224 protein-coding genes and 2 tRNA genes (2 of these 226 running past the window's edge) are annotated in these 224614 nt (G+C 70.8%); 85 read left to right on the top strand and 141 right to left on the bottom strand.

Annotation, left to right across the window (positions count from 1 at the left end):
• Positions 1–84, top strand: partial view of an N-acetylglucosamine-6-phosphate deacetylase gene (gene nagA / locus JI751_RS17500; protein WP_307814339.1) — the final stretch only. It extends 1050 nt beyond the left edge of the window; only the last 84 of its 1134 coding nucleotides appear in the window; the start codon falls outside the window, past its left edge; it ends in the stop codon at positions 82–84.
• On the opposite strand, the gene JI751_RS17495 is transcribed toward nagA, so the two are convergent.
• The 4 genes from JI751_RS17495 to JI751_RS17480 are packed head-to-tail and all read right to left on the bottom strand — an operon-like array spanning position 81 to position 3621.
• Positions 81–392 carry a hypothetical protein gene (locus JI751_RS17495; protein WP_201939361.1) on the bottom strand — a complete coding sequence of 104 codons (312 nt, stop codon included), beginning with the start codon at positions 390–392 and terminating at the stop codon, positions 81–83. The genes nagA and JI751_RS17495 overlap by 4 nt on opposite strands.
• Before the next feature lie 23 nt (positions 393–415).
• The gene (locus JI751_RS17490; protein ID WP_201939359.1) at positions 416–1348 is read right to left on the bottom strand and encodes a carbohydrate ABC transporter permease; all 933 of its coding nucleotides are present in this window, start codon (positions 1346–1348) and stop codon (positions 416–418) included.
• A complete protein-coding gene (locus JI751_RS17485; RefSeq protein WP_201939357.1) occupies positions 1345–2289 on the bottom strand; it encodes a carbohydrate ABC transporter permease in 945 nt (314 codons plus the stop codon). The genes JI751_RS17490 and JI751_RS17485 overlap by 4 nt, the downstream gene beginning before the upstream one ends.
• 3 nt (positions 2290–2292) lie before the next feature.
• The gene (locus JI751_RS17480) at positions 2293–3621 is read right to left on the bottom strand and encodes an ABC transporter substrate-binding protein (RefSeq protein ID WP_201939354.1); all 1329 of its coding nucleotides are present in this window, start codon (positions 3619–3621) and stop codon (positions 2293–2295) included.
• 167 nt (positions 3622–3788) lie between these two features.
• Between JI751_RS17480 and JI751_RS17475 the strand changes: the two genes are divergently transcribed.
• The 3 genes from JI751_RS17475 to JI751_RS17465 are packed head-to-tail and all read left to right on the top strand — an operon-like array spanning position 3789 to position 7248.
• Entirely contained in the window at positions 3789–5798 is a 2010-nt protein-coding gene (locus JI751_RS17475; protein ID WP_201939351.1) for a beta-galactosidase, read from the top strand.
• 23 nt (positions 5799–5821) lie between these two features.
• Entirely contained in the window at positions 5822–6604 is a 783-nt protein-coding gene (locus tag JI751_RS17470) for a DeoR/GlpR family DNA-binding transcription regulator (RefSeq protein WP_236666417.1), read from the top strand.
• A 20-nt stretch (positions 6605–6624) separates the two neighbouring features.
• The gene (locus JI751_RS17465; RefSeq protein ID WP_201939348.1) at positions 6625–7248 is read left to right on the top strand and encodes an SAM-dependent methyltransferase; all 624 of its coding nucleotides are present in this window, start codon (positions 6625–6627) and stop codon (positions 7246–7248) included.
• Here the strand turns inward: JI751_RS17465 and JI751_RS17460 are convergent.
• On the bottom strand, positions 7245–7478 hold the full coding sequence (locus JI751_RS17460; protein WP_201939345.1) for a hypothetical protein: 234 nt from the start codon (positions 7476–7478) through the stop codon (positions 7245–7247). The genes JI751_RS17465 and JI751_RS17460 overlap by 4 nt on opposite strands.
• Before the next feature lie 23 nt (positions 7479–7501).
• Positions 7502–8401, bottom strand: coding sequence for a mycothiol conjugate amidase Mca (mca, locus tag JI751_RS17455; protein WP_201939343.1), 900 nt, complete (start codon positions 8399–8401; stop codon positions 7502–7504).
• Positions 8402–8438: 37 nt separating this feature from the next.
• Between mca and JI751_RS17450 the strand changes: the two genes are divergently transcribed.
• Both JI751_RS17450 and greA read left to right on the top strand, forming a co-directional pair.
• Complete coding sequence (locus tag JI751_RS17450; protein WP_201939340.1) at positions 8439–8828, top strand: DUF4307 domain-containing protein; 390 nt, start codon at positions 8439–8441, stop codon at positions 8826–8828.
• 206 nt (positions 8829–9034) lie between these two features.
• Entirely contained in the window at positions 9035–9526 is a 492-nt protein-coding gene (gene greA, locus JI751_RS17445; protein ID WP_201939338.1) for a transcription elongation factor GreA, read from the top strand.
• Between the two features lie 201 nt (positions 9527–9727).
• Here the strand turns inward: greA and ilvA are convergent, their stop codons facing one another.
• From ilvA to JI751_RS17415, 6 genes are all read right to left on the bottom strand, one after another.
• Entirely contained in the window at positions 9728–10936 is a 1209-nt protein-coding gene (gene ilvA / locus JI751_RS17440; protein WP_201939337.1) for a threonine ammonia-lyase, read from the bottom strand.
• Positions 10933–12294 carry an AI-2E family transporter gene (locus JI751_RS17435; protein WP_307814337.1) on the bottom strand — a complete coding sequence of 454 codons (1362 nt, stop codon included), beginning with the start codon at positions 12292–12294 and terminating at the stop codon, positions 10933–10935. The genes ilvA and JI751_RS17435 overlap by 4 nt, the downstream gene beginning before the upstream one ends.
• A 10-nt stretch (positions 12295–12304) precedes the next feature.
• The gene (locus JI751_RS17430) at positions 12305–13699 is read right to left on the bottom strand and encodes a glutamate mutase L (RefSeq protein ID WP_201939336.1); all 1395 of its coding nucleotides are present in this window, start codon (positions 13697–13699) and stop codon (positions 12305–12307) included.
• Positions 13696–14013, bottom strand: a complete 318-nt coding sequence (locus JI751_RS17425; protein WP_201939335.1) for a DUF202 domain-containing protein — start codon at positions 14011–14013, stop codon at positions 13696–13698. Before JI751_RS17425 ends, JI751_RS17430 begins: the two co-directional genes overlap by 4 nt.
• A gap of 1 nt (position 14014) precedes the next feature.
• Positions 14015–15175: a cystathionine gamma-synthase gene (locus JI751_RS17420; protein WP_201939334.1), complete on the bottom strand. Its 1161-nt coding sequence runs from the start codon at positions 15173–15175 to the stop codon at positions 14015–14017.
• 101 nt (positions 15176–15276) lie between these two features.
• Positions 15277–15861 carry a hypothetical protein gene (locus JI751_RS17415; RefSeq protein ID WP_201939333.1) on the bottom strand — a complete coding sequence of 195 codons (585 nt, stop codon included), beginning with the start codon at positions 15859–15861 and terminating at the stop codon, positions 15277–15279.
• A gap of 157 nt (positions 15862–16018) precedes the next feature.
• Between JI751_RS17415 and msrA the strand changes: the two genes are divergently transcribed.
• Entirely contained in the window at positions 16019–16669 is a 651-nt protein-coding gene (gene msrA / locus JI751_RS17410; protein ID WP_201939331.1) for a peptide-methionine (S)-S-oxide reductase MsrA, read from the top strand.
• Between the two features lie 202 nt (positions 16670–16871).
• On the opposite strand, the gene JI751_RS17405 is transcribed toward msrA, so the two are convergent.
• Entirely contained in the window at positions 16872–17498 is a 627-nt protein-coding gene (locus JI751_RS17405) for a hypothetical protein (protein WP_201939329.1), read from the bottom strand.
• Positions 17499–17880: 382 nt separating this feature from the next.
• The gene (locus tag JI751_RS17395) at positions 17881–18528 is read right to left on the bottom strand and encodes a FadR/GntR family transcriptional regulator (protein WP_201939327.1); all 648 of its coding nucleotides are present in this window, start codon (positions 18526–18528) and stop codon (positions 17881–17883) included.
• Positions 18529–18599: 71 nt separating this feature from the next.
• On the opposite strand from JI751_RS17395, the gene JI751_RS17390 reads away from it, so the two are divergent.
• The gene (locus JI751_RS17390) at positions 18600–19820 is read left to right on the top strand and encodes an MFS transporter (RefSeq protein WP_201939325.1); all 1221 of its coding nucleotides are present in this window, start codon (positions 18600–18602) and stop codon (positions 19818–19820) included.
• Between the two features lie 200 nt (positions 19821–20020).
• On the top strand, positions 20021–20374 hold the full coding sequence (locus JI751_RS17385; protein WP_201939323.1) for a YciI family protein: 354 nt from the start codon (positions 20021–20023) through the stop codon (positions 20372–20374).
• A gap of 6 nt (positions 20375–20380) precedes the next feature.
• Here the strand turns inward: JI751_RS17385 and JI751_RS17380 are convergent, their stop codons facing one another.
• Positions 20381–20923, bottom strand: a complete 543-nt coding sequence (locus JI751_RS17380) for a hypothetical protein (RefSeq protein WP_201939322.1) — start codon at positions 20921–20923, stop codon at positions 20381–20383.
• Between the two features lie 157 nt (positions 20924–21080).
• Here JI751_RS17380 and JI751_RS17375 point away from each other — a divergent pair, with 157 nt between their 5' ends.
• Positions 21081–21809 (top strand): CDP-alcohol phosphatidyltransferase family protein, encoded by a 729-nt coding sequence (locus JI751_RS17375; RefSeq protein ID WP_307814336.1) that lies wholly within the window; start codon positions 21081–21083, stop codon positions 21807–21809.
• Here JI751_RS17375 and JI751_RS17370 read toward each other — a convergent pair.
• Together JI751_RS17370 and JI751_RS17365 are read right to left on the bottom strand one after the other, a co-directional pair.
• A complete protein-coding gene (locus JI751_RS17370; RefSeq protein ID WP_201939316.1) occupies positions 21806–22090 on the bottom strand; it encodes a DUF1905 domain-containing protein in 285 nt (94 codons plus the stop codon). The two genes, JI751_RS17375 and JI751_RS17370, sit on opposite strands and share 4 nt — an antisense overlap.
• Before the next feature lie 131 nt (positions 22091–22221).
• The gene (locus tag JI751_RS17365; RefSeq protein ID WP_307814334.1) at positions 22222–23694 is read right to left on the bottom strand and encodes a S8 family serine peptidase; all 1473 of its coding nucleotides are present in this window, start codon (positions 23692–23694) and stop codon (positions 22222–22224) included.
• A gap of 129 nt (positions 23695–23823) precedes the next feature.
• Here JI751_RS17365 and JI751_RS17360 point away from each other — a divergent pair, with 129 nt between their 5' ends.
• Positions 23824–25179: an ABC1 kinase family protein gene (locus JI751_RS17360; protein WP_201939313.1), complete on the top strand. Its 1356-nt coding sequence runs from the start codon at positions 23824–23826 to the stop codon at positions 25177–25179.
• 106 nt (positions 25180–25285) lie between these two features.
• Here the strand turns inward: JI751_RS17360 and JI751_RS17355 are convergent, their stop codons facing one another.
• Positions 25286–26440, bottom strand: coding sequence for an MFS transporter (locus tag JI751_RS17355; RefSeq protein ID WP_201939311.1), 1155 nt, complete (start codon positions 26438–26440; stop codon positions 25286–25288).
• Between the two features lie 43 nt (positions 26441–26483).
• Between JI751_RS17355 and JI751_RS17350 the strand changes: the two genes are divergently transcribed.
• Positions 26484–26888 (top strand): nuclear transport factor 2 family protein, encoded by a 405-nt coding sequence (locus JI751_RS17350; protein WP_201939308.1) that lies wholly within the window; start codon positions 26484–26486, stop codon positions 26886–26888.
• Here the strand turns inward: JI751_RS17350 and JI751_RS17345 are convergent.
• The 4 genes from JI751_RS17345 to JI751_RS17330 are packed head-to-tail and all read right to left on the bottom strand — an operon-like array spanning position 26882 to position 31343.
• Positions 26882–27358: an SRPBCC family protein gene (locus tag JI751_RS17345; protein WP_307814333.1), complete on the bottom strand. Its 477-nt coding sequence runs from the start codon at positions 27356–27358 to the stop codon at positions 26882–26884. The genes JI751_RS17350 and JI751_RS17345 overlap by 7 nt on opposite strands.
• A gap of 46 nt (positions 27359–27404) precedes the next feature.
• A complete protein-coding gene (locus tag JI751_RS17340; protein WP_201939305.1) occupies positions 27405–29402 on the bottom strand; it encodes a vWA domain-containing protein in 1998 nt (665 codons plus the stop codon).
• Positions 29399–29938, bottom strand: coding sequence for a GNAT family N-acetyltransferase (locus JI751_RS17335; RefSeq protein WP_201939304.1), 540 nt, complete (start codon positions 29936–29938; stop codon positions 29399–29401). The genes JI751_RS17340 and JI751_RS17335 overlap by 4 nt, the downstream gene beginning before the upstream one ends.
• Positions 29931–31343, bottom strand: a complete 1413-nt coding sequence (locus JI751_RS17330) for a MoxR family ATPase (RefSeq protein ID WP_201939303.1) — start codon at positions 31341–31343, stop codon at positions 29931–29933. The genes JI751_RS17335 and JI751_RS17330 overlap by 8 nt, the downstream gene beginning before the upstream one ends.
• Before the next feature lie 159 nt (positions 31344–31502).
• On the opposite strand from JI751_RS17330, the gene JI751_RS17325 reads away from it, so the two are divergent.
• The 3 genes from JI751_RS17325 to JI751_RS17315 all read left to right on the top strand — a co-directional run bounded on the left by JI751_RS17325 (position 31503) and on the right by JI751_RS17315 (position 33249).
• Complete coding sequence (locus tag JI751_RS17325) at positions 31503–31760, top strand: hypothetical protein (RefSeq protein WP_201939302.1); 258 nt, start codon at positions 31503–31505, stop codon at positions 31758–31760.
• 8 nt (positions 31761–31768) lie between these two features.
• Entirely contained in the window at positions 31769–32704 is a 936-nt protein-coding gene (locus tag JI751_RS17320; protein ID WP_201939301.1) for an SPFH domain-containing protein, read from the top strand.
• A gap of 83 nt (positions 32705–32787) precedes the next feature.
• Positions 32788–33249 carry a pyridoxamine 5'-phosphate oxidase family protein gene (locus tag JI751_RS17315; RefSeq protein ID WP_201939300.1) on the top strand — a complete coding sequence of 154 codons (462 nt, stop codon included), beginning with the start codon at positions 32788–32790 and terminating at the stop codon, positions 33247–33249.
• Positions 33250–33349: 100 nt separating this feature from the next.
• Here the strand turns inward: JI751_RS17315 and JI751_RS17310 are convergent, their stop codons facing one another.
• The 4 genes from JI751_RS17310 to abmR all read right to left on the bottom strand — a co-directional run bounded on the left by JI751_RS17310 (position 33350) and on the right by abmR (position 36002).
• Positions 33350–33937: a hypothetical protein gene (locus JI751_RS17310; RefSeq protein ID WP_201939299.1), complete on the bottom strand. Its 588-nt coding sequence runs from the start codon at positions 33935–33937 to the stop codon at positions 33350–33352.
• 102 nt (positions 33938–34039) lie between these two features.
• A complete protein-coding gene (locus tag JI751_RS17305; RefSeq protein WP_201939298.1) occupies positions 34040–34702 on the bottom strand; it encodes a response regulator in 663 nt (220 codons plus the stop codon).
• 25 nt (positions 34703–34727) lie between these two features.
• The gene (locus tag JI751_RS17300) at positions 34728–35264 is read right to left on the bottom strand and encodes a mycothiol transferase (RefSeq protein WP_201939297.1); all 537 of its coding nucleotides are present in this window, start codon (positions 35262–35264) and stop codon (positions 34728–34730) included.
• A 120-nt stretch (positions 35265–35384) separates the two neighbouring features.
• On the bottom strand, positions 35385–36002 hold the full coding sequence (abmR, locus tag JI751_RS17295) for an ATP-binding transcription factor AbmR (protein ID WP_307814332.1): 618 nt from the start codon (positions 36000–36002) through the stop codon (positions 35385–35387).
• An 86-nt stretch (positions 36003–36088) separates the two neighbouring features.
• On the opposite strand from abmR, the gene JI751_RS17290 reads away from it, so the two are divergent.
• The gene (locus tag JI751_RS17290) at positions 36089–36451 is read left to right on the top strand and encodes a YchJ family protein (RefSeq protein WP_201939296.1); all 363 of its coding nucleotides are present in this window, start codon (positions 36089–36091) and stop codon (positions 36449–36451) included.
• Here the strand turns inward: JI751_RS17290 and JI751_RS17285 are convergent.
• The 4 genes from JI751_RS17285 to JI751_RS17270 are packed head-to-tail and all read right to left on the bottom strand — an operon-like array spanning position 36415 to position 40105.
• Complete coding sequence (locus JI751_RS17285; RefSeq protein ID WP_201939294.1) at positions 36415–37476, bottom strand: YihY/virulence factor BrkB family protein; 1062 nt, start codon at positions 37474–37476, stop codon at positions 36415–36417. The two genes, JI751_RS17290 and JI751_RS17285, sit on opposite strands and share 37 nt — an antisense overlap.
• Before the next feature lie 16 nt (positions 37477–37492).
• The gene (locus tag JI751_RS17280; RefSeq protein ID WP_201939292.1) at positions 37493–38272 is read right to left on the bottom strand and encodes a TSUP family transporter; all 780 of its coding nucleotides are present in this window, start codon (positions 38270–38272) and stop codon (positions 37493–37495) included.
• A gap of 1 nt (position 38273) precedes the next feature.
• Positions 38274–38702: a hypothetical protein gene (locus JI751_RS17275; RefSeq protein ID WP_201939284.1), complete on the bottom strand. Its 429-nt coding sequence runs from the start codon at positions 38700–38702 to the stop codon at positions 38274–38276.
• Entirely contained in the window at positions 38699–40105 is a 1407-nt protein-coding gene (locus tag JI751_RS17270) for a cystathionine beta-synthase (RefSeq protein WP_201939283.1), read from the bottom strand. Before JI751_RS17270 ends, JI751_RS17275 begins: the two co-directional genes overlap by 4 nt.
• Before the next feature lie 40 nt (positions 40106–40145).
• Here JI751_RS17270 and JI751_RS17265 point away from each other — a divergent pair, with 40 nt between their 5' ends.
• Positions 40146–41189: an SGNH/GDSL hydrolase family protein gene (locus JI751_RS17265; protein WP_201939282.1), complete on the top strand. Its 1044-nt coding sequence runs from the start codon at positions 40146–40148 to the stop codon at positions 41187–41189.
• A 125-nt stretch (positions 41190–41314) separates the two neighbouring features.
• Here JI751_RS17265 and JI751_RS17260 read toward each other — a convergent pair whose 3' ends face one another.
• Together JI751_RS17260 and JI751_RS21625 are read right to left on the bottom strand one after the other, a co-directional pair.
• Positions 41315–42181 (bottom strand): Bax inhibitor-1/YccA family protein, encoded by an 867-nt coding sequence (locus JI751_RS17260; protein WP_201939281.1) that lies wholly within the window; start codon positions 42179–42181, stop codon positions 41315–41317.
• A gap of 155 nt (positions 42182–42336) precedes the next feature.
• Positions 42337–43602, bottom strand: a complete 1266-nt coding sequence (locus JI751_RS21625; protein WP_307814328.1) for a calcium-binding protein — start codon at positions 43600–43602, stop codon at positions 42337–42339.
• A 67-nt stretch (positions 43603–43669) separates the two neighbouring features.
• On the opposite strand from JI751_RS21625, the gene JI751_RS17250 reads away from it, so the two are divergent.
• Positions 43670–44062 carry a cupin domain-containing protein gene (locus tag JI751_RS17250; RefSeq protein WP_201939279.1) on the top strand — a complete coding sequence of 131 codons (393 nt, stop codon included), beginning with the start codon at positions 43670–43672 and terminating at the stop codon, positions 44060–44062.
• Between the two features lie 132 nt (positions 44063–44194).
• Complete coding sequence (locus tag JI751_RS17245) at positions 44195–46159, top strand: GTP-binding protein (protein WP_307814326.1); 1965 nt, start codon at positions 44195–44197, stop codon at positions 46157–46159.
• A gap of 4 nt (positions 46160–46163) precedes the next feature.
• Here JI751_RS17245 and JI751_RS17240 read toward each other — a convergent pair.
• The 6 genes from JI751_RS17240 to eno form a co-directional block, all read right to left on the bottom strand.
• Positions 46164–46237, bottom strand: a tRNA-Leu gene (locus JI751_RS17240).
• A gap of 20 nt (positions 46238–46257) precedes the next feature.
• Complete coding sequence (locus tag JI751_RS17235) at positions 46258–47073, bottom strand: uracil-DNA glycosylase (protein WP_201939278.1); 816 nt, start codon at positions 47071–47073, stop codon at positions 46258–46260.
• Between the two features lie 13 nt (positions 47074–47086).
• Positions 47087–48004: a Ppx/GppA phosphatase family protein gene (locus tag JI751_RS17230; RefSeq protein WP_201939276.1), complete on the bottom strand. Its 918-nt coding sequence runs from the start codon at positions 48002–48004 to the stop codon at positions 47087–47089.
• Positions 48005–48134: 130 nt separating this feature from the next.
• A complete protein-coding gene (locus JI751_RS17225) occupies positions 48135–48647 on the bottom strand; it encodes a DUF501 domain-containing protein (RefSeq protein WP_201939274.1) in 513 nt (170 codons plus the stop codon).
• Complete coding sequence (locus tag JI751_RS17220) at positions 48644–49273, bottom strand: FtsB family cell division protein (RefSeq protein WP_201939272.1); 630 nt, start codon at positions 49271–49273, stop codon at positions 48644–48646. The genes JI751_RS17225 and JI751_RS17220 overlap by 4 nt, the downstream gene beginning before the upstream one ends.
• Positions 49274–49292: 19 nt before the next feature.
• Positions 49293–50570 (bottom strand): phosphopyruvate hydratase, encoded by a 1278-nt coding sequence (gene eno, locus JI751_RS17215; protein WP_201939270.1) that lies wholly within the window; start codon positions 50568–50570, stop codon positions 49293–49295.
• 112 nt (positions 50571–50682) lie between these two features.
• Between eno and JI751_RS17210 the strand changes: the two genes are divergently transcribed.
• Positions 50683–51123: a helix-turn-helix domain-containing protein gene (locus JI751_RS17210; RefSeq protein ID WP_201939266.1), complete on the top strand. Its 441-nt coding sequence runs from the start codon at positions 50683–50685 to the stop codon at positions 51121–51123.
• Here JI751_RS17210 and JI751_RS17205 read toward each other — a convergent pair.
• Genes JI751_RS17205 through mfd form a run of 3 tightly spaced genes read right to left on the bottom strand, consistent with a single transcriptional unit; the run spans position 51077 to position 55735 of the window.
• Complete coding sequence (locus JI751_RS17205; RefSeq protein ID WP_201939264.1) at positions 51077–51502, bottom strand: MazG nucleotide pyrophosphohydrolase domain-containing protein; 426 nt, start codon at positions 51500–51502, stop codon at positions 51077–51079. The two genes, JI751_RS17210 and JI751_RS17205, sit on opposite strands and share 47 nt — an antisense overlap.
• A gap of 7 nt (positions 51503–51509) precedes the next feature.
• Positions 51510–52181 (bottom strand): hypothetical protein, encoded by a 672-nt coding sequence (locus JI751_RS17200; protein WP_201939261.1) that lies wholly within the window; start codon positions 52179–52181, stop codon positions 51510–51512.
• A complete protein-coding gene (gene mfd / locus JI751_RS17195; protein WP_307814324.1) occupies positions 52178–55735 on the bottom strand; it encodes a transcription-repair coupling factor in 3558 nt (1185 codons plus the stop codon). The genes JI751_RS17200 and mfd overlap by 4 nt, the downstream gene beginning before the upstream one ends.
• A gap of 183 nt (positions 55736–55918) precedes the next feature.
• Here mfd and JI751_RS17190 point away from each other — a divergent pair, with 183 nt between their 5' ends.
• Entirely contained in the window at positions 55919–56605 is a 687-nt protein-coding gene (locus JI751_RS17190) for a hypothetical protein (protein WP_201939259.1), read from the top strand.
• A 67-nt stretch (positions 56606–56672) separates the two neighbouring features.
• On the opposite strand, the gene JI751_RS17185 is transcribed toward JI751_RS17190, so the two are convergent.
• The 4 genes from JI751_RS17185 to JI751_RS17170 form a co-directional block, all read right to left on the bottom strand.
• Positions 56673–57083 carry a VOC family protein gene (locus JI751_RS17185; RefSeq protein WP_201939257.1) on the bottom strand — a complete coding sequence of 137 codons (411 nt, stop codon included), beginning with the start codon at positions 57081–57083 and terminating at the stop codon, positions 56673–56675.
• A gap of 76 nt (positions 57084–57159) precedes the next feature.
• Positions 57160–57930 carry a 3'(2'),5'-bisphosphate nucleotidase CysQ gene (locus JI751_RS17180; protein ID WP_236666414.1) on the bottom strand — a complete coding sequence of 257 codons (771 nt, stop codon included), beginning with the start codon at positions 57928–57930 and terminating at the stop codon, positions 57160–57162.
• Positions 57931–57950: 20 nt separating this feature from the next.
• Positions 57951–58553: an aminoacyl-tRNA hydrolase gene (pth, locus tag JI751_RS17175; protein WP_372440586.1), complete on the bottom strand. Its 603-nt coding sequence runs from the start codon at positions 58551–58553 to the stop codon at positions 57951–57953.
• Positions 58554–58684: 131 nt separating this feature from the next.
• Positions 58685–59386 (bottom strand): 50S ribosomal protein L25/general stress protein Ctc, encoded by a 702-nt coding sequence (locus tag JI751_RS17170; protein ID WP_201939249.1) that lies wholly within the window; start codon positions 59384–59386, stop codon positions 58685–58687.
• Positions 59387–59626: 240 nt separating this feature from the next.
• Here JI751_RS17170 and pepN point away from each other — a divergent pair, with 240 nt between their 5' ends.
• Positions 59627–62038 carry an aminopeptidase N gene (pepN, locus tag JI751_RS17165; protein WP_236666479.1) on the top strand — a complete coding sequence of 804 codons (2412 nt, stop codon included), beginning with the start codon at positions 59627–59629 and terminating at the stop codon, positions 62036–62038.
• Positions 62038–63705, top strand: a complete 1668-nt coding sequence (locus tag JI751_RS17160) for an asparagine synthase-related protein (protein WP_201939245.1) — start codon at positions 62038–62040, stop codon at positions 63703–63705. Before pepN ends, JI751_RS17160 begins: the two co-directional genes overlap by 1 nt.
• Positions 63706–63826: 121 nt before the next feature.
• On the opposite strand, the gene JI751_RS17155 is transcribed toward JI751_RS17160, so the two are convergent.
• Entirely contained in the window at positions 63827–64798 is a 972-nt protein-coding gene (locus JI751_RS17155; protein ID WP_201939629.1) for a ribose-phosphate diphosphokinase, read from the bottom strand.
• A 108-nt stretch (positions 64799–64906) separates the two neighbouring features.
• Positions 64907–66343, bottom strand: coding sequence for a bifunctional UDP-N-acetylglucosamine diphosphorylase/glucosamine-1-phosphate N-acetyltransferase GlmU (gene glmU, locus JI751_RS17150; RefSeq protein WP_201939243.1), 1437 nt, complete (start codon positions 66341–66343; stop codon positions 64907–64909).
• A gap of 55 nt (positions 66344–66398) precedes the next feature.
• Between glmU and JI751_RS17145 the strand changes: the two genes are divergently transcribed.
• The 4 genes from JI751_RS17145 (at position 66399) to JI751_RS17130 (ending at position 70403) form a co-directional block, all read left to right on the top strand.
• Positions 66399–67031: a TetR/AcrR family transcriptional regulator gene (locus JI751_RS17145; RefSeq protein WP_201939240.1), complete on the top strand. Its 633-nt coding sequence runs from the start codon at positions 66399–66401 to the stop codon at positions 67029–67031.
• Between the two features lie 47 nt (positions 67032–67078).
• A complete protein-coding gene (locus JI751_RS17140; protein WP_201939238.1) occupies positions 67079–68611 on the top strand; it encodes a flavin-containing monooxygenase in 1533 nt (510 codons plus the stop codon).
• The gene (locus JI751_RS17135) at positions 68608–69447 is read left to right on the top strand and encodes an SDR family NAD(P)-dependent oxidoreductase (RefSeq protein ID WP_201939236.1); all 840 of its coding nucleotides are present in this window, start codon (positions 68608–68610) and stop codon (positions 69445–69447) included. Before JI751_RS17140 ends, JI751_RS17135 begins: the two co-directional genes overlap by 4 nt.
• Positions 69448–69521: 74 nt before the next feature.
• The gene (locus tag JI751_RS17130; protein WP_201939234.1) at positions 69522–70403 is read left to right on the top strand and encodes an alpha/beta fold hydrolase; all 882 of its coding nucleotides are present in this window, start codon (positions 69522–69524) and stop codon (positions 70401–70403) included.
• On the opposite strand, the gene JI751_RS17125 is transcribed toward JI751_RS17130, so the two are convergent.
• Positions 70387–70977 carry a nucleoside/nucleotide kinase family protein gene (locus JI751_RS17125; protein ID WP_201939233.1) on the bottom strand — a complete coding sequence of 197 codons (591 nt, stop codon included), beginning with the start codon at positions 70975–70977 and terminating at the stop codon, positions 70387–70389. The genes JI751_RS17130 and JI751_RS17125 overlap by 17 nt on opposite strands.
• Positions 70978–71025: 48 nt before the next feature.
• Positions 71026–71104, bottom strand: a tRNA-Gln gene (locus JI751_RS17120).
• Positions 71105–71282: 178 nt separating this feature from the next.
• Here JI751_RS17120 and JI751_RS17115 point away from each other — a divergent pair.
• The 4 genes from JI751_RS17115 to JI751_RS17100 are packed head-to-tail and all read left to right on the top strand — an operon-like array spanning position 71283 to position 74734.
• The gene (locus JI751_RS17115; protein ID WP_201939232.1) at positions 71283–72242 is read left to right on the top strand and encodes an ABC transporter ATP-binding protein; all 960 of its coding nucleotides are present in this window, start codon (positions 71283–71285) and stop codon (positions 72240–72242) included.
• Entirely contained in the window at positions 72235–73128 is an 894-nt protein-coding gene (locus JI751_RS17110; protein ID WP_201939231.1) for an ABC transporter permease, read from the top strand. The genes JI751_RS17115 and JI751_RS17110 overlap by 8 nt, the downstream gene beginning before the upstream one ends.
• The gene (locus JI751_RS17105; protein WP_201939230.1) at positions 73125–74036 is read left to right on the top strand and encodes an ABC transporter ATP-binding protein; all 912 of its coding nucleotides are present in this window, start codon (positions 73125–73127) and stop codon (positions 74034–74036) included. The genes JI751_RS17110 and JI751_RS17105 overlap by 4 nt, the downstream gene beginning before the upstream one ends.
• Complete coding sequence (locus tag JI751_RS17100) at positions 74033–74734, top strand: ABC transporter permease (protein WP_201939229.1); 702 nt, start codon at positions 74033–74035, stop codon at positions 74732–74734. The genes JI751_RS17105 and JI751_RS17100 overlap by 4 nt, the downstream gene beginning before the upstream one ends.
• An 18-nt stretch (positions 74735–74752) precedes the next feature.
• Here the strand turns inward: JI751_RS17100 and JI751_RS17095 are convergent, their stop codons facing one another.
• On the bottom strand, positions 74753–75793 hold the full coding sequence (locus JI751_RS17095; protein WP_201939227.1) for a hypothetical protein: 1041 nt from the start codon (positions 75791–75793) through the stop codon (positions 74753–74755).
• Positions 75794–75795: 2 nt separating this feature from the next.
• Entirely contained in the window at positions 75796–76605 is an 810-nt protein-coding gene (locus tag JI751_RS17090) for a hypothetical protein (protein ID WP_201939225.1), read from the bottom strand.
• A gap of 145 nt (positions 76606–76750) precedes the next feature.
• Between JI751_RS17090 and JI751_RS17085 the strand changes: the two genes are divergently transcribed.
• Positions 76751–77872, top strand: a complete 1122-nt coding sequence (locus tag JI751_RS17085; protein ID WP_201939224.1) for an ATP-dependent DNA ligase — start codon at positions 76751–76753, stop codon at positions 77870–77872.
• Complete coding sequence (locus tag JI751_RS17080) at positions 77869–78465, top strand: hypothetical protein (RefSeq protein ID WP_236666412.1); 597 nt, start codon at positions 77869–77871, stop codon at positions 78463–78465. Before JI751_RS17085 ends, JI751_RS17080 begins: the two co-directional genes overlap by 4 nt.
• 102 nt (positions 78466–78567) lie before the next feature.
• Here the strand turns inward: JI751_RS17080 and JI751_RS17075 are convergent, their stop codons facing one another.
• Positions 78568–79671 carry a sulfotransferase family protein gene (locus tag JI751_RS17075; protein ID WP_201939222.1) on the bottom strand — a complete coding sequence of 368 codons (1104 nt, stop codon included), beginning with the start codon at positions 79669–79671 and terminating at the stop codon, positions 78568–78570.
• Between the two features lie 76 nt (positions 79672–79747).
• Between JI751_RS17075 and JI751_RS17070 the strand changes: the two genes are divergently transcribed.
• Positions 79748–82516 (top strand): stealth family protein, encoded by a 2769-nt coding sequence (locus tag JI751_RS17070; protein WP_201939220.1) that lies wholly within the window; start codon positions 79748–79750, stop codon positions 82514–82516.
• A gap of 109 nt (positions 82517–82625) precedes the next feature.
• Here JI751_RS17070 and JI751_RS17065 read toward each other — a convergent pair whose 3' ends face one another.
• The gene (locus JI751_RS17065; RefSeq protein ID WP_201939217.1) at positions 82626–83708 is read right to left on the bottom strand and encodes a DNA polymerase domain-containing protein; all 1083 of its coding nucleotides are present in this window, start codon (positions 83706–83708) and stop codon (positions 82626–82628) included.
• 150 nt (positions 83709–83858) lie between these two features.
• Here JI751_RS17065 and msrB point away from each other — a divergent pair, with 150 nt between their 5' ends.
• A complete protein-coding gene (msrB, locus tag JI751_RS17060) occupies positions 83859–84257 on the top strand; it encodes a peptide-methionine (R)-S-oxide reductase MsrB (RefSeq protein ID WP_201939215.1) in 399 nt (132 codons plus the stop codon).
• A gap of 1 nt (position 84258) precedes the next feature.
• Here msrB and JI751_RS17055 read toward each other — a convergent pair whose 3' ends face one another.
• From JI751_RS17055 to hemG, 5 genes are all read right to left on the bottom strand, one after another.
• Entirely contained in the window at positions 84259–85101 is an 843-nt protein-coding gene (locus JI751_RS17055; protein ID WP_201939214.1) for a hypothetical protein, read from the bottom strand.
• A 37-nt stretch (positions 85102–85138) separates the two neighbouring features.
• Positions 85139–85561, bottom strand: coding sequence for a rhodanese-like domain-containing protein (locus tag JI751_RS17050; protein WP_201939212.1), 423 nt, complete (start codon positions 85559–85561; stop codon positions 85139–85141).
• Positions 85558–86073 carry a cysteine dioxygenase gene (locus JI751_RS17045; RefSeq protein ID WP_201939211.1) on the bottom strand — a complete coding sequence of 172 codons (516 nt, stop codon included), beginning with the start codon at positions 86071–86073 and terminating at the stop codon, positions 85558–85560. The genes JI751_RS17050 and JI751_RS17045 overlap by 4 nt, the downstream gene beginning before the upstream one ends.
• Before the next feature lie 99 nt (positions 86074–86172).
• Entirely contained in the window at positions 86173–86880 is a 708-nt protein-coding gene (hemQ, locus tag JI751_RS17040; RefSeq protein WP_201939210.1) for a hydrogen peroxide-dependent heme synthase, read from the bottom strand.
• Positions 86881–86884: 4 nt separating this feature from the next.
• Complete coding sequence (gene hemG / locus JI751_RS17035; protein ID WP_307814322.1) at positions 86885–88234, bottom strand: protoporphyrinogen oxidase; 1350 nt, start codon at positions 88232–88234, stop codon at positions 86885–86887.
• 23 nt (positions 88235–88257) lie between these two features.
• Between hemG and JI751_RS17030 the strand changes: the two genes are divergently transcribed.
• Positions 88258–89250, top strand: a complete 993-nt coding sequence (locus JI751_RS17030) for an NYN domain-containing protein (protein ID WP_201939209.1) — start codon at positions 88258–88260, stop codon at positions 89248–89250.
• Between the two features lie 58 nt (positions 89251–89308).
• Positions 89309–90295, top strand: a complete 987-nt coding sequence (locus JI751_RS17025) for a DUF4349 domain-containing protein (protein ID WP_201939208.1) — start codon at positions 89309–89311, stop codon at positions 90293–90295.
• A gap of 230 nt (positions 90296–90525) precedes the next feature.
• Here JI751_RS17025 and JI751_RS17020 read toward each other — a convergent pair whose 3' ends face one another.
• The 7 genes from JI751_RS17020 to JI751_RS16990 all read right to left on the bottom strand — a co-directional run bounded on the left by JI751_RS17020 (position 90526) and on the right by JI751_RS16990 (position 98002).
• Positions 90526–91869 (bottom strand): MFS transporter, encoded by a 1344-nt coding sequence (locus JI751_RS17020; protein ID WP_201939207.1) that lies wholly within the window; start codon positions 91867–91869, stop codon positions 90526–90528.
• Positions 91866–92474, bottom strand: a complete 609-nt coding sequence (locus JI751_RS17015; RefSeq protein WP_201939206.1) for a flavin reductase family protein — start codon at positions 92472–92474, stop codon at positions 91866–91868. Before JI751_RS17015 ends, JI751_RS17020 begins: the two co-directional genes overlap by 4 nt.
• Positions 92471–92989: an NADPH-dependent FMN reductase gene (locus tag JI751_RS17010; RefSeq protein WP_201939204.1), complete on the bottom strand. Its 519-nt coding sequence runs from the start codon at positions 92987–92989 to the stop codon at positions 92471–92473. Before JI751_RS17010 ends, JI751_RS17015 begins: the two co-directional genes overlap by 4 nt.
• Positions 92986–94128, bottom strand: coding sequence for an LLM class flavin-dependent oxidoreductase (locus JI751_RS17005; protein WP_201939200.1), 1143 nt, complete (start codon positions 94126–94128; stop codon positions 92986–92988). Before JI751_RS17005 ends, JI751_RS17010 begins: the two co-directional genes overlap by 4 nt.
• A 50-nt stretch (positions 94129–94178) precedes the next feature.
• Positions 94179–95396: an SfnB family sulfur acquisition oxidoreductase gene (locus JI751_RS17000; RefSeq protein WP_201939198.1), complete on the bottom strand. Its 1218-nt coding sequence runs from the start codon at positions 95394–95396 to the stop codon at positions 94179–94181.
• Entirely contained in the window at positions 95396–96511 is a 1116-nt protein-coding gene (sfnG, locus tag JI751_RS16995; RefSeq protein ID WP_201939195.1) for a dimethylsulfone monooxygenase SfnG, read from the bottom strand. Before sfnG ends, JI751_RS17000 begins: the two co-directional genes overlap by 1 nt.
• Positions 96512–96697: 186 nt before the next feature.
• A complete protein-coding gene (locus tag JI751_RS16990) occupies positions 96698–98002 on the bottom strand; it encodes an acyl-CoA dehydrogenase family protein (protein ID WP_201939187.1) in 1305 nt (434 codons plus the stop codon).
• A gap of 117 nt (positions 98003–98119) precedes the next feature.
• On the opposite strand from JI751_RS16990, the gene JI751_RS16985 reads away from it, so the two are divergent.
• Entirely contained in the window at positions 98120–99094 is a 975-nt protein-coding gene (locus tag JI751_RS16985) for a LysR family transcriptional regulator (protein ID WP_201939174.1), read from the top strand.
• Here JI751_RS16985 and hemE read toward each other — a convergent pair.
• A complete protein-coding gene (gene hemE / locus JI751_RS16980; protein WP_307814320.1) occupies positions 99060–100106 on the bottom strand; it encodes a uroporphyrinogen decarboxylase in 1047 nt (348 codons plus the stop codon). The two genes, JI751_RS16985 and hemE, sit on opposite strands and share 35 nt — an antisense overlap.
• 71 nt (positions 100107–100177) lie before the next feature.
• Between hemE and JI751_RS16975 the strand changes: the two genes are divergently transcribed.
• Together JI751_RS16975 and JI751_RS16970 are read left to right on the top strand one after the other, a co-directional pair.
• Positions 100178–100795, top strand: a complete 618-nt coding sequence (locus tag JI751_RS16975; RefSeq protein ID WP_201939173.1) for a DUF3000 domain-containing protein — start codon at positions 100178–100180, stop codon at positions 100793–100795.
• 2 nt (positions 100796–100797) lie between these two features.
• Entirely contained in the window at positions 100798–102102 is a 1305-nt protein-coding gene (locus tag JI751_RS16970) for an HRDC domain-containing protein (RefSeq protein WP_201939610.1), read from the top strand.
• 58 nt (positions 102103–102160) lie between these two features.
• On the opposite strand, the gene JI751_RS16965 is transcribed toward JI751_RS16970, so the two are convergent.
• The 7 genes from JI751_RS16965 to JI751_RS16935 form a co-directional block, all read right to left on the bottom strand.
• Positions 102161–103582, bottom strand: a complete 1422-nt coding sequence (locus JI751_RS16965) for an extracellular solute-binding protein (RefSeq protein WP_201939172.1) — start codon at positions 103580–103582, stop codon at positions 102161–102163.
• A gap of 10 nt (positions 103583–103592) precedes the next feature.
• Positions 103593–104063, bottom strand: a complete 471-nt coding sequence (locus tag JI751_RS16960) for a type II toxin-antitoxin system PemK/MazF family toxin (protein ID WP_201939171.1) — start codon at positions 104061–104063, stop codon at positions 103593–103595.
• A gap of 154 nt (positions 104064–104217) precedes the next feature.
• Positions 104218–104814 (bottom strand): hypothetical protein, encoded by a 597-nt coding sequence (locus tag JI751_RS16955; protein WP_307814319.1) that lies wholly within the window; start codon positions 104812–104814, stop codon positions 104218–104220.
• A gap of 9 nt (positions 104815–104823) precedes the next feature.
• Positions 104824–108711 (bottom strand): ATP-dependent RNA helicase HrpA, encoded by a 3888-nt coding sequence (gene hrpA, locus JI751_RS16950; protein ID WP_201939167.1) that lies wholly within the window; start codon positions 108709–108711, stop codon positions 104824–104826.
• A 56-nt stretch (positions 108712–108767) separates the two neighbouring features.
• A complete protein-coding gene (locus tag JI751_RS16945) occupies positions 108768–109223 on the bottom strand; it encodes a hypothetical protein (RefSeq protein ID WP_201939157.1) in 456 nt (151 codons plus the stop codon).
• 64 nt (positions 109224–109287) lie between these two features.
• Positions 109288–110448 carry a hypothetical protein gene (locus tag JI751_RS16940; RefSeq protein WP_201939156.1) on the bottom strand — a complete coding sequence of 387 codons (1161 nt, stop codon included), beginning with the start codon at positions 110446–110448 and terminating at the stop codon, positions 109288–109290.
• On the bottom strand, positions 110445–110951 hold the full coding sequence (locus tag JI751_RS16935; RefSeq protein ID WP_201939155.1) for a SigE family RNA polymerase sigma factor: 507 nt from the start codon (positions 110949–110951) through the stop codon (positions 110445–110447). Before JI751_RS16935 ends, JI751_RS16940 begins: the two co-directional genes overlap by 4 nt.
• A 154-nt stretch (positions 110952–111105) precedes the next feature.
• Here JI751_RS16935 and JI751_RS16930 point away from each other — a divergent pair, with 154 nt between their 5' ends.
• The 5 genes from JI751_RS16930 to JI751_RS16910 all read left to right on the top strand — a co-directional run bounded on the left by JI751_RS16930 (position 111106) and on the right by JI751_RS16910 (position 115643).
• Positions 111106–111516: a YciI family protein gene (locus tag JI751_RS16930; RefSeq protein WP_201939154.1), complete on the top strand. Its 411-nt coding sequence runs from the start codon at positions 111106–111108 to the stop codon at positions 111514–111516.
• Between the two features lie 8 nt (positions 111517–111524).
• Positions 111525–112679 (top strand): RNA polymerase sigma factor, encoded by a 1155-nt coding sequence (locus JI751_RS16925; protein WP_201939153.1) that lies wholly within the window; start codon positions 111525–111527, stop codon positions 112677–112679.
• 58 nt (positions 112680–112737) lie between these two features.
• Positions 112738–113451 (top strand): response regulator transcription factor, encoded by a 714-nt coding sequence (locus JI751_RS16920; RefSeq protein WP_201939151.1) that lies wholly within the window; start codon positions 112738–112740, stop codon positions 113449–113451.
• Entirely contained in the window at positions 113448–114863 is a 1416-nt protein-coding gene (locus JI751_RS16915; RefSeq protein ID WP_201939148.1) for a sensor histidine kinase, read from the top strand. Before JI751_RS16920 ends, JI751_RS16915 begins: the two co-directional genes overlap by 4 nt.
• 207 nt (positions 114864–115070) lie before the next feature.
• On the top strand, positions 115071–115643 hold the full coding sequence (locus JI751_RS16910) for a ribonuclease FAU-1 family protein (RefSeq protein WP_201939147.1): 573 nt from the start codon (positions 115071–115073) through the stop codon (positions 115641–115643).
• On the opposite strand, the gene JI751_RS16905 is transcribed toward JI751_RS16910, so the two are convergent.
• Positions 115618–117036, bottom strand: a complete 1419-nt coding sequence (locus tag JI751_RS16905) for a threonine/serine exporter family protein (RefSeq protein WP_307814318.1) — start codon at positions 117034–117036, stop codon at positions 115618–115620. The two genes, JI751_RS16910 and JI751_RS16905, sit on opposite strands and share 26 nt — an antisense overlap.
• A gap of 80 nt (positions 117037–117116) precedes the next feature.
• Between JI751_RS16905 and JI751_RS16900 the strand changes: the two genes are divergently transcribed.
• Positions 117117–118250: a glutamate--cysteine ligase gene (locus JI751_RS16900; RefSeq protein WP_201939144.1), complete on the top strand. Its 1134-nt coding sequence runs from the start codon at positions 117117–117119 to the stop codon at positions 118248–118250.
• Between the two features lie 87 nt (positions 118251–118337).
• Positions 118338–119747, top strand: coding sequence for a WS/DGAT/MGAT family O-acyltransferase (locus JI751_RS16895; protein WP_201939142.1), 1410 nt, complete (start codon positions 118338–118340; stop codon positions 119745–119747).
• A gap of 80 nt (positions 119748–119827) precedes the next feature.
• On the opposite strand, the gene JI751_RS16890 is transcribed toward JI751_RS16895, so the two are convergent.
• Entirely contained in the window at positions 119828–120997 is a 1170-nt protein-coding gene (locus JI751_RS16890; RefSeq protein WP_307814316.1) for a site-specific DNA-methyltransferase, read from the bottom strand.
• A gap of 113 nt (positions 120998–121110) precedes the next feature.
• Between JI751_RS16890 and JI751_RS21995 the strand changes: the two genes are divergently transcribed.
• Positions 121111–122511, top strand: a complete 1401-nt coding sequence (locus JI751_RS21995) for a phosphodiester glycosidase family protein (protein WP_201939140.1) — start codon at positions 121111–121113, stop codon at positions 122509–122511.
• A 4-nt stretch (positions 122512–122515) separates the two neighbouring features.
• Here JI751_RS21995 and JI751_RS16880 read toward each other — a convergent pair whose 3' ends face one another.
• The gene (locus JI751_RS16880; protein WP_201939138.1) at positions 122516–123088 is read right to left on the bottom strand and encodes a hypothetical protein; all 573 of its coding nucleotides are present in this window, start codon (positions 123086–123088) and stop codon (positions 122516–122518) included.
• Positions 123089–123170: 82 nt separating this feature from the next.
• On the opposite strand from JI751_RS16880, the gene JI751_RS16875 reads away from it, so the two are divergent.
• Together JI751_RS16875 and JI751_RS16870 are read left to right on the top strand one after the other, a co-directional pair.
• Positions 123171–124169, top strand: coding sequence for a GTP pyrophosphokinase (locus JI751_RS16875; protein WP_201939136.1), 999 nt, complete (start codon positions 123171–123173; stop codon positions 124167–124169).
• A 195-nt stretch (positions 124170–124364) separates the two neighbouring features.
• Positions 124365–125501, top strand: coding sequence for a calcium:cation antiporter (locus JI751_RS16870; RefSeq protein WP_201939134.1), 1137 nt, complete (start codon positions 124365–124367; stop codon positions 125499–125501).
• 371 nt (positions 125502–125872) lie between these two features.
• On the opposite strand, the gene JI751_RS16865 is transcribed toward JI751_RS16870, so the two are convergent.
• From JI751_RS16865 to JI751_RS16845, 5 genes are read right to left on the bottom strand one after another with little or no spacing between them, the layout of a single operon-like run.
• Positions 125873–126679: an ABC transporter substrate-binding protein gene (locus JI751_RS16865; protein ID WP_201939132.1), complete on the bottom strand. Its 807-nt coding sequence runs from the start codon at positions 126677–126679 to the stop codon at positions 125873–125875.
• A 4-nt stretch (positions 126680–126683) separates the two neighbouring features.
• A complete protein-coding gene (locus JI751_RS16860; protein WP_242494855.1) occupies positions 126684–127280 on the bottom strand; it encodes a GTP-binding protein in 597 nt (198 codons plus the stop codon).
• On the bottom strand, positions 127261–127629 hold the full coding sequence (locus JI751_RS16855; RefSeq protein WP_201939128.1) for a DUF742 domain-containing protein: 369 nt from the start codon (positions 127627–127629) through the stop codon (positions 127261–127263). The genes JI751_RS16860 and JI751_RS16855 overlap by 20 nt, the downstream gene beginning before the upstream one ends.
• A gap of 14 nt (positions 127630–127643) precedes the next feature.
• A complete protein-coding gene (locus JI751_RS16850; protein ID WP_201939126.1) occupies positions 127644–128075 on the bottom strand; it encodes a roadblock/LC7 domain-containing protein in 432 nt (143 codons plus the stop codon).
• Positions 128072–131479 (bottom strand): ATP-binding protein, encoded by a 3408-nt coding sequence (locus JI751_RS16845; protein WP_201939124.1) that lies wholly within the window; start codon positions 131477–131479, stop codon positions 128072–128074. The genes JI751_RS16850 and JI751_RS16845 overlap by 4 nt, the downstream gene beginning before the upstream one ends.
• 313 nt (positions 131480–131792) lie before the next feature.
• On the opposite strand from JI751_RS16845, the gene JI751_RS16840 reads away from it, so the two are divergent.
• Complete coding sequence (locus JI751_RS16840) at positions 131793–132977, top strand: endonuclease (protein ID WP_201939123.1); 1185 nt, start codon at positions 131793–131795, stop codon at positions 132975–132977.
• A 138-nt stretch (positions 132978–133115) separates the two neighbouring features.
• Complete coding sequence (locus JI751_RS16835; RefSeq protein WP_201939118.1) at positions 133116–134048, top strand: acyl-ACP desaturase; 933 nt, start codon at positions 133116–133118, stop codon at positions 134046–134048.
• A gap of 13 nt (positions 134049–134061) precedes the next feature.
• Here the strand turns inward: JI751_RS16835 and JI751_RS16830 are convergent, their stop codons facing one another.
• The 3 genes from JI751_RS16830 to JI751_RS16820 are packed head-to-tail and all read right to left on the bottom strand — an operon-like array spanning position 134062 to position 135668.
• Complete coding sequence (locus JI751_RS16830; protein ID WP_201939117.1) at positions 134062–134820, bottom strand: hypothetical protein; 759 nt, start codon at positions 134818–134820, stop codon at positions 134062–134064.
• A 33-nt stretch (positions 134821–134853) separates the two neighbouring features.
• Positions 134854–135066, bottom strand: coding sequence for a hypervirulence associated TUDOR domain-containing protein (locus JI751_RS16825; protein WP_201939116.1), 213 nt, complete (start codon positions 135064–135066; stop codon positions 134854–134856).
• 41 nt (positions 135067–135107) lie between these two features.
• Positions 135108–135668, bottom strand: coding sequence for a helix-turn-helix domain-containing protein (locus JI751_RS16820; RefSeq protein WP_201939115.1), 561 nt, complete (start codon positions 135666–135668; stop codon positions 135108–135110).
• Positions 135669–135734: 66 nt separating this feature from the next.
• Between JI751_RS16820 and JI751_RS21205 the strand changes: the two genes are divergently transcribed.
• Both JI751_RS21205 and JI751_RS16810 read left to right on the top strand, forming a co-directional pair.
• Positions 135735–137312, top strand: a complete 1578-nt coding sequence (locus tag JI751_RS21205) for a bifunctional NAD(P)/FAD-dependent oxidoreductase/class I SAM-dependent methyltransferase (protein ID WP_236666410.1) — start codon at positions 135735–135737, stop codon at positions 137310–137312.
• A 30-nt stretch (positions 137313–137342) separates the two neighbouring features.
• On the top strand, positions 137343–137831 hold the full coding sequence (locus tag JI751_RS16810; protein WP_201939113.1) for a TspO/MBR family protein: 489 nt from the start codon (positions 137343–137345) through the stop codon (positions 137829–137831).
• Positions 137832–137835: 4 nt separating this feature from the next.
• Here the strand turns inward: JI751_RS16810 and JI751_RS16805 are convergent, their stop codons facing one another.
• Together JI751_RS16805 and JI751_RS16800 are read right to left on the bottom strand one after the other, a co-directional pair.
• Positions 137836–138336: a gluconokinase gene (locus JI751_RS16805; RefSeq protein WP_236666409.1), complete on the bottom strand. Its 501-nt coding sequence runs from the start codon at positions 138334–138336 to the stop codon at positions 137836–137838.
• Positions 138333–139700 carry a GntP family permease gene (locus JI751_RS16800; RefSeq protein ID WP_236666466.1) on the bottom strand — a complete coding sequence of 456 codons (1368 nt, stop codon included), beginning with the start codon at positions 139698–139700 and terminating at the stop codon, positions 138333–138335. The genes JI751_RS16805 and JI751_RS16800 overlap by 4 nt, the downstream gene beginning before the upstream one ends.
• Before the next feature lie 141 nt (positions 139701–139841).
• Here JI751_RS16800 and JI751_RS16795 point away from each other — a divergent pair, with 141 nt between their 5' ends.
• Positions 139842–140147 (top strand): WXG100 family type VII secretion target, encoded by a 306-nt coding sequence (locus JI751_RS16795; RefSeq protein ID WP_201939109.1) that lies wholly within the window; start codon positions 139842–139844, stop codon positions 140145–140147.
• Complete coding sequence (locus JI751_RS16790) at positions 140144–140443, top strand: WXG100 family type VII secretion target (RefSeq protein WP_201939105.1); 300 nt, start codon at positions 140144–140146, stop codon at positions 140441–140443. The genes JI751_RS16795 and JI751_RS16790 overlap by 4 nt, the downstream gene beginning before the upstream one ends.
• On the opposite strand, the gene JI751_RS16785 is transcribed toward JI751_RS16790, so the two are convergent.
• The 3 genes from JI751_RS16785 to JI751_RS16775 form a co-directional block, all read right to left on the bottom strand.
• Positions 140433–141158, bottom strand: coding sequence for an MOSC domain-containing protein (locus JI751_RS16785; protein WP_201939103.1), 726 nt, complete (start codon positions 141156–141158; stop codon positions 140433–140435). The genes JI751_RS16790 and JI751_RS16785 overlap by 11 nt on opposite strands.
• A 13-nt stretch (positions 141159–141171) precedes the next feature.
• On the bottom strand, positions 141172–141669 hold the full coding sequence (locus tag JI751_RS16780; RefSeq protein WP_201939102.1) for a hypothetical protein: 498 nt from the start codon (positions 141667–141669) through the stop codon (positions 141172–141174).
• 159 nt (positions 141670–141828) lie between these two features.
• Positions 141829–142056, bottom strand: a complete 228-nt coding sequence (locus tag JI751_RS16775; protein ID WP_201939100.1) for a hypothetical protein — start codon at positions 142054–142056, stop codon at positions 141829–141831.
• Positions 142057–142364: 308 nt separating this feature from the next.
• Here JI751_RS16775 and JI751_RS16770 point away from each other — a divergent pair, with 308 nt between their 5' ends.
• The 3 genes from JI751_RS16770 to JI751_RS16760 all read left to right on the top strand — a co-directional run bounded on the left by JI751_RS16770 (position 142365) and on the right by JI751_RS16760 (position 144868).
• Positions 142365–143672, top strand: coding sequence for a WXG100-like domain-containing protein (locus tag JI751_RS16770; RefSeq protein WP_201939098.1), 1308 nt, complete (start codon positions 142365–142367; stop codon positions 143670–143672).
• The gene (locus JI751_RS16765; RefSeq protein WP_201939096.1) at positions 143669–144049 is read left to right on the top strand and encodes a hypothetical protein; all 381 of its coding nucleotides are present in this window, start codon (positions 143669–143671) and stop codon (positions 144047–144049) included. The genes JI751_RS16770 and JI751_RS16765 overlap by 4 nt, the downstream gene beginning before the upstream one ends.
• Positions 144050–144136: 87 nt before the next feature.
• Positions 144137–144868: a zinc metalloprotease gene (locus tag JI751_RS16760; RefSeq protein ID WP_201939094.1), complete on the top strand. Its 732-nt coding sequence runs from the start codon at positions 144137–144139 to the stop codon at positions 144866–144868.
• Positions 144869–144874: 6 nt separating this feature from the next.
• Here JI751_RS16760 and JI751_RS16755 read toward each other — a convergent pair whose 3' ends face one another.
• From JI751_RS16755 to JI751_RS16710, 10 genes are all read right to left on the bottom strand, one after another.
• Positions 144875–146347 (bottom strand): cryptochrome/photolyase family protein, encoded by a 1473-nt coding sequence (locus JI751_RS16755; protein ID WP_201939093.1) that lies wholly within the window; start codon positions 146345–146347, stop codon positions 144875–144877.
• Between the two features lie 34 nt (positions 146348–146381).
• Positions 146382–146783, bottom strand: a complete 402-nt coding sequence (locus JI751_RS16750) for a type II toxin-antitoxin system VapC family toxin (protein WP_201939092.1) — start codon at positions 146781–146783, stop codon at positions 146382–146384.
• Positions 146776–147003: a type II toxin-antitoxin system CcdA family antitoxin gene (locus tag JI751_RS16745; RefSeq protein WP_201939091.1), complete on the bottom strand. Its 228-nt coding sequence runs from the start codon at positions 147001–147003 to the stop codon at positions 146776–146778. The genes JI751_RS16750 and JI751_RS16745 overlap by 8 nt, the downstream gene beginning before the upstream one ends.
• A 20-nt stretch (positions 147004–147023) precedes the next feature.
• Complete coding sequence (locus JI751_RS16740) at positions 147024–148313, bottom strand: hypothetical protein (protein ID WP_236666408.1); 1290 nt, start codon at positions 148311–148313, stop codon at positions 147024–147026.
• A gap of 35 nt (positions 148314–148348) precedes the next feature.
• Positions 148349–148849, bottom strand: coding sequence for a mycothiol transferase (locus tag JI751_RS16735; RefSeq protein WP_201939087.1), 501 nt, complete (start codon positions 148847–148849; stop codon positions 148349–148351).
• Positions 148850–148853: 4 nt separating this feature from the next.
• On the bottom strand, positions 148854–149093 hold the full coding sequence (locus JI751_RS16730) for a hypothetical protein (RefSeq protein ID WP_201939085.1): 240 nt from the start codon (positions 149091–149093) through the stop codon (positions 148854–148856).
• 115 nt (positions 149094–149208) lie between these two features.
• The gene (locus JI751_RS16725; protein ID WP_201939083.1) at positions 149209–149532 is read right to left on the bottom strand and encodes a hypothetical protein; all 324 of its coding nucleotides are present in this window, start codon (positions 149530–149532) and stop codon (positions 149209–149211) included.
• Positions 149529–150668 (bottom strand): serine hydrolase domain-containing protein, encoded by a 1140-nt coding sequence (locus tag JI751_RS16720; protein ID WP_201939082.1) that lies wholly within the window; start codon positions 150666–150668, stop codon positions 149529–149531. The genes JI751_RS16725 and JI751_RS16720 overlap by 4 nt, the downstream gene beginning before the upstream one ends.
• Positions 150661–151470 (bottom strand): hypothetical protein, encoded by an 810-nt coding sequence (locus JI751_RS16715; protein WP_201939081.1) that lies wholly within the window; start codon positions 151468–151470, stop codon positions 150661–150663. Before JI751_RS16715 ends, JI751_RS16720 begins: the two co-directional genes overlap by 8 nt.
• Before the next feature lie 41 nt (positions 151471–151511).
• Entirely contained in the window at positions 151512–151733 is a 222-nt protein-coding gene (locus JI751_RS16710; RefSeq protein ID WP_201939080.1) for a hypothetical protein, read from the bottom strand.
• Between the two features lie 77 nt (positions 151734–151810).
• Here JI751_RS16710 and JI751_RS16705 point away from each other — a divergent pair, with 77 nt between their 5' ends.
• Complete coding sequence (locus JI751_RS16705) at positions 151811–152650, top strand: oxidoreductase (RefSeq protein ID WP_201939079.1); 840 nt, start codon at positions 151811–151813, stop codon at positions 152648–152650.
• Between the two features lie 21 nt (positions 152651–152671).
• Positions 152672–153307, top strand: a complete 636-nt coding sequence (locus JI751_RS16700; RefSeq protein ID WP_201939078.1) for a nucleoside/nucleotide kinase family protein — start codon at positions 152672–152674, stop codon at positions 153305–153307.
• A gap of 59 nt (positions 153308–153366) precedes the next feature.
• Here the strand turns inward: JI751_RS16700 and JI751_RS16695 are convergent, their stop codons facing one another.
• The 3 genes from JI751_RS16695 to JI751_RS16685 form a co-directional block, all read right to left on the bottom strand.
• A complete protein-coding gene (locus tag JI751_RS16695) occupies positions 153367–154623 on the bottom strand; it encodes a DUF2786 domain-containing protein (protein ID WP_201939077.1) in 1257 nt (418 codons plus the stop codon).
• Positions 154624–154864: 241 nt separating this feature from the next.
• Positions 154865–155245: a type II toxin-antitoxin system VapC family toxin gene (locus JI751_RS16690; RefSeq protein ID WP_201939076.1), complete on the bottom strand. Its 381-nt coding sequence runs from the start codon at positions 155243–155245 to the stop codon at positions 154865–154867.
• Positions 155242–155481 (bottom strand): hypothetical protein, encoded by a 240-nt coding sequence (locus JI751_RS16685; protein ID WP_201939075.1) that lies wholly within the window; start codon positions 155479–155481, stop codon positions 155242–155244. Before JI751_RS16685 ends, JI751_RS16690 begins: the two co-directional genes overlap by 4 nt.
• Positions 155482–155571: 90 nt before the next feature.
• On the opposite strand from JI751_RS16685, the gene JI751_RS16680 reads away from it, so the two are divergent.
• Positions 155572–155961: a DUF2237 family protein gene (locus JI751_RS16680; protein ID WP_201939072.1), complete on the top strand. Its 390-nt coding sequence runs from the start codon at positions 155572–155574 to the stop codon at positions 155959–155961.
• A 763-nt stretch (positions 155962–156724) separates the two neighbouring features.
• On the opposite strand, the gene JI751_RS16675 is transcribed toward JI751_RS16680, so the two are convergent.
• The 6 genes from JI751_RS16675 to JI751_RS16650 all read right to left on the bottom strand — a co-directional run bounded on the left by JI751_RS16675 (position 156725) and on the right by JI751_RS16650 (position 166206).
• Positions 156725–157828 carry a DUF6339 family protein gene (locus JI751_RS16675; RefSeq protein ID WP_504739129.1) on the bottom strand — a complete coding sequence of 368 codons (1104 nt, stop codon included), beginning with the start codon at positions 157826–157828 and terminating at the stop codon, positions 156725–156727.
• A complete protein-coding gene (locus JI751_RS16670; RefSeq protein ID WP_236666407.1) occupies positions 157828–158718 on the bottom strand; it encodes a hypothetical protein in 891 nt (296 codons plus the stop codon). The genes JI751_RS16675 and JI751_RS16670 overlap by 1 nt, the downstream gene beginning before the upstream one ends.
• Positions 158715–160922 (bottom strand): hypothetical protein, encoded by a 2208-nt coding sequence (locus JI751_RS16665; protein WP_201939069.1) that lies wholly within the window; start codon positions 160920–160922, stop codon positions 158715–158717. Before JI751_RS16665 ends, JI751_RS16670 begins: the two co-directional genes overlap by 4 nt.
• Positions 160922–161824 carry a PD-(D/E)XK motif protein gene (locus tag JI751_RS16660; RefSeq protein WP_201939067.1) on the bottom strand — a complete coding sequence of 301 codons (903 nt, stop codon included), beginning with the start codon at positions 161822–161824 and terminating at the stop codon, positions 160922–160924. Before JI751_RS16660 ends, JI751_RS16665 begins: the two co-directional genes overlap by 1 nt.
• Positions 161825–161907: 83 nt before the next feature.
• Positions 161908–164595, bottom strand: a complete 2688-nt coding sequence (locus JI751_RS21990; RefSeq protein ID WP_201939065.1) for a Z1 domain-containing protein — start codon at positions 164593–164595, stop codon at positions 161908–161910.
• Positions 164596–164709: 114 nt separating this feature from the next.
• On the bottom strand, positions 164710–166206 hold the full coding sequence (locus JI751_RS16650; RefSeq protein WP_201939064.1) for a DNA cytosine methyltransferase: 1497 nt from the start codon (positions 166204–166206) through the stop codon (positions 164710–164712).
• A 67-nt stretch (positions 166207–166273) separates the two neighbouring features.
• Between JI751_RS16650 and JI751_RS16645 the strand changes: the two genes are divergently transcribed.
• The gene (locus tag JI751_RS16645; RefSeq protein WP_307814312.1) at positions 166274–166954 is read left to right on the top strand and encodes a very short patch repair endonuclease; all 681 of its coding nucleotides are present in this window, start codon (positions 166274–166276) and stop codon (positions 166952–166954) included.
• 1095 nt (positions 166955–168049) lie between these two features.
• On the opposite strand, the gene JI751_RS16640 is transcribed toward JI751_RS16645, so the two are convergent.
• On the bottom strand, positions 168050–169144 hold the full coding sequence (locus JI751_RS16640; RefSeq protein WP_201939060.1) for a ParB N-terminal domain-containing protein: 1095 nt from the start codon (positions 169142–169144) through the stop codon (positions 168050–168052).
• 426 nt (positions 169145–169570) lie between these two features.
• On the opposite strand from JI751_RS16640, the gene JI751_RS16635 reads away from it, so the two are divergent.
• Positions 169571–170335 (top strand): HNH endonuclease, encoded by a 765-nt coding sequence (locus JI751_RS16635; RefSeq protein ID WP_201939058.1) that lies wholly within the window; start codon positions 169571–169573, stop codon positions 170333–170335.
• Here the strand turns inward: JI751_RS16635 and dcm are convergent.
• The 3 genes from dcm to nrdR form a co-directional block, all read right to left on the bottom strand.
• Positions 170311–171804: a DNA (cytosine-5-)-methyltransferase gene (dcm, locus tag JI751_RS16630; protein ID WP_201939057.1), complete on the bottom strand. Its 1494-nt coding sequence runs from the start codon at positions 171802–171804 to the stop codon at positions 170311–170313. The genes JI751_RS16635 and dcm overlap by 25 nt on opposite strands.
• Positions 171805–171879: 75 nt before the next feature.
• Positions 171880–174747, bottom strand: a complete 2868-nt coding sequence (locus tag JI751_RS16625; protein ID WP_201939055.1) for a vitamin B12-dependent ribonucleotide reductase — start codon at positions 174745–174747, stop codon at positions 171880–171882.
• Between the two features lie 108 nt (positions 174748–174855).
• The gene (nrdR, locus tag JI751_RS16620) at positions 174856–175332 is read right to left on the bottom strand and encodes a transcriptional regulator NrdR (protein ID WP_129474086.1); all 477 of its coding nucleotides are present in this window, start codon (positions 175330–175332) and stop codon (positions 174856–174858) included.
• A gap of 452 nt (positions 175333–175784) precedes the next feature.
• Here nrdR and JI751_RS16615 point away from each other — a divergent pair, with 452 nt between their 5' ends.
• The gene (locus JI751_RS16615; protein WP_201939053.1) at positions 175785–176021 is read left to right on the top strand and encodes a hypothetical protein; all 237 of its coding nucleotides are present in this window, start codon (positions 175785–175787) and stop codon (positions 176019–176021) included.
• A 142-nt stretch (positions 176022–176163) separates the two neighbouring features.
• Here JI751_RS16615 and JI751_RS16610 read toward each other — a convergent pair whose 3' ends face one another.
• Together JI751_RS16610 and JI751_RS16605 are read right to left on the bottom strand one after the other, a co-directional pair.
• Positions 176164–176976: a hypothetical protein gene (locus JI751_RS16610; protein WP_201939051.1), complete on the bottom strand. Its 813-nt coding sequence runs from the start codon at positions 176974–176976 to the stop codon at positions 176164–176166.
• Between the two features lie 826 nt (positions 176977–177802).
• A complete protein-coding gene (locus JI751_RS16605) occupies positions 177803–178153 on the bottom strand; it encodes a LysM peptidoglycan-binding domain-containing protein (RefSeq protein ID WP_201939049.1) in 351 nt (116 codons plus the stop codon).
• A gap of 285 nt (positions 178154–178438) precedes the next feature.
• Here JI751_RS16605 and lexA point away from each other — a divergent pair, with 285 nt between their 5' ends.
• The 4 genes from lexA to JI751_RS16585 all read left to right on the top strand — a co-directional run bounded on the left by lexA (position 178439) and on the right by JI751_RS16585 (position 181676).
• A complete protein-coding gene (gene lexA, locus JI751_RS16600) occupies positions 178439–179161 on the top strand; it encodes a transcriptional repressor LexA (protein WP_201939047.1) in 723 nt (240 codons plus the stop codon).
• Positions 179162–179253: 92 nt separating this feature from the next.
• A complete protein-coding gene (locus tag JI751_RS16595) occupies positions 179254–180471 on the top strand; it encodes an NAD(P)/FAD-dependent oxidoreductase (RefSeq protein ID WP_201939046.1) in 1218 nt (405 codons plus the stop codon).
• 60 nt (positions 180472–180531) lie between these two features.
• Positions 180532–181257, top strand: coding sequence for a sulfotransferase family 2 domain-containing protein (locus tag JI751_RS16590; protein ID WP_201939044.1), 726 nt, complete (start codon positions 180532–180534; stop codon positions 181255–181257).
• Entirely contained in the window at positions 181254–181676 is a 423-nt protein-coding gene (locus JI751_RS16585; protein WP_236666406.1) for a DivIVA domain-containing protein, read from the top strand. The genes JI751_RS16590 and JI751_RS16585 overlap by 4 nt, the downstream gene beginning before the upstream one ends.
• On the opposite strand, the gene JI751_RS16580 is transcribed toward JI751_RS16585, so the two are convergent.
• From JI751_RS16580 to miaA, 12 genes are all read right to left on the bottom strand, one after another.
• Entirely contained in the window at positions 181664–183673 is a 2010-nt protein-coding gene (locus JI751_RS16580) for an ATP-dependent DNA helicase (RefSeq protein ID WP_307814310.1), read from the bottom strand. The two genes, JI751_RS16585 and JI751_RS16580, sit on opposite strands and share 13 nt — an antisense overlap.
• A 67-nt stretch (positions 183674–183740) precedes the next feature.
• Positions 183741–183872, bottom strand: a complete 132-nt coding sequence (locus JI751_RS21620; RefSeq protein ID WP_269090528.1) for a hypothetical protein — start codon at positions 183870–183872, stop codon at positions 183741–183743.
• A 126-nt stretch (positions 183873–183998) separates the two neighbouring features.
• On the bottom strand, positions 183999–186284 hold the full coding sequence (secD, locus tag JI751_RS16575) for a protein translocase subunit SecD (protein ID WP_201939041.1): 2286 nt from the start codon (positions 186282–186284) through the stop codon (positions 183999–184001).
• A 136-nt stretch (positions 186285–186420) separates the two neighbouring features.
• Positions 186421–187953: a GTPase HflX gene (hflX, locus tag JI751_RS16570; protein ID WP_201939033.1), complete on the bottom strand. Its 1533-nt coding sequence runs from the start codon at positions 187951–187953 to the stop codon at positions 186421–186423.
• A 64-nt stretch (positions 187954–188017) separates the two neighbouring features.
• Positions 188018–188797 (bottom strand): thrombospondin type 3 repeat-containing protein, encoded by a 780-nt coding sequence (locus JI751_RS21985; RefSeq protein ID WP_201939029.1) that lies wholly within the window; start codon positions 188795–188797, stop codon positions 188018–188020.
• 54 nt (positions 188798–188851) lie between these two features.
• Complete coding sequence (locus JI751_RS22080; protein ID WP_201939027.1) at positions 188852–189964, bottom strand: thrombospondin type 3 repeat-containing protein; 1113 nt, start codon at positions 189962–189964, stop codon at positions 188852–188854.
• Positions 189965–190065: 101 nt separating this feature from the next.
• Positions 190066–191088: a thrombospondin type 3 repeat-containing protein gene (locus JI751_RS21965; RefSeq protein WP_201939026.1), complete on the bottom strand. Its 1023-nt coding sequence runs from the start codon at positions 191086–191088 to the stop codon at positions 190066–190068.
• Between the two features lie 21 nt (positions 191089–191109).
• Positions 191110–191886 carry an SDR family oxidoreductase gene (locus JI751_RS16550; protein WP_201939025.1) on the bottom strand — a complete coding sequence of 259 codons (777 nt, stop codon included), beginning with the start codon at positions 191884–191886 and terminating at the stop codon, positions 191110–191112.
• A 66-nt stretch (positions 191887–191952) separates the two neighbouring features.
• The gene (gene dapF / locus JI751_RS16545) at positions 191953–192738 is read right to left on the bottom strand and encodes a diaminopimelate epimerase (protein WP_201939019.1); all 786 of its coding nucleotides are present in this window, start codon (positions 192736–192738) and stop codon (positions 191953–191955) included.
• A gap of 107 nt (positions 192739–192845) precedes the next feature.
• Positions 192846–194687, bottom strand: a complete 1842-nt coding sequence (gene ggt / locus JI751_RS16540) for a gamma-glutamyltransferase (RefSeq protein WP_201939017.1) — start codon at positions 194685–194687, stop codon at positions 192846–192848.
• Between the two features lie 78 nt (positions 194688–194765).
• Entirely contained in the window at positions 194766–195284 is a 519-nt protein-coding gene (locus JI751_RS16535; RefSeq protein ID WP_201939015.1) for a dihydrofolate reductase family protein, read from the bottom strand.
• A 51-nt stretch (positions 195285–195335) separates the two neighbouring features.
• Positions 195336–196250, bottom strand: a complete 915-nt coding sequence (gene miaA, locus JI751_RS16530) for a tRNA (adenosine(37)-N6)-dimethylallyltransferase MiaA (RefSeq protein ID WP_201939014.1) — start codon at positions 196248–196250, stop codon at positions 195336–195338.
• A gap of 86 nt (positions 196251–196336) precedes the next feature.
• On the opposite strand from miaA, the gene JI751_RS16525 reads away from it, so the two are divergent.
• From JI751_RS16525 to JI751_RS16510, 4 genes are all read left to right on the top strand, one after another.
• Positions 196337–196558, top strand: coding sequence for an antitoxin (locus tag JI751_RS16525; protein ID WP_201939012.1), 222 nt, complete (start codon positions 196337–196339; stop codon positions 196556–196558).
• Between the two features lie 18 nt (positions 196559–196576).
• The gene (locus tag JI751_RS16520; RefSeq protein ID WP_201939011.1) at positions 196577–197029 is read left to right on the top strand and encodes an NUDIX domain-containing protein; all 453 of its coding nucleotides are present in this window, start codon (positions 196577–196579) and stop codon (positions 197027–197029) included.
• 88 nt (positions 197030–197117) lie between these two features.
• The gene (locus tag JI751_RS16515; RefSeq protein WP_201939010.1) at positions 197118–197408 is read left to right on the top strand and encodes a hypothetical protein; all 291 of its coding nucleotides are present in this window, start codon (positions 197118–197120) and stop codon (positions 197406–197408) included.
• An 899-nt stretch (positions 197409–198307) separates the two neighbouring features.
• A complete protein-coding gene (locus JI751_RS16510) occupies positions 198308–198532 on the top strand; it encodes a hypothetical protein (RefSeq protein WP_201939684.1) in 225 nt (74 codons plus the stop codon).
• A 100-nt stretch (positions 198533–198632) separates the two neighbouring features.
• On the opposite strand, the gene miaB is transcribed toward JI751_RS16510, so the two are convergent.
• The gene (gene miaB, locus JI751_RS16505) at positions 198633–200147 is read right to left on the bottom strand and encodes a tRNA (N6-isopentenyl adenosine(37)-C2)-methylthiotransferase MiaB (RefSeq protein ID WP_201939009.1); all 1515 of its coding nucleotides are present in this window, start codon (positions 200145–200147) and stop codon (positions 198633–198635) included.
• A gap of 376 nt (positions 200148–200523) precedes the next feature.
• On the opposite strand from miaB, the gene JI751_RS16500 reads away from it, so the two are divergent.
• The 7 genes from JI751_RS16500 (at position 200524) to JI751_RS16470 (ending at position 206037) form a co-directional block, all read left to right on the top strand.
• Positions 200524–201723 carry a glycoside hydrolase family 16 protein gene (locus JI751_RS16500; protein ID WP_201939008.1) on the top strand — a complete coding sequence of 400 codons (1200 nt, stop codon included), beginning with the start codon at positions 200524–200526 and terminating at the stop codon, positions 201721–201723.
• 151 nt (positions 201724–201874) lie between these two features.
• On the top strand, positions 201875–202126 hold the full coding sequence (locus JI751_RS16495) for a hypothetical protein (protein WP_201939007.1): 252 nt from the start codon (positions 201875–201877) through the stop codon (positions 202124–202126).
• Positions 202077–202574: a 2'-5' RNA ligase family protein gene (locus JI751_RS16490; RefSeq protein WP_201939006.1), complete on the top strand. Its 498-nt coding sequence runs from the start codon at positions 202077–202079 to the stop codon at positions 202572–202574. Before JI751_RS16495 ends, JI751_RS16490 begins: the two co-directional genes overlap by 50 nt.
• Positions 202575–202633: 59 nt before the next feature.
• A complete protein-coding gene (locus JI751_RS16485) occupies positions 202634–203410 on the top strand; it encodes an amino acid ABC transporter ATP-binding protein (RefSeq protein ID WP_201939005.1) in 777 nt (258 codons plus the stop codon).
• Positions 203411–203517: 107 nt separating this feature from the next.
• Positions 203518–204411, top strand: coding sequence for a glutamate ABC transporter substrate-binding protein (locus JI751_RS16480; RefSeq protein WP_201939004.1), 894 nt, complete (start codon positions 203518–203520; stop codon positions 204409–204411).
• Between the two features lie 77 nt (positions 204412–204488).
• Positions 204489–205178, top strand: coding sequence for an amino acid ABC transporter permease (locus JI751_RS16475; RefSeq protein ID WP_201939001.1), 690 nt, complete (start codon positions 204489–204491; stop codon positions 205176–205178).
• Position 205179: 1 nt separating this feature from the next.
• Positions 205180–206037: an amino acid ABC transporter permease gene (locus tag JI751_RS16470; RefSeq protein WP_201939000.1), complete on the top strand. Its 858-nt coding sequence runs from the start codon at positions 205180–205182 to the stop codon at positions 206035–206037.
• Between the two features lie 66 nt (positions 206038–206103).
• Here JI751_RS16470 and JI751_RS16465 read toward each other — a convergent pair whose 3' ends face one another.
• From JI751_RS16465 to JI751_RS16450, 4 genes are read right to left on the bottom strand one after another with little or no spacing between them, the layout of a single operon-like run.
• Positions 206104–206574: a hotdog fold domain-containing protein gene (locus JI751_RS16465; protein ID WP_201938998.1), complete on the bottom strand. Its 471-nt coding sequence runs from the start codon at positions 206572–206574 to the stop codon at positions 206104–206106.
• 10 nt (positions 206575–206584) lie between these two features.
• Positions 206585–207160, bottom strand: coding sequence for an ATP-binding protein (locus JI751_RS16460; RefSeq protein ID WP_201938997.1), 576 nt, complete (start codon positions 207158–207160; stop codon positions 206585–206587).
• Between the two features lie 9 nt (positions 207161–207169).
• Positions 207170–207556 carry a VOC family protein gene (locus JI751_RS16455; protein ID WP_201938996.1) on the bottom strand — a complete coding sequence of 129 codons (387 nt, stop codon included), beginning with the start codon at positions 207554–207556 and terminating at the stop codon, positions 207170–207172.
• Positions 207556–208356, bottom strand: a complete 801-nt coding sequence (locus JI751_RS16450) for a trans-aconitate 2-methyltransferase (RefSeq protein ID WP_201938995.1) — start codon at positions 208354–208356, stop codon at positions 207556–207558. Before JI751_RS16450 ends, JI751_RS16455 begins: the two co-directional genes overlap by 1 nt.
• 182 nt (positions 208357–208538) lie before the next feature.
• Between JI751_RS16450 and JI751_RS16445 the strand changes: the two genes are divergently transcribed.
• Positions 208539–209024 carry a MarR family winged helix-turn-helix transcriptional regulator gene (locus JI751_RS16445; RefSeq protein ID WP_201938994.1) on the top strand — a complete coding sequence of 162 codons (486 nt, stop codon included), beginning with the start codon at positions 208539–208541 and terminating at the stop codon, positions 209022–209024.
• Positions 209025–209135: 111 nt separating this feature from the next.
• On the opposite strand, the gene JI751_RS16440 is transcribed toward JI751_RS16445, so the two are convergent.
• From JI751_RS16440 to JI751_RS16400, 9 genes are all read right to left on the bottom strand, one after another.
• Positions 209136–210932, bottom strand: coding sequence for an ABC-F family ATP-binding cassette domain-containing protein (locus JI751_RS16440; protein ID WP_201938993.1), 1797 nt, complete (start codon positions 210930–210932; stop codon positions 209136–209138).
• 72 nt (positions 210933–211004) lie between these two features.
• The gene (locus JI751_RS16435; protein ID WP_201938991.1) at positions 211005–212546 is read right to left on the bottom strand and encodes a flotillin family protein; all 1542 of its coding nucleotides are present in this window, start codon (positions 212544–212546) and stop codon (positions 211005–211007) included.
• A 37-nt stretch (positions 212547–212583) separates the two neighbouring features.
• Complete coding sequence (locus JI751_RS16430; protein WP_201938989.1) at positions 212584–213081, bottom strand: NfeD C-terminal domain-containing protein; 498 nt, start codon at positions 213079–213081, stop codon at positions 212584–212586.
• A gap of 72 nt (positions 213082–213153) precedes the next feature.
• Positions 213154–214053, bottom strand: a complete 900-nt coding sequence (locus tag JI751_RS16425; protein WP_201938988.1) for a 4-(cytidine 5'-diphospho)-2-C-methyl-D-erythritol kinase — start codon at positions 214051–214053, stop codon at positions 213154–213156.
• Positions 214050–214925 carry a 16S rRNA (adenine(1518)-N(6)/adenine(1519)-N(6))-dimethyltransferase RsmA gene (gene rsmA / locus JI751_RS16420; RefSeq protein WP_201938987.1) on the bottom strand — a complete coding sequence of 292 codons (876 nt, stop codon included), beginning with the start codon at positions 214923–214925 and terminating at the stop codon, positions 214050–214052. Before rsmA ends, JI751_RS16425 begins: the two co-directional genes overlap by 4 nt.
• A gap of 105 nt (positions 214926–215030) precedes the next feature.
• Entirely contained in the window at positions 215031–216122 is a 1092-nt protein-coding gene (locus tag JI751_RS16415) for a resuscitation-promoting factor (protein ID WP_307814307.1), read from the bottom strand.
• Positions 216123–216403: 281 nt separating this feature from the next.
• Entirely contained in the window at positions 216404–217309 is a 906-nt protein-coding gene (locus tag JI751_RS16410) for a TatD family hydrolase (RefSeq protein WP_201938986.1), read from the bottom strand.
• Positions 217296–218126, bottom strand: a complete 831-nt coding sequence (rsmI, locus tag JI751_RS16405) for a 16S rRNA (cytidine(1402)-2'-O)-methyltransferase (protein WP_201938985.1) — start codon at positions 218124–218126, stop codon at positions 217296–217298. Before rsmI ends, JI751_RS16410 begins: the two co-directional genes overlap by 14 nt.
• A gap of 7 nt (positions 218127–218133) precedes the next feature.
• A complete protein-coding gene (locus JI751_RS16400) occupies positions 218134–219891 on the bottom strand; it encodes a PKD domain-containing protein (RefSeq protein ID WP_201938984.1) in 1758 nt (585 codons plus the stop codon).
• A 120-nt stretch (positions 219892–220011) separates the two neighbouring features.
• Between JI751_RS16400 and JI751_RS16395 the strand changes: the two genes are divergently transcribed.
• On the top strand, positions 220012–221598 hold the full coding sequence (locus JI751_RS16395) for a dolichyl-phosphate-mannose--protein mannosyltransferase (protein ID WP_201938981.1): 1587 nt from the start codon (positions 220012–220014) through the stop codon (positions 221596–221598).
• A gap of 165 nt (positions 221599–221763) precedes the next feature.
• Positions 221764–221985, top strand: coding sequence for a hypothetical protein (locus JI751_RS16390; RefSeq protein WP_201938980.1), 222 nt, complete (start codon positions 221764–221766; stop codon positions 221983–221985).
• A 75-nt stretch (positions 221986–222060) separates the two neighbouring features.
• Here JI751_RS16390 and JI751_RS16385 read toward each other — a convergent pair whose 3' ends face one another.
• Positions 222061–222933 carry a LysR family transcriptional regulator gene (locus JI751_RS16385; RefSeq protein ID WP_201938979.1) on the bottom strand — a complete coding sequence of 291 codons (873 nt, stop codon included), beginning with the start codon at positions 222931–222933 and terminating at the stop codon, positions 222061–222063.
• A gap of 81 nt (positions 222934–223014) precedes the next feature.
• Between JI751_RS16385 and JI751_RS16380 the strand changes: the two genes are divergently transcribed.
• Both JI751_RS16380 and JI751_RS16375 read left to right on the top strand, forming a co-directional pair.
• Positions 223015–224271 (top strand): MFS transporter, encoded by a 1257-nt coding sequence (locus JI751_RS16380; protein WP_201938978.1) that lies wholly within the window; start codon positions 223015–223017, stop codon positions 224269–224271.
• 122 nt (positions 224272–224393) lie between these two features.
• Positions 224394–224614: the 5' end (the start) of a septum formation family protein gene (locus JI751_RS16375; protein WP_201938976.1), read on the top strand. 541 nt of this gene lie beyond the right edge of the window; 221 of the gene's 762 nt are visible here — the first part of the coding sequence; it begins with the start codon at positions 224394–224396; the stop codon falls past the right edge of the window.

Below are 224614 nucleotides of genomic sequence, written 5' to 3'. Positions count from 1 at the left end.
GCCGGCCGGCGGGCCGACCTGGTCGTGCTCGACGGCGACCTGACCGTCGACAGGGTGATGCGCGCCGGGGCGTGGGTGCGCTAGTCGCAGCCGAGCTGGTCGACGAGCCGCTTCTCGTAGTCCGTCAACGTCCGCTCCTCACCCTCCTGCTGCAACTGGTCGCCCGAGTAGAAGCTGCAGTAGATGAGCTCGGTGTTGGCGCGGTCCTGGTGCGTCTCCCACGCGGTGATCCCCGTGAACACCGCGGCCGCGACGGCACAGGCGGTGATGGTCCACAGGAGCGGGTTCACGCTGCGCGCGCCGTCGACCTCCTCGGGCGAGCGGCCGGACGTGCCCGGCCGGGGAGGCTTGGGCGGCTTGGCCGACTCCATGATGTCGCGAGAAGCATCCATGCCCGCACCCTAGGTCCGCGGCCCTAGCCCTTGGTGGACCCGAGCGTCAGCCCGGACACGAACTGCTTCTGCAGGGCGAAGAAGACCACCAGCACCGGGAGCGCCACGATGATCGACCCCGCTGCGACGAGGTTGGTGTCGGTGAAGAACTGGCCCCGCAGGTTGTTGAGCGCCGACGTCACCGGGAGCTTGTCGCCCTGCTGGATCAGGACCGTCGCCCAGAAGAACTCGTTGTAGACCCACGTGACCTGCAGCGTCGCCAGCGCGGCGAGGGCAGGTCGGACCAGGGGCATGGTCAGCTGCCAGTACTGCCGCCACACGCTCGCCCCGTCGAGCTCGGCCGACTCGTAGATCTCGTAGGGCAGGGTCTTCATGTAGTTGCTCAGCACGAAGGTGCAGAAGCCCATCTGGAAGGCCGTGTTGACCAAGATCAGCGCCCAGAAGCTGTTGAGCATCGACCCGGAGTCGCTCATGAAGTAGGGCAGCGGGATCTCGCGGAACATCCGGAACACCGGGATCAGCAGCGCCTGCGGCGGCAGCAGGTTGGCGGCGAGGAAGACACCGAGCAGCGCGAGGTTGAAGCGATAGCTGAAGCGCGCGAGCACGAAGGCCACCATCGAGGACAGCCACAGCGTGAGCAGCACCGCCGGGATGGTGATGAGCAGCGAGTTCTTCATGTGCAGGCCGAAGTTGCCCTGCGACCACGCCTGCTCGTAGTTGCTCGTGGTCCAGCCGCCGAAGGAGAGGTAGCCGTTGACCTGGGTGTACTCGTACTCGCGGAAGGAGTTGATCAGTGCCCACACCAGCGGGAAGAGCCAGAGCAGGGCGAGCACGGCCATGATCACCGTGGCGACGGCACCGCGCCGCTTGCTCAGGACGCCACCCTCCTTGCGGGTCGGCGGCGTCACCGCACGCGCTGCCGCGGGCGCCGTCGCGACGGGAGTCTCGTACGTCATCGCTGGCGCTCCTCACGGAAGACGGTCCGCAGGTAGATGGTGATGAAGATCGACGAGATCAGCATCATGATGACCGCGAGCGCCGACCCGAAGCCGTAGCGCGTGGCCTCGCCGATCACGTTCTGCGCGACGAGGGCGCCGATCACCTCGAGGCCGTTGCGGCCCTTGTTGATGACCCACACCAGGTCGAACGCGCGCAGCGACTCGATGACCACGATGACGATGACGACCATGTTGATCGGGCGCATCACCGGGAAGATCACCTGGAAGAAGGTCTTCACCTCGTTGGCCCCGTCGACGGCCGCCGCCTCGCGCAGGCTGGCGTCGACGCCCTTCAGGCCGGCCAGGTAGATCAGCATGATGTAGCCCGTGTGGCGCCAGGCCGTGGCGACGAGCACCGCCCACAGGTTGATGTCGGGGTCGCCGTACCAGTCCACCTCGCTGTGGAAGACCTGGTTGATCAGCCCCTGGTCGCGCGAGTAGAAGAGCTGCCAGATGAACCCGATCAGCGCCAGCGACAGCACGACCGGCATGTAGAACGCGGTCTGGTAGAACCGGCTGCCGCGCATCTCGCGGTCGAGGACCACGGCCAGCAGCATGCCCAGCACGGTCGGGAGCAGGAACAGGAAGCCCAGCCAGATCAGGTTGTGCTGCACGGCCGGCCAGAAGGCCGGGTAGATGGTGAAGATGTCCTGGTAGTTCTGGAAGCCGACCCACTCGATCGTGTCGAGGTCGCCGAAGCCGTTCCACTTGCCGAACGACAGGGCCACCGACAGCAGCGCCGGCACCCACACCAGCAGGACCACCAGCACGAGCGGGACCGCCACCATCACGATGACGGTGAGCCGGTCGCGGCCCGGCAGCTTCTTCTCCCGGCCCTGGGCAGGCGCCACGGCCTTCTCGGTCTTCTCCGACCGCGGCGCCTCGTCGAGATGTGTCATCGCTCAGCCGAAGATCGAGTTGGCCTGCTCCTGGATGCTGGCCGTCACCCCGTCGATGTCGTCCGGGTTCTTCAGGAACTCCTGGATGGACGGGATCATCACCGTGTTGGCGAAGTCGGCGTTGGTGTCGCGGTCCATGAACTGGGCGATGTTGGCAGCGGCGCCGACCACCTCGGCCGACTTCTTCTGCAGGTCGCTGTAGGTGGACGTGCTGGCACCGGAGTTGGCCGCGATGAACGGTGCGTCTGCGGCGTTGTTGCCCGCGTCGGCGGCAGCCGCGCTGCCGAGCCACTTCGCCATCGCCTTGCCGGCGTCCTGGTTCTTGCCGGCGGACGCCACGCAGAAGCCGTCGATGGGAGCGTCGAGGGCGTCCGAACCGATCGAGGAGTCGAGCTCGGGGAAGGTGAAGAAGTCGAGGTCCTCGCCGTTCTCGCCCAGCGCGTCGACGACGAAGGTGCCGAGGAGGTACATCCCGCACTCGCCCTTGCCCATCGAGGTCGCCGCCTCCTGCCAGGTGCGGCCCAGCGGGTCGGCCTGGTGGTAGGGCAGCAGCTTGCGCCAGGTGTCGAAGACGCCCTTCACCTCGTCGCCGTCCCACGCCTCGTCGCCGGCCATCAGGCTCATGTGGAAGTCGAAGCCGTTGAGCCGCATGTTGAGGATGTCGAAGGTGCCCATCGCGGGCCAGCCGTCCTTGTCGCCGAAGGCGAACGGGGTGACGCCCTTGCCCTGCATGTCGTCCATGAGCGCCATGAACTCGTCGTTGGACGACGGCGGTGCCCACCCGTTCTTCTCGAAGACCGACTTCCGGTAGAAGACCGCCCACGGGTAGTAGCTGATCGGCACGAAGTACTGCTTGCCGTCGGAGGCCGTGGAGGCCTGCTTGAACGAGTCGTTGAGGCCGTCGATCGGCCACTGGTCGCTCAGGTCGGTGATCAGCCCGTTCTCCGCGAACTGCGACATGCGGAACCCGGCGAACCAGGTGAAGACGTCGTCGGGAGTGCCCTGGAGGTAGGTGTTGATGCTCTCCTGGAAGGTGTTGTGGTCGACCGCGTTGAGGTCGACCTTGGTGCCGGACTCCTTGGCGTAGGCCTGCGCGATCGCCGCCAGGCGGTCGTGCGCGGCTCCGGCGCCCTCGGCCTCGTTGATGCCGAACTTGACCGTGGCGCCCGACCCGGTCGCCGGGCCCCCGCTGTCGCCGCCGCACGCGGCCAGGAGGCTGGCCCCGCCGACGGCGAGCCCGCTGAGGCCGATGCCCCGCAGGACCGAGCGGCGCGTGGCAGCAGAGGTGACCATCGTCGAGCGAGGGATGGCGGTGGAAGGGGGACGTGACACGGGGGACCTCCTGAGACAAAACCAAACAGGGATCCACAGCATGTGACGGTTGGCACACCCTCGTCAAGGTCTTCCCCGCCTCAATTCGAACCAGATCAAACATTTTCCCACGCTTTCTGCAGTTGAATCGTTGACTTCCACACATATCGGTGGTCACAGTTGACGCCATGCCGACTCCCCTGCCACCCCTTGCCTTCGGCGGCGACTACAACCCGGAGCAGTGGCCGGCGCCCGCCCACCGCGAGGATCGCCGGCTGATGGCCGAGGCCGGGGTCGACCTCGTCACCCTGGCCGTCTTCTCGTGGGCGTGGATCCAGCCCCGACCGGGGGCATGGGAGTTCGGCTGGCTCGACGAGCAGATGGACGAGCTCGATGCCGCGGGCATCCGGGTCGACCTCGCCACCGCGACCGCCTCGCCTCCGCCGTGGCTGACGCACCGCCATCCCGAGATGCTCCCGGTCACCCAGGACGGCCGGACGCTCTGGCAGGGCGGTCGGCAGTCCTTCTGCCCGAGCTCACCGGTCTACCGCGAGCACGCCCTCGAGCTCTGCTCGGCCATGGCCGAGCGCTACCGCGACCACCCGGCGCTGGCGCTCTGGCACGTCTCCAACGAGCTCGGCTGCCACGTGGCCCGGTGCTACTGCGACGTGAGTGCCGCGGCGTTCCGCGCCTGGCTGCGCGCGCGGTACGACGACGTGGCCAGCCTCAACGACGCCTGGGGCACGGCCTTCTGGTCGCAGCGCTACGACGACTTCGAGCAGGTGCTGCCGCCGCGGGCCGCGCCGACGCACGCCAACCCCACCCAGCAGCTGGACTTCGCGCGCTTCTCCTCCGACCAGCTGCTCGACAACTTCATCGTCGAGCGCGACGTGCTGCACCGCACCTCACCCGGCGTCCCGGTCACGACCAACTTCATGGTCATGCGCCAGACGGTCGGCATGGACTACCTGCGGTGGGGCCGAGAGCTCGACGTGGTCTCCAACGACCACTACCTGATGGGCACCGGCGCGGACGGGCACCAGGAGCTCGCCTTCAGCGCCGACCTCACCCGCGGGACCGCCGACGGCAAGCCGTGGCTGCTGATGGAGCATGCGGCGAGCGCCGTGAACTGGCAGCCCCGCAACCCGGCCAAGCGCCCCGGCGAGATGATCCGCAACAGCCTCTCGCACGTCGCCCGCGGTGCCGACGCGGTGCTCTTCTTCCAGTGGCGCGCCTCACGGGCCGGGGCCGAGAAGTTCCACTCGGGCCTGCTCCCCCACGCCGGCACCGACACCCGGCAGTGGCGTGAGGTCGTCGAGCTCTCCGGCATCCTCGACTCGATCGAGGAGGTCGTGGGCAGCCGGTCACGCAACCAGGCCGCGATCCTGTTCGACTTCGAGGCCTCCTGGGCCTGCGAGCTCGACTCCCACCCCAGCTCGGACATCCGCTACCGCGACCGCGCCGAGGACCTCCACCGTGCGCTCACCGCGCAGGGGATCGGCGTCGACGTGGTCCACCCGAGCACCGACCTCTCGTCCTACGATCTCGTCGTGGTGCCGACCCTCTACCTCGTCTCCGACGAGGCCGCAGCGGCCGTGAACGCGGCCGCGGAGGCCGGGGCCACCGTCGTCGTGACCTACTTCAGCGGCATCGTCGACGAGTCCGACCACATCCGCCTCGGCGGCTACCCGGGTGCGTTCCGCGAGCTGCTCGGCGTGCGCTCGACCGAGTTCCTGCCTCTGATGCCGGGTGACTCGGTGCGCGTCGAGGGGCTCGGCGACGGCGTCGTCACCGCCGACACCTGGGCCGAGGACCTCGAGCTCGCCGGGGCGGAGGCCGTGGCGACGTACGTCGACGGGCCGGCGGCCGGGATCCCGGCGGTCACCCGGCGCGAGGTCGGCGAGGGGGAGGCGTGGTACGTCGCGACGCGCCTCGATCCCGCCGGCACCGACCGGCTCGTCGGGCGGCTGGTCACCGACGCCGGGCTCGAACGGCTCCCCGGCGCGTCCGACCTGGTCGAGGTCAGCCGCCGCGTGGGCGACGACGCGAGCTGGCTGTTCGTGCTCAACCACGGCACCGCCCCCGCCCCGGTGCCCACCAGCGGCGTCGACCTGGTGTCCGGAGTCGACGTCTCCGACGGGTTCGAGGTCCCCGCAGGGGGCGTGGCCGTGATCCGCCAGACCCTCGGGAGCGCGTGATGCTCGCGGCGCAGCGGCGGAGCATGATCCTCGGCGCGCTCAGCCGCGACGGCACGGTCCGCGTCACCGACCTGGTCGAGCTGCTCGGCGTCTCCGACATGACCGTGCGACGGGACCTGGTCTCGCTCCACCGCGAGGGCCTGCTCGAGAAGGTCCACGGAGGAGCGATGGCGGTGGCCGAGCCGTCGTCCTCCGAGCCCGGCTTCGCCGCCAAGTCCGTACGTCGTCAGCTGGAGAAGGAGGCGATCGCCGCAGCCGCCGCCCAGCTGGTGCACGAGGGCATGGCGATCGCGGTCTCCGCGGGCACGACCACCCACGCGCTCACCCGCCACCTCGCGCGCGTCCCGAACCTCACCGTGGTGACGAACTCCGTGTGGGTGGCCGACGAGCTCCACCGCACGGGCGAGTCGACCACCTCGGTGCTGCTGACCGGCGGCCTGCGTACGCCGTCGGACGCGCTGGTCGGCCCGGTGGCGGTGTCCTCGCTGCGCAGCCTGCACGTCGACGCGTTCTTCATGGGCGTGCACGGCATGGACGTCCGTGCGGGCTTCAGCACGCCCAACCTGCTCGAGTCCGAGACCAACCGCGCGATGATCGAGCGCTCGCGCCGCCTCATCGTGTGCGCCGACTCGACGAAGTGGGGGGTGGTGGGCCTCAGCAGCATCGCGTCGCTCTCCCAGGCCGCGGTGCTCATCACCGACTCGGGCCTCTCGGCGCAGGCCAGCGGCGCACTGTCCGACCACGTCGACGAGCTCGTCATGGTCGACCCGGCGGACGTCCACGACGAGGGCGACGCCGACGCGTGAGCCCGGCCTAGGCTGACCCCATGGACGCGCAGGCATGGGACCAGCGGTACGCCGCGAGCGAGCTCGTCTGGTCACAGGAGCCCAACCAGTTCGTGGCCGCCGAGCTCGCAGACCTCTCCCCGGGCACGGCCGTCGACCTCGGCGCCGGCGAGGGACGCAACGCGATCTGGCTCGCGTCGCGTGGCTGGTCGGCAACGGCGGTCGACTTCTCGCACGTGGCGCTCGACAAGGGCGCGCGGCTGGCGGGTGACCTCAGCCTCGAGGGGCGCCTCACGTGGACCTGCGCCGACGCGACCCGGTGGGCACCCGAGGAGCCGGTCGACCTCGTGGTGGTCGCCTACCTCCAGCTCCCGGCCGATGACCGACGCCGGGCGGTGCGCGGGGCGTTCGCGATGCTGCGGACGGGCGGCACGTTGCTGCTCGTCGGCCACGACTCGACCAACCTCGCCGAGGGCACCGGTGGGCCGCAGGACCCGTCGGTCCTGATGACGGCGGAGGACGTGCTCGCCGACCTCGACGGCCTCGAGGTCCGGGTGGTGCGCGCGGAGCGGGTGGCCCGGGAGGTCAGGTCAGCCGACGAGCACGGCGGCGAGGAACGGCGTACGGCCTGGGACTGCCTGGTGCGGGTCGTGCGGGCGGCCTAGGACTTCTTCTCGGAGGTGTCCTCGTCGCGGACCACCGGCTCGTCGCCGAAGACGCCGGCGTCCTTGGCGGCCTGCGCCTTGCGCAGCTGCTTGACGAGGCTGAAGCCGATGACGACGACCGCGAGGATCATGAACATCCACACCGCGAAGCCGAGCGGGCCGGCCTTGACCTCGGTCGGGTCGGGGGTCTCGTCCATGAGCACGGACAGCGAGACGATCAGCAGGGACATGACCCCAGTGTCCCACTTCCCAATCAGGGAGCGGGCGTGGGGATGCCGGCGAACAGGTCGTCCTCCGGCAGCACGCTCTCGACGGTCGACGAGACCAGCTCGTAGTCCTCGGTGGGCCACGTCTTCTGCTGGATCTCGCGCGGGATCGCGAACCACATCCCGTCGGGGTCGATCTGCGTCGCGTGGGCCAGCAGCGCCTGGTCGCGGACCCCGAAGTAGTCCCCGCACGGGACCTTGGTGGTGATCCGGTCGTCCCAGTCGGGCTCGCGCTCCCACTTCTCGAGCCGCTCCGCGTAGGGCGACTCCAGACCGTGGTCGAGCATCGCCTGGTGCAGGGCGTTGGTCTTCGCCCAGCTCCAGCCGTGGTGGTAGTAGAGCTTCATCGGCTGCCACGGCTCGCCGGCGTCCGGGTACTTCTCCGGGTCGCCGGCCGCCTCGAACGCAGCGACGGAGACCTCGTGGCAGCGGATGTGGTCGGGGTGCGGGTAGCCCCCGCGCTCGTCGTACGTCGTCACCACGTGCGGGCGGAACTCGCGGATCAGCCGCACGAGGCGCTCGGCCGACTCCTCGAGCGGGACCAGCGCGAAGCAGCCCTCGGGCAGCGGCGGCTTGGGGTCGCCCTCCGGCCAGCCGGAGTCGACGAAGCCGAGCCAGTCCTGCCGGATGCCGAGGATGTCGCGGGCGCGGTGCATCTCCTCGCGGCGGATCTCCGAGATGTTCTCCCAGACCTCGGGGCGGTCCATCTTGGGGTTGAGGACCGAGCCGCGCTCGCCACCGGTGCAGGTGGCGACGTGCACGTCGACGCCCTCGGCGACGTACTTCGCGGTGGAGGCGGCGCCCTTGCTCGACTCATCGTCGGGGTGGGCGTGGACGTGCATGAGTCGGAGACCGGTGCGCGACTGGTCTGCGGGGGGTCGGGCCATGGTCTCCATCCTAGGAGCCCTCTCTTACGCTCTGACCGTGACCACCGACCTCGCCGACCGCTACGGCACACCCTCACGCTGGCGGCGCCCGGCCGCGGTGTCGCTGGCCGCCGTGCTCGCCGTGGTCGGGCTCGGCTGGCTGGGCTGGACGGTGTGGTTCCACACCACCCCCGCGGTCACCTCCGAGCTCGTCTCCTTCCAGGTCACGAGCGACCACGAGACGCAGGCACGCCTGGACGTACGCCTGGGCGACGACGTCGAGGCGAGCTGCCGGCTGCGCGCCTTCGCCGAGGACCACACGCCGGTCGGCGAGCTGGCATTCACCCCCGTCGGAGGCAGCAACCAGGTCGTGATCCGCACCGAGCGCCGTGCCACCACCGTGGAGAAGCTGGGCTGCACCGCCGACGGGCAGCCGCGACCGCGCTGACCGGTCCAGACGGCGTACGACCTGCGTTTTGGCGCGGGTGTTGCTAATCTGGACGTTCTGCCCGTCCCGGGTGCGCTGGTCCATGCCACATCAAGGTCCGCGACCGCGCCGACCCCGATCGGACGGACGACCGGCACCATCGACCCGCTCCGGGTGCGCTGGAGCACATCCAGACCTACCCGACAACGCGAAGCAGGAGCAACGACATGACCGACCAGGGCACCATCTGGCTGACCCAGGAGGCCTACGACAAGCTGCAGGCCGAGCTCGACGACCTCAGGGGCCCCAAGCGCCAGGAGATCATCGAGAAGATCGCCGCTGCGCGCGACGAGGGCGACCTCAAGGAGAACAGCGGCTACCACGCGGCCAAGGACGACCAGGGCAAGCAGGAGGCCCGGATCCGCCAGCTCGAGGACATGATGCGACGCGCGGAGGTCGGCGAGACGCCTCCCGACGACGGCGTCGTCGAGCCCGGCATGGTCGTGACCGTCGACTTCGGCGACGGCGACCACGAGAAGTTCCTCCTCGGTGCCCGCGAGAACCTCGGCGAGGGCGACACGCTCGACGTGTACTCCCCCGAGTCGGCCATGGGCGCCGCGATCAACGGCAAGACCAAGGGCGACGAGGTGTCCTACACCGCGCCCAACGGCAAGGAGATCAGCGTCACGATCGTCGACGCCGAGCCCTACCGCGCCTGACCTGCCTTCACCCGATCACCGTCCTGGGCGGTGGTCCATCCCCCTTCCGATCATTCGGACGGTGGCTGGACCACCGCCCGGCGTGTTCGGGGGTCGTGTCGGTTTCCCCGGTTACCCGGGGAAACTGGAGGTTCCAGTGCGAAGTTTCGCAGGGGAGGCTCCAGTTTCACCGGTTACCCGGGGATCGCGACACGAGGCAGGTCAGTCGGAGACGCGGTAGCCCCGCTGGCGCAGCCGCTCCATCAGGTGCTCGGCGTGCGCCTCGCCGCGGGTCTCGAGCTGGATGCGCACCTCGACCTCGTTGAGGGTCAGCGACGGGGAGATCCGCTCGTGGGCGACCTCGAGCACGTTGGCGCCCTCGTCGCCGATCTCGGCCAGCAGCGACGACAGCCCGCCGGGGACGTCGGGGATGCAGACCCGGAGGTAGAGGTAGCGACCCGCGGCGGCGAGCCCGTGGCGGATCACCTTGCTGAGGAGCAGCGGGTCGATGTTGCCGCCCGACAGCACGGCGACCGCGGGGGTCTCGAAGCCGCCGGGGTTGTCGAGCAGCGCAGCGACGGCGGCGGCACCGGCGGGCTCCACGACCTGCTTGGCCCGCTCGACCAGGGAGAGCAGCGCCTGCGAGAGCGACTCCTCGCTGACCGTGATGATGTCGTCGACGTGGTCACGGACCGCGGCGAACGTGATGTCGCCGGGCCGGCCGACCGCGATCCCGTCAGCCATCGTGCTCATCGATCCCAGCGGCACTGGCTCGCCCGCAGCGAGCGAACCCGGGAACGCGGCGGCACCCTCGGCCTGCACCCCCACCACGCGGACGTCCGGGCGCATCGCCTTGATCGCGACCGCCACCCCGGCGAGCAGCCCGCCACCGCCGGTCGGCACCAGCACCGTGCGTACGTCCGGCGCCTGCTCGAGCACCTCGAGCCCGAGCGTGCCCTGCCCGGCGACGATGTCCACGTGGTCGAACGGGTGGATCAGGACGGCACCGGTCTCGTCGGCGAAGGCCCGCGCCGCAGCCAGCGAGTCCTCGAGGTAGCGCCCGTGGAAGACCACGTCGGCGCCGTAGCCGCGGGTCGCCTTCTCCTTGGGGATCGGCGCCCCCTCGGGCATGAAGACGGTCGAGCGGATGCCGAGCGTGGTCGCGGCGAGCGCGACGCCCTGGGCGTGGTTGCCGGCCGAGGCCGCGACGACGCCGTGCGCGCGCTCCTCCTCGGAGAGCCGGGAGATCCGGACGAACGCGCCGCGTGACTTGAACGAGCCCGTGCGCTGGAGGTTCTCGCACTTGAGCAGCACCGGCCCGCCGACCAGCGACGAGAGCCAGCGCGACTCCTCCATCGGCGTCGTCACGGTGACGCCCTCGAGGACCTCGCGCGCGGCGACGATGTCGGCCAGGGCCACCTGCTCGGTCATCGGGGTGCCTCCTCGTCGTCGTCCTCCGGGGCCGACGGCCCGGTCAGCGGGCCGTCGTCCGGTGGGGTGCTGGACGGTGGCGACCCGTCCGGTGCGAGGTCGTCGTCGAGCGCGTCGTCCGGTTCGTCCTCACCGATGTCGGTGTAGGTCGCCAGGTGCTGCGCGACGGCGTTGCCGGCCGCGGCGAGGGGTACGGCGATCAGCGCGCCGGCGACACCCGCCACGAGGACGCCGCACCCGATGGCGACGATCACGCCGAGCGGGTGGAGCGAGACGAAGCGACCCATCAGGAAGGGCTGGAGGACGTGGCCCTCGATCTGCTGGACGACGATCACGCCGATCAGCATCAGGACCGCGGTCCACGGCCCCTGGTCGACGAGCGCGACCAGGATCGCGACCGACCCGGCGATCGTGGCGCCGATCATCGGGACGAAGGCGCCGAGGAAGACCAGCACACCGATCGCGACGACGAACGGCACGTCGAGGAACCAGGCGACCAGCATGATCCCGATCGCGTCGGCTAGGGCGACCAGCACGGTCGCGCGGACGAACTGGGTCAGCGACACCCAGGCGACGCGACCCGAGGCGTCGACGCGCTCCCGGGCGGCCCGCGGCGCGATCCGCACGAGCCAGGCCCAGATGCGGTCGCCGTCGGCGAGGAAGAAGTAGGTGGAGAACAGCACGATGAAGAAGCCCGCGACGACGTGCCCGACCGCGGTGCCGACCTCGGTGACGCGGGTGACGACGCCGTCGGTGCCGGTGCTGTCGGTGACGGCCGACTGCACGCCCTTGAGGTAGTCGTCGAGCTGCGAGTCCGAGACGTGCAGCGGACCGGTGCGCAGCCACTCGCGCACCTGCTCCAGGCCCTGCACCACCGAGTCGGCGAGGTCGCTCGCGCCGGCCGCCACCTGCTGGCCGACGAAGGTCAGCAGCAGCGCCACGGTGCCGATGCCGAGCACCATGACGATGCCGGTCGACGGCCCGCGGGGCATCCCGCTCCGCCGCAGGAGGTTGACCAGCGGCACCGCGAGGGCCGCGATCAGCAGCGAGACGGCCAGCGGCAGCGTGATCACCGCGAAGTAGCGCAGTGTCCAGAGCAGCCCGAGCGCCGCGACGATGATGACGATGAGCCGCCACGCCCAGGCCGCGGCGAGGTCGAGGCCCCACGGCACCTGGGCGCGACTGAAGTTGGACGGGCCGGTGGTGAAGGCGGGCTCGACGCGGCGCTCGGCGCGCGCCTGCGCCCACTGGCTGACGATCCGCTCGCTCAGCCGGTCGTCGTCCTCGCTGCGGGCCAGTGCGGCGAAGAGCCTGCGACGGCCCGACTCCTCGTCCGTCTCGTCCCGCTCGTCGTTCACGTCGGCCACGCTACCGATCCCCCGCCGACCGCAGTCGCTCGACCAGCCGGTGCGCCGCCAGGGGGTGCTCGGCCGCGAGCAGGCCCGCCGCCGCGAGCACGTAGTCGTGGTCCACGACCACGGCCGGGTCGCGCGGGAGCTGCCACCCGCCCTCGAAGGCATCGCCCGTCGCGGGCTCCAGCACCCGGCGTACGGCGTCGGGGCCGCCGTGGCGCAGCACGCCACCCGACCCCACCAGCAGGTCGACCTCGCGGAGGTCCTTGCCGCTGCGCTCGACGACGCGGCCCTCCGGGCTGACGATCACCTTCGACCGGCCGGCGTGGCGCTCGAGCGCGATCCGCACCGCGGCGGCCGCGATCTCGAGGTCGGCGTCCTGCTCCTCGTCGGTGTCGGGCAGGAAGTCCGGCTGCTCGCGACGTCGTACGCCCGCCGCGCGCAGGTCGTCGCGACCGGCCGCCTCGACGGTGGACATCGCCGACCACCGCATGCCGAGGTCGCCCTCGACGGTGCGGGTGACGGGGGTCGTCGCGACGACCTCGCGGGCCAGCCCACTGTCCTCGGGGTCGAGCTCGACCACGCTGTGCACGTCGGTCGTCGCGCCGCCGACGTCGACGACGACCACGTCGCCGGCTCCGGGGTGCTGGTCGTCGAGGCCCCGCGCGAGCAGCTCGACGCCGGTGAGCACGACGTCCGGGGTCGCGCCACGCACCAGGTCGGTGAAGCTGCGGCCGCGGGCGTCGGTGCGGCTGCTGAGGTGCTTGCCGCCGATCACGTGGGACAGGAACATCTCGCGGATCGCGGCCCGGGCGCTGTCGGGGGCGAGCACCCCGATCTTCGGCACGACGTTGTCGGCGAGGACGTGGGGCGTCCCGGCGAGCGTCCGGGACACCTCGTCACGCGCGTCGGCGTTGCACGCCACGACGACCGGACGGTCCCAGCCGAGGGCGGCCAGTGCGGTCGCGGCGCCCACCGCGGCCTCGGTGTTGCCGCCGTCGGTGCCGCCGGTCAGCAGGACGATGTCGGCCTCGGCCGCACGGAGCGCGTCACCGTCGAGCCCGCCGTCCGACATCGGCAGGACCGCGACGACCTTGCCTCCGCTGGACAGCGCGACGCGCCGCCCCGCCTCCGCGGTGACGAGCTCCTCGTTGCCGACCACTGCGACCCGCAGGCCGCCGCCCGCGCTGGAGCAGGCGAGCACGTCGGCGTCGGTCGCGGCGGGGTCCTGCTCGGCGAGCACGCGCATGCAGGCGTCGTACCCGTCGAGCACGTCGCCATCCCCCGACTCGTCCGGGAGGGTGGTCGGGTGGCTCGCCGTGGCGAGGAGGTCACCGGTGTCGAGGTCGACCAGTGCCGCCTTGGTGAAGGTGGAGCCGAAGTCGACGCAGACGGTGAGGTCGCCGCTCACACGACCACCGAGATCCCGGCGACGACGATCACCACGACCACGGCGGCCGCGAGCAGGTGCACGGTCGGTCCGGCGGCGAGGTCCTCGCCGTTGCGGATCGCCCGGTCGGCCTGGCGGTAGCGCAGCCACCCGCCTCCGGCGGCGAGCAGGGCCGAGGCCACCAGCAGGACGCCGAGCAGCCGCTGCGCCCACGACGGGTCGAGCAGGTGGAAGACGGCGAGGGCAGCGGCGACCAGCCCGACCGCGGTGCGCTCGTAGGCGAGGAAGGTGCGCTCGTTGGCGAGCGAGAACCGGACGTCGGGCTGGTCGGTCACGTCAGCCGAGGGCCCGGTCGAGGTCGGCGACCAGGTCGTCGACGCTCTCGATGCCGACGCTGAGCCGGATCAGGTCGGCGGGGACCTCGAGGTCGGTGCCGGCGACGCTCGCGTGCGTCATCCGTCCCGGGTGCTCGATGAGCGACTCGACGCCGCCGAGCGACTCACCGAGGGTGAACACGTCGGCGCGCTCGCAGACCGCGAGGGCCTGCTGCTCGCCACCCGCGACGCGGAACGAGATCATCCCGCCGAACCGCTTCATCTGCCGGGCGGCGACCTCGTGGCCGGGGTGCGCGGCGAGACCGGGGTAGATCACCTCGGTGACCCGCGGGTCGCCGTCGAGGAACTCGACGACCCTCTCGGCGTTGTCGCAGTGGCGGTCCATGCGTACGCCGAGCGTCTTGAGGCCGCGGTGCGTGAGGAACGCGTCGAACGGTCCGGCGACCGCGCCCATGGCGTTCTGGTGGAAGCCGATCTTCTCGGCGAGGTCGAGGTCGCGGACGACCACCGCTCCCCCGACGACGTCGCTGTGTCCGCCGACGTACTTCGTGGTCGAGTGCACCACCACGTCCGCGCCGAGGGTCAGCGGCTGCTGGAGGTAGGGCGAGGCGAAGGTGTTGTCGACCACGAGCAGGGCGCCGGCGTCGTGGGCGACGGTTGCGAGCGCCTCGATGTCGCCGATGGTCAGCATCGGGTTGGTCGGCGTCTCGACCCAGACCAGCTTGGTGCGACCGGGCTCGATCGCCGCCGCGACGGCCTCGGTGTCGGCGACCGGCGCGGGGCTGTGGGCGGTGCCCCAGAGCTTGGCGACCTTGTCGAACAGGCGGAACGTGCCGCCGTAGGCGTCGTCGGGGATGACGACGTGGTCGCCGGGCGCGGTCAGCGCGCGGATGATCGCGTCCTCGGCGGCCAGGCCGGAGGCGAAGGCGAACCCCTTCTCGCCGTCCTCGACGGCCGCGAGCGCGCCCTCGAGCGCCGTACGCGTGGGGTTGCCGGAGCGGCTGTACTCGTAGCCGCCGCGCAGGCCGCCGACGCCGTCCTGCTTGTAGGTGCTGCTGGCGTAGATGGGCGGGTTCACCGCTCCGGTCATCGCGTCGGGCTCGTAGCCGGCGTGGATCGCACGCGTCTCGAATCCGGTCTTGTTGGCACGTTCCTGGGTCACCGGTCGAGCGTAGACCCAGCCGTCAGCAGCCCGGACAGCGGAACGGCCGCCGCACCCACGCCGGCGGCGGCCGTTCCCTGCAGCTGTGTCGCGATCGGTCGTCAGGGAACCAGCACGGTGAACGCCACCGTGTTGCTGAAGTCGGCAGGCGCGTAGGCGTCGGCGATGCGGTCGGTGACGACGCCGACCTCGTCGGCGTTGCAGTTCGCGTCCGCGTCCCACATGGCGGCCGTGTTGCCCTCGGGTCCCGTGGTGTTCCGGTAGTCCACGGCCGTCAGCACGGGGAGCGGCCCCTGGTCGATCCCGGGCAGCAGGAGGCAGTAGTAGCCCGTCGTCGTGCGGCGCACCGAGGTGAAGCCCTTGGCCCGGGTGAGGGTCGGGCCGACCGGCGAGACGTAGGCGTACGCGCGGGCGGTCCCGGCGGCACCGGCAGGACCGGCCGCGCCCGCAGGACCAGCCGGTCCGGCCGGACCCTGCGCCCCCGCCGGGAGCTCGCCGGCCTTGAAGTCGGCCGCCTTGAGGGCGCCGTTCTTGACGTCGGCGCTCTTGATGGACGAGTTGATGATCTGCGACGAACCGACCGAGTTCTTGGCGACGGCCACGGCGGCGTAGCTGGTGCCCCCGAGGGCGACGACGAGTGCCAGGGTCGACGCGACGTTGGCGTAGGTGCTTGAGCGGAACAGCATGAAGTGGTGGCCTTTCGATCAGGATCCGAGACGGATCGGTTGGCAGCACCCTGCGCGTCGGCACCGGCGAGCACATCGGTGGCAGCACGACGTCTAGACCACGTAGTTCCACGTAGACCACCCCCTCCGCCCTTGTCCGACGGGGGAGAATGGAGGCATGTTCGGATTCGGCAAGCCCTCCACCCTCCCCACGCCCGACCAGGCCCTCCCCGGCCGTGAGCAGCAGATGTGGAGCCTCGGCGAGCACGTCGTCCTCCACACCCCCGTCGTCACCGACGAGGTCCCGGCCGGCCACGAGGTCGCCGTCCTCGGCCTGGGCTGCTTCTGGGGCGCGGAGGAGATCTACTGGCAGCTGCCCGGCGTCTGGTCGACGTCCGTCGGCTACGCCGGCGGCAGCACCCCGAACCCGACCTACGAAGAGGTCTGCAGCGGCCGGACCGGGCACACCGAGGCGATCCGCGTCGTCTTCGACCCGGCCGTGGTCTCCTACGCCGACCTGCTCAAGAAGTTTTTCGAGATCCACGACCCGACCCAGGGCATGCGCCAGGGCAACGACGTCGGCACCCAGTACCGCTCCGCGATCTACTTCACAAGCCCCGAGCAGGAGCAGACCGCGCGCGAGCTGACCCAGGTCTACGGCGACGAGCTCGCCCGCCGCGGCCTCGGCGAGATCACCACCGAGATCCGCCCCGCCAGCGAGACGCCGTACTTCTACGCCGAGGACGCCCACCAGCAGTATTTGGCGCGCAACCCGTTTGGGTACAGGTGTCACGCGAACACTGGTGTGAAGTTTCCTGACACCGTCTAACTGTGACGTCGAAGGGCGATGCCGCAAGTCAGTGCGGCATCGCCCTACGACCGACCGCTCAGGGCGGTCCTGAGGTACTCTTACCCCTGCGAATGAAGAGAAGTCCCGCCTGGCAGCGAAGTACCTTCTCGTTCACCCGGGGGCGGTCGTCGACCCTGACTGGTCTACTCATGGACGACCGCCCATCAGCATGATGGGCACATCAACCTCCGTCGGTTCGGAGTCCTGAACTCGCCGACATGGTCGGCGAGTGGCTCACGGTGAATGCCAGGCTGCTGACGAACGCCGAGATTCGTGCTGCATCAGCCTCGTTGAGGTCGACCGGCAGGCTGATGCTGATCATCAGATCAGGCCGCAGCGGCACTTGGTACGTGACCAGTCGCGGAGCCGTCTCGTGCGCGGGCTGCTTGGGCGTGCTCACGGCAGCGTGCGTCGTCGACTTCTCGGTCGCCCCACTGGCGGGCGTAGCCGCGCCAGACCCGTTGCCGGAGTCCGACTTCTTCCGGGACAGCCGCTTGGCAGGCTTCCAAGGCTCGTTCGCGAGCCAAGCCAAGTAGGCGGTAACAGCGGCCCTGAACCGGGACTGGTAGGTCTTCATGCTGGACGACGTGAACTTGGTTCGGTTCAGGTTCTCGAACCGGCTGAGGAGCGTGTCAACGTCCACCTGTCGCAAGTCGACGTTCTCCGGGTCGTCCTCAAGAGCAAGCACGCGTCGGCACGCGACGGCCCATGCTTCCGCCGTCGTCGGGTTCATCTCGCCCGTCCGCCCGGCCCAGGCCAGAAAGTCCTGCAGACCCGCGCCGGTGCCTTCTGCTGCTGATTCGCTCATGATGCCTCCTTCCGTCGTCAGTTGATGTCACCATCATACACTAGATGGCCGTCTCCGTCTAGACGGAGATGTTATACGAAACTTGGACGCTTAGATGTAAGACATAACCGGGCGGCGGCGCGTCTTCTTAGGAGGGACGCGACGAAGGGTCCGACCTCTACGAGGTCGGACCCTGTGTCAGAGACGTTGCGGGCGTCGCACCGGAGCCGGAGGCCTCAAGAGACCAGTCGGCGATGATCCACCTACTGCGTCGTAGGCAAGATTGCTCCCACCAGCAGTACCTCGCCAAGAACCCCTTCGGCTACCGGTGCCACGCCAACACCGGCGTGAAGTTCCCCGAGTCGGCCTGAGGTCCCCCGGTCCGTCCCCGACGGACGACCGGTCAGCCCATGAAGGGCTCGAAGATGTCCCGGACGAGTGCCGAGGCGCGCTCCGGGTCACCCGCCGCGATCGCCTCGACGAGGTCGCGGTGGTGACGGTGAGCGGTCTCGTCGTCCCCTGACTCCTCGTCGCGCATGTGCGCCGCGAAGACGTCGGTCATGCCCGCGTAGAGCCGGACGTAGAGCGGGTTGTGCGTCGCCTCCACCACCGCCTGGTGCAGGGCGAGGTCGGCGTGCGCCCTGAGATCGCCGTCGGCCGTGGCCCAGGCCCTCTCGCGCTCGTCACGCAGCTCGCGGAGCCGCTCGACGTCCGCGCCGGTCCGACGCAGGGCGGCCAGCGAGGCCGCGGTGCTGTCGAGCGCGAGGCGCAGCTCGAGGTAGTGGTGACGGCTGCCGCCGGACAGCTCGCGGACGAGCGAGCCGGGGAGCTCGGTGCTGGCGATCACGAAGGTGCCGCGACCCTGCTCCCGGCTCAGCAGGCCGGCGCGCACGAGCGACTGCAGCGCCTCGCGCACCGTGTTGCGCCCCACTCCGAACGCCTCGGCGAGCTCGGCCTCGATGGGGATCTGGGCACCCACGGGCCACCGCCCCGACGTGATCTCGTCGTGGAAGCGGCCGGCGACCTGGTCGATCAGTCCCACTCGACGCACCGACCTCGCCGTGCCAGACTCTCCGTCATTCATCCCATGATCCCATCATTGACCGACCCGTGGAGTCCAGCATGACGTCGTTGCTGCCGTCGCACACCCTCCAGGGTCGTGGACGCCTCGCCACCTTCGCCGCGCTCGCCGTCGCACTGACGGCGCTCGACCTGCGCACCGCGGTGACCGGGTTGCCACCCCTGCTGGAGACGATCGGGGCCGACCTGGGCTTCGGGCTCGCCCTCGCGGGGCTGCTGGGCACCGTTCCGGCAGCGACGTTCGCCGTCTTCGGCTTCCTCGCCCCCGTCCTCACGCGGCGGTACGGGCTCGAACGGACCGCCGCGGCCGCGCTCGGCCTGTCCGCGACGGCCCTGGTCCTGCGAGCGATCGCCCCGACCCCGCTGACGCTCGTCGCGTCGACCGTCCTCGCGCTGGCAGGCATCGGGGCGGCCAACGTCGTGATCGTTCCCCTCATCAAGGCGTGGTTCGCCGAACGGGTCGCAGCCTGGACCTCGGGCTACCTGCTCCTGCTGCAGACGGGCCAGTTCGTCGCTCCCCTGCTGGCGGTGCCCGTCGCCCAGGCGACGTCGTGGCGCCTGTCGCTGGGGATCTGGGCAGTCCCCGCCGCCGTTGCGGCGGTCATCTGGCTGACGCTCGCCCTCCGGCTCCCGGCCGACCACCGCGCCGTCGCCTCGGGACCCGGCGCCCAGCGTCGACCGGTGCGCTCGTCGACCGCCTGGGGGCTGGTGGGACTGTTCGCTGCCGTCTCGGTCGCCAACTACAGCATCATCACGTGGGTGCCGTCCGTGCTCACCGACGCCGGGGCGAGCGCGACCCGGGGCGGCTCCATGCTCGCGCTCTACTCGGCCTGGGGCGTGCTCGCCGCCCTCGTCGTCCCCCAGCTCGCCACCCGGATGCGCAACCCGTTCCCGGTCGTCGTCATCTGCTCGGCGCTCCTGGTCCTGGGCTACACGGGCCTCGCCCTCTCCCCGGTGGACGGCACGGTGCTCTGGATGTGCGCGCTCGGGATCGGGGTCAGCACCTTCCCGCTCTGCCTGACGCTCGTCAACCTCCGCACCCGGACCCCGCAGTCCGCCTCGACGGTCTCCGGGTTCGTGCAGGGCATCGGCTACGGACTGGCCTGCCTGGGTCCGATCGGCCTCGGACTGGTGCGCGAGGCGACGGGCTCGTGGACGGCACCGCTCGTCGTGCTGTCCACGAGCGCCGTCGTCGGCGTACTCGCCGGCTGGTTCGCCTGCCGGCCGGTCCTGGTCGAGGACACCGGCTCCGCTTCCCCCTGACGCCTGCCGCCGCCCCGGGTCTGGAGGAAGTGTCCACACGTGTCCGAGATGTGGCCCTCGAACGACTCACGGCGGGGCCACGTCGCGGACACGTGTCGCTCGCGGCACGACCTTCCGCGCCACTACCTGTCGATTCCGGGCCGGTCCGTCCGTCAGAGTGTCGGAGGGCCGCACGGGGCGGCCCGCAGCCGAGGAGTGACATGACCGAGCCGAAGACCAGGTACGCGATCTACTTCATGCAGCAGTGGGTCGGGGACCACCCCGCGGAGTGGTACCAGACCCGCGTCGAGCCCTCCAGGAAGGTCGTCGCCGACATGGAGGCCGCCGGCGTCCTGGTCTTCGCCGGCGGCCTCGTCGAGGAGATGGAGCTGGCCTTCAGCGCCGACGGCACCAGCGGCGAGATGCTGGTGACCGACGGCCCCTACACCGAGGTGACGGAGTACCTCGGTGGCATCACCATCATCGAGGTGGAGACGATCGAGGAGGCCCGGGAGTGGGCCGCCAGGGTCGCCGAGGGCTGCGGCTGGCCGCAGGAGGTCCGCGAGATCAAGTAGCCCGGGCTACTGCGCGACCCAGTCGGTGAAGGTGCGGGGCGCGACGAGCCAGTCCTTCCTGGTGTCCTTGCCGTTGGGTCGCGTGCCGGCGACGCGTACGGCGACCCGGACCTCGTCCGGCGAGCCGATCGCGTCGCGGGAGATCCGCATCCGGACCTGCTCGGCGTCGTAGTCGACCTTCATCCGGTAGGAGCCCTCGACGGGGTCGCCCCACGCGGAGGTCGCGAAGCCGTCGGTGTGGAGCAGGGTGTAGTCGGTGCCGACGAAGTAGCCGCCGGCGAAGACGTACTCCGGGCCGGGGTCGCTCGGGTCGGTGTCGAGGAAGACCGCGCCGGACGAGCCGGACCGGTACGACTCCACCAGGTCGGTGTGGGTCGTGGTCACGACCACGTTGCGAGCGCCGTGCTGCACCTCCACCGAGAGGAGGTCGACGCCGTGGGCGAGGTCCTCCTGGTCCGCGAGGCCGAGTCCGTCGGCGTGAGCCGGGAGCTGGGTCAGGGCGAGGGCGGCGATCGTCAGGGTCGCGGCGCTCAGGATGGTCGTACGCATGGTGCTCTTTCCGTTCGTCGTGTCGTGCTCCCGGTCGTCCGGGGCACCTTGAGGACGCGGAAGCCGCCGTCGGGGTTGCATGGAGGTTGCGTGTCCTGCGACCCCGTCTGACATGATCCACCTCTCGACTCACCCAACCGACGACCGAGGAGGGGACGTGGCCTCCCCCCGGAGCACCCTCCCGACGATCGCCTCCTGGCTCGTGCACGCCTACACCGCCTCCGGGCTCGTGCTGGCCTTCCTCGCGGTCGTCGCGGTCATGGAGGGCGACACCACGCAGTGCCTCTGGCTGTTCCTGGCCACCATGGTCGTCGACGGCACCGACGGGATGCTCGCGCGCTGGGTGCAGGTCAAGCGCCACGTGCCGTGGTTCGACGGGGCGCTGCTGGACAACATCGTCGACTACATCACCTACGCGTTCCTGCCGATGGTGCTGCTGTGGAGCGGCGGCCTGCTCGGCGACGGCGCCTCGGCGAAGGTGCTCGCGGTCGTCCCCCTGCTGGCGTCGGCCTACCAGTTCTGCCGCGTCGACGCGAAGACCGACGACCACCTGTTCCTCGGCTTCCCGAGCTACTGGAACATCGCCGCGTTCTACATCATCGTGCTCGAGCTGTCCCCCGGTGCGGCCGCCGCCGTGCTGCTGGTCTGCGCGGTGCTGGTGTTCGTGCCGATCGGCTACGTCTACCCCTCGCGCACGACCACCCTCCAGGTGCCCACGCTCGCCCTGACCTGCCTGTGGCTCGTCAGCTATGCAGTGCTGCTGGTGCAGGCACCCGACCCGAGCGTCGTCTGGTTGGCGATCTCGGTGGCCTACATCGCCTACTACGTCGCGCTGAGCCTCTACCTGACCGCTCGTCGCGGCCGCGCCGAGCCCGCAGCGGCCTAACGCCCCACCTGGAGGCGTACGTCGACCACGTCGCCGAGGCCGATTCCCTCGGCCCGGCGCACGGCGACCTTCACGGGCAGGAACCACGTCTCCTCGCGCGGGAACATCGCGGTGGTGAACTCGGTGTCGCAGATCCGGGCGCGCACCGGCACCACGCCCCAGTAGACGACCTCCGCCTTCACCTCGTTGACGAGGTCGGCGGCGTCGAGCGGCAGCGGGACGAAGCAGTAGGGCGCAGGCCCGCGCCACTCCACGACCTCACCGCTGAACTCGAGCTCCATGCACCCCATCCAACCAATGACGACAGGAGAGCGGGCGGGAGCTCTCGCTCCCGCCCGCTCTTTCCACTGCGCCCCTGTTGCGCGGTGGCTCCCCCCTGGAGGGTCTGTGTGTCGCCCGGTCTGCTCGGTGGTCAGCCCAGCGCGGCGACTGCTGCGACGACGTCGACGAGGCCGTAGCCCTTGTCGTACGACGTGGTGCCGAGCGGGCCGGACGTGTAGCCCGCCCCGTCGGAGTACTTGTAGGCGGAGACCTTCAGCGCCCGCTCGATGTCGGCGGGGGTCGCAGACGGCTTGGCCTGGAACAGCTGGGCGACGATGCCCGCGATGTGCGGGGCAGCCATCGAGGTGCCGCTGATCGTGTTGAAGGTGCCGATGTCCAGCGGACCGGGCCCGTTCTGCGGGTCGAGGCCGGTCGCGCAGATCGCCAGGTAGAGGCGGCAGGACGAGGTGATGTTCTCACCGGGCGCGGAGATGTCCGGCCAGGTCGAGGCGTCCGAGGAGAGCCCGCGCGAGCTGTAGTCCGACACGGTGCCGTCGCGGGTGCCGGTGTCCTGGTCGTAGAAGGACGCCACCGAGAGGATGCCGCCGGTCGGGTCCTGGCCGGGCGGGTTGGTCAGGCTCGTCGAGCCGTCGCCGCCGTCGTTGCCGGCCGCCCAGACGGTCACCACGCCCTCGGCCGCGAGGGCCCGCTGGAGCTTGACGGTGGCCGACTCTGGGTCGAACTCGCCGCCGCCCGTCGGACCGTAGGAGTTGTTGGTGACCTTGATCGGCGGGCAGGTCGAGGCCGGGACGCCCGCGCCGCACGGGGCGGCGTGGTTCTCGAGGACCCAGTTGAGCGCCGAGTCGGCACCGAGGATCACGATGCCCGCACCGGTGGAGATCGAGACCAGCTTGGCGCCGGGAGCCGCACCCTGGAGCTTGCCGCCGTCGGACAGCGTGGTCGGACGACCGGCCACGATGCCGTTGACGTGGGTGCCGTGGCCGCCGAGCGACAGGGTGTCGGTGTCGACGAAGCTGGGCACCTTCTGGACCGAGCAGGTCTCGGTCAGCGGCTCGCAGAGAGCCTTCAGGTTGGCGACGACGGCGGACGAGCCGTCGGCCTCCTTGAAGTAGGGGTGGGTCGGGTCGACACCGGAGTCGATGACCGCGACGCTGACGCCCTTGCCGGTCAGCGGGCTGCCGTCGGCGCCGGTCAGCGTCGAGGCCGCCTCCGCGCCGCGGGTCGCGGTGTTGGACGTCTCCTGGAAGAACTCGATGGGCTGCGCGCCGCCCTCGACGTACGTCACTCCGCTCTGCGTGCGGACGGCCGCGATCTGCGACTTGGTGGCGTTGGCGATGACGACGCCGATGCCCTTGTACTCGCCCTTCTTGGTCATCCCGGTCGCGGCGACGGCCTGGCGGGCGGCGGCGAGGTCGGTCCCGTGCACCAGCACGGTGGTCCGTCCGGTCAGGCCCGAGAGCTGGCCGGCGAGGAAGTCGGACACGTTGGCCTGAGCGAGCCGCGGTGCGCCGGACACGGCTGCCGTGGCGGTGCCGCCGGAGACGAAGGCCGCCGAGGCGGCGAGGATGCTCGCGGTGCAGGCGAGCGCTGGCTTGAGTCGCACGTGGATCCTCCCGAGGGACGTGGGGTCTTGCCCTCCACAACGACGCGGAGTGCGGCAGGTCACGCCCCAGAGCACCATCACTTCGGAGCCGGACCGGGCCCGGATTGGAGCCGGGGGGATGATGGGTGCATGACCGAGCTCCCACGCAAGGCCGCGGCCCGCACGGCACGACTCGCGGCGTTGCCCCTGGGCTACGCCGGTCGCTCCGCGATCGGGTTCGGCAAGCGCCTCGGCGGGCGCAACGCCGACGCCGTGCTGAGCGAGGTCCAGCAGCGCACGGCCGAACAGCTGTTCCGCACGCTGGGTGAGCTCAAGGGCGGCGCGATGAAGTTCGGCCAGGTCCTGAGCGTGATGGAGTCGGCGCTGCCCGAGGAGCTGGCCGCGCCCTACCGCGAGCACCTCACCGCGCTCCAGGACTCCGCTCCCCCGATGCCGACCGCGACCGTCCGCCAGCAGCTCACCACGCACTTGGGGGCGGACTGGAAGGAGCGGCTGGTCTGGCTCGACGGCGCGCCCACCGCCGCCGCCTCGATCGGCCAGGTACACCGCGGCCGGTGGGTCGACCACGCGACCGACGACGGCGCCGAGCGCGACGTCGCGGTCAAGGTCCAGTACCCCGGCGCCGGCGAGGCGCTGATGTCCGACCTGCGCCAGATCGCTCGCCTCGCCCGCGGCGTCGCGCCGGTCTTCCCCGGGCTCGACATCAAGCCGCTCGTGGCCGAGCTCCAGGCCCGCGCGGCCGACGAGCTCGACTACCACCTCGAGGCGGAGGCGCAGGCGGCGTACGCCGAGGCGTTCGCGGACCACCCCGACATCGTGGTCCCGGCCGTGGTGTCGGTCGGCGAGCAGGTGCTGGTCACCGAGTGGCTCGACTCGCCCCACTCCCTGGCGCACGTCATCCGCGAGGGCACGCAGGAGGAGCGCGACCACTACGGCGAGCTCTTCGTGCGCTTCCTCTTCGAGGGCCCGCGGATGACCGGCATGCTCCACGCCGACCCGCACCCCGGGAACTTCCGCATCCTGCCGGCGGCCGACGGCGGCCTGGGCCGGATGGGTGTCCTCGACTTCGGTGCCGTCGCGCGTCTCGAGGGCGGCACCATGCCGCCGGCGACGGGTCGCCTGCTGCGGATCGCGCTCGAGGCCGACCCGGACTCGCTGGTGGCGGGACTGCGCGAGGAGGGCTTCATCCGCGACAAGATCGAGGTCGACCCGGAGATGGTGCTGTCCTACCTCGCACCGTTCGTCGAGCCGGCCGCGGTCGAGCGCTTCACCTTCACCCGCGAGTGGATGCGCGCCCAGTTCGAGCGGGTCAACGACCCGCGCTCGGAGGAGTTCGCCCTCGCCCTCAAGCTCAACCTGCCGACGTCGTACCTCCTCATCCACCGCACCTGGGTCGGCGCGATCGGCATGCTCAGCCAGCTCAACGCGACCGCGCCCTTCCGGGAGATCCTCGAGCAGTCGCTGCCGGGCTTCGCCGACGACTGACCGTCCTCACTGCCCGGGTAGTCCACCGGGTTCTGGCTGCCCGGCCCGGGTGGTCCACCGGTTTCTGGCTGCCGTGACAGCCCGCGGACGACCGTTTCCCGGTGGACTACCCCGACACGCGGCGGGCCAGCAGCACGAACGCCGCAGCGGCGAGCGCGAGCCCGCCCATCAGCGGCCAGAGCAGGGCGGGGGCGGCGGCATAGACCGCCGTGCCGATCGGGGCCGAGATCAGCGTCCCGCTGGTCGCGGCGCCGGTGTAGAGGCCCTGGTACTGGCCGACGAGGTGGTCGGGGGCCTGGTCGAGCACGTGCGCCGTCGCGGTCGTCTTGTAGAGGATCTCGCCCGCCGTGAGCACGACCATCGCCAGCAGCACGGACGCGACCGTCACCGGGAGCGCGAACATGGCGGTCCCGACGCCCACGAGCGCGTAGCCGAGGGCGATGACGCCGTACGCCCCTCGCCCCTGGAGCCACTGGGTCACCGGGATCTCCAGCACGAGGATCAGCGCGGAGCCGACGGCGATCACGGTGGCGTAGAGCCAGACCGGCTGCCCCGAGTCGCGCAGGTGGAGCGGCAGGGTCGAGTAGAGCTGGCGGTAGACCAGGTCGACCAGCACGACCCCCACGAGCAGCACGACGAGCGGCCGGTCGGCCCGCAGGGTCCGCAGCAGCCCGTTGCCGGGCGTCCGGTCGTCTGCGACGTCGGGCGCGTCGCGCGGCAGCACCCGGCTCAGCGCGAACCGGATGACGATCACGGCCAGGCCGTCCACGACGAACATCGCCTCGTAGCTCCACGTGACGAGCAGCGCGCCGAGCGGCGGCCCGAGCACGAAGCCGGCGTTGGAGGCGGCCCGCCCGACCGCGACCGACGTACGCCGCTGCCCGCGCGGCACCGCGAGCGCCGACAGCGCCCCCGACGACACCGACCCCGTCGCCATCAGGTAGGCCTGCACGGGCAGCAGCGCGACGAGCGCCCAGAGCGGCAGGAGGGGCACGGCGACGAGCAGCAGGCCGCCGGTCGAGCTCGCGGCCAGCAGCACCCGCCGGTGGCCGAAGCGGTCGCCCCAGCGGCCGCCGGTGAAGTTGCCCACCAGGAACCCGACGCCGACCGTCCCGGCCAGCAGACCGGCGGTCGCGGTCGACATCTCCCGCGGCCCGGTGAGGTAGAGCGTGAGGAACAGCATCGTGAACGACGCGGCCGACGAGACGAACCGTGCCGCCGCCAGCGCCCAGACGACGCGCGGCAGGTCCCGGAGCTCCACGGAGCAGACCCTGCCAGACCGTCGCGGCTGGCACGATGACGACATGGACCCCGCACGCGCCCTCGCCCGCTGGCACGCCGTCGTCGAGAGCCGCGACCCCGCCGGGCTACCGGACCTGATCGCCGCGGACGCGGTCTTCCGCAGCCCGGCCGTGCACACGCCGCAGGTCGGTCGCGACACGGTGGTGGGCTACCTGACGGCCGCGTTCACCGTGCTCGGCCCGCAGCTGACGTACGAGCGCGAGTGGCTCGGTGACGACTCGGCCGTCCTCCAGTTCCGTACGGAGGTCGGCGGCCTCGACGTCTCCGGGATCGACATGATCACGTGGGACGACGACGGCCAGATCGTCGACTTCACCGTGATGGTGCGCCCCGCCAAGGCCCTCCACGCCGTCATCGAGCACATGGGAGCCGAGCTGATGCGGATGCTGGAGGCTGCGGGTCACTGACCGCGGCGGCGCACCACGCGGTCGAGGATGCCGAGTGTGGCCCGCAGGGCGGACTGGTCGATCACCGGGAAGATCGGCCGCCAGTCGTCGGAGACGTGCGACCAGTCGTAGACCGACGTCACCCAGGTGCCGCTGCGGCCGTCGACCTCGGCGGCCTCGAGGACGTAGCCGTAGGTGTGGGCGATCGGCGGCTTGACCGTGCCGTCGATCCACCAGGCGATCTCGCGGTCGGGCTCGTAGCGGTCGATCACCACGTCGACGTCGTAGCGGCCCATCGGCAGGTCGCCGAGCGCCTCACGGTCCATGTGAACGGTGAACCGGTCACCCACCGCGCCGACGAGGCCTCCGTCGGCGGCCTGGAGCATCCCCGACGCGTCGATGTCGACGTGGCCGTCCGGGTCGCGGAGGACGGCGAAGACGGCCGCGGGCTCGGCCTCGAGGAAGCGACGGGCAGTCAGCTGGTCGGTCACCCGACCACCCAAGCACGCCGGCATCCGACGACCGCGCCCGGCCTGCTCAGACCCAGAACCCCCGGCCACCGCCGTAGACGTCGCCGAAGTGCTCGCGGTACGACGTCCCCGGACCGCGCGAGCCGAGGTAGGACCCGACCACCGCGGCACCGAGGTCGTCGAGCTCGGGGCTCACCATCCGGCCGTCGACCCGGCGGGCCATCGAGTCGATGAAACGGGCCAGGCCGGGGTCCTCGCCGAGCCGGAAGAACGTCACCTGCGCTCCCACCCGGGCGGCCGCGTCGAGCTCGCGGACCGAGTGGGCGATCGTCAGCGGGTGCGGCGGGTAGGAGAACCAGACGTCGCCGTCGGGCTCGAGGTGCGCCGTCGGCTCGCCGTCGGTGACCACGAGCAGCACCGGCTGCGCGTTGGGGTGCTTGCGGAAGAACCGGTTGGCGAGCAGGAGGCCGTGGTGGAGGTTGGTGCCCTTGTCCCACCGGGCGTCCAGCCCGGTGAGCTGCTCGATCTCCATCACCTGCGCGTGCCGGCCGAACGCGATGAGCTGGAGGTCGTCGCCGCGGAAGCGGGAGCGGACGAGCTGGTGGAGGGCGAGCGCGGTGCGCTTCATCGGCACCCAGCGGCCGTCCATCGCCATCGAGAACGACGTGTCGACCAGCAGCGCGACGGCCGCCTGGGTGCGGGCCTCGGTCTCGATGACCTCGATGTCGTCGACGCGGATGCGGACCGGTGAGGCGCCGCCGTCGCGCAGCACCGCGTTGGTGATGGTGCGTGGCACGTCCCACGGCTCGGTGTCGCCGAACTCCCACCGCCGGGTGGCGCCGGACGGTTCCCCCGCCAGTCCCGTCGTACGGGTCTCGCGCTGGCCGCTGCGACCGCTCATCCGGTCCGCCACGTCGCGCAGCAGCGCCTTGCCGAGCTGACGCATCGCCTTGGGCGAGAGCCGGAGCTCACCGTCGGACCCCCGCTTGAGGTAGCCGCTGTCGCGCAGTGCCTGCTCGAGCTCCTGGAGGGTCTTCGCGGCGACGGCGGCCTCCGGGCCGAGCTGACCGGCGAGGGCGTCGAGGTCCACGTCGTCGAGCCGGGCGCCCTGGTAGGACTGGGCGAGCTGGTCGGACAGCTGGTCGAGCTGGGCGAGGTCCTGCAGTGCACCCGTGCCGTCGCCGAGGCCCATGCCCTGCTCGCCCTCGAACGACTCCGACCCCGACCAGTCCTCGCCGGGCCGGAGCGCCTGGAGGTTGGCGTCCATCCGGGCCAGCTGCTCCATCAGCTGCGGCGAGCCGAACGCCTGCTGCGAGAGCTCCATGAGCTCCTGGCGCTGCTCCTCGGTCATCGAGTTGAGCATCCGCTGTGCGGCGGCGGCTCGCTGGGCGAGCGAGTCGAGGAGCTCGTCCATGTCCTTCGGACGCTCGGGGAAGAAATCCCCGTGCTTGTCCATGAACTCCTCGAACTCCTCGTCGCTCACCCCACCGGCCGCATGCTTCTCGAGCAGGTCGTTGAGGTCGGACAGCATCTCCGCGACGGCCGCGCGGTCCTCGTCGGTCGCCCCCTCGAGCGCCTGCTTCATCCCGGCGAAGCGCTGGTCGAGCAGCTCGCGGCCGAGCAGGTCCTTGATCTGCTCGTAGGCCTCGCGCGCCTCGGAGGACTGCCAGTCGTAGGACGACAGCTCGCTCACCGCCGCGGCCGTGGACGAGGGCAGGTTGTCGAGCACCAGCTCGCGGAAGTCGCGGTCCTCGTCCGACATGGTGATGTCGCGCGCGAGCTGGCCGCGCTCGGCGAGCACGGCCTGGTCGAGGAGCTCGCGCACCTCCTGCATCGTGCCGTCGAGGTTGTTGCGCTGGAGGATGTCGCGGCGCCGCTGGGCGACCTGGCGCTGGAGCTCGTCGAGCCCGGCCTGGTCCTGGCTGCCGCGCCGGAGGTACTCCCGCATCGCGTGCTCAGGCGAGTACCCGGCCATCACGTCCTGACCGATCGCGTCGAGCGCGTCGGCGAGGTCGACGGGCGGGGCGAGCGGGTCGCCGCCGGCGTACTTCTGGAAGCGGCTCACCGCAGCACCTTCATCATCCACACGTCGTCGGGCCACTCGCCGTCCGTGACCCGCTCCTGCTCGGCGAAGCCGTGCGAGCGGTAGAACCCGAAGGCCTGCTCGTTGCCGTCGACGACCTCGAGCCACAGCTCGTCGCCCTCGACCTGCGACTCGACCTCGGCCAGCATCCGGCTGCCGATCCCGCGGCCGTGGTGGTCGGGGTGGACGTAGAGCTTCCACATGACCTCTCGGTCGCCGCTTCCGTGGGGATCGGTGACATGGGAAAAGGCGCGGTAGGACCGCGAGAGCCGACCGAACGACGACACCGCGAGGACCTCGCCCCCGGCCTCGACGACCCGGTGCGAGTTGGTCCGCATCGACCGCGCGAAGACCTCGGGCGTCCACCACTCGTCGATCATCCGCTGGGCGTACGCCGCGTCGATCGGGCCGTAGGTCGGTGGCACGACCGCACGCCCGAGCGCAACGAGCGCGGGGATGTCGTCGTGCGTGGCGGCGCGGAGGGTGAGGACCGGGCCCTCCTGATCGGGGCTAGCCATAGACGGTCTCCCCGGCGTCGGTGTCCTTGCCGATCTTGCGGGCGAGGTAGAGGCCCTCGAGCGCGAGCTCGATGGCTGCGGCGCGCTCGCCGTCGTTGGTCGCGCCGAGGCGGTCGCACACGGCGTCGTAGAGGTCCGACTCCCCCAGCACCGGAAGGCCGGACAGGAAGTCGCGGGCGCCGACGCGGGCACCCGTGCTGACCATCGCGCCCTCCTCGATCGCCTCGACCAGCAGGCGGAGGTCGATGCCGGCGAGGTGCGCGCGGACGGTCTCGGCGATCGCGGTGCGGAGCAGGTGGGTGAGCACCTCGGTCTCACGGCCCTCCTCGCCGGTCTCGAACTCGATCTTGCCGCCGAGCACGTCGACCGCGGTCTCGAGGTCGACGACCCGGGCGACGGCCTCGTCCTCGCCCTGCGTGGTCGCGCGGTGCAGCGCCGCGGCCGCGATCGTCTCGGCACCGGCGATCGCGAAGCGGGCGCTGACGCCCGAGCGCTGGTCGACGGCCTGCGAGTCGCGGAGGTTGCGGGTGAAGCGGGCGAGCACCTCGAGGAGGTAGGCCGGCACGTCGGCGACGAGGTCGGCCTCCTGCACGATGACGGCCATCTCCTCCTCGACCTCGCGCGGGTAGTGGGTGCGGATCTCCGCGCCGAAGCGGTCCTTGAGCGGGGTGATGATCCGGCCGCGGTTGGTGTAGTCCTCGGGGTTGGCGCTGGCGACGACGAGCACGTCGAGCGGCAGCCGGAGGATGTAGCCGCGGATCTGGATGTCGCGCTCCTCCATCACGTTGAGCATCGCGACCTGGATCCGCTCGGCGAGGTCGGGCAGCTCGTTGATGGCGACGATGCCGCGGTGGCTGCGCGGGATCAGGCCGAAGTGGATGGTCTCCGGGTCACCGAGGTGACGGCCCTCCGCCACCTTCATCGGGTCGACGTCGCCGATCAGGTCGGCGACCGACGTGTCGGGCGTCGCCAGCTTCTCGGCGTACCTCTCGTCGCGGTGCCGCCACGAGATGCGCAGGTCGTCGCCGTACGTCGCCGCCGCCTGCTGCGACGTCACCGTGATCGGCTCGTAGGGGTGCTCGCCCAGCTCGGAGCCGGAGATGACCGGTGACCACTCGTCGAGGAGGCCGACCAGCGAGCGGAGCAGCCGGGTCTTGCCCTGGCCGCGCTCGCCGAGCAGCACGATGTCGTGACCGGCCAGCAGCGCGCGCTCGACCTGCGGCACGACGGTCTCGGAGAAGCCGTGCAGACCGGGCCACGGGTCCTCGCCGGCGCGCAGCCGCGCGAGCAGGTTGTCGCGAAGCTCCTGGCGGAGGGTCTTCAGCTCGTGGCCACTGGCGCGGAGCTGGCCGAGGGTGCTGGCCTCGGGGTGCGGGGTCTGCGGGTCGTCCTGGAGCTGGGTCACGTCTTCCACGCTAGACCCGGGGGTCAACGTCGAGTGCGCTCGAAGCCCGGGGTGGTCCACCGGCGTTCGGTCGTCGCGAGGCTGCCCGGACGACCGTTTCCCGGTGGACTACCCGGAAAAAGGGCGATTGAGCCCTCCCGGACAGGGCAGGATGCGCTCATGATGGGTCCGCTGCTTCCCCTGCTCATGATCGTCCTGATCGGCGCGGCCTTCTGGGCCGGGCGGATGTCCGTCGGCGGATCGACGCCGACCGTGGCCGCGGCCGCCGCTCCCCGCGAGCTGGCCGAGCGCGACGCGTTCATCGAGCAGCTGCGCGAGCTCGCCTGGCAGCACCGCGACGTCTCCCCCGAGCTCTCCACGATCATCCTCGACGAGATCACCACCCACCACCGCCGGCTGTCCGGCCCCGACGCCTGAGGACCACGATGTCGACCACTGCGAACAAGATCGCCGGCCGCGCCGGAGCGCTGAAGAAGGCGTCGGGCGGCTTCCTCCTGCTGCTGGTCCTGGCGATCGGGGTGCTGATCTTCGTGCGGCCGACGACCGTGTCGACCGGCCCCGACCAGGTGGCCCTGCACTACAGCGACGGCGCCTTCACGCCGCGGCGCTTCAAGGACTGCGTGTCGAGCTCGACGCGTGCCTGGGACGGTCCGGGCGACAAGCACTACTCGTACCCCAAGAGCCAGCGCAACTACGTCTTCGGCGAGGGCGGTGACCGGCCGATGGTGACGTTCGTGAGCAAGGACGGCATCGAGATGTCGGTCGACGGGGTCGCGGCCTTCCTCCTCAACACCGACTGCAAGACGCTCCAGAAGTTCCACGACCTCATCGGCAACCGCTACGCCGCCTACATGGACTCCACCGACGGCAACGGCTCGGCGGGGTGGCTGCAGATGCTGAGCGTCTACATCAGCCGACCGCTGGAGACCGCGATCGACCGCGCCAGCCAGAACTACACCTACACCGAGCTCTACACCGACCCGGCCGTCAAGGCGCAGTGGGAGCAGGAAGTGCTCGAGCAGATGCCCGAGCTGGTGGGGCGCCAGATCGACGGCGACGAGGAGTTCTTCACCGACTTCGCGATCACCCTCCAGAAGCCCGTGCCGCCGGAGTCGGTCAAGGCCGCGCTCGTCGCGCAGCAGGAGGCGGTGGCGCGCGCCAAGGCCAAGGAGGCCGAGGCCGCCGCCCAGGTGAAGGCCGCGCAGGCGCAGGTCGAGGTCGAGAAGGCCGAGGCGGCGAAGATCGCCGAGCGGATCAAGGTGCTGGGCCAGGAGGGCTACCTCAAGCAGTACGCCATCGACCACGGGCTCAACCCCTACCAGCCGACGACCGGCGGGCTGATCACCAACCAGGGGCCGTAGGGGCTCGAGCCCGCGGGACCTTCGGCCCTGCCCGCGGGCGCACCCTGCGGGGAGGCTGGGAGTCCCACCGGCAGGAGGACCCCATGCCCATGTCCCACGACCTCTCCCGCGACGACTGCTCGCGCCTGCTGAGGGCCGGCGTCGCCGGGCGGGTGGCGCTCGCCACCCCCGACGGACCGCACATCGTCCCGGTCAACTACGCCCTGGACATCGACGACATGGACGGCGGCCAGGAGTCGGTGCTCGTCCGCACGACGGCGTACAGCCTGATCGGGACCTACGGTCGCGACGCGCAGCTGTGCTTCGAGGTCGACCAGTTCGACCACGAGCTCAAGCGCGGCTGGAGCGTCGTCGTGCGCGGACGCGCATCGTTCGTCGACGACCACGAGGACCTCGCGCGGATCGCCCGGTCGTGGCAGCCGCGTCCGTGGGCCGAGGGCCAGCGCAACCTGGTCGTCCGCATCCCGTGCACCGAGGTCACCGGCCGCCAGCTCGGTGGCGGGTGGGACCCGTGGGAGCACCTGCCCGTACGCCGCTTCGCCTAGGCCGCGCGGTGACGTCACCCGGCGGCGACGTCACCCGGCGCGGACCTGGCATGCAGGAAAGCCCGACGCCGTGGGGCGTCGGGCTTCCGGGGCCTGCTGGTCACCGCAGCACGGGGTGGTCCTCCACCACGCGCTGGCGGTTCCACCAGTGACCCAGCCCCCACGTGGTGCCGGCCGCGCCCAGGGCGAGGACCGCCATCACGATCACGCCGACGAGGTGGTCGTCGACGACCGGGTTGTTCTCCAGCGGGAGGGACGCTGCGTACATGAACGCGTACATCAGCGCGCCGGCCGCGGTGCCGATCCTCATGCCCACCCCGAGGAGCAGCGTCACGCCGATCCCGAGCAGGCCGAGCATGAAGAGCCACTCGATGAACACCGAGTCGGCCATGCCGGTGAAGAAGCCCTTGAAGGGGTTGTTCTCGGGGACACCGAAGGAGAGGAAGCCCTCGGTGGGGCTGCCGCCGTTGACCCAGGCCGCGGGACCGAACCGGTCCAGCACGCCGTTCTGGTCGTAGCCGGTGTGGAAGCCCAGCGCGAAGAGCTTGTCGAGGAACGCCCACAGGAACGTGATTCCGAAGGCGATCCGCAGGGTGGCCAGGGCCCGGTCGAACCAGGGTCCGTGGTCGTGGTGGGTCGGAGCGTGGACTGCATCGGTCTCGTCGTGGTGACGGTGGATGACGGACATCGCCATCCCCTCCTTCGGTGGTGTGTGTGCTTGCTGGGTCACCACCAGAGTCGCGCGGACGTCGCGCGGTGGGCAGGGTCGCCGGTCCCGCGCGCAGAGGACCTAGGTCCCCCGTTGTCCCGGGGAGTCCCGGAGGAGCTTGGAGGCCAGCACGGCCGCCTGTGTCCGCCGTTCGAGCCCGAGCTTGGCCAGGATGCTGGACACGTAGTTCTTGACCGTCTTCTCGGCGAGGAACATCTGCTCGGCGATCTGGCGGTTGGTGAGGCCCTCGGCGATGTGACCGAGCAGGATCCGCTCCTGGTCGGTGAGGGACGCCAGCTCGTCGGGGGTGCCCGGTCCGTTGCGGATCCGGTCCAGGACGGTGGCCGTCAGCGCCGGGTCGATGAGCGAGTTGCCGGCGGCCACGTGGCGCACCGCGGTGACCAGGTCCGAGCTGCGGATCTCCTTGAGCACGTAGCCCGACGCGCCGGCCATGATCGCCGCGAACAACGCGTCGTCGTCGTCGTACGACGTCAGGATGAGGGCGTTGATGGACGGGTCCACGGCCCGCACCGAGCGGCACACCTCGATGCCCGAGCCGTCGGGCAGGCGGGCGTCGAGGACGGCGACGTCGGGGCGCAGGGCCGGGATCCGCGCCGTCGCCTCGACCGCGCTGCCCGACTCGCCGACCACCTCGATGTCGTCCTGCTGCTCGAGGAGGAAGCGCAGCCCCTGCCGTACGACGTCGTGGTCGTCGAGCAGGTAGACGCGGATCGGGTCGGGCATGGAGCCATTCCACCAGAGTCGAGGCTCAGACGTCGGTGGCGCCGTCGATCGACTGGCGGATGAGGTCGGCGTGCCCGGCGTGGCGGGCGTACTCCTCGACCATGTGCACCAGCGCCCAGCGGATGGTGGCGGTGTCGCCCTTGGCTGGGTCGCGCGGCCGCGCGACGTGGCGACCGAGGTCGGGGTCGGCCGCGAGGGCTGCATCGAGGCACGCGTCGGAGCGGACGATGGCCTCGGCGAGCAGTGCGTCGAGCTCGGCGTGGGGCGTCCCGGCGGCGCTGTGCCAGTCCCAGTCGGGATCCTCGTCCCAGGGAGCGGTGTCCCACGGCGGTGACGGCTCGTGGGCGGCGAGGTTGTAGGAGAGCCAGTAGTCCTCGACGAAGGCGAGGTGCTTGAGCATCCCGCCGAGCGTGAGGTCGCTGGGCGGCAGCGTCTGCTCGAGCTGCTCGTCGGTGAGGCCGCTCGCCTGGAGCCTGATGGTGCCGCGGTAGTGGTCGATGAAGCTGCGGAGCATGCCGACCTCGTCGTTGCTGAAGCCGGGCTCGGGTCGCTCGATCGTCATGACGGGCAACCTAGTCGGAGACGCACCGGCATGGCACCGGACATGCATCGGCCGCCGCGCTCGGGTGAGCGCGGCGGCCGGAGCAATGCCTGCGTGTCTCCGCGGGCGGGGATGCGAGGGTCAGAGGGCAGGGCCCTCGCCGCGCAGCTTGTCGACCTCGGCCATCGCGTCGCGCAGCTGGGCGAGCCACTCGTCGGCGTGCTCGCCGACGAGGCGGACCGACCAGGCGAGCGCGTCCGAGCGCGACCGGGCGACGCCGGCGTCGACGAGTGTGTCGAGCACCTGTCGCTCGGGCTGACGCAGCCGGGTCATCACCGGAGCGGCGACGTGGGTGAACAGCGCCTCGGTGTCACCGAGCCGCACCCCCCACGACACCGTGCGCTGGTAGCGCGCCTGGGCCTCGAGCGCGATCTCGATGCGCTCGGCCTTGGTCTCCGAGCGGAAGCGGCCGATCCGGCCCTCCGCCGCGGCCCCGTCGGCGCCGTCGGCCTGCGCGTCGCTCAGCGTTCCCATCACCGTGATCTCCTCACGGTCGGTGCGCACGTCGATCTCGCTGAACCAGCCCTCGGGCAGGCGCCCGCGGAACCAGTCGGCGGCATCGCCGGCGGGCGGGAGGTCGGCGACCTGCCAGCCTCCCCGGCGGCCGCGGCCCTCGGGGCCACCCCGCTCGCCACGTCGTCCGCGGCCTCGTCCTTCACCGCGTCCGCGGCTCTCGTCGTTGTCGTCTCGGGTCGTCATGTGTCTGTCTCCTTCTTGCAGTGCTTACATGATTACACCCTTGCAACGATCGCACCAGCGGATGTGTTCCCACCTAGGCTGGGGGCATGGACCGACCGCCCTGCCCGTGCGGCACCGGAGCGTCGTACGACGCCTGCTGCGAGCCGCTCCTCGCCCACCGCGAGCAGGCCGGAACACCGGAGCAGCTGATGCGCTCGCGCTACACGGCCTACGTCCGCGGGGACGCCGACCACCTGTTCCGGACGTGGCACCCGCGCACCCGCCCGGACGACGTACGCCCCGACCCGGCCACGCGGTGGACCGGCCTGCGGATCGTCGCCACCGAGGGCGACACGGTGCAGTTCGTCGCGTCGTGGGAGGGCGGGGAGATGCACGAGGTGAGCCGCTTCGAGCGGCGGGCGGGGCGCTGGGTCTACGTCGACGGCGAGGTCGAGGTCGAGGTGGACTGAGCGTCGCTCGGGGGACCGTCGAGCTCGTTCTCCTCGGCCGCCTTGAGCTCGACCGGGCCCGGCTCCCACACGACCTGGACCTTCTCGAAGCCCTTGTGGCGCTGCATCCGGGCATAGAGCGCGTAGGCCTCGCGGTCCGCGTCGGTGAGGTCGACGTTGTCGGTGAACGGCGTCAGCAGGGCGCGGGGCCACAGCTTCCGCGCCGCCACGACGTTGATCTCCATCGCCAGCACGGCCATCACGGCGCCGATCCAGAGGAAGCCGATCAGACCGAGGACCAGGCCGAAGGTCTTGGTCATCGACGAGGTGTCGACCAGCACGTTGTTGACGTAGGCCGCTCCCGCGATCTGCAGCAGCTGCCACATGACGGCGAGGGTGTAGCCACCGGGCGCCGCACGCCGGAAGGAACGCTGCCCGGTGGCGGCGTAGCGGAAGAGGTGCGTGAGGAAGGTGCCGACCACGAGGATCGTCAGCACCGGCAGGAAGTACTGGCGGCCAGGCCCGAGCACCTCGGTGAAGACGTCGGTGGTGCTGGCGACGGTCGCCACGATCGACACGGCCAGCAGGGAGAAACCGGCGGTGACGAGCAGGACGAGCGTCTTGAGCCGGGCGTAGAACGGGTTGGGCCGGCTGTTGCGCGGCACCGACCACGCGACGTGCTGGGTGTTCTGGAGGGCCTGGCCGAGCCCCATCGCGCCGTAGAGGGCGGCGAGGGCACCGACCGCGACACCGGTGAACGAGCCCGAGAGCCCCTCGGGCCGGCCGAGCTCGTCGCCGATGATGGGGAACTGGGCGAGCGCGGAGTCGAGGATCGACTGCTGCCAGTTGGGCTCGCCGCGCAGGATGATCCCGAGGATCGAGGTGCCCAGCAGCATGAGCGGGAAGATCGCGACGAACGCGTAGTAGGTCAGCGCCGAGGCGAGGTAGGGGCCTTGGTCGTCGAAGTACTTGTAGATCACCGCGAGCGGGAAGCCGAGGACCGGATGACGGCGCTGGAACGCATCGACTGACGAGACCGCTCCCACGTGGGGAGGGTACCGGTCACCACCAGCCGAGCACGTCACCGCCGAGTCGTACGACGAAGCCGGAGACCACGACCAGGAAGAACGCGCGGACGAACCGGGCGCCCTTCGCCATCGCCAGTCGCGCGCCGAGGTAGCCGCCGACGATGTTGGCGGCGGCCATCGGCAGCGCGAGCTGCCAGATGACCGCACCCTGCGGGACGAAGACCACGAGCGCGGCGAGGTTGGTCGCCCAGTTCGCGAGCTTGGCCTTGGCGGAGGCCTCGAGGAAGTTGTAGCCGAACAGCCCGACGAGCGCGAAGACCAGGAACGACCCGGTGCCGGGCCCGATCGCGCCGTCGTAGAAGCCGATCGTCAGGCCGGTCAGCAGCACGGCCGCGAGGTGCTGGCCGCCCTGGAAGCGCAGGCTGGTCAGCTCCCCGACGCTCGGCTTGAACCAGACGTAGCCGCCGACGAGCACCAGCACGACCAGGATGATCGGGTCGAAGGCGCTCCGCGGGAGCAGCGACGCCACGAGCGCGCCGCCGGTCGACCCGGCGAAGGCGGCGAGCATCAGCGGCAGGAACGTGCGCGGATCGGGGCGGATGCGACGGACGTACGTCGTCGCGCTGATCGACGTGCCGCAGAAGGACGCGAGCTTGTTGGTGGCCGCGATCTGCACGACCGAGGCGCCCGGCAGGCCGACCAGCAGGGCGGGCAGCTGCACGAGCCCACCGCCGCCGACCACCGCGTCGACGAAGCCCGCGACCAGGGCCGCGAGGACCAGGAAGAGGACGACCTCGAGCGTCAGGTCCCCCACGTCAGCGGGTGAACTCCTGCACCACGACCGCGTCGTAGTCCTCGGGCATGGTGGCGTTGAGACCGGGGCAGATGAACTCCTGCGACTGGTCCTCGACCATCTTCGCCGCCGAGCAGTTGACCGTCGCGACGGGGTCGCCGTCGGTGGAGAAGACCATCTGGAAGATCGCGGCGCGCTCCTCGGAGAGCGTGTTCTTGATCGTGCCCTTCACCTCCGGGGTGGTCACCTCCTCGGCGCCGGTGGAGCGCTCGATCCCGGTGACCTCCCAGCCGTCCTCGACGACGAAGCCGTTCCAGCTGAAGGTCTTGCCGACCTCCACCTCCACCGGGTCGGTGCCGGTGTCGACGTCGTCGTCACCGCCGCTGCACCCGGAGAGCGTGGCCACGCAGGCCAGGACGAGGCCCGCGCCGAGCAGACGGGCGGCGCTCACGAGGCGGCCACGAAAGTGAGGAGGTCCTGGCGGGTCAGCACGCCGATCGGCTTGCCGTCCTCGTGCACGAGCACGGCGTCGGCCTTCTCGAGCAGGGTGACGGCGTCGCTCGCCGCCTCGGAAGCGCCGATCGTCGGCAGGGCCGCGGACATGTGGTCGTCGACGCGGTCGGTCATCTTCGCCGCGCCGGTGAACAGGGCGTCGAGCAGCGTGCGCTCGGACACCGAGCCCGCGACCTCGGCCGCGACGATCGGCGGCTCGGCCATGACGACGGGCATCTGGCTGACGCCGTACTCCTGCAGGATGTGGACGGCCTCGGCGATCGTCTCGCCGGGGTGGGTGTGCACCAGGTCGGGTAGCCGGCCGGACTTGCCGCGCAGCACCTCCCCGACGGTGCGGTGGTCGGCCTCCGCGCCCGAGGCGAAGCCGTACTGAGCGAGCCACTCGTCGTTGAAGATCTTGCTGAGGTAGCCGCGCCCGGAGTCGGGCAGCAGCACGACGACGACGGCGTCGGTACGGCCCTCGGCGGCGAGCTCCTGCGCGACCTGCCGCGCGGCCCAGGCGGCCATGCCGCACGACCCGCCGACGAGGAGCGCCTCCTCGCGCGCGAGGCGGCGGGTGAAGGCGAACGAGTCGGCGTCGGAGACCTCGATGACGCGGTCCGCGACGGTCCGGTCGTAGGTCTCGGGCCAGAAGTCCTCACCCACGCCCTCGACGAGGTAGGGGCGGCCGGTGCCGCCGGAGTAGACCGAGCCGGCCGGGTCGGCGCCGATGACCTGGACCTCACGACCCTCCTTGGCGGCCTGCTCCTTGAGGTAGCGCCCGACGCCGCTGATGGTGCCGCCGGTGCCCATGCCGCACACGAAGTGCGTGATCCGGCCCTCCGTCTGCTCCCAGATCTCCGGGCCGGTGGTCTCGTAGTGGGAGCGCGGGTTGTGCGGGTTGGCGTACTGGTTGGGCTTCCACGCGCCCGGCTCGGAGGCGAGCCGGTCACTCACGTTGTAGTAGGAGTCGGGGTGCTCCGGCGCGACGGCGGTCGGGCAGACCACGACCTCGGCGCCGTAGGCCCGGAGCACGTTGCGCTTGTCGACGCTCACCTTGTCGGGGCACACGAAGACGCACTTGTAGCCCTTCTGCTGGGCCACCATCGCCAGCCCGACACCGGTGTTGCCGGACGTCGGCTCGACGATCGTGCCCCCGGGCTGGAGCTCGCCGGACGCCTCCGCCGCCTCGATCATGCGGGTGGCGATACGGTCCTTCACGGACCCGCCGGGGTTCAGGTACTCCACCTTGGCGAGGACCAGCGGGCCGCCCTCGGCGCCCCCCTCGAGGTCCAGGGTCCGGCCGAGCCGGACGAGCGGAGTGTTGCCGATGAGGTCGAGGACGGAGTTCGCGTACTGCACCCGGTCAATGTAACGACCTACTGACTCGTAACATGAAACCGTGGGGGCAACCGGAGCAGCACGCAAACTGGCATCGGCCGCGGCCCTGGGCGGCGGCGGACTCTCCGTGCTCGGGGGAGGGCTCTACGGCGTCCTGGTGCTCGAGGCGAAGTTCGCCCGGAGGATCATCGGCAACGCGACCGAGTCGGCGCTCGACTCGACCGGGTGGTACGGCCGCGGCCGCCCCGGCCCCGCGATCCGGATCGCGCTGCTGGGCGACTCCAGCGCCGCCGGCTACGGCGTCGAGCGGGTCGAGGACACCACCGGTGCGCACCTCGCGACGGGCGTCGCCGCGCAGGCCGACCGCCGCGTGCACCTGCGGTCCTTCGCCAAGGTCGGCGCGCAGTCCAGCGCGCTCGCCGACCAGGCCGACGCCGCGATCGGCACCCACCCCGACCTCGCCGTCGTGCTCATCGGGGCCAACGACGTCACCCACACCGTGCTGCCCTCCGCGTCCGTGCGCCACCTGGCCGAGGGCGTACGCCGCCTGCGCGAGGCCGGCATCCAAGTGGTCGTCGGCACGTGCCCCGACCTCGGCACGATCCGGCCGATCCCGCCGCCGCTCAAGCAGGTGGCGCGCGAGTGGTCGCGCCGGCTCGCGGCCGCGCAGACCATCACCGTCGTCGAGAACGGCGGCCGCTCGGTGTCGCTCGGCGACATCCTCGGCCCCGAGTTCGACGCCGCCCCGGCCGTGCTGTTCGGGCCCGACCGGTTCCACCCGTCGGCCGACGGCTACCGCCAGCTGGCCTCCGTCCTCATCCCGTCATGCCTCGCAGCCCTCGACCTGCTGCCGGACGACGAGGCCCTGCCCGAGCCCCGGCGACGCGAGGGGATCCTCCCGGTCGCGGCCGCGGCGGTGCGCGCGGCGCGTACGCCCGGCACGGAGGTCGACGGAACCGAGGTCGGTGGCAACCAGCGCGGCCTCCGCGGGCGCTGGGTCGAGCTGCGGCACCGCCGCCGGCGCCCCGCCACCGACGCCGAGTCGCCGGGCGAGCACGAGGACCACGAGACCGCGGCCGGTCCCGCACCGTCGAGCGGTGAGTGAGGGACTCGGGAACCCCGGGATCCCCCTCACGCACCGCTCCGGTGCGGGTCCAGAAATGACGCCGGCCCGCCCGAGGCGTGCTCGAGCGGGCCGGCGGAGCTCAGATCAGCTGATCTGCGGGGTGGTCAGTCGCCCCGGATGATCGCGAGGATGCGGAGCAGGTTGGTGTAGATCCAGACCAGGCTGACGGTGAGGCCGAAGGCCGCACGCCAGGACTCGCGCTCCGGGAGACCGGCCGCGACGCCCTGCTCGACGAAGTCGAAGTCGAGGATCAGCATGAAGATGCCGAGCACCAGGCCGGCGAGGGCGAAGACGAAGCCGAGGCCGCCGTTGCCGTAGAGGCCGGTGCTGATGCCGAAGAAGCTCAGCACGAGGGACAGCAGTCCGAGGCCCACCATCGCGAACATGCCGGCGACGACGCCGCGGCGGAACTTGTCGCCCACCTTGATGTTGAGGAACTTGTAGGCAGCGAGCGTGCCGACGAACGCGGCGAAGGTGCCGAGCACGGCCTGGGTCACGACGCCCGGGTAGAGGGTGTCGAAGAACTTGCTGACCGCACCGAGCGCCACACCCTCCGCAGCGGCGAAGGCCAGCACGAGCGCCGGGCTGATGACGCGCTTGAAGGAGTTCACCAGCGACAGCAGGAACGCGCCACCGGCGCCGACCACGGCCAGCATCTGGGCGCGGCCCGCGGCGTCCTGGTCGATCACGTTGCCGTCGACGACGTCGCCGATCCACCACCAGGTGGCGAAGGCGGTCGCGAAGACCAGCGCGATCGAGATGGCCGTCTTCTGCACGACGGAGTCGATGGTCATCCGGCCCTGGTCGACCTGGCCGGGCGTGCCGGTGCCCCACTGGGACGGGTCGGTTCCGGTGTCGCCGTAGCCGGGATAGGTCTGGCCGCCGCCGGCGTAGGTCTGGTTGCCGTAGGCGTTCGACGAGGCGCGGTTGAACTCCTCGGAACGGTTGAACACGGGATTGTTGCTTCTCATGGTCTCTCCTTGGAGGCCGCCTCCGGAGGTTCCGGAGGTGCGACGCCGTCGCGGTGACGGCGCCTGTCGTCACTCCACTCTAGCCGGGGCGACATCTGTTCAAACGTGCACGGAAGCGGCGCTGTTCCCCTCACAGCAACTTCTCAGGCTGGGTGCTACCAAAGTCGGATCTCGCAGCCCGTCAGGTCCTCGCCGCGGCACCGGTCGTCGCCGCGACCTCCGACGACGCGATCACGCCCGGGACCGCCGAGCAGCACGTCGTCGTCGTACGACCCGATGAGGACGTCGTCGCCACCGCGACCCCTGGCGGTGTACGACGCCGCGCCGGTGACGCGGTCGTCCCCCGGGGTGCCGAGGTAGGTCCAGGTGCCGGGGTTGACGGGCATCACGACGCGCTCGACGTCGAGGATCGCGGCGCGCACCGGCCGGCGGTGCGAGAGGCGGACCACGAACCGCTCGCGGGCGTGGTCCATCACCCCGCGCGCCCGGGCGCCGCTCCGGAGGACGTCCAGGGACACCTCGTCGCGACCGGGTCCGCCGACGAGTCGGTGGCGGCCCGAGCCCAGGTAGACCTCGAGCTCGTCACGACCGGCGCCGCCGTCCAGCCTGCCCCTGCCACCCTCCTGGCGGACGTGGTCCGCGCCGTCACCGCCGAGCAGCAGGTCGGTGCCGCCGGTCGAGTCGAGGAGGTCGTCGCCGGCGCCCCCGTCGAAGACGTCGTCGTAGGACTCGCCGCGCACACCGTCGTACTCGTAGGCGTCCCACGCGTTCATCAGGAGGTCGTCGCCCCCGCTGCCCTCGATCCGGTCACCGCCGCCGTTGCCGACGAGCTGGTCGGGGCCCTCGGTGCCGAGCAGGCGGTCGGGGTGGCCGGAGCCGAGGAGCTCGACCACCGCGCCGCTCACGGGAGGGGGCTGTGCGACGACCACGGTGTCGGCGCCCTCCCCGGTCGCGACTCCCGACACGAGGTCGACGGCGACGCCGGTCGCCGAGGCGGAGTAGTCGATCGTGTCGGGGCTGTTGTAGCCGTCGTCGCGGATCACGGTGTTGACGCCGACGTCGACGAGGTCGTCGCCGGGGCCGGGCACGAGCGTGTCCCCGGACGGCTCCGGCTCGCTCTCGAAGAGCGGCACGAGGCCGTTGTCGCCTCCGTAGAGGCGGTCGTCGCCCGGTCCCCCGTGCAGCAGGTCGGCGCCCGCGTCGCCGCAGACGAGGTCGTTGCCGGACCCGCCGTCGATCTCGTCGTTGCCGTCCAGAGCCGCGATCACGTCGTCACCCGGCGTGCCGGTCAGCACGTCGTCGCCGGTGGTGCCGACGATCGTGGCGGTCACTCCGGCGCAGGTCGCGGGCGCCGAGCGCGCCGGTGCGGCGTACCCGCTCGCGGCGAGGGCGAGCAGGCCGACGAGGGTCGACGCTGTCACCCGGGATCTCATCGGCCGATCATGCCATCGCTTGATGTCCGGACGTCCCCAGCGCGAGAGTCGGCACATGAGCGACGAGCTGCCCCGTCCCGTCCGGGTCTACACGCCCGCCGACCTGGAGTCGGCCGACCCGACGCTCGGCATGCAGCGAGCCCTCGCGTTCGAGCTGCCCCTCCTGTGGGCCGGCCAGGTCGTGACCGAGCCCGGCGCCGTGTCGGGCTGGCACCACCACGAGCGCAACGAGTCGAGCCTCTACGTCGTGCGCGGCGTGCTGCGCCTGGAGTTCGAGGGTCACGACGGCCACCTCGACGCCGTCGTGGGTGACTTCGTCCACGTCCCCGCGTGGACCGTCCACCGGGAGTCGAACCCCGGTGGTGAGCCTTCGCTGGCAGTCATCGCGCGAGTGGGCGGTGGCATCCCGACCGTCAACGTCGACGGACCCCGGGCCGTGGACGGATAACCCGTTGCCGCGGCGCCCGCCCCTGCCTACCGTGCAGGGAGCCGGGCAGTCCGGCCGACGTCCCACGGAGAGGCACCGAGATGCGAGCTACGCACGCTCCCGTCCGCATCCACCTCCTCGAAGGGACCTCGCGTGCACCCGCGCCCATCCAGCTCCGCCCCGAGCCGTTCGCTGAACCTGGGCATCCTCGCCCACGTCGACGCCGGTAAGACCACCCTCACCGAACGGCTGCTCCACCTGGCCGGGGTGATCGACGAGCCCGGCTCCGTCGACTCCGGCACCACGCAGACCGACAGCCTCGCGCTCGAGCGCCGGCGCGGCATCACCATCAAGTCCGCCGTCGTCGCGTTCACCCTCGACGACCTCGTCGTCAACGTCATCGACACCCCCGGACACCCCGACTTCATCGCCGAGGTCGAGCGCGTCCTCGGCGTGCTCGACGGCTGCGTCCTCGTGCTGTCTGCGGTGGAGGGCGTCCAGCCGCAGACCCGGATCCTCATGCGGGCGCTCCAGCGGCTCGGGGTCCCGACGCTGCTGTTCGTCAACAAGATCGACCGGGTCGGCGCCGACGTCGACGCCGTGCTCGAGGCCGTCCGGACGCGGCTGACGCCGGCGATCCTGCCGATGGGCACCGCGGCGGGGCTCGGCGCGCGGTCCGCCGCCTTCACGGCGTACGCCGACCACGACCGTGCGTTCCGCGAACGGGAGACGGTCGCGCTGGCCGAGCACGACGACGCGCTGCTCGAGGCGTGGCTCGACGGCGAGGACCGTACGCCGGACCAGCTGATGTCGCTGGTCGCCGAGCAGACCCGGGCCGGGGACCTGCACCCGGTCTTCGCCGGGTCGGCGGCCACCGGTGCCGGCGTGCCCGAGCTGGTCGCCGGGATCGCGCGCCTGCTCCCCGGGCCCCACGACGAGTGCGTGGGAGGCGAGCCCTCCGGGCGCGTCTTCAAGGTCGACCGGGGCGCGGCGGGCGAGAAGGTCGCCTACGTGCGGATGTTCGCGGGCACGCTCCGGGCCCGGCAGCGCGTCGAGCTCACCGGCGGCCGGTCCGGGAAGGTCTCGGGGGTCGAGGTCTTCCGCGACGGCCGGTGGACGCGCGCCGCGGAGGCGCACGCAGGCCAGGTCGCCCGGCTGCTCGGTCTCGCGGCGGTCCGCGTGGGCGACGGGTTCGGCACGTCGGCGCGCGCCGAGGACCACCACTTCCCGCCGCCGACCCTGGAGGCGTCGGTCGAGGCGTGCGACCCGGCGCAGCGTCCCGCCCTCCGGGTCGCCCTGGCCCAGCTCGCCGACCAGGACCCGCTGATCGCGGCCCGCACCGACGAGAACGGCCGCCCGACGGTGTCGCTCTACGGTCGGGTCCAGCAGGAGGTCATCGCCTCGACGCTCGCCGACGAGCACGGCATCGAGGTGGAGTTCAGCGAGGCGAGCGTGCTGCACGTCGAGCGGCTGCGCCGGGTCGGCACGTCGATCGAGCGCTTCAACACCCCGACCAACCCCTACTGGGCGACCATCGGTCTCCGGCTCGCCCCGGCCGCCCCCGGCAGCGGTGTCGTGTTCGACCTCGACGTCCCGCTCCGCGACCTGCCGCTCTTCCTCTTCACGTCGGTCGAGCACTTCACCGCCGTGATGGAGCGGCACGTCGCGCGCGCCCTGTCGCGCGGGCCGTCCGGGTGGGAGGTCACGGACTGCCGCGTGACCCTCACCGAGACGGCGTACGCCTCGTGGGACGGCCCGCCGTCGCAGCGCGGGCCGCTGCCGACCGCCCTCGACTTCCGCAAGCTGGTGCCGGTGGTCGTACGCCAGGCGGTGGCCGACGCGACGACCCAGGTGTGCGAGCCGGTGCTGATGGTGAGCCTCGAGGTGCCGACCCGCGACGCCCCGCAGCTGCTCACGCTGCTCGGCCGCTGGGGCACGGAGCTCACCGGCCAGACGTCCAGCGGCGACCTCACCCGGATCGACGCCCGCCTCCTGGCGGCCCACCTGCACGACCTCCAGCACCAGCTGCCCGACCTCACCGGCGGCGAGGGTGTCCTGGAGTCGAGGTTCGACGGCTACCAGCCGGTGCGGGGACGGGGGCCGACCCGACGGCGATGAAGCGTGCCCCGGCTGGGGTTCGAACCCAGACTGTGCGGTTTTTAAGACCGCTTCCTCTACCGGTTGGGATACCGGGGCGTGCCGCGTGGCGGACGGGGTCAGTCTGTCAGCGCGCGGGCGCGCTCGAAGACGGCGTCGGTCATCTCACGGGTCAGCCGTCCGGTGTAGGTGTTGTGCGGCGACGGGTGGTAGCAGCCGATCAGGGTGACGTCGCCGAGCACGAGCTCGGAGCCGTGGCCGAACTTCGGCCGCCTGGCCGGCGCCTCCGCTCCAGCGGCCACGAGCGAACGGACCGCTCCGTCCCAGCCGAAGGAGCCGAGGGCGACGACGGCGCGGACGGTCGGCAGCAGCGCGAGCTCGGCGGCGATCCACGGTGCGCAGGTGTCGCGCTCGGCGGGGGTCGGCTTGTTGTCCGGCGGCGCGCAGCGCACGGTCGCGACCATCCGGGCGTCGATCAGCCGCTGGCCGTCACCGGCGTGCTCGCTCGTCGGCTGGGCGGCCCACCCGGTGCGGTGCAGGCTCGCGAAGAGCCAGTCCGCGCTCGGGTCGCCGGTGAAGATCCGCCCGGTCCGGTTGCCGCCGTTGGCGGCCGGAGCGAGCCCGACGATGAGCAGCGACGGCTCGGGGTCGCCCCAGCCGTTGATCGGCCGGCCCCAGTAGGGCTCACCGGCGAACGACGCCCGCTTCTCGACCGCGACGTCCTCGCGCCAGGTCACCAGCCGCGGGCATGCCGAGCACACGCTCACGCGGGCGTCGAGCTCGGCGAGGGTCTCGGCGGTGGCGAGACGGCGTACGTCGTCGGGGTCGCGGGCCACGGGCGTGCCCTGGGAGGCCGGGTCGTCCGGCCACCCGGTGCCGGGCGCGACCGGGCTGGTGAAGGACCCACCGACCACCGGGTGCGGCAGGAGGGTCATGACACCGTCCCCATCAGATCGCGGCGGCGATGCCGTGGAGGATGTCGGCCTCGGAGACGAGGTGGTCGGGCACCGGCACGCGGGCCAGGATCCCGCTCCAGATCAGGGCTCCGGCGCCGATCACGTCGGCGCGGCCGGGGTGCATGTAGGGCAGCGCGCGTCGGTCCTCGACCGTCATCGCGACCAACCGGTCCACGAAGTCGGAGGTGTCCGCGTTGGAGAGGGTGGCGCCGTCGAAGGCGTCGCGGTCGTAGGTGCCGAGCCCGAGGACGCCGCAGGCCAGTGTCTTGATCGTGCCGGAGGTGCCGATGGCCGTCCGCGCCCGGTCGAGCGGCACGCCGCAGGCGTCGAGGTGCTGGTCGATGTCGGCGACGCAGGCCGCGACCTCGGCGGCCGTCGGCGGGTCGCTGTGCAGGTGCCGTTCGTGGAGCCGGACGGAGCCGATGTCCATCGACACGGCCCGACGGTCCTCCCCCTCGCCGAGCACCAGCTCCGTCGAGCCTCCGCCGATGTCGACGACCAGGACCGGCTCGGGCGGCATCGGCGACTGGGCGGCGATGGCCCCGGCGAAGACGAGCGCCGCCTCCTCGTCGCCGGACAGCACCTCGGGCTCCACGCCGAGGCGACGACGTACGCCCTCGGCGAAGACCGCCGCGTTGCTGGCGTCGCGGGTGGCGGAGGTGGCGCAGAAGCGCAGGCGGGCGGGGTCGACGTCGTGCGCGCGGATCGTGGCGCCGAGCTCGTCGATCGCGGCGAAGGTCCGCTCCAGCGCCTCGTCGGCGAGCCGCCCCGTCCGGTCGACGTCCTGGCCGAGCCGGACGACCCTTGACTCGCGGAGCACGACGTCGAGGGTGCCGTCGTCGCGGCGGCTGCCGATGAGCACCTTGATCGAGTTGGTGCCGCAGTCGATCGCGGCGACGAGGGTGCTCATGCCCTCATTCTGCCGACCGGGCACTTCCTCGCGCCGAGAGGTGCCGACCGGGCACTTCCTCGCGCTGGGAACCGCACGCCAGCGCGAGGAATCGCCCGGTCGGGGTGTTCCAGCGCGAGGGATCGCCCGGTCAGCGGTCGACGGCCACGCAGGGGCCGGACTCCCACCACGCCCCGAGGGCGTCGAGCACCTCGTCGCCGAGCGGGTTGACCCCGCGGCCCATCGCGAGCGACTGGGCGGCGAGGACGTGCAGGCACTTCACGCGGTCGGGCATCCCGCCGGCGGAGATGCCGTCGATCTCGGGCACCTCGAGCCCGGCCCGCTCCCCCACCTCGGCACGGAAGGCGAGGTAGCGCTCGTGCGCGGCACGGTAGGCGGCGGCGAGCTCCTCGTCGGTCCCGAGGCGCGCCTCCATCTCCTTCATCACGTGCGAGCCCTCGAGCGTGCCGATGCGCGAGGCCGCGCGCGGGCAGGTGAGGTAGAAGGTCGTCGGGAACGGCGAGCCGTCGGGCAGCCGCGGCTCCGTCGTGACCACGTCGGGGTTGCCGCACGGGCAGCGGTGGCCGATGGAGTCGATGCCCCGCGGCTTGCGCTCGAGCTGCGCGCGGATCGCCTCGACGTCGGCGGGATCGATGTCGCTCACTGCTTGCTGCCGTCGATCAGGTCGGCCGGCTCCTCGCCGGGCGGCGGCGGGTTGCCGGCCAGCTCCATCGACTCCCAGGCGGCGGTCCACCACGCCTTGGGCACGGTCTTGATCACGTCGGACGGGTCGTTGAGCGTGGCCTGCGCCTCGAGAGGCTTGCCGTCGGTGCCGATGACCTCGAAGCCGGACTCACCGGGCATCAGGTACCCGAAGCGGGCACGCGCCTGCGCCTTGACGTACGCCGGGTCGTCCCACCGCTGCTTCTCGCGCTCGAGGTCGTCGATGCTGGACTCGCGCGTCGCGATCTGCGACTTGAGCTCGCCGATGTGGGCACGCTGCTGGAGGTAGGCGCGCAGCGACGACGCGTAGGACACCGTCAGCACGGCGAGCACCAGCACCAGCACGGCCGCACGGCCGGTGAAACGGGGTCGGCGCACGCTCCGCTGCGCGGCGGGTCGCACCGCGCGCTGGCTCCCGGTGTCCGCGACCGTCGCGACCGGCGTACGCGCCGCCGTGGTGCGCGGCCTCGTCGAACGGTCGCCGGGGCGCGTGGTGCTGCCCTGCCCCGGTCCGCGTGATCCGTTGCCGCTGGGCCCACCGCGTGACGTACGACGCTGGGAAGGCATGGCGGACAGTCTGCCCCGTTCAGCCGCCGAATCGCGGGAAGGCACCCCGACCGGCGTAGCGAGCCGCGTCACCCAGCTCGTCCTCGATGCGGAGGAGCTGGTTGTACTTGGCGACGCGGTCCGACCGGGCCGGCGCACCGGTCTTGATCTGGCCGCAGTTGGTGGCCACGGCGAGGTCGGCGATGGTGGTGTCCTCGGTCTCGCCGGAGCGGTGGCTCATCATGTTGCGGAAGCCGGCGCGGTGGGCGAGCTCGACGGCGTCGAGGGTCTCGGTCAGCGAGCCGATCTGGTTGACCTTCACCAGCATGGCGTTGGCCGTGCTCGAGTCGATGCCGCGCTGGAGCCGCTCGACGTTGGTCACGAAGAGGTCGTCGCCGACGAGCTGGGTCCGGTCGCCGAGCGCGTCGGTCATCGTCTTCCAGCCGGCCCAGTCCTCCTCGTCGAGCGGGTCCTCGATGGAGACGATCGGGTAGGAGTCGACGAGGTCGGAGTAGTAGGCGACCATCTCGTCGGTCGACTTCTTCGCGCCCTCGAAGACGTACTTCTTCTTGTCGAAGAACTCGCTCGCCGCGACGTCCATCGCGAGCGCGATGTCCTTGCCCAGCGCGAAGCCGGCGGACTTGACCGCCTCCGCGATCAGGTCGAGGGCGGCGCGGTTGCTGTCGAGGTTGGGGGCGAAGCCGCCCTCGTCGCCGAGGCCGGTCGAGAGGCCCTTCTTCTTCAGCACCGACTTGAGGGCGTGGTAGACCTCCGCGCCGTGCTGGAGCGCCTCGCGGAAGGTGGCGGCGCCGATCGGCGCGATCATGAACTCCTGGACGTCGACGTTGGAGTCGGCGTGGGACCCGCCGTTGACGATGTTCATCATCGGCACGGGCAGCAGGTGGGCGTTGGGGCCGCCGACGTAGCGAAACAGCGGCAGGCCCGACGACTCGGCCGCGGCCTTCGCGGTGGCGAGCGAGACGCCGAGGATCGCGTTGGCGCCGAGCTTGGCCTTGTTGGCGGTGCCGTCGAGGTCGAGCATCGCCTGGTCGACGAGGCGCTGGTCGTCGGCGTCGAGGCCGATGACGACGCCGGAGATCTCGTCGACCACACCGGACACGGCCTTCTGCACGCCCTTGCCGAGGTAGCGCTTGCCGCCGTCGCGGAGCTCGACCGCCTCGAAGGCGCCGGTGGACGCGCCACTGGGCACGGCCGCGCGACCGAACGCGCCGTCCTCGAGGAGGACCTCCACCTCGACGGTGGGGTTGCCGCGCGAGTCGAGGATCTCGCGGGCGCCGACTGCGGCGATGATCGACATGAGGGTGCTCCTGGAGGTGACGAATGGTCAGACTGAGGGGACGGCGGCCAGCCTAGCCACGTCGACGCCGTACGTCGCCGGGGTGTCCGCGGGGCTGGCTAGCGTGGGCGCCGTGCCCACCGCCGCCGACCACCTCGACGCGTTCCTCGACGCGTTCCTCCACCGGCCGGACGACGACGAGGTGGGCGCCCGGATCCGTCGGGCGATGGCGGGTGAGTCCGCGTCACGGTTCCGCGACCGGCTCCTCCTCGAGCGCGCGGCGTGGCTGGCCCACGAGACCGACCTCAGGCTCCAGGACATCTCGACCGACTGCGGCTTCCGCGGCTACGACGTCTTCGTCCGCGCCTTCCGCCGTGAGCTCGGGGCCTCGCCGTCCGAGTGGCGCGCCGACCCGACGACGTGGGAGGTCGCCGCGCCCGGCGACGTCCACTTCCACCCGCCCGACGGGATCTCCCTGCCCGCCTGGACCTCCTACGACGAGCGCCCCTCGGTCGCGGCGGCCCACGTCAGCGCGTTCGCGCCGGACCCGCAGGTGGTGCCTCTCGACCCGTAGCCTTCTCGGCCGCCTTGGCCGCGTTGTAGAGCGCCATCACCTCGTCGACGGTGGTGGCGACGGCGTCGCCGAAGACGTGGGGGTTGCGACGCTCCATCTTGGCGCGTACGCCCCGCGCGACGTCGTCGAGCGTGAACTCGCCGGCCTCCTCGGCGATCACCGCATGGATCACCACCTGGAGGAGCAGGTCGCCGAGCTCGTCGCACAGCGCTGCAGGGTCGCCCGACTCGATCGCCTCGACGACCTCCTCGGCCTCCTCGCGCAAGTAGGGGATCAGCGAGGTGTGGGTCTGCTCGCGCTTCCACGCGCACTCGCGCTGGAGCACCCGCATCTGGTCGGCGAACGCCTCCAGCTCCGAGCCGCCCGACGAGGCCGTCATCGGCAGGTCAGCCGCAACGGTGGGTCGTCGGCAGGGTCTTCGCGAACTCCGGGTCCGGCGTGTCGGCGAGGCCGGACTTGGCGGTGTCGCCGACGGCCACGGAGGTGTTGGTGTCGACCGGCTTGAGCACGCCGTCGACGTTGGTCAGGCCGTAGCGCGGGTCGATGTCGATGCCGTTGGCGTCGGGCCACTGGTTGAAGACGTCGAGCCCGGCCTGCGTGACCTGGTCGGTGGTCGGGTCGGCGATGCCCTGGTCGTCGAGCACGATCGCGCCGACCTGGTCGACGATGTCCTGCGCGTAGGCGGGCGTCGAGGTCAGCGTGATGTAGTCCTCGCGCACCTCCTCGGGCATCGTGCCGGCGGTGCCCTGCCGCTGCGCGACGTCGTTCTCGTAGGTCGAGCCCGCCGTCACGCCGTAGTCCTCGGCGACCTGGTCGGCCTGCGAGCGCAGGGTGAGGAGCTGGACGACGTACTGCCGCACGAAGCTCATCGGGACCGGCGACTCGAGCTGGTCACCCACGGACGTGCAGTAGTGCGAGGTGGCGGTGTCGATGTCCCTGACGGTGAGCGTCTCGTCGCCGATCTTCGCCGCGATCCCCGGGGCGGCGCTGCCGCACCCGGTCAGCAGCAGCCCGGCGACACTGATCGTCGCGGCCGTCATCAGGCGGGTTGTGCTCACGAGTCGCTCCTCGGTCCATCTGCTGTCGTTGGCGCTGCTGGGGGTGTCGGCGCGGCGATCACGTCGTCGACCACACGGCGAGCCCATTCAAGCAGGGCGATGCCGGCCACCGGACGCACGGGGAACCCGGTTCCCTGCGGCCTCGGCACGAGGATCGTACGCACCGGTGCCTTGACCACGGACTTCGGATGCAGCCGCTGGAGGCGTACGACGCGGGAGTCGGGGAGGTCGACCGGCGCGAACCGGACGTACTTGCCGGCCAGCGTCACCTCGCCCACGCCGACCTGGCGGCACCGGGCCCGGAAGAGCGCCACGAAGAGCAGCGACTGCACGACCTCGGGCGGCTCGCCGTAGCGGTCGACCAGCTCGGCGCGCACCTCCTCGACGTCGGCGTCGGAGCGCACCTCGGCGAGGCGCTTGTAGATCTCGAGGCGCAGCCGCTCGCTCGGGATGTAGTCGTGCGGGAGGTGCGCGTCGACGGGCAGCTCGATGCGGACCTCGGCGAGCTCCTCCTCGTTGCCGCCCTTGAACTCCGCGACCGCCTCGCCCACCAGCCGGACGTAGAGGTCGAAGCCGACGTCGGCGATGTGGCCGGACTGCTCACCGCCGAGCAGGTTGCCGGCGCCGCGGATCTCGAGGTCCTTCATCGCGATCGCCATGCCGCCGCCGAGGTCGGAGTGCTGGGCCAGGGTGGCGAGCCGCTCGTGGGCGGTCTCGGTGAGCGGCTTCTCCGCCGGGTAGAGGAAGTAGGCGTAGGCCCGCTCGCGCGAGCGGCCGACGCGCCCGCGCAGCTGGTGGAGCTGCGAGAGGCCGAGGGTGTCGGAGCGCTCGATGATCATGGTGTTGGCGTTGGAGACGTCGAGGCCGCTCTCGACGATGGTCGTGCAGACCAGCACGTCGAAGCGCTTCTCCCAGAAGTCGAGCATGACCTGCTCGAGCGCGTGCTCGCCCATCTGGCCGTGCGCGGTGGCGACGCGCGCCTCCGGCACGAGCTCGCGGATCCGGGCGGCCGCCTTCTCGATCGACTGCACCCGGTTGTGGATGTAGAAGACCTGGCCCTCGCGCAGCAGCTCACGGCGCACGGCCGCGACGACCTGGCGGTCCTCGTAGGCGCCGACGTAGGTCAGCACCGGGTGCCGCTCCTCGGGCGGGGTGGTGATCGTCGACATCTCGCGGATGCCGGTGACCGCCATCTCGAGCGTGCGCGGGATCGGCGTCGCACTCATCGACAGCACGTCGACGGAGGTGCGCATCCGCTTCATCTGCTCCTTGTGCTCGACGCCGAAGCGCTGCTCCTCGTCGACGATGATCAGGCCGAGGTCCTTGACCTTGATGTCGGGGTTGAGCAGGCGGTGGGTGCCGACCACGATGTCGACCGAGCCGTCCTCGAGACCGGTGATGACCTCCTTGGCCTCCTTGTCGGTCTGGAACCGCGAGAGCCCCTTGATGACCACCGGGAAGCCGGTCATCCGCTCGGAGAACGTCGACATGTGCTGGGTGACGAGCAGCGTCGTCGGCACCAGCACGGCGACCTGCTTACCGTCCTGCACGGCCTTGAAGGCGGCCCGCACCGCGATCTCGGTCTTGCCGTATCCGACGTCACCGCACACGAGCCGGTCCATCGGGACCACCTGGCGCATGTCGGCCTTGACCTCGTCGACCGTGGTGAGCTGGTCGACCGTCTCGGTGAACGGGAAGGCGTCCTCGAGCTCGCGCTGCCACGGGGTGTCCGGACCGTAGGCGAAGCCCTTCGTCGCCTGGCGCGCGGCGTAGAGCTTGATCAGCTCCGCGGCGATCTCGCGGACCGCCCGGCGCGCCTTGTTCTTGCGCTTGGTCCAGTCGCCGCCGCCGAGCCGGTCGAGGCTCGGGTTCTCGCCACCCACGTAGCGGGTGACCTGGTCGAGGGTGTCGGCCGGGACGTAGAGCATGTCGTTGGGTCCGCCGCGCTTGCTGGCGCCGTACTCCAGCACGAGGTACTCGCGCACCGCCCCGCCGATCTCGCGCTGCTTCATCTCGACGAAGCGGCCGACGCCGTGCTGCTCGTGGACGACGTAGTCGCCGGCCTTGAGCTCGAGCGGGTCGATCTGCTTCTTGCGGCGCGTGGGCATCCGGCGCATGTCGCGCGTCGACGCCTTCTGGCCCGACAGGTCGTCGCCGGTGAGGATCGCGACCTTGGCCTGGTCGTCGACGAGGCCGTTGACGACGCTGCCGCAGGTGACGGTGACGACGCCCGGACCGGCGGTGCCGCCCTCCTCGACCAGCCTGGCCGCGACGTCGTGCTCGCCGAGGAGCTCGACGAAGCGCTGCGCGGGACCGTGGCCGGCGTGGACGACCACGACGTCGAGGCCGCGGTCGAGCCAGTCGCGGATGTCGGTGACGGCCTGCTCGAGGTCACCGCGGTAGGACTCGGCCGGGTGCACCTCGAGGGTGAGCGACTCGTCCTCCACCTCGTCGAGGCCGAACGGGCTCACCGCCCACCAGGCGTGCCCGAGCCCGAGCGCGTGCAGCCGGACGTCGGCGATCTCGCGGTAGGACGCGGCGCCGAGGTCGATCGGCGCGGTGCCACCGCCGGCGGCCGCGGCCCACGACGCGCCGAGGAACTCCTCGCTCGTGGCGACGAGGTCGTGCGCGCGGCTGCGGGCACGCTCGGGGTCGAGCACCAGCACGGTCGTGTCGGCCGGCATCAGGTCGACGAGCAGCTCCATCTCGTCGACGAGCACCGGCGCGAGCGACTCCATCCCCTCGACGGCGATGCCCGCGGCCATCTTGTCGGTGAGCTCGAGCAGCTGCGGGTGCGCCTGGCCCAGCTCCGCCGCGCGACGGCGTACGTCGTCGGTGAGCAGCAGCTCGCGGCACGGCGGCGCCCAGAGGCGCTGCACCGTCTCCAGCGTGCGCTGGTCGGCCACGGAGAAGGCGCGGATCTCCTCCACGTCGTCGCCCCAGAACTCCACCCGCAGCGGGTGCTCCTCGGTGGGCGGGAAGACGTCGACGATGCCGCCGCGCACGGCGAACTCGCCGCGCCGCTCGACCATGTCGACGCGGGAGTACGCCGCCTCGGCGAGGCCGCGGACGACGTCCTCGAGCGGGCTCGTGTCGCCGGGCGCCAGCTCGACGGGCTCGATGTCGGCGAGCCCCGGGACCTGCGGCTGCAGCAGGCTGCGGATCGGCGCGACGACCACTTGGAGCGGGCCGTTGGCCGCGTCCGTGCCGGGGTGACGCAGCCGGCGCAGCACCGCGAGCCGGCGACCGACGGTGTCGCTGCGTGGGCTGAGCCGCTCGTGCGGCAGCGTCTCCCAGCTCGGGTAGTAGGCGACGGTGTCGGGATCGACGAGGTCGGCGAGCTCCTCGACCAGGTCCTCGGCCTCGCGCGAGGTCGCGGTGACCGCGAGGACGGTGCGTCCGCGGGCCACGAGGCCGTGCACGACGAACGGTCGCAGGGCTCCCGGACCGGTCAGGTCGAGCGCGTTGCGGACCGCGGCGTCGGCCAGCGCCCCGGCGAGCGTGGGGGCGGCGACGACGCGCTCGGCGACGGCGAGGAGCGGCGTGGACGACACGAGGATCCCTTCGGGACAGGGCGGGACAGGCCGGGGCATGCGAGAAGGCCCCCGTCCGAGTCGGATGGGGGGAAGTGATAAGTCTACGGGGGTAGGGGTTTGCCCCACGCGTCACGGGGTAGCACCCAGATCACACCGGACTTCACCTGAATCTGACGTCTTCTCGAGAGGAACAACGGGGACATGCGCATCAACCGAATCGTGGCCTATGCGGTCACGGCAGGACTTGCCGGACTGACGCCGATCGCGATCGCCGCGCCCAGCCAGGCCACCGACAACCTGACCACGTCCATCATCCTGGAGCTGAGCTACGGCGAGCCGCGGGTGACCTACGGCGACGAGGTCTCCTTCACCTCCGAGATCGACGCCTCCGACGGCGGGTCGCCCTACAACGACGCGGACACCGCCACGCTGTGGGCGATGCCCGCCGGCTCGACCACGTGGACCGCGATCGAGACCCAGCCCGCCAGCGGCTACATCGCGTGGACCGACTTCAAGCCGGAGCAGAACACCGCCTACAAGGCCACCTACAGCGGTGGGACCGCCGCCAACACCTTCGCCGACAACTACGCCGCGAGCGAGTCGGCGCCGCTCGGCATCGAGGTGGCCCGCAAGATCACCTACCCGAGCTCGGGCTTCGTGCTCAAGGGCAAGGTGACGCCCAGCTACGGCAAGAAGAAGGTCGTCATCAAGGTCTCGCGCAAGCAGAAGACCGGCTACAAGAAGTTCAAGACCATCAAGACCAACGCGAAGGGCAAGTACAAGATCACCCTGCCCCGCCGCGGCGGCACCTGGTACTGGAGCTTCGTCGTCAAGGGCGACTCCAAGTACCTCGCCAACGGCTTCGTCTGGAAGACCTTCGTCGGCTGACCTGACGCAACGCGCACGACGACCCCCGGCAGACCTGGTCTGCCGGGGGTCGCTGCGTTCGGTCGCCTCAGCCGACCGGCGGCGGCCCCGCGTCCACCTCGGCCTGCGAGCGCAGGACGCAGAACTGGTTGCCCTCGGGGTCGGCGAAGACCACCCATCCGGTCCCCGGGCCGTACTGCCCGCGGTGGTCGGCGACCTCGGTCGCCCCGAGGCCGCGCACCCGCTCGATCTCCTCGTCGCGGGTGCCCGCGCGGGGGCGTACGTCGAAGTGGATCCGCTTCGCCGGCAGCTCGGCGTCGGTGACCTCGAGGAAGAGGATGGTGTGACCGGTCTCGGGGTCGTGGATCTCGCACTCCTCGTGCCCCGGCTCGTTGGGGTCGCCCTCGCGATCGACGTAGCCCAGCAGGGACTTCCACCACTCGGAGAGCTCGTAGGCATCGTGGCAGTCGACGGTCGTGTGCGAGACGAAGGAGGTCATGCGCGCCACGCTAGTTCAGGTTAGACGGTCGTCCGCGGGGTTTCCCGGCCACCATCTCGTCCTGAACTACCCGGGGTCAGTCGGTGCCGTGCTGGCGTACGAACTCGATGATCTGCTCGGCCAGCTCGGGGCGGCACACGATGAGGTCGGGCAGCGACGTGTCGTCCTCGTTGTAGACGATCGGCGAGCCGTCGACCCGGCTGCAGTGGAGGCCGGCGGCCCGGGCGACGGCGACGGGCGCGGCGTTGTCCCACTGGTACTGCCCACCGGCGTGGACGTAGGCGTCCGCGACGTCGCGGACCACGCTCATCACCTTGACGCCGGCGCTGCCCATCGGGACCAGCTCGGCGCCGAGCTCGGCGGCGAGCGCCTCGACGAAGGCGGGCGGACGGCTGCGGGAGACCGCGATGCGGGGCCGGTCGGACGTCCGGGGCGGCACGACCAGCGGACGGCCCGTGCTGAACGTCTCGCCCAGGGCGGGCTGCGCGACGGCACCCGCCACGAGCTCGCCGTCCTCCCAGAGCGCGACGTGGACGGCCCAGTCGTCGCGCGGGGGCTCGGAGAACTCGCGGGTGCCGTCGAGCGGGTCGATGATCCACACGCGCTTCGCGGTCAGGCGCGACTTGTCGTCCGCGGCCTCCTCCGACAGCACGGAGTCGCCGGGGCGGTGCGCGGTCAGCACCCGGTCGAGCTCGGCCTGGGCGGCGGCGTCGCCGGCATCCTTGAGGGCCTTGCCCTCGAGGCCGTCGGCCTCCGCACCGGCGCGTACGTCGAGCAGGACCGTACCGGCTCGTTCGGCCGCCCAGACGGCGAAGGCGTGGTCGTCGAGCGTGGTGGGATCGATCATGACGGCCAGCCTATTGAGCATCAGGAGTTGAAGCGCTGCTGGGTCTTCTCGAGGCCGTCGGTGATCAGCGACTCGACCGCGTCGGCGGCGTCGCCGACCTGGAACGGCAGCTCCTTGCGCTCGACCGTGGAGTAGTTGGACAGCACGAAGTCGGCGACGTCCTGGCGCCCCGGCGGCCGGCCGATGCCCGCGCGGACGCGGTAGAAGTCACCGGTGCCCAGGGAGGAGCGCATCGACTTGAGGCCGTTGTGGCCGTTGTCGCCGCCACCGAGCTTGATCCGGAGCGTGCCGAAGGCGATGTCGAGCTCGTCGTGGATCGCGACGATGTGGTCGGGAGCCACCTTGTAGAACGTGGCGAGCGCCTTGACCGGCCCGCCCGACTCGTTCATGTAGCCCCGGCCGCGCGCGAGCACCACACGGGGACCGCCGATCGAGAGCCGGCCCTCGACGACGTCCGCGCGACCGGTCTTGTGCGACCTGAACGGCGAGCCCATCCGGCTCGCCAGCTCGTCGTTGACCAGGTAGCCGATGTTGTGGCGGTGCCCGGCGTAGCCCGGTCCGGGGTTGCCGAGGCCGACCACCAGCCAGACGTCCGAGGTGGGTACGTCGCTCACGCCGTCCATCCTTCCAGTCCTCGGTGGTGGTGCTTCACCATGGTGCGTAGGCGAATGGGCACTTCCCTCGGTCGATCGACCGTGGGAAGTGCCCATTCATCGACATCCCGTGGTGAAGCATCACCACGGGACGCCGGAGGTCACTCGGAGTCGGAGTCGCCCTCGGAGCCGGACTCCTGTGCAGCGTCCTCGGCCTTAGCCTCGGTCTGCGCCTCGGCGATCTCCTCGTCGGACGGGTCGTGCTCGATGCCGAGGTCGGCCTCGGCCTCCTCCAGCTCGGCCTCGAGGGCCTCGGCGGACATCTGCTCGGTCACGTTGACGATGAGGAGCTCTTCGTCGGCGAGCAGCGTGGTGCCCGACGGGAGGTCGAGCTCCTTGGCCAGGATCTGGGTGCCGGCGGGCAGGCCCTCGACCGAGACCTCGAAGAACTCGGGGATGTGGGTGGCCTCGGCCTCGACCGAGACGACGGTGTTCTCGTTGACGACCAGCGTGTCGGGGCCGGCCTCGCCCACGACGTGGATCGGGACGTCGACGGTGACCTTCTCGCCGCGGATGACGGCGACGAAGTCGAGGTGCTCGATGACGCGGCGGATCGGGTCGACCTGGACGTCCTTGGTCAGCGCGAGCTGCTCGGAACCGTCGATCTCGAGCGACAGGAGCGCGTTGGCGCCACCGTGCTTGAGGGCCATCATCGTCTGGTGACCCGGGAGGATCACGTGGACGGGCTCGTTGCCGTGGCCGTAGATGACGGCGGGGATCTTGTTGTCGCGACGGATGCGGCGGGCGGCACCCTTGCCGAACTCGGTGCGGGCCTCGGCGGCGATCTTCTCGGGGGCAGACATGGTTTCTCCAGACGGGTCGGGGTTCGGGGGGCCTCGGGGCCGGAGACGACGAACGCCGCGCTCCGGATCGTGAGCGCGGCGCAGTGGAACTGACCGGCCCAGTCGATCACGGAGTCCCGTCTCGTTCGTGCGGGCTCCCTCGCCGAGGCAACCCCGGAACTCTACGCCGCACCGGACGGCCCGGTCGAATCCCCGGTGCCTGCCCCGAGGTCGTCCCCCTAGGGTGGCCGGGTGCCCCTGATGCTCCCCGAGGCGCGCGAGCGCGCCGTCCTGCTGACCGACGTCCACACCGTGGTCCACCTCGACCTCACCTCCACCGAGGACTTCGGGGTCGAGGCGACCATCTCGTTCCGCTGCACGCAGCCGGGGGCCTCGTCGTTCCTCGAGCTCCACGGCGGGACCGACGTGACGCTCGACGGCGAGCCGGCGCCGTACGCCGACGGGCGGATCGCGCTGACCGACCTGGCCGAGACCAACGAGGTCCGCATCACCGCGCGGATGCCCTACGTCCACGACGGCGACGGGATGACCGAGACGATCGACCCCGCGGACGGTGAGCGCTACGTCTGCGCACACACGTCGATGGACATCACGCAGAAGGTGATCCCCTGCTTCGACCAGCCCGACATCAAGTCGACGTTCGCGCTCTCGGTCACCGCGCCCTCGCACTGGACCGTGGTGGCCAACGGCGCGCTGGAGAGCCGGGAGGGTGACACCTGGACGTTCACGACGACGCCGCCGTTCTCGTCGTACCTCTTCACCCTCGTCGGCGGCCCGTGGGTCTCGGTGACGTGGGACGAGCCCTACGCCCCCGCGCCGGGCGGCACGCTGCCCTTCGGCTGGCACGCCCGCGCGTCGCAGGAGCGCGAGCTGCGCCGCGACGCCGACGAGCTCAAGCGGATCACCAGCACGTGCTTCCAGCACTACACGTCGATCTTCGAGCCGGAGTACCCCTACGCCGACTTCCAGCAGGTCTTCGCGCCCGGGCTCAACTGGGGCGCGATGGAGTTCCCCGGCTGCGTGGTCTACCGCGACGAGGCGCTCAAGCAGGGCACGCCCACGGAGCTCGAGCGCGAGTGGGTCGCCTCGACGATCGCCCACGAGATGGCGCACATGTGGTTCGGCGACCTGGTGACGATGAAGTGGTGGAACGACATCTGGCTCAACGAGTCGTTCGCCGACTTCATGGGCTACGACGTCGCGGGCGTGGCCGCCGGCTACACGGATGCCTGGACCTCGGCCGCCATCACCCGCAAGCCGACCGGCTATCGCGCGGACCGACGCCGTTCCTCGCACCCCATCGCCGAGGACGAGGACAACGTCCTCGATGCGGATGCGGCCTTCGCCAACGCGGACATGATCACCTACGCCAAGGGCAACGCCTCGCTCTCCCAGCTCGGCCACTGGCTCGGCGAGGAGGACTTCCTCGCCGGGGTCAACAAGCACCTCACGACCCACGCCTTCGGCAACGCCGACCTCGCCGACTTCCTCGACTCGCTCGACTCCGAGAGCGAGCACGACGTACGCGCGTGGGCCAAGGCCTGGCTGCGCACGACGGGCTTCGACACGCTCGTCGTCACGCGCGACGGCGACGTCCCGGTCCTCACCCGTGAGGGCTCGCGGCCCCACCGCCTCACCGTGTCGGCGTACGACGACGCGATGCAGCTGGTCGACTCCCGCGACGTGCAGCTCGGCGACGAGCCGGTGCGGCTCGAGGAGTTCGCCGGGCGGGTCGTGGTGCCCAACTCCGGCGACGAGACCTTCGCGGTGATCCGCCCCGACGAGCAGTCGTGGAGCGCCATCACCGCCGGCCTGTCGTCGGTCGAGTCCCAGCTCACCCGCGCGGTGCTGTGGTGGACGGCCGTCGACCTCACCGAGTCGAAGGTCATCGGCGTCGGCGAGCTGATCGCGCTGGCCGACCGGCACCTGCGCCCGGAGACGCACCCGCTGGTCTTCGAGGGCGTGATGCGCAACCTCCAGACGATCACCCGTCGCTACGCCGCGCCGGACGAGGTCGCGGGCCACTTGGCCGTGATCGCCGACATCGCTCGCGAGGCCACCGACGGCGGCGACCCGGCGCTCGCGCCCGGTGCGTCGCGGGTCTTCGCCCGGCTCAGCTCGGACCGGGAGCGCCTCGTCGACTGGCTCGGCCAGGACGACGTCGACCCGGGCGTGCGCTGGGCCGCCGTCCAGCGGCTCGCCGAGCTGGGCGAGCCGTCGTACATCGACGCGGAGGCCGAGCGCGACAAGTCGGTCTCCGGCCACCACGCGGCCCTGACGGCGCGGGCGCTGGTCCCGACCGAGGCCGCCAAGGCCGAGACATGGGGGCGGCTGATGAGCGGCGAGCTGGGCAACCACGAGCTCGACGCCGTCGGCGCCGGCTTCTGGGGCTGGGAGCAGGCCGACCTGCTCCGCCCCTACCTGACCCGCTACGTCTCCGAGGGCCTTGCCCTGGCGCAGCGCTCCGGCCAGGCGATGGGCGACCTCATCGGCGACGCCTTCCCACGACTGCCCCTCACCGAGGACGTACGCCGCGAGCTGCGCGCCGCGGTCGCCTCCGCCCTCGAGACCGGTGACGTGCCGACGGTGCTGGCCCGCTCGTGGAACGACGCCCTGGACGACCTCGACCGGACCCTGACGACCCCGTCCTGATGGCCCAGGACGGGACCACCTTCGGCGGACATCGAGGCCCACTGGTCTGCGGCGCGCTCGGCCGCTACGACCGTGAGCGCGTCCGGCGGATGGCGACGGCCCTCGGCGGCGACGACGTCCGGCTCCGCCACGAGGACCGGACCTCGGCGCTGGCCATGGACCGCGAGCCGCTGCGGTGGGGATACCGCGGGCAGCAGGGGCTCGGCTGGATCGAGGGCGTGCCGTGGCGGCCCGGGGCGACGACCTGGGAGGAGGCGTCGACCGCCGGGGCGTGCGGCCTGGTGCTCGACGGCCGGCACCGCCGGCTGCACTCCTCCATCAACGGCATCGGTGCCGTCTACTGGATGGTCGACGGGGACGCGCTCTACTTCGCCTCGCGCATCGATCCCCTCGTGCAGACCTCGCCGCGCCTGCTCTCCATCGACTGGGACGCCTGGGCCTCGATCATCGCGGTCCGCTTCCCCGCCGCGGACCGTACGCCGTTCGCCGAGGTCCGCCGCCTGGAGCCGTACGCGACCCTGGCCGTGCGCCGCGGCCGGACCCTCGTCGAGTCACCACCGTGGCCGTGGGCCCACGTCGAGCAGCACCTCGACCGCCGCGAGGCCGGCGCCGCCCTGGCCCAGAGCCTCCGCGAGACCGTCGAGGCGGTGGGCCGTCCCGTGCTCGTGCCGCTCAGCGGCGGCCGGGACTCGCGGATGCTGGCCTGCGCGTTCGCCGAGGCGGGTCTCGCTGCCCGGGCGGTCAGCGTCGCCGACGACGAGGGGGACACGCACGAGGAGGACCTGGCCCGACCGGTCGCCGAGGCGCTCGGGCTCGAGCAGGGGCGCCTCGCCGCCGACCCCGACGACTACCCGGCCAGCTGGCAGGCACGCGCCCGATTGGTGGAGCACCAGTTCGTCGACCACGCCTGGCTGGTGCCCCTGTCCCGCTACGTCGCGCGCCAGGACCTGCCGATCTCCGACGGGCTCGCCATGGACACGATGCTCGGGCAGGGCACGCGCTTCTTCCTCCCGGAGACCCTCGAACGGGCCGACCCGGCCCGGGCCAGCCTGGCGCTCTTCGACAGCATGCGCCGCTACGGCCGTGGCCACCTGGCACTGGCCGACCACCTGCACGGGCCGGTCGAGGACCGGGCCCGGACTCTCTTCCTCAGCGTCGCCGAGCAGTTCCACGGAGCCCAGGAGCAGACCCGCCTGACCTTCTACCGCACCCGCACGGTCCGGGGCGTGGCGTCGTACGCCACCGGGCTCCTCGGCCAGCGCGCCTCGGTGGTGGCGCCGGCGATCAGCAACGACTTCGCGGTGGCCTCGCTCGCCGCGACCTCCGAAGCTCGCGAGCTCGACCACCTCTACGTTGCGACGTTCGACGTCCTGGCCCCGCACATCGGCCGGATGCCCTCCACCGCCACCGCGGAGCGGCAGGCGCCGCACCTGCCGCGGGTGTGGCGTTCCGACCCGGCCGTCGAGGCCCACCGCAGGCGGATCGCCCGCGGCCCGTTGCGGGGCCTGGTCTCGCCTGACCTCCGCGACTGGCTGCGCTCACCCACGCGGGGCGAGCTCTCCCCCGACCTGCGGCTCGGCATGGAGGCCATCAGCCTGCTCCACTCGTGGTGGTGGCGCTACCGCGACCGGCTGCACGAGGTGGACGTCAAGGACCTCGTCGGCTGACGCGGCCCGCCCTCATCGGTCACGCGAATCTCGACGCGCCCGTCGCGGGTTCGCAGGCTCACCCGCGGGGCTTGCTCGATCTCCCGCGTCGCGGCACCGCAGCTCGTTCCTCGCAGGGTGCCTACGCGTGACCGTCGAACATGGAGGTGACGGAGCCGTCCTCGAAGACCTCGCGGATCGCCCGGCTCAGCAGCGGGGCGATCGAGAGGGTCGTGAGCTTGTCGAACTGCTTGTCCGCCGGGATCGGGAGCGTGTTGGTGACCACGACCTCCATGGCCGTGGAGTTCTTCAGCCGGTCGACCGCGGGGTCGGAGAGGATCGGGTGGGTCGCGGCGATGATCACGCCGGCCGCGCCGTCGGCCATGCAGGCCTCCGCGGCCTTCACGATCGTGCCGCCGGTGTCGATCATGTCGTCGGTGAGGATGCAGATCTTGCCCTCCACCTCACCCACGACCCGGTTGGCGACGACCTCGTTGGCGACGTCGATGCGACGGGACTTGTGGATGAATGCGAGGGGCACGCCGCCGAGGCGGGCCGACCAGCGCTCGGCGACCTTGATCCGGCCGGCGTCCGGGGAGACGACGGCCAGCTCCTGGTCGCCGTACTTCTCCTTGACGTAGTCGGTGAGGATCGGCAGTGCCATCAGGTGGTCGACGGGGCCGTCGAAGAATCCCTGGATCTGGTCGGCGTGCAGGTCGACCGTGATCAGCCGGTCGGCGCCGGCGGTCTTGAAGAGGTCGGCCATCAGCCGCGCCGAGATCGGCTCACGGCCGCGGTGCTTCTTGTCCTGGCGGGCGTAGCCGTAGAACGGCATGACGACCGTGATCCGCTTGGCCGAGGCCCGCTTGAGGGCGTCGACCATGATCAGGTGCTCCATGATCCACTCGTTGATCGGAGCGGTGTGGCTCTGGATCACGAAGGCGTCGCACCCCCGCACGGACTCCTCGTAGCGGACGTAGAGCTCGCCGTTGGCGAAGGCTCGCGCGTCCTGCGGCACGAGCCCGCACTCGAGGAGGTCGGCGACCTCCTCGGCGAGCTCGGGATAGGCCCGTCCGCTGAAGACCATCAGGTTCTTCTCGGTGGTCTTCTTCATTCCGGTCACGACGACGCGACTCCTCGTTCTGGTGCCTGGGGGTGGACGGCTCGTTCGGAGGTGCTGGTCCTGATTCTCACCCACCAGCCGGTCGGGCGAAACCCCGGGTCAGCCCTCGGTCGTCTCCTGCTGTTCACGCGCCTGACGCGCGGCGTCGGCCTGCGCCGTGCCGGCCCGCTTCGACTCGGTCCAGCCCTCGAGGTTGCGCTGCGGCGCACTGCTCACGGCGAGCGCGCCCGGCGGCACGTTGCGGCGTACGACGGTGCCGCCGGCGGTGCCCGCACCGTCCCCGATCGAGACCGGCGCGACGAAGGTGTTGTGGGAGCCCGTCTTGGCGTGGCGACCGATGGTCGTGCGGTGCTTGGCCACGCCGTCGTAGTTGGCGAAGATCGTGCCGGCGCCGATGTTGGTGCCCTCGCCGATCTCCGCGTCACCGACGTACGACAGGTGCGGGACCTTGGCGCCGTCGCCGATCTGCGCGTTCTTGGTCTCCACGAAGGAGCCGATCTTGCCGCCGACCCCGAGCTGCGTGCCGGGGCGGAGGTAGGCGAACGGGCCGACGGTGGCCCGGTCGCCGATGACGGCGAGCTCCCCGTGCGTGCGTACGACGCGGGCGCCGGCGCCGATCTCGCAGTCCTTGAGCGTGGTGTCGGGGCCGACCACCGCGTCCTCGCGCACGACGGTCGCGCCGAGGAGCTGGGTGCCGGGCAGGATCGTGGCGTCCGGCTCGATCACCACGTCGGCCTCGATCCACGTCGTGGCCGGGTCCATCACGGTGACGCCGTCCTTCATCCAGCGCGTGACGATGCGGCGGTTGAGCTCCTTGCCGAGCTCGGCGAGCTGGGCGCGGTCGTTGGCGCCCTCGGTCTGCGCGACGTCGTCGATGAGGTGCGCGCCGACGGTCAGGCCGTCCTGTCGAGCCAGGCCGACGGCGTCGGTGAGGTAGTACTCGCCCTTGGCGTTGTCGTTGGTGATCCGCGGCAGCGCCGAGACGAGGAACTCGGCGTCGAATGCGAGGATCCCCGAGTTGATCTCGTCGATCGCCTGCTGCTCGGGGGTCGCCTCCTTCTCCTCGACGATCGCCTCGACGTCGCCCTCGGCGTTGCGGATGATCCGGCCGTAGCCGAAGGGGTTCGGCACCCGGCCGCTCAGGATGCTCACGGCCCGCTGCGCAGCCTCGTGCTCGGTGGCGAACGCCAGCAGCGACTCCCCCTCCAGCAGCGGGGTGTCGCCGGCGGCCACGATGACCGTCCCGGTGGTCGCGCCCGCGGCCTCCATCGCGATGCGTACGGCGTGGCCGGTGCCCTCCTGCTTCTCCTGGACCGCCAGCACCGCCGTCGGCAGCAGCTCGGTGATGTGCGGCCCGACCTGCTCACGCTGGTGGCCGACGACCGCCACGACGCGGGTCGGATCGACCGCCTCCACGGCCCGGAGCACGTGGCCGATCATGGAGCGGCCGGCGATGGGGTGCAGCACCTTCATGGTCTTCGACTTCATGCGGGTGCCGCCGCCTGCGGCGAGGACGATGACGGTGAGGTTGTCCATGGCCCGCAGTCTGTCACCGACGGGTGGCGCGCCGGCCCTGTGGTCGAATGACCGGGTGAGTGGGCGGACCTACGGCGGCGAGTCGGCGACCGACCGGCTGGCGCGCCGCCGCCGCCAGCTGCTCGACGCGGGCCTCGAGCTCTTCGGCACCGCCGGCTACCGCGCCACCACCGTGCGCCAGCTGTGCCGCGAGGCCAGGGTCAGCGACCGCTACTTCTACGAGCAGTTCGACTCCACCGAGGACCTGCTGCTCGCGGTGTACGACGAGTGCACGGGCCGCCTCGAGCAGGAGGCCTTTGGGGCCCTCGGCGACCGTGGCGACGAGGTCGGCGACCTCGCGGGCCGCGGCATCGACGCCTTCCTCGCCGTGGTCGAGTCCGACCCGCGGCTGGCGCGTGTGGTGTGGTTCGAGGTGCTGGGCGTCTCCACCCGCGTCGAGGCGACCTACCTCGCGCGGATGCAGGCCTTCGGTCACCTGATGCTCGACGTGCTGGCCGAGCGCGACGGCGCGGCCCCGCTCGCCGGACCCACCCGCGACCTGCTCGCCAGCGCGGCGGTCGGCGCGGTCAGCCAGGCGGTGGTGACGTGGGCGAGCGCGGGGTTCGTCCCGGAGCGCGCGATCGTCGCCGAGGCGCTCGCGGCGTTCCTCGCCGGGTCGGCGACCGCACTGGTCGCGCCCCAGCCGTGACCTCGGTCACCTCCTGATGCGGAATCAGCCGTCGTCACTTTAATCTGATGACGACAGATTCCCGATCGGAGGTCGTCGTGCAGCCACCCCTCACCGTGCTCGTCATCGGCACCGGCTTCGGCGGACAGCTCACCGCCCTCCACCTGCTGCGCCGCGGCATCACGGACTTCCGCATCCTCGAGCGCCGCGACTTCGCCGGCGGGACGTGGTGCCAGAACTCCTACCCCGGCGCTGCCGTCGACGTCCCCTCGCCGCTCTACTCGCTCTCTTCGGAGCCCTACCCCTGGTCGCGGATGTACGCCGAGCAGGCCGAGCTGCGCGACTACACCGAGCACGTCCTCGACCGGCACCGGCTCCACGAGCACATCGTCCTCGGCGCCGAGGTCATCGGCGCGGAGTGGGACGGCGAGGCGTGGTGCGTCACCACGGACGACGGCACGGTGCACCGCGCCCGGTTCCTGGTGAACGCCTCCGGCCCGCTGAGCACGCCGGTCGTGCCGGCGTTCGCCGGCCTCGACGACTTCACAGGCACGTCCTTCCACACCAACGGCTGGGACCACGACGTCGACCTCGAGGGTCGCCGGGTCGCGGTCATCGGGTCGGGCGCCAGCGCTGCCCAGGTCATCCCGGCGATCCAGCCGGAGGTCGCGGACCTCCACGTCTTCCAGCGCAGCCCGCACTGGGTGCTCCCCCGCCACGACCGCACCTTCAGCCCGCTCCAGCGCCGCCTGCTGCGGCTGCGACCGCTGCAACGCCTGCTGAGGGCGTCGATCTACTGGCGCCTCGAGACCCGCGTGATCGGCTTCAAGCACAGCCGCCGGCTGCTGCGGCTGGTCGCCCAGCGCGACGCCCTGCGCCACCTCGAGGAGCAGGTGCCCGACGAGACGCTGCGCGCGCAGCTCACGCCCGACTACACGATCGGGTGCAAGCGGATCATCCTGTCCAACACGCTCTTCCCCGCGCTCTCGGCCGCCAACACGACGCTCCACGACCGCCACGACGGCATCGACCACTTCGACGCCACCGGCATCGTCACCGCGAGCGGCGAGCACCTCGACCTCGACGTCGTGGTCTTCTCGACCGGCTACGACGCCACCGACGGCGTGATCCCCTACGAGGTGCGGGGGCGCGACGGCGTACGGCTCGCGGAGGTGTGGCACGACTTCCCCCGCGCCTACCTCGGCACGACCGTGCCCGGCTTCCCCAACTTCTTCGTCGTCACCGGTCCCAACACCGGCATCGGCCACACGAGCGCGATCTTCGTCATCGAGGCGCAGATGGAGTACGTCATGCGTGCCCTCGACGTCGTGCTGGCCGAGGGCGCCGCGAGCATCGAGCCCACCGCCGTGGCCGAGGACGACTACACCGCGATGATCCACCGCGAGATGGAGAAGACGGTGTGGCACGACGGGGGCTGCACCTCGTGGTACCAGTCGCGGTCCGGCCGCGTGGTCGCCATGTTCCCCGGCTTCTCCTTCACCTTCCGCCGGCTGGCCCGGCGCTTCCGCCCCGAGCACCACGTCATCGAGCGGGTGGCCCCGGCCCCCGTCGCCAGCACGACCGAGAGGATCACCGCATGAAGCACCTCGACGACAAGGTCGCCGCCGTCACCGGCGCCGGCTCCGGCATCGGCCGGGCGCTCGCCCTCGACCTCGCCGGGCGCGGCTGCCGGCTCGCGCTCTCCGACGTCTCCGCCGACGGGCTGGCCGAGACCGAGCGGCTCCTCGCCGGCCGGGCCCGCGCCGTCACCACCGCCGTGGTCGACGTCGCCGACGAGGCCGCCGTGCTCGGCTGGGCCGACCAGGTGGTGGCCCACCACGGCCGCGCCAACCTCGTCATCAACAACGCCGGCGTCGCCCTGTCGGGGACGGTCGCGTCGATCTCCACCGACGACTACCGCTGGATCATGGGCATCAACTTCTGGGGCGTCGTCCACGGCACCAAGGCCTTCCTCCCCCACCTCGAGGCGTCGGGCGAGGGCCACGTCGTCAACATCTCCAGCGTCTTCGGACTCACTGCGCAGCCGCTGATGAGCGGCTACAACGCCAGCAAGTACGCCGTACGCGGGTTCACCGAGTCGCTGCGCCAGGACCTCGAGCTCACCGGGTCGTGCGTCAGCGCGACGTGCGTGCACCCCGGCGGCATCAAGACCAACATCGCGCGCTCGGCCCGCCTGGACCCCAGCGTCGCCACCGCGACCGGCAAGCCGGCGGAGAAGGCGAACCGCGAGTTCGAGAAGTCCTTCATCACCTCGCCCGAGAAGGCCGCGGCGGTGATCGTCGGTGCTGTGCAGAAGAACAAGAGGCGTGCGCTCATCGGGCCGGACGCCCGGGTGTTCGACGCGATGGTGCGCGTGGCCCCCACCGGCTACCAGCGACTCATCACGGGCGTCGTGCGGTCCCGGAGCAAGAAGTGAGCCGGCACCACCCCACGACGTTCTCCTCCCCCGCTTCGCTCCTCCGCACAACGCCGCGGGGACCCCGGAGAAGCTTGCGTACGGCGCTCGGCGCGCGCGTGCTGGCCGGGGCGACGCGGGCCGAGGCGAGGGCGTACGGCCTGCGCGAGAGCCACGTGGACGCCGGTGACACCACGCTGGCCGTCCTCGAGGGTGGCCCGGCGGACGCACCCGCGGTGGTGCTGCTGCACGGCTTCACCGCCGACCGCGTGGTGTGGATGCGCTTCGCGAAGCACCTCGTGCGCGACCACCGCGTCGTCATCCCCGAGCTCGCCGGTCACGGCGCGTCCGGCTTCGCCAGCGGCACCGGCTTCTCCGCACCCGCCCAGGCCGACCGCGTCGCCGCAGTGATGGACCACCTCGGGATCGACCGCGCGCACGTCGCCGGCAACTCGATGGGCGGCTTCGTCGCCGCGACCCTCGCGGTGGACCACCCCGAGCGCGTCCGCTCCCTGCTGCTCAGCGACGCGATCGGCGTCGCGTCCCCCGAGCCGAGCGAGGCCGAGCTCCAGATCCGGGCCGGGCGCAACCCGTTCTTCCTCGACGACGTGGCCGACTTCCCGGCGTTCTACGCGATGACGATGGCCCGGCCGCCGTTCGCCCCCGGCTTCGTGCGCGCCGCCATCGCGGCCGACTACGTGGCGCGGCGCTGCGACTACGAGGAGATCTTCGGCGACGTGTTCGACGTCGCGATGCTCGACGACCGGCTCGGCGAGATCGACGTCCCGACCCTGGTGATGTGGGGCGAGCAGGACCGGCTCGTGCACCCCAGCACGGCCCGCACGTGGGCCGACGGCATCGCCGGCGCGCGTACGGTCACCTATCCCGAGGCGGGCCACATGCCGATGCTCGAGCTGCCTGGCCGCACGGCCGCGGACTACCGGGCGTTCCTCGCGCGGATCAGCGCGCGGCCCTGAGGACGAGGTCGGCGCGGTCGGCCGGCCGCTCCGTCCGCTCGTGGTCGTGGCCCTCGGGGATCCACTTGGTGTCCCACAGCGCGAGCTCGGCCTCGTCGTCGCCCTGGAGCACGTTGCGCGCCTTCGCGCGGGCCCCCGCCTCGTCGGGGTCCATGTCCAGCCACACCGCCAGGTCGAACCACCCCGACGTCCGGTCGCTGAACAGCCGGATCCCCTCGACGACCAGCACCGACGGCATCGGGTGGTCCTCGACGCCGGTCTCCCCCGACCACCAGCGGTAGACGTAGCGGAGCCGCTCGCGTCCCTCGCGCGCGGACCGCACGACCCGCTCCAGCGCGTCCCAGTCGCACTGCTCCCACATCCCCGCGTCCGGCCCGCAGGTCGTCGCGTGGAACGCGTCGGTCGCCAGCACCTGGTCCTCGGTGAGCCCGAGGTCCGCGGCGAGCCGAAGCGCCAGGGTCGACTTGCCCGCCCCGCCGTGCCCGCTGATCCCGACCACGGGCACGCCCTCGGTCGCCTCGATCAGCCCGCGTGTCCGCGCCAGGAGGTCGTCGTACGCCGCCGTGGTGCCCATGGCGCGCCATGCTCGCGGTCGCCGGGCCCGGACGCCAGCGGATATCGGCTCCCCGGGATGGAGTCGAACCATCGTCGCTAGTCCTGATTCAAAGTCAGGCGGGCCCTGCCGGCAGACCAACCGGGGAATGTGGGGACAAGCCTAGGGCTTCCTCGGGACGTCATACGGACGGGGCAAGTGGTGGCCCCGTCCGTATGACGTCCCGGATGCACCGGGCACACGCGCTCGATCTTCACCAGACCTCCACACCGCATCGGGGCGATCCCTGATGACCGGGGTCGTACGGGGCCGCTAGCGTGGCGGGCGTGACGGGGGAACAGCACGGGCCAGGGCCGGTCATCACGACCGCGGGCCTCACCAAGCACTACGGCGCGGTCCACGCGCTGACGGACCTGACGGTCCAGGTCGGATCCGGCGTGACCGGACTGGTCGGCGCCAACGGCGCGGGCAAGTCGACGCTGATCAAGATCCTCCTCGGGCTGCTCGAGCCGACCGGCGGGCAGGCGTCCGTGCTCGGGCACGACATCGAGCACGCGGGCCAGGAGATCCGTCGCGTCGTCGGCTACATGCCCGAGCACGACTGCCTGCCGCCCGACGTCAGCGCGAGCGACTTCACGGTCCACATGGCCCGGATGTCCGGACTGGGTGCCTCGGCGGCCCGCGAGCGGGCAGCCGACGTGCTGCGCCACGTCGGGCTCGACGAGGAGCGCTACCGGCCGATGGGCGGCTACTCCACCGGCATGAAGCAGCGCGCCAAGCTCGCGCAGGCCCTCGCCCACGACCCGCAGCTGGTCTTCCTCGACGAGCCGACCAACGGCCTCGACCCGGCGGCGCGCAACGACATGCTCCGCCTGGTGCAGCGCATCGGGAGCGAGTTCGGCATCGCGGTGCTGGTCACGTCCCACCTGCTCGGCGAGCTCGAGCAGGTCAGCGACCACGTCATCGTCCTCGACGGCGGCCACCTGCTGCGCTCGAGCGCCACCGGAGACTTCCTCCAGCAGACCGGGAGCCTGCTCGTCGAGGTCGTCGGCACCGAGACCGAGCGCGACCGGCTCGGCGAGGCCCTCGCCCGTCTCGGGCTGACCTGCCGCCCGCGCGGTGCGATGGTCGCCATCGACCCACCACCTCCCGAGCTGGCCGCCGAGGGCGTCGCCCACGACCTGATCCGCGACGTCGCCGCCGAGCTCGGGCTCGGCCTGATGCGGCTCCAGCCGGACCGGCGTCACCTCGAGGACGTCTTCCTGGACGGAGGAGCCCGTGTCTGAGGTCTCGCAGCCGGGGGGCCGTCCCGGCGTCATCCACGACCTCGGCTACCGCCACTACGACGGCGTACGCGAGGGCACGGCGACCATCGCCCGCACCCTCTTCGTCACCGGCCTGCGCCACGCCTACGGTCTGGGCCGCTCGGGCAAGTCCAAGGTGATGCCCTTCCTGCTGCTCGGCATGTCGGTGCTCCCGGCACTCATCGTGGTCGGCGTCGTCGTGCTGACCGGGCTCAGCTCGCTTCCGGTCGCCTACGCCGACTACACCAACCAGACCCAGCTGCTGGTGAGCCTCTTCGCCGCGGCGCAGGCGCCGGTCCTGTTCTCCCGCGACCTGCGGCACCGCTCGATCGTGCTCTACCTCGCGCGGCCGCTCGCCGCGCCGGTCTTCGCGCTCGTGCGGTGGCTCTCGCTCACCGTCGCCGTGTGGCTCTTCATGTCGGTCCCGACGCTGCTGCTCTACGTCGGCGCGATGCTGGCCGGCCTCGACAAGAGCGACCAGACGACCTCGCTGCTCAAGGCGGTCGTCCTCCAGGTCCTGCTGGCGATGCTGATCGCCGGCATCACCGGGCTGATCTCGTCGGTCTCCCTTCGGCGCGGCTTCGCCGTCGTCGGCTCGGTGATGGCGCTGATCGTCCTCACCGGCGTCATCACTGCGGTGCAGGCGATCTCGGCCGACCAGGACGCCGACGCGGCCTCCACGACCGTCGGACTCTTGTCGCCGTGGTCGCTCTACAGCGGCCTCGCCAACGCGTGGGACGCCGGGATCGACACGTTCGTGCCGGTCGACGGCGCGTGGCCGCTGGCGTACGCCCTCGTCGCGGTGCTGCTCGTCGCCACCTGTCTCCTGGGCCTGGTCGCCCGCTTCCGGAAGGTGGGCTCGCGATGAGCAACCTGGTCCTCGACTCCGCCTCGCGCTGGTTCGGCAACGTGGTCGCGGTCAACGACGTCTCGCTCAACATCGGTCCCGGCGTCACCGGCCTGCTCGGCCCCAACGGCGCCGGCAAGACGACGCTGATGGCGATGATGGCGGGCTTCCTCGCGCCGTCCGCCGGGCACGTGACGCTCGACGGCATGCCGGTGTGGCGCAACACCGAGATCTACCGCCAGATCGGTCTCGTGCCCGAGCGTGAGCTGAGCTTCGGCTACCTCACCGGCCGCCAGTTCGTCCGGGCCAACGCCGACCTGCACCGGCTGCCCGACGCGGCCGAGGCCACCGAGCGGATCCTCGCCGAGGTCGACATGGTCGAGCCCGCCGCGCGCCGCCTCGACACCTACTCCAAGGGCATGCGGCAGCGGGTGAAGATCGCCGCCGCGCTCGTGCACCAACCGTCCGTGCTGCTGCTCGACGAGCCGTTCAACGGCGTCGACCCGCGCCAGCGCATGCACCTGATGGACCTGCTCCGCCGTCTCGGCGACGACGGCCGCACGGTGCTCTTCAGCTCCCACATCCTCGAGGAGGTCGAGCGGCTCGCCCGCCACATCGAGGTCGTGGTCTCCGGACGGCACGCCGCCTCCGGCGACTTCGGCGCCATCCGCCGGCTGATGACCGACCGACCCGTGCAGTACGCCGTCCAGTCGAGCGACAACCGCGCCCTCGGCGCCGTGCTGATGGCCCGGGCCTCGGTGCGGGCGGTCAGCCTGCGCGGCGACCACCTCGACGTCCAGGTCGACGACCTCGGCAGCTTCGCCGTCGAGCTCCCCGGCCTGGCCAGGCAGCACGACGTGACCCTCTTCGAGCTCTCCCCCAGCGACGAGTCGCTGGAGAGCGTGTTCGCCTACCTGGTGGCCCGATGATCAACACGACCATTGCCAAGCTCGCCCTCCAGGCCCTCCTCGGCCGACGGCGCTTCTACCTCCTGCTCGCCTTCCCGGTGCTGCTGATCGGCCTCGTCGGGCTGGTCACCGCGCTGACGGACGGCGAGGCCGCATGGGAGATCGTCCCCGGTCTCGGCTACACGCTCGTGCTGCCACTGGTCGCGATCCTCGCCGCCTCGTCGGTGCTCGGCCCGGAGGTCGACGACGGGTCGATCGTCTACCTGCTCTCCAAGCCGGTCAGCCGCTACGGCATCGCGATCAGCAAGTGGCTGGTGGCGCTCGCCGCGACGCTGGTGGCCGGCTCCCTGCCGATCTTCGTCGCCGCGCTCATCACCGGCGACACCACCCGGGCGGTCGCGCTCTTCGTGGGTGCTGTCGTGGCCGGTACGACGTACTCCGCACTGTTCCTCGCGATCTCCGCGGTCACCCGGCACGCGGTCATCGCGTCGCTGATGTTCGTGCTGATCTGGGAGAGCCTGCTCGGCAACCTCTTCACCGGCGTCGCCTGGCTGAGCATCAGCCAGTGGGGCGTGCGCATCGCCCACGCGCTCTCCGACGAGCTGCCCGACCCGGCCAACCTGCCGTGGGCGATCGGCGCCAGCCTCGTCGTGACGGTGGTCGGCGTGTGGTTCGCCGGCGACCGGCTGCGGTCGTTCTCGCTGCGCGGCGAGGACTGACCCCGGCGCCCGACGCCGTCAGCGCGGCGCGCTCTCGTGGTGGAAGCCGTCGGGGGTCGCGCCCCGGCGCACGATGCGCGGACGCACCGGCGCGAGCAGGTGGTCGTCGGCTGACGCGGTCGCATGGGCGATCAGCTCCTCGATCGTGGACTCCACGCCGTGCCACTGGACGCGCACGTTGTCGATGACCTGGTTGATCGAGTCGCTGAGGCTGTGGAACACCTCGTCGGCAGTGCTGGCGGTGAGCTCGCGAGTGTCACCGGTCGGCACCTGTGTCGCGGCGTAGGTCAGCAGCTGGTTGGTCGCCGCTGCCGCGCTCGAGAGCGCAGCAGCCGTCCCCGCGACGGACGCGCCCCCGGTCGGGATCGCGGCCAGGAGGCCGAACACGAGCGCGCCGAGGACCAGCACCTCGAACGCCGAGTTCTCCGGCGGCAGGCCCAGGCTGTCGTGGCGGCGCCGGAGCTGCTCGTCCAGGAGTGCATGGACACCGTCGACGACGTTCTTCAGGCTCTGCTGGCCGAGGTCCACCACCGCCTTGCTGGCTGCGATCCCGCTGCAGACGGTCTCGGCGACGTAGGTCTGCCGCCGTGCGATGTGCTCGACCTGCCCGTACCAGTCGCCGAAGGCATCAGCGGCGTCCCCGTTCCACGCGGCCAGGTTGTTGTCGATGCGGGCGAAGTCGTCTCCCACACCCGTGCGCAGCCGGTCGACCACGCCCGTCCGGATGGCACCGACGGCGTCGTCGAAGGTCGCCGACTCGGTGCGGACGATGTCCCACGTCAGGGAACGGACGGACTCGGCCACCTGGGCACCCCAGTTGCGTCCCGAGGTGAGCAGCGGCCACCACGACCCCTCGGGGGCCTCGAACTCGAACGGGTACTTCTCGCCGACCTCGATCCGCGGGTACCACCCGTTGTTGGGCTGCGCGGCACCACCGCCCTCGGGGTTGGCCTCCACCCAGCGCACGAGCTCGTCGATGGCCCACACCTCCCCGAGCATCTCGCCGATCTCGGTCACCTTGGTCGCGAAGTCGTCGCGATCGAAGCTCGATCCGGTCATCGTCATCGTCCTCCGTTCCATCCGTCGCGCTCGAACCGCTCGCGCCGCTCCTCGGGTGTCTCGATCAGGTCGTCGAGGTGGAGCTCGTTCTCCCCGTCGTCCAGCTCGCTGCCGGGCTCGGGAGCGAAGGGTCCGGACGGGAAGACCGGCTCGGGCTCCGGTTCGGGCTGCGGGTCGGGCAGCTGCTCGAGCAGGTCGGGGTGGAGGAAGGGGAACTGTTGCTCGGGCGTCGGCCTGTGCTCCTGCAACGGCTCCTCGGGCACGACGTCGTCGAGCTCGGGACCGTCGCCGGTGCCCAGCCACGGTGGTCCGTCCGGCAGGATCGGCAGCGGCGCGTCATCGGGGCGGTCAGGGGCGTCGTACGGCGTCTCGTAGGGCGCGTCGAGCCCCGGCGGTGACGGGACGTAGGGCACCACGATGTCGCTGCGTCCGGCCAGCACACGGAAGCGGTCGTTCGCGGTCTGGTCCGTCGTGGCGTAGTCGTCGGCGATCTCGACGAGCGCCTCGCCGGTCTCCGACATGGCCAGTGACGTGCTGCGCAGCTCGACCTGGAGCAGCTCACGGAGCTTGCCGACCAGCGTCAGGGCGTACTCGCCGCCCGTGGAGTCCTGGAGGTGGCTGATCCGCTGGGCAGCGTCGTGCGTCGCGGACGTGACCTCCGAGTAGAAGGCGGCGAGCTCGGGGAAGTGCAGTCGCCCCGCCTCGTAGAGCGCCCACAGGTCGGCGGCGAAGTCCTTGCCGGTCCCCACGTCACGACGGTCGGACGGATCGTAGGGCGACGGCTGGTAGTGATCGACGGAATCGCGTGGCATGAGGTGCTCCCTCGGTTGGTTGGGCTCCTCGTTCCCGCCCCGCGACGTCGGAAACCCGCGGAGCGGCGGCGTAAGACCTTGGAAATATCTGACCCGCGGATGTCACCGGGATTCCTTCGCCCTCAATCGGACTAGGCTCGATTTCGTGGACCTCCCCGTGATGCCGCCCGTGCAGCCGATGCTCGCCAAGAGCGTCAGCGGGGTGCCGGACCCGGCGAAGCACGGCGGCCTGAGCTTCGAGCCGAAGTGGGACGGATTCCGCTGCCTGGTCTTCAAGGACGGCGACGAGGTCGAGCTGGCCAGCCGCAACACCAAGCCGCTGACCCGCTACTTCCCCGAGGTCGTCGAGGCCTGCCGCGAGCAGCTGCCCGACCGGATCGTGCTCGACGGCGAGATCTTCGTCGGCCTGCAGGGTCCGGACGGCTGGCGCCTGGAGTTCGAGACCCTGCAGGAGCGGATCCACCCGGCGGCCAGCCGCGTCGACAAGCTGGCTGTCGAGACACCCGCCGGCTTCGTGGCCTTCGACCTGCTGGCGCTGGGCGACGAGTCCTTCATGGACCGCCCCCTCTCGGAGCGGCGGGCCGCCCTCGTCGAGGCCCTCGGTCACCTCGACGGCACTGGACCGTGCTTCCTCACCCGCACCACCGAGGACGCGGCCGAGGCCGAGCGGTGGTTCGAGGAGTTCGAGGGAGCCGGGCTCGACGGTGTCGTCGCCAAGCCGCTCGGGTCGGCCTACGAGCCCAACAAGCGCACCATGCTCAAGATCAAGCACGAGCGCACCGCCGACGTCGTGCTCGCCGGCTACCGCGAGCACAAGACGTCCACGCCCGAGGAGCCGCTGATCGGCTCGCTGCTCCTCGGCCTGTACGACGACGACGGCGAGCTCCAGCACATCGGGGTCTCGGCCAGCTTCACCGCCGCGAAGCGAGCGTCGCTGTGGCAGGAGCTGCAGCCGCTGGTCTGCGACATCGCGGACCACCCCTGGGGTCGGTGGAACGAGTTCCTCACCGCCAACCCCGACCGCGTCCCCGGCACCCAGAGCCGGTGGAGCGCGGGCAAGGACCTCGGGTTCACCGCACTGCGCCCGGAGCGGGTGCTCGAGGTGAAGTACGACCACATGGAGGGCCGGCGGTTCCGCCACACCGCGCACTTCAAGAGGTGGCGCACCGACCGGGACCCCGAGAGCTGCGGATACGGTCAGCTCGACGAGCCGGCCGGCTACGACCTCACCCGAATCCTGAGCACCGACCCCGGAGGCGCATCATGAGCGACACCGACAACCTCGCCGACAGCAACGACCACGACACGATCCACGACGGGCAGGGCACCTACGACGTCGTCCTGCTCGTCGAGCAGGCCCTCTCTCCCGCCGACGCGGCCCAGGTCCGCTCGCTCCACTCGGAGATCGAGGACCAGGTCGTCTACCACGTGCTCCTCCCCCTCGAGGACGCTGCGGCCCGCATCGAGGCCTCGATGGGCACCCTCGGCGCCGGCGACCTGATGGCGGCGCCCGCCCTCGCGATGAACGACGTCGACATCGAGGCGCTGCGCAAGGAGTGCGAGGACACCTCCAACGCCGAGCTGGAGCAGACGCTCGCCGCGATCTCGGCCGCCGGCGGGAAGGCGACCGGCACGGTCACCTCCGAGCCCCCGGTCGACGCCCTCGCGGCCCTCGTGTCCACGGTCGACGCGCGCGAGGCGATCATCCTCACCCGTCCCCACGTCGTCGCGGAGTTCTTCCACGTCGACTGGACCTCGCGCGCCCGGCGCAAGCTCGGCGTACCCGTCCTCCACCTCATCGAGCACGAGAACTTCGACGAGCAGGCCTCCGGCCAGGGTGAGGGCGTCAGCGGCCTCTAGCCGAGTCGGCGCATCTGTACGCGCCAGCAGTGCCGAGTCGGCGCGACTGTCGAGCCGACTCGGCGCGATCGTGGCGAACAGATGCGCCCACTCGCCCCGTCGTCAGCGGCGGGTGAGGCGGCGTACGACAGCGCGGCGCAGGATCGCGGCCGCCTCGCGGCCACCGACCGACGGTGCCCCCGACGGATCGGCTGCCCCGTGGCGCCGCGCCTCCGCGAGGTCGCGGCGCAGCTGCTGGACGGTGCCGCGCTGGGCGTCGCGGGCCTCGCGCCCGGCGAGGGTCGACTCGGCGCGGGTGTGGTCGAAGGTGAGCGCCACAGCGTCGGCGTACCGCGCGGTGTAGTCGGCGTGGATCTGGTCGAGGCGCGCGAGCGTGGCGTCGTCGTGCGGCGTCGTGGTGAGCACGCCGAGCAGCTGCCAGACCTCCTCGGCCATGTCCTTGAGCCAGCCGGGGGTGGCGACGTCGTCCCAGGTGAGCTGGGACTTGCGCATGGACGGCTCGATGAAGTCGTCGACCGCGTGGTGCTCGCGCGAGGAGAGGTCGGTGGCGAAGTCGAGATCGAGCTGTTCCTGGACGGGCGCGAGAGCCGTACGCCAGTCGGCGAGGAGGTCGGTGTAGCGCACGAACGCACGCTTCCCGCCGCGACCGGCCAGCTCGGTGAGGAGCGCGGCGTGGACCCAGCCGGCGACGTTGGAGGTCTCCTTGGTGAGGCGGAGCTCCTCGGACTGGCTGGAGAGGTAGGCGATGTCGCGGGACCCGACGACCTCGGCGGGGTGCCGCAGCGCGGTGAGCCAGCGCAGGTCGACGTCGAGGTCGGCGCTGACCGTCTCCCACGCCCGGGCGAACCAGAAGGCGTGCGGGTCCTTGACGACGATCTGCGCATCCCCTCGTTCGGGCGTCTGCAGCTGGCCCGACAGCCACTCGCGGAGCTCGGCCTGCGGCTCGCCCGACGCGAGGTAGGCGGCCACCAGGTCGACCGCGGCGGGCCGGCTGTCGATGTTGAAGAGCGCGAGCTCCTTGAGGTGGCGCTTGTGGAAGTCGATGACCCACTGCGGCTCGTAGAACCCGCGCGGGTTGGTCTCCGACGCCTCCACCTCGGGCTGCGGCACGTGCAGGCCGAGCCGCTTGAGGGTGCCCGCCAAGGAGCTGGTGCCGCTGCGACCGGAACCGGAGACGAGGACCAGCGGGGTGCGGGACTGCGGCATGCGGGTCACCCTATCGGCCACGGCGCGGGCCCCTAGGATCGTGGCGACGACCCCTCGAGACAGGACTGAGGCGCACGTGGCACTGGGCGACAAGCTGGGCGGGAAGGTGCGGTCGGTGGTGCGGCGCGCGCGCCGCGACGGCCCCCTCGACATCGTCTTCGTGCTCTTCAACGCCGACGGCATGGGTGGCACCGCGCGCTCGGGCATCGAGCAGGCCAACGCCCTCCTCGCGCTCGGCGAGGGCCACCGGGTCCGCATCCTCAGCGTCTGGCGGAGCGGCGCGACGACCCACTACCCGCTGTCCGACGGCCTCGAGGTCACCTACCTCGTCGACGTACGACGTGAGCGCGCCACCGCGGTCGCCGGCCGCCACCCCGACGGCGTCGCCCAAGAACTGGCACAGCGCGAGTCCGTGATCGTGCCGCGCAGCTGGGACGCGCTCTACAACGGCCTGACCGACGCCACGATGCGCGAGGCGCTCGGCTCGATCGAGGCCGACGTGCTGGTCACCACGACCCCCGAGCTGCTGGCGGTCGTCGCCCAGCTCGCGCCCGCCGACGTGGCGCTCGTGCACCAGGAGCACCGCGCCTCCTCGGCCCGGGTCAACGACCTGGGGGCGCTGCTCGAGTTCGCCCCGCGCGCCGACATCGTGGTGTCGCTGACCGAGTCGATGTCTCGCTGGCTCGCCGGCCGCCTCGGCGGCGCGGCGCCCGAGCTGGTGGTCATCCCCAACCCGCTGCCCGGCACGCCGCAGCCCCGCTCGCCCCTGGACCAGAAGTCGTTCGTGACCGCCGGCCGGCTGGCCCCGGAGAAGCAGTTCGAGCACCTCGTCGACGCGTTCTGGCGCATCCACGAGGAGGTCCCCGGCTGGACGCTGACCATCTGGGGCGACGGCCCGCGCGCCGACAACCTCGCCGCCCAGGTCCGCAAGCTCGGCCTCGAGGACCGTGTCCTGCTCCCGGGCTCGACGACCGACCTCGCCGCCGAGTGGGCGAAGGCCAGCGTCGCCGTGCTCGCCTCGCGCGGCGAGGGCTACCCGCTCGTGCTGCAGGAGGCGATGTCGGCGGGCGTGCCGCCGGTGTCGTACGACTGCCCGTCGGGACCGCGCGAGATGATCACCCACGACGTCGACGGGCTGCTCGTGCCGCCGGCGTCCAAGGCCGCGATGGCCGCCGCGATGCTGCGCATCGCGACCGACGACGACCTGCGGACGCGCCTCGGTGCCGCCGCGCTCGCCCGGTCGGAGCGCTGGGACGGCCAGGCGCTGGGCCGCCAGTGGGTCGGCGTGTTCCGCACGGCCGTCGAGCGTCGTGCCGACCCCCTCGCTCCCCGCCGGGTGCTGCACGGCCTGCGTCCCGGTCCGCTGGGCGACCTCCCCGAGACGAGCTCGGCAGCGGGCATCACCCCCGCCGAGGCGCGTACGACGGCCCTGCGGGTGCTCACCTCCGCCGCTGCGGCAGCCGGGGACGGCTGGTTCGTGATGCCCGCGCGCGGCCTCGACCCGCACCCGGTGGTCGTCGTGCCGTCGTCGCGCCGCGGCGACTTCCTGTCCGCGCTCGCGGCCGCCGGCGTGCCGGACTGGCTGTCGGTCCGCGATCCCGCCGAGCGAGGCTGGCACGAGCGCCGCGGGACCGTCGCGGCGATGACCGACGAGCTCTCCCGCACCCGCACCGCCTCCCTCTTCCTGGAGCCGTGGCCGATGCGCGGTGGGCACGACGGCGTGCTCGGCGAGGGCGTCGAGGTCGGCGTGCAGTTCTGGGAGGAGTCGCCCGAGGGCGACCTGTTCGCGCCCGGCCTCAACCGCTACGGCGACCGCGTCCCGGCCGGCACCCCGCGCACCACGATCCCGGTCGAGGGCATCGACGTGCCCACCCTGGAGCTGATGGCGCTGCCGACGGTCGACGACGTCCGCTTCGACGTCGACGTCGTCTACACCTGGGTCGACGGCGACGACGAGGAATGGCTCGACGCGCGCGACCGCCGGATCGTCGAGACCGGCGGCACCCCGAGCGAGCGCGCGGGCGGCGCGCAGCGCTACAAGTCCCGCGACGAGCTGCGCTACTCCATGCGCAGCCTCCACCTCTTCGCGCCATGGGTGCGCCGGATCCACCTCGTCACCGCCGGCCAGGTGCCGACCTGGCTGGACACCTCGCACGACCGGATCCGGGTCGTCGACCACCGCGACATCCTCCCCGCATCGGCGCTGCCCACCTTCAGCTCGCACGCCATCGAGACGCGACTGCACGCCGTCCCCGACCTGGCCGACCACTTCGTCTACGTCAACGACGACGTGTTCCTCGGCCGGCCGAGACGGCCCGAGCACTTCTTCACCCCCGGCGGGCACTACGCCGCGTTCGTCGCCGACCACCGCGCCGTCGGCCTCCCCGGCACGGACGACCGCCCCTACCTGACTGCCGGGCTCAACAACCGTCGCGTGCTCACCGACGCGTTCGGTGTCGCTCTGACGCAGACGATGATGCACAGCCCGCACCCGCAACGGCGTACGACCCTCGAGGAGATCGCGGCCCGCTTCCCGTCCGAGGTGGACGCGACGACCCAGGCGCCGTTCCGTTCCGCGACCGACCTCTCGCTGCTGTCGTCCTTCGCCCAGAACTACGGCCTGATCACCGGCCAAGCCTTCCGCGCGAGCGCCCACCACGGCTACGTCGACCTCGGCCACCAGCAGCTGCCCGCCCAGCTCAAGCAGATGCTCAAGCGCGACCGCGACTTCTTCTGCGTCGCCGACAACATGCTCTCGGCGTTCGACGACGAGCGGGCCGACGGCCTGCTCCACGAGTTCCTCGAGCAGTACTTCCCGATCCCGGCCCCCTGGGAGCTCGGCTAGCCGCCGGTCGAGGAGGTCGCGCAGCGACCGTCACGAGACCAGGGCCGCCTGACACGTGCGGTCTCGTGACAGGCGCCAGGACGCCTTCCTCGACCACCGGTGGTCAGGCTCAGCCCTCGATCCTGTTGCCGTCCTCGTCCCAGTGGGACTCGACCTTCTTCGACGGCTGGACCCGCGGGGGCTCACCGGGCATCTTCGGGTGGTCGGGCGGGAAGTTGAGCTCGACGGGGTGCTCGTCCCAGAGGTCGAGGAGCGGCTGGAGCGAGTGGTGGACGTCGTCGATCGTCGCCCAGGGGTCGCCGTCGGAGGCGAGCCGCTCGGGGACCGTGAACAGGTTCAGCCCCGTGGGCGAGTCGAGCGTCGCCAGCTCGTCCCACGACAGCGGCGTCGAGACGGGCGCCCCGGCGATCGGGCGCAGGGAGTACGCCGACGCGATCGTGCGGTCGCGGGTGTTCTGGTTGAAGTCGACGAAGATCCTCGTCCCCCGCTCCTCCTTCCACCACGCCGTGGTCACGCCGTCGTCGCGCTTCTCGAGCTCGCGCCCGAAGGCGATCGCCGCGTGCCGTACGGCCGCGAAGTCCCACTGCGGCTCGATCCGCACGTAGACGTGGATGCCCCGGTTGCCCGACGTCTTGGCGAAGCCCGTCATCCCGAGGTCCGCCAGCAGCTCGCGCGCCACGCCCGCGACCCGTACGGCGTCGGCGAAGCCCGTGCCCGGCTGCGGGTCGAGGTCGATCCGCAGCTCGTCGGGATGGTCGACGTCCGCGCGCCGGACCGGCCACGGGTGGAACGTCAGCGTGCCCATGTGGGCGCACCAGACCGGCACGGCGATCTCGGTCGGGCAGATCTCGTCGGCCGTGCGGCCGGACGGGAACGTGATGGTGGCGGTCTCGAGGTAGTCCGGAGCCCCCTTGGGGACACGCTTCTGGTAGAACGCGTCGGCGTTGCGGTCCTGCGGCCCGGTGGCGAGCTTCATCCCCGGGCGCACGCCGGACGTCCACCGCTCCAGCGCCGTCGGGCGGTCCCGCAGGGCGCGCATCAGGCCGTCCTCGACGCTCGCGAAGTACTCCGCGACCATCAGCTTGGTGACCTCGCCGGTCGTCTCCGTGGCCTCGTAGATGACGCGGTCGGGCGAGGAGACGCGGACCTCTCGCTCGCCGGCCCGGACCATCACCGGCTTCGCAGCTGCCATGTCCCGACCCTAGCCGGGGCCGACGCAGTCGGACACGGCGTGGGTCGGGAGGTTGAGCAAGCCCGCGACTGAGCTTGCGAAGTCGCGTCAGGCGCGTCGAAACCAGGCTCCTCCGGGCCGCACGCTGGCCCGCGTCCGTAAACTGGAGCCATGGCCTACGACGTGCAGAAGACCGACGAGCAGTGGCGTGAAGAGCTCAGCGCGGAGGAGTACGCCGTCCTGCGGCAGGCGGGCACCGAGCGCGCGTTCACCGGTGAGTACACCGACACCGAGACCGAGGGCACCTACTCCTGCAAGGCGTGCGGCTCGGAGCTGTTCACCAGCGACACGAAGTTCCACTCCGGCTGCGGCTGGCCGAGCTTCTACCAGCCGATGACCGACACCGTGGAGTACATCGAGGACAACACCCACGGCATGAAGAGGGTCGAGGTGCGCTGCGCGAAGTGCGGCTCCCACCTCGGCCACGTCTTCCCCGACGGCTTCGGCACGCCCACCGGCGACCGCTACTGCATCAACTCCATCAGCATCACGCTCAACGAGAAGAAGTAGCTCAGGAGACGGGCTCGAGTGCGGAGCTGATCCGCACCAGCCCGTCGCCGTACGTCGTGTCGGCCCAGTCCTGGATCGACCCGTCGTCGAAGACCACCGTCGCGTCGAGCGAGTCGGGCGAGGTCGAGCCGCTGGTGAGCAGCTGCTCGCCGAGCGCCGCCTGGAGCTCCTGGTTGACCTCGTTGAGGTCCGCGTCCGTCTTCTCGACGGTGGTCACGCACAGCAGCCCGCCCCACGTCTTGCGGAGCTCGGCCTCGGCACCCTCGGGGTCCTCGGTGACGGCGACGCTGATCGTGCCGTTGCTCAGCCACGCGGTGGCGTACGACGGCAGCGCGGCGGCCGCGGCCAGGGTGGCGTCCATGTCCTCGGGGCTCGCCATGTCGGCATCGGTCGTGGTCGCGTCGTCGCAGGCCGGCTCGAGCCCGCCCGTCTCCGGCTCGGCCATCGCGTCGTACAGCGCGGCGGGGATGCTGTCGGTGACCGTGAAGGTCGTGCCGTCGTAGGTGCCGGTCACGTTGTACTGCCCCCATGTCACGCCCGAGGCCTTCTCCGCGCCGACGTCGCCGAACTCGAAGTCCACGAGCGCGGGGCCGCCGCACTGGGGCGGGTAGGACTCGGCGATCGCGCCGAGGCAGAGCTCGGGGCCCTCGCCGGCGTCGAGGACGGTGACCAGCCCGCGGGTGCGGACCTGCCCTTCGGGGACGGGGGTCGGCGCAGCCGTCGACGACGGCTCACCGGAGGCCGCGGGGTCGACGGCGTTCGTGTCGCCCTCGTTGCCGCAGGCGGCGAGGGCGGTGACGGACAGGACGAGGGCGAGGGCTGGGGCCAGGCGTGAGTACGTCATGGTGGTCCGACGTTACTGCGGCAGCTCTCGTTCCGCGTCAGGAGGCGCGGCCCGGGCACGCCGTCGGCAGGTACGCCTCGCGCCACGCCTTGAACCCGCCGACGACGTCGGTCGCGTCGAGCCCGAGGCTGCGCAGCGCGTCCGCGGCGAGGCTGGAGGTGTAGCCCTCCTGGCACAGCACCACGATCCGGGCGTCGTACGACGCCTCCGGCAGGCACGCCTCGGACCGCGGGTCGAAGCGCCACTCGAGCACGTTGCGCTCGACGACCAGCGGCCGCAGCGCCGGGCTCACCTCGCCCTCCGCAGCACGCTGCGCGGCGGGCCGGATGTCGACGAGGAGGGCGCCGTCGAGCGTCTCGCGGTAGGCCGCCTCGACGTCGATCCGGTCCAGGCGCGAGCGCGCGTCGGCCAGGAGGGCGTCGACCCCGTCGTGGTGCGGCGGGCTCGCGACGGCGGTCACCAGGTCTCCCGCTGCTCAACGCCGGTCACCTGGAGCCGGCCGCGCACCAGCTCGTACCGCGTCATCGCGGCGAGCGAGGGGGCGTAGGCGTGCAGCGACACCGCCGTACGGACGCCGTGGTTGATCACGTCGTGGATGTGGCTGCCGTCGAACTCGCGGACGCCGGGCGACTGCAGCGTCGTGGCGGTGGCCACGCCGGTCCAGACGTACTCCGTGAGCTGCCCCTCCAGCACGACGAACGCGCCGCTGGCCGAGCCGTGGTCGTGCCAGCCGGTGCTCGACCCGGCCGGCCAGGTGATCAGCCAGATGTCGGCGTCCTCGCCGTGCGCGACCCGCACCCACGTGCGCTCGGGGACGGAGAGGTCCACGGCGCTGAGCGGGTCGTGCGTGGCGAGGTACTGGGCGAGTGCCGCGCGGGCGGTCCCGGAGGTCGGGCGGCGGCGGACCGGGCTGGACGAGGGGCTGGATGAAAGGCTGATCGAGGGGCTGGAGGTGGGGAAGATGGCGGTCATGCTCGCTCCTTTGAACAATGTCGAGTGACTTACTCTACATTGCTCACGACAGCCGATCCTGCCATTGGGCGCCACGTGTTGCCGAGCGCCGGTGACAGGTCAGGGCAGGCGCGCGATGAGGTCCGCGGCGGTGACGCGGGCGCCGGTGTAGAACGGCACCTCCTCGCGCACGTGCATCCGGGCGTCCGACGCGCGCAGGTCGCGCATGAGGTCGACGATGCGGTGCAGCTCGTCGCACTCGAAGGCGAGGATCCACTCGTAGTCGCCGAGCGCGAAGGACGCGACGGTGTTGGCCCGTACGTCGGCGTAGCCGCGCGCCTGCTGCCCGTGCTGGGCCAGCATCCGACGGCGCTCGGAGTCCTCGAGGAGGTACCACTCGTAGGACCGGACGAACGGGTAGACGCAGATGTGCGCCCGCGGCTCCTCGTCGGCGAGGAACGCCGGGATGTGCGACTTGTTGAACTCGGCCGGCCGGTGCAGCGCCATCTGTGACCAGACGGGCTCGAGGCGGTTGCCGAAGGTGGTGCGACGGAAGGCGTTGTAGGCGCCCTGGAGCGCCTCGGAGTCCGCGGCGTGCCACCAGACCATCAGGTCCGCGTCGGCGCGCAGGCCGCTGACGTCGTAGAGCCCGCGGACCACCACGCCCTGCTCGGCGAGGGAGGAGAAGAGCGCCTCGACCTCGAGCGCGTCGGCGTCGCGGTCGGCCTCCCCGATGAGGTCGCGGAGCTTGAAGACCGACCACATCGTGTAGCGGATGGTGTCGTTGAGCTCGCGGGTGCGCGCCGCGTTCGTCTTGTCGCTACTCATGCGTTCATTCTGCCTGCGTGAGCGAGGCCACAGCGCGGCGGGCGGACCCGATCACCGCCGGGACGCCGACGCCGTCGTACGTCGCCCCGCACAGGGCGAGCCCGGGCAGGTCGGCGACGGCTGCGCGGATGCGGGCGACGCGGTCGAGGTGGCCGACGGCGTACTGCGGCAGGGCGCCGCCCCACCGCTGCACGTGGGTGTCGACGGGACGTGCCGTGATGCCGGCCAGTGAGGCGAGGTCGGCGAGCGAGACCCGCACCAGGCCCTCGTCGGTGGCCTGCAGCGTCGCCTCCTCGCGGTGCCGGCCGAGCGAGGTGCGCAGCACCACGACGTCCGGGTCGAGGTCGCGCACCCAGCCCCACTTCGCGAAGGAGAACGTGGCCGCCTTGATCGCGCGCCGCTCGACCGGCGGCACCAGGAAGCCGGAGCGCTCGAAGAGCGCGTCCGGCAGGTCCTGCGCCCGGAAGGCGAGCGTCACGACGGCGACGCTCGCGGACTCGACGCTCGCGAGCTCGGCGGCAGCGGCCGGCGTCACGTCGGCGAGCAGCCTGGCCGTCGGGGTGGCCGGGGTGGCCAGCACGACGGCGCCCGCCTCGACGGTCTCGGGGTGCGTGGTCGGACCGACGGTGAGCGCCCAGCCGTCCGCCGTACGCCGCAGGGCGCGGACCGTCGCCGAGGTCCGGGCCTCGAAGCCACCGCCGGCGACGACGAGGCCGGGCAGGCGGCCCATCCCCCCGGGAAGGGTGGCGAAGACCGGAGCGGCGGAGACGGGGACGGACGCGGCCTGGTCGAGGAGCGAGCCACGGCGGGCCATCGCCAGCAGCTGCGGCACAGCGGCGGCGGCCGAGATGCGGCGGGCGTGGCCGGCGTACACGCCGCCGAGGAGCGGCTCGACCAGCCGCTCGACCACCTCGACGCCGAGTCGCGAGGCGACGAGGTCGCCGACCGACACGTCGTCGGCGACGTCGGTCGGGGTCTCGGCGGAGACGCGCGCCAGTCCCTCGGGGCTGAGCACCCCGCTCCCGGCGAGCTGGTCCAGGTCGAGCGGGACGCCCATCAGCGACCGCGGGAGCGGACGGAGGGCTCCGCGCGACCAGACGCCGGAGGTCGCGGCCGTCGGGTGCAGGACCTCGGTGCCGAGCTCGTCCGCCAGGTCGAGACCCTCCGGCCGGCGGGCCAGCATCGCCTCGGCGCCGACGTCGACGGTGAGCCCGGCGACCTCGGCGCTGCGCAGCTTGCCGCCGACCTGCGGCGAGGCCTCGAGCAGCAGGACGTCGCGTCCGGTCGCGGCGAGCCCGCGGGCCGCGACGAGCCCGGCGACTCCCCCGCCGACGACCACCACGTCCCATGCCACGCCGTCAGCCTAGGGTGAGCGGTGTGGAAGCCAACGTGAGCACCGACCGGATCGCCGTGATGATCGACGCCGACAACACCCGGCCGTCGTACGCCAACGAGGTGCTGAGCGAGGTCGCGAAGTACGGCAACCCGACGATCCGGCGCGTCTACGGCGACTGGACCAACCCGCACCTCACCCAGTGGGCCCGCAAGCTCAACAGCCTCGGGCTGCGCGCGATGCACCAGAACGCCTTCACGCACGGCAAGAACTCGACCGACCTCGCCCTCGTCATCGACGCGATGGACCTGCTCTACGACGGCAACGTGGAGGCCTTCGCGCTGGTGACCAGCGACAGCGACTTCACCAGCCTCGCGCACCGGCTGCGCGAGTCCGGGAAGACCGTCTACGTGCTGGGCGAGAACAAGGCTCCCGAGTCGCTGCGCAACGCCTGCGACAAGTTCATCGACCTCGCGGTCGTCGCCGAGACCCCCGACGCCGCCGAGGACCCCGAGGACCCGCAGGACGACTCGCAGGAGCCGGCCTCCGCCGAGATCAACCTCGAGAGCGCGCTCACCCGCGCGATCAACGCGGTCTCCGACGACGAGGGCTGGGTCCCGCTGCCGACGCTCGGCAACCAGCTGATCCGCACCCACCCGTCGTTCGACGCACGGACCTTCGCCGGTCCCGGCGCCCGGCTCAGCACGCTGGTCGCGGAGCAGCCCTACCTCGAGACGACGGGCACCGGCAACGCGATGCGCGTACGCCGCAAGGGCGGGGCACCCGCGAAGAAGGCCGCCGGCAGGTCGGCTCCGAAGTCGGCCCCGAAGTCGGCTCCGAAGGAGACCAGGGACGCGGCCAAGGACGTGACCAAGGAGCCGCGGGCACCGCGGGCGAAGAAGGCCAAGGCAGCCACGAACGCCGAGACGACGCAGCCGGCCGAGACCCCGGCCCAGGCCCCGGCCCCGGTCCCGACCGTCACCACCACGACGCGCGCCGCGAGGAAGAGCAGCAAGGCCGCGGCCAAGAAGTCCTGACACGTCACAGTTGCGTCACGGCCGGAACCGGCCTCGGCGCGACCGGCGTCGGACGGGCATGAGCACTCGTACCCGCGCCACCGGTCTCCTCGCAGCGATCACCATGACGGCCGCACTGGCCGCCTGCTCGGCCTCGGACAGCGGAGGCGGCTCGTCCGCGGACGCGGACACCTCCTCGTCGTTCGGCGGCGAGTCCGGCCGTACGTCCGGCACTGACGGGATGGCCGGGTCGCCGGGCGGCGCGAGCCGCGAGCCCGGGGACCTCGGGAACGAGGACGACACCACCTCGTCGCCGTCGGCCGGAGGGCCGGACGCCCCGCAGATGGAGCGGGCCGTCGTCTCCAGCGGCTCGGTGTCCCTGGCCAGCACGGACGTCGCGGAGACCCGCCAGGAGGTGCAGCGGATCGTCGACGTCCAGGGCGGTGACATCACCGAGGAGGACACCACGACCGACGAGGAGGGCTCGTCGTCGCACTCGCGTTTCGTGATCCGGGTGCCCAGCCACCGGTTCGGCGCCGCGATGTCGGCGCTCTCGCAGCTCGACGGCCTCGTCTCCGCGAGTCGCGGGTCCGACGACGTGACCACCCAGGTCATCGACACCGCCGCCCGGGTGCGGGCGCAGGAGGCGAGCCTCAAGCGCGTCGAGCTGCTGCTCGCGGAGTCCGAGTCGCTCAAGGACCTGGTCTGGATCGAGTCGCAGCTCACCACCCGGCAGGCCGAGCTGGACTCGTTGAAGTCGCAGCAGTCGTGGCTGACCGACCAGACCTCGCTGTCGACGATCAGCGTCGACATCTCCGAGAAGAAGAAGGCGGCGGTCGAGCAGGAGGAGGAGAAGGCCGCCGAGCCGCCCGCCGGGTTCCTCGACGGGCTGCGCGGAGGCCTCAAGGCCCTCGACGGCACCTTCGGCGCGGTCGGCCTGGTCCTCGGCGCGCTGCTGCCCTTCGGCGTCGTGGCCCTCGTGGTGGGGCTGCCGATCTGGCTCGTCGTACGCCGTCGCCGGTCGGCCGAGCCCGCCGCCGTCCCGACCGAGACGCCGACCGCGTAGGTGCCGCCAGGGTGGCGGCAGACGACATCCACACCGCCCCACCGCATGTCATGTGCCGCCACCCCTCGGGACCCGGCGCCACCAGGGTGGCGGCACACGACATCCACACCGCCCCACCGCATGTCATGTGCCGCCACCCTCGGGACCCCGGTGCCACCAGGGTGGCGGCACACGACATCCACACCGCCCTGCCACATGTCATGTGCCGCCACCCTCGGCGGACGGACCCCTCAGACGGTGACGGGCTCGCGCCTCTCGAGCTCCGGATCGAGGTCCTCACGGTCGAGCCCGCGCCCGCGGGTCTCGGGGAGGAAGCGCGCACAGATGAGCGAGATGGCCGCGACGAGCACGTTGTAGCCCGCGACCCACCAGAGCGTGCCCTCCCCCTTGGTCACCAGCCACGCCGCGATGAGCGGGGTGAGGCCGGAGGCGAGGATGCCGGAGACCTGGTAGAGCGTGCTGAGCGCGGTGTAGCGGTAGCGGGTGTCGAAGAGCTCGGACCAGAAGGCGGCGAGCGGGCCGTAGACGATGCCGTAGATCGCACCGAGGCCGACGATGAACACCGCCGAGATCGCCCAGCGGTTCTCGGTCTGGACGAGGTGGGCCGCGGGGAACGCGAACAGCAGTCCGAGCCAGGCGCCGACGCGGTAGACGGGCTTGCGGCCGACCCTGTCGGACAGCGCGCCGGCGACCGGCACGAGCACCACGCCGATCGCGGCGCCGACGATGATCGCGTCGAGCGCCCAGGCACGCGGCAGCTCGAGGTTGGTCGCGACGTAGGCGAGCAGGTAGACGGAGAACAGGTTGAACGTGAAGCCCTCGATGAAGCGCGTGCCCATGCCCAGCAGGAGTGGCCGCGGCTGCTCGGCGACGAGGTCCTTCAGCGGGATGCGCGAGATCTCCTTGCGCTCCTGCACCTTGGCGAACTCCGGGGTCTCCATCACCGACAGCCGGATGTAGGCGCCGATGCCGAGCAGCACGATGCTGACCAGGAAGCACGCGCGCCAGCCCCAGGCGAGGAAGTCCTCCCCGGGGAGCAGGCCGGCGAGCGAGAAGGCGCCGGCCGCGAGGACGAGGCCGCCGGGTACGCCGATGTGGGCGAAGCTGCCGTAGAAGCCGCGGCGCTCCGCCGGGGCGTACTCGACCGCGAGCAGCACGGCACCGCCGTACTCACCGCCGACCCCGATGCCCTGCAGCACGCGCAGCACGACGAGGGCGATGGGCGCCCAGACGCCGATGGAGTCGTAGGTCGGCAGCAGGCCGATGAGGGCCGTGCCGATGCCCATGATGACCAGCGTCAGCAGGAGCATCTGCTTGCGACCGATCCGGTCGCCGAAGTGCCCGAAGACCAGGCCGCCGATCGGCCGGGCGAAGAAGCCGACGGCGAAGGTCGCGAAGGCGGCGAACTGCGCGGCCGGGCCGTTGAGGCCGTTGAAGTAGAGCTTGTCGAAGACGACGGCGGCAGCCGTGCCGTAGAGGAAGAAGTCGTACCACTCGATGGTGGCGCCGACGGCCGACGCGAGGGCCACGCGGCGCGGGCTGGGCGGCAGGTCGGTGCTCTTGTGGGTGCTCACGCGGCGTCCTCCTTCGACTCGTGCTCGCCGGAGTCGGCGGACTCGCGACCGCGGTCGACCTCGGCGCCGTTGATCCGGCCGTCGAGGCGGGCGGGGTCGAGGTCGTCGCGGTGGAGCTTGGCGAAGCCCGAGCGGTGGAAGACGAGCGGGTGCTCGCCGTCGCCGCCGCCGACCTCGTGCACCTCGAGCAGGACGATCAGGTGGTCGCCGGCGACGACCTCCTGGTGCACCGAGCAGTCGTAGGTCGCGACGGCCTCGTCGAGCAGGACCGAGCCGTTCCCGGTGACCCGGAAGGGCAGCCCGGCGAAGCGCTCCTCGCGCGGCCCGGCGAGCTGGCGGCACACCGCGTCGTGGTGGTCGGCGAGCACGCTGATGCCGAGGTGGTCGGCCTCGCGCAGCAGCGGCCACGTCGAGCTGGTCGTCGAGATCGAGAACGACACCAGCGGCGGGTCGATGCTCACCGAGGTGAACGACGACGCCGCGATGCCGGTGAGCTGGCCCTTGACGGAGGCCGCCACGGCGACGACGCCGGACGGGAAGGCACCGAACGCGTCGCGCAGGGTGCGCGGGTCGAGCGCGGGCGTGGAGGTGAGGGACTGGGTCATGCGGACACCGCCTGACTGGTGGGGGTGGTTGCGGGAGTGGTGGGGAGGAGGTGCCGGGCCGAGGAGAACCAGCGGTCGTACGGCGCCGCGTCGGCGTGCTCGGAGTCGAGGACGAACAGGCCACGGGTCGGCACCGACGCGCCGAGCTCGACGAGCAGCGGGCGCAGGCCGTGCTCGACCGACAGCGCGTGGGTGTCGGCCGCGCCTAGCATCAGCGGGATCGCGGTGACGCCGCTGAGCCCCTGGTGCGGGAAACGGTCGAGGAAGACCTTGAGGAGACCGGTGTAGGTCGCCTTGTAGGTCGGGCTCGCCACGATCACCACGTCGCTGGCGGCGACCTCCGCGACGAGCTCGTCGACGGTCGCGGACGACCAGTCGAAGAGCTCGCCGGTGTGGTCGGCCAGGTCGACCACGAGGTCGGCCCCACCGAGGCGCTCGGCCAGGGCCAGGGCGGCCTCGTAGGTGCGGGAGACGGGCTTGGGATTGCCGACGACGACGGCGACGCGGTTGGTCATGACGCGGCCCGCTGCCCGCCGAAGGGCACCGAGGACCGGTTGCTGACGGGCGCCGGGTTGGTCCAGACCCCGCGCTTCTCCAGCAGGGGAAGCACGCCCTCGCCGAAGTGGTAGGCGCCCTCGAGGTGGGGGTAGGCCGAGAGGACGAACTCGTCGATGCCCACGGCGGCGTACTGCTCGATGAGGTCGGCGACCTCCTCGTGGCTGCCCACGAGCGCGGTGCCGGCACCGCCGCGGACCAGGCCGACGCCGGCCCAGAGGTTGGGGTGGATCTCGAGGCCGTCCTTGCTGCCCTCGTTGAGGGCGAGCATGTTCTTCTGACCGACGGACTCCGAGCGCTTGAGGCCGTCCTGCACGCGCTTGATGTCGTCGTCGGAGATGCCCTCGAGCAGGCGGTCGGCCTCGGCCCACGCCTCCTCGGAGGTGTCGCGAGAGATCGTGTGCACGCGGAGCCCGTAGGTCAGCTCGCGGCCCTTCTTCTCCGCGAGCTCACGGATCCACTGGACCTTCTTCTCGACCGCGGCCGGCGGCTCGCCCCACGTCAGGTAGACGTCGGCGTGCTCGGCGGCGACCTCGCCGGCGGCGGGCGACGAGCCGCCGAAGTAGATCCCCGGGACCGGGTCGGGCAGCTGCTGCAGCTTGGCACCCTCGACGCGCAGGTGCCTGCCGGCGTACGTCACCTCCTCCCCCGTCCAGAGCCGGCGGACGATCGACAGGAACTCGCCGCAGCGCTCGTAGCGGCCGTCCTTGTCGAGTAAGTCGCCGTAGGCACGCTGCTCGTGGGACTCGCCGCCGGTGACGACGTTGAGCAGGAGGCGGCCCTCGGTGAGGTTCTGGAAGGTGGCAGCCATCTGGGCGGCCAGCGTCGGCGAGGTGAGGCCGGGCCGGAACGCGACGAGGAACTTGAGCCGCTCCGACAGCGGGGCGAGCATCGCGGTGGTGAGCCAGGCGTCCTCGCACCACGCGCCGGTCGGGGTCAGCGCGGCCTCGAAGCCGAGCTGCTCGGCGCTCCGGGCGATCTGGCCCAGGTAGGGCACGCTCGCGGGGCGGCCGGCGTTGCCGTGCTCGACGCCGTGGCCGCCGCTGACGACCTGGCGGCCGTCGCCGCCGTTGGTGGGCAGGAACCAGTGGAACTTCATGTCTCTCTCTTTCGGTGGGTGAGGTGCGAGCGCAGCGAGCCTCGAAACCCTCAGAGCTGACCGTGGTTGGGCGGCGGGGTGCCGTCGACCACGTGCCGGCCGAGATGCTGGACCTTCCATGCGGCCGGGTCGTGCAGGGTGTGGGTGCGCGCGTTGCGCCAGTGCCGGTTGAGGTTGAGCGAGTCGAGGGCCGAGCGGGTGCCGGCGACCTCGAAGAGCCGGCTGGACACCTCGACCGAGGTCGACGCGGAGTGCGCGCGGGCGGCCGCGACGGCCAGGCTGGCGTCGGCGGCGGACTCGGACGTCAGGTCTGCATCGGCGGCGTCGACCGCACGCGCGGCCTCGCGCAGCAGCGCCTCCGAGGCGCGTACGTCGACCTCCATCTGACCCAGCGCCTGGACGACGAGCGGGTCGTCGGCCGCGCGCTCGACCTCGGCGTCGGGGTAGGGGCGCGACGACGTCCGCACGAAGTCGGCCGCGTCGCGCAGCGCGGAGCGGGCGATGCCGACGTCGAGGGCGGCGTGCAGGACCTGCGCGAAGGCGCCGTAGGTCTGCGGACCCTCGAAGGTCAGGTGGTAGGGCGTGATCCGGTCGTCGTGGACCTCCACGTCGACGAGGTCGACGGTGCCGCTGGCGGTGGTGCGCTGCCCCATGCCGTTCCAGTCGTCGGTGACCGTGACGCCCGGGGCGTGGCGCTCGACCCACGCGACGTGCAGCGGGCCGGTGCCCGGTGCGGCGAGCGTGTCCTTGCGGGCCAGCACCGGGATCCAGTCAGCGAAGAGCGCGCCGGTGCTGTAGCCCTTGGTGCCGCTCAGGGTCCACCGACCCTGGCCGACAAGGGTGAGCGCGGTGCGGATGTCGCGGACGCGCCGGGTGCCGGTCTCGGACTGCGCGTTGCCGAAGCGCTTGCCCGCCAGCACCTCGCCGAATAAGAAGCGTTGCTGCTCGGGCGTGCCCTGGTGGCGCATCGCGTTGACGTAGACGAAGTGGCTGTGGGGCACCTGCGCGACGCTCGGGTCGCCGGCGGCGAGGACCCGGAAGACCTCGACCAGCGTCTCGACGGACAGCCCGGCACCTCCGTACGACGCCGGTACGGTCGCCGCGAGCAGGCCGGACTCCGAGAGTCGCGCGAGCTCGTGCGCGGGCAGCACCCGGTCGCGGTCGCGCGCGGCCGAACCGGCCGAGAGGTCGGCCGCGATCTCGCCGGCGACGGCGATCGCCTCGTCGGTGGAGAGCACCGGGACGCGGGTGCGCGCAGGAGCGAGCATCACGCGACCTTCTCGGCCTCGGCGGCCTCGAGCTCGCGCACGATCGGGAGCACGTGCTGGCCGAAGTGCTCGACCTCCTCCTGGAAGTGGAGGAAGCCGAGGAGGAAGAGGTCGACGCCGCGGCGCTTGAACTCCATCATCCGGTGCGCGACCTGCTCGGGAGTGCCGACCAGTCCGGTGCGGAAGCCGTCGTTGTACTGGACGAGGTCGCGGAAGTCGGAGTCCTGCCACATCCCCTTCTTGTCACCGGTGGACTGGCCGGCCTGCTTCACCGCGTCGCCGAAGCCCTGGACGGCCTCGGGGTTGGCCTTCGCGATGATCTCCTCGAGGGTGGCGTGCGCCTCCGCCTCGGTCTCGCGGGCGACCATGAAGCCGTTGACGCCGACCTTGACCGTGCGGCCGGCTGCCCGCGCGGAGGCGCCGACGCCGGCGATCTGCTCGGCGATGCCGTCGGGGGTGTTGCCGTTGGCGAAGTACCAGTCGGCCTGCCGACCCGCGACGCCCTGCGCGACGGTCGAGTTGCCACCCAGGAAGACCTGAGGAGTAGGCCTGCCGGGCAGGTCCAGCGGCTTGGGCTTCATGTCGAAGTCGGTGAGCTGGAAGAAGTCGCCCCGGAAGCTGGCGTGGTCGTCGGTCCAGATCGCGCGCATGTAGGCGATGAACTCCTCGGTCATGCGGTAGCGCTCGCCGTGCTCGAGCCACCGCACGCCCATGCTCGTGGCCTCGTCCTTGAACCAGCCCGACACGACGTTGATGCAGGCCCGACCGTTGCTGAGGTGGTCGGCGGTCGCGATGAACTTCGCCAGCACGCCCGGGTGCCACATGTAGGGGTGCACGGCCGACATCACCTGGAGCCGCTCAGTTGCGAGCAGGAGCGCCAGGCTCAGCGAGGTCGCCTCGTGCTGGTAGGCGGCGCCGTAGGACGCGGTGTAGCGCACCTGCGTGAGGGCGTAGTCGAAGCCATTGTTCTCCGCGGTCTGCGCGAGGCGCTTGTTGTAGTCGTAGTCCCAGCCGGTGCGCTGCTCGATGTCGGAGATGACGAGGCCACCGGAGACGTTGGGCACCCAGTAGGCGAACTGCAGCGGCTCGGCGGTGCGAGCGGGGGACGTGCTCATCGGGCTCTCCTCGGGATGCAGCGGACGGTGCCGGTTCCTACTTAATCTCTATCGATCTTGTAGACAAACGTAGCAGCGGTCTCCCCCGGTCCGTCGAATTGCCGGACAGCGGGGATGTCGAGGGGGTGACAGGCGCTGCCTTGCAGGCAATACCCGCCACCCCCTCCGGAGCCGGTGCGTGACCGGTCAGCCCTGCGGGGCCTTCTCCGTCCAGTCCTGGCGCCGGCGGGTGCCGCCGATCGACCAGGCGTACGGCGGCGGGGTCCCGTTGACGACGTGCGCGCCGACGACGCGGGCCTTCAGGATGCGCGGGTTGTGCGAGGCGACGGTGCGGGCGTTGCGCCAGTGCCGGTCGAGGGCGAGGGGCCGCGCGGTCGCCGAGGCACCGAGCGCGTCGAAGACGTCGGACGTCGCGCGCAGGACGAGCTCGGAGACGACGACCTGCGCGGTGGAGGACTCGATCTCGCTCGCCTCGACCAGCGCGCCGACCTCGTCGTCGCCGACCAGCACCGCATCGGCCACGGCCTGGACACTGGCCGCCACGCGGAGCGTCGCGGCCTCGGCGGCGTACACCGCAGCAGCGATCTCGCCGATCCGGGCGAGCACCTGGGCGTCGTCGCGCACGCGCGGAGCGTTGGCGTGGGAGAAGTTGCGGGTGCGCTTCTGGACGGCGTCGACGACGTCGGCCAGGGCGGACTTCGCGATGCCCGTCAGGGTCGCGAGGAGGTTCAGCTGGTAGAACGCGGTCTGGTAGGGAAAGCGCTCCTCGAAGGGCAGCACGTGGTCGGCCGGCACGCCGACGTTGTCGAAGGTCGTGGTGCCGCTGCCGGTGCCCTTCTGGCCGAAGCCGTTCCAGTCGTCGGTGACGCTGACACCCGGGTCGCGCGTGTCGACCAGCGCGATCGCGGTCGGGTCCTCGACCTCGTCGGGGTGGCCGGGGCGCGCGACGCGCACGTGGACGTCGGCCCACTCCGCGAAGATCGTGCCGGTCGTGTAGTACTTCGTGCCGTCCAGCCGCCAGGACCCGTCGGCGCGCGGGCGGATCACCGTGCGCGGCAGGTCGATGTCGGAGCCGACCTCGGACCAGGCGTTGCCGGCCATCTCGCCGGCGACGAAGCGGTCGAACCACACGCGCTGGTCGCTCGAGCGGGCGTGGTGCCACAGCCGGTCCTCGACGAGGGCGAAGTGGCCGCGGAATGCCTGCGGGAGGTTGGCGTCCACGGCTGCGAGCTCGATCCAGAGCCGGGCGAGGTCGACGAGGCCGACCCCGCCGCCGCCGAACGCCGTCGGCACCCGGAGCGCGCCGAAGCCCTCGGCCTTGAGGAGGCGCACCGCCTCGACGGGCAGCTCACCGTCGAGCTCGCGCTGGAGCGCACCCTCGCCGACGGTCGAGAAGATCTCGGCCCAGTCGACGGAGGCCGCGGTAGGCGGGGTGGGACTGACGGACGAGCTGTTCCGGCTGAGGGCGGGCCGGACACGCAGGGTGGTCATGGGTGGGTTCCTCCCGTTTTGTATAGTTACTTAGTAGACTTTAGGGAGCCGGGGTCCGGAAGCGTGACTTCCGGGCGCAAGGTTTTCCCGACCACCACGTCAGAGCAGGAGCATCGGGTGCGGATCGAACAACTGGAGTACCTCGCGGCGGTGACCGAGCACGGCTCGCTCCGCCGGGCGAGCGAGGCCATGCACATCTCCCAGCCCGCGCTGAGCGAGGCGGTGACCAAGCTCGAGAAGGAGCTCGGCGCCACCCTCCTCGACCGTCGCCGGACCGGCTCGCGGATCAGCCGCCAGGGACTGGACCTCCTCCAGAACATGACCGACGTCCTCGAGGCCGTCGACCGGCTGCGGCAGGCCGCCGGCCAGCAGTCCGTACGTCGTCGCGACCTGCGGATCGGCACCGTCAACGCCGCCTCCTCCACCCTGCTCGCGCCCGCGCTGCGCGACCTGCACGCCCAGCACGGGTCGGGCGGCGTCGAGGTGGTCAACGCTCGCCAGGCCGACATCCAGCAGGGTCTCGCCGAGGGGTCGCTCGACCTGGGGCTGGTCAACGTGCTCCCGGGCGACGAGATCCCGGCCTCGATCGTCGCCGACAAGCTCATCGAGGGCACCCCGGTCGCGTGCATGCGCGCCGACCACCCCCTCGCCTCGCAGCCCCACGTGAGCGTCGAGGACCTGCGCGCCGAGCCGCACGTCCTGATGCGTCCGGGCTTCGTGATGCACCGCTACGCCCACCGGCTCTTCGCCGGGTCGCTGCCGGGGACGACGTACGCCACCGACGGGGCCGAGATGGGCAAGGCGATGGTCGCCGCCGGGCTGGGGATCTCGATCCTGCCCGACTTCTCCATCACCGGTGACCCGCTGGTGCGCGCCGGGATCCTGACGACGCGGCCGATCCTGGCCGGTCAGGGGGCGACGACGGTCACCCTGCTGATGCTGCGCCGCCGCGCCGAGCGCGTGCCCGAGCCGGTCCGCGACCTGCAGACCGCGCTCGTGCGCCAGGCGCGGGACTACCTCGCGTCGCTCGAGGCGGACCCGGCGGTCGTGACGCCGATCAGTAGCCGTGCACGAAGTCGGTCAGCGCAGTGAGCTGATCGGGGTTCGTCGACGGGATGACCCCGTGGCCGAGGTTGAAGATGTGTCCCTTGGCCGCGCGTCCGGCCTCGATGATCTCGGCCGCTCGCGCGGTCATCACCTCGGTCGGCGCGAAGACGAGCGTCGGGTCGAGGTTGCCCTGCACGACGCGGTCGCCGACGAGCGGGATCGCCTGCTCCAGCGGCGTACGCCAGTCGACGCCGACCACGTCGGCACCGGCCTCGCCCATGAGGCCGAGCAGGTTGGTGGTGCCCACGCCGAAGTGGATGCGCGGCACGCCGAGCTCGCCCGCCGCCGCGAGGACGCGCTCGGAGTGGGGCATGACGGAGGCGCGGTAGTCGGCCGGGGTGAGGGCGCCCGCCCACGAGTCGAACAGCTGCACCGCGGAGGCGCCGGCCTCGACCTGGATGCGGAGGTAGGCCGCCGCGATGCCGGCGATCTTGCGCATCAGCGCGTCCCAGACGTCGGGGGCGCCGAACATCATCGCCTTGGTCTTCGCGTGCTCCTTCGACGGACCGCCCTCGACGAGGTAGGACGCGACGGTGAAGGGTGCCCCGGCGAAACCGATGAGCGGGGTCGCACCGAGCTCGGCGACGAGCTGGCGCACGGCCTGGGAGATGAAGGGGACGTGCTCGTCGGTGAGGTCGGGGATCGCCTCGACGTCGGCGAGCGTGCGGACCGGTGAGGCGACGACGGGGCCGACGCCGGGCTTGATGTCGAGGTCGACGCCCACCGCCTTCAGCGGCAGCACGATGTCGGAGAAGAAGATCGCGGCGTCGACGCCGTAGCGGCGGACGGGCTGCAGGGTGATCTCGGTGACCAGGTCGGCGTCCATGCAGGACTCCAGCATCCCGATGCCCTCGCGGACCTTGAGGTACTCCGGGAGCGAGCGACCGGCCTGGCGCATGAACCAGACGGGAGTGTGCGACGGCTTCCCGCCGCGCGCGGCCACCAGGAACGGGCTCTCGGACAGTCCGGGGTGGGGCGTGGCGGAGGCGTCGGTCACGGCCGAATCTTCGCAGGTCAGGCGGCGTGGCGGCACATCGGCGAAGCGCACGGCTGGCCTAGTCTGGCCGAATGGTGGCCCGTCACGAGACCCACCCGGGCAGCGGTGCCGGGGCTGGGCCTGCGGAGTTCCGTGCGGCTGTGGAGTCGATGCGGCAGGCCTCGCTGCGCCCGGAGGTCTTCTGCGAGGAGATGCCCGCGCCGCAGCGCATCGCGCCGTGGTCGTCGGCCCTCAGCGGCGACGTCACCGTCGACGACGAGGACCTCGGCACCGGCCGCCTGATCCTGCTGCACGACCCGGCGGGCAATGACGCCTGGGACGGCACCTACCGCTGCGTGGCCTACGCCCGCGCCGACATCGACCCCGAGCTCGGAGCCGACCCGATGCTGGCCGCGGTCGGCTGGTCGTGGCTCACCGAGGCGCTCGAGGCGCACGGCGCCGCGTTCCACGCCGCCTCCGGGACGGTCACCTGCGTCACCACCGAGAGCTTCGGCGGGATGGCCGACGAGCCCGGCACCGCGCAGGTCGAGATCCGCGCGTCGTGGACGCCGACCGTCGGCGACGACGGCCTCGACATGACCGCGCACGTCGAGGCGTGGGGCGAGCTGATGTGCACCGCCGTCGGGCTGCCGCCGGTGCCCGAGGGCGTCACGGCGATCCCGAGCCGGCGCGGTCAGCGCGGCACGTGAGCATGGCCGACCGCGAGCCGGCCGAGACCGAGCCCACGACTGAGCCCTCACCCGACCGCGACGCGGTTGAGGCGGCGCCGGCTCCGCTGCTGGTGCTGCGCGACGGCCTGCCCGAGGTGGTCGACACCGACGAGGGGCTGGCCGAGGCGAGTGCCGCCCTGGCCGCCGGCACCGGTCCGGTCGCGATCGACGCCGAGCGCGCGTCGGGCTACCGCTACTCCAACCGGGCCTACCTGATCCAGCTGCGCCGCGAGGGTGCCGGCACGTGGCTGGTCGACCCGATCGAGATGACCACGCTGGCGCCGCTCCAGGAGGCGCTGGCCGGGTCCGAGTGGATCCTCCACGCGGCCACCCAGGACCTGCCCTGCCTGCGCGAGGTCGGCCTCACGCCGACGAGCCTCTTCGACACCGAGCTCGCCGGGCGGCTGCTCGGCTACCCCCGCGTCGGTCTGGCCACGCTCGTCGAGACGGTGCTCGGCCAGCGGATGCGCAAGGAGCACTCCGCCGCCGACTGGTCGACGCGCCCCCTGCCCACGCCGTGGCTGGAGTACGCCGCGCTCGACGTCGAGGTCCTCATCGAGCTGCGCGACCACATCGCCGCCGAGCTCGAGGAGACCGGCAAGGCCGAGTGGGCGCGCCAGGAGTTCGACCACCTGCTCGACTTCGAGCCGGCCGTGCGCGTCGACGCGTGGCGGCGTACGTCGGGCGTGCACCGGCTGCGCGGTCGCCGGGCGCTCGGTGCCGCTCGCGCCCTCTGGGAGGCGCGCGACGCCATCGCGGCCGAGCGCGACGTGACGCCCGGCCGGATCCTGCCCGACTCCGCGATCGTCGTCGCCGCCACGGCGATGCCGACCGATCGCCGGGCGCTGCTCGCGACGCCGGGCTTCCACGGCCGGGGCGCCGGCCGCTACTCCGCCACCTGGGTCGAGGCGCTCCAGCGGGTCCGGGAGATGAGCGAGGACGAGCTGCCCGCGCGGGCGCCGCGCGGCGACGGTCCCCCGCACCCGCGCACCTGGGGCGACCGCGAGCCGGTGGCCGACCGACGCTTCAAGGCGGCCCGCGAGTCGATGCTCAACCTCGCCGAGGTGCACCACCTGCCGGTCGAGAACCTGCTGACCCCCGACTACCTCCGCCGCCTGATGTGGGCGCCGCCGGCCACCCGCGACCCCGCCGACCTCGCCCTCGCGGTCCGCGAGCAGCTCGCTGCCTTCGGCGCCCGGCCGTGGCAGGCCGAGCTCGTCACCGGGGCCCTGGTCGGCGCGATCCTCCTCGCCGACATCGAGCCGGACGAGCCCGCCCCGGAGTAGCCACCCTTTCCGCGCGCGGGAGTGTGGGTGGACCATCGCTCGGGGCGGTGCCCCGCGGCTACTCGGTCGGGGACTCCGTCGGTTCCTCGGTGGGTGACTCCGTCGGCGACTCGGTCTCCTCGGGCGACAGGATCGTGCGCGACGCCTGGTCGATCTCCTCGGTGGTGAGCTCGAGGTCGAGCACGCCCGGCGCCGTGACGAGCCGCTCGAGGAGCGGGGTCACCGCCTCGACGAGGGCGACGCGCTGGTCGATGAACGGCGGCACCACCATGTAGCGGATGCTCGCGTTGAAGACCGCCGAGTTGGCCGGCTCGTCGTCGGGCGCAAGGAAGTCGTCGGACGCGGCGACCTGGGTGTTGGCCGGCACGATGTAGCCGGTCGCTGCGACCGTCGCGATCGCGGCGTCCGAGACGGCGTACGCGATGAAGTCGGCCGCGTCGTTGGTGACCTCGGAGTCGGCGGAGATGCAGAGGCCGTTGATGTCGCCGACGGTCGCGCGCGAGTCGATGATCGGCATCGGGAGCACGTCGAAGTCGAGGTCCTCGGCGTCGCGCAGCTCGGGGACGAGGTTGCGGAACCCCGCGATCATCGCGAGCTCGCCCCGCTTGAACAGCTGGGTCGGGGTGGCCCGCGCGAGCTGGGCGTTGGTCGGCGTGATCGTCGAGTCACGCAGGACCCGCAGCGTCTGGTCGAGCGCCTCGCGGGTGTTGTCGTCGCTGAAGTCGAGCGACGTGGGCTCGCGGTCGTCGTCGAAGACCTGGCCGCCGCCGGAGTAGATGAAGGGGGCGAGGCCCTGGAGCGTCGGGTCGATCCAGACCCCGCGCGTGTCGCCGCGGCGCGAGGCGAAGCGCGCGGCAGCCTCGAACTCCGCCAGCGTCCACCGGTCGCGTACGCCCTCGTCGTCGGCCGTCGGCACGTCGAGCTCGCGGCGCTCCATCTTGTCGAAGTCGACGAGGTCGGTGTTGTAGTAGATGACCATCGGGGACACCGAGTACGCCATGCACTGGAGCTCGTCGTCCATCGCGAACGCGTCGACGGCGTCGCGCGAGAAGCGGTCGCCGAAGTCGACGCCGCGCTCGTCGAGCAGCAGGCTCACCGGCTGGAGCGCCTCGGCGTCGACGAGCTGGCCGAGGTCGATGCGCGAGGTGAGGAAGGCGTCGGGCGCGTTGCCGGCGAGCACGTCCGCGAGCGCCGACTCGTGGTCGGGCCACGACTTCAGCGTGACCTGCCGGGTGGTCGAGCTGGCGTTGAAGGAGTCGACGACGCTCTGGAAGGCGGCCACCTCCTCCTCGGAGCCGTAGGCGCCGAAGGTGATCTTGCGCGGCTTGTCCGTCGGCTTCGAGGTCTTCGTCGGCGAGGGGCCCGGGCCCGGCTCGGCGTCGTCGGTGCACGCCGCCAGGGACAGCGCGAGCGCCAGTGCGCAGGCGACGAGGCCGCTGCTGCGCAGGGACCGGCGCGGGGAGGAAGGGCGGGCGAGCACGGAGGGAACCCTAACGGGAGAGGCCACGCCATGCCTCGGCCACGTCACGGAAGGTCGTCTCGTCCAGCGCGGCTCCCTCGCGGCGGATGGCGTCGCGCTCGAGGTGGATGAGGCGGTCGAGCCGGACCTCGCTGGGGCGCCGCTGGCTGTCCCAGGCTCCCGTGCCGACGTCCATCCAGTGGCGACCGTGGCGTGCCTCGTCCTCGGCGTCCCGGTCGTGGTCCTGGCTGCTCAGCATCAGACCGACCCATCCGTCGCCCTCGCCCGGGCCGGCGGTGTCGAGCAGCAGGACCGGTCGGTCCTTGCCCTGCGTCGGGTCGTCCTCGTAGGGCACCCACGCCCAGACGACCTCGCCCGGGTCGGGCTCGCCGTCGGCCTCGGGCGCGTAGCGGGCGCCGTCGGAGGTCGAGCCGCCCGAGCTGCCCGAGCTGCTCGAGCCGGAGGAGCCGAAGAAGGCGCGGACGCGCTTGCCGATCGTCATCCCACGAGCCTAGAGCGCAGGTCACCGGGGATGGGCCAGACGTGTATGAGTGCGCCGGACCGGGAGCGCCTCACGGCGCGTGGCCGCTCGTAGCGGCTAATTTCGGGACCCGGGGCTGCCACAGCCCGACGCACTCAGGATCCATTTTAGCGACTCACCCCAGCGAGTGCGCTATTTCCACCTGACCCGCGGCCTCGAGCTGCTCGGAGAGCACGAGCATCCGGCTGATCTCCTCGTGCGTCGCCGCGCCGAGGCTCGCCCGGCCCGCGGCGACGATGCGGGCGAAGGCGGCGGCTCGGAAGAGCGTCACGGCGAAGTCGCCCCGGGCGATGCCACGAAGGACGTCGTCGACCATGTGGCGCAGCTCGTCGGGCCCGGGCGGGTCGGCCACGCCGGCGACCACCCGCGCGACGTCGACGCGACGGTGGCCGGCGTCGTACTCGCTCGCGACCTGCTCCGGGGCGGCGTACACCCAGGAGCGGAGGAGGAACAGTCGCCACAGGCTGCCCGCGAGGGTGTCGGACGGCGCACCCGACCAGACCTCGGCGAGGGTCTCGAGGCCCTCGCTCTCGGCGAGGTGGACGATGCGCTCCGCGAGCTCGGGGTCGTCGGAGTCGCGGGCGCCGCGCACCAGGATCGTCGCGGCCAGGTCGCCGGCCTCGCGCACCTGCGCGGGGTCGGCGCCGCCGATGATCTCGTCGAAGAAGCCGTCGCCCGGCGTCATCGGGCGGTGGTGGATGCGGCCGGTCACCGACCCAGCCTAGGACTGGTGCTGGAGGGAGGTGCCCATCACCTTGCGGATCCGCTGGTCGCTGACCTTCTCCCGGGTCCCGAGCTGCTGCGCGAAGAGCGAGACGCGGTACTCCTCCAGCAGCCAGCGCGAGTCGCGCAGGTGCTGCGGGACAGGCTGGCCCTCGGGCAGCGCGGCGACGGCGTGGAGCCAGGCGTCCTGAAGGCCGGAGAGCTGGTCCTGGAGCTGGCGGTCGCGGGCCACCTGGCCGTCGAGCCGTTCGCGGCGATGGGTCACCGCGGCGAGGTAGCGCGGGTAGTCGCGCAGCCGGCTGATGCCTGCCATGCCGACGAACCCCGGCTCCATCAGCCGGGCGACCTGCGCGCGCATGTCGGTCATCGCGGGCAACGTCATCAGGTCGGCGCGCCCGGAGATCGCGCGGTCGGTGGCGCGCCACGACTCGAGCACGCGCATCACCTCGTGCACGGCCGGGCTCATCCCCTCGGCGACCGCGGTGCGGGCGGCGGCCACCACCACGTCGTACGCCGCCTCGTCGCGGACGGTCGGTCGTGCGTCGACCACCTCGCCGACGATCGCGGCGCGCACGTCGTCGAGCAGGTCGCCGACGCTGGCGTAGGGCGACCCGACGAGGGCGAGCTTGGCCCTCTGGTCGAGGCCGGCAGCGGCGAGCACCTCGTCGACGGGATCGGCCGGTCCGAGCGCGAGCAGCACGAGCCGGCGTACGCCGAGGCGGTGGTGCGCCGCGGCGACGTCGGGCGTGGCGAGCACCTGGAGCCCGACGGTGGTGCCCTCGTCGACGAGGGCCGGGAAGCCGCGCACCTCGTGCCCCGCCCTGCGCTGGACGAAGGACTCGTCGATCGTGCCGAAGGTCCACGCCGTCTGGCCGGTCGCGGTGATGCCGGAGTCGGACGCGACGTCGGCCATCGCCTGCTCGAAGGTCGAGCGCAGCGGCTCCTTGAGCGCGTCGAGGTCCTTGCCGCGGCCGGCCTCGCCGCCCTCCTCGGTCACCACGCGGTAGGTCGGCTGGAGGTGGGTCGGCACCTTCGACCAGTCCCACGCCTCGCGGTCGATGACCAGGCTGCGGGTGCTGCGGGCGAACCGCTCGAGGGCGTCGAGCAGCGGCTCGGAGCCGGGCGGCGTGGCGGCGAGGAACTCGCGGGCGGTGTTGGGCGCGGGCACCATCGCGACCCGGAGGTTCTTGGGCAGCGAGCGGATCAGCTCAGTGACCAGCTCCTCGCGCAGTCCGGGCACCAGCCAGGAGAAGTCGTCGGCCTCGATGCGGTTCAGCGTCGCGACGGGGACGTCGATGGTGAGGCCGTCGTCGGCCGCGCCGGGCTCGAAGTGGTAGCTGATCGGGAAGGTCAGCCCGGCCTCGTCGCTGTCGTGCCACTGCGTCGGGAAGTCGAGGGCGCGCACCTCTGCCGCGGTGTCGTGGGTGAGCATCTCCGGGTCGAAGGTGAGCAGGTCGGGACGCTTCTGCCGGGCCCGCTTCCACCACTGGTCGAAGTGCTGGCCGCTGATGACGTCGGCGCCGACGCGGCCGTCGTAGAACTCGAAGAGCGTCTCCTCGTCGACCACGATGTCGCGGCGGCGGGCGCGGTGCTCGAGCTCCTCGGCCTCCTCGAGCAGCCGCGCGTTCTCGGCGAGGAAGCGGTGCCGCGAGTCCCACTCGCGCTGCACGAGGGCATGACGGATGAAGAGCTCGCGGGCGAGCGGCGCGTCGATCCGGCCGTACTGCACGAGGCGGTCGGCGACCAGCGGCACGCCGTACAGCGTGACGCGCTCGCGCGCCATCACGGCCGCGCGCTTGCGCGACCAGTGGGGCTCGGAGTACGTCCGCTTGACCAGGTGGGAGCCGAGCCGCTCGGCCCACTCGGGGTTGATCGCGGCGTTCTGGCGGGCCCACAGCCGCGACGTCTCGACGAGCTCGGCGCTCATCAGGAAGCCCGGGTTGCGGCCCTTGAGGACGCTGCCGGGGAAGATCGCGAAGCGGGCGTTGCGGGCGCCGAGGTACTCCCGCATCGGGCGCCGCTCCCCCGGCTTGCCCTGCTCGCGCTCCTCGAGCGCGCCGATGTGGCTGAGCAGGCCGGACAGCAGGGCCTGGTGGATGCCGTCCGCGTCGGGGAGGTCGGACGGGTGCCCCACCTCGAGCTTCATCTCCTTGGCGACCTGGCGCAGCTGGGACTCGTAGTCCTGCCACTCGCGGATCCGCATGTAGTTGAGGAACTCGCGCTTGCACATCCGGCGGAAGGCGCTCGACGAGAGCTCCTTCTGCTGCTGCTTGATGTGGCGCCACAGGTTGAGCCAGGTCAGGAAGTCGCTGGACTCGTGCTTGAAGCGGGCGTGCAGCTGGTCGGCCTGCGGACGCTGCTCCTCCGGCCGCTCGCGCGGGTCCTGGATCGAGAGGGCGGCCGCGATGACGAGCACGTCGCGGACGCACCCGAGGCGCTCGGCCTCGAGGATCATCCGACCCAGGCGCGGGTCGATCGGGAGGCGGGCGAGGCGCTTGCCGACGTTGGTCAGGCGCAGCCCCGGCTGGGACGTCATACGGTCGGGGCGAGCGGATGCCCCCTCCGTATGACGTTGCGGGGCGGGCGAGGTCTGCACGGCGCCGAGCTCCTCGAGCAGGTCGGTGCCGGCCTTGATGTTGCGGCGGTCGGGCGGCTCGACGAACGGGAAGCGGGCGATGTCGCCGAGGCGCAGCGAGGCCATCTGGAGGATGACGCTGGCCAGGTTGGTCCGCAGGATCTCGGGGTCGGTGAACTCCGGGCGCCCCTCGAAGTCCTCCTCGGAGTAGAGCCGGATGGCGATGCCGTCGGACACGCGTCCGCAGCGGCCGGAGCGCTGGTTGGCGGAGGCCTGGCTGATCGGCTCGATGGGCAGCCGCTGCACCTTGGTGCGTACGGAGTAGCGGCTGATCCGTGCGACGCCCGTGTCGACGACGTACGCGATCCCGGGGACGGTGAGCGACGTCTCGGCGACGTTGGTGGCCAGCACGACACGGCGCACCGTCGACGGGTGGCTGGAGAAGACCTTGTGCTGGTCGGCAGCGCTGAGCCGCGAGTAGAGCGGCACGATCTCGAGGCGGTCGCTCTTGAGTGCGTCGAACGCGTCGGCGGTGTCACGGATCTCGCGCTCTCCGGGCAGGAAGACCAGCACGTCACCGGGGCCCTCGGCCGAGAGCTCGCGCACGGCGTCGACGATCGCCTCGGTCTGGTCGCGCTGGACCGGCTCGCCGTCCTCGTCGTCCTCCGGCAGCTCCAGCAGCGGGCGGTAGCGGACCTCGACCGGGTACGTACGACCCGAGACCTCGACGACGGGTGCGTCGAAGTGCTTCGCGAAGCGGTCCACGTCGATCGTCGCGCTCGTGATGATGAGCTTGAGGTCGGGGCGGCGCGGCAGCAGGCGCTTGAGGTAGCCGAGGAGGAAGTCGATGTTGAGGCTGCGCTCGTGGGCCTCGTCGATGATGATCGTGTCGTACTTGCGGAGGTCGCGGTCGCGCTGGAGCTCGGCCAGCAGGATGCCGTCGGTCATCAGCTTCACCCGGCTGGCCTTCGACGTGCGATCGGTGAAGCGGACCTGGTAGCCGACGACGTCGCCGAGCTCGGTGCCGAGCTCCTCGGCGATGCGCTCGGCCACCGAGCGGGCCGCGATCCGGCGCGGCTGGGTGTGGCCGATGAGCTTGCCGCCACCCCTGCCGCCCCCCTTGCCGCCCTCGGGGGACCCCTGGCCCCGGCCGAGCTCCAGGCAGATCTTCGGCAGCTGGGTGGTCTTCCCCGAGCCGGTCTCGCCGGCCACGATCACGACCTGGTGGTCGCGGATGGCCGCAGCGATGTCGTCGCGGCGTGCGGAGACCGGGAGCTCGGCGGGGTAGGAGATCTTCACAACGGGCGCCATTCTCGCCCACGGCGGCAACCGGGTTTCCAGCGATCCCCGGTCAGCCGGGGATCATGTCAGGAGCTGGAGCCCTCGTCCTCCTCGGGGGGCGTGGTCGGCTGGACCTGGCCGGGCATCACGGGAGGACCACCGTGCATGCCGTCGCGTCCGCCGAACCCGCGGTCGAACCCGGGACCTCCCCTGTCGTCGCGGCGCTCCGCCCACCCACCACGGTCGCCCGGCCCGTCGTGGGTGATCGCGTGCACCACGGTCAGGCCCAGGCCGCCGACGATGACGCCGGCGAGCGCCGAGGCGATGAGGGCGGCCAGTCCGTAGGTGCGGTCCCGGCCGTCGGAGCGGCGCAGGCTGCTGAAGCGCTCACGGAAGCCACGGCGACCGACGGGCTCTGGTGCTGCCGCGGTGGCGGCCGGCGCGACCGGTGCCGGGTCGGGGGCGGGTGGCAGCCCTCCGTCGCGGCGTACGGGCTGGGTCTCGTCGTCGGGCCGGGGCGTGCCCTGCTGGTCGTCGCTCATGCGCTGAGCGTGGGCCTGCTTCCTGTGCCCGACCTGTGCCCGGGCTCGCAGCCCGCCGTGGATCTCAGCCGATCGGGACGCTCTGCGAGGGGGGCAGGTCCTGCCAGAACGGGTGGCTGAGGAAGGACGCGACCCGCTCGAGCGGGATGGGCCACGCCACTCCCTCCGCCCTGCTGGGCTCCATCAGCACCCGGGAGCGCACGACCGGTCCGTCGTGCTCGATCCACGCCCAGCCGTCGTGCTCACCGCCCCGGATGAACCGGAACGTGAGCGGGGTCCCGTCGATGACGCGGTCCTGGCACTCGAACCCGGGCCGGCAGCCGTCGGGAGCGGTGGACAGGAGCTCGGCCTGCCACCACACCTCGCCCTCGACGGTGCCGCGGAACGCCGCCTGCGCCTTGACGGTCGGACCCGTGTGGGCGCTCGCGTCGCCGGTGATGATCGAGTACGGCGAGTCGGTGAAGTACTGGAGGCCGACGTCGAGCATCCGGTCGTTCCACGCGGCGGCCTCGTCCACGGAGTCCGGCAGGACTGCGTCGCGCAGCACGGCGTCGACCTGGTCCTGCTGGATGCCGAGGATGTTCGCAGGATTCGGGAGCAGGACGACGACGACGGTGCCGTCGGCCCGATCGGTCGCCCACCCCCACTGGTCGGCGTACCTCCCGACCTCGACCGCGCGACCACCGAGCTCGTAGGTCGCGCAGCCGGGGTAGCACGAGAAGTCGCGCCACTCCGTGGCCTCCCACGTGCGCGCGATCCGTGCCGACACCTCGCGGAGCTCACCCGTCGCGTCGTCCTGGACGACCACCGAGGGGGCGAGCATCTGGATGCGGTCGTCCGCGTCGTAGCTCGGGATGAGGCTCAGGCGATAGGGGGCGGCCGGCTCGAGGCCGAGCCGGTCGACGAGGAGGTCGTAGGCCCGCCGGTCGGCATCCATCGCTGCGAGCTCGCTCTGCCGGGCGTCGAGGTCGCGGCGCAGGTCTTCCTCCACCTGCGCGGGCGGCACGGTCCGATCGGCCGGACCGACCTTCTCCGACGACGGGCCGCCGACCGCGCCCCAGACCGCCACGACGACCGCGGCGCTGGCGAGCGCTGTTCCGCCCGTCGTCGCCCACTGGCGACGCCGACGCCGGCGTCGCCCCCGGAGCAGGTCGTCGTGTGGCGACACGGGGGGCACGTCGACGGCATCGGCCAGCGCGTGCAGCCGGTCCTCGAGGTCGATCATGGACGTTCTCCCGTCATGGCAGCCGGGTCGAGGACCCGCCTGAGCTCGTGGACGGCCAGCGAGGTCTGGCTCTTGACCGTTCCGGTGCTGATCCCGAGGTCGCGGGCCGTCTCCTCGACGGAGAGGCCCCAGTAGTGGCGCAGGACGACGACCCGACGCTGACCCTCCGGCAGCCCCCGCAGGGCGGTCCAGAGGGCGTCGGTCTCCTCGACCCCGAGCGGCGCGGGGACCGGGACGTCGAGCTGCTCCCGGTCGCGCAGCCGCTCGCGGCGCCACGGACGGCGCGTCTCGTCGAGGTGGCTGTTGACCACGATCCGGCGGACGTAGGCGTCGATCCCCTCGAGCCGCGACGCTCTGTCCCAGGCCCCGTAGAGCTTGGCGAGCGCCACCTGGACGATGTCCTCGGCGCGGTGCGCGTCGCCGCACAGGAGGTAGGCCAGGCGGTAGAGCTGCGGGCGCCGCTGCACGACGTACGTCGTGAAGTCCCCGTCGCGATCCGGCATCGTGCCCCCTGTGTCTGGCCAGTCTCACCCGATAGACGGAGGCGGGCGGCGATCGGTTGGGAGAAATCCGTGGATCCATGTCGAGAACTGCTCGGCGGCTCCGTCCCCGGGATGGACGCGGCCACAATGGGCCGCACCTGAGAAGGAGAACGAGATGCCGAAGTACCTCATCCTCAAGCACTACCGCGGCGTTCCGGCGGGCACCGTCAACGACCACCCGATGGAGGAGTGGGCGCCCGACGAGGTCGACGCGCACATGCAGTTCATGGACGACTTCGGCAAGCGGCTGGAGGCCAGCGGCGAGTTCGTCGACGCGCAGGCGCTCTCCCCCGAGGGTGCGTTCGTGCGGGCCAACGACGAGGGCACCGGCCCCGTGACCGACGGGCCGTTCGCCGAGACCAAGGACCTCATCGCGGGGTGGTACGTCGTCGACGTCGACGGCTGGGACCGCGCGGTCGAGCTCGCCGGCGAGCTCTCGCTGGCACCGGGCAAGGGCGGCAGGCCGATCCACGAGTGGCTCGAGGTGCGCCCGTTCTACGGCGCTCCGTCCGGCACCGAGGACTGACCCTGCCGGTGGACGTCTTCGACGCGGCGGTCCTGCGGCCGCTCGTGCCCGCGGTCATCGGCGTCCTCGTCCGCCGCGGAGCGGACTTCGCGGCGGCCGAGGACGCCGTGCAGGACGCGCTCGTCGAGGCCGTCCGGTCGTGGCCGGACGACCCGCCGCGCGACCCGAAGGGCTGGCTGGTCACCGTCGCGTGGCGACGGTTCCTGGACGGCGTACGGTCCGGGGCGGCGCGACAGCGGCGCGAGGAGACCGTCGAGGCGGAGCCGGAGACCGGTCCGGTCGAGACGACCGACGACACGCTGCGCGTCTTCTTCCTCTGCGCCCACCCCGCCCTGACGCCCGCGTCCGCGGTGGCGCTGACGTTGCGAGCCGTCGCGGGCCTGACCACGCGTCAGGTGGCCGAGGCCTACCTCGTGCCCGAGGCCACCATGGCGCAGCGGATCAGCCGCGCGAAGCGGACGGTGTCGGGCGAGTCGTTCGACCGGCCCGGCGACCTCGCGACGGTGCGGCGGGTGCTCTACCTCGTCTTCAACGAGGGCTACTCCGGCGACGTCGACCTCGCCGCCGAGGCCATCCGGCTGACCCGCGAGCTGGCGGTGCTGGCCAGCCATCATGGACCGGACCCGGAGACCGACGGACTGCTCGCGCTGATGCTGCTGCACCACGCGCGGCGGCCTGCCCGGCGGCGCGCGGACGGCACGCTCGTACCGCTCGCCGACCAGGACCGCAGCCTGTGGGACACGGCGCTGGTCGAGGAGGGCGTGGCCGTCCTGCAGGCCGCGCTCGCCCGCGAGCAGCGTGGCGAGTACCAGCTCCAGGCCGCGATCGCCGCCCTTCACGCCGACGCCCCGACCGCCGCGGAGACCGACTGGGTGCAGGTCGTGCAGTGGTACGACGAGCTGCTGGCGCTGACCGGCAGCCCGGTCGTCCGGCTCAACCGGGCGGTGGCCGTGGGCGAGGCCGACGGCGCCCGGGCGGGTCTCGCCGCACTCGCCGAGGTCGACCCCGCCCTGCCGCGCCACCGGGCCGTGTCGGCGTACCTCCACGAGAAGGACGGCGACCTCGCAGCCGCGGCGCGGCTCTACGCCGAGGCGGCGGCGCTTGCGACGAGTGCGGCCGAGCGGACCCACCTGACGAAGCAGGCCGCACGCCTCCACCACTGATCGAGGCCCGACAGGTGTCGCACAGGAACTCCACAGGAATCGGCGGCAGGATGCTGCCATGGTCCTCACCCGCCCCGACGGCTCACCCGTGCGCGTGCTCGTGGTCGACGACGAGGTCAACATCGCCGAGCTGCTGGCGATGGCGTTGCGCTACGAGGGCTGGGACCTCGCGATGGCCCACACCGGCACGGACGCCGTCTCGACCGCCCGCGACTTCCGCCCCGACGCCGTGGTGCTCGACATCATGCTGCCCGACTTCGACGGCCTCGAGGTGCTGCGCCGGATGCGCGCCGACGGCAACGACGTCCCCGTCCTCTTCCTCACCGCCAAGGACGCCGTCGAGGACCGGATCGCCGGCCTGACCGCGGGCGGCGACGACTACGTCACCAAGCCGTTCTCGCTCGAGGAGGTCGTGGCGCGGCTGCGCGGGCTGATCCGGCGGGGCGGCAGCGCGGCCCAGGCCGAGGCCGGCAACGTGCTCGTCGTCGGCGACCTGACGCTCGACGAGGACAGCCACGAGGTGCACCGCGCGGGCACCGAGATCGGTCTCACGGCGACGGAGTTCGAGCTGCTGCGGTTCCTGATGCGCAACCCGCGACGCGTGCTGAGCAAGGCGCAGATCCTCGACCGGGTGTGGCAGTACGACTTCGGCGGGCAGGCCAACGTCGTCGAGCTCTACATCTCCTACCTCCGCAAGAAGATCGACGCCGGCCGCGAGCCGATGATCCACACCATGCGCGGCGCGGGCTACGTCCTGAAGCCGGCGGGATGACCCGCCGTCCGCTGACCCTGACCGCCCGCCTGGTCGCCGTGGCGGTGCTGCTCGTCGCGGTCACCGCCCTCCTCATCGGTACGGCGACCACGCTGGCGATGCGGTCCCAGCTGAGCAGCCAGCTCGACGACGAGCTCCGCGCGAGCGTCGGGCGCGGTTTCGGGCCGGGCCCCGGGGACGGCGGTCCCCCGGTCATCCGTGACGACGACGGTGACCGCGACGACTACATCGGTCAGCGCTACGGCTCGGTCTTCGCCCGCCTGACGACGAACGGCACCGGCTACGGACAGGTGATCCGCGGCGGCGACTCCGGCACCCCCGCGCTGACCTCCGAGCAGCTCGCGGCCATCGCCGGCGTGGTCGGCTCGAAGAGTCCCCAGGACGTCCGGATCCCCGGCCTGGGCAGCTACCGGGTGCTCGTCCGAGGTCCCTTCGACGGGACCTACGAGCTCCTCGGGCTGCCCACGTCGGGCATCGACCAGACGCTCGAGGAGCTGGTGCGCCTCGAGCTGCTCGCCACCATCCTCGGCGTCGTCGCTGCGGCCGGCGTCGGGACCTGGGTCGTACGCCGCCAGGTGGCGCCGCTGCGCGAGGTCGCGGCCACCGCGCACCGCGTGTCCGAGCTCCCGCTCGCGTCGGGCGAGATCGAGATGACCGAGCGGGTTCCCGACCGGCTCGCCGACGAGCGCACCGAGGTCGGCCAGGTCGGTGCTGCGCTCAACACGATGCTCGACCACGTCGAGGCGTCCCTCGACCAGCGGCACCGCAGCGAGCAGCAGGTGCGCCAGTTCGTCGCGGACGCCTCCCACGAGCTGCGTACGCCGCTGGCCACCATCGCCGGCTACACCGAGCTGGCCCGCCGGCGCCCGGAGACGACCGGCACCGCGCTCGACAAGGTGGAGACCGAGTCGGCCCGGATGACCGCCCTGGTCGAGGACCTGCTCCTGCTCGCCCGGCTCGACGCCGGTCGACCGCTCGAGCGCACCCCCGTCGACCTGTCCCGCCTGCTGCTCGAGGCGGTCAACGACGCACGAGTGGTCGACCCCGACCACCAGTGGCGGCTGTCCCTGCCCGACGCGCCGCTCACCGTCCCCGGCGACGAGGCGCGGCTGCACCAGGTCGTCACCAACCTGCTGACCAACGCCCGCAAGTACACCCCTGCCGGCAGCACCGTCACGGTCACCGGGACGGCGTACGGCTTCACGGTCCACGACGACGGACCGGGCTTCCCGCCCGAGCTCGCCCCCCGCGCCTTCGAGCGCTTCGTCCGCGGCGACGTCGCCCGCACCCGCGCCGGCGGCGCCGGCCTCGGCCTCTCCCTCGTCGAGGCCATCGTCGCCGCCCACGGCGGCTCGGTCTCCCTCGACACCGCCCCGGGCGACACCACCCTCACCGTCCACCTCCCCCACTGACCGGGCGTACACCCCGCCGAGTCGGCGCATGTGTACGCCCAAGACCGGTCGAGTCGGCGCATCTGTTTGTCCGCGCCGTGCAGATGCGCCGACTCGGCACCTTTCTCGCGCACACACGCGCCGACTCGGCACCTCTTCTGCGAACACATGGGCCCACTCGGCAGCTCTGCCGCGAACACATGCGTCCCACTCACCTAGGGTCGGGGCATGGAGCCCGGGACCCCGATCCGTTGTGAGATGACGAAGTGGGGCGACCGGCCGCACTGGGAGTTCGACGGCATCCACCTCGGGTCCGACGAGCACGGCGAGTGGCTGGGGTTCCCCGAGGGCACGGTCAACACGCGCCCGGGGCTCGAGCTGGTCTCGAAGGCCGCCTGCGTGACGCTCGTGACGCCCGACGGGTGGTGGGCAGCGACCTTCCACGCACCCGGCATCTGGTGCGACCTCTACGTGGACATCGCCACCCCCGGCCGCTGGGACGGAGCCGTGCTGCGCGCGGTCGACCTCGACCTCGACGTGATCCGGATGGCCGACCCGCTCCCGACCGTGGTCTACCAGGCGGCGGCAGACGCGGGGCGCGTCGCCGGCGAGATCTTCGTCGACGACGAGGACGAGTTCGCCGAGCACCAGGTCGCCTACGGCTATCCCGCCGACGTCATCGAGCGGGCGCAGGCCAGTTGCGACGAGGTGCTCGCGGACGTCCGCGCCGGGCGGGCGCCGTACGACGGCACCGCGCAGCGGTGGCTCGACGACCTCAGTCGTCGGACGACGTCCGCCTGAGCGCCCGCCGCTCGCTGCGCGTCATCGCCCGGAACGGGCCGACGAGGCGCGGCCCGGAGAGCCGGCTCTCCAGCTTGCGGGCCTCGCGCTTCAGCGGCTGGGCGACGTACTCCCCCAGGATCACGCCGGACGCCAGCGCGATCGCGACGGAGATCGCGGTCATCAGCGCGAGGATGCCCTGCGACACGTCGTCGCCCCCGTTGGCGAGGAACGTCAGGCCGCGATAGATCGAGAGACCGGGCAGGAATGGCACGATCGCCGGCACCGCGACGACGAGCGGCGGCACCCGCACGCGACCCGCCACGGCGTAGGCCACGAGGCCGATGAAGAACGCGGCCGCACCTGCGCCGGCCGCCCGGCCGAAGCCGACGTACTCCACGCCCTGCGAGATCGTCGCCGCGACCGCGGTGATGAGGCCGACGGGCAGCACCGCACGCCGGGGTGCGTACGACGCCACGCTGAAGGCGGCCGCCGACACCGCCGCGCCGACGAGGATCGTGGGGAGCTCCGAGATGCTGCCCAGCTTGCCGGGGACGAGCTGGCCGAGCCGGAGGCCGATGCCGTCGGCGATCGAGATGCCGAGCGCGACGCCGGCGATGATGCCCGCCGTCGCCATCATCGCCTCGATGAGGCGTGCGCTCGCGGTCAGGTAGAAGCCGGTGAGCGCGTCCTGCACGGCTCCCATCAGCCCGATGCCGGCGAGCAGCAGGATGATGTTGGCGGTCACCGCGAGGGACGGGTCCACGTCGACGGGCGTCGCGGCGACACCGGCGGCCAGCAGCGTCGCGATCGCGCCGCCGGCGACCTGGAGGTAGAAGAACGGCAGCCGCCGCCGGGCCATCAGGATCTGCACCCGGTCGATCAGCGCGGCTGCGATCGCGGCCACGACGGAGACGACCGCACCACCACCGAGGAAGACGCCGACCGCGGCGGCCATCACCGCCCACGCGACGGTCACCGCCCAGCGTGGGAACGCGTGGCCGAGCGAGACGATCGTCGCCATCCGCGACCGCGCGAGGTAGAGGTCGCACTGGTCGGTGAGGAGGTCACGGACGAGGTGGTCGACCGCGGTCAGGTCCTCGTAGTCGATGTCGCGCTGCTGGACGTGGCGCATGAGCAGCACCGGTACGTCGTCGGCGGAGCGCTGGTAGTTCATCGAGAGGGCCGTGAAGGTCACGTCGATCTCGGCCTGGCGCAGCCCGAGGTGATCGGCGACGGACCGCATCGTCGCCGTCACGTCGGCGGCACCGGCGCCCGAGGACAGCAGCATCTCGCCGATCCGCAGGCAGAGATCCATGGTCAGGTGGACCTCGCGGGCGCGCTCGGCAGCTTCCTCGGCTGCCTCTTCGGCCGCCTGCTCGTCGTCCGGGGTGAGGGCGTCGCGCTGGTCCACGCAGGCCATGCTCGCACCGCTGGCGGTCCGCCCGTCAGAGGGGTGATCCGGCCCCGCTGCGCGCTCCCTAGAGTTGGGTCATGCGCATCGACTTCCACGCGTCGCCCGAGCCCACGCTCGGCGTGGAGTGGGAGCTGATGCTCGTCGACCGGGTGAGCCGCGACCTCGTCAGCAGCGGCTCCGAGCTGCACGAGCTCGCCGGCGGACGCCTCGACGACCCCGGCCGCCTGCACAAGGAGCTGCTGCGCAACACCGTCGAGATCGTCACCGGGATCTGCGACACCGTCGGCGAGGCGGTGACCGACCTGCGGGAGACCCTCGCGGTGGTCGCGCCCGCGGCCCGTGAGCTCGGCGTCGACCTGCTCGGCGCCGGGTCGCACCCCTTCGCGGACTGGTCGCACCAGCAGCTGACCGATGGCCACCGCTACGCAGAGCTGATCAACCGGACCCAGTGGTGGGGCCGACAGATGCTGATCTGGGGCGTCCACGTGCACGTCGGGATGCCCGAGCGCGACCGGGTGATGCCGGTCCTGGCGTCGATGCTGACGACGTACCCCCACCTCCTCGCCCTCTCGGCCAGCTCGCCGATCTGGGCCGGCCAGGACACCGGCTACGCCTCCAACCGGGCGCTGATGTTCCAGCAGCTCCCGACCGCGGGGCTGCCGTTCACGTTCGACACGTGGGCCGAGTTCGAGAAGTGCATCGACGACCAGACGACGACCGGGATCATCGACTCGATGGCCGACGTGCGCTGGGACATCCGCCCCGCACCGCACCTCGGCACGCTCGAGCACCGGGTGTGCGACGGCATGTCCGACCTCGGCGAGATCGCCGCGCTCACCGCGCTGGTGCACTGCCTCGTGGTCGACCTCGACACCCGGCTCGCCGACGGTGAGGCGCTGCCGACGATGCCGCCGTGGCAGGTGCAGGAGAACAAGTGGCGCGCCGCGCGCTACGGCCTCGAGGCGATCGTCATCCTCGACGACCGCAACCGCGAGCGGCTGGTGACCGACGACCTCGACGACCTGCTCGAGCGGCTCACGCCGGTGGCCCGCCGGCTCGGCTGCGAGGCCGAGCTGCGCACCGTCGCCGACATCCCGACCCGTGGCGCCTCCTACCAGCGCCAGCGCGCGGTCGCCCGCGAGTCCGGCGGCGACCTGGTCGCCGTGGTCGACGCGCTGGTCGCGGAGCTCGACCACTCGCTGCATCCCTGAGACGACCGCCACCCTCCCTTGTGGCGGTCGTCACCGGGCGAGAGGATGCCCGGACGCTCCCGACCCGGGGAATTTGAGGAGTACGCCGTGGTGAACCCGATCGACCCGACCGCAACCGGGTTCCTGCTCGCCGAGAACCGCAACATGCCGATGCACGTCGGCGGACTCCAGCTGTTCGAGAAGCCCGAGGGCGCGGGGCGCAACTACGTCCGTGAGATGTACGAGCAGATGCGCGACGTCGAGCAGATCGCGCCGCTCTTCCTCAAGCACCCGCACCGCTCCGCGCGTACGGCGGGCCAGCTGGTGTGGCAGCCCGACGACCAGTTCGACATCGAGCACCACGTCCGCCACAGCGCACTGCCCAGGCCCGGCCGGATCCGCGAGCTCCTCGAGCTCTGCTCGCGCCTGCACAGCACCCGGCTCGCGTGGGAGCGGCCGCTGTGGGAGGCCACCGTCATCGAGGGCCTGCGCGACGGCCGCGTCGCGATGTACACCAAGACCCACCACGCCCTCGTCGACGGCGTCTCGGCGATGCGGCTGCTCGCGAGCGTTCTGTCGACCGACCCCGACGAGCGCAACATGCCCGCGCCGTGGGCGATGCGACCGCGGGCGCCTCGTGAGGAGGCGCCCGGCCGGGACGACGGCGGCGCCTCGCTGTCCGACGTCTCGGCCACCACGGTGCGTACGGCCCTCGCGCTGGCGACCGAGGCCGCCGGGATGCCCGGTGCGCTGATCCGCACCCTCAACAAGTCCGTGCGCAACGAGACCTCGGCGCTCTCGCTCTACGCACCGCGCACGATCCTCAACCAGAACATCACCGGCTCGCGCCGCTTCGCCGCCCAGGACTGGCCGGTCGAGCGGTTGCGCGGCGTCGGCAAGGCCACCGGCACCACGATCAACGACGTGGTGCTGGCGATGGTCAGCGGTGCGATGCGCACCTACCTCGCCGACCTCGACGCGCTGCCCGACACGACCCTCGTCTCGATGGTCCCGGTCGGCCTCAACGCCAAGCAGTCCGGGCTCGCCTCCGCCGAGGGCGGCAACGCCGTCGGCTCGGTGATGGTGCAGCTCGGCACCCACCTCCCGGATCCGGCCCAGCGGCTGTCGGCGATCCACACCTCGATGAAGGACGGCAAGGAGGTGCTCTCGTCGATGACCCCCGCGCAGATCCTCGCGATGAGCGCGCTCGGTCAGGCGCCCGCCATCCTCGGCCCCGCCCTCCGGATGTCGGGCGTCGTGCGGCCGCCGTACAACCTCATCGTCAGCAACGTCCCCGGCCCGCGCACGACTCACTACTGGAACGGCGCGAAGCTCACCGGCACCTATCCCCTCTCGATCCCGATCAACGGGATGGCGCTCAACATCACCTGCACGTCCTACGACGGCAAGATGTGCTTCGGCCTCACGGGCTGCCGCCGCACCGTCCCCCACCTCCAGGTGCTGCTCCAGTACCTCGACGACGAGCTGAAGGCCCTCGAGAGGGCCGCCGGCATCTGAGTCCGGGCCGTCCGCAAGTCCCCGGATATCCGGGGACCTGCCCGCTTACAGGTACGGATCTCTACCTGTAAGCGGCTAGGTCACCGGATATCCGGGGACTTGCCCACGACCTCGAGCCCGCCGCCGACGGTCTCCGCGACCGCAGCGAGGCGGGCGCGGGTGATGTCGGCGACGGTCGCGAGGCCGGCGAGCTGGGCGTTGGAACCCGTACGGGTGGGCTCGGTCGAGTTGATGCTGATGCAGCGGCGGGTGCCGCCGTCGGCGACGTTGGCCAGGGCGACCGCGTGGCCGGTGGTCCCGCTGCCGGCGAAGGGGTCGAGCACGACCGCGTCGGCGGGCACGGTGGACAGGATCCGGCGGACGAGCCCGGTCGGCTTGGGCGACTCGAAGACGTGGCCGACGAGGGCCTTGAGCTCGGCCACGGCGGTGTCGGTCGACCCGATCTCCTCGGCCAGCCAGATGGTGCGCAGCTTCTTGCGGCGCCCGCCCTCCCGCTCGAGCCAGTCGCGCTGGAAGACGTCGGCCCGCTCGCCCGTCCGGCCACGGATCACGCGGCACTCCAGGTCGTCCGGGCGCTCGTCGACCTTGCGTCGCGACCACCGCCAGACCGCCGGCCGGCCGTCGCCGAAGACCGGTGTCAGCGCGCGGCTCCCGTCGAACGAGGTGGTGGCGACGCGTCCGGTCACCGGGTCGCCGTACAGCTCGAAGTGCAGCGTCGGCGCGGTGACCGGGTTGAACTTCTTGTTGGTGTTGCGCAGCGGCAGGTAGCGGAAGCGGCGCCCGTCCGGCGAGGTCAGCGGGAAGTCGCCCTCGTCGACGGCCTCGGTCGAGCTCCCCTCGACGACGCAGGACGGGAGGTGGCGGGCGTACGCCAGGACGTACTCGTGGCTCGTCGCGAACCCCCGGCCGAGCTGGCGCCCCTTGGGGTTGAGGTTGACGACGATCTGCGCGAGGAAGTTCGCCTCGCCCAAGACCTCGTCCATCAGCAGTCGCAGGTGCGCGACCTCGTTGTCGTCGATGCTGACGAAGATCGCCCCGTGCTCGGCGAGCGCCTCGCGCATGACCGCGAGCCGCGGGCGCATCATCGCCGTCCACGCCGCGTGGTCGCGGAAGCGGTCGGCGTACGCGAAGTCGTTGCCGGTGTTGTAGGGCGGGTCGGTGTAGACGACGTCGACCGAGCCCGGCGGGAGCATCGGCAGGACGTCGAGGTTGTCGCCGGCGTGGAAGGTGTTCCAGGGCTCGGCGGGCACGTCGGCAGCCTACGGCCGGTGCGCCGGGCGACACCGGCTGTCGCAAGGTGTCGGGGGGACGCGCTGATCCCAATTTTCCCTCCAGTCCCACCCCGTCCTTTACTCTGGAACGCGTGCCTCTCCTTCCTCGCCGCCCAGCCCTGACGTTCGCGACCGCCGGCGTCCTCGTCGCAGGCCTCGCCATCGGCTCCGGTACGAGCCCGTCGGTCGCGAGCGACCGCGAGGGTGCGTCGGCCCGGCAGGGCCTCCCGACGTCCGGAGCCGCCAACGGCTACCGCGGGCGCAACCAGACCTCGGACGGCAAGCCGGGCATCGTCGTCGGGCCGCCGGTGGCTCGGCGCGGACGGGCGGTCACCGTCGCCAACGAGACGGCGTTCGAGATCGCACCCGGCGTCACCCTGCGCGAGTGGGACCAGATCGACGGTCGCCAGCCGGTCGGCCAGGTCAAGATCAACCTGGTGACCGTCAACCTCGACGCACCCAACATCAGCTTCGGTGCACTGACGCCCAGCTTCGTCACCAGCCGCCGCACCGTCAGCCAGCTCGGCCGGTGGGGCGGCGCACTGACCGCCGTCAACGGCGACTTCTTCGACATCGGCCGCACCGACGCGCCGATGGGCGTGACGATCAAGGACAACGGGGTGCTCACTGGATCCCGGGACGGCTGGATCCCCGGGGTGAACTCGACCCTGTGGTTCGACTCGTCCGGCCCGCACGTCAGCCCGCTGAGCGTGCAGTACGCGCTCCGCCAGCACCGTGACTGGACGGTGAGCGGCTTCAACCACCCGCGCGTCCCCCGCCGCCAGATCGGCGTCTTCACCCATGACTTCAACCGCACCAAGGGCTACCTCGTCACCGACGGCAAGAAGAACGCGCGCGAGGTGTGGCTGCGCAAGAACCGGGTGATCTCCAACAGGGCGACGCTGTCGCTGGGGAAGAAGATCCGGAAGAAGGACCGCGTGCTGATCGGCGTGGGATCTGCTGCCAAGCAGCTCAAGACCCTCAAGCCGAAGGAGCGGGTCACCCTCGCCAAGCGGATCGAGGGCGGGCGCCCCACGGCCGCGATCAGCGGCGACCGGCCGCTGCTCGTCAACAGCGTCCGGACCGTCATCAACAACACGATCGCCCACCCGCGCACCGCGGTCGGCATCGACGCCGACGGTCGCAAGCTCTACATCCTCGTCGTCGACGGCCGCTCGGCGACCAGCCGCGGCTACACGATGGTCGAGCTCGCCGACTTCATGACCGCGCTGGGCGCCGAGAACGCCATCAACCTCGACGGTGGCGGCTCGTCGGCGATGTACACCCGCAACTTCACCGGCGGCATGGCGGTGGTCAACGAGCCGTCGGACGGCGGCGAGCGCAAGGTGGCCAACGGCTTCGGACTGATCTACGGGGGCGAGCTGCCGCCGGTGGTGAACCTGATCCCGACGCCGACCCCCACCCCGACGCCGACGCCCACGCCGACGCCGCCTCCGACCACCACCCCGCCGACGACACCGCCGCCGACCTGATCGGTCAGGCGTCGGGGACGGTGAAGACGACCACGTAGGTCATCGGCGCGAGGCACTGCACGGTGTTCTTGGGCAGCTTGGGGACGACCTCGAAGCCCGCCTCGCCGGCGTCGATCGCGACCGACCGCGGAGCGTCGCAGCCCACCGCCACGGTGGCGGCGTACGGCGTCGCGTCGGGGGCCAGCCCGGACTCGGCGCCGATCGCCGCGCCGAGCGGACCCTCGAAGGACGGGTCGAACTGGCCGGTGAAGTCGGTGACCGCCTGGTCGGTGTCGAGGGCGAACGCGAGCGTCGAGGCGGAGCCGCCGACCTCGGTCGCGTGCACCATCGTGGCCTGGGTGACCCCGGCCGAGCCGATCACGTCGACCGTCTCCGCCGTCCCCGGGTCGGGCTCCGGCTCGCTCGGGGTGGGGGTCTCCTCCGTCGGCGAGTCGGTCGGCGAGGGGGTGCTGCTCGAGGCGTCCGGGTCGGTCGCGGTGTCGCCGCCCTCGTCGCCGGTGCAGGCGGCGAGGCCGACGGAGAGCGTGACGGCGAGCGCGAAGGAGGCGGTGGTCCGCGAGGTCATCCGAGTAGTCATGGTCCTCCGACGATAGCCACGCCCGGCCCGCTCCACGGTCAGGCACGTCGTCGGCGTCCCCGCGGTCTGGCAGGCTGCGTGCATGAGCGAGCTGCGGGAGGACACGGAGCCGGTGCGCGAGGCCGTACGCGCCTACGCCGCGCGACAGCCCCAGCTGGTCGCCGCCACCCAGGCCTACGTCGCACTCATCCAGGTGCTGCTCGACGACGCCGGCATCGACTACCTCAGCGTCACCGGCCGTACGAAGAGCGTCGCCTCGTTCGCCGCGAAGGCCAACCGCACCGAGGACGGCCGCCCGCTCTATCCCGACCCGCTGACGCAGATCACCGACCAGGTCGGCGTGCGCGTCATCACCTACGTGCACAGTGACGTCGCGGCCGTGGCGGAGGTGCTCGACGACGAGCTCGCGATGCTCGACGACCGCGACCTCGGCGAGGAGACGGCTCGCGCCGGCCGGTTCGGCTACGCCAGCCGCCACCTGCTCGTGGAGACCCTGCCCGGCGCCGAGCTGCCGGTGCTGGAGGGCCACCGCGCGAGCGTCCAGGTCCGTACGGTCCTCCAGCACGCGTGGGCGGAGTTCGAGCACGACATCCGCTACAAGGGCAACGTCCCGGAGGACGCGGCGGCCGACCTCGACCGGCGCTTCACCCTCGCGGCCGGCCTGATCGAGCTCGCCGACCGCGAGTTCGCCACGATCCGCGAGCGGATCCAGGCGGCCGCTCCCGGCAGCGCGACCGACGCCGAGGACGGCCACATCGCCGGCCAGGACCTCGCGACCTTCCTCGCCGGCCACTACAGCGACGCCGGCTGGTCGCACACCGACCACTACGACTGGATCGCCGGCCTCCTGACCGAGCTGGGCATCGACACGATCGACGACCTCGCCGACCTGCTCACGTCGGTCGACGCCGACGCGGTCATCCGCCGGATGGGCTACCGCTACCCCGCCGGTGCCGTACGCCGCCTCGACGACGCGCTCCTCGCGATCTTCGGCGAGCAGTACGTCACGCTCGAGGGCAACAGCCACCGGGCCCCGCTCCTGCGGGCACGGCTGGAGAAGCTCACCACCCCGGAGAGCTGAGAAGCAGCCTGGCCATCGATCGACGCCGTCGCGAGCGACATCAGGCGGGTGTGATGGCAAGGCGGAGGGCCGAAGGCGGGCCGCAGGCCCGTCGAGTGCTCGACAACGCAGCCAGCGCGCCCGCATGGTGGCGCGCAGCAGGCGAGAGATCGATGGATCAGGCTGGGTTCAGGAACGACCCCTAGGGTTGAGCGTGTGAGCAGGCCATCGTGGACGACCGTCGCCCCCCTCCTGGCCATCGCGGCGCTCGTGCCCGCGTGGTTCGCACATCCTGAGGGTCCCGTCGTGCTGGGCGGACTGGCGATCCTGCTGATCGCCGCCGTGCTCGCGGCCGTCCACCACGCCGAGGTCGTCGCGCACCGCGTCGGTGAGCCCTACGGCTCGCTCGTGCTCGCCGTCGCCGTGACGATCATCGAGGTCGGCCTCATCGTCACCCTCATGGTGACCGCGGACAAGGACGCGTCCGGGCTGGCCCGCGACACGGTCTTCGCCGCCGTGATGATCACCGTCAACGGCATCGTCGGCATCTCGCTGCTGGTCGGCGCGCTCAAGCACCACCTGGCCGTCTTCAACCCGGAGGGCACCGGCGCCGCGCTGGGCACCGTCATCACGCTGGCGGTGCTGTGCCTCGTGGTGCCGTCGGTGACCACCTCGGAGCCCGGACCGGAGTTCACCGGCGCCCAGCTCGCGTTCGCCGCCACAGCGTCCCTGGCGCTCTACGGGATGTTCGTCTTCACCCAGACCATCCGGCACCGCGACTTCTTCCTCCCGGTGTCGGGCGACCAGCACTCCCCGCTGGTGGCCTCGTCCGGCTACGACTCCTTCGAGCACGCGCAGGTCGACCTCGACGAGGACGGCCACGCCGATCCGCCGACCGACCGCGCGGCCTACGCCAGCCTCGGCCTGCTCGTCGTGTCGCTGGTGGCGGTGGTCGGACTGGCCAAGATCGAGTCCCCCGCCATCGAGTCCGGAGTGGCGGCGCTGGGGTTCCCCGCAGCCGTCGTCGGTGTCGTGATCGCGCTGCTCGTCCTCGCGCCCGAGACGATCGCGGCCGTCCGCGCCGCCTCCCGCAACCGCGTGCAGGTCAGCCTCAACCTCGCGCTGGGTTCGGCGATGGCCTCTATCGGCCTCACCATCCCGGCGATCGCCATCGCCAGCATCTGGCTCGACGGGCCGCTGGAGCTCGGGCTCAACCAGCTGCAGACCGTGCTGCTGCTCCTCACCGCCGCGGTGGCGATCCTGACCGTCGTCCCCGGGCGGGCCAAGCCCCTGCAGGGCGGCGTACACCTCGTCCTGCTGGCGGCGTTCCTCTTCCTGACGATCGCCCCGTAGCTCCGGACGCCGCTGGTCTTGGGTGGCGGCACACGACATCAGAGGCCCGGTGGGTGGCGGCACACGACATCAGAGGCCGGGTGGGTGGCGGCACACGACATCAGAGGCCGGGTGGGTGGCGGCACACGACATCAGAGGCCGGATGGGTGGCGGCACACGACATCAGAGGCCGGGTGGGTGGCGGCACACGACATTCCCCAGGCGCCGTTCGATGTCGGGCGCCGCCACCCAAGGCAGAGGCCGATGTCGGATGCCGCCACCCAAGGCAGAGGCCGATGTCGGATGCCGCCACCCAGCGCGGGAGCCGACGACGGGCGGGAAATCGCGGAGCGGCCCGGCGGACAGTGTCCACCGGGCCGCAGGGACCGCGATCAGCCGAAGTACTTGTCGTAGATCTTGTCGTAGGTGCCGTCCTCGCGGAGGCCGGCCAGGACGCTGTTGATCTGGCGCAGGAGCGGGATGTTGCCGTCCTTCTTGACCGCCATGCCGTACTGCTCACCGGTGTCGAACTCGCGCGCGAGCTTGAGCTTGCCGTTGGAGGCCACGAACTCGCCGGAGACGGTGTTGTCGAGCATCGCGGCGTCGATCTCGCCCGCGTCGAGGGCGGCCTGGAGACCCGCCGCGTCGTCGTACGCCGTCACCTGGGCGGTGGCCGGGGCGAAGTCGCTCATGAACGTCTCGCCCGTGGTGTCCTTCTGGACACCGACCCGCGCACCGGCCAGCTCGGTGAGCTGGTCGAGGCCCGAGCCGCGCGGCGTGATGAGCGCCTGCTTGGCGTCGAAGTAGGGGCTGGAGAAGTCGAGCACGCGAGCACGCTCGCCGGTGATCGTCATCGCCGAGACCGCCACGTCGCAGACGTCGGTGTTGAGCGAGGTGCCGGAGGTGATGTCGTCGAAGGCCACGTCGATCACGTCGAGGTCGACCTTGAGCTTGTCGGCGACCTGCTTGGCCAGGTCGACGTCGAAGCCGATGAGCTTGCCCTTCTCCTCGTAGACGAACGGCGCGTAGGGGCTGTCCGTGCACACGGTGAGGGCACCCTTGAAGACCAGCGAGACCTCGGAGAGGCTCTCGGCGGAGCTGCCGCTGGCGGCACCACCGCAGGCGCTGAGCGTGAGCATCAGGCCCGCGGAGGACAGCGCTGCAGCGGCAGCGCGGACGGAGGTGGGACGTCGGTTCATGGTGTCAGTTCGCATTCGCGGTGAGCGACTCGCGCAGTCGCGTGAGGGCGTATTCGGTGATCTTCACGAGCGCACCCTTGGCCTGCTCGCGGTCGCGGGCGTCGAGGCTGATGATCGGCACCTCGGCCGGAAGGGCCAGCGCGGCCGCGATCTCCTCGGCGGGGTAGCGGGGCACGCCGTCGAACTCGTTGACGGCGACGATGAACGGGATCCCCTTGGACTCGAAGTAGTCCAGCGGCGAGAAGGACTCGTCGAGGCGGGCCACGTCGACCAGCACGATGGCGCCGATGGCGCCGCGGCACAGGTCGTCCCACATGAACCAGAAGCGGCGCTGCCCGGGCGTGCCGAAGAGGTAGAGGACCAGGTCCTCGGCCAGGGTGAGGCGACCGAAGTCCATGGCGACCGTGGTGGTGGCCTTGGTGGGCACGGCGGCGAGATCGTCGACGCCCTCGGACTCGTTGGTGACGAGTGCCTCGGTGCGCAGCGGGTCGATCTCCGAGACGGCGCCGACGAGCGTCGACTTGCCGACGCCGAAGCCGCCGGCAATGACGATCTTCGTCGACGCAGCCGCGCGCTGTGCCTTAGTAGTTTCGAAGTCCACGGAGGGTCCTTTCGATGAGCTCGAGACGCTCATCTGTCGACGTGTTGTCGGTGATGGTGGCCTGGATGCGGACCAGGCCTTGCTCGATCAGGTCACCCAGCAGCACCCGGGTGACGCCGATCGGCATCTTGGTCAGTGCCGACACCTCGGCGACGGAACGCCGATCGCAGACCTCGAGAACCTGCGCGGCGGGATAGCTGAGGACGGGCGCCTCGACACCAGGCTGGAGACGAAGGGTCGCCTCCATGGCCAGCTCGACCTTGGTGGCCGTGCGACCTGCGGTGATGGTGTAGGAGCGGATGAGGCGGGGTCGGTAGACCTCGTCCTCGGGCTCGTGTGGCGGCGTCATGTCACGGGTCCGGCTCAGCCGCCCGTACCGACGCGGGCCTGGGCCTCGACGGTACGTCCCACACGGTCCACCAGCAGGGCCATCTCGTAGCCCACCTGGCCGATGTCGGCCTCCTCCGTCGTGAGCACGGTGAGGTTCGACCCGTCACCGACGCTCATCAGCATGAGGAAACCCATCTCCATCTCGACGATGGTCTGCATCACCGAGCCGCCCTCGAAGAGGCGAGCCGCGCCGACGGCGAGGCTGGCCAGACCGGAGGAGACGGCGGCGACCTGCTCGGCCCGCTCACCAGGGATGCTGGTGCTCGAGGCCATCAGGAGGCCGTCGGCCGAGACCAGGATGGCGTGCGCTGCGTCGGGTACGTCGTCGACGAAGCGCGACATCACCCAGTCGAGGTCGCCGGTCGGGCTGTCGGCGGTTGCCTGTGCGGCGGATTCGTGCGTCATGCGGGGCCTGCTTCCGTGTGCTGTGAGGAACTTTGGGCTGCCTGTCGACCGCGGGACACTCCCGCGGTGTGGGCCTGGAGACGGCGGCGGATCGCCTCGGGGTCACGTGTGCGGGCCGCCGTGGGCGCGGTCACGCTACCGGGCACGAGACGCTCCCCCGGTGCGCGACGCGGCAGTCCGGTGACCGTTGACGCCGCCGCTGCCGGCTCGGCGAGCGGAGGCGTGTCGACGACCGCGTTGGCCGCGATCTCCCACCCCCGGTCGACCTCGGTCTCGTGGATCTCGTCGGCATTCCCCGTGAGGAATCCCGAGCGCATCGACTTGAAGATCGGCGAGTCACCACCGGTGCGCGCCGGCGCGTGACCGTTGGACCCGTGGCCGTTGAGCGAGTGGCCGTTGAGCGAGTCGTCCGCGAGGGCGACCGGCTCGAGGACCGGCTCGGGCTCCGCGGCCGGCTCCACGGGAGCCTCCTCGGCGACGGGCTCGGCAACGGGCTCCTCGACGTGTGCGACCTGCTCGTACTGGTCGTCGCGGTCGTCGCGGTGCGTGCCCAGACCCAGCGGGTCGTCGGCGTCGACGCGTACGTCGTCCGGGTGCTCGTCGTGGTGCTCGTCGATCGCGACCGGCTCCTCGGCGCTCTCGTGGACGAGCTCCTCCTCGGGCTCGGCCTCGGCGACCTGCTCGTGCTCCTCGACCTGGTCCTCGACGTGCTCCTCGACCTGCTCCTCGACGTGCTCCTCGGGCCGGGCCTCGTCGAAGGCGTCCGCGGGCAACGGGTCGGACAGCGGGTCGTGCGCGCGGACGGGCTCGACGACCGGCTCGGCCTCGACCGGCTCCTCGGCAACGGTCTCCTCTGTGGGCTCCTCGGCGGGCTCGTCGTCGGGCTCGTCGGCCACCACCTCGTCCGCGACGTCCGCCTCGGCGACCGTGTCGTGGGCGATGGTGTCACCGGCGACGGCGTCGTCCGACGCGGCGGCCGGCTCCTCGACGACATCGGTCTCCGGATCCTGGGCCTGCACCTCGGCGCGGGCCTGCTCGGCCTGGGCGCGCTGGCGGGAGGCCAGGGCGGTGATCGGAACGACGGACGCGACCTTCTGCGTACGGCTGGCGGCGGAGTCGTCCGAGCCGGCGTCGCCTCCGACGGTCGGCTCCTCGCGCTTGCCGAAGAGCGGTCCGGTGGCACCGGACGTCTCGGGCGGCAGGAAGGCCTCCGCGCCGGTGCGGGGCATGTTGGCGCCGGGCTCACGGCGCGGCAGCAGGCTGTCGAGCGACGGGCGCTCGGTCGCGGCGGGCGCAGTCTCGACCGACGTCTCGACGGCGGGCTTCTCCGGCGCGACCGGAGCAGCTTCGACCTCGGGCTCGACGACCGGCGTGGCGACGGCAGCCGGCTCCACGGGAGCGTCCGCGGCCTTCGCAGCCTTCGCGGCCTTCCGGGCCTCTGCCTTCTCGACCCGGGCCCGGTTGCGGGCCTCGCGGCGCGACTCCTGCGGAGCGCCGGCCTCGACGGTCTCGACCGTGGTGGCGGCACCGACCGTGGCGGGCTCGGTGCTGCGCGCGGCCGCACCGGCAGCCGGCGCGGTGGCCTGCGGCAGGTCGGGCAGGATCGACGTCGGCAGGACGACCGATGCCGTCATGCCGCCGCCCGGGTTGCGGGCGAGCGAGGCGTCGATGTCGTGGCGGTCGGCGAGGCGCGAGACCACGAACAGACCCATCCGGCGGGCCGTGTCGGGCGTCGCCTCGGCGCCGTGGGCGAGGTCGCGGTTGAGCACCTCGAGCTCGGCCGGCGGGACGCCCAGGCCGGAGTCGGTGATCGTGATGACCACGCCCTCGTCGGTCTGCTTGGCGGCCAGGCGTACGGGCTCGCCGGGAGGCGAGTAGGTGAGCGCGTTGTCGACGAGCTCGGTGAGCAGGTGGACGACGTCGGCCGCGGCCTCGTCACCGACGCGGGTGTTGAGGTGCGACAGGATCTGCACGCGCTGGTAGTCCTGCACCGCGGAGGTCGCAGCCTGGAGGGCCTCGCCCACCGTGAGGCTGAACTGGCCGGCGGCGCGGTTCGGGGCGTCGGCCAGGATCAGCAGCGAGTCGGCCGTACGACGCATGCGCGAGGCGAGGTGGTCGAGGCGGAACAGCGACTCGAGGCGCTTGGGGTCTTCCTCGTCGTGCTCGAGGCGCTCGATCTGGGCCAGCTGCTGGTTGACCAGCGAGGTGGACCGGCGCGACAGGGTCACGAACATCGCGTTGACCGTCTGGCGGAGCTGGGCCTCACCGGACGCGAGGTGGATGGCCTGGCGGTGGAGGTCGTCGACCGCGCGGGCGACCTGGCCGATCTCCTCGTTGGTGGTGACATCGATCGTGGTGATCTCCTCCGGCTCCTGGCCGGCGCGGATCCGGGCGACGGCGTCGGGCAGGCGGTGGCGGGCCACCGCGAGCGCACCCTCGCGCACCTTGTTGATCGGGTCGAGCAGGCTGCGGGCGATGTAGAAGGCGATCGCGATGGCCAGGCCGAGGGCGATGAGCGTCAGCGCGGCGCCGATGATTGCGTTGCGCTGGGCGTCCGAGGCGGCCTCGTCGAGCGACGAGGTCACGCCCTGGGTGAGGGTCTGGGTGATCTCGTCGTAGGGCGTGTAGGCGTCGCGACCGTCGAGGTTCGTGGCGGAGTCGTCGCGGACCTGGCTGGCGTGCTTGGTGTTCTGAAGACGCAGGAGGGCGGTCTGGTCCTCGGCGCCGGCGACGGAGCCGGCGAGACGGTCGATGGCCGCCGCCTCGACGCCGATCTCGGAGAAGAGCTCCTGCGAGGTCGACTGCTTGAGGGTGACCGCGAGCAGGCCCTGCTGGAGGGCGAGGGACAGGCGACCGCTCATCAGCTGGGAGAGCTGCTCGAGACGGGGCTCGGGGGTCTCCTGCGCGGCATTCACGCTGGTGATGAGCTGCGAGACGCTGGACTCGAGCTGGCGGACGAGGGCCACCCAGGTGGCGGGGCCGAGGGTCTCGGCACCGGTGCCGCGCATGGCCTGGCTGAGGTCGAGCAGCGCATCGACGTGCTCGGCCTGGAGGTCGTTGAGGTCGGCGGCGTCCTTGGCCTGGGCCAGCGCCTCGCCGTTGGTGATGATGTCGTCGATCGCGTCGATCAGGTCGCCCTGGCTCGCCGCACTGTCGGTCTGCGCGGCCACCATCGCGGCCTCGGATGACGTCAGGTAGTCGATCGCGGGCTGGATGATCGTGACCTGCTTGGCGCTCGTGGCGGCCTGGCGGGAGTCGCCCAGGTCACCGGAGACGCGCAGGCCACCGAGGATGGCGGCGAGCAGCAGCGGGATCGTGAGCGCCATGGCCATCTTGCGGCCCAACGGCCAGCCGGCGACCGAACTGCCCGCGCCCTTCCGGGGCTGGGCTGCATCCTGAGTCATGTGTGCCTCACGTTGTCTGAGCGACTTCGACGACGAAACGTGCCCCGGGACCCCGGAGCAGACTCAACTTAAAGAGTCCCGCGACATTCCGTGGCGTTTTCGCAGAACTGGGTATGAAGCGGTGTAAAGGGATGTACGACGACTCGATTGAGCGTGACGTCGGCACCACGATCACCACACGTCACAGCAGGTACGGGTCACGAGGGCGTGGAGTGACGGGTGGGAATCCCCCGAATGAACTCCACTGGTCCAGCCCGGTCGACCCCGCCCTGCCTCTTCCACCGGACGCGAAGTTCGGGCAGGCTCACCCGCCATGACCCTTCATCTCGGGAAGGTCCGGCCGCTCGCGCCCGCCCTTGTCACCTCCCTCGTCCTGTCCCTCGTGCTCGCGCTCGCCGCGCTCGTGTCCCCGTCGGGCACGGCGCCGGCACGCGCTGCCACGCCCCTGACCGTCAGCCAGGCCATCGGCCAGCAGAACGGTTCGTCGCAGACGGTCCGCGGCTACGTCGTCGGGCAGCCGACCGCCACGAGCACCGTCGTACGCTCCGGCTTCCCCAACGACTACGCCCTGGCGATCGCCGACTCGGCCTCGCAGACCAGCACCTCGTCGATGCTCTACGTGCAGATCCCCTCGGCCTTCCGGTCGCAGTGGGGCCTGCGGTCCAACCCGTCGCTGATGGGCAAGCAGATCGACGTGACCGGCGCGCTGTCGGCGTACTTCTCCCACCCGGGCATGACGAGCACGTCGGCGTTCGCGCTCGCCGGTGGCGGTACGCCGACCGACCCACCGCCCACCGGCGGCACGAGCCCGTGGGACTCCACCTACTACGCACCCGCGGTCGGCAAGACCGGCTCGGCCCTGCGCACCTCGCTCCACGACATCATCGACAACAACACCAAGCTGTCGTACGACGCGGTGTGGACCGCGCTGAAGGACACCGACCAGGACCCCAACAACACCAACAACGTCATCGAGCTCTACACCGGTCGCTCCATCCCCAAGAGCAGCAACGGCGGCAACGCCGGCCAGTGGAACCGTGAGCACGTCTTCGCCCAGTCGCGCGGCGGCTTCACGACCAGCGCCGGACCGGGCACCGACCTGCACCACCTGCGCGCCGAGGACGTCACGGTCAACGGCACCCGCGGCAACAAGGACTTCGACAACGGCGGCACCGCCGTGTCGGGCTGCACCGACTGCTGGACCGACTCCGACTCCTTCGAGCCGCGCGACTCGGTCAAGGGCGACGTGGCGCGGATGCTCTTCTACATGGCGATCCGCTACGAGGGCGACGACGCCTTCGCCAACCTCGAGCTGAGCAACGTCTCCGGCAGCGCCGTCCCGCGGATCGGCGACCTCGACATCCTCCTCGCCTGGAACTCCGCCGACCCGGTCGACTCCTTCGAGATGCGCCGCAACGACCGGATCCACTCCCAGTGGCAGGGCAACCGCAACCCGTTCATCGACCACCCCGAGTGGGCGGCCGCGATCTGGAACTGAGCGCACCACAGCAGGCAGTTCGCCCGGCGAAGGGTCCGGTCCACGCGTGGACGGGCACGTCGACCGGGCGAACTGCTTCCGTTGGTGCCGGGGCGCACCCCTGTTCAGCAGGGGTCGCGCGGGTGTAGGCAGGAGCACATGACCGCACTCGAGACCGAACAGCTGCTGACCGAGCTCGAGCCGGTGGTCGAGGAGAACCTCAACCGGCACCTCGCGACGGCCGACGAGTGGATGCCGCACGAGTACGTCCCGTGGAGCCTCGGGCGCGACTTCGCCGACCTCGGCGGTGATCCGTGGGAGGTCGCCCAGTCGCAGCTCTCGCCCATCGCGCGTACGGCGCTCGAGGTCAACCTGCTGACCGAGGACAACCTGCCGAGCTACCACCGCGAGATCGACCGGGCGTTCGGTCGGGACAGCGCGTGGGGCACGTGGGTCAACCGGTGGACCGCGGAGGAGGGTCGGCACGCCTTCTGCATCCGCGACTACCTCCTGGTCACCCGAGGCGTCGATCCCGTCGAGCTCGAGCGGGCCCGGATGGAGACGATGGAGACCGGCTACGAGGCGCTCGACAAGTCACTGCTCAACGTCTGCGCCTACGTCTCCTTCCAGGAGCTCGCGACCCGCATCTCGCACCGCAACACCGGCCGCTACACCGAGGAGCCGATCGCGGAGAAGCTGCTGAGCCGCGTCGCCAAGGACGAGAACCTCCACATGCTGTTCTACCGCAACATCGTGACGGCCGCCCTCCAGCTCACCCCCAGCCAGACGATGCGGGCGATCACGGAGGAGGTCGTCGACTTCCAGATGCCCGGCAGCGTGATCCCCGGCTTCTCCCGCAAGGCCGTGCAGATGGCCAAGGCGGGCATCTACGACCTGCGGATCCACCACGACGACATCGTCACGCCACTGCTCCGCCAGTGGGGTGTCTGGGAGCTCGAGGGTCTCGACGAGGACGGCGAGAAGGCGCGCGACGAGCTCGCTGCCGCAGTCGCTGCGCTCGACGCTGAGGCGACCCGCTTCGTCGAGCGTCGCGCCGAGGCCGAGGCCAAGAAGGCGGCCCGCCAGGCCTGAGGTCCGTCGGTCGTCACGCGGGTCGCGCGCGGCGTACGTAGCCGAACCGCACGGCGAGGGCCGCGACGAGCACCACGGCCAGGACCGACGCCGTCGCCCACCCGCCCACGGCGAGGTCGAGGCCGAGCACCGCGACCGGCAGCGCCGCGAGCGCGAGGGCGGCGTACGACGCCACGCCAGAGGTCACGAGCGCCGGACCGGTCGCCGCGCCACCACCCTCGGCCGGGCCGCGACGGCGCAGGCCGGTCACGATCAGCACGGCCGGCATGACGGCCGACAGCACGACGAAGGACGTCACGACGACGCCGACGAGCTGGACGAGCAGGGTGACGGCGGTGAGCCAGACGGCGTCGGCAGGGCCGACCACCGCGAGCACTTCGACCAACGTGGCCAGGGTGACCGCGACGATCGCCTGGGACGCCGGCAGGCAGCCGGTCGCCGGATCCGGCACGGGCGGTACGCCCGAGCGCCGCGGCGGCGGCACCCAGCGGTTGCCGCCGGGCTCGATCCGTACGCAGCAGGCCAGCCACAGCAGGGTCGTGCCGGCAGCGACGAGGACGCACGCGAGCAGCCAGTGCTCGAGCGCGCGGTCACCGGCGTTACCGGACCGATCGGTCGCCGGGAGCAGCGTCGCGTGCACGACCGCTGTCGCGACCAGGTGGAGCACCCCCACCGGGAGGCCTCGCCGCCAGCCGCGGCGCACGACAGGGCGGGGAGAGTCGACGACCAGCCGCCGGCCCGCCGGCGCGGGTGGGTGTCCGAGAGCTGCCACGGGGCAGGACCCTAGGCCACACCGCGACCGGTCTCAGGCCTTCTCGACCTCGCTCTGCAGCTTGAGGACGGTGGTGCCGTCCTCCTGCTCGATGACGTACGCCGGGTCGTCGTCGCTGCCGTGCCGGGTGATCTTCTCGCCCTTGGTCGTGCGGGAGACGTCGTCGTGGTGCACCTCGGTGACCTTGCCCTCGGCCCACGACGAGCCCCACTTCCACTTCACGTTGGTGCCGGTGCGGATCGTCATGCCACCACCGTGCCACCCGCCGGCGCCACGCAGGTCACCCCTCAGGACCGGACGTGCATCCGCTCGCCCTGGGGCCCGAAGATCGCCAGCACCTCGGCCGGGACGGGCCCGGGGTTGCCGACCCAGTGGGGCGTACGGGTGTCGAACTCGACCACTTCTCCGGGCTCGAGGGTGAGGTCGCGGCTGCCGAGCAGCAGTCGGACCTTGCCGCTGAGGACGTAGAGCCACTCGTAGCCCTCGTGGGTCTGCAGCGTGGGCGGTGGCGTGTTGTCGACGGGCAGCAGCATCTTGAACGACTGGAGTCCCCCCGGCCGGCGGGTCAGGGAGATGAACGTCCGCCCGTGCCGCACGACCGGCTTCGAACGGATCCGCGGATCGCCGGTCTCGGGTGCGTCGACGAGCTCGTCGAGCGCGACACGGTGGGCCCGCGCAAGGGGCAGCAGCAGCTCGAGGGTCGGCTTGCGCTGGCCCGACTCGAGCCGCGACAGGGTGCTGACGGAGATGCCGGTCTCCTCGGCGAGGTCGGTCAACGTCGCCTCGCGCTCGAGCCGGAGCTGGCGCAGCCGGGGGCCGACCCCGCGGAGCACTGAGACGTCGTCCATGCCGCCCAGTTTGTCATTTCAGCAAGAATGTTTGTCAATAGCGCGAACGACCCGCACGATGGATCCATGAGCGATGAGATGACGTACGACGTGGTGGTGGTCGGCGGCGGCGCGGCCGGCCTGAGCGGAGCGATGGCGCTCGGCCGGTCGAAGAGGTCGGTGCTGGTCATCGACGCCGGCGAGCCGCGCAACGCGCCCGCTGACCATGCCCACAACTACCTCGGGCGCGAGGGCGTCAACCCGCTCGAGCTGCTCGAGATCGGCCGCGCCGAGGTGGCGGCGTACGGCGTCGAGGTGCTGGCCGACCGCGTGGTCGGGCTGTCCGGCGAGGTCGACGACTTCCTCGTCACCACCGCCGGGGGCCGGCGCGTGCGCGCCCGGCGGATCCTCGTCACCGCTGGCGTCGTCGACGAGCTGCCCGACGTGCCCGGCCTGGCCGAGCGGTGGGGCATCGACGTCCTGCACTGCCCCTACTGCCACGGGTGGGAGGTGCGCGACCGCGCGATCGCCGTGCTGGCGACGACCCCGATGGCCGGCCACCAGGGACTGCTCTTCCGCCAGCTCTCCGAGGACGTGGTGGTGGTCGTCCACGACGGCGTCGAGCTCCCGGAGGAGGAGACGGAGAAGCTCGGGGCGATCGGTGTCCGGTTCGCGTACGGCACGCCGCAGGAGGTCGTCGCGACAGACCACGGCGACGCGCTCGTCGGGCTGCGGCTGGTCGACGGCACGGTCCTCGAGCGCGACGCGATCGTGGTGGCCTCGCAGCCGCACGTGCGCGCCGACTTCCTCGGCCCGATGGGCATCGAGCCGAAGCCCTTCGAGATGAACGGCACCGCCTTCGGCTCGGTGATCGAGGTCGAGCCGAACACGGGCGCGACCTCGGTGCCCGGCATCTTCGCCGCCGGCAACGCGACCGACATCGCGATGATCCTCGTCGCCTCGGCCGCCCACGGTGTCCGCGTCGGCGCGTGGATCAACGCCGAGCTGGCGTCCGCCGACGCGGTGCGCGCGGTGCAGGCCCGTCGCGACGGCTTCTTCGAGCGCCCGGCCTGGGAGGAGCGCTACTCCGGCGACAAGGTGTGGAGCGGCAAGGTCAACGTCCAGCTCGCCGCCGAGGCGCCCGCGCTCGCTCCCGGTCGCGCGCTCGACATCGGCTGCGGCGAGGGCGGCGACGCGATCTGGCTGGCGCAGCAGGGCTGGCAGGTGACGGCGGTCGACTTCGCCGACGCCGCCCTCGCGCGGACGACGACGCACGCCGAGCAGGCCGGGGTCGGCGACCGCGTCGAGACCCGCCGGGTCGACGTACGCACCTTCGAGCCGGCAGGCGAGACCTGGGACCTCGTCACGTCGCACTTCTTCCACCTGCCCGACGGCGGGATGCCGGACGTCGTACGACGTCTCGCGTCCGCGGTCGCGCCGGGTGGCACGCTGCTGGTGGTCGGGCACCACCCCGACGACCTGGCGACCGGGCTGCGGCACGGGCACACCTCGTTCATGTTCACGGCCGAGGACCTGCTGCCCGCCGTGCCTGAGGACTTCGTGGTCGAGGTGTGCGAGGCCCGCCCACGCACCCAGCTGCACCCGCACACGGGCGAGGAGATCGCGATCGCGGACGCGGTGCTGAAGGTCCGGCGCGCGGGCTGATCGCGTGGGTCGGGGCGGCATGATGGCTCCATGAGCTCTCGGGATGCCTCCGTCGTGCCGCCCGCCCGCACCTGGGTGACCCTCGTGCCGTTCCTCCTCGCGGTGGCGGTCGCCGCCGGGGTCGGTGGGCTGGCCGCGGCGGGGTCGCAGGCGACGTACCGTGCCCTCGAGCTCCCGCCCTACGCGCCGCCGTCGTGGCTGTTCGGGCCCGTCTGGACGGTGCTCTACGTGATGATCGGCATCGCGGGCTGGCTGCTCTGGCGGGCCGGCGGGTGGGACCGCGTGATGTGGCTGTGGACGGCACAGCTCGTGCTCAACCTGCTGTGGACGCCGCTGTTCTTCGCGGCCGACCTCTACGTGTTCGCGCTGGTCGAGATCGTCGTGCTGGCCGCCTCGATCGCGCTGCTCGTCGCGTGGTCGTGGCACCGCTCGCGGGTGGCGGCGTGGCTGCTCGTGCCCTACCTGGCGTGGGTCTGCTTCGCGACGGCCCTCAACGCGGGGATCGTCGTCCTCAACTGAGGCCTCACCCCAGCCCCAGGCGCGCGAGCACCTCCGCGACGATCCGGTCGACGGGCAGGGCGATGTCGACGTCCATCCCCTCCTCGTCGGGCTGGAGCGGCTCGAGGGTGTCGAGCTGCGACTCCAGCAGGCTGGGGGGCATGAAGTGCTCGCGCGCGTTCATCCGGTCGAGGATCATGTGCTTGTCGCCGGTGCAGTGCACGAAGAACGTCGCCTCACCGCCACGGCGCAGCACGTCGCGATAGGTGCGGCGCAGGGCGCTGCAGGTGATGATCGTCGGCGTGCCGCTGGCGTCCCGCTCACCCGTCCAGTCGGCGAGCGACTCCAGCCAGCCCCACCGGTCGGCGTCGGTGAGCGGCGTGCCCTCGCTCATCTTCGCGACGTTCTCCGGCGGGTGGAAGTCGTCACCCTCGGCCAGCTCCCAGCCGAGCTTGTCCTGAACCGCGCGGGCGACCGTGGACTTGCCCGAGCCGGAGACGCCCATGAAGACGAGGTGCATCGTCATCCGACCGCCCAGACCCCGAGCGCCAGGACGAAGATCGAGAGACCGAGCGTCGTCTCGAGCACCGTCCACGTGCGCAGCGTGGTCTTCACGTCCATCCCGAAGAACCGGCCGACCAGCCAGAAGCCGGAGTCGTTCACGTGCGACAGCACGGTGGCACCGGCGGCGATCGCGAGCACGAGTGCGACGAGCTGGAGGGACGACGGATCGGCGTCGGCGACGCCGGCCGAGATCAGCCCGGCCGTGGTCGTGAGCGCGACGGTCGCGGATCCCTGGGCGACCCGCAGGATCGTGGCGATCACGAAGGCGGACACGATCAGCGGCAGCCCGAGGTCGGACAGCGAGTCGGACAGCGCAGCCCCGATCCCGCTGTAGCGCAGCACCCCGCCGAACATCCCGCCCGCGCCGGTGATCAGGATGATCGCGCAGATCGGGCCGAGCGCGTCGTTGAGCATCGACTCGATCTCACCGCGGGGGTAGCGCTTGATCGCCAGGGTGTACGTCGCCACGAGCAGGGCGATGAGCAGCGCGACCGGCGTCTGGCCGACGAAGATGACGGCGTCGACGAGCCCACCCTCGGCGGAGATCGACTCGTTGGTGCGCAGCGTGGTGAGGACGGTGTTGGCCCCGATCAGCACGAGCGGCAGCAGCAGGATCCCGAGCACGTGCCCGAAGCTCGGCGGGTTGTCGTGCTCCGCGTCGCGACCGCCCGTGAGGACCGAGTCGTCGACCGGGACGTGCACCTTGCCGAGCCACGCGGTGGTGACGACGTACACACCGACGAACCAGGCGACCACCGCGACGACCACCCCGACGAGCAGGGTGAGGCCGATGCTGGCGCCGATCTCGGTCGCGGCGGTGACCGGGCCGGGGTGCGGCGGCACGATCGCGTGCATCGCGGCGAACGCGCCCGCGGCGGGCAGGGCGTACATCAGGACGGACCCGCCGAAGCGCTTGGCGACGGCGAAGATGATCGGCAGGAAGACCACGAGCCCGGCGTCGAAGAAGATCGGGAGGCCGAAGAGCAGCGCCGCGACGCCGAGCGCCAACGGGGCGCGCTTCTCGCCGAAGCGGCTCACGAGGGTGTCGGCGAGCACTTGTGCTCCTCCGGTCACCTCCAGCAGCCGCCCGATCATCACGCCGAGCCCGACCAGCAGCGCGACCGTGCCGAGCGTGCTGCCGAAGGCGGCGATGGAGATCGCCGGCACGTCCGCGAGGGGTACGCCGGCGGCGATGGCCGTGCCGAAGCTGACGAGCACCAGCGCCACGAAGGCGTGCATGCGCAGGGCGATGATGAGGACGAGCAGGACGGCGACGGCGATCGCTGCGATGAGCAGCAGCGTGCCGGAGCCGTAGACCGGGTCCATGGTGTCCACGGGTGGTGCCTCCGAGCTGGCAGGGGGTGATCGGTCCACCCTAGGCGCTCACGCCGACGCCGCTCGTGCAGGTTCTCCACAGATCGCGTCCGGCGCCTGTTGCTCGGGCGCCTCGCCGAGCAGGATCGACGCATGATCCTCTCGGGCACGATCACCCTCTCCCCCGCCGAGCACGCGGCGACCACGGCCGAGCTGCGGGCGCGGCTCGAGGACCTCGACCTGCGCCGTCGCCGGGCCGACCGCTCCATCGAGGCCGTCCTCGCCACGTGGCGCGGCGCCGCGGCCGACGCCTTCCGCGCGCGGTGGGAGGAGTGGAGCGCCGCGACGGCCGGCGTCGTCGACGACCTGGCCGTTGCGGCACAGGCCCTCGACCTGGCGCGGGCCGACGCGGTGGCCGCCGACGCCTCCTCCGAGCAGCGCACGCGGCGGCTCGCGTGACGTCCTACGACGTCGACCTCGACGAGCTCCGGGCGACCCTCGCCGACCTCGCCGCCTGCCAGCGCGACCTCGTCGGCATCGCCGCCGAGATCCACCAGGCACAGTCACGCCTCCAGGGCGGGTGGTCCGGCCGCGCTGCCGACGCCGAGGTGCTGGCGTACGACGCGTGGCGCGACGGCTGCGCCGACATGGTCACCGCGCTCGCCGGGCTGCGGGCGATCGTCACCACCGCCGACGAGTCCTACGCGCGGGCCGCGTCCGCCAACCTCCGGCTCTGGGAGCAGGTCAGCGCGTGACGCTCACCCGTCCCGGCCTCGTGACGGTGGCGTAGACGCCGAACATCGGCTCGCCGGCCCTGTTGGTGGGCCGCTGCCGCACGAGCGCCTTCAGGAGCTGGGCGTCCTTCTCGCCCGTCTCCGGGTGGTGGTCGATGACCGCGCATCGTGGGATCGGTCCGCCGATCCTGAGGGTCGCCTCGCCCACCGTGATCTCCGTGCCGAGCCAGGTGTCCTCGGCCCAGGGCTCCTCGGTGTCGAGGACGAGCGTCGCCCGGAACCGGGCAGCCTCGGCCTCGATCTCGGCCAGGGACGCGGTCGTCACGACGGTGATCGGATCGGCGAAGACGACGCCGCCGCGCGGCGCCCGCGCGAGCCGGACGTCCCGTCCGAGGTGAACGGAGATGAGCCCACCGTGCGGGCCGTCGGTCAGCGCGAGGTCGACCGATCGACCCCAGTAGTCGCAGGTGATCGTCTCCCCGCTGACGGTGACCGGTCCCTCGACGTGTTCCCCGGTCGGCAGCGTCAGCGCCAGCCCGTCGTCGTACGCCTGCGCGACGATGCCCATCAGGGACGGGTGCTGCACCGTCCGCAGCACGCGCCGCTGCGCGGTGTCGACGAGGCAGAAGGCCCGGTCGCCGACGGCTCCGAGCTCGTCGAGGTCGACGTGGTCGAGGGCGAGGTGGCGCATCCCCTTGACGGGCGAGAACCCGACACCGCGCACCACTCCCTCCATGGGTCGCATGCTGTCACGCGCGTCGCGGGCGGAACTCGATGACGTTCGTCGCCCGCGTCCGGCTGGACGCAGCGCGCGGCCTCGGCACGTGTACGACGCAGTGCTCGGGCACCGCGCGTCCGTGCACGACGTTGTCGGCGACGGTCACGAAGTGCGTCGTCCGGTCGCCCGGGCCACGGCCCATCACCGCACCGCTGAGCACGTGGTCGAAGCCGAACCCGTCGAACCTCGCGCGCCCCTGGGCCCTCGCGCCGTCGCGCAGCAGGTGGTCGATGACGAACCGCAGCGTCTCGACCATCCACTTCGCGTCCTCGGCCGTGGTGTCCCACTCGAGGCAGCAGCCGTCGCGGCAGACCTCCCAGCCGAGTCGCGCGAACGGCACGTCGGCGTCGCCCCGCCCGGTCGGCGTACCGCGCAGCGTCCGGTCGGAGTCGAGCAGCTCGAGGAAGTAGCCGCGCTCGACCTCGTTGAGCGGGGGCCGGACCTGGATGCAGCCGATGAAGTGCGTCATGCCGCTCTCGTGCCCGCCCCGGCGTTCGGCGGAAACGCGGCTCGCGCGATCTGTGGACAACTCCAGGTGAGCACGGACTCACGGCTAGCGAGCGCACTCCCATGCACGACGCCGTCGGGGTGGGTCGGGAATCAACATCGAAACCTGCCCGGAGTGTGGTCAGTCCTCGTCAGCAACCCAATAGATCGCGGAGCCTGCTTCGCCGATGACTGCGATCCCGGCATCGAAGGTGTAGTCCGACGCCGGGGTGAATCTGTAGGCAGACCCGTGCAGCTTGTCGGCGCTGTTGGTGGCGTACCGGGCACCAGATGGTCCAGCGGCGAGAAGGAACTCAGCGGCAAGCCACTCCGCTTGCTGTGTCGGTGCCAGCTCACTCCTGTAGGCCACCACCGGAGGATGTCGGCCAAGACCTGTCGGGCGCGCATCTCGTCGAGCTCAACCCAAGCCCCGCCAAGGGGACGGAGGCCAGCCAGGCGGGAGAGGTCGTCGAAGTTCTCCACACCATCGGTGGCCGCCAGCGCCAGCCACACCTCGGCTGCGGGTCGCTCCTGCATCATCCGCAGGACCTCCGGCCGCACCTCCACAGCACCACTGTGCAGCACCCCGAGCCTCTGCCAACGACCACGCGGCACCCTTGTCCACAGATCGACCCGCAGTCTCGCGAGCGTCGGTGGGCGTCGGCGAGGGTGGTCGGTGTGCGGATCACGGTGGAGTGCGGCGGGTTCACCCGGGCGGCGGACGCCTGCCTGACGGCGAACCAGACCTCGGCCCTGCTCGTCACGTCCCTCGTCGAGCGGCTCGCGGCCACGTCGGGGATGGCAGGCGACGACGCGACGAGCGCAGACTTCGCGACGGCGTACGACGCCGGGGCCCGCGAGGCCGTCGCCGCCCTCGCCGACCTGACCCACGCCTTCATCGGCGCCGGAAGGCTGCTTGCGGCGACCGGCGCCAACCACGAGTCCGCGGAGTCCTCGGCCGGTGCGCTCGCCGTCCTCGGCTACTCCGGCGACGGGCTGCACGAGTCGGAGTACGTCCGGGTGCGGCCGGACGCTCCCCCGCCGAGCCTCGGTGATCGAGAGCTCTCGCTCAGTGGTGTCGACGCCTGGATCCTCGACCAGGTCGAGGGATTCGTCTGGCCCGGCGCGGACGTCGACCGGCTGCGCGCGGCAGGGACCGCGTGGCGCCGGGCGGCGGCCTCGACCGCCGGCCTGGCCGACGAGGTCGACGTCGCCATCACCCTGGTCGAAGCACAGCACTCTCCCGAGGTGCCGCTCGCCGTCGACGCACTGCGCGACCTCGCCACCCTCGTCGGCGACACCGCGTGGCAGCTCGGCGGACTGGCCGACGCCTGCGAGGACTACGCCGACGGAGTCGAGGCCACCCGCGACCGCACGCGGGCGCTGCTGGAGGAGGTCGCCCAGATGATCGTCGAGGGCGCCGCCATCTCGGTGATCGTCACCGGTCTGACCGGTGGTCTCGGCGGCGCGGCGTCGGTGGCCGCTGCGGCCGCCAAGGTCCGCTCGCACGCCCCGCGGTTCTACGCCCTGCTCACCGCCCTGCGTGCTGGCGTCGCCGCCACCGCCGCCCGCCTCGAACGAGTCCGCACCGAGCTCAACGCCGTACGCGGGCGAGTCGAGAAGTTCGTCCGGGTGCCAGCCCGCAACGAGGTCGGTGCGCTCGGGCCGGGCACTCGGGCCGGCGGCCTTGGGCGAGGCGTGCGGAGCCGGCCCGACGTCGAGAACCAGAAGCTCAAGAACTACGTCGACCAGCTGTTCAAGGGCGTCGACAACCCGCGTCGCACAGGCGACGGCACCACCATGGACGCCATCCGGCACGAATTGCGGACGGGTGAGACGGTGCACGACCGACGCCACGTGATCAAGGGTCAGGAGACCCTCCGCGGTCTCGAGAACTGGCTACGCAACAATCTGGACGCATCCACTTCCGACCGCGACCTGGCTCGGAAGCTCGCAGCCGAGATCCGGGAGGCACTGGACTCATGACGTCGTCACAACAGCTCGTCCTCCGCCTGGTCGACGACTTCCCGCTTCTCGCGCCCCTCATGGCAGACCACCTCGCGGACCAGGGCGGAGAGCTCCTGCCCTACCTCTTCCTGCCCGACGTGGCGCGGTGGGCTCAGGACTTGCTCACGGACGACCCCGTCACCGTAGGGGCCGTCACGGACTGGCTGGAGCGTGAGTTCGTGCACGCCGAAGCTCCCGAGAAGGACCTGATCGGCCTTGGGTTTGTCGAGGCCATCCCCTACCCGCCCGAAGGCGCGGCTCTGTTGCTGCGACTGGGGCCAGAGCTGACTCAGGTAGCCGGGGAGCTCGGACTCCTTCCCACCGAGCTCGACAGTGGAGCCGACGACCCGACCTAGGGGTCGAGCGCTCCACTGTTGCCGCGGAGTGACCGCAGGCCGGCGCAAACCGCTGACGCACGCCCACCCGCACCCGACAATCGTCAGGTGCCCCGTCGGACCTGGATGACCGTGATCGCCACGGTCGCGGTGATGGTCGCGATCCTGGCGTTCCACCCGTCCGACCAGTTCGCGACGGTCCGCCGGGCGATCGGGCTCGGGGCGCAGCGACCGCTGCCCGCGCCCACCGTCGTACGGGCGGGCGGGACGTTCAGCTATGCGATGACCCAGCCTGGCGACGACAGCGAGCCGGTCGGCTGGGACCCGTGCGAGGAGATCCGCTACCGGGTGAATCCGTCCGGAGAGCCGCAGGGCGGCCGCGCGCTGATCGACCGGGCGATCGCGAGGATCAGCGACGCGACCGGGCTGGCGTTCGAGGACGAGGGCGACACCGACAAGCGTCCGTTTCCGGGCGGCGTGAAGCTGTTCGGCCGAGCGGATCCCGTCATCATCGGGTGGGCCGAAGCGGCGGAGTACCCCGATCTCGCGGACCAGGTCGCCGGCGTCGGCGGCGCGATCGCCGAGCGCGGCGGAGGTGGGAGCCTGCACTTCGTGAGCGGCGGCATCGTCCTCGACGTCGAGGCGTTCACCGATGCCGCGGTCGCGCAGCAGCCGCGCGTGATGGAGGCGATCGTGCTCCACGAGCTGGCGCACGTCGTCGGGCTCGCGCACGTCAATGAGCCGATGGAGCTGATGTTCGCCGACAACTCCGGCCAGGTCGGGTTCGGTCCCGGCGACCTCGAAGGCCTGGCGCGGCTCGGCTCGCTGCCCTGCGGCTAGTGCGCGCTACGGAGCCCGGTTGCCGCGCGCGTCCTCCTGCTCGATGAGTCCGTCGAGGTCCTTGAGCCGGTCGAGGCCGTTGACCGCGCGTGACATCCGGTGGTTGCCGGCGAAGGTCTCACGGTGCCGGTCGAGGAACCACCAGTAGCCGGCCGTGAACGGGCACGCGTCCTCGCCCACCCGCACCTTCGGGTCGAAGCGGCACGACCCGCAGTGGTCGCTCATCGTGTTGATGTAGGCGCCGCCCGACGTGTAGGGCTTCGTCATCATCACGCCGCCGTCGGCGTGCTGCGACATCCCCACGATGTTGGGCACCATCACCCAGTCGTAGCCGTCGACGAAGGCCCGGTGGAACCAGTCGGTGACCTGCGTCGGCGCCCACCCGCGCTGCAGGGCGTACGACCCCAGCACCATCAGCCGCGGGATGTGGTGCACCCAGCCGTGGTCGGCGACCTGGCCGAGGGTGTGCGAGAGGCAGCGCGCGTCGGTGGCGTCGGCGTCGAGCTCGGCGAACCACTGCGGCATCCGTTGGGTCGCGCGGAGCGCGTTCTCCCGGCGGTAGCCGTCGCCCTGGTGCCAGTAGGTGTGCCAGACGTAGTCGCGCCACCCGATCACCTGTCGGACGAACCCTTCGACGCCGGCGATGGGCGCGGCACCACTGCGGTACGCCGCCTCGGCGCGCTCGACGACCTCGAGCGGGTCGAGCAGCCCGAGGTTCATCGGCGCGCTGACCAGGCTGTGCGCCATCCACGGGTCGCCCTCGAGGATCGCGTCCTCGTGGGCGCCGAACTCCGGCAGCCGGTGCTCGACGAAGTGGTCGAGCGCCGCGAGCGCCTCGCGACGGGTCGCCGCGAACAGCCGCGGTCCGTCGTTGCCGATGAGCTCGACGCCTTCGTTCTCCCACCGGTCGAGGTCGTCGCGCACCTCCGCGTCGATGTCGTCCTCGGTCGGCCACCACGGCTCGGTGACGCCGAGCGTCGTCGCCCCCTTCGGCGGCGGCTGGCGGTTGTCGTGGTCGAAGTTCCACTGCCCGCCGGTCGGCTCACCGTCGTCGAGCAGGACGCCGTGCGCGAGCCGCGCGCGGCGGTAGAAGTCCTCCATCAGGAGCCGCTTGCCGCGTCGTCCTTCGGCCCACCGCTCGAAGTCCTCGCGCGGCGTCGCGAACCCGCGCGGCGGCAGGACGGTGCACCCGAGCCGTTCGACCAGCCCCAGGGCGGCGTACGACGTCGGGTGCACGACCTCGATCTCGTCGTCGACCGCGCGCGCGGCGTCGGCGTACGTCTCTGCCTGCACGTAGGTCAGCCGGTCGCCGAGCTGCGCGGCCCGGTGCCGCATCGCGCTGAGCACGAGGTGCGCCTTGGCCCGGTGGAAGCGGCGACGCCGGAACACCGCCTTCGACTCGACCATCAGCAGCGGACCGCGATGGTCGTCGGTGAAGTGCGGGCCGAGCTGGTCGCCGAAGAGCCACCGGGTCGTCATGCCTCGACCCTAGGCCGACCTCCCCGAGGTGGCTTCACCCCTCGAGACCGTCGGGGAGGACGGCAATCTTCGATGCGCGAGCCAGCCGCGCATCGATCGTCAACACTGACGTGCCCAGCTGGTGCGCCAGCTCGACGTAGAAGGCGTCGGCAACCCTGAGGGCGGAGGTTCGCTTCCACGCCCCGGACACCAGGGGTGGGAGGTCGTGTCGCTCGAGGGGTGTCCTGGCGAAGGCGGCAAGGGCACGACCCGCTGCGGGGTGCGACACGACGCCGGCACGCTGGAGCCGGGCCAGCGCAGAAGTGACTTCGACGTCGACATGCGCGGGCGCGTGCAGGCGACCACCGACCAACGCCGCCGCGCTCGCGGCCGAGGAAGCGCCGCCGATGACCAGGTCGATCAGGACCGACGCATCGACGACCCACGCGTCAGCCACGAGCCCCGAGCTCGTCCCTGGCGGCGTCGAGAGCGTCGAGCACGACCTCTGCAGCCAGCGAGCTCGCACCCGGTCTCGGAAGCGAGCTCAGCCACGCGTCCGTCTGCGTGCTCGCCAGCGCGCCGGCGAGTGCCTGCTGGGTCAGGGACGACACGTTGAGCCCCGCCTCACGTGCTCGGGCCGCGAGATCGTCCGGGACGTAGACGTTGAGGCGTGCCATACACACATGCTACACACACGTCAGGCGGCTGCTTGCTCGCTCAGCTCAGCGAGCTCGAGGCAGCGTTCGCGGACAGGCGATGGCGTGCCGGCTGCAAGCACCCGCCACAGCGGCCCACGGCCGGGCTCGACGCCGTGGTGCCGCAGTGCGTCGTGGACCCGTGGATCGATCATCGACGCGGTGACGTGGGACGCGATGGCTCCCACGTCGCCGCTCACCTCGGCGACGATGAGCCCGACCTCCACGACCGTGACGCAGTTGGCGACGTACTCGGACAGTCCGGCGTTCATGAGGTCACGCATGCGCGGGGAAGGTTCGCCGGTCGATCGACCACGATCGGGTATGACGTCCGTGGACCAGAGCGTGGTGTTTCGGCAGGTGGCACCCGACGGGAGCCTGCCGTCCCCGTGCGCCTCGGCCAGAGCCCAGAACCACCCAAAGTCGCCCTCGCTCGACATCCGCTCCCCCACGGCGCGAGCCGTCTCGACATCGACCGGCAGAGGCCGTGACTCGAACATGGCGAAGGGCCACGCGGATGTCGGAACCACGCGTCCGACGACGTAGGCGCCGGGGCCGATGTCCGTCGTCGCGCCCAGGTTGAGGAGCTCTTCGGTCACGTCGTCGGAGAGTCGCCGGACCTCGATCACGTCGTCGCGTACCCCGACCAGCTCGTAGGAGCTGATGGCCGAGCGCTCCCACTCGTCGATGTGGTCCAGTCGCTCGAGAAGTCCGCCCTCTGCGCGCACGTCGAGGAAGTCTCGGAGCCCGCCGTACTCGTACGCGGCGAGCTGCTGGTAGACCCAGTCCGTGGCCGCCACCAAGGTGCCGTACTCCTTCAGCGCCAACAGGTCGTCCAGCAGGCGCTCGAGCTGGTCGTCGTGCAGTCCGGCAAGCACCAGTCGCACGATCTCGTCGCACCTAGGGTCTTCGCAGACCAGCATCCACCTCAGGGACTGGTCGACCGCCCAGCGCGAGCACATCCATGCGGGCGCGTCATCGCCCAGGACGGCGAGCTCTCGCAGGCTGTGATGGGTGAGCGACTCCTCGACGATCAGCCCCGACATGTGGTGCTGCCATGCGCCGGTGGCGTCGCCCCTGACCTCGGCATCCAGCGCCTTCTGCAAGATCTCGACGTCTTCGGGCGTGATCAGGTGTTCGAGCGATTCCCCTGGGCGAAGCGTCGCGACGACTCGTCGTCCGGCATTCGCGCGCTGCTGCCGCGCCCGACGACGTTGACGAATCGAACGATTGCGAGGGGTGCGCTTCCGAGACCTAGGCATCTGCCCAGTCAACGCCGCTGGCGACGTCACCCGCGAGACCGTCCGAGCAATCTGTGGACAGTGACTCAGCCCTGCCGCAGACCCTTGACGTAAGCCGCCTGGCCCAGGTGCTGGAGGCAGTCGCCGATGATGCTGACGAGCCGTTGGCCGGCCGTGACCGGCGGGTCCCAGTTCTGGTCGACCTCGCGCTCGAGCTCGTGGTCATCCACCGTCTCGAGATAGCGGGCGGTCGCGAGGGTGACCTCGTGGTGATAGGCCACGAGCAGGTCGAGGTCGGTGATCCGGATGGCGTCGACCTGCTCGCTGCTGTGCCCATAGCCGATGTCGTCGGTGCCGTTGGGCAGGCCGAACCGCTCCTGCCACTCCTCCCACACCTGCGGGGCGTCGGCGAGGTGGGCGATGTGGTCGTCCTGCACGCGCGCGAGGTGCCACAGCAGCCAGGCGACCGGGTTGCCGGTGCCGCCCGGTCGGTGGTGGAGGGTCTCGTCGTCGAGCCCCTCGGACACGCCGTCGTACAGCTCGGTGATCCGGCCGAAGGCCTCGGTCAGCACGCCACGGGAGTCCATCGGCTCAGGCCACCGGCGTGGCGGAACGGACCTGCGGGGTGCTCGACTCCTCGTCCTTCAGGCCGTCGATCTCGGCCAGGATGCGCGTGCGCTCGTCGTCGCTCAGGGACACCCGCGCCTCGGCGAGACCCTTGTCGAGCTCCGCGGCCATGTCGGCGTCCTCGGCGCTGTACTGGTACGAGCTCACCTGGTCGACCACGCGCTGGGCCGCCTCGATCGCTGCCTGCTTCTCCTCGTCAGTCATGCGTTCCAACGTAGCGACGGCGCGGACGAGCGCAATGCCCATCGGGGTGGCCTCAGTCGCTCCCGGGCCCGACCGGGCCGGCGTCCGTCGCCCCTCTGTCGCTGCCCCTCGCACCTCACGTGGTCCACGGCGTCCACGCGAACGTGTCCACCCAACCCCGGTCCCCGTCGAGGAACCCCAGGAAGGCTGCGACCAGCTGGTCGACGTCCGTGACCTCGGCCCGCACATGCTCGTCGACGTGCTCGCCCGCCGTCTCCAGCACGTAGCTGCCCTCCGGCAGGTCGACCGACGGCCCCCACGCAGCCTGGACGAAGCCGCCGGCGGTCTCGCGCAGGACCACGAACTCGATGCGGGGACTCAGGGTGCGGACGGCGTCGCTCACCGTTCCGGGCGACGGCGCTTCCACCTGGGCGCCGTCGACGAGCTCCAATCGCTTCACGGCAGCCCTGCGCTCGCCCGCCAGAACGCCTGCATCATCTCCACCGCCGGGTCCGCCAGCCCGACCTGCGTCAGCAGCACCGCGACCGTGCCGTCCGGATGGACGTACGCCGACGTGCCGGTGCCGCCGACCCAGCCGTAGCGGCCGACCACGTTCCACGGGTCGATCAGCTCGGTGTCGACCCCGCCGCCAAACCCCCAGCCCTGGCCGTCGAGGAAGAAGCCGCCCATCTCGCGGTGCTTCGCGGTGATCTGGTCGGTCGTCATCAGACGCACCGAGTCCTCGTGCATGATCCGCCAGTCCGCACCCATGCCGCCGTTGACCAGCATCCGGCCGAACGCCAGCCAGTCGTCGACCGTCGTGACGAGCCCGCCCGACCCCGACGCGAAGGCAGGCTCGGTGGTGAACACGCCATCCACCTCGTCGCTGACCTGGAGCACCCCGTGGTCGTCGCGGGACCACAGCGTCGTGAACCGGTCGAGCTTCTCCGCCGGCACATGGAAACCCGTGTCCACCATCCCGAGCGGCTCGAGGAGCCGGTCGGCCATCAGGTCGGCGAAGAACTCCCCGGTCGCGCGGGAGAGCAGCACGGCGAGGACGTCGTACGACGCGTTGTAGGTCCAGCCCTCCCCCGGCTGGTGCATCAGCGGGATCTCGCCGAGCCGCCGCATCCACTCGTCGGGCTCCGGCACGTCGTGGATGTCGTCGGCGGCCTGGCCGAGCCGCTCCATCAGCAGCCCGATGACCGGCGACTCCCACGTCGCGAAGCCGTGCCCGGCCGTGCCGGTCAGCAGGTGGCGCGCGGTGATCGGACGCTCGGCCGCCACCGTGTCGTCGAGCCCGCTGTCGAGCGTCCGCAGCACGCGCGGCGCGGCGAGCTCCGGGAGGACCTCGTCGACCGGGTCGTCGAGGTCGAAGAACCCTTCCTCGATCACCGTGATCGCCAGCGCGGCGGTCAGCGGCTTCGTGATGGACGCGCCGCGGAAGATCGAGTCGCGCCGCATCGGCGCCCCGCTCGTGCCCTGCACGCCGAGCGCGACCACCTCCACGTCGTCCCCGCGAGCGACCAGGGCCACCAGGCCCGGGACCGCGCCCGAGTCGACGTACGGTCGCAGCGCGTCCCGGAGGTCACTCACGGTAGGACGCCACCGCTCGGGCACCGACGGTGCGGTGCGTCAGCCACCCGGCGAGCAGACCCAGCACGATCGCCCAGGTGGCCACCTGGCTCATCCCGAGCAGGATCGGGTGGTCGACGTCGACACCGTCGCGAACGACGCCGAGGAGCGGCAGGACGTCGCGGCGGTAGGGGCTTTCGTAGGCGAGCGGTCCGACCAGGACCAGAGGCAGTGCGAGCAGGGAGGCCGTTCCGACGAAGGGTCCGACGAACCATGCACGAGGCACGTCCTCGCCCTCGACCTCCCCGGTCGCGAGCGGTCGACCGAAGCCGACGACCCCGGCGAGGACCAGGCGGAAGAGCTGGACGAAGAGGAAGACGAGCAGGCCGCAGAGCCAGCCGATGAGCACGGCGAACGGCTGCACGGCCGCAAGGACGTGCGGGTCCTCGGCACCGCGGGCGTAGGGGGCGACCACCATCGCGACTGGTACGGGCACGGCGTACGCCAGCACCATCGGCCAGCGCCAGGGCGGAGCGAGCTCCCGCGGCGGGGTCTCACCCCTTGCCCGGCGGGACCGCGGGTGCGGAGTGCCGCGCGGTCGCTCCTCCCGCGTGACCTCGCCGGCCGTCACCGCCCACGTCGTGCCGGCCGCACCGAACCCGATCCCGACGGCACACGGCGCCCAGAACGCGGCCTCGCCGATCGTCCCCGTGGTCGCCCACGCCGCGATCACGGCACCGACGGCGCTGACCGCCCAGATGACGTGATGTCCGACCACCCGCCGCCGGTTCGCGCGGCGGGCCTCCGCGCGCTCGTCAGCCATCGACCTGGATCACGGGTTCGGTCGTCGAGAGGCCCTCAGGCCTAGAGGTGCTGGAGCTTGGCGTAGGGCGGCTTGATCCGCACCGACTGCTCGCCAAAGTTCACCGTGACGGCATGGGTGTCGAGTGCCGTGACGGTCCCGAGACCGTAGAGGTCGTGGCAGACCCGGTCGCCGACCTCGAAGACCTCCACCACCGCCTCGGTGGCGGGTGCGAACGGACTGCTGCTGAGGTGCCTCGGCCGTGAGCCGTGCGAACTGGTCATCGTCTGACCAGTATGCGCCCCTACGGGTGGGAACGCGACCCGGCGGGCTTCCCCCGCGGCCGCACTACGCTCGCGTCATGACCTCCCCCGCCACCTCGCCCATCGCCCTGGTCACCGGTGGATCGTCCGGCATCGGCGAGTCCACGGCCCGCGCGTTACGCGCCCGGGGCTTCACGGTGTACGCCGTCGCGCGCCGCGTCGACAAGATGGCCGGCCTCGCCGCGGACGGCGTGCACACCTTCGCCATGGACGTCACCGACGACGCCTCGATGACGGCCGGGATCGCCCGGATCATCGACGAGGAGGGGCGGATCGACGTCCTGGTCAACAACGCCGGCTACGGGTCGTACGGCGCCGTCGAGGACGTGCCGATCGACGAGGCGCGGCGCCAGTTCGAGGTCAACGTCTTCGGCCTCGCCCGGCTGGTGCAGCTCGTCACGCCGCACATGCGCGCGCAGAAGTCCGGCCGGATCATCAACATCTCCTCGATCGGCGGGAAGTTCTACGAGCCGTTCGGTGCGTGGTACCACGCGACCAAGTTCGCCGTGGAGGGCTTCAGCGACAGCCTGCGGATGGAGCTGCGGCCCTTCGGCATCAAGGTCGTCCTCATCGAGCCCGGCCCGATCCGCACCGAGTGGAACGAGATCGCCCGTGACTCGCTGCTCGAGCGCTCCGGCGACGGGGCGTACGCCGAGCACGCCCGCCGCGCGCACGCGGTGCTCACCCGCTTCGACGAGCCGTCCCGCGCCTCGACGCCGGAGGAGGTGGCGGACAAGATCGTCAAGGCCGCCACCGTCTCTCGCCCCGCCGCCCGCTATCCCGTCGGTCGCGGTGCGCGGACGATCACCACGTCACGCGACCTGCTTCCGGACCGGGTGTTCGACGAGGTCGTCAGCCGGACCTACGGGACGCGATGACGGGCCGCATCGGTGGTTGAGGTGCGAGCGCAGCGAGCCTCGAAACCTCCCCTCGACGAGCTCGTCTCGCGTGCGCTCGGCCTTGTCCCTACCCACGGCCGCGCCATCCTCGGCATCACCGGCCCTCCGGGCGCCGGCAAGTCGACGCTGACCTCGGCCCTGCTGGCAGAGCTCGGCCTCGAGGTGGCGCACCTGCCGATGGACGGCTTCCACCTCGCCGACGTCCAGCTCGACCGGCTCGGCCTCCGCGAGCGCAAGGGAGCGCCCGAGACCTTCGACGTCGACGGCTACGTGACCGCGCTCCGACGACTCCACGACGAACCCCGCCGCACGCTCTACGTCCCAGGTTTCGAGCGCGACCTCGAGCAACCCATCGCCGCCGAACTCGCGATCCCGCCGTCGGCGAGGCTGGTGATCACCGAGGGCAACTACCTCCTGTTGGACGACAACGGCTGGGAGCACGTACGCCCGCTGCTGGCCGAGTGCTGGTACGTCGACCTCGACGACGCCGTACGCCGCTCGCGCCTCGTCGCGCGTCATCAGCAGTTCGGGAAGACGCCTGACGCGGCACGCGAGTGGGTCGACCAGGTCGACGAGGCCAACTCCCGGCTGGTCGGTGCCACCCGCAGCGCTGCCGACCTTCTCGTCACGTCCTGACCGACCCTCAGCCGTCCCGAGGGTCGAGGTCGGCCACACGCTCAGACGGTGCGTCCGGCTCACCCAGCCTGGTTCAGCCGCGCACCGACGTCGAGCGCCGCCAAGTCCGCAGCTGCAAGACCAGCGATCCATCCGCCGCTGTTGCTCACACTCGCGGCGCGGCCGATCGAGTGCGGGACCAGGCGCTCGAACTCCTCGGCGACCTTGACCTCCTGCGACCGGAGCACCGGGAGCAGGGCGGCACCGGCGGCGCGCGCGGCCACGGCGTTGGCCTCGGACAGCCGCTCTCCGATGCGGGTGGCGTACGCCGTGAGGAACGACTGGCGGAACGACTTGGTCCGCGTCGATCCGGACGCACTCGTACGACGTCCGTGGCGCAGCATCGCAGCGTCGGCCTGCACGAGGAGCGAGGTCAGGAGGAGCTCCACGGCATCGAGGTCCGCGGCTGCACCGACCACGATGCTGAAGCCCAGGCGGTCCGCCCCCGCGGCCCGGCACCGGTTGGCCGAGGCGACCGCCGACACGAGGAGGGTCTTGGGTCGGACGTAGGGAGGGTCCAGCCAGAGCCGCCGCACCTCGACATCGGTGTGGTCGTGAGTGGGACCCTGAGCCAGCAGTCGGTCGAGCGCGTAGCGGGAGATGAGCTCCTGCGCCTTGGCCGTGAGAGCTTCTGCCTCCTCGTCGAACTCGGTCGACTCCGCCTTGGCCAGGAGGGCGCGCACCTTGGCCAGCTTCGGGTGCTCGGGGCCGGATGATGCCGCCGTGGCGGCGATCGAATCGGTCAGCACCGGTGTGGCGCGCAGCAGCGCCGCCAACCCCAGCAGTGGGGCGACCGCAGCGGAGTGCGCGACCCGCGGCAGGGGCTGGTCATCCATGCGCTCGATGGCGTCACGCCACTCCTGTCCGCGAGGCCGTACGCGCTCGTCCTCACGCAGTGCCCCTGCCAACAGCGGAAGGCGGGTCGGTCCGACGTTGCGCGTCACGAGCTGAGCCAGGTCCTCTGGCGACCACCCGCCTGCGACGACCGCGTACACCGCATCGTGCAGGACGATCTCGACCACGAACGCCGGGTAGGGGGCCGCCCACCTCAGCAGCAGGTCAGCGAAGAGCGTCACCTCGCTCTCGGTCGGCTTCTTCCTCCCGAGCGCCCGGAGTGCCCGGTGCACGTGTCGCTCGACCTCCGCGGCCGCTGACTCCGCATCCCAGCCCTCCGCAGGCCGTTCCGGCTCGTCACCCTCCTCCCGGATCCGCTGCTGCTGATACCTCTGCTGCTTGCGTTGCTTCGCTGCCCTGCGCTTCCTGTTGTTGACGCCCATGCGTCCCCCTTTCGTCGTTGTACGAAGCTAGGAGCGGTCACCGACAACGGGCAGCCCGTCATCCACAGGCGACGTCACGAGAGCCGGTAGGCCCCGACGACGACGCCGCGGCGCGCGACGGCACGCGGGCCCTCTCCCGCATCGACGCCACCGGTGAGCAGGCCGGCGGCGGGAGGCATCGACGCTGACGACCCTCGGCGGTCCCACAGTGGTGCAGGTGGATCTGTGAACAGCGGCTCCGCTACACCTCGACGATCACCAGGCTCGGATCCAGCCTCGCGATGTCGCGGGGGTCCGAGGTCAGCACTGCCAGTCCCCGGCGGCGTGCGTGCAGTGCGACGTGCCCGTCCACCACGTCCGAGACACCGACGTGCCCGCACATCACGCCGATGGCCCGCGCGGCGTCGGCATCCAGGTCGACCATCACGACCCCGCGGGCGCGGAGGAATCGCGCGAGCCGGGCTTGTCGCGCACCGTCGCGCCATACCTGGGCGACGACTGCGGCCGGGACCTCGAGCGACCCGCCTGCGTCGAGCGTGCCTGCCAACAGGCCCACGATCGCCCGTTGACCTCGATCGAGTGCGATCAGCGCGCCCGCGTCGAGGCAGAAGCCACCGCTCACGACTCCAGGCCGGACCGCGCGAGCGCCGCCGCCACCCATGCACTTTCATCGCCGCTGAGCGGGCCAGCCTCGGCGAGCCACTCAGCCAGGACGTCGGCAACGGACTCCCGTTCCGTCTTCTCCCGCAGCGCGGAGGCAACGTAGGCGGAGACCGATGCCGCCTCACCGGCAGCCACGGCGGCGGTGGCAGCCGCAACCAGCTCGTCAGGAAGACTCACCGTGATGCGGACGCTCATACTTTGATCATACTTAGCGCCGAGCAAGCGGGACCACCTTCGCCGACTCCGTGGTCGCCTGAGCCTTTGGTGGGACGGCATGCTCGTCCCATGACCGAGCGCAACGTCCTGGGCGGGGACCTCGAACCCTGCGGCACCGATCCCGTCACCGGGTTCTACCGCGACGGCACCTGCACCGTCGGCCCGCAGGACGTCGGCCTCCACGCGATCTGCGCCGTCATGACCGAGGAGTTCCTCGCCCACCAGCGCTCGGTCGGCAACGACCTCTCGACGCCCCGCCCCGAGTGGCACTTCCCCGGCCTCGTCCCCGGCGACCGCTGGTGCGTGGTCGCGGCTCGCTGGCTCCAGGCGTACGACGCCGGCGTGGCCGCACCGGTCGTCCTCGCCGCCACCTCGTCGCTGGCACTGGAGGTGGTGCCGCTCGAGATGCTGCGCGAGCACTCCGTCGACGTACCGCCCGACCTCAGTTGGATCGAATAGGTCGCGAACGCAAGGTTCAGCCGGGCACAAGTTAAACGGATGCCTGCCCCTTCTCGAAAGTTCAGCGGGCGGCGCAGAAGGCTTTCCCAAAAGGCACACCGTCGTCAAACTCGTGCCGAACGTAGTCGCCAGCGCCACAAATGCCTAATGTGCAGTCATGGTTTGGGAAGCGATCGGAGCTAGTGCCGGAGCTGTAGGCGCAGGGACGGCTGCGTGGCAGTTGTGGAGGCTGCGCGCGGATGCGCTTGACGTCAGGGTGGCCGAGATTAGGAGCGTGTCCGTTGCCACCCTCGTCGCATCCAGACCCACGAAATCCGAAGTCGTCGAGGGACGCGCGGATTGGGTGTACGAGTACACGGTTCACAATCCTGGACGCCTGCCCGTATACGACGTCAATGTGACAATCACCTTTCCCTGTGAAGTTCGACGACGGCATCACGATGGTTCACTCGATGCTCCTACCCATAACCTCCATCTCCAGGTCGCACAGGTACCGCCTCACTCTGGCCACCCCAGTCGACGGCGCCGTCTTTCGATCGCTCAATCGGAATGGACCCATCTCCCCCGGACGACGATCACGGTCAGCTTCAAAACGCCGGACGCAGGGCAGCAGGTCAACCGGTGGCCGATGGAGTCCAGTCAGTATTCGGGCTCAATCGCTCGCCGGTTGCGCGCAAACTAATCCGGCGAGCTGTGAGGGAGCCCGCGGGCCTTGCGTTGATACTCGGACGGCGAACAGCGCGGCACTGTCGGGTGCTTGGTCTTACTTATAGGCGCGATACACGGCCATACGCTCTTCGGCCAGCGTGACCAGGTCCTCCGAAAACAGCCCGCGGTAACTCGCGTCGAGAACAAGATTCTCGAATGCGAGGTCAAGGCGCCCTAGGTCCATCAACGCCATGAAACCCGAAGACGGTTGGGGCTGCCCGACAATCTGTCGGGCGGTTTCGACTCCGCCTTGTTCGTTCAGCATTACGAGAAGTTGGCTCGGGCGATAGGCCGTCTCGGCCAAGATCCTGCGGCTGAGCTCGACGGCCTCACGGTGGAACTCGAGGACAAGGTCGCCGGCGGTTGTCGTGCGCGGCGCTGGGGTCGCAGTGTCGTGCGCACCCTCGCTCGGAGCACCCGACGCATCGTCAATTGCCGGCCATTGCTCTCCGTTGGCAGCGGCCGTGACGAGCGCACTGAGTTGATGATCCGTGAGCGAATCTAGGAGTAGTGGTCCTGTCAGGTGAGTTATCCTTTTATAGAGCTGTCGTGCGAAATCGCTACGCGAGCTCGTCTCACTGCTAAGGACTTCGCGCGCAACCGCCCGCACGAGCCGTCTGTTTCGTGCCAGCGCCGAGCGTTCAAACAGCCCCACCAACTCGTCCTCACCGAGGGGATTCCTTGGTTCGGAGTGAAGATCACCAAGAACGTGCTGCCTCATCCACGTCCGTCGCAGCGCATTCCTTGGGCCTCCGAGCACTCGACTTTCATGCAGATCCGGAAAACGGGCCCAGGCCAGATCCGGGAAAACAACAAGAGTCAGGAAGGTCCACGTGCCCGAGTGGGCAGCATCGGCCGGCAAGATGTTCAAGACGGAATGAAGTCGAACTCCAAGCCGCCGATCGAGTTCTGACCGGCGACCGTGAGCGACCTCGTCTCCTGGGCTCCACAAGTCAGCCAGTCCGTCTACGACCTGGATCCTGACGTTCTCGAGCCGTGCCCTCGTCGCAACACTTGCCCCGGTGGCAACCGGTGCAGCCGCTGGATGATCGAACCCGATCAATCTCTCTGCTGATCCGCCTTTAGCGACTGTGTCCTGCAAGCGCGCCCGAAGTTCGAGGCCCAGCGCGTCGCCAATGCGGGGGTACACAAGCGGCATCAGGAAACACCTCGCAAGAAGTCGAATCCCACCTGCAACTTACGCTCGAGGAGCAACGGATCGCGTCGGGCCATTGTCACTACGGAAGCGAGATCCATCGATAGAGCGACCTGTGCGAGTGTGTCGAGCGTGTGACCAACAGACCCGTCCGACCAGCCTGACGGATCGAGCTCGAACTCGCCGTGTGCGACCGAAGAGAACATCTGGCGAGACACGTCGACAGTGAGCACGCTGTGCAACGCACTGGTGACAGGACCGTCAGAAGCGAGCAGTAACGCTGCTGCAGGGTGCTCCGTGTTGAGCAGCAGGCGCACATGTCCCAAGAACGAATCCGCTAGGTCGTCTGGCGTGAACTGGAGCGTCCACGCCGCCGGATCTAGGCCGAGAACACTGAAGGCCACGCCCTCAGTCGGGAAGCGGGTGCCGTCGCCTTCCAGCCGCAGACGAGTGACGCTCGAGCTGGCCAGTCTGGAGCTCGGGCGCCACGCACGGCCATCCGGGTTTGGCTCGCTCACGCCGGTGAAGACCAAGTGGGCGCTCAGCTCGATGGCGTCCGCCAGTGAGCCGGCGGGGGGTTCGACAACTAAAAGGTTCGGCAACCCCATCTCGACATCCGACAGCGCAATCTTCACCGCGAATCGCTCGCCAGTTGCCCTACAGTCAAGCAGTCCGAGTAGCGCGACGTCAGAGGAGTCGGCAATCCCTGCGGAGCGCAGCGCTGAGGCGACGTCGACCGTGGGCTGGATCTCGAAACGGGCACGACTGGAGTAGTCCCAGCCCTTGAGGCGGTCGGAAACCAGTTCTCTCCTCCCATCCAGCTCAACCCACCAAGCGCCCCACTGCACGGCGTCGCCGCGCACGCTCATGTGCGGCAGAAGCCTGCTGTTCACTTCTCGTCCTCCGCAAGTCGTACGTTCACGTCAACCGCGAGCGCGGGGTCGAATTCAAAGACCAGCCACGACTCCTGGCCTGGCTTGAGGGATCGTTCCGGCCCCCGAACCTCCAAACCGTGCATCGGATCGTTCGTCCATCCGACGATGTTGGTCAGAAGCTCGTCTGCGTCGCTTCCACCCTCAACTCCGACGGCTATAGATGCCCGGAGACGAACGGGATCCGCACCTTTGCCTGTGCACGCCACCCGTGCGTAGCCGCGTCGCCGACCTTCGGCCATATCGCCGAGCAAGCTTTCGAGCACCCGCGCCGTCGGGCGGCCGGAGGCCGGCTTCCTCTCGCCACCCTTGCTCGGCCGCCTGCTCGCGGCGTTTCCTTCCAGACCGCCGATCAACCCAGCCAGAGCGTCCGCAACTGCGGCTACGGGTGTGCTCTTCGAAAGCGTGTCCTCATTCGAGGCAAGTGGCCGCAGGAACTCAGTCACTTGCTCCCTGATGCGCCGTAGCGCCACGTTGACGTCCCTCTTCTGCGCCCTGTCCGACATGGATGCTGGGATCCAGTCATCGTGCGCCGGCGGCTCTGCGAGAGCGAAGGAGTCGTCGACATCAGCAACCGGCTTGAACACTCCCGACCATTGGAATGTGGGGTGATCGAGTGGCTGGAACGTCTCGTACTTGACCACGAGCTCGGCGTCATGCCGCATGAGCGCAATGCTCGCCGATGGTTCGCGTACGGGTGCTAGATCCGCCACCCCGGTGAGGGGCTCGCTGATCGGATAACGCGTCAGTGCCAGGTGGCCAAGCAGCTTGCGAGGCTTTTCGCACCAGATCTCGTGGGTGGTCGTGTTGTACACAGGCGTGAACGCAACTCCCTGCTGTGCAGATCGCACCGCCGACAGTGAGTCAACGTGTCCAGCCAGAATTGGATGCTTCGGAAGGTCTGGGATTTGGACAGGCGACCCGTTTAACCACACCTCGAGCTCCATCGGAACGCGCTCGCCTTGGCCGCGGACCATCTTGGGCCAGAGGTGCCACACGCAAGCCTCGGCGAGTCGAGTCACGTCCTCTCTTGGAGAATCGCCTCCCAAGTCGGGATCGATGAGCAGAAGGGAAGTACCGGTCTGAGACTCGGTAAAGCCTGTCCGGAAGATGGCCGAGCCCAAAGTTCGCGCCTCAGCGCCGACCACTGGTTCGATCCGCTCGTCAACCCGGCGTCCCCACCAATGACGCCCCGTGTGCCGAAGTCCGACAGAGCTGAAGCTGGACCCGATTGCAGACCCGATCAGGCGATCCTCGAGCTGACCTTGCACATCGTGGGTGCGCGTCCAGAACACCACCGATCCGGGACGACTGGCTCGGTACGCAATGGTCTTGCCGAATCCGTAAGTGCCTCCACCAAGGTGTACGTCTCGTGGGGCTCCTACATTGAAGATGAGATCGATGAAGTTCGTACTCGCACCAGCCGGTGGTTCCAAGTCGTTGCGGATCGGACCACCAAGCCCCTTGGTGCCCCGATCCGTGATTTCGAGTAGCCAGAGGTCCTCTTTTGCCAAACTCTCGGTGAGCTCTAGTCCGTCGCACGCACCAGTGAAGACCTTGTGACGAAGGATGGAGCGCTCCTCTGCGGTGGCTTGACGCAGGTGAAGGCGAAACACCACATGCGCGTGTCCGACGCGAGCATCCCAGCTATTCTGGGCGGTTTCGCGCACGAGGACTGAGACAGTCGGGATGTTGGGAGTGCCCAGCAGACGCTTCGCGCCTTCTCCATCGATGTCTCCGGGACCGAACACTTTCGGGAACCAGTCGAGCGGAGCAGCGGCCGCAATGTCCTTCGACGAGACCGGCTCATGTTCGGCGAGGTCCGTGTCGATGAAATCGACGCCGGATTCGACTGCTGCCGGGCTGATGGACACCGTCTCAGCAAGTGTTGGGTGCGTGGCCGGCGAAAACGAGGCAGCTAGGGAGGCGTGCTCATCGGATGATGCAGCGCGGCTCGGCTCAGTCGTCTGGCCCGCCATTGCTCGGGCCGCGGCGTCGGCGAACGAGCTCCCATCGACTAAAGCCTGCTTGGCGACCGTCCACGGCGCCCCTACGGGCTTGCCCCCGAGCGCTCGGATATGTGCTGCCAGAACGGTGTTGGGTGTGATCTCTGTCGCCCTGAAGTGGCCGGCCACCGGAGTGAGAGCCTGTTCGAGGTCCTCCATCAAGGAATCCACCGTTCGATGTCTGTCCTGGCGTCGCCGTCCACGGAGACCGGGCGATCTGCGACGTCGAGATCCACGTAGTAGCTGACACGCGAGACCCCTCGCGTCGCGGCCTCAGGCAACCGAGCGCGCGTCAGGCCTGGAAAGTTGTTCGATACGTGCCAGAGTCTGATACCTCGGCTCGTGAAGCGAGCCGCGTCCACATCCGACTCAAAGGTGTAGCCGTACTGGCTGACCTTCCGGATGAGAGCCTGCTTGTCGACGCCCGCCGCGAACAGCTCGCGCATCCGATCATCCAAAGTTTTTCCTGCTGCTTCCTCTCGGAAGTGAACGACAACCAAGTGCAATCGGTCGACCAACGACGAATCGAGCTGGTCGAGGTTGCTGATCCGGATGAAGCTGGGATCGACAGCAGCGGTGGACTTCACCTCGAGGGCATGTCGGCCGTGGACGAAGTCGTGTGGCTCTTGGGCAGGTCCACGCCACGCATTCAGCGCTTCCGCAGGTGCTGATTTGGCGAGCAAAGTCAGAACCTCGAGCTCCGCAGCAAGCCCCATCGCAGTCTCCCGGTCGAGGCGATCCAGACTCGCAACCTGCAAGAGCTGGCGCCACTCCCCCAAGACCGTTGCGAGGATTGCTTCTGGGTGCTCGGAGGAGGCCGCCAACCGCTGCAGGGCATCGTCCGCCAGATGCTCGAACACCAAAGTGAGTTTGGCATCCAGGCAAGCAAGATCTGCGAACACAATTTCTTGTCCGTTGAGCACCAGAGTGCGCGCGGAGAGAGTAACGCCTCTCGATCCTGCATCTCGCGCAATGTCGACGTCGGAATCAAGCGGTACGAGAACGTGAGGGAGTCCGCTGTCATCGAGCGCAACCCGGACCGGCCCGTGTGTGAGCGTCACGCTGGTGACCCGCGACTGAAACTGGCCGCCCCAAGGAGCGACTGGCGCAGTCCGAAGCAGCACGAACTCCTCCGAAACGTCAGTCACACTGCCCCACCGATCTCGGCGCCATCCACGTTGTGGCTTCCTTCGCGATCGACAGGAAGGTCGTCAGCGTCGACATCGGTTTCAGGAGTCCAATCGGGACGTACAGCGAAGTAGTCGGCGTCGGTGGACCTGAGTGAGTCAGCTCCCTCCGGGAACACGAGACCGAGGGCTACCTGCGCGATCGTGGCCTCGGACTTGCGGCGGCTCTGTTCTCGCCCCGGTAGTGGTGCCCTCAATGGGACCGAGTGTTCAGACACTGCGTACACGACGATCAGACCTTGATCGCTGAGCCCGAGATCATCTCGAACTTCTGCGTACTTGAGTCCGCTGCCGTAGGACTCTCGCACCAGGTCGGGATCGGCATCCAAGACCCAGTCCGGCTGGGACAGCAACGCCTTGATGTTGCCCGCGTCCTTTACGTCACGCAGGGGGGCACGATTGACTTTCGGCAGGACGATCCCCGAGCCAAGATCGAGAGACCCGAGCTCGACGACATCGCCGTCAGGAGTACGGGCCCGTTTGGACGACCCCGTAAATACGACATTCCAAGTTTGCTCGGCCGCGCACTGCTCGATCCACCCAGCGATGTGATCCGAGTTCAAACCAGGCTGACCGGCGTGGAAGGCGTAGCTGCGCAGGAAGTCCAAGATGTCAGCAACCGGGACGCCGTGGAACTGCCGACGTTCGGCGTTCTGGATACCCGGCCCTCCACGCTCGACGCAGGCTGCAGCGAGGTCTCGGGCGGCGGCGATGTTCTCTTCGAGCACCGCAGTCTCACGCTCGTGAAGGATGAACGTTTGATGCCTCTGCCCGGCATAGCTCACGCGAACCAACTCAGCGTGACGCATCTTGGCTTTGGCCGTTATCGCAAGCCGTCCCGGATGCGCTCGAACCCGGACACCGAACTCGCGCGGGGTAACCCCTCGCGATTCCAGCCGCCGCATGTCAATGCGGATCTCCTCTTCGACAAGTGCCAGGAACTGGAAGTCGTCACGAAGGTCCTCCGTCATCCATACACGCGGGAGGTCCTCATATCCCGGCCGGTAGCCGAACCAGCGACCCATTTGCAGCAGGGTGTCGTAGGTGTTGCTGCTTCGAAGGAAGTAGCTCACCACTAAGCCTTCAAGCGTCAGTCCACGTGACAGCGTGCCACCGCCTACTGCGATGACGGTCTCCACGACCGGGGTCCCCTCCGCGTCCGTTCGACCGTAATCGAGACGGTCGTCTGAGTAGCCGTTGTCGACAACGACTCGGACGGCTTCAAGGACTCGTGGGACTTGACCGCTGACAGCCGTCCAGCTAGGCATGTCGGCGCTTCGCACTTCCGCGGCTCTACCTTCTTCGGCCATGAAGGTCTTGTGCAAATGTTTGAACCTGTCCTGCGAAACGTCCTTGGCCAAATCCGCGAGGCGCGCGACGAGCCGATCGCGCGTGACGAAGTGCGGCGCCACGAATGCAGTGGTGTGGACGAGCATCGAGCTGTGGTCGGTCTCTTGACCCCGAGCCCACCTGATGGCGGTCGCCAGGATGAACCAGTCCACGGCATCCTTGAGCGACTGCGGAAGTTCGGGGTCGAATCCTTCTCGGGCGGCCCTCCCCGCCGGCGGCTTGAGCGAGGATGCGTCATCGTCCGAAACGATGCGCACCATGTCGAGAGGCTCGTCGGGGTCCTCCGCATCGGGAAGATCGGATCGGCCGAAGAGACGCTCCGCACCGAAGTACGCCATTGGCCGCGGTAGGTCGATGATGAAGTTCGAGGGGTAGAGGTCCTCGTCGTCGTTCGGGTTGATGAACACGTTGGCGAACGGCGTCGCCGTGTATCCCACGTAGGAGCCGGTCGGCACCTCCGCCCAGATCTCCTTGAGGAGTTCGTTAATCCGGGTGACCGCACCTTGTGCGGAGGCGCTATTAGGCGTTGCTTGATCGGCCTCGTCATCTAGGATGAGGATCGGGCACCGTGCTCTGGTTCCTTCGTCGATGTCACGCAGCCAGTCGCGAAGCCTCTGCAACCGAGCAGCGTTCTTCTTCACGACAGCGACTGCAGGGCGCTCGCTGGTTAGTAGCGCCGCGCCATTCACCACCTTGCCGAAGTCGCTGTCTGCGTCCGTCAGCTCACCCCAGTCGTAGGTGTCGAGATCGCGCGAAATCCGCACCTGCGTCTGTCGGCGGAGATTGTTGTGCATACCCGACAGGACGATGAAAAGCTTGAACCCAGCGTCGGCAGCCTTGGCTATGACAGCGGTGTAGTTGGCCGTCTTTCCGGACTGCACGTATCCGACAACCAAGCCCTTCTTCTTCAGCCCCTTGATGCCGGGGTCTCCAAAGTGACTAACTACCTTTGTCGACGCGACATCGATGTCGGCGACCACGTCTGCCAGACCTGAGGCTTCGAGGCGCTCACGGAGCTTCGGCCAGTGCTCGTCTCCGTCCTCGGGGCCGGTGTACCACAACTGCTCGTTCGCCGACTCCGCGTTGGCACGGTACTCAGAGCTGCGAACGCCCCCGGGGACGTCCAAGAACTGGAAGGCAGCGGCCTCCGTTCGAATCTCCTCCACAACAGCGTCAATCACCGATGTGTCAGTCAGACCCATGCCTCGGATGAAGTCGGCAGCTGCTTCAGCCAGCGACAGCTTGCGCCTCCGTTGGGCGTCGATGATTGCGCGGCGGACGTACTCCGGATCCACTCTCTCCGATTCCCCCTCGGAAGACGCGAGACGCGACCTACAGGGCCGGTCCGAACTGCCCGACCTTAACTTGCTCGTTCGCGCAGAGGGCTCGAATCTTCAGGAAACCACCCCTCAGGAGGCAGGCGACAGCTTGCCTAAAGGCGCTGGCTCTCCGTCGATGAGCGCATGGACGATCTCGCCAATCTTTCGCGCCAAGAGCGGAGGCACTGCATTTCCGACCTGGTGATACTGCTGTGTTCGGTTGCCAACGAACAGGTAGTTGTCTGGGAACGTCTGCAAGCGCGCGGCCTCTCGGACGGTCAAGCTGCGCATCTGCAGCGGATCTGGGTGGATGTAGTAGTGACCGTCCTTGGCGATGTGTGACACGACGGTGGTGCTCGGAGAGTCCCAAGGCTGAACTCGGAATCGGTCCGCGAACGGCGCATCCGCACGCGACGCGTTCCTGTGGTTTGGAGCGAGATGGCTAGGTAGGTCCATCACCTTCGGGAAGCTTCCTTGGCCCGCCATGTAAGACAAATACGCGTATCGCTCCAAGTCACCACGCATGTGACGCCGCGCCTCATGGAGCGAGACACCGTCCAACGAACGGTCAACCAGCCACTCCCCCAGCTCCCCATCAAGCCGTGGTCGGTAGTCGAGCCACCTAGCGCCTTGGAACCGGGGTATCGATGTCGCATGAGGGCTCTGAGCCTCCGCTAGAGCCGCGGCCACAAGCCTCGCCTCATGCCATGCTGACGGCGAGTCGGACGAAAGCGGGCTGAGTCGAGATCGCACAGCCGGTAGGTCCCCGATGGCGGATCGCAGACTGACAGGTGACTGCTTCTGCAGAACTGCGCTCTGCCTCGCTGCGAGGTCCTCACGAATCCCAAGAAGGATCACACGGTGCCGGCGCTGCGGGATCCCATGTTCCTCTGCACGGATGACGAAGTCAGACGGCGTCAGATCGGCGGCGGCCCGAGGCACGACAAGCGATCGCAGTTCGTAGCGCAAACCAACCCGGGGCGCCTCGAGGTCCTCTTTTATGCGCCCGAAGATGGGCCCGCCCTCGTGCTGCGACGAGAGCATCCCCTTGACGTTCTCCATCACGAAGACTGCAGGCTCAAACTTGGCAATGATATTGAGGTATTCGCGGTACAGGATGTGCTTGTGGTCGTCCTTGAACGACGGATCTCCTGCTCTCCGTGAACGTCCGGCAAGGGAGTACGCCTGGCACGGTGGTCCGCCGATGAGTACCCAATTTTGCAGCTCTCCAGCCAGCCGCTGACGAATTACATCGTCAGACTGCTTCCGCGTCGCCTCTCCGAGTTCCAACTGCTGAACCTCCGCAAAGGCCTCCTTTGCGTGAATCTCAACTTCGTCGCGCGCAAAAAACTCGGGAAGCGAAATCCGGCCCATCAAGAGATCGACATACGCGCGAGGCATCCCGTCCGCCGCAGCCCGCAGCGACCGGAACGTCGCCCGCAGCCGAAGGGTCTCACATGCCCAAGGGTCCATCTCGAATGACGCGACCGTGCTGAAGCGCTGCAGTCCCGCATCGTCCGCGATCGAAGAGAAGCCTTCGTTCAAGCCGCCGGGCCCAGCAAAAACGTCGATGACGGGAATGGTCACGCCCTCACCTGTCTCCTGTTCATCTACGACCAAGCGTTAGCGCTTGAGTTTGCGCCAAGTGTCCCCGATGGGTCCGACAACACGTGGCGCGACACAGGCTGAGCGCAACCCGACGCCTCGGCCTCTCCGTCAGCCAAGCGTGACAGACGCGCGCCCAATGGCTCACCTACGCCATCGCAAGCTCGTGCGCGAGTGCTGTACTGGGTCAGTGAGCAAGAACGAGCCGGCCCGCATCCGCCCGGACGAGGAGTTGTCTCGGCGCATGTCGCGTCGGGCGCGAAAAGACACGGCGCCTGAGCTCGCGCTGCGCCACGAGCTCCACCGACGCGGCTTGAGGTACCGCGTGCAGGTCAAGGTCCCAGGGAACAATCGCCGGACGATCGACGTCGCGTTCACTCGCGCAAAGGTAGCCGTTTTTGTGGATGGATGTTTTTGGCATGGGTGCCCCAACCATCATGTGCAGCCTCTAGCGAATAGTGAATGGTGGCAATGGAAAGTGGAGTCAAATCGTGCGAGAGATAGGGACACTGATCGGCTCCTGCGGGATGCCGGTTGGTCAGTCGTCCGCGCTTGGGAGCACCAAGACCCGTCGGTTGTCGCCGGTCAGGTCGAAACACTGGTCCATAGCAAGATCGCGGCGCCTACAGAGCCAACCGACAAGAGGACCGCAACTCAGCGGATAACTTCGCGGAAGGTGACGGAGCATAAGCAACTGTCTTCCGGCGACTCGCTCCCTAGCGGCGAATAAGTGTCAGTCGTAAGACCTACTCCGTAAAAGTGTAGTTAAGTATCTTCTCCAAGATACCTGTGGCATTCTCGTCCTCCCAACCAATCTCTTCGCCAAGTTCCGTTGCCCTCTTGGCTTGACGAAGAATGCGAAACCTGTCAAGCAGCCAAGATCGATGGATTAACGTCGGATCATGCCAATCGCCCGCAACATCCCGAAAGCACAGCGGAATAAGACACGTCGCTACCGCTGGCGACCTAACTTGGACTATCTGGTCCCACGCCGCGCTCGTCACCGAATGTTGCTTGACATGCCACTCCCGACCTGTCGCTGCCTGCGCGAAGATGACAAGCCGACTTGACAAGTCGTCCCCTGGGTTCACGGACGCGACCACGTCTAGCCCCCGATCACCATTTTCTGACCTAGCGATCTTCTCAGCATCCGGCTGCATCACCTCGCCCAAGTAAGAGGCGAGTGAACGCGCCCGAGCCACAAAGTTTCCAGAGAACAATGAGTTGTTACCTTGGGCGGTTCCGAAGACATGAACGGACGCCCCCGGAACACTCAATTCGAGCACCCGCGCGCATAGGCGCTCGAAAGACTTGGCAAGCAATCCATGCTGTGAAACGTACCTTCCGGAGGCACATGACAGAAGAAAGATGTAGGTGCGTTGCACTTGATCCAAGCTGCCTAGGCGACGGATCTCCTCCCCGCTGACGTCAAACGGGTACGTGTCGGCGTAGAGTAAATAACGAGTCTCAATCAGGTCAAAAACCTCGTTCGCGAGCCGGTGCCTGTTGTCGACTGCCCGCGCGGCTGCTGAATTGTTGTCGTCGCCGGCGCCCCCTACGTGACCGACCTGATCAGCGTCCGACTGCTGCGCTACGTCCTCGTCCGGGCCCTCGCTTTCTGGGCTGTCCTCAGGATCGAGCCGCAAGATTCCGACCAAGTCCCCCCGCGTTAGTGCTCGGTCCGGCGCCACTAGGCACCGCAACTCGACGTAATCAGCCCAGAGATGTACTTCCTTCAATGCATCACTGGGCGGCGAGCCAACCACCTTAAGCGGGGATGAGCTTTCACCACCAAGTTTTGGCCGGGAGCGGGATCGAACGCGGCTCACAACGCACGCTCGATCATCCCGCGTCGAAGCGACTCGCACTCCATTCGCACCTCGTCCACCGACGATAACTCGACTTGGGTAACCTCAACTGCGTCCGCTTCGACCAATCTTCGTGCAGAGAGCAAGTCTGCCAGGACCTCGACCAGTGTGGCATTCAGCGAAAACTCCTCTCGCCCCACCAGCCGATGCGCCATATCCAAGCTGGTCCCGCGAACCCTTAGCGCACTCAATGCGTCTGGATGCTCAAGGACTTCCACGAGTTTGGTCATGTTGCGAGACTCCTGCAGGACGGTCGCCCTGCCCTGAATCTTCTCATATAGCCAGCGGGTCAACTGCTCCAGTTCCGAGATTTCCAGCCCGTCTAGCGAAAAGTCCTGACCATCCTCGAGTCCGACGAAGTGAGCCACTGCCGGTCGATTCATGCATAACACCAGCAAAGAGAATGACAGTGTAGTCTCGTCGAGATCCTCTATGCCGAAGAATTCACTCTCTTCGATTGCGTTATACAGACCCAGTGAAGTTAGCAACCGCGCCACGTAGTCAGACCTGCTGCCAATACTTTTCGCAATGTACTTGAGCCGGTCGAAGTATTCGTCAGGACCCGCGTCGCTGTCCCACAGGCGCTGAAGATAGCGCGCTTTTGCTAACGGCCCCCACTCCTGAATGCCAGTGATGTGACGGTAGCCCAGCATGTTAAGGACTTCATCTTCGTCGTCGAAGATCAGCGCCGGAATTGTGCTGGGAGTAAAATCGGCTTCCGCGGCAGCCGTGGCAACGGCGCGCTTCTTTGTGGTTGCAAGGTCGGGATTGGCGAGCAATAGACACGCTCCAAAACGCCTGTTTCCCTCTAGGACCTTATATGTGTCGTCGCCGCTGGGGGTCACGAGGATCGGCTCCCCGGGGAAGTAGCCCTGCTGTCCGATTGAACGCATTAATTCGAGCAGATTCGCCGAGTCGAGCAACCACTCGATTGCTACCTCTCGGGTGGTGCCGTGGTGATGAGTCGGAAGTCTGGGGTTTTCTGGATCGAATTCGAGTTCTCCGAGCCGTAAGTACTTAAGCTGTCGATCGGCATGCGGGTCGTCGGTCAACGTTCCTCCCGGGAGCGCGAGTGGTTGCAGAGGGAGGCTGGACTCGCTTCACCTCCAAGTTGGCGCAATCATGACATCCGGCTCCGACGCCGGTGGCAACAACGGAGCCAACTGACGCGTTTAGACCTTCGCGGGCGCCTACCAAAACGACCAGTCCGTCCCTATCCGTCTCCACTTGAGTGCGCTTGGTTAGCAGAGCGCCAAGACCGGTCCGGGTTCGGGTTCGGCACGGGCGAGCACGTTGCTTTCTAGGCGGCAGGTAGACTCAGATGCCTCAGGCGCACCAGAAGACTCCAACTGGACGTGCATCTCCCGTCTTTCATTCGATCGCACCTGCGCCCTTGGGGCAAGCGGGCTGGCGCATACTCGTCTATCAAACGCAGAGAAGCAGCGACGGGATGGCCTGCAGTCGCTACTGTTTACTCGATGGCTAAGACCTACGGACACGAGTTTCCCGAGCGACCACTGATGGCTGTGATTTCCGATCTTCTGGGCATTGCGCACTTCACAACCAGCCGAGGATCCACAGTCAGAGCTGACTTTTTGGCGGCGACACTGACTGCCCTTGATGGCGACGCCACCGGCCTGAACAAGGACGAACTGCTCGCAGCATGTGTGGCCGTTGCCACCGGCGCAGAATTCGACCGATCGCTCTTGTCACCTGGAGGCACAGTCACCAACGCAGCCCTTCAGGTGATCGTGGATGGCATCACCGAAAAGGGGGTCCGTGGTCGACTTGCGGGACGGCCTCTGGCCGAGGCCGCCCCGTTCGAGCTGACCGACTTCGATCCCGACGACGTCAGAGATGAACGAAATCGCCAACTGGCCGAACGAGCCGCGCGAGAAGGTCAGAATCGTTTTCGGACCAATGTGTTGAACGCCTACGGGGGTCGTTGCGCGCTGTCTAGAAGCGACGCGGTTCCGGCACTTGAGGCAGCCCACATCACCCCTTACCTCGGCGCGCGAACCGACGTGATCAGCAACGGGATCTGCTTGCGCGCCGATCTGCACCGGCTTTGGGACCGCGGTCAGATCGCCCTGCAGGAGGACACCAAGCAGATCCTCATCTCTGGCGCGATGCGCGCAACGACCTACGCCGACCTTGCTGGCCAGCGAGCATCCCTTCCGAGCGGGGAGAACAGCCCCTCCTGGGCCGCGCTAAGAGCTCACCGGATGTGGTGTGGACTCTGACGTAGTTCGCTCAGCGCATCGTCGGGGTTTGAGGGTGAGGCTGACACGCTGAGCACGATGTTCGCGGGGATCTGGTCAAGGTGTCTCAGGACGTACTCGCGGAACACGTAGTACGCGGCGCCGACGTTCACGCCGTTGCCCATCTGCTTGTAGGAGGCGGGGTCCTTCTGGGCGATCGGTTCATCGATCCCCAGGATCCCAGGCTCACTCCTGAGGAACTCGAAGGAGTCCGGGAGGCCTTGGAGCCGCGCCGTCTCCCGCGGCGTGAGACGGCGGCGGTCGCCCAAGATCGAGGTCTGGGTGATGGCAACCAGCGCGGGCACATAGTCCGGCCGCTTGGCTCGGATGCCCGAGGGGCGGAAGTGCATGATCGTCTCGGCGAGAGGCCGGTGCGGACCCGCCTGCCACTCGAACTTCCGCCGAGACGGCGGGAACGCATCGAGCTGCATGCGGAACTTGTCGAGGACCTCGCTGTGCCTGTCGTAGAACTCCGCGTTCTTGAGCAGGAAGTTCTTCTTCCATGCCGGGAACGGCGTGCCCTTCACGGCAGCGACGTCGATCATGTCGCTCGCCGCCTCGAGCGAGCGCCACTCGTCCGCCCAGATCGGGAAACCGGGAAGCCGCTCGTCCGGACCTAGCCTGTCAGCCACAAGGGTCAGGATCCGGTCCCAGGTCTGGATCATCTTGACCTCGGCACCATCGAGCTCGTACTTCTTGTCGACCTCTGCGGCCGCCTGGAGCGGAAGGTCGCGCTCGAGGTTCCATTGGTCCTTGCGCCAGTCGAGGTCGAGCGACTTGGGCGAGACGATCGGGTCGTCGAAGTTCGCGGGGTCCTGAGCAGCCTCGACCCCGACGTAGTGAGCGAGGATGAAGACGCGCTCACGGACCTGCGGTCGACCGCCGAGGTGCCGCGGTAGGAGGTGCGGGGAGAACACCGCCGGCTCGCTCGCAGTGCGGTAGCCGAGCTCGCGCAGCGTGCGTACGATGGTCCTGAACGTCGTGTCGCGGTGGCGCGGACCGGCAAGGTTCCGGACGTTCTCAAGAAGCACCACGGACGGGCGTCGCTCCGGGTCCTCGAGGATCTTGGCGATGTTCCAGAAGAGCGTGCCGCGAGTCTCGTCCATTCCACGCTGGAAGCCGCTCTTGGAGAATGGCTGACACGGGAAGCCGGCCGCCAGGACGTCGGCGTGTGGGACGCGTACCTCGGGATCGGTGAGCGCCACGATGTCCCCGCTCACGCCGAACGACTTCACGCCGGGAGGCAGGGGCGCGCTCGCCTCACGGAGCGGGCGGAGCCAGTTGTGGTCGTAGACCGCAGCGGCGTCGGGGTCGATCTCGCTCGCGAACGCCCACGTGCCACCTGCGGCGTGCAGCGCAGCGTGAAAGCCGCCGATGCCGGCGAACAGGTCGCTGAAGGTGAAGCTGGGCGTCGAGCTCATGTTCGAAGCGTATGCCTCTCGGGCGGCCATATGACAGACGTGTTCCGCGTGTTGTGGACGAGGGCGGACCGCGTAGTGCGGCCCGCCCTCGACGTGTCGTTCAGGTCAGCTGCAGCCGCTCGTGCTCCCGCAGCCCTCGCACACGTAGCAGGACCCAGCAGGCCGCATCTTCGTGCCGCAGGTCATGCAGAGCGGGGAGTCGACCGCGGTGCCGGTGAGCTTCTCGAAGAGCTCGGCGGTGGTCTTGGCCTCCGCCGGGGCCGGCTTGACCGACGCCTCGACGATGTCGACCGGAGCGACCTCCTCGGCGACGACCTGGGCCGGTGCCTCGACGAGCTCGGCAGCCGAGCCGGTCTCCTCGACGAGCGGCTCGTAGGAGCCGGTCTCGAGGTGGCGCTGGCGCTCCGCGGCGGAGTAGATGCCGAGCATCGAGCGCTCCTCGAAGGACAGGTAGTCCAGGGCGAGGCGGCGGAAGATGTAGTCCATGATCGACTGCGACATCCGCACGTCCGGGTCGTCGGTGAGGCCTGCGGGCTCGAAGCGCAGGTTGGTGAACTTCGAGACGTAGGTCTCCAGCGGGACGCCGTACTGCAGGCCGATCGACACCGCGATCGAGAAGGCGTCCATCACGCCGGCCAGGGTCGAGCCCTGCTTGCCGAGCTTGAGGAAGACCTCGCCGAGCTGGCCGTCGTCGTGGGCGCCCGAGGTCATGTAGCCCTCGGCACCGCCGACGGTGAACGACGTCGTACGGGAGACGCGCGACTTCGGAAGGCGCTTGCGGACCGGGGCGTAGACGACCTTCTCGACGACCTTGGTCTCGACGGCCGAGTCGGCGGCAGCCTTGTCGGCAGCGTCCTTCTTGGCCTTGCCGCCACCGTCGGAGAGGGGCTGGCCGACCTTGCAGTTGTCGCGGTAGATCGCGGTGGCCTTGAGGCCGAGCTTCCAGGACTGCAGGTAGACGTCCTCGATCTCCTCGACCGTGGCGTTCTCCGGCAGGTTGACCGTCTTGGAGATCGCGCCGGACAGGAACGGCTGCGCGGCAGCCATCATCCGCACGTGGCCCATCGGCTTGAGCGAGCGGGCGCCCATCGCGGTGTCGAAGATCTCGTAGTGCTCGGTCTTGAGGCCGGGCGCGTCGACCACGTGGCCGTGCTCGGAGATGTAGGCGACGATCGCCTCGATCTGCTCCTCCTGGTAGCCCAGCTTCTTCAGGGCCCGCGGGATCGTCTGGTTGACGATCTGCATCGAGCCGCCACCGACGAGCTTCTTGAACTTCACCAGCGAGAAGTCGGGCTCGATGCCCGTCGTGTCGCAGTCCATCATGAAGCCGATGGTGCCGGTCGGCGCGAGGACCGAGGCCTGCGCGTTGCGGAAGCCGTTCTTCTCACCGGTCTTGATGACGTCGGCCCAGGCCTGCGTCGCGAGCTTGTGCACGCGGCCGTCCTCGGTGTGCAGGACGCGGACGACGTCGTTGGCCGCCTGGTGCTTGCGCATCACGCGCTTGTGGGCGTCAGCGTTGCGGGCGTAGCCGGCGTAGGGGCCGACGATGCCGGCGAGCTCGGCGCTGCGCTTGTAGGACGTACCGGTCATGAGCGACGTGATCGCGGCAGCCATCGAGCGGCCGCCCTCGGAGTCGTACCCGAGGCCCATCGCCATCAGCAGCGCGCCGAGGTTGGCGTAGCCGATGCCGAGCTGGCGGTAGTCGACGGTGGTCTTGCCGATCGGCTCGGTCGGGAAGTCGGCGAAGCAGATCGAGATGTCCATCGCGGTGATGATGAACTCGACGGCCTTCGCGAAGAGGGCGGCGTCGAAGGTGTCGTCGTCCTTGAGGAACTTCAGCAGGTTGAGGCTGGCGAGGTTGCAGGACGAGTTGTCGAGCGACATGTACTCCGAGCACGGGTTGGACGCGGTGATGCGGCCGGTCTCGGGGTTGGTGTGCCAGTCGTTGATCGTGTCGTCGTACTGCAGGCCCGGGTCGGCGCACTCCCACGCGGCCTGGCTGATCTTGCGGAACAGGTCGCGGGCGTCGACGGTCTCGATGACCCGGCCGTCCTCGCGGGCCTTGAGGCCGAACGACGTGCCGTCCTCGACCGCACGCATGAACTCGTCGGTCACGCGGACCGAGTTGTTGGCGTTCTGGTACTGGACCGAGGTGATGTCGGCGCCGCCGAGGTCCATGTCGAAGCCGGCGTCGCGCAGCGCGCGGATCTTGTCCTCCTCGCGCGCCTTGGTCATCACGAACTCCTCGATGTCCGGGTGGTCGACGTCGAGGACGACCATCTTGGCCGCGCGACGCGTGGCGCCGCCCGACTTGATGGTGCCCGCGGAGGCGTCGGCGCCGCGCATGAAGGAGACAGGACCCGACGCCGTACCGCCGCTGGAGAGCAGCTCCTTGGACGAGCGGATGCGGGAGAGGTTGAGGCCGGCACCGGAGCCGCCCTTGAAGATGAAGCCCTCCTCCTTGTACCAGTTGAGGATGCTGTCCATGGAGTCGTCGACGCTCAGGATGAAGCAGGCCGAGACCTGCTGCGGCGAGGCGGTTCCGACGTTGAACCAGACGGGGCTGTTGAAGGAGAAGTACTGGTTGACGAGCAGCCAGGTCAGCTCGTGCTCGAACGTCTCGGCGTCGGCGTCGCCGGCGAAGTAGCCGTGGTCGATGCCGGCCTGGGTGTACGTCTTCACGACCCGGTCGATGAGCTGCTTGAGGCTCCACTCGCGGGCGTCGGTGCCGACGGCGCCGCGGAAGTACTTGGTGGTGACGATGGTGGAGGCGTTGACCGACCAGAAGTCGGGGAACTCCACGCCGCGCTGCTCGAAGACGGTCTCGCCGGTCTTCCAGTTCTGCTGGACGACGTCGCGACGCTCCCAGGTGATGGCGTCGTAGGGGTGCGTGCCCTTCGTGCTGAAGACACGCTCGAGCTTGAGGCCCTTGCCCTTCGCCTTCGAAGCGCCGGTGCTCACCGTCTCGGTCATGGAGTTCCTCTATCCCTGGTTGTCTCTACTGCTGCGAGGGGTCGTCTCGCGTGATGTTTGGTAGGCCCGGCAGACCGCTTCCCCACGATCTGCCGGGCCGTTCTGGGGTCAGCCCGTCGTGGCGGGCTGATCGTGGGTCGCGCGTTCGAGTCGCAGCATGGCGATCTCGGCCGTGAAGTCGTCGGCCGACTCGAAGGCGCGGTAGACGCTCGCGAAGCGGAGGTAGGCCACCTCGTCGAGCGCGCGGAGCGGGGCGAGGATGGCGAGGCCGACCTCGTTGGCGTCGAACTCGGCCTGGCCGCTGAGGCGCAGCGCGTCCTCGACGTCCTGGCCGAGGCAGGCGAGCTGCGCATCGGTGACCGGGCGGCCCTTGCAGGCCTTCCGGACGCCGGCGATCGCCTTGTCGCGGTTGAAGGGCTCGGTCGCGCCGGAGCGCTTGAGCACGGTGAGCTGCATCTTCTCGACCGTCGTGAACCGGCGGTCGCACTCCGAGCACGTACGGCGCCGGCGGATCGAGCCGCCGTCGTCGGCGACGCGGGAGTCGAGGACCTTGGTGTCCTCGTTCTTGCAGTACGGACAGTGCATGGCAGCCTCTCCTCTCGGGTCGTCGTGCGGGCGCGCTTCGTAGGCCCTGCAAGGGGTGTGAATGAACTGTGGATAACCGGCTCGTGGGTGTGGGCGAAGCCCGGTCCCTCTGTGAGTGAGCTGGGGATAACTACAGCGGTGTAAGTACTAGATGTAGTGGTAACCGTACGTCCCGACCACAACACTTGGCAAGAGAACGCCGGACATCGCGTGGGCTTTTTGTGCTCGTAGGTAAAACCGCAGGTCAGCCGCCGTTATGCCCGGTCTGGACCCGCGATCGTTGGCGTGTCGGCCTCAACCGTTGGGCCGATCAGGTGTCCCACTCAGGCCACATCCGTCACAATGATCCCGTGTCTACGGGGAAGCGGGCTGGGTCGCGTCGCGGGCCCTCCGCGCCACGGACGCTGAACAGGGCGGCACTCGTCATCGGGGCCGCGATCACCCTGTGCGTCGTGGCCTGGGGCTACCTCGTCTACGCCGCCATCGACTTCGGTACGGCCGCGCGTGGAGGCAACTCGTCCGCGTGGTCCTTCATGGCGCTGGCGTGCCTCGGCGCGATGGCCTGCCTGTTCGTCGGCCTGCTGCTGGTGGCGCGGTTGCTGAGGGCGCTGGGGATCACCTCGCCTCCTGAGTCACCCTCATCCCCCACCGGGCCTCGGCCGGTCGGTGGCAAGCGCGCCGCTCGCTGACCTGATCGTGGAAGTTCCGGGTCAGCATGCGGCTCGGAAGTTCCACAATCCCGTCGGAGTCCTCGCTCGAGCGGGGACTCCGACCACTGCGCGGTGTCGGTGACGCGGATGCCGCACCACAAGCACCGCACAAGCTCTGCGGTCAGCGGAGGACGAGCTGGGGCAAGGCCTCGACGACCTGGAGGTCCTGGTCTTCGCCGTCGATCCAGATGGTCGACGGGATCTGCTGGGGCTGGCCCCCGTTGACAGTGAAGCTCGCGTCGCCGTACTGGGTGTCGACGCTCACGACCACCTTGTCGGTCGTCTCGTAGACGTGCGCGACGTCGAGGTCCGGGTACGGCGCTCCCGGGCTCGTCGTGGTCGTCGAGGTCCCGTCGCCTAAGTGCCACTCGTACGCGATGGGGCGGGCGGTGACGACGACGTCCGACCGGACGAGGGTCACCGGGATGTTCGTCGCGTCGGTGTTGTCCGTGTAGAAGTTCGTGTCCAGGTTGACCAGGGTCTTGCCGCCCGGCGGCTGGACCGCGAGCTCGGACGCCGGCCAGTCGAGGTTCTCGAACGCCTTGAGGACCAGGACACGAATCGGTGGCGGGTCGCCAACCTTCTGTTCTTCACCTGCCGTCAAGCATGCGGTGCCGACTGCCACGCCATCTTTGTAGAGCGTGAAGCGCGTTCCCGGAACGCCCGCCGCCGTCGTGCACTCCTGAGGGTTGAAACAAGCGCCTTCAGGCGTCCGCCCGTCGTCCTTGCACAGTTGACGGACGGCCCAGGTGGAGTTCGGATACTTGGCCTTCTCTTCTTCGATCTCCCCCGCCGATTTATCGGCGCATTCCTGACTTGCGAAGACTAGGTCTGCCTCAACGTCATCGCACCCGGCTGAGGCAGGCCCGCTTGGCACGATCACCAGAAGCGCGGCACAAACCGACGCGACCACCCACGCAATCAGCAGTCTCATCCGGGCAACTCCTTGCTTTCAAGAACCTGCCAACTCGATTTAACTGGCTCAAGCACGATCAGTTGCACGCCGCGGCCGCCCTCGAGCCGCTGCCACGGTCCATTCGCCGTCTCTCGATATCGCGTAGGCGCGGATCGCACGACATAGCGGAAAGCGTTGGCGCTAGCCGCTCCACGAGGAGCTAGATCCAGGATTGTCCACCCGTCCCATTCGACGGCCCCGCCTCCGTCGTAAATGTCGGACACCGTCTGAGCGATCTTCTTGCAGTCATCACAGTTCGGACCAAGGCTGAGGAACTCTCTGGTGTCCCCAGTTACGAACATCCGTTGGTTGACCTCTACCCACCGGCGGATGAAGTCCTCGGCGCTCTCCTGCTCCGGTGTCTCGGACTCCGTGGGCGAAGGCGTCGTGGGCGTCGGCGAGATGGTCGGCGGATCAGGGATGCTCGGCTCGGGGTCACTGCAGCCCGCGAGCAGGAGAGGTCCTGCGAGGGCGATCGCGAGGATGCGGCGTACGTGCATTGGTGTGCCTTCCCGAGACAACGTCAGCACGCTGAAACTACCCATCAGGACGCCGGTCGAACCAGCCCCACGGCAAAGCCTGTGGAGAACCTCCGCGAAGGTGGCGGCGCACGACACTCCGAACGGGCGATTCGATGTCGTGTGCCGCCACCCTCGCTGCAACCGATGTCGTGTGCCGCCACCCTCCGCGACAACACGGGCCTCCAGGCACGAAATGCGCGAGGGGCGGGCCCGCCCGGGCCCGCCCCTCGTCTTCCCCTTGGTTCCACCAGCCGGGGTCGAAGCGGCTGATGGAGGCCTCTGCGTCAGTCGGTGAGAACCGGGACGCGGAGCTTCTGGCCGGCCGCGAGGCCGGTGGACTCGAGGGCGTTGAGCCGCTCGATATCGTTCATCACGCCGCGGACGTCGCCATCGGTGGCGATCTCGCTGGCGATCCTCCACAGCGTGTCGCCGGGCGCGACCTGGACGATCTCGGTGGGCTCGGGCTGACCGGCCTCACCCGTACCGACGGCGCCGCCGGCGAGCACGAAGGCCGCGGTCATGACCACGAACAGCGAGGTCAGGAAGACCACGAGCCGACCGCGCCGGGTGAGGCGCACCGTCGAACGACGGACGGTGGTCGGGACGAACGCGGGTGCAAGGCTGAGGGTGCTCATGGTGGCCTCCTGGGGAAGATCAGCCGGTCTGGGTTTCTGTTGATCCATGTCTAGAGGGAGCCACCGACAGTGGGTCTGGAGCGTCGGGGTCGATCAGACGTTCGATCGAACAGGTGTACGACGTTAGAGCACGTGTTCGAACGACGCAAGCATCCGGTCGAACAATTGTTCGGCATGTCGAACGGCGTCGATCGCGACACGCAGGTTCGAACAGGTGTTTGATCCCGGGCCGGGTCGAGGACTACGGTGAGCGGACTTGCTTCCCGCGTCGAGAGGTTCCCAGTCATGGCCAGGTCGGACGACAAGACAGTCATCGAGATGCCGGACGGTCCCCCGGACGCCACGGGGCTGACCCCGCGCCAGCAGCGCGTGCTCGCCACGATCAAGGACTCCATCGAGTCCAAGGGCTACCCGCCCAGCATGCGCGAGATCGGCCAGGCCGTCGGCCTCACGTCGTCCTCCAGCGTGGCCCACCAACTGCGCGTGCTCGAGGGCAAGGGCTTCCTCAAGCGCGACCCCAACCGGCCCCGCGCACTCGAGGTCTTCCTGCCCGAGGTGATGGCGGCCCGCCGCTCCATCTCCAGCGGCGAGGAGTCGAGCGTCGACGAGACCGGGATCGGCGACGTCTCCCCCACCGCGATCAACATCCCGCTCGTCGGCCGCATCGCCGCGGGTGGCCCGATCCTCGCTGAGCAGGACGTCACGGATGTCTTCCCGTTGCCCAAGCAGCTGGTCGGCGACGGCACGCTCTTCCTCCTCGAGGTCTCCGGGGACTCGATGGTCGACGCGGCCATCTGCAACGGCGACTACGTCGTGATCCGCCAGGAGCAGACCGCGGACAACGGTCAGATCGTCGCCGCGATGATCGACGGCGAGGCCACCGTGAAGACGTTCCAGCGCAAGGACGGCCACGTCTGGCTGCTGCCGCACAACGAGGCGTACGACCCGATCCCCGGCGACAACGCCACGATCCTCGGTGTCGTGACGGCGGTGCTGCGGAGCCTCTGACGGGTCTCGCGACAGTCGCTGCGCGACCTCCTCGGCCAACGAAGGGGTGGTCGCGCATTGAAGGGTGACCGCGCGCGGGACACGATGGCGGCATGAGCGACGCCGAGAAGACCTACGACTACGTCATCGTCGGAGCGGGGGTCGCCGCGGCCAGTGCCGTGAAGGGCATCCGGTCCGGCGACTCCAGCGGATCGATCGGGGTGTTCGGCTCCGAACCCGACAAGCCGGTCTACCGGCCGGCCCTCTCCAAGGACCTGTGGCTCAAGGACGACGAGACCCTCGAGGGCAGCTCGCTCGCCGGCGACCTCGAGGACGACGACCACGTCGACCTGGTCACCGACACCACGGTGACCGCGATCGACCCCGACGCGCACGTCGTACGCCTCGCCGACGGCAGCAGCGTCGGCTACGGCTCGCTGCTGCTGGCGACCGGCGCGGAGCCGCGCACGCTCGCGGTCGACCCCGGACCGCGGGTCATCTACTACCGGACTGCAGCTGACTACGAGCGCCTGCGCGCAGTGGCCGACAAGGGCAGCCACGTCGCCGTCGTGGGCGGCGGCTACATCGGCTCGGAGATCACCTCGGCCCTCGTGCAGAACGACGTCCAGGTCACGCTCGTCCTCGACCTCGAGGACGTGCAGGAGACGATGTTCCCGCGCGCGCTCGCGGCGACCCTCACCAAGGCCTTCGCAGACCGCGGCGTCACCGTCGTGCACGGCTCGGTCGCGGGCGGCGAGGAGTCCGACGGCGGCGTCCGCATCCGGCTCGAGGACGGCACCGACATCGCCGCCGACGCCGCGGTCATCGGCGTCGGCGTCCTCCCCCGCACCGGTCTCGCCGAGGCGGCCGGCCTCGACGTCGACAACGGCATCGTCGTCGACGACCACCTGCGCACCAGCGCGACCGACGTGTACGCCGCGGGCGACGTCGCGTCCTACCCCGACGCGCTCCTCGGGCGCCGTCGCGTCGAGCACGTCGACCACGCCGAGAAGTCCGGCGAGCACGCCGGCAAGGTGATGGCCGGGGCCGACGAGGCCTACGACTACACGCCCTTCTTCTGGTCCGACATCCTCGACGCCGGCTACGAGGCGGTCGGCGAGACCAGCAGCCAGCTCGACATGGTCGAGGACTGGAAGGACGGCCAGGTCGGCACCGGCGTCGTCTACTACCTGAAGTCGGGGTCGGTCCGCGGCGTGCTGCTCTGGAACGTCTGGGACAGCGTCGACAAGGCGCGCGACATCATCGCGGAGACGGGCAAGGCGCCGGTGAGCGACGTGGCGTCGCTGCGGGGTCGGATCCCGTTCGGCTGACCGGGTCTCGTGACGCGACTCCGTCGCTCCTCGGCCAACCGGGGTAGTAGCCTCGCGGCGATGTCCGAGCCCGCCGTACCCGCGCCCGAGCTGTTCCGCACGCGCGAGGCCAACCGGCGGCGGCTGACGCCGGCCGGGCAGGCGGAGATCGACCGGCTCGCCGTGGCGGGTGAGGCGTCCGGCTGGCTCAGCCCGCTGGCGTACAACCTGACGATCAGCCACAGCCACCGGTTCGTCTGGTACCGCGTGGCCAAGGTCGCGACCCGCACGATCCGGCACCACTGCGAGGCGCACGGCGTGAGCCTCGACGTCGACCACGCGATGCGGGTCCGCTACCCCCTGGCGACGTACGCCGACTACTTCACGTTCGCGTTCGTGCGCGACCCGCTCGACCGGTTCGTGTCGGCGTGGCACGACAAGGTGGTCGACCACAACTACTACGACTTCGACCCGGCGACCCACGAGCGGATGCAGACGGTGGAGGAGTTCGCGCGCTGGACGGCCACCCAGGACCTGTCGGCGGTGCCGGGCACCGACCAGCACCTGACGCTGCAGAGCAGGATGATCGACCTCAACCGGGTCGACTTCGTCGGCCGGCTGGAGTCGTTCGACCGCGACTTCGCCGAGGTGTGCGAGCGGATCGGCGCACCCGCGGTGCCGACCGCGCCGAAGAACCAGACCGCGCCCGGCGGCCGGGACCGGCAGGTGTCGGACGAGCTGCGCGAGCTGGTCGCACGGATGTACCGCCGGGACTACCAGGTGTTCGGCTACGAGGGGGAACGATGATCGATCGTCCGAGGTTCAGCACCACCCGCATGCGCGAGGGCTACGAGGTCGCCGACGTCGACGCGACCGTCGACCGCGTGATGGCCTCGTTCGAGAGTGACGGGACACCCGGGATCACGCCCGCCGAGATCGAGCAGCTGAGGTTCACGCCGGTCAGGCTCGGTGCCGGGTACGACATGGGCGAGGTGGACGCCTGGCTCGACACGGTGACGGCCGAGCTGGACCGCCGCGGGTCCGGAGCCGCGCGGACGACCACACCGAGCCCGCCGATGGCTGAGCCGAAACCGACGGCTGGTGCGCCGGCACCGAGCAGCCCCGCCGCCGTGCAGGAGGTCGGCGGCCGGATCGATCTCAAGGTCACCGCACTCGCCATGATCGGCGTGGTCGCCCTGGTCCTGGTCCTCGCCTACGTGCTCTGACCCAGCCGCGCCAGCGCCTGGCGTACGAGAGCCGGGTCGGTCGTCGACCACATGGGCGGCAGCGACGCCTTGAGGAACCGGCCGTATCGGGCGGTCTCGAGCCGCGGGTCGAGGACGGCGACGATGCCGCGGTCGGTCGTCGTACGGATCAGGCGACCCGCGCCCTGGGCGAGCAGCAGCGCCGCGTGGGTCGCGGAGACCTCCATGAAGCCGTTGCCACCGGAGGCGTCGGCGGCCTTGGCGCGCGCCGACATCAGCGGGTCGTCGGGCCGCGGGAACGGGATCCGGTCGATGATCACCAGCTGGCAGGTCTCGCCGGGCACGTCGAGGCCCTGCCAGAGCGAGAGGGTGCCGAACAGGCAGGTGTGCGGGTCCTCGACGAACTGCTTGGCCAGCTCGGGCAGCTGCGCGTCGCCCTGCGCGAGCGTGGTCAGGTGCGGCAGCCGCGCGCGTACGGCCTCGGCGGCGGTCTCGGCGGCGCGGCGGCTCGAGAAGAGCCCGAGCGTGCGCCCGTCGAGCTTGTCGACGAGGTCGCAGATCTCGTCGAGCTGCGCCTGCCCGAGGCCGTCGCGGCCGGGCTGGGGCAGGTGGCGGGCGACGTAGAGGATGGACTGCTGGCCGTAGTCGAACGGCGAGCCGACGTCGAGGCCCTTCCACGGCAGGGCGGTGTCGTCGTCGGCCGGCGCCACGATCGAGCCCTCGCGCTCGGTCGGCTTGAGGCCGAGCGAGGTCGCGACCGCGCTGAAGTCGCCGCCGAGCATGAGCGTGGCGCTGGTGAAGACGACGGTCTTGTCGGTGAGGAGCTTGTCGCGCATCGGGCCCCACACCTGGAGCGGCGCGACGTGCAGCCGGGCGGGGAACCGGTCGCGCGCCTCCCCCAGCCACAGCACGTCGCGGTCGGAGCCGGCCGCCATCCGCTCGGCGTTGACGAAGACCTCCTGCACCATGCCCTTGGCCTGCGTACGGCCCGCGTCGCCCTCGCCGTCGCTGCCGGGCGACTCGCGCGGGAACGCCGACAGGCAGGCGCGCGCCGCGTCGCGCACGAGCACCAGCGCGTCGGCCAGCTGCGTCGACACCTGGTCGATCCGTCCCGGCGGGGTCGCCTCGATCGCCTCGGCCAGCGCGCCGGCGGCGTCCTCGAGGTCACCGGCAGGATCGCCGGCGGCGTCCGCGGTGAAGCGGGACGAACGGCGGGCGGCACGCTCGATGTCGCCCGCGCCGAGCTCGTCGGTGGACGCCTGGGTGACGCGGGCGGTGAGCTCGTGGGCCTCGTCGATCACGACCGTGTCGTAGTCGGGGATCATCGGCACGTCCTCGATCGCGTCGATCGCGAGGAGGGAGTGGTTGGTGACGATCAGGTGGCTGCGCTGCGCCTTCTCGCGGGCGAGCTCGGCGAAGCATTCCGCGCCGAAGGGGCACTTCGAGGCACCGAGGCACTCGCGGTGGTTGACCGCGACCTGGCGCCACTCGCGGTCGGTGTGGCGCGGCGCGTTGTCGCGCTCGCCGGACCCGCCCTGCTCCGACTCCTCCTCCGCCCACGCCCGGAGCTCGAGGACCTTCTCGGCCATCGACCCGGTCGGTACGTCGACGAGGGTGCCCTGGTCGTCGGGGACACCGGCCCGGATGCGGTGCAAGCAGGCGTAGTTGGACCGCCCCTTGAGGACGGCGTAGGACGTGTCGAGGCCGGGCACGCCCTTGACCGCCTCGACCAGGCGCGGGAGGTCGCGCTCGACGAGCTGGTGCTGGAGGGCGAGGGTCGCGGTCGCGACGACGACGCGCTTGTCGTGGAGCATCGCGGGGACCAGGTAGCCCAGCGACTTGCCGGTGCCGGTGCCGGCCTGGACGAGGAGGTGGCGCCCCTCCTCCATGGCCTCCGCGACCTCGCTGGCCATCTGCACCTGGCCGTCGCGCTGCTGCCCGCCGAGGGCGCTGACCGCCTTGGCGAGCACGTCACGGACGGGCGTGCCGGTGGAGGGAGTCGCGGCGGTCTCGGGCACCAGAGAACCCTACGGGGCGGCGCCGACAGGACGGCGTACGCCATCCACAACCCGCCGCCGGGTCTGCCTAGTAGTTCTTCTTGCGGCCGATCTGGCGCTCGATGCGGCGCTCGGGCTGGCCGAGGAGCCTCGCAAGGAGCTTGACCCGGTAGCGGTAGGCGACGACGCCCAGGACGACGATCAGCAGGAGCCACAACATGGCTCGAGCGTACGACCTCCCGTGAACTGGGAGGGCGAGTCGGACACCTGGAGGGGGTTGCAACGGCCTCCAGGTGTCAGAGTCCCCGCACGAGCGGGGACTCCGACAAGGACGAGCGAGCAAGCGTCAGACGACGGCGCCCGAGTCCTCCGGCGCGCGCTCGACCTTCTCCTTCTTGACCCGCGACATCGGGTACTTGGCCTGCATGTAAGTCAGGAGCGGGGTCGCGACGAAGACGGAGGAGAAGGTGCCGACGACGAGGCCGACGAGCAGGGCGATGGCGAAGTCCTGGAGCGAGTCACCACCGAGGACGGCGAGTGCGGCCAGGATGAACATCGCACCCAGGCCGGTGTTGACCGTGCGCGGGATGGTCTCGACGGCCGCCCTGTTGGCGATCTCGTTGAAGTCGTCCTCGGGCTTCGAGCCCCACCAGCGCTCGCGGATGCGGTCGAACACCACGACGGTGTCGTTGACCGACAGGCCGACGATGGTCATGGCCGCTGCGAGGAAGATGCCGTCGATCGGCTTGTGGAGCCAGGCGAACAGGCCGACGACGAGGACGACGTCGTGGACCATCGCGAGCACGGAGGCGACACCGAAGGTCCACTTGAAGCGGACTGCGAGGTAGAGCAGCTGGGCGAGGAAGGCGACGCCGAAGGCGATGAGCGCGTTGTTGCGCAGCTCCTTGCCGAGCGAGGCGCCGATCGTCTGGTCGTCGACCTTGGATACGTCGCCGCCGACCTTGGCCAGCTCGGCCTCGATCCGCTGCTCCTCGTCGTTGCTGATCGTGCCGGTGCGGACGGTGAAGTTGGCGGTGTCGGCGGTCTGCACGACGGCCTCCGGGAAGCCGGCCGCAGCGACCGCCTCACGGGCCTGGTCGACCGTCATGTCCTTGGAGACCGAGTAGTCGAGCTGGCGCCCACCGGTGAACTCCACGCCGAGCTGCAGGCCCTGCGTGAAGATGCCGACGATCGCGATGATGAGGGCGGCGGCGGAGATGCCGAGCCAGGTGTTGCGGCGCTTGACCAGCTGCGGGTTCTTCTTGTCGAGCCAGAGCCGGACCTTGCCGTGGTGGCTGAGGCCGCTGACAGCAGGCCGACGGGAGACCGGCTTGTTGGCGACGGCGAGGTCGCACAGCACGCGAGCGATGATCAGCGCGGAGACCATCGAGGCGACGACACCGATCGTCAGCGTGACACCGAAGCCCTTGATCGGACCGGAGCCGAGGAAGAACAGCAGGCCGGCCGCGAGCAGGGTGGTGACGTTGGAGTCGATGATCGCGCTCCACGCCTTGTTGAAGCCGACCGCCAGCGCCCGCCTCAGCCCGGCGGAGGGGTAGGCGACGTACTCCTCCCTCGCTCTCTCGAAGACGAGCACGTTGGCATCGATGGCCATGCCGATCGCGAGCACGAAGCCGGCGAGGCCCGGCAGGGTGAGCGTCGAGCCGAGCCCGACGAGCATCGCGTAGGCCAGCAGGGCGTACGACGCCAGCGCGATGGTCGCGGCGAACCCGACGAGCCGGTAGACGAAGATGATGAACAGGCCGGTCAGGACGATGCCGATGATGCCGGCCTCGATGGAGGCGTCGATCGCCGCGGCACCCAGCGAGGGGCCGACGAGGCGGTCGGAGATGGCCTTCAGCTCGAGCGGCAGCGAGCCGCCCTCGATCAGCGCCGCGAGCTCCTTGGAGTCGTTCGCGCTGAAGTTGCCGGTGATGTCGGTGGACCCGCCGCGGATGCCGACGTCGCAGCCGACGCCGGTGTTGACCTCGGGCGAGGAGATGATCTCGCCGTCCAGCACGATCGCGATGCGGCGCTTGGGATCGCCGGACGGGTTGCAGGCGGCCTTGCCGGTGATGTCGGCCCAGGTGTCGCCACCCTTGCCGCTGAAGTCGATGGCCACGACCCACTCGACGCTCTGGTCGCGCTGGACGGCCTGCGCCCCGGTGATCTCGTCACCCTGGATGACCGTCGGGCCGATCTCGAGCGAGTCGCCCTGGTCGGACGGCAGGATCTCGTTGCCCTTCTTGCTGGGCTCGGCGTCGGCCTGCGCGGTCGCGACGACCTCGTGGATGGTCAGCTTGGCCGTGGTGCCGATGCGCTCCTCGGCGTTCTGCGCCTCGGCGTCACTGGTGACACCGGGGAGCTCGACGAGGATCCGGTTCTCGCCCTGGCGCACGAGGGTCGACTCGGCGACACCGAGGGCGTCCACGCGGCCGCGGAGCACCTGCAGCGTCTTGTCGACGTTCTCCGCGGTGGCCGGCGTCTGCTCCGTGCCCTCCGCCTGGAAGACGAACTGCGCGCCGCCCTTGAGGTCGAGACCCAGGTTGGGCTTGACGTTGATCGCCAGCGCCAGGCACCCGACCAGCAGGCCGAGCACGAGGAAGAACCGGACCCAGACACCACGTGACATGCGCGACATCCTCCAACACGAGACAGATTTCGCCCGAATCCGGGCCCGGACACGTCAACGGGTGACAGGACCGGGAGGTTCCGCCGAATCGGGACGCAAAACGCAGGTGACTGTACGCCCCTCGCACCCGAAAGGGTCAGCGGGCGTACGCCGTCAGCTCGCTCGCGAGGTCGGCGTTGGCCCGTCCGGCGACGAGGGTGCCGTCGCCGGTGTGCTCGAGCGAGCCGATCTCGGCCTCCTGGTGGATCCGGTTGACCAGGTCGCCGCGCTCGTAGGGCAGCAGCACGTCGAACTCGACCTGCGGACGCGGCAGCTCGGACTCGATCGTCCTCAGCGCCTCCTCGATCCCGTCGCCGGTCTTCGCGCTGACCACCACGCTGTGCGGCTCGCGGGCCAGCAGCCGGCTGATCACGATCGGGTCGGCGGCATCGGCCTTGTTGATCACGATGATCTCGGGGACCTTGGTCGCGTTGATCTCGGCGAGGACCTCGCGGACCGCGGCGATCTGGCCCTCCGGGTCGGGGTGCGAGCCGTCGACGACGTGGAGCAGCAGGTCGCTGTCGGCGACCTCCTCCAGCGTCGAGCGGAACGCCTCGACCAGGCCGTGGGGCAGGTGGCGGACGAAGCCCACGGTGTCGGACATCGTGTAGATGCGGCCGTCGGAGGTCGTCGTACGACGCGTGGTGGGGTCGAGCGTCGCGAAGAGCGAGTCCTCGACCAGCACCCCGGCGTCGGTCAGCCGGTTGAGCAGCGAGGACTTGCCGGCGTTGGTGTAGCCGGCGATGGCGACGCTGGGGATGTGGTTGCGGCGGCGCGACTGGCGCTTGACCTCGCGGGTGCCGCGCATCTCCTTGAGCTCACGACGGAGCTTGGCGATCTTGGTGTTGATCCGGCGCCGGTCGGTCTCGATCTTGGTCTCACCGGGGCCGCGGCCACCGATGCCGTCACCGCCGGCGGCGCGGCCACCGGCCTGGCGGGAGAGGTTGCCACCCCAGCCGCGGAGGCGCTGCTTCATGTACTGCAGCTGGGCCAGCTCGACCTGCGCCTGGCCCTCCTTGCTCTTCGCGTGCTGGGCGAAGATGTCGAGGATCAGGGCGGTGCGGTCGACGACCTTGACCTTGATCCTGTCCTCGAGGTTGCGCAGCTGGCTGGGCGCGAGCTCGCCGTCGCAGATCACGGTGTCGGCGCCGGTGGCCTGGACGATCTCGCGGATCGCCTCGACCTTGCCGCGACCGATGAAGGTCGCCGGGTCGGGCGAGTGGCGGCGCTGGAAGACCGCCTCGAGCACCTCGGAGCCTGCGGTCTCGGCGAGCGCGGCGAGCTCGGCCATCGAGTTCTCGGCGTCGGTGACGGTGCCGCCGGTCCACACGCCGACGAGCACGACCTTCTCGAGGCGGAGCTGGCGGTACTCGACCTCGGTGATGTCCTCGAGCTCGGTGCGCAGGGCAGCGACCCGTCGGAGCGCGTGGCGCTCGGCGAGCTCCTGCGCACCGACCGTCAGCTCCTCGGGGTCGGCGTCGTCGTAGCCGGACTCGCCGTCCCAGTCGGCGTCGGTGTCGTCCCCGTCGGAGTCCTCGAGCAGGTCGTCGTCGAGCTCGATCGAGTCGTCGTCCCAGCCACGGGTCGCGTCGAGGGCGTCGCGCAGGTTGAAGTCAGGTGCGTTCGTCATATGCCGACAAGCGTAGGTCGGCGAGGTCGGGGAGCGCGAACGCTTTCGCCACAGGCGTACGCCGTCAGGTGCGCTTGATCCGCACCGTCGGGGAGGTCACCGGCGCGCAGAGCGGCTGCTCGGGCGAGGTGACGGTGACGTAGTAGCGGCCGGCGCGGGCGGGGCGACCAGTGCGGAAGGAGCCGGTCTGCTTGCTCGTGAGCACCACCAGCCGGCGGTCCGTGCCCTTCTTCTTGCGCCACACCGTGACCGTCGCGTCCGCTCGGCACCCCTGGGCGACCGAGTCGACGGCTCCCTTGAGCTTGGTGGCGGTCACCCGGAGGGCGACCTGCCGCTCGTAGGTGCACGAGCTCTGGCACCCCGGCAGTCCGGTCGGCACCCCGGTCGGGGTCGCGGTCGGCGAGGGCGCCACGGGAGGCTGCGTCGTCGGCGGCGGGGTGGTCGGCGGCTGCGTCGTGGGCGGCTGCGTGGTGGGCGGGGCGGTCGTGGTCGGGGGCGAGGTGGGCGTGGGGGTCGGGTCGCAGACGTCGCCGATGCCGTCGGCGTCGGCGTCCTCCTGACCGGGGTTGTAGACGGCGGGGCAGTTGTCCTCGAAGTCCAGCCAGCCGTCGCCGTCGCGGTCACGCTCCGTCGGCTCGCACGGCAGCTGGGAGTCCGTGCCGGCGGAGCCCGACGGCCTGGGGCACGCCGTCGGGTAGTCAGGTGAGATCGCCCCGTCAGCGACCTGCGTGGTGGAGCCCCACCCGGGCGACTCGGCGGAGGCACCGGGCTGCGTGATCCCGAGTGCCGCCACGACGCCCAGCACCACCCCGACGAAGACCCGGCTCCCGCGCTGCTGTCCCATGCGCGGGACCTTCCCCGCGGACGGAGTCCTGAAACCTGCCGGCGGCCCCGAACGTCAGCGGCGGACCCGGACGGCGGCGGACCGGCTGCTGCCGCACTCGGCGACGCCGACGGCGTACCGCTTGCGGACGACGACGTAGTAGCGACCGGCCGCCTTCGGGAGCCGCGTACGGAAGCGGCCGTCGGGCTTCGTCATGACGACGACCAGCTTGGGGTCGCGGCCGGGCTTCTTCCTCTTCACGGTGGCCCGGACCTGGTCGACGCACGCCCCGCGGTCGGAGCGCACGCGACCGACGAGGCGCGACTTCTCCTTGCGGAGCCGGACCTTCGTCGCCACGGCCGGGCACCCGGACGAGGTGGCTGCCCCGACCAGCGGGCACCCGTCGCTCACGTCGGCACGACTGTCGTCATCGTCGTCGGCGTCGCACGCGTCGCCGAGCGCGTCGGCGTCGCTGTTGACCTGGGTCGCGTTGGAGACCTGCGGGCAGTTGTCCGCCTGGGAGCCGACGCCGTCACCGTCGGGGTCTCCGTCGCACGCGTCGCCGATCCCGTCGCGGTCGATGTCGGACTGGTCGGGGTTGGCCACCGGGTCGCAGTTGTCGACGTGGTCCTCGACGCCGTCGTCGTCCCCGTCGCAGGCGGTGTAGCTGATCGTGATGCTCCACGAGACCACGCGTCCGGCGGCTGCCCCCCAGTTGTCGACCAGCAGCCGCCACGCACCACCCGAGGCCGCTCCGTCGTGGGCGCTGAGTGGCTGGTCGGGTCGGTAGGTGCCGGGCGTCGACGTCGGCCCGTAGACCGCGGCCGCCTCGTCGTCCCACGTGAGCGGCCGCACCTGCGGGCCGCTGTCGGCGAACCGTCGCTGGAGGATGGAGGTGGTGCCGGCGTGCGAGAGGCGTACGCGCACCTGGTAGGCGTCGGGATGGTCGAGCGAGACCGAGACGTCGACGTCCTCGACGAGCCCGGGGGCCACCGGTGCCTGGAGGTCGATCGCCGTCGAGGTGAACGGCGGATCGCCAGCCGCGTCCGGCGCGACGTTGGCCGCCGCACCGTTGATCGTGCGTACGCACGGCACGGGCGCGGCACCGGCCGGAGCGGCCGGGCCGACCATCGACACGAATCCAGCCACCAGTGCGATCAGGGCGAGCCGGGTCGGGAGCAGGCGCATCGGCACAGGGTAGGTGTGGCCGGCTCGCCCGGCCACACCCCGGGAAAGGGCGGTGGGGTGAACGGCTACCAGCCCGCGGCGGAGGTCCGACGTCCCGACGGTCAGCGTCGCCGGATCCGTACGACGCGCGAGCTGGCGTCGCCGCACAGCGCCTGGTCCCTGGACGTGACCGTGGCGTAGTAGCGGCCCGCCCTGCGCGGCGCCTTCGTGCGGAAGGATCCCGATGCCCGCGTGGTCAGGACCACCAGCTTGCGGTCGGCCCCCGACCGCTTGCGCCACAGGGTGACGGGGACGCTGCTCTCGCACCCGACCGCGGGTGAGGTGACCGTCCCGAGCAGTCGGTGTCGCGCAGCCTGGTGGCGCAGGTCCACCGTCCGGGTGTAGGCGCAGCCAGCCGTGCAGGACGGCGAGATCGGCGCGACCGGCGGGGTCGTCGACGGCGCGGTGGTGGGAGACGCGGCCGTCGGGGACGGCGTCGGCGGTGGCGTGCCGGGCGTGCCGTCGCAGGCGTTGCCCCGCTGGTCGCCGTCCCAGTCGAGCTGGTCAGCGTTGGGAACGGTCGGACAGTTGTCGACGTTCTCCGCGACGCCGTCCCCGTCGGAGTCGCAGCCCGAGGTCGTGATGGTCACCTCGAAGCTCGAGATCACGAGCGGCCCGAAGTTGAAGGGCGCGCTGGCGGCCAGGCCCCACTGTCCGGCGGCGCTCGACGCGTCGAAGGCAGCGAGGTCGCCCGACGGCCGGTGCCGTCCCGTGGTGGCTGCGGCGGTCCATGCGGCAGGCGCCTCGTCGTCGAAGGTCACGTCGTAGGCCCGGTAGTCGAGCCCGAGCGAGGAGAGGAGCGGCTGTGTCGCACCGGCGTGCACCGCGCTGATGGTGGCGGCGCGCGCGTTCTCCCAGACCACCCGGACATCGACGTCGGTCACCGTCGCGCCCGGGAGGAACGCGTCGTCCGGCACGGTCAGGGTGAAAGGGCGGCCCTGCCCGTCCGGAACGAAACCGCCGGCGCCCTGGAAGCTCTGGGTGCACGCCACCGGCGCGGCCGACGCCGGAGCGAGCAGGACCGGAAGTCCGGCGATGGCCGCAATGGTCACGAGCGTCGCGCGAGCGAGAATCCCCCGATTCATGGGCGCGACCCTACGACGTCCTCACTTCGGTGGCATCCGGATGCCGCCGTCGACGCGGATCGTCTCGCCGTTCATGTAGGAGTTGGTGAGGCACTCGACGACCATGCTGGCGAGCTCCTCGGCGCGGCCGAGGCGCTTGGGGAAGAGCACGTTCTGGCCGAGGTTGGCCTTGAACTCGTCGGGATCGGGGAACGCGTCGTAGATCGGGGTGTCGATGAGGCCGGGCGCCACCGTGTTGAGCCGGATGCCGGCGGCCGACAGGTCGCGGGCGACCGGGAGGGTCATCCCGACGACGCCGCCCTTGGAGGCGGAGTAGGACGCCTGGCCGATCTGGCCGTCGAAGGCGGCGACCGACGCGAGGTTGACGATCGCGCCGCGCTGGCCGTCCTCGTCGGGCTCGTTGCGGCTCATCACGGTCGCGGCCTGGCGGGTCATGTCGAAGGTGCCGATGAGGTTGATCTCGACGACCTTGCGGAAGGCGTCGAGGTCGTGCGCCTGCTCGAGCAGCCCGTCTCGGCCGATCGTGCGCTGCGCCCAGCCGATGCCGGCGGAGTTGACGCACGCACGCAGCGGAGCGATCTCGGCAGCGGCCTCGACGGCGGCGGCGACCTGCTCGGTCTTCGTCACGTCGACGGAGGCGAAGACGCCGTTGATCTCGGCGGCCAGCGCCTCGCCCTTCTCGGCGTTGAGGTCGGCGACGACCACGACCGCGCCCCTGGCGGCGAGGGCGCGCGCGACGGCGGCACCGATGCCGCTCGCGCCGCCGGTGACGATGGCGGAAGATCCGGTGATGTCCATGGCCCGGATCCTAGAAGGGTCGAGTGCGCGGCCGTGCGGCGGACGGTGCCGCGAGGGCACTCGACCTCAGAGGTCGGTCAGGCCCTCGGCGACGAGGACGGCCGGCCCGGTGAGCAGGACGCGGTCGTCCTCGGTCCACACGACGGTGAGCGTGCCGCCGGGGACGTCGATGCGGTACGGCGTACCGCGGGGTGCCTCGTCGACGAGCGAGGTCGCGACCGCGACCGCGCACGCGCCGGTGCCGCAGGACCGCGTCTCGCCCGAGCCGCGCTCGTGGACCCGCATCGCGACATGGTGCTCGCCGCGACGTACGACGAACTCGACGTTGACGCCGTCGGGGTAGACCGAGTCGTCGTGCTCGGGCTCCTCGTCGAGGGAGCCGGCCTCGGCCAGGTTGTCGACGAAGACGACGGCGTGGGGGTTGCCCATGGAGACGTGTGCGGCCGGGTAGCTGCGACCCGTCACGGTCACCTCGGTCGCGGCGAAGACCTCGGGGGCGCCCATGTCGGCGGTGAAGTCGTCACCCGTGCGGTCGAGGACCTTGATCCCGTCGCGGGTGTGGATCTTCATCGGGAACGGCTCGCCCTCGCGCTCGTGGAGGTAGCGCGCGAACACCCGGATGCCGTTGCCGCACATCTCGCTGACCGACCCGTCGGAGTTGCGGTAGTCCATGAACCAGCCGCCGTCCCGGCGTACGGCGCGCAGCACGCCGTCACCGCCGATGCCGGCGCGGCGGTCGCAGAGCGCGCGCACCCGGTCCTCGGACAGCTCGCCGTGCACGTTGCCGTCAGCGTCGGGCAGCACCACGAAGTCGTTCTCCGTGCCGTGGCCCTTGAGGAAGGGGTAGCTCACGGTCCAAGTGTGGCACCCCCTCGGTGGTCGAGGTGCGAGCGGAGCGAGCCTCGAAACCCCAGGGGTTTCGAGGCTCGGGCGCCCTCGCACCTCAACCGGCGAAGGGCCTACTCCGGTGAGACCACCTTGGCCGAGCCCTTGCCGCGGCGGAACGGCTCCGCGACCGCAGTGAGCTTCTTGCCCGGGCCGAACTCGATCGCCGTCGCGGCGCCGATCTCGGCCGCACTGGTGAAGGCGTCGCCCGCCGGCGCGAGGGTGTGGCCGAGCGCGGTGAGGGCGGCACCGTAGGCGTCGATGAATGCTGGCTCCGCGGTGACGCTCGCGGTGTTGCGCTGGCTGGCGCGCGGCGCCGCGATCGCCTGCTCGATGGTCATCCCGAGGTCGATCCGGTTGACCAGCATCTGCAGCACCGTGGTGATGATCGTCGAGCCGCCGGGCGAGCCGAGCGCGAGGAACGGCTTGCCGTCCTTGAGCACGATCGTCGGCGACATGGAGCTGCGCGGCCGCTTGCCCGGCTGGATCCGGTTGGGGTCGGCGGCGTCGTACACGGTCGAGAAGTCGGTCAGCTCGTTGTTGAGCAGGAAGCCGTGGCCGGGGACGGTGATGCCCGAGCCGCCGGTCTGCTCGATGGTGAGGGTGTACTCCACGACGTTGCCCCACTTGTCGGCGACGGTGAGGTTGGTGGTGGAGATGTTCTCGGTGTCTGCGTCGGTCGTGCCCTTCGCGGTCGCCGGGCCGCACACCCCGTCGTACGACGTCACGTCGCCGGCGGCGACCGGCTTGGTGGCCGCCTTGCTCGGGTCGAGCGAGCAGGCGCGCTCGGCGGCGTACTCGTCGTCCAGCAGCCGCTTGACCGGGACGTCGACGAAGGCCGGGTCGCCGACGTACTTCCCGCGGTCGGCGAAGGCGAGCGCGCTCGCCTCGAGGTAGTGGTGGAGGGCCGCCTCGGGCGTCATCGCCGGCAGGTCGTAGCGCTCCAGGATGTTGAGCGCCTCGCCGACAGTGGTGCCGCCGGACGACGACGGCGCCATGCCGTAGACGTCGTGGCCGCGGTAGCTCACCTTCGTCGCGCGCTGCGAGCGGACCTTGTAGTCGCGCAGGTCGCGCGGCGTGAGGTAGCCCTTCGGGGTCGGCAGCTCGGTGTTCTTGCTCGTCCGCGGCTTGCGCACGACGTCGGAGATCAGGCGCGCGAGCGGGCCGCGGTAGAACGCGGACGTGCCCTTCGCGGCGATCGTCCGGTAGGTCGCGGCCAGATCGGGGTTGCGGAAGATGGAGCCGACCTCGGGGGCGTCGCCGCCGGGCAGGAACAGCTTCTTCGTGTCCTTGAAGGCGCGGAACCGCTCCTCGTTGTCGAGGGTCTGCTGGCGGAAGGTCTCGTCGACCTTGAAGCCACGGTCGGCGACCTTGGTGGCCGGGGCGAGCGCCTCGCCGAGCGTCCAGGTCCCCCAGTTGGCGAGGGCCTTGTCCCAGGTCGCGAGGGTCCCGGGCGTGCCGACGCTGACGCCGCTGGTCACCAGGTCGGGCGTGAACGGGTAGGGCTTGCCGGTCGCCGGGTCGATGAACGCGTCCTGCGGCATCCTGCTGGGCGCGGTCTCGCGGCCGTCGAGCGTGCGGACCTTGCCGGTCTTGGCGTTGTAGTAGACGAAGTAGCCGCCACCGCCGATGCCGGCGCTGTAGGGCTCGGTGACGCCGAGGGTCGCGGCCGCGGCGACCGCCGCGTCGACCGCGTTGCCGCCGGCCTTCAGCACCTTGAGGCCGGCCGCGCTGGCCTCGGGGTCGACCGTCGTGACGGCACCGCCCTTGCCGATCGCGGTCGGGATCTTGGCGGTCGGCCGGGCGTCGGCGCCGCCCGGCGGCTGGGCGCCGGTCGCGCCCGTCGGGTTCGCGAGCACGAGCCCGGAGACGAGGCCGGCCGCGGTGACGGCGGCGAGGGACGTACGCAGGTGCATGGGGGGTTCCTCCCGAGAGATGGTCCGTCCACCCTGCCCCCACGCCGCGCGGGCTGTCCACGCCCGCCGGAGGGTGTCTCAGCGCACCACCGTGTAGCGACCGCACATGAAGTCACGGTTGCGCGCGGTCTCCTCGAGTCTGAGCTCGACGTGCCGCGGGAGCACCGGCGCGCCGCTGCCGATCGCCACCGGGGCGTACTGGAGCCACACCTCGTCGAGCAGTCCCGCGTCGTGGAACTGCCCGACCAGCTCTCCCCCGCCGACGATCCAGAGGTCCTTGCCATCGGCGGCCTCGGTCATGTCGGCGTGGACGCGGCGTACGTCGTCGCGGTCGAACCGCACGCTGGGCGGAGCCTCCGGGAAGGTGCGGTGGGTCAGCACCCAGGTCGGCAGCGGACCCCACGGGTCGTCGTCGTGGTCGAGGATCCACTGCCAGGTCGTCGCACCCATCGCGCACGCGCCGAGCCGCTCGCGGAACGCCGGGTAGGCCATCGGGCCGTCCTGGTCGATGTCGCGCGAGGTCAGCCAGTCGAGCGAGTGGTCGTCGGTCGCGATGAAGCCGTCGAGGGTGCAGCCGGTGTAGTAGATGGTCGCCATCGAGCCACCCTCACACCGGCCACCGACAGCGCGCTTGATCGACGTTGCGCTCTACCCGACGAGGGCGTCGATCGCCCCGACCGCCTTCGCCACGCGGTCGGGGTCGTCGTGCGCGACCCACACGATGCGCGGGTCCTTGCGGAACCAGCCGTCCTGGCGCCGGGCGAAGCGCCGCGTCGCGGTCTTGGTCTGCTCGATCGCCTCGGCCCTCGACCGGTCGCCCGCGAGGTAGCCGACGACCTCGCGGTAGCCGATGGCGCGGTTGGCCGTACGCCCGTCCGCGAGGCCGGAGGCCAGCAGGGCCTCGACCTCCTCGACGAAGCCGCCGGCGAACATCTCGTCCACCCGGCGGGCGATGCGCTCGTCGAGCGTCGGCCGGTCGATGTCGACGCCGATCTGCACGGTCAGCGGGTCGGCGTACTCCAGTCGCGGGAGGCTGGCGCCGTAGGGCCGCCCGGTGAGGGCGATGACCTCGAGGGCGCGGACCACGCGCCGGCCGTTGTCGGGCTGGATCTGCGCGGCGGCGTCGGGGTCGACGTGCGCGAGCCGCTCGTGGAGTGCCTGGCCGCCGACCCGCTCGAGCTCGGCCTCGAGCTCGCGGCGCAACGACTCGTCGGTGCCGGGGAACTCGAAGCGGTCGACGATCGCGCGGGTGTAGAGCGCCGAGCCGCCGACGAGGACGGGGGTCGCTCCTCGCTCGCGGATGCCGGCGACGACCTCGCGCGCCCACCCCTGGAAGAGGGCGACGGTCGCCGGCTCGGTGACGTCGAGCAGGTCGAGCAGGTGGTGCGGGATGCCGCGGCGCTCGTCGACCGGGAGCTTCGCCGTGCCGATGTCCATGCCGCGGTAGACCTGCATCGCGTCGGTGTTGACCACCTCGCCGCCGAGGCGCTCGGCGAGGTCGAGGCTCAGCCCGGTCTTGCCGGAGGCCGTCGCACCGACGAGGGCGACGATGGGACGAGGCATGTCCGGATTGTCGCAGTCTGGCTATCGTCGTCACTGCTGGAGTCCTCACCCGTCCGGGTGGGCCGGCGCTCCTCAAGGAGGACCTGATGAGTTTCCTGGACAAGGCGAAGGCCAAGCTCACCGAGGCGGTCGACCAGCACGGCGACAAGATCGCCGACGGCATCGACAAGGCCGGCAAGTTCGCCAACGAGAAGACCGGTGGCAAGCACGCCGACAAGATCGACCAGGCGACCGGCAAGGCGCGCGACGCCCTCGACAACCTCGACGGCAAGAACGACGACATCCCGCCCGCCACGCCTGCCCCCTGACTGCCTAGGGTCGGCGGCGTGACCGACCGCTTCGCACTCGTCCCCGCGTCCTACGTCTACCTCCTCCGCGAGGGCGACGCAGGCACCGAGGTGCTGCTCCAGCTGCGGCAGGGCACCCCCTACATGGACGGGCACTGGGCAGCCGCCGCGGCCGGGCACGTCGAGCGGGGCGAGACGGCGTACGACGCCGCGCGACGCGAGGCGGTCGAGGAGCTGGGCGTCACCGACGTCTCGCTGACGCTGGAGTTCACCATGCAGCGCACGCAGCACGCCGACGCGATCGACGAGCGGGTCGACTGGTTCTTCACGTCCCGCTCGTGGAGCGGGACGCCGCGCGTGGTCGAGCCCGAGAAGGCGGCCGAGATCGGCTGGTTCCCGCTCTCGGCGCTGCCCGAGCCGATGGTGCCGCACGAGGCGTACGCGCTCGCGCAGCTGTCGTCCGGTGCTGTCTACCTGACCTTCGGCTTCTGAGGTTTCGGCGCCCGCCCCGCCCCTCGGGGGTGGTCGGCCCGGGACCGGCGAGGCACCATCTGAGCGATCACCCATGGGAGGGAACCCGATGAGCAACGACGAGCTGAGCCCGATGCCGACCCCGGTGACGGAGGACCCGGAGCTCTACCCGGGCGGCGTGGACGCGATCGCCGACGACCCGGACGACAACGGCCTGGGCCGCGACCTGAACCCGGACGACAACCCCGCCGTCGACGACGTGCTCCCCGACGGCGTCTCCGAGCCCGACGACAAGCCCCAGGCGCCCGAGGGCGAGGCGGACGACGCCGAGGCCGGTACGACGGCCTCCCCCGACGCCGGCCAGGAGGCCGAGGACGGGTCGCCGGAACCTCCCGCCTGAGCCGTCCAGCTCCTCAGAAGTCCCCGGATATCCGGGGACTCCGACAGTTGTGCGGTGATCCTGGTGCGCATCCCGCGTCAGGATCACCGCACAGTGCTTCTCCACAGGCGCGGCACGGCCTCTGGCGGGCGCCCCGGAGCGCCGCCGAGCATGAGGGATGGACCTCAAGGCGTACGCCGACCTCATCTCGCTCCAGTCCGGCGTCATCTCCCGTCGCCAGCTCAACGGCGACGCGCAGATGGCGCCGTACGACCTCCAGCGCCTGATCCGACGGCGCGACCTGGTTCGCGTCCACGACGGGGTGTACGTCAACCACACCGGGGAGCTCACCTGGCTGCAGCGGGCGTGGGTCGGCGTACACCTGGTGTGGCCGGCGGCGCTGACCCGTGAGAGCGCACTCCGCGCCGCGGACGGACCCGGCCGCGCTGCGTCCGACGACTCGGTCATCCACCTCGCGGTGGATCGCGATCGCCATGCGCGGGTGCCTACCGCCGGGTACCGCCTGCACCGGACCAGCGGGTTCCACGAGCGGGTCATGTGGAACACCAGCCCGCCACGCGTACGGATCGAGGAGGCGCTGATCGACGTCGCCGCTCGCGAGCCCGACGACTTCGGCGCCATCTCGGTCCTCGCGGACGCGATCCAGGCCCGGCGCACGCAGGCAGCGCGCATCAGCGCAGCACTGGATGCGCGGGCCCGGGTCCCCCGGCGCGAGTTCCTCACCGGCGTGGTGGCCGACCTGCAGCACGGAACGTGCTCGGTCCTCGAGCACGGCTACCTCACCCTCGTCGAACGGCCGCACGGCCTGCCGACCGGCCGCCGGCAGGCCCTCGGGTCGAGCCGGGGGCCGGTCTACCGCGACGTGGCCTACGACGCGTACGACCAGCTGGTCGAGCTCGATGGACGGATGTGGCACGACCGCGCTGCTCAGCGCGACGCCGACCTCGACCGCGATCGACGCCGCGGTGGAGCGGCTCGGGACCGTGCGCCTGGGCTGGGGGCAGGTGTTCGGCCGTCCGTGCACGACGGCAACCAGGGTCGGGCGGCTCCTCGAGGTACGCGGGTGGCACGGCGTGCTCACCCTCTGTCCGCAGTGCCCGGAGACGGACCGCCTCGCCGGCTGAACGTCGCTTGTGCGGTCACTGTGGTGCGGCTGCCGCACCAGGATCACCGCACTGTGGTCGGAGTCCCCGCACAGGCGGGGACTCCGACAAAGGGAAAAGGTCAGCCGCAGGCAGGGGCAGCCGGCGGCAGGGGCGCGGGGACCCCGACCGTCGGCATGCCGAGACCCACGCCGTTGGGCGCGGACGGGGCGGACGTTCGGCGCTCCCAGGCATCGCCCGCACGGGTGCGGCGGACGGCGAGGACGGGGCCGTCGGCGACGAGGTGGTGGGGGGCGGCGTAGGTGACCTCGACGGTGACCATGTCGCCCGGCCGGACGGAGGAGTCGGACAGGCCGGAGAAGTCGGCCGAGAAGTGCACGAGCCGGTTGTCCGGCGCACGGCCGGAGAGCCGCTTGGTCTCGAGATCCTTGCGGCCCTCGCCCTCCGACACCATCAGCTCGAGCGTGCGACCGACGAGCGCCTTGTTCTCCTCCCACGCGATCTCGTCGACGACGGCGGCGAGGCGGAGGTAGCGGTCCTTGACCACGTCGGGCGCGATCTGGTCCTCGAGGACGGCGGCGGGCGTGCCGGGGCGCTTGGAGTACTGGAAGGTGAAGGCCGACGAGAAGCGCGCGGCGCGGACGACGTCGAGGGTGGCCTGGAAGTCCTCCTCGGTCTCGCCGGGGAAGCCGACGATGATGTCGGTCGTGATCGCGGCGTCGGGGATCGCGGCGCGCACCCGGTCGATGATCCCGAGGAACTTCGACTGCCGGTAGGAGCGCTTCATCGCGCGCAGGACCGCATCCGAGCCCGACTGCAGCGGCATGTGCAGCGACGGCATCACGTTGGGCGTCTCCGCCATCGCCTCGATCACGTCGTCGGTGAACTCGGCCGGGTGCGGCGAGGTGAAGCGCACCCGCTCCAGGCCCTCGATCGACCCGCAGGCGCGCAAGAGCTGGGAGAACGCCTGCCGGTCGCCGAACTCCACGCCGTAGGCGTTGACGTTCTGGCCCAGCAAGGTGATCTCGGTGACGCCCTCGGCGACGAGCGCCTCGATCTCGGCGAGGATCTCGCCGGGCCGGCGGTCCTTCTCCTTGCCGCGCAGCGCCGGGACGATGCAGAACGTGCAGGTGTTGTTGCACCCGACCGACACCGACACCCAGGCGGCGTACGCCGACTCGCGCCGCGTCGGCAGCGTCGAGGGGAAGACCGACAGGGACTCGAGGATCTCGACCTGCGCCTCCTCGGCGATCCGCGCCCGCTCCAGCAGCACCGGCAGCGAACCGATGTTGTGGGTGCCGAAGACGACGTCGACCCAGGGCGCGCGTGAGGTGATCGTCTCGCGGTCCTTCTGCGCCAGGCAGCCGCCGACGGCGATCTGCATCCCGGGGGTCGCGGCCTTCACGGACGCGAGCTGGCCGAGGTTGCCGTAGAGCTTGTTGTCCGCGTTCTCCCGGACCGCGCACGTGTTGAGCACGACGACGTCGGCCTGGCTGCCGCTCGCCCGGACGTAGCCCGCGTCCTCCAGCAGCCCCGCGAGGCGCTCGGAGTCGTGGACGTTCATCTGGCACCCGTGGGTCTTGACCTCGTAGGTGCGCACAGCGGCGTCGGCGGGGCTGTCGGAAACGGTGCTCATGGCGGGATCCAGCGTACGGCGGTCGCCGGGCGCCGACGGAATCCGCACTCGACGCGCCCGCGAGGTCGACGAGGCGCCCGAAGGGTGAGGACTAGTCCCGCGATCCATGGCCCGCGTGGCCCTTTCTGACCACGCCGCCATGGGCCGATGGGGCCATGGGCCCTGACCTGTTCACACCAGTTGTCAACGGTTTACCTATTTCTGCCATTTTTTCCCGCAAGGTCTCCCTCAGATCAACAGACCGGTAACACTCAGGCGGCATTCAGCCTCCTGGGTCCCCCCAGACGGTAACGGGAGACGCGACATGCGCAGCTCAAGGACCCACGGTGCGACGGATACGTGTGTCGAGAGGGCTGCTCACCCTACTTTCCGCGCGGTGATCCTCTCTGTTGTTACCGTGCTGTTGCTCGCCGGGACGAGCGCGAGCGCCGACGCGGCCCAGAAGCACCGTCCGGGCGCGCGGAAGGCGGACGTCCGCGGCACCCTCGTCTCCCTGCCCCCGATCGTGCAGCCGGGAACCGCACCTGCGGCCCCCTCGGACGCCGGCACCCTGGTCGCCACCTTCACCCCCGCCGCGCCCGGGAGCATCGTCACGCTCGAGCGGCAGACGCGGCGCGGCTGGAAGCCGGTCTCGACCGCGCTCGAGGACGGCTGGGGGTCCGCCTCCTTCGCGCCGGCGCCCGGGACCTACCGCGCCCGCACGGCCAGCAGCGGCCGCACCTGGGTGACCGGCGCGGTGGCGACGAAGCGGTGGCGGGCGTCGTTCGAGGACACCTTCTCCGGCACCACCCTCGACGCCACGGTGTGGAACGACCAGAAGCGCGAGCACGAGAGCGTCTACGCCCCGCGGACCTGCGCGCGCACCGACCCCAGCGCCCGACGGGTCAGCGGCGGCGTGCTGCACCTCGGCGTCGCCCTCGACCCCGCTCTCGCGGGGACCCCGTGCGCCTACACCTCCACGCGAGCGGCCGGTACCACCTCGGGCACCAGCCCGTACCTCCTCAACAGCCAGGTGGCCACCGAGCACACGCGGCTCTTCCAGCACGGCATCGTCGCTGCCCGCATCAAGCCGCAGCGCGCCAAGGGGATGCACTCGGGCTTCTGGATGCTTCCCGCCGGCACGGTGTACGCCGACGGCGACCCCGCCGCGGGGGCCGAGATCGACGTGATGGAGTTCTTCGGCGACAACGGCCGGGGCACCGAGACCATCAGCTCGAGCATCCACTACTACCAGGCCGGCTGGAACAAGGTCAGCCTCGGCGACCCCGTTCCCGCCGCCCGACGCATCCTCGCCAAGCGGAACGACTGGTGGGACGAGTTCCACGTGTTCTCGGTCGAGTGGACCCCCCGGGAGTACGTCTTCCGCGTCGACGGTCGTGAGTACTACCGCGAGCAGACCGCGGTCTCCCAGGCCCAGCAGTACCTGGTGCTGTCGAACCTCACCTCGGACTACGAGCTCGCCGAGCTGACGTCGGACGAGCTGGGCGACACCGCCCAGGTCGACTGGGTGCGGGTCTTCGACGCCGCGTCGGCATCGGCCTCACGCACCTCGAGCGGGCGTCGCACGGTCCGCTGACCGAACCGCTGCGACGGCGTGCTCCCAGCGGGCCCGTAACTTCTCCACAAGAGCAACGTTTGACCAACGAGAGAGTAACAACGACGGGCATCCGGGGGGATCTCGTGACGACACCACTGTGGGGGACCACCTTCGGGCGACGGGTCGCGCGATGAGCGCCACCGCGCACGTCTACTCGGTCGAGTGGACCGCGTGGGAGCGGGTCTTCGGCGTCGACGGCGAGGAGCACCACCGCGAGCGGAGGGGCGTGGAGCTGCCCCGGCAGCGCATCGTGCGCTCGGTGCTCACCTGCGACTACGAGGTGGTCGAGGACGTCGAGCACCTCCTGGTCGTGCCGGACCTAGGCTCACCCCATGCCCCGACTGCACGCGATCGAGCTGCTGCCGGACGATGCCGGGAGTGACGTCGTACGCCGAGACTGGCAGGCGCTGCACGACGCCGGGCTCCCGTCCCAGCTGGACCACCGCGGTGCCACCAACAGCCCGCACGTCACGGTGGTCGCCGCCCCGGCGCTGGCCGCCGAGGACGAGCAGCAGGCCCGTGACCTCGTCGCCCCACTGCTGCCCACCGAGGCCCGGATCGGAGGGATCGGGCTGCTCGGCGGGGCCAAAGTGTCGATCGTCCGCCTGCTCGACGTGCCCGACGCGCTGGTCCGCGCAGTGCTCGACCTGCGCTCCGGACTGACGGACGTGCAGCACGCCGGCTGGCTGCCGCACGTCACCCTGGCCCGCCGCGTCAGGCGGGTCGACGTACCCGCTGCGCTGGAGGTGCTCGGGCACGCGGACGTGACGCTCACCCTGGCCACGCTGCGGCGCTGGGACCCCGAGGCGGGAATCGTCACGCATCTGTGATGGTCCGTTCGGGCCATGCGACATGGCCCGGACGGGCCACCTGCCGATAGGTTGCGCCTATGACCGCGCAGGAATCGGGATCCGTCACGGCCACCCGGGGCGAGCCCCTCGTCGTGCTGAGCGACGTGCAGAAGCACTTCGGCCAGCTCCACGCCCTCAAGGACATCGACCTCACCGTCAAGCGCGGCGAGGTCGTCGTGGTCATCGGCCCGTCCGGCTCGGGCAAGTCGACGCTGTGCCGCACGATCAACCGACTCGAGACGATCGACGAGGGCACGATCACCCTCGACGGCCAGCCGCTGCCGCAGGAGGGCAAGGCCCTCGCCGCGCTGCGCGCCGAGGTCGGGATGGTCTTCCAGAGCTTCAACCTCTTCGCCCACAAGACGATCCTCGAGAACGTCACGCTCGGCCCGATCAAGGTCCGCGGGGAGAAGAAGGAGGCGGCGGAGAAGAAGGCGCGCGAGCTGCTCGACCGGGTCGGCGTCGGCCACCAGGCCGAGAAGTACCCCGCCCAGCTCTCCGGCGGCCAGCAGCAGCGGGTCGCGATCGCCCGTGCACTGGCGATGGAGCCGAAGGTGATGCTCTTCGACGAGCCGACCTCCGCGCTCGACCCGGAGATGATCAAGGAGGTCCTCGACGTGATGATCGACCTCGCCGAGCAGGGCATGACGATGATCGTCGTCACCCACGAGATGGGCTTCGCCCGCACCGCCGCGCACCGCGTCGTGTTCATGGCCGACGGCGCGATCGTCGAGGAGAACACCCCCGAGGAGTTCTTCACGAACCCGACCTCGGACCGGGCCAAGGACTTCCTCGGCAAGATCCTCAAGCACTGACCCCGTACGCCCCGCCAGCACGACCCACACAGACTCGGGAACACAGCACCACTCCATCCCCAGACACCCCCAGACGGCCTCGGGCCGCCAACAGAAGGAGAGCAAGGATGAGATTCACCAGGACCAAGGCGATCATCGCCACGGCGGGGTTGGCCCTGTCGCTCGCTGCCTGCGGCGACGCGGGCGAGGAGACCGACGGCCCGGACGTCGAGGTCGCCGACGACGCGGCCTCGAGCTTCGACGACGGCACGCGCATGAAGGAGCTCGCCGACGCCGGCACGATCAATGTGGGCGTCAAGTACGACCAGCCCGGCCTGGGCTTCAAGGACGCTGCCTCCGACATCCCGACCGGGTTCGACGTCGAGATGGCGAAGGTGCTCGTCGCCAGCCTCGGCATCGACCCCAACGACACCTCGAAGGTGAAGTACGTCGAGACGATCTCCGACAACCGCGAGCCGTTCCTCGAGGACGGCACCGTCGACCTCGTGCTGGCGTCGTACTCCATCACCGACGAGCGGCGCCAGGTCGTCGGCCAGGCCGGCCCCTACCTCGTGACCGGTCAGCAGCTGCTGGTCGCGGCCGACTCCGACATCGAGTCCGTGGCAGACGTCGAGGGCGAGGAGGTCTGCTCGGTGACCGGCTCGACCTCACTCGACAACGTCGAGGCCGAGGGCGCGAAGCCGGTCGGCTTCGACACCTACTCCGAGTGCGTGGAGAAGGTGCTCGACGGGACAGTGTCGGCCATGTCGACCGACGGCACGATCCTCGCCGGCTACGCCGCGCAGAACGAGGGCGACCTGAAGGTCGTGGGCGACGAGTTCTCCGAGGAGCGCATCGGCGTCGGCTACTCGCAGGACTACCCGGAGATGTGCCAGTGGATCGTCGACACGATCACGGAGGCCTACGACGACGGCACCTACGAGGAGGCCTTCAACGCCACGCTCGGCCCCTCGGGCGTCGACGTGCCCGAGCTCCCCGAGATGGACGCCTGCGAGTCCTGATCACCTGATCGATCCCTCCCGGACCGGGCCCGGCGCTGATGCCGGCCCGGTTCGGGAATCCCCCTGAGAGGAGTGGCGTGAGCGCCGTCCTGGACAACCTCGACCTGTACTTCAAGGCCTTCGGCTACACGGTCTTCCTGTTCCTCGTGTCGGCCGTGCTCGCGCTGGTGCTCGGCACCGTGCTGGCAGCGATGCGGGTCGGTCCCGTCTCGGTGCTGCGCACCTTCGGCACGGCCTACGTCACCCTCGTCCGCAACACCCCGCTCGTCATGATCTTCCTGTTCTTCCAGCTCGGCGCGCCCAAGATCTTCGACACCCTCCGCTTCACCTGGGTCGACATCCACATCGGCCCCTACGACTTCACGTCGTTCTTCAGCGCCGCCGTCGCCGCGCTCAGCCTCTACACCGCGGCCTTCATCTGCGAGGCGATCCGCGCCGGCGTCAACGCCGTGCCGCTCGGGCAGGCCGAGGCCGCGCGAGCCATCGGCCTCCCCTTCGGCGGCGTCATGTCGCAGGTCGTGCTCCCGCAGGCGTTCCGGGCCTCGGTCCCGCCGCTGGCCAGCACCCTCATCGCACTGCTGAAGAACACCTCGATCGCGGGGGTCTTCGGTGTCATCGAGGCCGTGGGCCGGATGAAGGGGTTCACCAACGACTACGCCGACGAGCGGGTGGGCATCTTCGTCGCCTTCGCGCTCGGCTACGTCGTCCTCGTCGAGATCGTCTCGTTGCTCTCGACCCTGCTCGAGCGCCGATGGAAGGTGGCCTGACATGAGCGCCGGTGTCCTGTTCGACGCACCCGGTCCGGCAACGGTCGCGCGGCACCGCACCTACAGCATCGTCGCCGGGATCGCCCTCGTGGCCGGCGTCGCCTTCGTGCTGTGGCGCCTCTACGCCACCGGCCAGCTCGAGTACGACAAGTGGGAGCCCTTCCTCACGCCTCGCTACATCGAGGCCATCCTGGTCGACGGCCTGATGGTCACCCTGCAGATGGCGTTCAGCGCCGTCATCCTCGCCGTCGTCTTCGGCGTGCTGTTCGGCGTCGGCAAGCTCTCGGACCACGCGTGGGTCCGCTGGCCGTGCTGGCTCGTGGTCGAGTTCTTCCGGGCCGTGCCGGTCATCATGCTGATGATCTTCTGCTTCTACACCGTCTTCGGCGACTTCGACCCCCTGAGCCGCCGCACGTACTGGTCCGTGGTCCTCGCCCTCACGCTCTACAACGGCGCCGTGCTCGCGGAGGTCTTCCGCGCCGGCATCAACGCCGTGCCGCGCGGCCAGGCCGAGGCGGCGTACGCCATCGGGATGCGCAAGACGCAGGTCATGACGATCGTGCTGCTTCCGCAGGCGGTCAAGATCATGATCCCGGCGATCATCAGCCAGATGGTCGTCGCGCTGAAGGACACCAGCCTGGGCTACGCCGTGGCCGGCCTGGGGCTGACCCGCATCGCCAAGCCCATCTACCAGCAGTTCGCCAACCACGTGCCGACGATCATCGTGATCACGGCGATCTACGTCATCGTCAACCTGCTGCTGACGGCGATCGCGATGTGGCTGCAGCGCCGGCTGGTCGGCGAGAAGAAGGTGCTCGAGGTCGGGATGGTCGGCGAGCAGGTCCCCGGGCGGCCCTAGCTCCGTCGGGCGGTCACGTCCTCGCGAGCTCGGACGTGCTTGAGACGTCGACGCCCTTCGCTCCGCTCAGGACCTCTCGGTCACCCAGAGCCGGATCTCGCCCTCGACCACCACGGTTCCGTCGGCCCGTACGCCGCGCACGCGGACCGGCAGGTCGTACCCCTCCCCGATCTCCTGCGTCCACTGCTCCGGGTCGGTCTCCGCGATGCAGGTGACGTCGGAGTCGGCCTTGGCGGTGTAGGCGACCTCCATGCCCTTAGGGATCCAGCGCCGGTCGCGCGGGATCGTCGCCTCGGCGAGCGCGCCCATCGCGGCCTCGAGGCCGTTGCACAGCGCGATCGCGTGGACGGTGCCGATGTGGTTGTGCACCCGGCGCCGCTTGGTGATCACCAGCTCGGCGCGGTCGGGCTCGAGCACGGTGAACCGGGGCCGGATGGTGGCGAAGTAGGGCGCCTTCTGGCTGAAGGCGAGCGAGAAGATCCGGTCGCCCAGCGGCAGCGCGGTGGTCTTCTTCCAGAGGTCCAGGACGGCAGGCATGCCGCGTACGTTACCCGCCGGTAACGAGCCACGCGAGGACGCGGTCCGCCGTCTCGTCGGCCGAGAGGTCGGTGTTGTCGATCGCCAGGTGCGGCCAGCGGGCGAGCAACCGCTCCCCCGGCGCGTCCCGTCCGGGTTCGGCGGTCATGCGGTAGTCGGCCTCGAGCTCGCGCACGTTGTCGTCCGACCAGTCGACGTCGCGCTTGGACTTCTTCTCCGCCAGCCGGTGCTCGGTGCGGTTGCGCACCAGCCGGGTGTCGAGGCCCGCGACGAGCTCGACCACCGCGACCCGCTCGCCGTACGGCGCCACGAGGCGCTCGAGGTAGTCGGCCTCGGCCTGCTCGTCCATGCCCATCACGAAGGTGAAGACGAGGTCCGTGCCCGCGGTCGCGGCCTCCTCGATGAGTCGCCGGCGGAACTCGGTGTTGAGGGTCCGGAACGGCGGGGTGCCGTAGTCGAAGACGTCGAGGAGCAGCTCGATCGTGTGGTGGTTGTGGAAGAGCTTGTACGACGACCGCTCGGCGACCGCGCGCCCGACCGTCATCTTCCCGACGGCCGGCGGTCCGAGGATCAGCAGGAGGTGCATGCGCCGATGCTAGGGAGTGGCCGCGAGGACCTCGACCCGGTTTCCGTGGCCGTCGAAGGTGTGGAACCGGACGTGGCCGGGGAACGTGTCGCGCTGGCTCTCGTCGACGTCGAAGCCGAGGTGCCGCAGTCGTCCGGCCACCGCGTCGAGGTCGTCGACCACGAAGGCCGGATGGGCCTTGCGGGCCGGCGCGAACGGGTCCTCGACACCGACGTGCAGCTCTGCGCCGACCGTGGTGCGTCCTTCGCCGTCGTACGCCCGGAACCAGCAGCCGCCACGTGCCACGAGGTCGGCCGGCTTGTCGACCTCGGACATCCCGAGCCCGTCGGCGTAGAACCGGCGTGCGACGTCCTCCCCGCCGGGCGGGCAGGCGACCTGGACGTGGTGGAGCCGCATCAGACCCGGACGCCGTCGGGCTTGCGGGCGACCACGAAGATCCGGCGGAAGGGCAGGACCACGCGTCCGGAGGAGTCGGCCGGGTAGGCCTCGCGCAGCAGCGCCCGGAACTCCTCCTCGAACAGCGGTCGCAGGTCGTCGGGCAGCGACTGGAGCGTGGGGCGCGCGCCGGTGCCGGAGACCCAGTCGAAGACGGGGTCGGGGCCGGTGAGCACGTGGAGGTAGGTCGTCTCCCACGCGTCGACCTCGCAGCCGAGGTCGAGCAGGACGCGCGCGTAGACGTCGGGGTCGTGGCTCGTCGGCACCCGGGCATCGCGGGTGTGCGCGGCGTAGGGCTCGCGCGCGGCCAGCTCGGTGCGTGCGGTGTGGCTCGGCTCGTCGAAGTTGCCGGGGACCTGGAACGCGAGCCAGCCGCCCGGCGCGACCCGGTCGAGCAGGCCGGGCAGGAGCTCGAGGTGCCCGGGCACCCACTGGAGGGTGGCGTTGGAGACGAGCACGTCGACGGGCGCGCGCAGTGCGAGCGGGTCGGGGCGCGCCCAGTCGCGCAGGTCGGCGACCTCCCAGCTCACGCCCTCGATGTCCCGGGCGGCCGCGATCATCTCCGGGCTGCTGTCGATGCCGACGACCTCCGCGCCCTGCCACCGGTCGGCGAGCAGGGACGTCAGGTTGCCCGGGCCGCAGCCGAGGTCCACCACGACCTTGGGCGCCTCGGCGGGCACCCGGGCGAGCAGGTCGACGAACGGCCGCCCGCGCTCGTCGGCGTACGCCAGGTAGCGGTCGGGGTCCCAGGTGTGGCTCATGTGGTCGCTCCTCCGTCCGCGTAGTTCAGGGAGAGATGGTGGTCGTCAGGACTCTCCCATGACCAGATCACCCTGAACTACCCGGGAATATGTCTTGATGTCGAGACATCTCCCACCCTCCGCCACATCTCTCTCGATGTCAAGATTCTCGACCGAACCCGACATCTGGCAGGATGGCCCGCATGCGGGACGAGGTGGACGACCTGGTCGAGGCCTGGGGGCGCGAGCGCGGCGACCTCGACCTCGCACCTGTCGAGGTGTTCTCACGCATCAGCCGACTGGCCCGCCACCTCGACCTCGCCCGCCGCGACGCGTTCACCGCGCACGGCATCGAGTCGTGGGAGTTCGACGTGCTGGCCGCGCTGCGCCGGGCCGGGTCGCCGTACGAGCTCTCCCCCGGTCGCCTGCTCCGCGAGACCCTCGTGACCAGCGGCACCATGACCAACCGGGTCGACCGGCTCACCGCCCGCGGACTCGTCGAGCGCCTCCCCGACCCGAAGGACCGCCGCGGCGTCCTGGTCCGGCTGACGGTCGACGGCAAGGCCACCGTCGACGGCGCCTTCGAGGCACTCCTCGCGGCCGAGGCCGACCTGCTCGCCGACCTGCCGGACAAGCAGCGTACGCAGCTGGCCGGCCTGTTGCGCTCGCTGCTCGCGCCCTTCAGCTGAGCTCGTCTCCACCGGACTGGGAGGGCGAGTCGGACACCTGGAGGGGGTTGCAACCGCCTCGGAGTGTCGGAGTCCCCGCACATGCGGGGACTCCGACAGCACGAGAGGCGCCTACTCGACGGCCTCGGAGGCCTCGAGCCACTCCATCTCGAGCTCGTCCTTCTCCGCGGCCAGCTCGCCGAGCTGGTTGCCGACGCGCGCGAGCAGGTCGTAGTCGCTGAGGTTGGCCTCCATCTCGGCGTGCAGCTCCGCCTCGCGTACGGCGATGCGCTCGAGCTGCTTCTCCACCCGGGCCAGCACCTTGCGGGCCGCTCGGTCCTCGGCCGAGCCGGGGCGCGCCTTGGCGGCGGCCGGGCCGGGGACGTCGCTGGTCGTCGGAGCGACCGCCTGCGGTGACGTGGCCGCGGCAGCCGCCTGCTCGCTCGACCGACGCTCGAGGTACTCGTCGACCCCGCGGGGCAGCATCGAGACCTGCCCGTCACCGAGCAGCGCCCAGACGGAGTCGGTGACCCGCTCGAGGAAGTAGCGGTCGTGCGAGACGACGATCAGGGTGCCGGGCCAGCTGTCGAGGAAGTCCTCGAGCACGTTGAGCGTGTCGATGTCGAGGTCGTTGGTCGGCTCGTCGAGCAGCAGCACGTTGGGCTCGGTCAGCAGCAGCTTGAGCAGCTGGAAGCGCCGTCGCTCGCCACCGGAGAGGTCGCCGAGGCGCGCGGTCAGCCGGTCGCCGGTGAAGCCGAAACGCTCGAGCATCGACGTCGCGGTGATCTCCTGCCCGTCGAGGGTCTTCGTGACGCGTCGGATCGACTCGACCGTCGGCAGCACGCGACCCTCCGGGTCGACGTCGTCGAGCGCCTGCGTGAGGTGCTGCATCGCGATCGTCCGGCCGTGCCTGACCCGCCCGACGTCGGGCGGCAGGGTGCCGGCGATCAGCGACAGCAGCGAGGTCTTGCCGGCGCCGTTGACCCCGACGATGCCGATGCGGTCACCCGGCCCGATCCGCCAGGTGGCGTGGTCGAGCAGCACCTTGTCGCCGCGCGCGAGGTCGACGTCCTCGATGTCGACGACGTCCTTGCCGAGCCGCTGGCTGGCGAAGCGCTGGAGCTCCATCCGGTCGCGCGGCGGCGGTACGTCGTCGATGAGGGCGTTGGCCGCGTCGATGCGGAACTTCGGCTTCGACGTACGCGCCGGCGGGCCGCGCCGCAGCCAGGCGAGCTCCTTGCGGGCGAGGTTCATCCGTCGCGTCTCGGAGGCGGCGGCCTGCCGGGACCGCTCGGCCTTGGCCAGGACGTACGACGCGTAGCCGCCCTCGTAGGAGTCGACCGCCCCGTCGTGGACCTCCCACGTCGTCTGGCAGACCTCGTCGAGGAACCATCGGTCGTGGGTCACCACGATCAGCGCGCTGGGCAGCGAGACGAGGTGCGCGGCGAGCCACGCGACGGCCTCGACATCGAGGTGGTTGGTCGGCTCGTCGAGCACGATCAGGTCGTGGCGCGAGAGCAGCAGCGCGGCCAGGGCACAGCGACGGCGCTCGCCACCCGACAGCCCGACCACGGCCCGGTCGAGCGTGACTCCGGCGAGCAGCTCCTCGACCACCTGCCGGGTCGTCGCGTCGGCCGCCCACTCGTGGTCCTCGCGGCCGCCGAGCACGGCCTCGCGGACGCTGTGGCTGTCGACGAGCTCGTCGCCCTGGTGGAGGTATCCGATCTCGACGCCGCGGGTGCGCGAGACCCGGCCGGCGTCGGGCTGCTCGATCCCGGTCATCACCTCGAGCAGCGTCGTCTTGCCGTCGCCGTTGCGGCCGACGATGCCGACCCGCTCCCCCACGGAGATGCCGAGGGAGACGTCGTCGAGCAACGGCCGTACGCCGTAGGACTTCGAGACGCGCTCGAGGTTGATGAGGTTCGCCATGTCGGGGGCGATCCTCTCAGGCGCACCCCCGCGGACGCGGATCGGCGTCGGTCGACGCCCCGGAGCGGTGGATCAGCGCGTGGGCTCGTCGTCCTCCGCGGCCGGAGCCGGCGCGGCGACCGCGGCGGGCGAGGAGGAGGTGCCGGCGTACTTCTGGATCAGCGACTCGATGTCGAGGCCGGTGGTCGTCTTCAGCAGCTCCATCGTCTGGACGAGGTTGTTCGTGACCTGCCGCGGGAGCTCGCCGGCGCCGTCGGCCGAGATCACGGTGAGCTTGTCGATGCCGGCCATCGGCCGCGCGAGCTCGGCGGCCACCTTCGGCAGCACCTCGATCAGCATCTGCAGGACGGCGGCCTCGTTGTAGCCCGCGAACGCCGCGGCCTTCTTGTCCATCGCCTCGGCCTCGGCCTGGCCGGCCGCCAGGATCGCGGCACCCTGCGCCTCACCCTCGGCACGTACGGCGTCCGCCTCCGCGACGCGGCGGGCCTTCTCCGCCTCACCGCGCTTGGCACCCTCGATGGCCTCGGCCTCGGCGAGCGCCGAACGGCGGGACTTCTCGCCCTCACCGGTGAGCCGGGCCTTCTCGGCGTCCGCCTCGGCCGCCGCGATGGAGGCGGCCTTCTTGGCCTCGGCCTCGAGGATCTGGGAGTTGCGGCGACCCTGCGCCTCGGTCTCGACGCGGTAGCGCTCGGCGTCGGCGGGCTTGCGGACCTCGGTGTCGAGCTCGCGCTCCTTGAGCGCGGCCTGACGGACAGCCACCTTCTCCTGCTCGAGGAGGATCGCCTGGTCGCGGTCGGCCTGCGCGAGGGGGCCGGCGGCGGAGGCCTGCGCGTTGGCGGCGTCGGTCTCGGCCTTGATCTCGGCGCTCTTGAGCGCGAGCGCGCGCTGGGTGATCGCGATCTCCTGCTCCGCGGCGATCCGCGCCTGCTCGGCCGCCTGGCGCGCGTTGGCCTCGGCGATCGAGGCGAGCTGGTTGAGCTTGGCGGCCTCGGGACGGCCGAGGTCGGCGAGGTAGGAGCCGTCGTCGGTGATGTCCTGGATCTGGAAGGTGTCGAGCACGAGACCCTGGCCGGTCAGCGAGGACTCGGACTCCTCGGCGACCCGCTGTGCGAAGGCGGCGCGGTCGCGGATGATCTGCTCCACCGACATCGAGCCGACGATCGAGCGGAGCGCACCCGCGAGGACCTCCTGGGTGAAGGTCTCGATCTCGGCCTGCTGGCTGAGGAAGCGCTGGCCGGCCGCGCGGATCGAGTCCTCGTTGCCGCCGACCTTGACCAGCGCGACGCCGTCGAGGTTGAGCTTGATGCCCTGCCCCGACACCGCGCCGCGGATCTGCACGGAGATGCGACGCGAGGACAGGTCGAGGGTGGCGAGGCGCTGCACGAACGGGATGACGAACACGCCGCCGCCCATGACGACCTTCTGGCCGGACAGGTCGGTGGAGATCTCGCCCGTCTCCGGGTTGCGTACCTCGCCCTTGCCCTTGCGCCCGGTGATGATGAACGACTCGTTGGGCCCGGCGACCTTGTAGCGGGTGACCACCAGCAGCGCGAGGAGCACCAGGAGGACGACGAGGCCGATCACGGCGGTGACGACGGCGGACAGACCGAACATGGATGGGGCTCCTAGCGAAGTGCGTACGACGGACGGGTCAGGGCAGGAAGAGGGGCTCGACGTGGACGGCCGTGGGCGAGATGACGGAGGTGACGCTCACCTGGGTGCCGGCCTCGACGGGGACGCTCGAGCGGGCGTTGAGCCGGGTGATGTGGCCGCCGACGCTGATCGACACCACGCCGAAGCCGTCGGCGGGGATCGCACTGACCACCGAGCCGATCTTCTCGACCATGTCGGAGGTGCGCACGGTGTCGGTCTCGCCGGTGCCGTGCAGGAACGACGAGGCCTTCGCCGCCAGGGCGCCCAGCAGCACGCCGAGCACCAGGCCGATGATGACGGCGAGCGAGGTGGAGCCGGTGGCGGACAACGCGATCGCGCCGCCGAAGCCGAGGGCGCCCAGGAAGCCCGCTAGCGCCTCGGTCGAGAAGAAGCCGGCGCTGAGTCCCTCGAACGCACCGTCGAGCACGTCGCCGAGGACGAGCGCGACCACCAGCAGCAGCACTCCGAGCGCGCCGACCAGCAGGAACACGGTCACGATGCCTCCCCCGGTAAGCGCGACATGCCGCGCACACCCTAGCGCCCGGCCGAGGGGTCCGGGGAGATGTCCCTAGGCCAGCAGGTGGGCGCCCGCGACCGGCCCCGTGGCGGTGAGGACGACGTCGTGCCCGGCACCCGCGAGGCCGGCGGCCGTCTCGCGCGCGCCGTCGGCGGAGTCGCACAGGAAGACCACGGTCGGTCCCGACCCGCTGACGATCCCGCGGAGCGCACCCTCGGCCTCGCCCAGCGTGATCAGGTCCCCGAGCTCGGGACGCAGGTCGATCGCCGGCTCCTGGAGGTCGTTGTGCAGCGCCCGCGCGAGTCGTACGGGCTCGCCGGACGCCAGCGCGGCGAGCAGGGCGTCGGCCGAGGCCGGGACCTCGGGGGCGTCGGGGCGCATCGTGTCGAAGTGGCGGTAGACCGCGGGCGTCGAGAGGCCCTCCGCGGCGGGGACGGCGACCCACCACCACGCGCCGCGGTCGTCGACCGGCGTCACCAGCTCGCCGCGGCCCACGCCCCGCGCCGTACCGCCGACGAGGGAGAACGGGATGTCGCTGCCCAGCTCGGCGGCCAGCGCGAGCAGGTCGTCGTCGGAGGTCCCCAGGCCCCAGAGCCGGTCGCAGGCCACGAGCGCGGCGGCGGCGTCGGCCGACCCGCCGGCCATGCCGCCCGCGACCGGGATGTCCTTGCGGACCTCGAACGCGCCCGTGGCCGGGCGACCGGCGTGCGATGCCAGCAGTCGAGCGGCGCGCAGGACGATGTTGTCGGGTCCGTCGGGTACGTCGGCGGGGTCGATGTGGTCGGCGACACGGGTCGCCAGGGTGAGGTCGTCGGCGGCGGCCAGTGACAGGTCGTCGTGGATCCCGATCGCCTGGTAGACGGTGTCGAGCGGGTGGAAGCCGTCCTCGCGGACCCGGCCGACGCCGAGGTGGAGGTTGATCTTGGCGGCGGCGCGGACGGTGGTGTTCACTGCACCCGCGCCCGCGTCAGGCCCTCGGCGATCCGGGAGAAGTCCTCGACGGTGAGCACCTCGCCGCGCGCGGTCGGGTCGACGCCGGCCGACTCGAGGGCGGCGGTCGCGACCTCGGCCGAGCCGGCCAGCCCGCGGAGGGCCGCGCGGACCTGCTTGCGACGCTGGGCGAACGCGGCGTCGACGACGGCGAAGACCTCCTGGCGCGTGGCGGTGGTGTCCGGCGGATCGCGCCGGGTCCAGGCGACCAGACCGGAGTCGACGTTGGGCGCCGGCCAGAAGACGTTGCGTCCGATCGCACCGGCACGTCGTACGTCGGCGAACCAGGCGGCCTTCACGCTGGGCACGCCGTAGGTCTTCGACCCCGGACCGGCGGCCAGCCGGTCGGCGACCTCGGCCTGCACCATCACGAGCCCGCGCTCGAGCGACGGCAGCAGCGTGAGCAGGTGGATCAGCACCGGGACCGAGACGTTGTAGGGGAGGTTGGCGACCAGCGCGGTCGGCGGCGGGCCGGGCACCTCCTCGACGCGCATCGCGTCGGCGAGCACGACCTCGAAGGCGTCGACCTGGCCCGGGGCGTACGCCGCGATCGTGGCCGGCAGCCGCTCGGCGAGGAGCGGGTCGACCTCGATCGCGATGACGCGCTTCGCGACCTCGAGCAGGGCGAGGGTCAGCGAGCCGAGGCCGGGCCCGACCTCGACGACCACGTCGTCGCCGGTGATGCCGGACTCGCGCACGATCCGGCGCACGGTGTTGGCGTCGATGACGAAGTTCTGCCCGCGCTGCTTGGTCGGCCGTAGGTCGAGCTCGGCCGCGAGCGCACGCACCTCGGCCGGCCCGAGGAGCCTCGGGCCGGCCGATTCGGTGGTCATGTGGGCAACCCTATCGGCCGCTGTAACGCCGGGTTAGGCGCTGTACCCACCCCCTTGCAAGGCAGTGGGTACACCTCGTAACCCGGCGTTGCAGCGGGACGGCGATCAGCGGGGCAGGCCGAGCTTGGCCGCGCAGCCGGGCCAGGCGCCGTAGCCGCCGGAGGCGTCGCGGAGCTTGGTCGCGATGGCGATCTGGGTCTCGCGGGAGGCCTGACTCGGGAGGCCGGTGCCGCCGTAGGCCTGCCAGGTGCCGAGGTTGAACTGGAGGCCGCCGTAGTAGCCGTTGCCGGTGTTGATGGCCCAGTTGCCGCCGGACTCGCACTGCGCCAGGGAGTCCCAGACGGTGCTGCCGCCGGCGAAGTTGGAGGTGACGACCTCCTTGGTGCCGACGCGGACGATCGTGGGGACGGCCTTGCGCTTCACCGAGGCGGAGACGACCTTGCGGGCCACCATCTCGCCGTTGACGAAGCGCAGGCGGTAGGTCACGTTGCGGACGCCGTCGGAGCCGGCCTGCACGACCTCTTCCTCGCCCTCGGGCATGCTCGCGTCCTCGCGCTCGATGACAGGGGCGTCGACGACCTCGCGAGCGACCTTCTTCGTCGCGATGCGGATGTCCTTGACCACGACCTTGTCGCCCGCGGCGATCTCGGTGGTGAGCGACGGGGTGATCTTGTCGTGCCGGTCGACCTCGAAGCCCATCGAGTCGAGCACGTCGGCGACGGTCAGTGCCGCCACCTTCTTCGTGCGCAGGTCCTTCGCGCCGATCTTGATGCGGACGACCTTGGGGGTCACGACCTGCAGGGACAGGCCCTTGCGGCCGATCGAGGAGCTGCGGCTCGTGGAGAGGTCGGCGCCGTCGAAGCGGCGGCCGATCTCGCTGAGCGCGCTCGCGACGTCGGTGGAGTTCACCCAGTACGTCGTCGCCTCGCCGTCGACGGACAGCTCGAGCGGGCGACCGAACTGCACGGCGATGGCCGAGCCGTCGGTGACCGACTCGTCGACCGAGGGGGCGACCAGGTCCTTGTCCGTGACGTCGATGCCCTCGGCGGCGAGCACGTCGCCGACGGTGTCGCCGATGGCGCTGACCTGGCGGGTCTGGCCGTCGAGGGTGAGGGTCACGTCCTTGCTGAGGGCGGCGTAGCCGACCGTCGTGCCTGCGACGGCTGCCACGACCACCGCGACGAGGGTCGCCAGCACCGACCTGGACCTGCTGAGCTGCGCAAGACGAGAGCGCACGATTCTCCGAACGTCGTACTCCCCGGGCCTCGGGCGGCAGCACCCCTCCACGAGCAGTGCGCAGCACCCACAGGGGGCGTACGACGTGCGAGCGGGGGTCTCGCAGGACCGGCCCGATCCGGTCCTCGTGCTGCCGAAATCGCTCCCGATCCCGGCCAACAATCACAAGACGATAACGACGACGGGCGCCTCCGCAAACTCGAACGCCGTAAATCGGGCGAGATCCGGCTCACGTCGACCGGCTACCAGGACCCTCCGAAGGCGGTCGCGGTGTTGGCGTCGATGGCCCGGCAGAGCTCCTCGAGGTCGGCGTCGAGCACCTCGGCCATGGCCCGCACGGTGAGCGGGACGAGGTAGGAGGCGTTGGGCCGACCGCGGTAGGGCGTGGGCGTGAGATAGGGGGCGTCGGTCTCGACCAGGACCCGGTCGAGCGGCGTGATCGCGAGCGCGTCGCGCAGCGTCTGGGCGTTCTTGAAGGTGACGGTGCCGGCGAAGCTCAGGTGCGCACCCCGGTCGAGGCACCGACGCGCGAACTCCGGATCGCCGGAGAAGCAGTGCATCACCCAGCGCTCGGGCGCACCCTCCTCGTCGACGATCCGCAGCAGGTCTTCGTGGGCGTCACGGTCGTGGATGACCAGCGTCTTGTCGAGCCGCTTGGCGAGGTCGATGTGGCGGCGGAAGCTCTCCTCCTGCACGGCCCGGCCGTCCTCACCGGTCCGGAAGGTGTCGAGCCCGGTCTCGCCGACCGCGCGCACCTTGTCGTGCGCTGCCGCGAGCCGCTCGATCTCCTCCAGCGCCGACTCGAGGTCGCCGGCGGCCGCGAGCCGCGGCGCCTCGTTGGGGTGCAGTGCGACGCCGGCGACGAGCGCATCGTGCTCGGCGGCCGCGGCGACGGCCCACCGGGCGCCCTCGAGGTCGCAGCCGATCTGCACGATCCGCGGCACGCCGACCGCCGCGGCCGCGGCGATGGCGTCCGCCGTCGCGGTCCAGTCGCCGTCGGCGATGTCGAGGTGGCAGTGGTTGTCGACGACCGGGTGCGGCAGCGGCTCCGGCGCCGGCGGGCGCTCGCGGTCGCGGCGGGCGCCGGACTTCTCCTCCGTGGCTGCACGCGAACGCGTGGGCCCCTCCCCTGTCTCAGCGGTGGACAACGTCGTACACCTCCCGCTTGGGCAGCCCGGCGCGCTTCGCGACCTCGGCGATCGCCTCCTTGCGGGTCGACCCGGACTCCTCCAGCGCTGCGACGGCCGCCCGCAGCGAGCCGGGGTCGGTGTCGACCGCGGGCGCCCCGCTCGAGCCCTCGACCACGATCGTCACCTCACCGCGCACGCCGTCCGCGGCCCACGCGACGAGGTCGGCCAGCGGACCGCGGCGCACCTCCTCGTGGGTCTTGGTCAGCTCACGGCAGACGGCGGCGGGACGGTCGTCGCCGAGCGCGTCGGCCATGGCAGCGAGGGCAGCCTCGGTGCGGTGCGGTGCCTCGAAGAACACCATCGTGCGCTCCTCGGTCGCCAGCGCCGCGAGCCGGCGGCCGCGCTCGCCGGCCTTGCGCGGCAGGAACCCCTCGAAGCAGAACCGGTCCACCGGCAGTCCGCTGACGGCCAGGGCGGTGAGGACCGCGCTCGGCCCGGGGACCGCCGTGACGCGGATGTCGTGCGCGACCGCGGCGGCCACCAACCGGTAGCCCGGGTCGGAGACGCTCGGCATCCCGGCGTCGGTCACCAGGACCACGCGGTCGCCGGCCAGCAGCGCCTCCAGCAGCACCGGCGTACGCGCCTGCTCGTTGCCCTCGAAGTAGGAGACGACCCGGCCCGACAACGTGATGCCGACGTCGGCGCAGAGCCGCTTCAGCCGGCGGGTGTCCTCGGCGGCGACCACGTCGGCGCCCGACAGCTCCGCCGCGAGCCGCGGCGGTGCGTCGCCGGCCTGCCCGATCGGGGTGCCCGCGAGGACGAGGACGCCAGCCATGCCCCGATCATCGCAGGCGGACGACGAACCTCCACGTCCTGGCCGACCGGTTGCCGGCGGCGTCGGTGACCACCAGCCGTACGACGTGCCGGCCGGTCGCCAGCGCCCTCGCGGGGCGCCAGCGGACGGTCCCGCGCGCCCGGTCGTACGACAGCTTCGTCGCGCGCCGTCCGTCCACTCGCAGCACGATCGCCTTCTTCCGTACGCCCTGTCCGCCGTCACGCACGCGAGCCGTGACCACCGGTCGCGCGAACCGGACGGTGCGGAGAGGTCCGACGCGGGAGATCCGGGGCGGGGTGGCGTCGAGGGCAGGAGTCGGCGTCGGGGACGAGGTCGGCGCGGGGGTCGGCGTCGGGGACGGCGCCGTCGTCGGCACGGCTCCCACGACGACCTGCACGGCGTCACTGACGGACGCGTGCCCGGCGTGCTCGCCGGACGCGTGGGCGACGGTGACCGTCGCGGTGTAGGTGCCGGGCGTGGCGTAGGTGTGGTCGGGGTCGGCACCGGTGCCGGTCGTGCCGTCACCGAAGGCCCAGGAGTAGGTGAGGTCCGCGGTGCCCGGCGCGAGGTCGGCGCAGCCGATCCGGCGTGCGGCGTTGTCGGGGTCGTGCACGACGAGCGAGACCGCCTTCGGCCCGGCTCGCACCGGCTTGGTGACCTCGACGGCCCCGCTCGCGCCGGTGGCGTCGGAGGTGAAGAGCGGCCAGATCTCGTTGGGCTCGGCGAACGGCTGCGTGGTGTCGAAGCGGAAGTGCGCGCCGCCGAGGTCGTCGTCGCACGCCTGCTCGTGCACGTGGACGGCGCCGTGCGGCGCGGACGGCTTCGTCCCGGTGACGCTGAGGGCGGTGCGGGTGCGACCGCGGCTGCGCACCAGCACGGCCTCGCCGGTGATGGCCGGGTAGTCCTCGAGGCCGGCGGAGTAGGCGTGGAGCGTCCCGCGCGTGGTGACCTGCGTCGAGAAGGCCACCGTGAGGGGCGCCGTGCCACTGGCCGGCGAGGCCAGGGCGTCGATGTCCGGGAGCGCGTCGTCGGTCGGCGGGTCGGGGTCGGGCGGGCCCTCGCCGGTGACGACGACGGTGAACTCCTCGACGTGGAGGCCGCCCCGCCCGTCGCTGACGCGGAGCCGGACGACGTACGTGCCCGGCGTCGTGTACTCGACCATCGCGTGGTCGGTGTACGACGGCGCACCGCCGGCCCCGAACTCCCACGCGACGGCAACGACGTCACCGCTGTCGGGGTCGGACGCGTTGGCCGTGGCGTGCACGACGTGCGGGGCCGGCCCGGTCAGCGGCTCGACGACGGGGGCCGCAGTGGGCGACTGGTTGGTGCTGTCGGCCGGGACGACGACGATCGTGCCGGTCATCATCGGCCCGTGCAGGGAGCACTCGTAGCGGTAGGTGCCGGGCTGGTCGAAGGTGTAGGTCACCGACGGACCGCCGGCGTCGCGGTACTCCTGCAGGGCCGTCGGCCAGATCGACTCCCACGGCTGCGACGGCGCGAGCGAGACGAGGTCGTGGCCCTGGGTGGCGCGGTCGAACTGCCACTCGACGGTGTCGCCTGCCCGGATCGTGACGGTCGTGGTGCCGGTGTCGACGGACTCCCAGCGGTTGCTGGCGGTGTCGTCGACCGCGTCGACCACCCAGGTGCGCGGCGGCTCGGCGGCGGTGGAGGTCGCCGCGACCGCGCCGACCGTCAGGCCTGCGGCGAGGAGCACCAGCGCCAGCGCCGTACGCAGGCGGGTCCCGGGAGCGGACGGGCGGGGCATGGCAACCTCTCGGTGGACGGCAGGTCGAACACGGTTCTCATATTTGAACTGCGCACGAGTCTAGGTGTGACTGCCGCCACGTCAAGGTGTCCGTGTCCACGCGCTGGTTAGAGTTCCGGCGTGACCCCCACTGCCGCGGAGCGCAACACCCCGCGCTGGAGGTCCGAGGACAAGCTGGCCGGCTGGGTCGGCGCCATCTGCCTGGCGAGCCTCGCGTTCTTCCTGCGGCGGTGGAACCTCGGCACGCCGCACGCCTTCTCGTTCGACGAGACCTACTACGCCAAGGACGCGTGGTCGCTGCTCAACAACGGCTACGTCCGCACCTACGTCGAGGACGCCGACAAGACGATCCTCAACGGCCAGGTCACCGGCCTCTGGCAGGACACCCCCTCGATGATCGTCCACCCCGAGGTCGGCAAGTGGCTGATCGCAGCAGGGATCAAGGTCTTCGGGATGGACCCGACCGGCTGGCGGATGGCCTCGGCGGTCATCGGTGCGCTGATGGTCCTGCTGATGTGCCGCTTCGTGCGACGGGTCACCGGCTCCACCGTGCTCGGCCTGGTCGCGGGCCTGCTGCTCTCGATCGACGGCCTCCAGCTCGTGCTGTCCCGGCTCGCCCTCCTCGACATCTTCCTCGCGTTCTTCACCCTCCTCGGCGTGCACTGCGTCGTCGCCGACCGGCAGTGGCTGCGCGACCGGCTGGCGGCCGGACGGCGTACGGCGGCCCTCGGGATCTGGCGACCGTGGCTGCTCCTCGGCGGCGTCGCCTTCGGGCTGGCGTGCGGCACCAAGTGGTCGGCGATCTACACGCTCGCGGTCTTCGGGCTCCTGGCGTGGCTGTGGAGCGCCGGCGCCCGGCGGGCCTTCGGGCAGCGACGCCCGCTGCTGCGCTCGGTGTTCCTCGACGGCGTGCCCGCGTTCCTCGCCCTCGTCGGCGTCGGCCTGGTCACCTACCTCGCCACCTGGACCGGCTGGCTGATGCACGCCGACGCCTACGAGAGCAGTCCGACGCTCACCAACAGCCAGTACACGTCGTACGGCGGTGACGATCCGTGGCCCACCGCGTCCGAGCCGGACGCACACGGGTTGGGCGAGGTCACCCAGTCGCTGCGCTCGCTGTGGTCGTACCACCAGGACGTCTACACGTTCCACACCCACTTCCTCAACGACTCGACCCACATCTACGCCAGCAAGCCCTCGACGTGGCTGGTGATGGGCCGACCGGTCGGGGTGGACGCGCAGACCGACATCCAGCCGGGCGCCCAGGGGTGCGACGCACCCAGCGGCTCGACGTGCATCCGGCAGATCCTGCTCATCGGCAACCCGGTGATCTGGTGGGGCGGCTGCCTGGCGATGGTCGCCTCGCTGCTGCTGTGGATCGGCGCGCGCGACTGGCGCCACGGCGTCGCCGTGGTCGGGCTGGCCAGCACCTGGCTGCCCTGGTTCCTCTACGACGACCGACCGATCTTCTTCTTCTACGCGATCACCAGCCTGCCCTTCCTGGTGCTGTCGGTGGCCCTCGCGATGGGCCACCTCATCGGGACGTCCGACGTCCCGACACCACGCCGTACGTTCGGGGTCGTCGTCGCCGGCAGCTACACCGTGCTGGCGCTGGTCGCCTTCGCGTGGTTCTGGCCGATCTGGACCGACGTGCTCCTCACCAAGTCCGAGTGGGACGCCCGGATCTGGTTCCAGCGCTGGATCTGAGCCCCACCTCGACTGGGCCAGACCGGGGCTATCGAAAACTGGGAAAACGGCAGAGAATCCATCAAGAAGTCCTGCATTTCGGTCAACCTCATGGTGGCCCCGACGGCAGCGACGGACGATGGGGACGCGCCGGCGAACCGGGGCTGTCGCCAGGGAGGGTGCGTCATGGAATCCACGTTCATTCACGTCTGTCTGAAGACCGACGGAGCCCCCACCGAGGACGGCCACGAGGTGGGTGAGCGCTGGGTGTGCTCGTGCGGTGACCACTTCGTCTACCGCGAGGGCTTCAACCGCGGCGGCTACCCCGAGGTCGCCTGGTGGCCCGCGCCGGCCATCCCGCAGCCGCGCAGCTCGGGCATCCGGCTCTTCGGCCCCCGCAAGGGCTGAGCACCCCGCCGGCCCGTCCGGCACCACGAACGACGACGACCCCGCCCTATCCAGCCCGGGCGGGGTCGTCGTCGTTCAGTCCTGCCAGGCCCCGCTGCGCGCCAGGTCGAGGAGCCGCAGGGCCGGAGGCGCGAGGGGCCGGTCCGTGCGCCACGTCAGGCCGATCGTCCGGGTCGCACCGGGTGAGGCGAGCGACAGGCCGACCGAGCCGGAGAGCCCGGCGAACGCCTCCGGCACCACCGCGACGCCCAGGCCCGCCGCCACGAGCCCCTCGATCGTCGCCAGGTCGGCGCTCTCGAAGGACGTCCGGGGCGTGACCCCGGCCTCGGCGAGCAGGTTCTGGACCAGGGCGCTGTGGCCGAAGCCGGCGGGGGTGGTCACGAGCTCGTCGTCCGCCAGCTCGGCGAGGTCGACCCGCTTGCGACGGGCGAGCCGGTGCGTCGGCGGGACGACGACCACGAGCCGCTCGCGCTGGACGGGGAACCAGGCGTGCCCCGGTGCGTGCTCCATGGTGAGACCGAGCTCCACCGCCCCGCGATCGAGGTCGCGGCGGATCTCGTGGGCCGGCTCCTGGCTGAGCACGACCTTCACGCCCGGCGCGTGCTCGTGGAAGGCCCGCAGCAGCCGCGGCACCAGGGTCGTCGCCATCGAGTCCAGGAACGCCAGGCGCACCAGACCCGTCTCGGGGTCGAGCCGGTTGGCCAGGGTCGCGCGGAGGAGGTCGTGGCGGCCGACCAGCTCGCGCGCCGCGTCGAGGACGACCTCGCCGTCGGGCGTGAGCACGACGCCCGTCGGCACCCGCTCGAAGATCCGCACACCCAGGTCGTCCTCGAGCCGCGCCAGCGCCCGCGAGAGGGTCGGCTGGTTGGTCTCGAGCGCGGCGGCCGCGTCGGTCACGTGCCCGTGCTCGGCGAGCGTCACCAGCCAGTCGAGGTCGCGGAGCAGCATCGCCCGATCATACGCATGACGTATGTCGATCGACCGATCTCGACATTGGACGTATGTGACGGCGAGGCGCACCATCGTCCGGTGACCACGCTGCAGCTGCCGTCCCTCCGGGCAGGCGCCATCTCCGACACCGCGCCCTACCGTGCGGGCACGGACGGGTACCGCCGCGTGATGATCGCGATCTTCGCCGCCGGGATGTCGACCTTCGTCCTGCTCTACGACGTCCAGGCGCTGCTGCCCGAGCTCCGCACGACGTACGACGTCTCGGCGACGCACGCCACCCTCGCCCTCTCGCTGACGACCGCCGCGCTGGCCGTCACGCTGCTCGTCGCCGGCCCGCTGTCGGAGGTCGTCGGCCGGACCCGGCTCATCCACGTCGCGCTGTGGTCCTCCGCCGCCGTCGCCCTCGCCACGGCCGTCGCGCCGACGTGGGAGGTGCTGCTGGGCCTGCGGGTGCTGCAGGGCGTCACCGTCGCCGGGCTGCCGGCCGTCGCCACGGCGTACCTCCGCGAGGAGCTGCACCCGTCGGCGCAGGGCCGCGCGTTCGGCCTCTACATCGGGGGCACGGCGCTGGGCGGGATGGCCGGCCGGCTGGTGACCGCGCCGGTCGCCGACGCCGTGGGCTGGCGCTGGGGCCTCGCCGCCGCGGCCGGGGTCGCCCTCGTCGCCGCAGCCCTGGTCGCGTGGCTGCTGCCCGCCTCGCGCGGGTTCGTGCCGCGCGCCCGCGGTGCCGGCAGCGTCCTCGGCGGCGCCCGGGCAGCCGTCGGCGATCGCGGGCTGGTCGCGCTCTACGTCCTCGGCGCCTGCGGGATCGGCGCCCACGTCGCCGTGCTGAACGCCCTCGGCTTCCGGCTCAGCGCGGCGCCGTACGGCCTGTCGGTGGGCGCCATCAGCCTCGTCTACCTCGTGTACGCGCTGGGCACGGTGAGCTCGACGGTGTCGGGCCGCGTCGCCGATCGCATCGGGCGGCGCGCGACCATCCCGGCGGGCTGCGCGCTCGCGCTCGGCGGGGTGCTGCTCACCCTGGCCGGCTCGCTCCCGCTGCTGGTCGCGGGTGTCGCGGTCATGACAGTGGGGTTCTTCTGCATCCACGGGCTGGCGAGCGGGTGGGTCACCGCCCGCGCGCACCTCGCCGGCGTCAGCACGGGCCAGGCCGCCGCGTTCTACTCCTTCTCCTACTACGTGGGCTCGTCGGTGTTCGGCAACCTCGGCAGCGCCGCGTGGAGCCACCGGGGGTGGGGCGCCGTGGTGGTCCTCGCCTCGACCCTGCTGCTCACGGCCTGCGCGATGGTGGCGGTGCTCCGTCGTACGCCCGCGCTGGACGCCCGCGTGGCCTGAGCCTTCACCCCCAGGAACGGTTCCGGCGGCGCAGCACGCGGGTCTAGCGTGCGAGGACCTGGCCGCACCAGGTGCCGGAGGCGTCGGGCCCACCGGCTCACGGGGGACGAGAGGTGCCATCCATGTCCAGCCACACGACCAGATCGACCTGGTCCGTCATCGCGACGGCCATCGCCCTGCTGCTCTCCGCGCCGTCGATCCTGCCGGCCAACGCCGCGCCGGCCGACGACCCGTTGGCGGGCGCAGCTGCCGTCGGCGAGTGCCGCGCCTACACCATCAAGGACTTCGAGTCTGCTCACGAGAGCTCGGCCGCCGTCGACTGCGCCGGGCCCCACACGGCCCT

It is taken from the genome of Nocardioides baculatus, from assembly GCF_016735675.1.
GTDB lineage: Bacteria > Actinomycetota > Actinomycetes > Propionibacteriales > Nocardioidaceae > Nocardioides > Nocardioides baculatus.
Note: the sequence above shows the minus strand (reverse complement) of the source record. Positions and strands in the feature narration are given on the sequence as shown.

Coding starts and splice junctions, on each gene's coding strand:
- JI751_RS17495 (WP_201939361.1), bottom strand. CDS start 392: ATGGATGCTTCTCGCGACATCATGGAGTCGGCCAAGCCGCCCAAGCCT.
- JI751_RS17490 (WP_201939359.1), bottom strand. CDS start 1,348: ATGACGTACGAGACTCCCGTCGCGACGGCGCCCGCGGCAGCGCGTGCG.
- JI751_RS17485 (WP_201939357.1), bottom strand. CDS start 2,289: ATGACACATCTCGACGAGGCGCCGCGGTCGGAGAAGACCGAGAAGGCC.
- JI751_RS17475 (WP_201939351.1), top strand. CDS start 3,789: ATGCCGACTCCCCTGCCACCCCTTGCCTTCGGCGGCGACTACAACCCG.
- JI751_RS17470 (WP_236666417.1), top strand. CDS start 5,822: ATGATCCTCGGCGCGCTCAGCCGCGACGGCACGGTCCGCGTCACCGAC.
- JI751_RS17465 (WP_201939348.1), top strand. CDS start 6,625: ATGGACGCGCAGGCATGGGACCAGCGGTACGCCGCGAGCGAGCTCGTC.
- JI751_RS17460 (WP_201939345.1), bottom strand. CDS start 7,478: ATGTCCCTGCTGATCGTCTCGCTGTCCGTGCTCATGGACGAGACCCCC.
- mca (WP_201939343.1), bottom strand. CDS start 8,401: ATGGCCCGACCCCCCGCAGACCAGTCGCGCACCGGTCTCCGACTCATG.
- greA (WP_201939338.1), top strand. CDS start 9,035: ATGACCGACCAGGGCACCATCTGGCTGACCCAGGAGGCCTACGACAAG.
- ilvA (WP_201939337.1), bottom strand. CDS start 10,936: ATGACCGAGCAGGTGGCCCTGGCCGACATCGTCGCCGCGCGCGAGGTC.
- JI751_RS17415 (WP_201939333.1), bottom strand. CDS start 15,861: ATGCTGTTCCGCTCAAGCACCTACGCCAACGTCGCGTCGACCCTGGCA.
- msrA (WP_201939331.1), top strand. CDS start 16,019: ATGTTCGGATTCGGCAAGCCCTCCACCCTCCCCACGCCCGACCAGGCC.
- JI751_RS17405 (WP_201939329.1), bottom strand. CDS start 17,498: ATGAGCGAATCAGCAGCAGAAGGCACCGGCGCGGGTCTGCAGGACTTT.
- JI751_RS17390 (WP_201939325.1), top strand. CDS start 18,600: ATGACGTCGTTGCTGCCGTCGCACACCCTCCAGGGTCGTGGACGCCTC.
- JI751_RS17385 (WP_201939323.1), top strand. CDS start 20,021: ATGACCGAGCCGAAGACCAGGTACGCGATCTACTTCATGCAGCAGTGG.
- JI751_RS17380 (WP_201939322.1), bottom strand. CDS start 20,923: ATGCGTACGACCATCCTGAGCGCCGCGACCCTGACGATCGCCGCCCTC.
- JI751_RS17370 (WP_201939316.1), bottom strand. CDS start 22,090: ATGGAGCTCGAGTTCAGCGGTGAGGTCGTGGAGTGGCGCGGGCCTGCG.
- JI751_RS17360 (WP_201939313.1), top strand. CDS start 23,824: ATGACCGAGCTCCCACGCAAGGCCGCGGCCCGCACGGCACGACTCGCG.
- JI751_RS17350 (WP_201939308.1), top strand. CDS start 26,484: ATGGACCCCGCACGCGCCCTCGCCCGCTGGCACGCCGTCGTCGAGAGC.
- JI751_RS17335 (WP_201939304.1), bottom strand. CDS start 29,938: ATGGCTAGCCCCGATCAGGAGGGCCCGGTCCTCACCCTCCGCGCCGCC.
- JI751_RS17325 (WP_201939302.1), top strand. CDS start 31,503: ATGATGGGTCCGCTGCTTCCCCTGCTCATGATCGTCCTGATCGGCGCG.
- JI751_RS17320 (WP_201939301.1), top strand. CDS start 31,769: ATGTCGACCACTGCGAACAAGATCGCCGGCCGCGCCGGAGCGCTGAAG.
- JI751_RS17315 (WP_201939300.1), top strand. CDS start 32,788: ATGCCCATGTCCCACGACCTCTCCCGCGACGACTGCTCGCGCCTGCTG.
- JI751_RS17310 (WP_201939299.1), bottom strand. CDS start 33,937: ATGTCCGTCATCCACCGTCACCACGACGAGACCGATGCAGTCCACGCT.
- JI751_RS17305 (WP_201939298.1), bottom strand. CDS start 34,702: ATGCCCGACCCGATCCGCGTCTACCTGCTCGACGACCACGACGTCGTA.
- JI751_RS17300 (WP_201939297.1), bottom strand. CDS start 35,264: ATGACGATCGAGCGACCCGAGCCCGGCTTCAGCAACGACGAGGTCGGC.
- abmR (WP_307814332.1), bottom strand. CDS start 36,002: ATGACGACCCGAGACGACAACGACGAGAGCCGCGGACGCGGTGAAGGA.
- JI751_RS17290 (WP_201939296.1), top strand. CDS start 36,089: ATGGACCGACCGCCCTGCCCGTGCGGCACCGGAGCGTCGTACGACGCC.
- JI751_RS17260 (WP_201939281.1), bottom strand. CDS start 42,181: ATGAGAAGCAACAATCCCGTGTTCAACCGTTCCGAGGAGTTCAACCGC.
- JI751_RS17250 (WP_201939279.1), top strand. CDS start 43,670: ATGAGCGACGAGCTGCCCCGTCCCGTCCGGGTCTACACGCCCGCCGAC.
- JI751_RS17235 (WP_201939278.1), bottom strand. CDS start 47,073: ATGACCCTCCTGCCGCACCCGGTGGTCGGTGGGTCCTTCACCAGCCCG.
- JI751_RS17230 (WP_201939276.1), bottom strand. CDS start 48,004: ATGAGCACCCTCGTCGCCGCGATCGACTGCGGCACCAACTCGATCAAG.
- JI751_RS17220 (WP_201939272.1), bottom strand. CDS start 49,273: ATGCCTTCCCAGCGTCGTACGTCACGCGGTGGGCCCAGCGGCAACGGA.
- eno (WP_201939270.1), bottom strand. CDS start 50,570: ATGTCGATCATCGCCGCAGTCGGCGCCCGCGAGATCCTCGACTCGCGC.
- JI751_RS17205 (WP_201939264.1), bottom strand. CDS start 51,502: ATGACGGCCTCGTCGGGCGGCTCGGAGCTGGAGGCGTTCGCCGACCAG.
- JI751_RS17190 (WP_201939259.1), top strand. CDS start 55,919: ATGCGCATCAACCGAATCGTGGCCTATGCGGTCACGGCAGGACTTGCC.
- JI751_RS17185 (WP_201939257.1), bottom strand. CDS start 57,083: ATGACCTCCTTCGTCTCGCACACGACCGTCGACTGCCACGATGCCTAC.
- JI751_RS17180 (WP_236666414.1), bottom strand. CDS start 57,930: ATGATCGATCCCACCACGCTCGACGACCACGCCTTCGCCGTCTGGGCG.
- pth (WP_372440586.1), bottom strand. CDS start 58,553: ATGGACGGCGTGAGCGACGTACCCACCTCGGACGTCTGGCTGGTGGTC.
- JI751_RS17170 (WP_201939249.1), bottom strand. CDS start 59,386: ATGTCTGCCCCCGAGAAGATCGCCGCCGAGGCCCGCACCGAGTTCGGC.
- pepN (WP_236666479.1), top strand. CDS start 59,627: ATGCTCCCCGAGGCGCGCGAGCGCGCCGTCCTGCTGACCGACGTCCAC.
- JI751_RS17160 (WP_201939245.1), top strand. CDS start 62,038: ATGGCCCAGGACGGGACCACCTTCGGCGGACATCGAGGCCCACTGGTC.
- JI751_RS17155 (WP_201939629.1), bottom strand. CDS start 64,798: ATGAAGAAGACCACCGAGAAGAACCTGATGGTCTTCAGCGGACGGGCC.
- glmU (WP_201939243.1), bottom strand. CDS start 66,343: ATGGACAACCTCACCGTCATCGTCCTCGCCGCAGGCGGCGGCACCCGC.
- JI751_RS17140 (WP_201939238.1), top strand. CDS start 67,079: ATGACGACAGATTCCCGATCGGAGGTCGTCGTGCAGCCACCCCTCACC.
- JI751_RS17135 (WP_201939236.1), top strand. CDS start 68,608: ATGAAGCACCTCGACGACAAGGTCGCCGCCGTCACCGGCGCCGGCTCC.
- JI751_RS17125 (WP_201939233.1), bottom strand. CDS start 70,977: ATGGGCACCACGGCGGCGTACGACGACCTCCTGGCGCGGACACGCGGG.
- JI751_RS17105 (WP_201939230.1), top strand. CDS start 73,125: ATGAGCAACCTGGTCCTCGACTCCGCCTCGCGCTGGTTCGGCAACGTG.
- JI751_RS17100 (WP_201939229.1), top strand. CDS start 74,033: ATGATCAACACGACCATTGCCAAGCTCGCCCTCCAGGCCCTCCTCGGC.
- JI751_RS17095 (WP_201939227.1), bottom strand. CDS start 75,793: ATGACCGGATCGAGCTTCGATCGCGACGACTTCGCGACCAAGGTGACC.
- JI751_RS17090 (WP_201939225.1), bottom strand. CDS start 76,605: ATGCCACGCGATTCCGTCGATCACTACCAGCCGTCGCCCTACGATCCG.
- JI751_RS17080 (WP_236666412.1), top strand. CDS start 77,869: ATGAGCGACACCGACAACCTCGCCGACAGCAACGACCACGACACGATC.
- JI751_RS17075 (WP_201939222.1), bottom strand. CDS start 79,671: ATGCCGCAGTCCCGCACCCCGCTGGTCCTCGTCTCCGGTTCCGGTCGC.
- JI751_RS17065 (WP_201939217.1), bottom strand. CDS start 83,708: ATGGCAGCTGCGAAGCCGGTGATGGTCCGGGCCGGCGAGCGAGAGGTC.
- msrB (WP_201939215.1), top strand. CDS start 83,859: ATGGCCTACGACGTGCAGAAGACCGACGAGCAGTGGCGTGAAGAGCTC.
- JI751_RS17055 (WP_201939214.1), bottom strand. CDS start 85,101: ATGACGTACTCACGCCTGGCCCCAGCCCTCGCCCTCGTCCTGTCCGTC.
- JI751_RS17045 (WP_201939211.1), bottom strand. CDS start 86,073: ATGACCGCCATCTTCCCCACCTCCAGCCCCTCGATCAGCCTTTCATCC.
- hemQ (WP_201939210.1), bottom strand. CDS start 86,880: ATGAGTAGCGACAAGACGAACGCGGCGCGCACCCGCGAGCTCAACGAC.
- JI751_RS17025 (WP_201939208.1), top strand. CDS start 89,309: ATGAGCACTCGTACCCGCGCCACCGGTCTCCTCGCAGCGATCACCATG.
- JI751_RS17015 (WP_201939206.1), bottom strand. CDS start 92,474: ATGACCCAGTCCCTCACCTCCACGCCCGCGCTCGACCCGCGCACCCTG.
- JI751_RS17010 (WP_201939204.1), bottom strand. CDS start 92,989: ATGACCAACCGCGTCGCCGTCGTCGTCGGCAATCCCAAGCCCGTCTCC.
- JI751_RS17005 (WP_201939200.1), bottom strand. CDS start 94,128: ATGAAGTTCCACTGGTTCCTGCCCACCAACGGCGGCGACGGCCGCCAG.
- JI751_RS17000 (WP_201939198.1), bottom strand. CDS start 95,396: ATGCTCGCTCCTGCGCGCACCCGCGTCCCGGTGCTCTCCACCGACGAG.
- sfnG (WP_201939195.1), bottom strand. CDS start 96,511: ATGAGCACGTCCCCCGCTCGCACCGCCGAGCCGCTGCAGTTCGCCTAC.
- JI751_RS16990 (WP_201939187.1), bottom strand. CDS start 98,002: ATGACCACCCTGCGTGTCCGGCCCGCCCTCAGCCGGAACAGCTCGTCC.
- JI751_RS16975 (WP_201939173.1), top strand. CDS start 100,178: ATGGTGGCCCGTCACGAGACCCACCCGGGCAGCGGTGCCGGGGCTGGG.
- JI751_RS16970 (WP_201939610.1), top strand. CDS start 100,798: ATGGCCGACCGCGAGCCGGCCGAGACCGAGCCCACGACTGAGCCCTCA.
- JI751_RS16960 (WP_201939171.1), bottom strand. CDS start 104,063: ATGACGATCGGCAAGCGCGTCCGCGCCTTCTTCGGCTCCTCCGGCTCG.
- hrpA (WP_201939167.1), bottom strand. CDS start 108,711: ATGGCGCCCGTTGTGAAGATCTCCTACCCCGCCGAGCTCCCGGTCTCC.
- JI751_RS16945 (WP_201939157.1), bottom strand. CDS start 109,223: ATGAGCGACGACCAGCAGGGCACGCCCCGGCCCGACGACGAGACCCAG.
- JI751_RS16940 (WP_201939156.1), bottom strand. CDS start 110,448: ATGATCGACCTCGAGGACCGGCTGCACGCGCTGGCCGATGCCGTCGAC.
- JI751_RS16935 (WP_201939155.1), bottom strand. CDS start 110,951: ATGCCGGATCGCGACGGGGACTTCACGACGTACGTCGTGCAGCGGCGC.
- JI751_RS16930 (WP_201939154.1), top strand. CDS start 111,106: ATGCCGAAGTACCTCATCCTCAAGCACTACCGCGGCGTTCCGGCGGGC.
- JI751_RS16920 (WP_201939151.1), top strand. CDS start 112,738: ATGGTCCTCACCCGCCCCGACGGCTCACCCGTGCGCGTGCTCGTGGTC.
- JI751_RS16915 (WP_201939148.1), top strand. CDS start 113,448: ATGACCCGCCGTCCGCTGACCCTGACCGCCCGCCTGGTCGCCGTGGCG.
- JI751_RS16910 (WP_201939147.1), top strand. CDS start 115,071: ATGGAGCCCGGGACCCCGATCCGTTGTGAGATGACGAAGTGGGGCGAC.
- JI751_RS16900 (WP_201939144.1), top strand. CDS start 117,117: ATGCGCATCGACTTCCACGCGTCGCCCGAGCCCACGCTCGGCGTGGAG.
- JI751_RS16880 (WP_201939138.1), bottom strand. CDS start 123,088: ATGACTACTCGGATGACCTCGCGGACCACCGCCTCCTTCGCGCTCGCC.
- JI751_RS16875 (WP_201939136.1), top strand. CDS start 123,171: ATGAGCGAGCTGCGGGAGGACACGGAGCCGGTGCGCGAGGCCGTACGC.
- JI751_RS16865 (WP_201939132.1), bottom strand. CDS start 126,679: ATGAACCGACGTCCCACCTCCGTCCGCGCTGCCGCTGCAGCGCTGTCC.
- JI751_RS16855 (WP_201939128.1), bottom strand. CDS start 127,629: ATGACGCCGCCACACGAGCCCGAGGACGAGGTCTACCGACCCCGCCTC.
- JI751_RS16850 (WP_201939126.1), bottom strand. CDS start 128,075: ATGACGCACGAATCCGCCGCACAGGCAACCGCCGACAGCCCGACCGGC.
- JI751_RS16845 (WP_201939124.1), bottom strand. CDS start 131,479: ATGACTCAGGATGCAGCCCAGCCCCGGAAGGGCGCGGGCAGTTCGGTC.
- JI751_RS16840 (WP_201939123.1), top strand. CDS start 131,793: ATGACCCTTCATCTCGGGAAGGTCCGGCCGCTCGCGCCCGCCCTTGTC.
- JI751_RS16835 (WP_201939118.1), top strand. CDS start 133,116: ATGACCGCACTCGAGACCGAACAGCTGCTGACCGAGCTCGAGCCGGTG.
- JI751_RS16825 (WP_201939116.1), bottom strand. CDS start 135,066: ATGACGATCCGCACCGGCACCAACGTGAAGTGGAAGTGGGGCTCGTCG.
- JI751_RS16820 (WP_201939115.1), bottom strand. CDS start 135,668: ATGGACGACGTCTCAGTGCTCCGCGGGGTCGGCCCCCGGCTGCGCCAG.
- JI751_RS21205 (WP_236666410.1), top strand. CDS start 135,735: ATGAGCGATGAGATGACGTACGACGTGGTGGTGGTCGGCGGCGGCGCG.
- JI751_RS16810 (WP_201939113.1), top strand. CDS start 137,343: ATGAGCTCTCGGGATGCCTCCGTCGTGCCGCCCGCCCGCACCTGGGTG.
- JI751_RS16805 (WP_236666409.1), bottom strand. CDS start 138,336: ATGACGATGCACCTCGTCTTCATGGGCGTCTCCGGCTCGGGCAAGTCC.
- JI751_RS16800 (WP_236666466.1), bottom strand. CDS start 139,700: ATGGACCCGGTCTACGGCTCCGGCACGCTGCTGCTCATCGCAGCGATC.
- JI751_RS16795 (WP_201939109.1), top strand. CDS start 139,842: ATGATCCTCTCGGGCACGATCACCCTCTCCCCCGCCGAGCACGCGGCG.
- JI751_RS16785 (WP_201939103.1), bottom strand. CDS start 141,158: ATGGAGGGAGTGGTGCGCGGTGTCGGGTTCTCGCCCGTCAAGGGGATG.
- JI751_RS16780 (WP_201939102.1), bottom strand. CDS start 141,669: ATGACGCACTTCATCGGCTGCATCCAGGTCCGGCCCCCGCTCAACGAG.
- JI751_RS16765 (WP_201939096.1), top strand. CDS start 143,669: ATGACGTCGTCACAACAGCTCGTCCTCCGCCTGGTCGACGACTTCCCG.
- JI751_RS16755 (WP_201939093.1), bottom strand. CDS start 146,347: ATGACGACCCGGTGGCTCTTCGGCGACCAGCTCGGCCCGCACTTCACC.
- JI751_RS16745 (WP_201939091.1), bottom strand. CDS start 147,003: ATGGCACGCCTCAACGTCTACGTCCCGGACGATCTCGCGGCCCGAGCA.
- JI751_RS16735 (WP_201939087.1), bottom strand. CDS start 148,849: ATGGACTCCCGTGGCGTGCTGACCGAGGCCTTCGGCCGGATCACCGAG.
- JI751_RS16730 (WP_201939085.1), bottom strand. CDS start 149,093: ATGACTGACGAGGAGAAGCAGGCAGCGATCGAGGCGGCCCAGCGCGTG.
- JI751_RS16715 (WP_201939081.1), bottom strand. CDS start 151,470: ATGGCTGACGAGCGCGCGGAGGCCCGCCGCGCGAACCGGCGGCGGGTG.
- JI751_RS16710 (WP_201939080.1), bottom strand. CDS start 151,733: ATGACCAGTTCGCACGGCTCACGGCCGAGGCACCTCAGCAGCAGTCCG.
- JI751_RS16705 (WP_201939079.1), top strand. CDS start 151,811: ATGACCTCCCCCGCCACCTCGCCCATCGCCCTGGTCACCGGTGGATCG.
- JI751_RS16695 (WP_201939077.1), bottom strand. CDS start 154,623: ATGGGCGTCAACAACAGGAAGCGCAGGGCAGCGAAGCAACGCAAGCAG.
- JI751_RS16685 (WP_201939075.1), bottom strand. CDS start 155,481: ATGAGCGTCCGCATCACGGTGAGTCTTCCTGACGAGCTGGTTGCGGCT.
- JI751_RS16680 (WP_201939072.1), top strand. CDS start 155,572: ATGACCGAGCGCAACGTCCTGGGCGGGGACCTCGAACCCTGCGGCACC.
- JI751_RS16675 (WP_504739129.1), bottom strand. CDS start 157,828: ATGCCGCTTGTGTACCCCCGCATTGGCGACGCGCTGGGCCTCGAACTT.
- JI751_RS16665 (WP_201939069.1), bottom strand. CDS start 160,922: ATGGAGGACCTCGAACAGGCTCTCACTCCGGTGGCCGGCCACTTCAGG.
- JI751_RS16645 (WP_307814312.1), top strand. CDS start 166,274: ATGGGTCCGACAACACGTGGCGCGACACAGGCTGAGCGCAACCCGACG.
- JI751_RS16635 (WP_201939058.1), top strand. CDS start 169,571: ATGGCTAAGACCTACGGACACGAGTTTCCCGAGCGACCACTGATGGCT.
- dcm (WP_201939057.1), bottom strand. CDS start 171,804: ATGGCCGCCCGAGAGGCATACGCTTCGAACATGAGCTCGACGCCCAGC.
- JI751_RS16625 (WP_201939055.1), bottom strand. CDS start 174,747: ATGACCGAGACGGTGAGCACCGGCGCTTCGAAGGCGAAGGGCAAGGGC.
- nrdR (WP_129474086.1), bottom strand. CDS start 175,332: ATGCACTGTCCGTACTGCAAGAACGAGGACACCAAGGTCCTCGACTCC.
- JI751_RS16610 (WP_201939051.1), bottom strand. CDS start 176,976: ATGAGACTGCTGATTGCGTGGGTGGTCGCGTCGGTTTGTGCCGCGCTT.
- JI751_RS16605 (WP_201939049.1), bottom strand. CDS start 178,153: ATGAGCACCCTCAGCCTTGCACCCGCGTTCGTCCCGACCACCGTCCGT.
- lexA (WP_201939047.1), top strand. CDS start 178,439: ATGGCCAGGTCGGACGACAAGACAGTCATCGAGATGCCGGACGGTCCC.
- JI751_RS16595 (WP_201939046.1), top strand. CDS start 179,254: ATGAGCGACGCCGAGAAGACCTACGACTACGTCATCGTCGGAGCGGGG.
- JI751_RS16590 (WP_201939044.1), top strand. CDS start 180,532: ATGTCCGAGCCCGCCGTACCCGCGCCCGAGCTGTTCCGCACGCGCGAG.
- JI751_RS16585 (WP_236666406.1), top strand. CDS start 181,254: ATGATCGATCGTCCGAGGTTCAGCACCACCCGCATGCGCGAGGGCTAC.
- JI751_RS21620 (WP_269090528.1), bottom strand. CDS start 183,872: ATGTTGTGGCTCCTGCTGATCGTCGTCCTGGGCGTCGTCGCCTACCGC.
- secD (WP_201939041.1), bottom strand. CDS start 186,284: ATGTCACGTGGTGTCTGGGTCCGGTTCTTCCTCGTGCTCGGCCTGCTG.
- hflX (WP_201939033.1), bottom strand. CDS start 187,953: ATGACGAACGCACCTGACTTCAACCTGCGCGACGCCCTCGACGCGACC.
- JI751_RS21985 (WP_201939029.1), bottom strand. CDS start 188,797: ATGGGACAGCAGCGCGGGAGCCGGGTCTTCGTCGGGGTGGTGCTGGGC.
- JI751_RS22080 (WP_201939027.1), bottom strand. CDS start 189,964: ATGCGCCTGCTCCCGACCCGGCTCGCCCTGATCGCACTGGTGGCTGGA.
- JI751_RS21965 (WP_201939026.1), bottom strand. CDS start 191,088: ATGAATCGGGGGATTCTCGCTCGCGCGACGCTCGTGACCATTGCGGCC.
- JI751_RS16550 (WP_201939025.1), bottom strand. CDS start 191,886: ATGGACATCACCGGATCTTCCGCCATCGTCACCGGCGGCGCGAGCGGC.
- ggt (WP_201939017.1), bottom strand. CDS start 194,687: ATGCACCTGCGTACGTCCCTCGCCGCCGTCACCGCGGCCGGCCTCGTC.
- JI751_RS16535 (WP_201939015.1), bottom strand. CDS start 195,284: ATGGCGACCATCTACTACACCGGCTGCACCCTCGACGGCTTCATCGCG.
- miaA (WP_201939014.1), bottom strand. CDS start 196,250: ATGCCTCGTCCCATCGTCGCCCTCGTCGGTGCGACGGCCTCCGGCAAG.
- JI751_RS16525 (WP_201939012.1), top strand. CDS start 196,337: ATGAGTTTCCTGGACAAGGCGAAGGCCAAGCTCACCGAGGCGGTCGAC.
- JI751_RS16515 (WP_201939010.1), top strand. CDS start 197,118: ATGAGCAACGACGAGCTGAGCCCGATGCCGACCCCGGTGACGGAGGAC.
- JI751_RS16510 (WP_201939684.1), top strand. CDS start 198,308: ATGGACGGATGTGGCACGACCGCGCTGCTCAGCGCGACGCCGACCTCG.
- miaB (WP_201939009.1), bottom strand. CDS start 200,147: ATGAGCACCGTTTCCGACAGCCCCGCCGACGCCGCTGTGCGCACCTAC.
- JI751_RS16495 (WP_201939007.1), top strand. CDS start 201,875: ATGAGCGCCACCGCGCACGTCTACTCGGTCGAGTGGACCGCGTGGGAG.
- JI751_RS16490 (WP_201939006.1), top strand. CDS start 202,077: ATGCCCCGACTGCACGCGATCGAGCTGCTGCCGGACGATGCCGGGAGT.
- JI751_RS16485 (WP_201939005.1), top strand. CDS start 202,634: ATGACCGCGCAGGAATCGGGATCCGTCACGGCCACCCGGGGCGAGCCC.
- JI751_RS16480 (WP_201939004.1), top strand. CDS start 203,518: ATGAGATTCACCAGGACCAAGGCGATCATCGCCACGGCGGGGTTGGCC.
- JI751_RS16470 (WP_201939000.1), top strand. CDS start 205,180: ATGAGCGCCGGTGTCCTGTTCGACGCACCCGGTCCGGCAACGGTCGCG.
- JI751_RS16465 (WP_201938998.1), bottom strand. CDS start 206,574: ATGCCTGCCGTCCTGGACCTCTGGAAGAAGACCACCGCGCTGCCGCTG.
- JI751_RS16460 (WP_201938997.1), bottom strand. CDS start 207,160: ATGCACCTCCTGCTGATCCTCGGACCGCCGGCCGTCGGGAAGATGACG.
- JI751_RS16455 (WP_201938996.1), bottom strand. CDS start 207,556: ATGCGGCTCCACCACGTCCAGGTCGCCTGCCCGCCCGGCGGGGAGGAC.
- JI751_RS16450 (WP_201938995.1), bottom strand. CDS start 208,356: ATGAGCCACACCTGGGACCCCGACCGCTACCTGGCGTACGCCGACGAG.
- JI751_RS16445 (WP_201938994.1), top strand. CDS start 208,539: ATGCGGGACGAGGTGGACGACCTGGTCGAGGCCTGGGGGCGCGAGCGC.
- JI751_RS16440 (WP_201938993.1), bottom strand. CDS start 210,932: ATGGCGAACCTCATCAACCTCGAGCGCGTCTCGAAGTCCTACGGCGTA.
- JI751_RS16435 (WP_201938991.1), bottom strand. CDS start 212,546: ATGTTCGGTCTGTCCGCCGTCGTCACCGCCGTGATCGGCCTCGTCGTC.
- rsmA (WP_201938987.1), bottom strand. CDS start 214,925: ATGACCACCGAATCGGCCGGCCCGAGGCTCCTCGGGCCGGCCGAGGTG.
- rsmI (WP_201938985.1), bottom strand. CDS start 218,126: ATGGCTGGCGTCCTCGTCCTCGCGGGCACCCCGATCGGGCAGGCCGGC.
- JI751_RS16400 (WP_201938984.1), bottom strand. CDS start 219,891: ATGCCCCGCCCGTCCGCTCCCGGGACCCGCCTGCGTACGGCGCTGGCG.
- JI751_RS16390 (WP_201938980.1), top strand. CDS start 221,764: ATGGAATCCACGTTCATTCACGTCTGTCTGAAGACCGACGGAGCCCCC.
- JI751_RS16385 (WP_201938979.1), bottom strand. CDS start 222,933: ATGCTGCTCCGCGACCTCGACTGGCTGGTGACGCTCGCCGAGCACGGG.